Source organism: Hydrogenophaga intermedia, from assembly GCF_023715105.1.
In the GTDB taxonomy this organism is placed as follows: Bacteria; Pseudomonadota; Gammaproteobacteria; order Burkholderiales; family Burkholderiaceae_C; genus Hydrogenophaga; species Hydrogenophaga intermedia_A.
Genome location: NZ_JAMBNO010000002.1, coordinates 1 through 222,332, shown reverse-complemented (window position 1 = coordinate 222,332; position 222,332 = coordinate 1). Strand labels below are relative to the sequence as shown.

211 protein-coding genes, 3 tRNA genes and 6 pseudogenes (1 of these 220 running past the window's edge) are annotated in these 222,332 nt (G+C 68.1%); 118 read left to right on the top strand and 102 right to left on the bottom strand.

The genetic code is table 11. From position 1 onward, the window contains the following. From mtgA to M3149_RS02760, 4 genes are all read right to left on the bottom strand, one after another. Positions 1-681, bottom strand: the 5' portion of a protein-coding gene (gene mtgA, locus M3149_RS02775) for a monofunctional biosynthetic peptidoglycan transglycosylase (RefSeq protein ID WP_251707805.1). 66 nt of this gene lie to the left of the window's left edge; only the first 681 of its 747 coding nucleotides appear in the window; the start codon lies at positions 679-681; the stop codon falls past the left edge of the window. Positions 682-683: 2 nt separating this feature from the next. Beyond that, positions 684-1,529: an energy transducer TonB gene (locus tag M3149_RS02770; RefSeq protein ID WP_251707919.1), complete on the bottom strand. Its 846-nt coding sequence runs from the start codon at positions 1,527-1,529 to the stop codon at positions 684-686. A 73-nt stretch (positions 1,530-1,602) separates the two neighbouring features. After that, the gene (locus tag M3149_RS02765; RefSeq protein ID WP_251707804.1) at positions 1,603-3,657 is read right to left on the bottom strand and encodes a ribonuclease catalytic domain-containing protein; all 2,055 of its coding nucleotides are present in this window, start codon (positions 3,655-3,657) and stop codon (positions 1,603-1,605) included. A gap of 33 nt (positions 3,658-3,690) precedes the next feature. Continuing rightward, on the bottom strand, positions 3,691-4,299 hold the full coding sequence (locus tag M3149_RS02760) for a YqiA/YcfP family alpha/beta fold hydrolase (protein WP_251707803.1): 609 nt from the start codon (positions 4,297-4,299) through the stop codon (positions 3,691-3,693). Between the two features lie 22 nt (positions 4,300-4,321). On the opposite strand from M3149_RS02760, the gene rodA reads away from it, so the two are divergent. The 7 genes from rodA (at position 4,322) to M3149_RS02725 (ending at position 11,926) form a co-directional block, all read left to right on the top strand. Continuing rightward, a complete protein-coding gene (gene rodA, locus M3149_RS02755; protein ID WP_251707802.1) occupies positions 4,322-5,479 on the top strand; it encodes a rod shape-determining protein RodA in 1,158 nt (385 codons plus the stop codon). Beyond that, positions 5,476-6,387, top strand: a complete 912-nt coding sequence (locus tag M3149_RS02750; protein ID WP_251707801.1) for an NAD(P)-dependent oxidoreductase — start codon at positions 5,476-5,478, stop codon at positions 6,385-6,387. The genes rodA and M3149_RS02750 overlap by 4 nt, the downstream gene beginning before the upstream one ends. 38 nt (positions 6,388-6,425) lie before the next feature. Continuing rightward, positions 6,426-7,886, top strand: coding sequence for a metalloprotease TldD (tldD, locus tag M3149_RS02745; protein WP_251707800.1), 1,461 nt, complete (start codon positions 6,426-6,428; stop codon positions 7,884-7,886). Between the two features lie 119 nt (positions 7,887-8,005). Beyond that, positions 8,006-8,842, top strand: a complete 837-nt coding sequence (locus tag M3149_RS02740; RefSeq protein ID WP_251707799.1) for a chromate resistance protein ChrB domain-containing protein — start codon at positions 8,006-8,008, stop codon at positions 8,840-8,842. Next, the gene (gene chrA / locus M3149_RS02735; RefSeq protein WP_251707798.1) at positions 8,839-10,191 is read left to right on the top strand and encodes a chromate efflux transporter; all 1,353 of its coding nucleotides are present in this window, start codon (positions 8,839-8,841) and stop codon (positions 10,189-10,191) included. Before M3149_RS02740 ends, chrA begins: the two co-directional genes overlap by 4 nt. Positions 10,192-10,397: 206 nt before the next feature. Further along, a complete protein-coding gene (locus tag M3149_RS02730; protein WP_251707797.1) occupies positions 10,398-11,522 on the top strand; it encodes a 3-deoxy-7-phosphoheptulonate synthase in 1,125 nt (374 codons plus the stop codon). An 83-nt stretch (positions 11,523-11,605) separates the two neighbouring features. Further along, positions 11,606-11,926, top strand: coding sequence for a hypothetical protein (locus tag M3149_RS02725; protein ID WP_251707796.1), 321 nt, complete (start codon positions 11,606-11,608; stop codon positions 11,924-11,926). Position 11,927: 1 nt separating this feature from the next. Here the strand turns inward: M3149_RS02725 and mpl are convergent, their stop codons facing one another. Beyond that, positions 11,928-13,313 (bottom strand): UDP-N-acetylmuramate:L-alanyl-gamma-D-glutamyl-meso-diaminopimelate ligase, encoded by a 1,386-nt coding sequence (gene mpl / locus M3149_RS02720; protein ID WP_251707795.1) that lies wholly within the window; start codon positions 13,311-13,313, stop codon positions 11,928-11,930. Between the two features lie 39 nt (positions 13,314-13,352). Between mpl and M3149_RS02715 the strand changes: the two genes are divergently transcribed. From M3149_RS02715 to M3149_RS02685, 7 genes and pseudogenes are all read left to right on the top strand, one after another. Continuing rightward, positions 13,353-13,958, top strand: coding sequence for a hypothetical protein (locus M3149_RS02715; RefSeq protein ID WP_251707794.1), 606 nt, complete (start codon positions 13,353-13,355; stop codon positions 13,956-13,958). Beyond that, positions 13,955-14,482: a TlpA family protein disulfide reductase gene (locus tag M3149_RS02710; protein WP_251707793.1), complete on the top strand. Its 528-nt coding sequence runs from the start codon at positions 13,955-13,957 to the stop codon at positions 14,480-14,482. Before M3149_RS02715 ends, M3149_RS02710 begins: the two co-directional genes overlap by 4 nt. A gap of 176 nt (positions 14,483-14,658) precedes the next feature. Further along, positions 14,659-15,126, top strand: a complete 468-nt coding sequence (gene accB / locus M3149_RS02705) for an acetyl-CoA carboxylase biotin carboxyl carrier protein (protein ID WP_251707792.1) — start codon at positions 14,659-14,661, stop codon at positions 15,124-15,126. Between the two features lie 13 nt (positions 15,127-15,139). Beyond that, the gene (accC, locus tag M3149_RS02700; RefSeq protein ID WP_251707791.1) at positions 15,140-16,489 is read left to right on the top strand and encodes an acetyl-CoA carboxylase biotin carboxylase subunit; all 1,350 of its coding nucleotides are present in this window, start codon (positions 15,140-15,142) and stop codon (positions 16,487-16,489) included. 37 nt (positions 16,490-16,526) lie between these two features. Further along, positions 16,527-17,411 carry a 50S ribosomal protein L11 methyltransferase gene (prmA, locus tag M3149_RS02695; protein WP_251707918.1) on the top strand — a complete coding sequence of 295 codons (885 nt, stop codon included), beginning with the start codon at positions 16,527-16,529 and terminating at the stop codon, positions 17,409-17,411. 45 nt (positions 17,412-17,456) lie between these two features. Continuing rightward, entirely contained in the window at positions 17,457-18,674 is a 1,218-nt protein-coding gene (locus M3149_RS02690) for a DUF3426 domain-containing protein (protein ID WP_251707790.1), read from the top strand. 23 nt (positions 18,675-18,697) lie between these two features. Further along, positions 18,698-19,593, top strand: a pseudogene (locus M3149_RS02685) (carbohydrate kinase family protein). 101 nt (positions 19,594-19,694) lie between these two features. On the opposite strand, the gene M3149_RS02680 reads toward M3149_RS02685, so the two are convergent. The 8 genes from M3149_RS02680 to M3149_RS02645 all read right to left on the bottom strand — a co-directional run bounded on the left by M3149_RS02680 (position 19,695) and on the right by M3149_RS02645 (position 29,969). Next, positions 19,695-20,234: a histone H1-like DNA-binding protein gene (locus M3149_RS02680; RefSeq protein WP_251707789.1), complete on the bottom strand. Its 540-nt coding sequence runs from the start codon at positions 20,232-20,234 to the stop codon at positions 19,695-19,697. Positions 20,235-20,467: 233 nt separating this feature from the next. After that, positions 20,468-21,655, bottom strand: coding sequence for a ribonucleotide-diphosphate reductase subunit beta (locus M3149_RS02675; RefSeq protein ID WP_251707788.1), 1,188 nt, complete (start codon positions 21,653-21,655; stop codon positions 20,468-20,470). A gap of 146 nt (positions 21,656-21,801) precedes the next feature. After that, positions 21,802-24,702, bottom strand: coding sequence for a ribonucleoside-diphosphate reductase subunit alpha (locus tag M3149_RS02670; protein WP_251707787.1), 2,901 nt, complete (start codon positions 24,700-24,702; stop codon positions 21,802-21,804). Positions 24,703-24,979: 277 nt separating this feature from the next. Continuing rightward, on the bottom strand, positions 24,980-25,567 hold the full coding sequence (ampD, locus tag M3149_RS02665; protein ID WP_251707786.1) for a 1,6-anhydro-N-acetylmuramyl-L-alanine amidase AmpD: 588 nt from the start codon (positions 25,565-25,567) through the stop codon (positions 24,980-24,982). Continuing rightward, positions 25,557-27,059, bottom strand: a complete 1,503-nt coding sequence (locus M3149_RS02660; RefSeq protein WP_251707785.1) for a sigma-54-dependent transcriptional regulator — start codon at positions 27,057-27,059, stop codon at positions 25,557-25,559. The genes ampD and M3149_RS02660 overlap by 11 nt, the downstream gene beginning before the upstream one ends. Before the next feature lie 19 nt (positions 27,060-27,078). Next, the gene (locus tag M3149_RS02655; RefSeq protein WP_251707784.1) at positions 27,079-28,893 is read right to left on the bottom strand and encodes a sensor histidine kinase; all 1,815 of its coding nucleotides are present in this window, start codon (positions 28,891-28,893) and stop codon (positions 27,079-27,081) included. A gap of 7 nt (positions 28,894-28,900) precedes the next feature. Continuing rightward, positions 28,901-29,146 carry a PP0621 family protein gene (locus M3149_RS02650; RefSeq protein ID WP_251707783.1) on the bottom strand — a complete coding sequence of 82 codons (246 nt, stop codon included), beginning with the start codon at positions 29,144-29,146 and terminating at the stop codon, positions 28,901-28,903. A 22-nt stretch (positions 29,147-29,168) separates the two neighbouring features. Continuing rightward, on the bottom strand, positions 29,169-29,969 hold the full coding sequence (locus M3149_RS02645; RefSeq protein ID WP_251707782.1) for a cytochrome C assembly family protein: 801 nt from the start codon (positions 29,967-29,969) through the stop codon (positions 29,169-29,171). A gap of 146 nt (positions 29,970-30,115) precedes the next feature. On the opposite strand from M3149_RS02645, the gene ffh reads away from it, so the two are divergent. Next, complete coding sequence (gene ffh, locus M3149_RS02640) at positions 30,116-31,477, top strand: signal recognition particle protein (protein ID WP_251707781.1); 1,362 nt, start codon at positions 30,116-30,118, stop codon at positions 31,475-31,477. Between the two features lie 146 nt (positions 31,478-31,623). On the opposite strand, the gene mdoH is transcribed toward ffh, so the two are convergent. The 10 genes from mdoH to M3149_RS02590 all read right to left on the bottom strand — a co-directional run bounded on the left by mdoH (position 31,624) and on the right by M3149_RS02590 (position 42,298). Continuing rightward, positions 31,624-33,579 carry a glucans biosynthesis glucosyltransferase MdoH gene (mdoH, locus tag M3149_RS02635; protein WP_251707780.1) on the bottom strand — a complete coding sequence of 652 codons (1,956 nt, stop codon included), beginning with the start codon at positions 33,577-33,579 and terminating at the stop codon, positions 31,624-31,626. Continuing rightward, entirely contained in the window at positions 33,576-35,135 is a 1,560-nt protein-coding gene (locus M3149_RS02630; RefSeq protein ID WP_251707779.1) for a glucan biosynthesis protein, read from the bottom strand. Before M3149_RS02630 ends, mdoH begins: the two co-directional genes overlap by 4 nt. A gap of 190 nt (positions 35,136-35,325) precedes the next feature. After that, complete coding sequence (locus tag M3149_RS02625) at positions 35,326-36,732, bottom strand: sigma 54-interacting transcriptional regulator (protein WP_251707778.1); 1,407 nt, start codon at positions 36,730-36,732, stop codon at positions 35,326-35,328. Then, positions 36,729-37,427, bottom strand: a complete 699-nt coding sequence (locus M3149_RS02620) for a hypothetical protein (protein WP_251707777.1) — start codon at positions 37,425-37,427, stop codon at positions 36,729-36,731. Before M3149_RS02620 ends, M3149_RS02625 begins: the two co-directional genes overlap by 4 nt. Then, positions 37,417-38,835: a sensor histidine kinase gene (locus M3149_RS02615; protein WP_251707776.1), complete on the bottom strand. Its 1,419-nt coding sequence runs from the start codon at positions 38,833-38,835 to the stop codon at positions 37,417-37,419. The genes M3149_RS02620 and M3149_RS02615 overlap by 11 nt, the downstream gene beginning before the upstream one ends. Before the next feature lie 10 nt (positions 38,836-38,845). Beyond that, the gene (gene miaB / locus M3149_RS02610) at positions 38,846-40,204 is read right to left on the bottom strand and encodes a tRNA (N6-isopentenyl adenosine(37)-C2)-methylthiotransferase MiaB (RefSeq protein ID WP_251707775.1); all 1,359 of its coding nucleotides are present in this window, start codon (positions 40,202-40,204) and stop codon (positions 38,846-38,848) included. Positions 40,205-40,272: 68 nt separating this feature from the next. Continuing rightward, positions 40,273-40,683: a hypothetical protein gene (locus tag M3149_RS02605; protein ID WP_251707774.1), complete on the bottom strand. Its 411-nt coding sequence runs from the start codon at positions 40,681-40,683 to the stop codon at positions 40,273-40,275. 91 nt (positions 40,684-40,774) lie between these two features. Then, a complete protein-coding gene (locus M3149_RS02600) occupies positions 40,775-41,335 on the bottom strand; it encodes a YaeQ family protein (protein WP_251707773.1) in 561 nt (186 codons plus the stop codon). 70 nt (positions 41,336-41,405) lie between these two features. Continuing rightward, positions 41,406-41,482: transfer RNA gene (locus tag M3149_RS02595), tRNA-Met, on the bottom strand. A gap of 33 nt (positions 41,483-41,515) precedes the next feature. Next, the gene (locus tag M3149_RS02590) at positions 41,516-42,298 is read right to left on the bottom strand and encodes an enoyl-CoA hydratase (RefSeq protein ID WP_251707772.1); all 783 of its coding nucleotides are present in this window, start codon (positions 42,296-42,298) and stop codon (positions 41,516-41,518) included. Positions 42,299-42,430: 132 nt separating this feature from the next. Between M3149_RS02590 and M3149_RS02585 the strand changes: the two genes are divergently transcribed. From M3149_RS02585 to M3149_RS02570, 4 genes are all read left to right on the top strand, one after another. Then, complete coding sequence (locus M3149_RS02585; RefSeq protein WP_251707771.1) at positions 42,431-43,237, top strand: enoyl-CoA hydratase-related protein; 807 nt, start codon at positions 42,431-42,433, stop codon at positions 43,235-43,237. After that, the gene (gene paaI, locus M3149_RS02580; protein WP_251707770.1) at positions 43,237-43,677 is read left to right on the top strand and encodes a hydroxyphenylacetyl-CoA thioesterase PaaI; all 441 of its coding nucleotides are present in this window, start codon (positions 43,237-43,239) and stop codon (positions 43,675-43,677) included. The genes M3149_RS02585 and paaI overlap by 1 nt, the downstream gene beginning before the upstream one ends. Then, the gene (paaK, locus tag M3149_RS02575; protein WP_251707769.1) at positions 43,674-44,969 is read left to right on the top strand and encodes a phenylacetate--CoA ligase PaaK; all 1,296 of its coding nucleotides are present in this window, start codon (positions 43,674-43,676) and stop codon (positions 44,967-44,969) included. Before paaI ends, paaK begins: the two co-directional genes overlap by 4 nt. A gap of 118 nt (positions 44,970-45,087) precedes the next feature. After that, complete coding sequence (locus M3149_RS02570) at positions 45,088-45,612, top strand: hypothetical protein (RefSeq protein ID WP_251707768.1); 525 nt, start codon at positions 45,088-45,090, stop codon at positions 45,610-45,612. On the opposite strand, the gene M3149_RS02565 is transcribed toward M3149_RS02570, so the two are convergent. From M3149_RS02565 to M3149_RS02550, 4 genes are read right to left on the bottom strand one after another with little or no spacing between them, the layout of a single operon-like run. Then, a complete protein-coding gene (locus M3149_RS02565) occupies positions 45,579-47,429 on the bottom strand; it encodes a M61 family metallopeptidase (RefSeq protein ID WP_251707767.1) in 1,851 nt (616 codons plus the stop codon). The two genes, M3149_RS02570 and M3149_RS02565, sit on opposite strands and share 34 nt — an antisense overlap. Next, on the bottom strand, positions 47,429-47,902 hold the full coding sequence (locus M3149_RS02560) for a DUF3429 domain-containing protein (RefSeq protein WP_251707766.1): 474 nt from the start codon (positions 47,900-47,902) through the stop codon (positions 47,429-47,431). The genes M3149_RS02565 and M3149_RS02560 overlap by 1 nt, the downstream gene beginning before the upstream one ends. After that, entirely contained in the window at positions 47,899-48,615 is a 717-nt protein-coding gene (locus M3149_RS02555; protein WP_251707765.1) for a DsbC family protein, read from the bottom strand. The genes M3149_RS02560 and M3149_RS02555 overlap by 4 nt, the downstream gene beginning before the upstream one ends. A 37-nt stretch (positions 48,616-48,652) precedes the next feature. Next, on the bottom strand, positions 48,653-49,789 hold the full coding sequence (locus M3149_RS02550) for an FAD-dependent monooxygenase (protein WP_251707764.1): 1,137 nt from the start codon (positions 49,787-49,789) through the stop codon (positions 48,653-48,655). Positions 49,790-49,874: 85 nt separating this feature from the next. Here M3149_RS02550 and M3149_RS02545 point away from each other — a divergent pair, with 85 nt between their 5' ends. Further along, complete coding sequence (locus M3149_RS02545) at positions 49,875-50,759, top strand: MOSC domain-containing protein (RefSeq protein WP_251707763.1); 885 nt, start codon at positions 49,875-49,877, stop codon at positions 50,757-50,759. Here M3149_RS02545 and M3149_RS23130 read toward each other — a convergent pair. The 5 genes and pseudogenes from M3149_RS23130 to M3149_RS02525 all read right to left on the bottom strand — a co-directional run bounded on the left by M3149_RS23130 (position 50,734) and on the right by M3149_RS02525 (position 56,157). Beyond that, positions 50,734-51,282 (bottom strand): AraC family transcriptional regulator, encoded by a 549-nt coding sequence (locus M3149_RS23130; RefSeq protein ID WP_353056792.1) that lies wholly within the window; start codon positions 51,280-51,282, stop codon positions 50,734-50,736. The two genes, M3149_RS02545 and M3149_RS23130, sit on opposite strands and share 26 nt — an antisense overlap. A 553-nt stretch (positions 51,283-51,835) precedes the next feature. After that, positions 51,836-53,740: pseudogene (locus tag M3149_RS02540) on the bottom strand (molybdopterin cofactor-binding domain-containing protein); the annotation flags it as partial. Further along, complete coding sequence (locus M3149_RS02535; protein WP_251707762.1) at positions 53,737-54,204, bottom strand: (2Fe-2S)-binding protein; 468 nt, start codon at positions 54,202-54,204, stop codon at positions 53,737-53,739. The pseudogene M3149_RS02540 and the gene M3149_RS02535, both read right to left, overlap by 4 nt. 82 nt (positions 54,205-54,286) lie before the next feature. Beyond that, positions 54,287-55,171 (bottom strand): N-formylglutamate amidohydrolase, encoded by an 885-nt coding sequence (locus tag M3149_RS02530; protein WP_251707761.1) that lies wholly within the window; start codon positions 55,169-55,171, stop codon positions 54,287-54,289. A gap of 5 nt (positions 55,172-55,176) precedes the next feature. Further along, positions 55,177-56,157 carry a Bug family tripartite tricarboxylate transporter substrate binding protein gene (locus tag M3149_RS02525; RefSeq protein WP_251707760.1) on the bottom strand — a complete coding sequence of 327 codons (981 nt, stop codon included), beginning with the start codon at positions 56,155-56,157 and terminating at the stop codon, positions 55,177-55,179. Between the two features lie 109 nt (positions 56,158-56,266). On the opposite strand from M3149_RS02525, the gene M3149_RS02520 reads away from it, so the two are divergent. Beyond that, positions 56,267-57,166: a LysR substrate-binding domain-containing protein gene (locus M3149_RS02520; RefSeq protein WP_251707759.1), complete on the top strand. Its 900-nt coding sequence runs from the start codon at positions 56,267-56,269 to the stop codon at positions 57,164-57,166. Positions 57,167-57,252: 86 nt separating this feature from the next. Beyond that, positions 57,253-57,350: pseudogene (locus M3149_RS02515) on the top strand (GTPase); the annotation flags it as partial. A gap of 203 nt (positions 57,351-57,553) precedes the next feature. On the opposite strand, the gene M3149_RS02510 reads toward M3149_RS02515, so the two are convergent. The 4 genes from M3149_RS02510 to M3149_RS02495 form a co-directional block, all read right to left on the bottom strand. Continuing rightward, entirely contained in the window at positions 57,554-58,264 is a 711-nt protein-coding gene (locus tag M3149_RS02510) for a dienelactone hydrolase family protein (protein ID WP_251707758.1), read from the bottom strand. 95 nt (positions 58,265-58,359) lie between these two features. Further along, on the bottom strand, positions 58,360-58,698 hold the full coding sequence (locus M3149_RS02505; RefSeq protein WP_251707757.1) for a hypothetical protein: 339 nt from the start codon (positions 58,696-58,698) through the stop codon (positions 58,360-58,362). Positions 58,699-59,188: 490 nt separating this feature from the next. After that, positions 59,189-59,752: a hypothetical protein gene (locus M3149_RS02500; RefSeq protein WP_251707756.1), complete on the bottom strand. Its 564-nt coding sequence runs from the start codon at positions 59,750-59,752 to the stop codon at positions 59,189-59,191. Positions 59,753-59,786: 34 nt separating this feature from the next. After that, positions 59,787-60,329 carry a demethoxyubiquinone hydroxylase family protein gene (locus M3149_RS02495; RefSeq protein ID WP_251707755.1) on the bottom strand — a complete coding sequence of 181 codons (543 nt, stop codon included), beginning with the start codon at positions 60,327-60,329 and terminating at the stop codon, positions 59,787-59,789. Positions 60,330-60,588: 259 nt separating this feature from the next. On the opposite strand from M3149_RS02495, the gene M3149_RS02490 reads away from it, so the two are divergent. Beyond that, positions 60,589-61,314: a hypothetical protein gene (locus tag M3149_RS02490; protein ID WP_251707754.1), complete on the top strand. Its 726-nt coding sequence runs from the start codon at positions 60,589-60,591 to the stop codon at positions 61,312-61,314. A 32-nt stretch (positions 61,315-61,346) separates the two neighbouring features. On the opposite strand, the gene M3149_RS02485 is transcribed toward M3149_RS02490, so the two are convergent. Then, on the bottom strand, positions 61,347-62,492 hold the full coding sequence (locus tag M3149_RS02485) for a tyrosine-type recombinase/integrase (protein WP_251707753.1): 1,146 nt from the start codon (positions 62,490-62,492) through the stop codon (positions 61,347-61,349). 165 nt (positions 62,493-62,657) lie between these two features. On the opposite strand from M3149_RS02485, the gene ychF reads away from it, so the two are divergent. Continuing rightward, the gene (gene ychF / locus M3149_RS02480) at positions 62,658-63,749 is read left to right on the top strand and encodes a redox-regulated ATPase YchF (protein WP_251707752.1); all 1,092 of its coding nucleotides are present in this window, start codon (positions 62,658-62,660) and stop codon (positions 63,747-63,749) included. A 306-nt stretch (positions 63,750-64,055) separates the two neighbouring features. On the opposite strand, the gene M3149_RS02475 is transcribed toward ychF, so the two are convergent. The 4 genes from M3149_RS02475 to M3149_RS02460 form a co-directional block, all read right to left on the bottom strand. Further along, positions 64,056-64,379, bottom strand: coding sequence for a hypothetical protein (locus M3149_RS02475; RefSeq protein ID WP_251707751.1), 324 nt, complete (start codon positions 64,377-64,379; stop codon positions 64,056-64,058). Between the two features lie 52 nt (positions 64,380-64,431). Beyond that, positions 64,432-64,905: a type III secretion system chaperone gene (locus M3149_RS02470; RefSeq protein ID WP_251707750.1), complete on the bottom strand. Its 474-nt coding sequence runs from the start codon at positions 64,903-64,905 to the stop codon at positions 64,432-64,434. Between the two features lie 61 nt (positions 64,906-64,966). After that, complete coding sequence (locus tag M3149_RS02465; protein ID WP_251707749.1) at positions 64,967-66,127, bottom strand: MFS transporter; 1,161 nt, start codon at positions 66,125-66,127, stop codon at positions 64,967-64,969. A 31-nt stretch (positions 66,128-66,158) separates the two neighbouring features. Then, a complete protein-coding gene (locus M3149_RS02460) occupies positions 66,159-66,641 on the bottom strand; it encodes a YqaA family protein (protein ID WP_251707748.1) in 483 nt (160 codons plus the stop codon). Positions 66,642-66,811: 170 nt separating this feature from the next. On the opposite strand from M3149_RS02460, the gene dusB reads away from it, so the two are divergent. Genes dusB through purH form a run of 3 tightly spaced genes read left to right on the top strand, consistent with a single transcriptional unit; the run spans position 66,812 to position 69,738 of the window. Beyond that, positions 66,812-67,834, top strand: a complete 1,023-nt coding sequence (dusB, locus tag M3149_RS02455; protein ID WP_251707747.1) for a tRNA dihydrouridine synthase DusB — start codon at positions 66,812-66,814, stop codon at positions 67,832-67,834. 35 nt (positions 67,835-67,869) lie between these two features. Next, positions 67,870-68,127, top strand: a complete 258-nt coding sequence (locus M3149_RS02450; protein ID WP_251707746.1) for a Fis family transcriptional regulator — start codon at positions 67,870-67,872, stop codon at positions 68,125-68,127. Between the two features lie 27 nt (positions 68,128-68,154). Beyond that, positions 68,155-69,738 carry a bifunctional phosphoribosylaminoimidazolecarboxamide formyltransferase/IMP cyclohydrolase gene (gene purH / locus M3149_RS02445; RefSeq protein WP_251707745.1) on the top strand — a complete coding sequence of 528 codons (1,584 nt, stop codon included), beginning with the start codon at positions 68,155-68,157 and terminating at the stop codon, positions 69,736-69,738. Between the two features lie 69 nt (positions 69,739-69,807). Here the strand turns inward: purH and hemL are convergent, their stop codons facing one another. Beyond that, positions 69,808-71,121: a glutamate-1-semialdehyde 2,1-aminomutase gene (gene hemL, locus M3149_RS02440; RefSeq protein WP_251707917.1), complete on the bottom strand. Its 1,314-nt coding sequence runs from the start codon at positions 71,119-71,121 to the stop codon at positions 69,808-69,810. Next, positions 71,118-72,059, bottom strand: a complete 942-nt coding sequence (thiD, locus tag M3149_RS02435; protein WP_251707744.1) for a bifunctional hydroxymethylpyrimidine kinase/phosphomethylpyrimidine kinase — start codon at positions 72,057-72,059, stop codon at positions 71,118-71,120. The genes hemL and thiD overlap by 4 nt, the downstream gene beginning before the upstream one ends. A 154-nt stretch (positions 72,060-72,213) precedes the next feature. Between thiD and M3149_RS02430 the strand changes: the two genes are divergently transcribed. From M3149_RS02430 to M3149_RS02405, 6 genes are all read left to right on the top strand, one after another. Continuing rightward, complete coding sequence (locus M3149_RS02430; RefSeq protein ID WP_251707743.1) at positions 72,214-72,387, top strand: rubredoxin; 174 nt, start codon at positions 72,214-72,216, stop codon at positions 72,385-72,387. 94 nt (positions 72,388-72,481) lie between these two features. Beyond that, entirely contained in the window at positions 72,482-72,877 is a 396-nt protein-coding gene (locus tag M3149_RS02425; RefSeq protein ID WP_435370721.1) for a response regulator, read from the top strand. Further along, on the top strand, positions 72,877-73,242 hold the full coding sequence (locus M3149_RS02420; RefSeq protein WP_251707741.1) for a response regulator: 366 nt from the start codon (positions 72,877-72,879) through the stop codon (positions 73,240-73,242). The genes M3149_RS02425 and M3149_RS02420 overlap by 1 nt, the downstream gene beginning before the upstream one ends. A gap of 19 nt (positions 73,243-73,261) precedes the next feature. Continuing rightward, on the top strand, positions 73,262-73,801 hold the full coding sequence (locus M3149_RS02415) for a chemotaxis protein CheW (RefSeq protein WP_251707740.1): 540 nt from the start codon (positions 73,262-73,264) through the stop codon (positions 73,799-73,801). Positions 73,802-73,861: 60 nt separating this feature from the next. Continuing rightward, positions 73,862-76,120 (top strand): methyl-accepting chemotaxis protein, encoded by a 2,259-nt coding sequence (locus tag M3149_RS02410; RefSeq protein WP_251707739.1) that lies wholly within the window; start codon positions 73,862-73,864, stop codon positions 76,118-76,120. Positions 76,121-76,156: 36 nt separating this feature from the next. Further along, complete coding sequence (locus M3149_RS02405) at positions 76,157-82,183, top strand: Hpt domain-containing protein (RefSeq protein ID WP_251707738.1); 6,027 nt, start codon at positions 76,157-76,159, stop codon at positions 82,181-82,183. Positions 82,184-82,226: 43 nt separating this feature from the next. On the opposite strand, the gene M3149_RS02400 is transcribed toward M3149_RS02405, so the two are convergent. Continuing rightward, positions 82,227-83,708 (bottom strand): cryptochrome/photolyase family protein, encoded by a 1,482-nt coding sequence (locus M3149_RS02400; RefSeq protein WP_251707737.1) that lies wholly within the window; start codon positions 83,706-83,708, stop codon positions 82,227-82,229. A 67-nt stretch (positions 83,709-83,775) separates the two neighbouring features. On the opposite strand from M3149_RS02400, the gene M3149_RS02395 reads away from it, so the two are divergent. The 6 genes from M3149_RS02395 to M3149_RS02370 are packed head-to-tail and all read left to right on the top strand — an operon-like array spanning position 83,776 to position 88,301. Continuing rightward, entirely contained in the window at positions 83,776-84,369 is a 594-nt protein-coding gene (locus M3149_RS02395) for a YqgE/AlgH family protein (protein WP_251707736.1), read from the top strand. Further along, on the top strand, positions 84,353-84,766 hold the full coding sequence (gene ruvX, locus M3149_RS02390; protein WP_251707735.1) for a Holliday junction resolvase RuvX: 414 nt from the start codon (positions 84,353-84,355) through the stop codon (positions 84,764-84,766). The genes M3149_RS02395 and ruvX overlap by 17 nt, the downstream gene beginning before the upstream one ends. Beyond that, the gene (pyrR, locus tag M3149_RS02385) at positions 84,763-85,278 is read left to right on the top strand and encodes a bifunctional pyr operon transcriptional regulator/uracil phosphoribosyltransferase PyrR (RefSeq protein ID WP_251707734.1); all 516 of its coding nucleotides are present in this window, start codon (positions 84,763-84,765) and stop codon (positions 85,276-85,278) included. The genes ruvX and pyrR overlap by 4 nt, the downstream gene beginning before the upstream one ends. Then, the gene (locus M3149_RS02380) at positions 85,275-86,237 is read left to right on the top strand and encodes an aspartate carbamoyltransferase catalytic subunit (protein ID WP_251707733.1); all 963 of its coding nucleotides are present in this window, start codon (positions 85,275-85,277) and stop codon (positions 86,235-86,237) included. Before pyrR ends, M3149_RS02380 begins: the two co-directional genes overlap by 4 nt. Before the next feature lie 4 nt (positions 86,238-86,241). Next, positions 86,242-87,543, top strand: a complete 1,302-nt coding sequence (locus M3149_RS02375) for a dihydroorotase (protein ID WP_251707732.1) — start codon at positions 86,242-86,244, stop codon at positions 87,541-87,543. Further along, positions 87,540-88,301 (top strand): lysophospholipid acyltransferase family protein, encoded by a 762-nt coding sequence (locus M3149_RS02370; protein ID WP_251707731.1) that lies wholly within the window; start codon positions 87,540-87,542, stop codon positions 88,299-88,301. The genes M3149_RS02375 and M3149_RS02370 overlap by 4 nt, the downstream gene beginning before the upstream one ends. Here M3149_RS02370 and M3149_RS02365 read toward each other — a convergent pair. Next, on the bottom strand, positions 88,256-89,491 hold the full coding sequence (locus M3149_RS02365) for a helix-turn-helix domain-containing protein (RefSeq protein ID WP_251707730.1): 1,236 nt from the start codon (positions 89,489-89,491) through the stop codon (positions 88,256-88,258). The two genes, M3149_RS02370 and M3149_RS02365, sit on opposite strands and share 46 nt — an antisense overlap. 227 nt (positions 89,492-89,718) lie before the next feature. On the opposite strand from M3149_RS02365, the gene M3149_RS02360 reads away from it, so the two are divergent. Then, positions 89,719-91,872 carry a PQQ-dependent dehydrogenase, methanol/ethanol family gene (locus M3149_RS02360; RefSeq protein WP_251707729.1) on the top strand — a complete coding sequence of 718 codons (2,154 nt, stop codon included), beginning with the start codon at positions 89,719-89,721 and terminating at the stop codon, positions 91,870-91,872. A 69-nt stretch (positions 91,873-91,941) separates the two neighbouring features. On the opposite strand, the gene M3149_RS02355 is transcribed toward M3149_RS02360, so the two are convergent. Next, complete coding sequence (locus tag M3149_RS02355) at positions 91,942-92,592, bottom strand: glutathione S-transferase (protein ID WP_251707728.1); 651 nt, start codon at positions 92,590-92,592, stop codon at positions 91,942-91,944. 101 nt (positions 92,593-92,693) lie between these two features. On the opposite strand from M3149_RS02355, the gene M3149_RS02350 reads away from it, so the two are divergent. The 3 genes from M3149_RS02350 to M3149_RS02340 all read left to right on the top strand — a co-directional run bounded on the left by M3149_RS02350 (position 92,694) and on the right by M3149_RS02340 (position 94,876). Then, a complete protein-coding gene (locus M3149_RS02350) occupies positions 92,694-93,086 on the top strand; it encodes a DUF2946 domain-containing protein (RefSeq protein ID WP_251707727.1) in 393 nt (130 codons plus the stop codon). A 64-nt stretch (positions 93,087-93,150) separates the two neighbouring features. Beyond that, positions 93,151-93,639: a copper chaperone PCu(A)C gene (locus M3149_RS02345; protein ID WP_251707726.1), complete on the top strand. Its 489-nt coding sequence runs from the start codon at positions 93,151-93,153 to the stop codon at positions 93,637-93,639. Positions 93,640-93,661: 22 nt separating this feature from the next. Further along, positions 93,662-94,876 (top strand): PepSY-associated TM helix domain-containing protein, encoded by a 1,215-nt coding sequence (locus M3149_RS02340; RefSeq protein WP_251707725.1) that lies wholly within the window; start codon positions 93,662-93,664, stop codon positions 94,874-94,876. A 6-nt stretch (positions 94,877-94,882) separates the two neighbouring features. Here the strand turns inward: M3149_RS02340 and M3149_RS02335 are convergent, their stop codons facing one another. After that, complete coding sequence (locus M3149_RS02335; RefSeq protein WP_251707724.1) at positions 94,883-95,995, bottom strand: ABC transporter ATP-binding protein; 1,113 nt, start codon at positions 95,993-95,995, stop codon at positions 94,883-94,885. Positions 95,996-96,068: 73 nt separating this feature from the next. Between M3149_RS02335 and M3149_RS02330 the strand changes: the two genes are divergently transcribed. The 3 genes from M3149_RS02330 to M3149_RS02320 are packed head-to-tail and all read left to right on the top strand — an operon-like array spanning position 96,069 to position 99,467. Further along, a complete protein-coding gene (locus M3149_RS02330) occupies positions 96,069-97,676 on the top strand; it encodes an ABC transporter permease (protein WP_251707723.1) in 1,608 nt (535 codons plus the stop codon). Between the two features lie 57 nt (positions 97,677-97,733). Further along, positions 97,734-98,192, top strand: a complete 459-nt coding sequence (locus M3149_RS02325) for a hypothetical protein (protein ID WP_435370720.1) — start codon at positions 97,734-97,736, stop codon at positions 98,190-98,192. Between the two features lie 21 nt (positions 98,193-98,213). Further along, positions 98,214-99,467 carry a nucleoside recognition domain-containing protein gene (locus M3149_RS02320; RefSeq protein WP_251707722.1) on the top strand — a complete coding sequence of 418 codons (1,254 nt, stop codon included), beginning with the start codon at positions 98,214-98,216 and terminating at the stop codon, positions 99,465-99,467. 16 nt (positions 99,468-99,483) lie between these two features. Here the strand turns inward: M3149_RS02320 and M3149_RS02315 are convergent, their stop codons facing one another. Next, on the bottom strand, positions 99,484-99,909 hold the full coding sequence (locus M3149_RS02315) for a VOC family protein (protein ID WP_251707721.1): 426 nt from the start codon (positions 99,907-99,909) through the stop codon (positions 99,484-99,486). 197 nt (positions 99,910-100,106) lie between these two features. Between M3149_RS02315 and M3149_RS02310 the strand changes: the two genes are divergently transcribed. Further along, the gene (locus M3149_RS02310; protein WP_251707720.1) at positions 100,107-101,297 is read left to right on the top strand and encodes an ATP-binding protein; all 1,191 of its coding nucleotides are present in this window, start codon (positions 100,107-100,109) and stop codon (positions 101,295-101,297) included. Between the two features lie 34 nt (positions 101,298-101,331). Here M3149_RS02310 and M3149_RS02305 read toward each other — a convergent pair. From M3149_RS02305 to M3149_RS02270, 8 genes are all read right to left on the bottom strand, one after another. Beyond that, positions 101,332-101,406, bottom strand: a tRNA-Arg gene (locus M3149_RS02305). Positions 101,407-101,449: 43 nt separating this feature from the next. Further along, positions 101,450-105,577 carry a translocation/assembly module TamB domain-containing protein gene (locus tag M3149_RS02300; RefSeq protein ID WP_251707719.1) on the bottom strand — a complete coding sequence of 1,376 codons (4,128 nt, stop codon included), beginning with the start codon at positions 105,575-105,577 and terminating at the stop codon, positions 101,450-101,452. Between the two features lie 16 nt (positions 105,578-105,593). Then, positions 105,594-107,675 (bottom strand): autotransporter assembly complex protein TamA, encoded by a 2,082-nt coding sequence (locus M3149_RS02295; RefSeq protein WP_251707718.1) that lies wholly within the window; start codon positions 107,673-107,675, stop codon positions 105,594-105,596. Between the two features lie 7 nt (positions 107,676-107,682). After that, on the bottom strand, positions 107,683-108,870 hold the full coding sequence (locus M3149_RS02290) for a vWA domain-containing protein (RefSeq protein WP_251707717.1): 1,188 nt from the start codon (positions 108,868-108,870) through the stop codon (positions 107,683-107,685). 21 nt (positions 108,871-108,891) lie between these two features. After that, positions 108,892-109,290, bottom strand: coding sequence for a type II toxin-antitoxin system VapC family toxin (locus tag M3149_RS02285; protein ID WP_251707716.1), 399 nt, complete (start codon positions 109,288-109,290; stop codon positions 108,892-108,894). Next, a complete protein-coding gene (locus tag M3149_RS02280; protein WP_251707715.1) occupies positions 109,287-109,679 on the bottom strand; it encodes an antitoxin in 393 nt (130 codons plus the stop codon). The genes M3149_RS02285 and M3149_RS02280 overlap by 4 nt, the downstream gene beginning before the upstream one ends. A gap of 52 nt (positions 109,680-109,731) precedes the next feature. After that, positions 109,732-110,325 carry a GNAT family N-acetyltransferase gene (locus M3149_RS02275; protein ID WP_251707714.1) on the bottom strand — a complete coding sequence of 198 codons (594 nt, stop codon included), beginning with the start codon at positions 110,323-110,325 and terminating at the stop codon, positions 109,732-109,734. Further along, complete coding sequence (locus M3149_RS02270) at positions 110,322-111,164, bottom strand: AAA family ATPase (RefSeq protein WP_251707713.1); 843 nt, start codon at positions 111,162-111,164, stop codon at positions 110,322-110,324. Before M3149_RS02270 ends, M3149_RS02275 begins: the two co-directional genes overlap by 4 nt. Before the next feature lie 128 nt (positions 111,165-111,292). On the opposite strand from M3149_RS02270, the gene M3149_RS02265 reads away from it, so the two are divergent. Further along, the gene (locus tag M3149_RS02265; RefSeq protein WP_251707712.1) at positions 111,293-111,961 is read left to right on the top strand and encodes a c-type cytochrome; all 669 of its coding nucleotides are present in this window, start codon (positions 111,293-111,295) and stop codon (positions 111,959-111,961) included. A 52-nt stretch (positions 111,962-112,013) separates the two neighbouring features. Here M3149_RS02265 and M3149_RS02260 read toward each other — a convergent pair whose 3' ends face one another. Together M3149_RS02260 and M3149_RS02255 are read right to left on the bottom strand one after the other, a co-directional pair. Beyond that, positions 112,014-112,448 carry a DUF1841 family protein gene (locus M3149_RS02260; protein ID WP_251707711.1) on the bottom strand — a complete coding sequence of 145 codons (435 nt, stop codon included), beginning with the start codon at positions 112,446-112,448 and terminating at the stop codon, positions 112,014-112,016. 20 nt (positions 112,449-112,468) lie between these two features. After that, complete coding sequence (locus M3149_RS02255) at positions 112,469-113,107, bottom strand: trimeric intracellular cation channel family protein (protein WP_251707710.1); 639 nt, start codon at positions 113,105-113,107, stop codon at positions 112,469-112,471. A 16-nt stretch (positions 113,108-113,123) separates the two neighbouring features. Here M3149_RS02255 and M3149_RS02250 point away from each other — a divergent pair, with 16 nt between their 5' ends. From M3149_RS02250 to M3149_RS02240, 3 genes are all read left to right on the top strand, one after another. Continuing rightward, complete coding sequence (locus M3149_RS02250) at positions 113,124-113,882, top strand: sulfite exporter TauE/SafE family protein (RefSeq protein ID WP_251707709.1); 759 nt, start codon at positions 113,124-113,126, stop codon at positions 113,880-113,882. 64 nt (positions 113,883-113,946) lie between these two features. Beyond that, the gene (locus tag M3149_RS02245; RefSeq protein ID WP_251707708.1) at positions 113,947-114,564 is read left to right on the top strand and encodes a ParA family protein; all 618 of its coding nucleotides are present in this window, start codon (positions 113,947-113,949) and stop codon (positions 114,562-114,564) included. 63 nt (positions 114,565-114,627) lie between these two features. Then, positions 114,628-115,083 (top strand): MaoC family dehydratase, encoded by a 456-nt coding sequence (locus M3149_RS02240; RefSeq protein WP_251707707.1) that lies wholly within the window; start codon positions 114,628-114,630, stop codon positions 115,081-115,083. 15 nt (positions 115,084-115,098) lie between these two features. On the opposite strand, the gene M3149_RS02235 is transcribed toward M3149_RS02240, so the two are convergent. From M3149_RS02235 to M3149_RS02225, 3 genes are all read right to left on the bottom strand, one after another. Continuing rightward, a complete protein-coding gene (locus M3149_RS02235) occupies positions 115,099-115,473 on the bottom strand; it encodes a hypothetical protein (protein WP_251707706.1) in 375 nt (124 codons plus the stop codon). A 64-nt stretch (positions 115,474-115,537) separates the two neighbouring features. Next, the gene (gene trmL / locus M3149_RS02230; protein WP_251707705.1) at positions 115,538-116,014 is read right to left on the bottom strand and encodes a tRNA (uridine(34)/cytosine(34)/5-carboxymethylaminomethyluridine(34)-2'-O)-methyltransferase TrmL; all 477 of its coding nucleotides are present in this window, start codon (positions 116,012-116,014) and stop codon (positions 115,538-115,540) included. A 34-nt stretch (positions 116,015-116,048) separates the two neighbouring features. Then, on the bottom strand, positions 116,049-116,828 hold the full coding sequence (locus tag M3149_RS02225) for a ComF family protein (protein WP_251707704.1): 780 nt from the start codon (positions 116,826-116,828) through the stop codon (positions 116,049-116,051). Between the two features lie 63 nt (positions 116,829-116,891). On the opposite strand from M3149_RS02225, the gene M3149_RS02220 reads away from it, so the two are divergent. The 8 genes from M3149_RS02220 (at position 116,892) to M3149_RS02185 (ending at position 123,307) form a co-directional block, all read left to right on the top strand. After that, complete coding sequence (locus tag M3149_RS02220; protein ID WP_251707703.1) at positions 116,892-117,800, top strand: biotin synthase; 909 nt, start codon at positions 116,892-116,894, stop codon at positions 117,798-117,800. Positions 117,801-118,023: 223 nt separating this feature from the next. After that, positions 118,024-118,455 carry a DUF2244 domain-containing protein gene (locus M3149_RS02215; RefSeq protein WP_251707915.1) on the top strand — a complete coding sequence of 144 codons (432 nt, stop codon included), beginning with the start codon at positions 118,024-118,026 and terminating at the stop codon, positions 118,453-118,455. Between the two features lie 127 nt (positions 118,456-118,582). Continuing rightward, on the top strand, positions 118,583-119,737 hold the full coding sequence (gene coxB / locus M3149_RS02210) for a cytochrome c oxidase subunit II (RefSeq protein WP_435370725.1): 1,155 nt from the start codon (positions 118,583-118,585) through the stop codon (positions 119,735-119,737). A gap of 38 nt (positions 119,738-119,775) precedes the next feature. Beyond that, entirely contained in the window at positions 119,776-121,395 is a 1,620-nt protein-coding gene (ctaD, locus tag M3149_RS02205; RefSeq protein ID WP_251707701.1) for a cytochrome c oxidase subunit I, read from the top strand. Between the two features lie 16 nt (positions 121,396-121,411). Beyond that, the gene (locus tag M3149_RS02200) at positions 121,412-121,522 is read left to right on the top strand and encodes a cytochrome oxidase small assembly protein (protein WP_251707700.1); all 111 of its coding nucleotides are present in this window, start codon (positions 121,412-121,414) and stop codon (positions 121,520-121,522) included. 19 nt (positions 121,523-121,541) lie between these two features. Continuing rightward, positions 121,542-122,150 carry a cytochrome c oxidase assembly protein gene (locus M3149_RS02195; RefSeq protein WP_251707699.1) on the top strand — a complete coding sequence of 203 codons (609 nt, stop codon included), beginning with the start codon at positions 121,542-121,544 and terminating at the stop codon, positions 122,148-122,150. Positions 122,151-122,155: 5 nt separating this feature from the next. Continuing rightward, positions 122,156-122,356 (top strand): DUF2970 domain-containing protein, encoded by a 201-nt coding sequence (locus M3149_RS02190; protein WP_251707698.1) that lies wholly within the window; start codon positions 122,156-122,158, stop codon positions 122,354-122,356. A gap of 69 nt (positions 122,357-122,425) precedes the next feature. Beyond that, on the top strand, positions 122,426-123,307 hold the full coding sequence (locus M3149_RS02185; RefSeq protein ID WP_251707697.1) for a cytochrome c oxidase subunit 3: 882 nt from the start codon (positions 122,426-122,428) through the stop codon (positions 123,305-123,307). Positions 123,308-123,382: 75 nt separating this feature from the next. Here the strand turns inward: M3149_RS02185 and M3149_RS02180 are convergent, their stop codons facing one another. Further along, positions 123,383-123,613 (bottom strand): twin transmembrane helix small protein, encoded by a 231-nt coding sequence (locus tag M3149_RS02180; RefSeq protein ID WP_251707696.1) that lies wholly within the window; start codon positions 123,611-123,613, stop codon positions 123,383-123,385. A gap of 63 nt (positions 123,614-123,676) precedes the next feature. On the opposite strand from M3149_RS02180, the gene M3149_RS02175 reads away from it, so the two are divergent. Genes M3149_RS02175 through M3149_RS02155 form a run of 5 tightly spaced genes read left to right on the top strand, consistent with a single transcriptional unit; the run spans position 123,677 to position 127,741 of the window. Beyond that, a complete protein-coding gene (locus M3149_RS02175) occupies positions 123,677-124,426 on the top strand; it encodes an SURF1 family protein (protein WP_251707695.1) in 750 nt (249 codons plus the stop codon). Then, the gene (locus M3149_RS02170; protein ID WP_251707694.1) at positions 124,407-125,084 is read left to right on the top strand and encodes a hypothetical protein; all 678 of its coding nucleotides are present in this window, start codon (positions 124,407-124,409) and stop codon (positions 125,082-125,084) included. The genes M3149_RS02175 and M3149_RS02170 overlap by 20 nt, the downstream gene beginning before the upstream one ends. 7 nt (positions 125,085-125,091) lie before the next feature. Continuing rightward, on the top strand, positions 125,092-126,243 hold the full coding sequence (locus M3149_RS02165; RefSeq protein ID WP_251707693.1) for a COX15/CtaA family protein: 1,152 nt from the start codon (positions 125,092-125,094) through the stop codon (positions 126,241-126,243). Further along, complete coding sequence (gene cyoE / locus M3149_RS02160) at positions 126,240-127,154, top strand: heme o synthase (RefSeq protein ID WP_251707692.1); 915 nt, start codon at positions 126,240-126,242, stop codon at positions 127,152-127,154. Before M3149_RS02165 ends, cyoE begins: the two co-directional genes overlap by 4 nt. Beyond that, positions 127,148-127,741 (top strand): SCO family protein, encoded by a 594-nt coding sequence (locus tag M3149_RS02155; protein WP_251707691.1) that lies wholly within the window; start codon positions 127,148-127,150, stop codon positions 127,739-127,741. Before cyoE ends, M3149_RS02155 begins: the two co-directional genes overlap by 7 nt. Before the next feature lie 78 nt (positions 127,742-127,819). On the opposite strand, the gene M3149_RS02150 is transcribed toward M3149_RS02155, so the two are convergent. Continuing rightward, positions 127,820-128,782, bottom strand: a complete 963-nt coding sequence (locus M3149_RS02150; protein WP_251707690.1) for a Bug family tripartite tricarboxylate transporter substrate binding protein — start codon at positions 128,780-128,782, stop codon at positions 127,820-127,822. 26 nt (positions 128,783-128,808) lie between these two features. Next, on the bottom strand, positions 128,809-129,840 hold the full coding sequence (locus M3149_RS02145; RefSeq protein WP_251707689.1) for a CDP-6-deoxy-delta-3,4-glucoseen reductase: 1,032 nt from the start codon (positions 129,838-129,840) through the stop codon (positions 128,809-128,811). Between the two features lie 81 nt (positions 129,841-129,921). Between M3149_RS02145 and M3149_RS02140 the strand changes: the two genes are divergently transcribed. Next, a complete protein-coding gene (locus M3149_RS02140) occupies positions 129,922-130,842 on the top strand; it encodes an SDR family oxidoreductase (protein WP_251707688.1) in 921 nt (306 codons plus the stop codon). 73 nt (positions 130,843-130,915) lie between these two features. Here the strand turns inward: M3149_RS02140 and M3149_RS02135 are convergent. Next, positions 130,916-131,000, bottom strand: a tRNA-Leu gene (locus tag M3149_RS02135). 35 nt (positions 131,001-131,035) lie between these two features. Here M3149_RS02135 and cysM point away from each other — a divergent pair. Genes cysM through M3149_RS02115 form a run of 4 tightly spaced genes read left to right on the top strand, consistent with a single transcriptional unit; the run spans position 131,036 to position 133,805 of the window. Continuing rightward, positions 131,036-131,938 (top strand): cysteine synthase CysM, encoded by a 903-nt coding sequence (gene cysM / locus M3149_RS02130; protein ID WP_251707687.1) that lies wholly within the window; start codon positions 131,036-131,038, stop codon positions 131,936-131,938. An 8-nt stretch (positions 131,939-131,946) separates the two neighbouring features. Further along, positions 131,947-132,486: an NUDIX hydrolase gene (locus tag M3149_RS02125; RefSeq protein ID WP_251707686.1), complete on the top strand. Its 540-nt coding sequence runs from the start codon at positions 131,947-131,949 to the stop codon at positions 132,484-132,486. A gap of 33 nt (positions 132,487-132,519) precedes the next feature. Beyond that, positions 132,520-132,750, top strand: a complete 231-nt coding sequence (locus M3149_RS02120) for a sulfurtransferase TusA family protein (protein ID WP_285886329.1) — start codon at positions 132,520-132,522, stop codon at positions 132,748-132,750. An 8-nt stretch (positions 132,751-132,758) separates the two neighbouring features. Next, entirely contained in the window at positions 132,759-133,805 is a 1,047-nt protein-coding gene (locus tag M3149_RS02115) for an NAD(P)-dependent oxidoreductase (protein WP_251707685.1), read from the top strand. A 6-nt stretch (positions 133,806-133,811) separates the two neighbouring features. On the opposite strand, the gene M3149_RS02110 is transcribed toward M3149_RS02115, so the two are convergent. The 4 genes from M3149_RS02110 to M3149_RS02095 all read right to left on the bottom strand — a co-directional run bounded on the left by M3149_RS02110 (position 133,812) and on the right by M3149_RS02095 (position 139,727). Further along, on the bottom strand, positions 133,812-136,769 hold the full coding sequence (locus tag M3149_RS02110; RefSeq protein WP_251707684.1) for a valine--tRNA ligase: 2,958 nt from the start codon (positions 136,767-136,769) through the stop codon (positions 133,812-133,814). A 96-nt stretch (positions 136,770-136,865) separates the two neighbouring features. Next, positions 136,866-137,051, bottom strand: coding sequence for a DUF2783 domain-containing protein (locus M3149_RS02105; protein ID WP_251707683.1), 186 nt, complete (start codon positions 137,049-137,051; stop codon positions 136,866-136,868). Further along, complete coding sequence (locus tag M3149_RS02100) at positions 137,048-138,769, bottom strand: FAD-dependent oxidoreductase (RefSeq protein WP_251707682.1); 1,722 nt, start codon at positions 138,767-138,769, stop codon at positions 137,048-137,050. The genes M3149_RS02105 and M3149_RS02100 overlap by 4 nt, the downstream gene beginning before the upstream one ends. A gap of 331 nt (positions 138,770-139,100) precedes the next feature. After that, the gene (locus M3149_RS02095; RefSeq protein WP_251707681.1) at positions 139,101-139,727 is read right to left on the bottom strand and encodes a VOC family protein; all 627 of its coding nucleotides are present in this window, start codon (positions 139,725-139,727) and stop codon (positions 139,101-139,103) included. Between the two features lie 155 nt (positions 139,728-139,882). On the opposite strand from M3149_RS02095, the gene yaaA reads away from it, so the two are divergent. From yaaA to M3149_RS02075, 4 genes are read left to right on the top strand one after another with little or no spacing between them, the layout of a single operon-like run. Continuing rightward, a complete protein-coding gene (gene yaaA, locus M3149_RS02090; RefSeq protein WP_251707680.1) occupies positions 139,883-140,659 on the top strand; it encodes a peroxide stress protein YaaA in 777 nt (258 codons plus the stop codon). A gap of 22 nt (positions 140,660-140,681) precedes the next feature. Continuing rightward, entirely contained in the window at positions 140,682-141,572 is an 891-nt protein-coding gene (locus M3149_RS02085; RefSeq protein WP_251707679.1) for a 2OG-Fe(II) oxygenase, read from the top strand. A 27-nt stretch (positions 141,573-141,599) separates the two neighbouring features. Beyond that, complete coding sequence (gene queF, locus M3149_RS02080) at positions 141,600-142,448, top strand: NADPH-dependent 7-cyano-7-deazaguanine reductase QueF (RefSeq protein WP_251707678.1); 849 nt, start codon at positions 141,600-141,602, stop codon at positions 142,446-142,448. Positions 142,449-142,499: 51 nt separating this feature from the next. Further along, positions 142,500-142,979, top strand: coding sequence for an RNA recognition motif domain-containing protein (locus M3149_RS02075; protein WP_353056789.1), 480 nt, complete (start codon positions 142,500-142,502; stop codon positions 142,977-142,979). A 73-nt stretch (positions 142,980-143,052) separates the two neighbouring features. Here M3149_RS02075 and M3149_RS02070 read toward each other — a convergent pair whose 3' ends face one another. From M3149_RS02070 to M3149_RS02050, 5 genes are read right to left on the bottom strand one after another with little or no spacing between them, the layout of a single operon-like run. After that, positions 143,053-143,874 (bottom strand): anti-sigma factor, encoded by an 822-nt coding sequence (locus M3149_RS02070; RefSeq protein ID WP_251707677.1) that lies wholly within the window; start codon positions 143,872-143,874, stop codon positions 143,053-143,055. A 1-nt stretch (position 143,875) separates the two neighbouring features. Next, positions 143,876-144,451: a sigma-70 family RNA polymerase sigma factor gene (locus tag M3149_RS02065; RefSeq protein ID WP_251707676.1), complete on the bottom strand. Its 576-nt coding sequence runs from the start codon at positions 144,449-144,451 to the stop codon at positions 143,876-143,878. A gap of 53 nt (positions 144,452-144,504) precedes the next feature. Next, positions 144,505-145,164 (bottom strand): cupredoxin domain-containing protein, encoded by a 660-nt coding sequence (locus tag M3149_RS02060; RefSeq protein WP_251707675.1) that lies wholly within the window; start codon positions 145,162-145,164, stop codon positions 144,505-144,507. Between the two features lie 5 nt (positions 145,165-145,169). Next, on the bottom strand, positions 145,170-145,649 hold the full coding sequence (locus M3149_RS02055; RefSeq protein WP_435370719.1) for a group I truncated hemoglobin: 480 nt from the start codon (positions 145,647-145,649) through the stop codon (positions 145,170-145,172). Positions 145,650-145,667: 18 nt separating this feature from the next. Next, a complete protein-coding gene (locus M3149_RS02050) occupies positions 145,668-146,606 on the bottom strand; it encodes a DUF3034 family protein (protein ID WP_435370718.1) in 939 nt (312 codons plus the stop codon). Between the two features lie 210 nt (positions 146,607-146,816). On the opposite strand from M3149_RS02050, the gene M3149_RS02045 reads away from it, so the two are divergent. Both M3149_RS02045 and M3149_RS02040 read left to right on the top strand, forming a co-directional pair. Next, positions 146,817-147,386: a ferritin-like domain-containing protein gene (locus M3149_RS02045; RefSeq protein WP_251707674.1), complete on the top strand. Its 570-nt coding sequence runs from the start codon at positions 146,817-146,819 to the stop codon at positions 147,384-147,386. Between the two features lie 84 nt (positions 147,387-147,470). After that, a complete protein-coding gene (locus M3149_RS02040; RefSeq protein ID WP_251707673.1) occupies positions 147,471-148,016 on the top strand; it encodes a DUF3455 domain-containing protein in 546 nt (181 codons plus the stop codon). Positions 148,017-148,153: 137 nt separating this feature from the next. Here the strand turns inward: M3149_RS02040 and M3149_RS02035 are convergent, their stop codons facing one another. Next, positions 148,154-148,996, bottom strand: a complete 843-nt coding sequence (locus tag M3149_RS02035; protein ID WP_251707672.1) for an enoyl-CoA hydratase-related protein — start codon at positions 148,994-148,996, stop codon at positions 148,154-148,156. After that, positions 148,959-150,197 carry a Y-family DNA polymerase gene (locus tag M3149_RS02030; protein ID WP_251707910.1) on the bottom strand — a complete coding sequence of 413 codons (1,239 nt, stop codon included), beginning with the start codon at positions 150,195-150,197 and terminating at the stop codon, positions 148,959-148,961. Before M3149_RS02030 ends, M3149_RS02035 begins: the two co-directional genes overlap by 38 nt. Before the next feature lie 104 nt (positions 150,198-150,301). Between M3149_RS02030 and M3149_RS02025 the strand changes: the two genes are divergently transcribed. Beyond that, positions 150,302-151,021 carry an SIMPL domain-containing protein gene (locus M3149_RS02025; RefSeq protein ID WP_251707671.1) on the top strand — a complete coding sequence of 240 codons (720 nt, stop codon included), beginning with the start codon at positions 150,302-150,304 and terminating at the stop codon, positions 151,019-151,021. A gap of 11 nt (positions 151,022-151,032) precedes the next feature. Here M3149_RS02025 and M3149_RS02020 read toward each other — a convergent pair whose 3' ends face one another. Then, positions 151,033-152,187, bottom strand: coding sequence for an alpha-hydroxy acid oxidase (locus M3149_RS02020; RefSeq protein WP_251707670.1), 1,155 nt, complete (start codon positions 152,185-152,187; stop codon positions 151,033-151,035). A gap of 168 nt (positions 152,188-152,355) precedes the next feature. Between M3149_RS02020 and M3149_RS02015 the strand changes: the two genes are divergently transcribed. Beyond that, positions 152,356-152,676 carry a DUF4124 domain-containing protein gene (locus tag M3149_RS02015; RefSeq protein ID WP_251707669.1) on the top strand — a complete coding sequence of 107 codons (321 nt, stop codon included), beginning with the start codon at positions 152,356-152,358 and terminating at the stop codon, positions 152,674-152,676. 9 nt (positions 152,677-152,685) lie between these two features. Here M3149_RS02015 and argH read toward each other — a convergent pair whose 3' ends face one another. Beyond that, positions 152,686-154,119 (bottom strand): argininosuccinate lyase, encoded by a 1,434-nt coding sequence (gene argH / locus M3149_RS02010; protein ID WP_251707668.1) that lies wholly within the window; start codon positions 154,117-154,119, stop codon positions 152,686-152,688. A 96-nt stretch (positions 154,120-154,215) separates the two neighbouring features. Between argH and M3149_RS02005 the strand changes: the two genes are divergently transcribed. Together M3149_RS02005 and M3149_RS02000 are read left to right on the top strand one after the other, a co-directional pair. After that, entirely contained in the window at positions 154,216-155,277 is a 1,062-nt protein-coding gene (locus M3149_RS02005; RefSeq protein WP_251707667.1) for a sensor histidine kinase, read from the top strand. Positions 155,278-155,312: 35 nt separating this feature from the next. After that, positions 155,313-156,053 (top strand): LytR/AlgR family response regulator transcription factor, encoded by a 741-nt coding sequence (locus M3149_RS02000; protein ID WP_251707666.1) that lies wholly within the window; start codon positions 155,313-155,315, stop codon positions 156,051-156,053. A 25-nt stretch (positions 156,054-156,078) separates the two neighbouring features. Here M3149_RS02000 and M3149_RS01995 read toward each other — a convergent pair whose 3' ends face one another. Further along, positions 156,079-156,948 (bottom strand): EamA family transporter, encoded by an 870-nt coding sequence (locus tag M3149_RS01995; RefSeq protein ID WP_251707665.1) that lies wholly within the window; start codon positions 156,946-156,948, stop codon positions 156,079-156,081. A gap of 113 nt (positions 156,949-157,061) precedes the next feature. On the opposite strand from M3149_RS01995, the gene M3149_RS01990 reads away from it, so the two are divergent. The 6 genes from M3149_RS01990 to M3149_RS01965 are packed head-to-tail and all read left to right on the top strand — an operon-like array spanning position 157,062 to position 161,296. Further along, positions 157,062-157,562, top strand: a complete 501-nt coding sequence (locus M3149_RS01990; RefSeq protein WP_251707664.1) for a Fur family transcriptional regulator — start codon at positions 157,062-157,064, stop codon at positions 157,560-157,562. Then, positions 157,559-158,221, top strand: a complete 663-nt coding sequence (locus M3149_RS01985) for an ABC transporter ATP-binding protein (protein ID WP_251707663.1) — start codon at positions 157,559-157,561, stop codon at positions 158,219-158,221. Before M3149_RS01990 ends, M3149_RS01985 begins: the two co-directional genes overlap by 4 nt. Next, positions 158,218-159,441: an ABC transporter permease gene (locus tag M3149_RS01980; protein WP_251707662.1), complete on the top strand. Its 1,224-nt coding sequence runs from the start codon at positions 158,218-158,220 to the stop codon at positions 159,439-159,441. The genes M3149_RS01985 and M3149_RS01980 overlap by 4 nt, the downstream gene beginning before the upstream one ends. A 4-nt stretch (positions 159,442-159,445) precedes the next feature. Further along, positions 159,446-159,688 carry a hypothetical protein gene (locus tag M3149_RS01975; protein WP_251707661.1) on the top strand — a complete coding sequence of 81 codons (243 nt, stop codon included), beginning with the start codon at positions 159,446-159,448 and terminating at the stop codon, positions 159,686-159,688. A gap of 20 nt (positions 159,689-159,708) precedes the next feature. After that, a complete protein-coding gene (locus M3149_RS01970; RefSeq protein ID WP_251707660.1) occupies positions 159,709-160,287 on the top strand; it encodes a DUF3299 domain-containing protein in 579 nt (192 codons plus the stop codon). A 40-nt stretch (positions 160,288-160,327) separates the two neighbouring features. Then, on the top strand, positions 160,328-161,296 hold the full coding sequence (locus M3149_RS01965) for an AEC family transporter (RefSeq protein ID WP_251707659.1): 969 nt from the start codon (positions 160,328-160,330) through the stop codon (positions 161,294-161,296). Here the strand turns inward: M3149_RS01965 and M3149_RS01960 are convergent. Then, positions 161,286-161,738 carry an NINE protein gene (locus M3149_RS01960; RefSeq protein WP_251707658.1) on the bottom strand — a complete coding sequence of 151 codons (453 nt, stop codon included), beginning with the start codon at positions 161,736-161,738 and terminating at the stop codon, positions 161,286-161,288. The two genes, M3149_RS01965 and M3149_RS01960, sit on opposite strands and share 11 nt — an antisense overlap. Next, entirely contained in the window at positions 161,738-162,268 is a 531-nt protein-coding gene (locus M3149_RS01955; protein ID WP_251707657.1) for a GNAT family N-acetyltransferase, read from the bottom strand. Before M3149_RS01955 ends, M3149_RS01960 begins: the two co-directional genes overlap by 1 nt. 178 nt (positions 162,269-162,446) lie before the next feature. Here M3149_RS01955 and rpsP point away from each other — a divergent pair, with 178 nt between their 5' ends. From rpsP to M3149_RS01925, 6 genes are all read left to right on the top strand, one after another. After that, positions 162,447-162,698, top strand: a complete 252-nt coding sequence (gene rpsP / locus M3149_RS01950) for a 30S ribosomal protein S16 (protein ID WP_251707656.1) — start codon at positions 162,447-162,449, stop codon at positions 162,696-162,698. Between the two features lie 8 nt (positions 162,699-162,706). Beyond that, positions 162,707-163,294, top strand: a complete 588-nt coding sequence (gene rimM, locus M3149_RS01945; protein WP_251707655.1) for a ribosome maturation factor RimM — start codon at positions 162,707-162,709, stop codon at positions 163,292-163,294. Positions 163,295-163,315: 21 nt separating this feature from the next. Beyond that, on the top strand, positions 163,316-164,086 hold the full coding sequence (gene trmD / locus M3149_RS01940; RefSeq protein WP_251707654.1) for a tRNA (guanosine(37)-N1)-methyltransferase TrmD: 771 nt from the start codon (positions 163,316-163,318) through the stop codon (positions 164,084-164,086). 167 nt (positions 164,087-164,253) lie between these two features. After that, a complete protein-coding gene (rplS, locus tag M3149_RS01935) occupies positions 164,254-164,610 on the top strand; it encodes a 50S ribosomal protein L19 (RefSeq protein WP_251707653.1) in 357 nt (118 codons plus the stop codon). 75 nt (positions 164,611-164,685) lie between these two features. Further along, the gene (locus M3149_RS01930; RefSeq protein ID WP_251707652.1) at positions 164,686-165,369 is read left to right on the top strand and encodes a CoA pyrophosphatase; all 684 of its coding nucleotides are present in this window, start codon (positions 164,686-164,688) and stop codon (positions 165,367-165,369) included. A gap of 49 nt (positions 165,370-165,418) precedes the next feature. After that, complete coding sequence (locus M3149_RS01925) at positions 165,419-166,348, top strand: CobD/CbiB family protein (RefSeq protein WP_251707651.1); 930 nt, start codon at positions 165,419-165,421, stop codon at positions 166,346-166,348. A gap of 30 nt (positions 166,349-166,378) precedes the next feature. On the opposite strand, the gene rsgA is transcribed toward M3149_RS01925, so the two are convergent. From rsgA to M3149_RS01910, 3 genes are all read right to left on the bottom strand, one after another. Then, positions 166,379-167,293 (bottom strand): ribosome small subunit-dependent GTPase A, encoded by a 915-nt coding sequence (rsgA, locus tag M3149_RS01920; protein ID WP_251707650.1) that lies wholly within the window; start codon positions 167,291-167,293, stop codon positions 166,379-166,381. A 61-nt stretch (positions 167,294-167,354) separates the two neighbouring features. Further along, the gene (locus M3149_RS01915) at positions 167,355-167,675 is read right to left on the bottom strand and encodes a 4a-hydroxytetrahydrobiopterin dehydratase (RefSeq protein ID WP_251707649.1); all 321 of its coding nucleotides are present in this window, start codon (positions 167,673-167,675) and stop codon (positions 167,355-167,357) included. A gap of 2 nt (positions 167,676-167,677) precedes the next feature. Continuing rightward, positions 167,678-168,940, bottom strand: a complete 1,263-nt coding sequence (locus M3149_RS01910; protein ID WP_251707648.1) for a M48 family metallopeptidase — start codon at positions 168,938-168,940, stop codon at positions 167,678-167,680. A gap of 85 nt (positions 168,941-169,025) precedes the next feature. Here M3149_RS01910 and orn point away from each other — a divergent pair, with 85 nt between their 5' ends. From orn to M3149_RS01895, 3 genes are all read left to right on the top strand, one after another. After that, a complete protein-coding gene (orn, locus tag M3149_RS01905; RefSeq protein WP_251707647.1) occupies positions 169,026-169,607 on the top strand; it encodes an oligoribonuclease in 582 nt (193 codons plus the stop codon). A 76-nt stretch (positions 169,608-169,683) separates the two neighbouring features. Then, positions 169,684-171,264 carry an inorganic phosphate transporter gene (locus M3149_RS01900; RefSeq protein ID WP_251707646.1) on the top strand — a complete coding sequence of 527 codons (1,581 nt, stop codon included), beginning with the start codon at positions 169,684-169,686 and terminating at the stop codon, positions 171,262-171,264. Between the two features lie 278 nt (positions 171,265-171,542). Next, on the top strand, positions 171,543-173,294 hold the full coding sequence (locus M3149_RS01895) for a DEAD/DEAH box helicase (protein ID WP_251707645.1): 1,752 nt from the start codon (positions 171,543-171,545) through the stop codon (positions 173,292-173,294). A 59-nt stretch (positions 173,295-173,353) separates the two neighbouring features. On the opposite strand, the gene M3149_RS01890 is transcribed toward M3149_RS01895, so the two are convergent. Both M3149_RS01890 and M3149_RS01885 read right to left on the bottom strand, forming a co-directional pair. Next, positions 173,354-173,995, bottom strand: a complete 642-nt coding sequence (locus M3149_RS01890) for a hypothetical protein (RefSeq protein WP_251707644.1) — start codon at positions 173,993-173,995, stop codon at positions 173,354-173,356. A 96-nt stretch (positions 173,996-174,091) separates the two neighbouring features. Beyond that, positions 174,092-174,598: a MarR family winged helix-turn-helix transcriptional regulator gene (locus M3149_RS01885; RefSeq protein ID WP_251707643.1), complete on the bottom strand. Its 507-nt coding sequence runs from the start codon at positions 174,596-174,598 to the stop codon at positions 174,092-174,094. Between the two features lie 93 nt (positions 174,599-174,691). Here M3149_RS01885 and M3149_RS01880 point away from each other — a divergent pair, with 93 nt between their 5' ends. The 3 genes from M3149_RS01880 to M3149_RS01870 all read left to right on the top strand — a co-directional run bounded on the left by M3149_RS01880 (position 174,692) and on the right by M3149_RS01870 (position 179,043). Further along, positions 174,692-175,666 carry a tripartite tricarboxylate transporter substrate binding protein gene (locus M3149_RS01880; protein WP_435370717.1) on the top strand — a complete coding sequence of 325 codons (975 nt, stop codon included), beginning with the start codon at positions 174,692-174,694 and terminating at the stop codon, positions 175,664-175,666. Positions 175,667-175,687: 21 nt separating this feature from the next. Further along, positions 175,688-176,896 carry a flavin-dependent oxidoreductase gene (locus M3149_RS01875; protein ID WP_251707642.1) on the top strand — a complete coding sequence of 403 codons (1,209 nt, stop codon included), beginning with the start codon at positions 175,688-175,690 and terminating at the stop codon, positions 176,894-176,896. Between the two features lie 122 nt (positions 176,897-177,018). Continuing rightward, the gene (locus M3149_RS01870; protein ID WP_251707641.1) at positions 177,019-179,043 is read left to right on the top strand and encodes an ATP-binding protein; all 2,025 of its coding nucleotides are present in this window, start codon (positions 177,019-177,021) and stop codon (positions 179,041-179,043) included. A 12-nt stretch (positions 179,044-179,055) separates the two neighbouring features. On the opposite strand, the gene M3149_RS01865 is transcribed toward M3149_RS01870, so the two are convergent. Beyond that, positions 179,056-180,054 (bottom strand): AraC family transcriptional regulator, encoded by a 999-nt coding sequence (locus M3149_RS01865; protein WP_251707640.1) that lies wholly within the window; start codon positions 180,052-180,054, stop codon positions 179,056-179,058. 138 nt (positions 180,055-180,192) lie between these two features. On the opposite strand from M3149_RS01865, the gene M3149_RS01860 reads away from it, so the two are divergent. Then, entirely contained in the window at positions 180,193-181,542 is a 1,350-nt protein-coding gene (locus tag M3149_RS01860) for a tetratricopeptide repeat protein (protein ID WP_251707639.1), read from the top strand. 129 nt (positions 181,543-181,671) lie between these two features. Here M3149_RS01860 and M3149_RS01855 read toward each other — a convergent pair whose 3' ends face one another. Continuing rightward, positions 181,672-182,382: a response regulator gene (locus M3149_RS01855; RefSeq protein ID WP_251707638.1), complete on the bottom strand. Its 711-nt coding sequence runs from the start codon at positions 182,380-182,382 to the stop codon at positions 181,672-181,674. Positions 182,383-182,634: 252 nt separating this feature from the next. Here M3149_RS01855 and M3149_RS22980 point away from each other — a divergent pair. Together M3149_RS22980 and M3149_RS01840 are read left to right on the top strand one after the other, a co-directional pair. Then, positions 182,635-184,163, top strand: a pseudogene (locus tag M3149_RS22980) (methyl-accepting chemotaxis protein). 37 nt (positions 184,164-184,200) lie between these two features. Beyond that, positions 184,201-184,611: a SirB2 family protein gene (locus M3149_RS01840; protein ID WP_251707636.1), complete on the top strand. Its 411-nt coding sequence runs from the start codon at positions 184,201-184,203 to the stop codon at positions 184,609-184,611. Here M3149_RS01840 and M3149_RS01835 read toward each other — a convergent pair. Next, a complete protein-coding gene (locus M3149_RS01835) occupies positions 184,603-185,220 on the bottom strand; it encodes a nitroreductase family protein (protein ID WP_251707635.1) in 618 nt (205 codons plus the stop codon). The two genes, M3149_RS01840 and M3149_RS01835, sit on opposite strands and share 9 nt — an antisense overlap. Positions 185,221-185,241: 21 nt before the next feature. Beyond that, complete coding sequence (locus M3149_RS01830; protein ID WP_251707634.1) at positions 185,242-186,546, bottom strand: NnrS family protein; 1,305 nt, start codon at positions 186,544-186,546, stop codon at positions 185,242-185,244. Between the two features lie 205 nt (positions 186,547-186,751). Here M3149_RS01830 and M3149_RS01825 point away from each other — a divergent pair, with 205 nt between their 5' ends. Both M3149_RS01825 and M3149_RS01820 read left to right on the top strand, forming a co-directional pair. Continuing rightward, positions 186,752-188,659 (top strand): type IV pili methyl-accepting chemotaxis transducer N-terminal domain-containing protein, encoded by a 1,908-nt coding sequence (locus M3149_RS01825; RefSeq protein WP_251707633.1) that lies wholly within the window; start codon positions 186,752-186,754, stop codon positions 188,657-188,659. After that, complete coding sequence (locus M3149_RS01820; RefSeq protein ID WP_251707632.1) at positions 188,656-189,384, top strand: response regulator; 729 nt, start codon at positions 188,656-188,658, stop codon at positions 189,382-189,384. The genes M3149_RS01825 and M3149_RS01820 overlap by 4 nt, the downstream gene beginning before the upstream one ends. Positions 189,385-189,391: 7 nt before the next feature. Here M3149_RS01820 and M3149_RS01815 read toward each other — a convergent pair whose 3' ends face one another. After that, positions 189,392-189,946: a hemerythrin domain-containing protein gene (locus M3149_RS01815; protein ID WP_251707631.1), complete on the bottom strand. Its 555-nt coding sequence runs from the start codon at positions 189,944-189,946 to the stop codon at positions 189,392-189,394. Positions 189,947-190,107: 161 nt separating this feature from the next. On the opposite strand from M3149_RS01815, the gene M3149_RS01810 reads away from it, so the two are divergent. The 12 genes from M3149_RS01810 to M3149_RS01755 are packed head-to-tail and all read left to right on the top strand — an operon-like array spanning position 190,108 to position 207,259. Continuing rightward, positions 190,108-191,376: an MFS transporter gene (locus M3149_RS01810; RefSeq protein WP_435370716.1), complete on the top strand. Its 1,269-nt coding sequence runs from the start codon at positions 190,108-190,110 to the stop codon at positions 191,374-191,376. 6 nt (positions 191,377-191,382) lie between these two features. Next, on the top strand, positions 191,383-193,050 hold the full coding sequence (locus tag M3149_RS01805; RefSeq protein ID WP_251707629.1) for an MFS transporter: 1,668 nt from the start codon (positions 191,383-191,385) through the stop codon (positions 193,048-193,050). 36 nt (positions 193,051-193,086) lie between these two features. After that, the gene (locus M3149_RS01800) at positions 193,087-196,902 is read left to right on the top strand and encodes a nitrate reductase subunit alpha (RefSeq protein WP_251707628.1); all 3,816 of its coding nucleotides are present in this window, start codon (positions 193,087-193,089) and stop codon (positions 196,900-196,902) included. Positions 196,903-196,920: 18 nt separating this feature from the next. Beyond that, complete coding sequence (locus M3149_RS01795) at positions 196,921-197,283, top strand: cupin domain-containing protein (RefSeq protein ID WP_251707627.1); 363 nt, start codon at positions 196,921-196,923, stop codon at positions 197,281-197,283. Further along, entirely contained in the window at positions 197,280-198,812 is a 1,533-nt protein-coding gene (narH, locus tag M3149_RS01790) for a nitrate reductase subunit beta (RefSeq protein WP_251707626.1), read from the top strand. Before M3149_RS01795 ends, narH begins: the two co-directional genes overlap by 4 nt. Before the next feature lies 1 nt (position 198,813). Next, positions 198,814-199,506 carry a nitrate reductase molybdenum cofactor assembly chaperone gene (gene narJ, locus M3149_RS01785; RefSeq protein ID WP_251707625.1) on the top strand — a complete coding sequence of 231 codons (693 nt, stop codon included), beginning with the start codon at positions 198,814-198,816 and terminating at the stop codon, positions 199,504-199,506. Beyond that, a complete protein-coding gene (narI, locus tag M3149_RS01780) occupies positions 199,503-200,210 on the top strand; it encodes a respiratory nitrate reductase subunit gamma (RefSeq protein WP_251707624.1) in 708 nt (235 codons plus the stop codon). The genes narJ and narI overlap by 4 nt, the downstream gene beginning before the upstream one ends. 3 nt (positions 200,211-200,213) lie before the next feature. Continuing rightward, positions 200,214-201,077, top strand: coding sequence for a peptidylprolyl isomerase (locus M3149_RS01775; RefSeq protein WP_251707623.1), 864 nt, complete (start codon positions 200,214-200,216; stop codon positions 201,075-201,077). After that, a complete protein-coding gene (locus tag M3149_RS01770; RefSeq protein WP_251707622.1) occupies positions 201,074-201,787 on the top strand; it encodes a carbonic anhydrase in 714 nt (237 codons plus the stop codon). The genes M3149_RS01775 and M3149_RS01770 overlap by 4 nt, the downstream gene beginning before the upstream one ends. A gap of 15 nt (positions 201,788-201,802) precedes the next feature. Beyond that, positions 201,803-205,375, top strand: a complete 3,573-nt coding sequence (locus tag M3149_RS01765) for an LAGLIDADG family homing endonuclease (RefSeq protein ID WP_251707621.1) — start codon at positions 201,803-201,805, stop codon at positions 205,373-205,375. A 28-nt stretch (positions 205,376-205,403) separates the two neighbouring features. Further along, the gene (locus tag M3149_RS01760) at positions 205,404-206,696 is read left to right on the top strand and encodes an NAD(P)/FAD-dependent oxidoreductase (RefSeq protein ID WP_251707620.1); all 1,293 of its coding nucleotides are present in this window, start codon (positions 205,404-205,406) and stop codon (positions 206,694-206,696) included. 59 nt (positions 206,697-206,755) lie between these two features. Continuing rightward, the gene (locus tag M3149_RS01755; protein WP_251707619.1) at positions 206,756-207,259 is read left to right on the top strand and encodes a TlpA family protein disulfide reductase; all 504 of its coding nucleotides are present in this window, start codon (positions 206,756-206,758) and stop codon (positions 207,257-207,259) included. 15 nt (positions 207,260-207,274) lie between these two features. Here M3149_RS01755 and M3149_RS01750 read toward each other — a convergent pair whose 3' ends face one another. Together M3149_RS01750 and M3149_RS01745 are read right to left on the bottom strand one after the other, a co-directional pair. Next, a complete protein-coding gene (locus M3149_RS01750) occupies positions 207,275-207,559 on the bottom strand; it encodes a hypothetical protein (RefSeq protein ID WP_251707618.1) in 285 nt (94 codons plus the stop codon). Further along, on the bottom strand, positions 207,556-207,909 hold the full coding sequence (locus M3149_RS01745; protein WP_251707617.1) for a hypothetical protein: 354 nt from the start codon (positions 207,907-207,909) through the stop codon (positions 207,556-207,558). The genes M3149_RS01750 and M3149_RS01745 overlap by 4 nt, the downstream gene beginning before the upstream one ends. Positions 207,910-208,444: 535 nt before the next feature. Here M3149_RS01745 and M3149_RS01740 point away from each other — a divergent pair. Both M3149_RS01740 and M3149_RS01735 read left to right on the top strand, forming a co-directional pair. After that, a complete protein-coding gene (locus M3149_RS01740; RefSeq protein WP_251707616.1) occupies positions 208,445-209,320 on the top strand; it encodes a branched-chain amino acid ABC transporter permease in 876 nt (291 codons plus the stop codon). A gap of 8 nt (positions 209,321-209,328) precedes the next feature. Continuing rightward, positions 209,329-209,934: pseudogene (locus M3149_RS01735) on the top strand (branched-chain amino acid ABC transporter permease); the annotation flags it as partial. Between the two features lie 158 nt (positions 209,935-210,092). On the opposite strand, the gene M3149_RS01730 reads toward M3149_RS01735, so the two are convergent. The 9 genes and pseudogenes from M3149_RS01730 to M3149_RS01690 all read right to left on the bottom strand — a co-directional run. Continuing rightward, entirely contained in the window at positions 210,093-213,212 is a 3,120-nt protein-coding gene (locus M3149_RS01730; protein WP_251707615.1) for an efflux RND transporter permease subunit, read from the bottom strand. Next, positions 213,209-214,726, bottom strand: coding sequence for an efflux RND transporter periplasmic adaptor subunit (locus M3149_RS01725; RefSeq protein WP_043387428.1), 1,518 nt, complete (start codon positions 214,724-214,726; stop codon positions 213,209-213,211). The genes M3149_RS01730 and M3149_RS01725 overlap by 4 nt, the downstream gene beginning before the upstream one ends. 15 nt (positions 214,727-214,741) lie before the next feature. Continuing rightward, a complete protein-coding gene (locus M3149_RS01720; RefSeq protein WP_285886369.1) occupies positions 214,742-215,977 on the bottom strand; it encodes a TolC family protein in 1,236 nt (411 codons plus the stop codon). Between the two features lie 147 nt (positions 215,978-216,124). Beyond that, the gene (locus M3149_RS01715) at positions 216,125-216,520 is read right to left on the bottom strand and encodes a hypothetical protein (protein ID WP_251707613.1); all 396 of its coding nucleotides are present in this window, start codon (positions 216,518-216,520) and stop codon (positions 216,125-216,127) included. A 165-nt stretch (positions 216,521-216,685) separates the two neighbouring features. Next, positions 216,686-219,094 carry a copper-transporting P-type ATPase gene (locus M3149_RS01710; protein WP_251707612.1) on the bottom strand — a complete coding sequence of 803 codons (2,409 nt, stop codon included), beginning with the start codon at positions 219,092-219,094 and terminating at the stop codon, positions 216,686-216,688. A gap of 121 nt (positions 219,095-219,215) precedes the next feature. Further along, complete coding sequence (locus M3149_RS01705) at positions 219,216-219,719, bottom strand: c-type cytochrome (protein WP_251707611.1); 504 nt, start codon at positions 219,717-219,719, stop codon at positions 219,216-219,218. Positions 219,720-219,988: 269 nt separating this feature from the next. Further along, complete coding sequence (locus tag M3149_RS01700) at positions 219,989-220,258, bottom strand: DUF2933 domain-containing protein (RefSeq protein WP_251707610.1); 270 nt, start codon at positions 220,256-220,258, stop codon at positions 219,989-219,991. 91 nt (positions 220,259-220,349) lie between these two features. Further along, positions 220,350-220,691 carry a copper-binding protein gene (locus M3149_RS01695; RefSeq protein ID WP_251707609.1) on the bottom strand — a complete coding sequence of 114 codons (342 nt, stop codon included), beginning with the start codon at positions 220,689-220,691 and terminating at the stop codon, positions 220,350-220,352. A gap of 111 nt (positions 220,692-220,802) precedes the next feature. Continuing rightward, positions 220,803-221,012: pseudogene (locus M3149_RS01690) on the bottom strand (plastocyanin/azurin family copper-binding protein); the annotation flags it as partial. 125 nt (positions 221,013-221,137) lie between these two features. Between M3149_RS01690 and M3149_RS01685 the strand changes: the two are divergent. Beyond that, a complete protein-coding gene (locus M3149_RS01685; protein ID WP_038215041.1) occupies positions 221,138-221,485 on the top strand; it encodes a DUF4148 domain-containing protein in 348 nt (115 codons plus the stop codon). 228 nt (positions 221,486-221,713) lie between these two features. After that, positions 221,714-221,974, top strand: coding sequence for a heavy-metal-associated domain-containing protein (locus M3149_RS01680; protein ID WP_043387409.1), 261 nt, complete (start codon positions 221,714-221,716; stop codon positions 221,972-221,974). Positions 221,975-222,332: the final 358 nt, after the last annotated feature.

Here is a 222,332-nt window from a genome sequence, read left to right as displayed (position 1 = left end):
GCCGGGGCGCGTCTCGAAGAACTTGGGCGAGGGCAGCATCACCGCCAGCCGCGCCGCCTCGTAGGCCGTGAGGCGGCTCGCGGGCTTGTTGAAGTAGCGCTGCGCCGCGGCCTCGGCGCCGAACACGCCCTGGCCCCACTCGACACTGTTGAGGTAGATCTCCAGGAGGCGACGCTTGTCCAGCAGCAGCTCGAGCATGAGCGAAAGCACCAGCTCCTGGCCCTTGCGCAGCAGCGTGCGCTCGCCCGAGAGCAGCAGGTTCTTGGCCAGTTGCTGCGTGATGGTGGAGCCGCCCACCACCTTGGGTTCGCGTGTGGCGCGGTTGGGGTTCTGCGCGGCGCGGCGCTCCGCCTGTTCCTGGCGCCGCTCGTTCTTCTGCCACGCCTTCTGGATGGCCTCCCACTCCACGCCTCGGTGCTCGAAGAAGCCCGCGTCCTCCGAGGCCACCACCGCACGCCACAGGTGCGGGCTGATCTGCTCGCCGTCCACCCACTGCTGGCGCCAGCGCCATTCGCCTTCGCCGCGTGCGTGGCCGACCGCAACGCGCCAGGCCTCGGAGCGCTGGAACGCGGTGCTGTGTGGATCGAGGGCCGCCATCAGCGCGATGCGGCCAAGAAAGAAGAGCTGCAGGGCCACGCCCGCGAACATCAGCCAGAGCAGCCAGCGACCGAATGCGCGCACCGCTACTGGCCCGAGAGCTGGGTTTGCAGACCGTCGTCGCGCGTGAAGCGAAAGCGCGAGACGACCACGATCTGATCGGCCTGGCGGCGCATGGCGTCGCTGAAGCGGCCAAAGGAAAGGCCCCGCACGATGGCCTGCGCGCGCCGGTCGAGCAGGGCCGTGCCGGAGCCTTGCACCACCTCGGTGTCCAGCACCTGCCCGGTGTGATTGACGGTGATCACCATGGTGAGTTCGCCGTACAGCTTGCGCCCGCCCGCCTCGGGGAAATTGGCCGTGCCGTGCTGCTCGATGCGCCGGCGCAGGCCGTCGTAATAGACGGCGTAGACCGCCTCGCGCGTGGCCGGGCTGATGTAGCGCTTCTTCGGGCGCGCGTTCTCTTCGTTGATGCGCTTCTCGATCTCGGCCAGGATCTTCACCAGCGCCTGGCGGCGTTGCTCACGCTCGATCGATTCCTGGGTGGGCTGTGCGCTGGCCTTTTCCGGCGGGGGCATGGCGGCCAGGGAGCGGCGCACCTGGGCCAGCAACCGTTCCTGCTGCTCGCGCAGCGCTTCCACACGGCGGGCGGCTTCGTCGGGCGCGTCACCCAGGCGGGCCACGGCGGCCGGTGGCAGCGGCGAGGTGGCGCGCCCGCGTTCGGCGTCGCCACCGCCGGCCAGGGAGGCCTGGGCGATGGCCTGGGCCTTTTCGGGCCGCTGGTCGCTGCGGGCGTTGACGAGGATGACCTCGAGCGGGGTGTCCTTGAAGACGCGGTTGAATTGCTCGGGCGCGGCAAAGCGCACGGTGAGCAGGGCCGCGTGCACCCCGAGCGAAACCAGCAGCGCCAGCTGCAGGGTGCTGAGGTTGCGCAGGGTTCGTGCGGCCGCCGAGGCGGAACGCGATGGCGCGCGGGCGGTCTTCACGCGATCGGACTTCACCCGTGGATTATCCGTTGTCCCCCGTTGTCTGAGCGCTGTTGTCGGCCTGGGCGTCGTTCACGTCGATGGCCAGTGCCAATGGAGCGCCAAGCGGTTCGTCCTCGTCCTCCCCGGCGATGGCGTCAAGGTCCTCCACCGGCTGGTCCAGACGTTCGACGACGGTGCCGGCGATCTCCAGGGTGATGTCGTCGATGTCGCCCAGGCGCACCCGCAGGTGCGCGCCGCGCGGCAGGCCATCGGCGCCCATCACCGGGAACACCAGTGGCAGCGTGTCGGCCCGCACCAGCCGCTCCTTGATCAGCGTGGCCGTGAGCTCGGTGATGCCGTTCTGGCGCAGATGCTGCAAGGTCCAGTAGCGCTCCATGCCGCCCTGAAAGCCGTTGTAGGCGGTGTAAGCGGCGTCGAAGGCGCTGATGACGGCCAGCAGCGCGGCGTCCTTGGGCTTGAAGGGCGCGGCCAGCGCGGCCGTCTTGCCGTGGCGCGCGCAGGCAATGATCTGCCACTGGTTCACCAGGTCCACATAGCGGCGCAGCGGCGAGGTGCTCCAGGCATAGCACTTCACCCCCAGGCCCGCGTGTGGTTGCGCGCGTGTGCCCATGCGTACCTTGATACCCGGGAGCAGGCTGGCCTGGCTGCGGTAGATGCCGGGCACGCCGCTGTCGGCCAGCCACTGCCCCCAGGTCTTGTTGGCCAGGATCATGGCCTCGGCCACCATCAGGTCCAGCGGCGCGCCGCGTGAGCGCGTACCGATGATCACCGTCTCGCTGCCTTCGGGTTCGTCGCCCTGGACCCCTTCGAGCTTGAAGGTGTAGTCGGGCCGAGTGAAGGTCTCCGGCTTGCCGCGCGCGATCTCGCGCTGCGCCTTGTGGTGCACGGCAAAGCGGTGCAGGAAGGCGAGCATCGGCTGCAGCGCCGTGATCTCGGGCGGTGCGTCCGTGCCGGGGGCGCCGCCCAGCCAGGCCTCGGTGATCACCGCGTCGAGCTTGTCATGACGCAGGTTGAGCGTGATCGGCACGCGCTCCAGCGCGGTGCGGCTGCCGCGCGGCTCCAGCGTTGCCTCGTCGAATTCCACGTAGAGCGAAACCGCCGGGCAGTCCCGCCCGGCCTGCAGCGTGCAGGCCTGCACCACGTCGTCGGGCAGCATGGTGATCTTGTGGCCCGGCATGTACACCGTGGACATCCGCTGCCGCGCGACCTGGTCGAGCGCGCTGTCGGGCGTGATGGCCAGACCCGGTGCCGCGATGTGGATGCCCAGTGTGACCGTGCCGGTGCCCAGGCCCTGCAGCGAGAGCGCGTCGTCGATCTCGGTGGTGGCCGAATCGTCGATCGAGACGGCATGCACCGCGGCCAGTGGCAGCTCCTCGGCGATGGTGGGGGCCGCCAGCGCGGCAAAGCCGGTGCCCCTGGGGAAGTGCTCGAACAGGAATCGCTGCCAGTGGAACTGGTAGGCGTTGCGGATGGCGCCAGCCCTTTGCAGCAGCGCCAGCGGGGCGGTCTGACTGCGCCGCGCGGCCTCCACCACGGCCTTGTATTCCGGCCCGTTCTTGTCGGGCTTGAACAGAATGCGGTAGAGCTGCTCCTGCACCGCGGGCGGGCAGCGGCCTTCGATCAGTTCGCCCGCCCAGGCCTCGATCTGCGCCTGCAGCTGCTGCTTCTTCTCGATGGCGGCGAGCGCCTGCGCCACGATCTCGGGGGGCGCCTTCTTGTAGCGCCCTTTGCCGGCACGGCGGAAGTAGTGCGGCGCGCCTTGCAGCGTGAGCAGCGCGGCGGCTTGCTGGATGGGCCCGGCCTGCGCGCTGAAGTACTCGCGCGCCAGGTCGGCGAAGCCGAATTCCTCGTCGGGCGCAAACTCGTAGGCGAGCTCCACCTCCATGCCCTCGGCCAGCTTCGTGGCCTCGGTCATGAGCTCCGCAGGCGCGGGTTTGTCGAAACGCAGCAGCGCATTGGCCGCCTTCACTTTCACGCGCTTGCCCGAGTCGAGTTCGACCTGCATCGAACTCTCCGCCTCGGACAACACGCGGCCGGTCAGAAACTTGCCGGCCTCGTCGAACAGGATGTGCATGCAGCGGATTGTCCCATTGCGCCCATCCCGGGGTCAGGCCAGCCTCAGGAACGACAGCAGCGCGTCGATGTGATGGTCGAAATCGCTGATGGCGTGATCGCTCCCGTCGAGCAGGCGGATGGTGCCGCCGTGCGCAAAGGCCTGCATCTCGCGCCAGTCGAGCAGCTCGTCACCCTTGGCCAGCAGGGCGAAGAGCCCGTCGGGCGTGGCGGGGCGCTCTGGCGCCAGTCGCTCGATATCGGCCTGCAGCGCGAGCAACTCGTCCACGAACCGCGGTTCGAAGAAGAAGCGTTCCGAGGGGTTCTGCCACGTGGTCTGCTCGCCGATGTGGGCCGCGAGGTCGCGCGCGGGAAACGGCGCCGGGTTGAGCAGGGCCGCGCGGCAGCCCGTCTGCAGGGACAGCCAGCGTGCATAGAAGCCCCCGAGCGAGGAACCGACCACCGCCATGCGCTCGCCAGGCCAGCCGGCCACGCCGTGCCGGACCAGCGCCATGGCCTCGCGCGGCGAGGGCGGCAGCTGCGGACACCACCAGTGCACGGCCGGGTGATCGCGCGCCACGCGTTCGGCCACGGCCCGCGCCTTGGTGGACAGCGGCGAGGAACGGAAGCCATGCAGGTACAGCAGGTGCGTGGTGTCATTCATGGTGGCAGGATAATCGCGGGTCATGGCCGTCGTGATCGAAAAACCTTCCCTGCTGCAGCGGGTCATTCCCTTCCTGCGTGGCTTCGACTGGCCGCTCATCACCATCATCCTGTTCATGGCGGCCATCGGGTTGTTCGCCATGTATTCGCTGGGCTTCGACCACGGCGCGCGCTTTGCCCAGCACAGCCGCAACATGCTGATCGGCGCCGGCGTGATGTTGCTGTTTTCGCAGATCCCGCCGCAACGGCTGATGAGTCTGGCCTTGCCGCTGTACCTGGCGGGCGTGGTGCTGCTGCTGGGCGTGGAGTTCGCGGGAATCATGCGCAAGGGCGCCCAGCGCTGGCTCGACATCGGCGTGATCGTCATCCAGCCCAGCGAGATCATGAAGATCGCGATGCCGATGATGCTGGCCTGGTGGTTCCACCGCCGTGAGGGGCAGCTCAAGGCCACCGATTTCGCGGTGGCCGGCGTGCTGCTGGCGGTGCCAGCGATGCTCATCCTGCTGCAGCCCGACCTGGGCACCACGCTGCTGGTGGTCGCCTCCGGGCTGGCGGTGATCTTCTTCGCCGGGCTGAGCTGGAAGTTGATCGTCCCGCCGGTGCTGCTGGCCGTCATCGGCATCGGCTTGCTGATTGCCAACGAATCGAGCTGGTGCGCGCCGGGCGTGGACTGGCAGGTGCTGCACGAGTACCAGCGCCAGCGCGTGTGCACCCTGCTCGACCCCACCAAGGACCCGCTGGGCAAGGGTTTTCACATCATCCAGGGCGTGATCGCCATCGGTTCGGGAGGCGTCTGGGGCAAGGGCTTCATGCAGGGCACGCAGACGCACCTCGAATTCATCCCCGAGCGCACCACCGACTTCGCCTTCGCGGGCTTTTCCGAGGAATTCGGGCTGATGGGTGTCTTGCTGCTGCTGGCGGGCTTCATCGCGCTCATCGTGCGCGGGCTGATCATCGCCGCCGAAGCGCCCACGCTGTTTTCGCGCCTGCTGGCCGGCGCGCTCACGCTCAACATATTTGTCTATGCCTTCGTGAACATGGGCATGGTCAGCGGCATCCTGCCCGTGGTGGGCGTGCCGCTGCCGTTCGTGAGCTACGGCGGCACCGCCATGGTCACGCTGGGCGTGGGCCTGGGCATGTTGCTGGCCATCTCGCGCGCCAAGCGGCTCATTCCCACATGACGACCTACCTGCCTGGCGTGGCCTTCGTGGGGGCCGGCAACATGGGCGGCGCCATGGTGCAACGCCTGCGCGAGCGCGGCTGGCCGGTGGCGGTGTGCGACATCGACCCACTGCGCCAGACCGAGGCCCGCGCGGCCGGCGCCCGGCTGTGCGACACACCCGCAGCGGCCGCAGCCACGCTGGGCGAGGGCGCCGTGCTGGCCATCGTGGTGGTGGACGCCGCGCAGTGCCGCGAGGTGCTGTGGGGCGAGCAGGGCGCGGCCGCCGGCTTGCGCGCCGGCCAGACGGTGCTGTTGTGTCCCACGATCGCGCCGGAGGACGTCGAGTCGATTGCGCTGCGCCTGGCCGGCCAGGGCGTGCACACGCTGGACGCGCCGCCCTCGGGCGGTCCGGCCCGTGCGCGTGCGGGCACCATGAGCCTCATGCTCGCCGGGCCCGCGCCGGTGGTGGAACGCCATGCGCGGCTGCTGGCCGACCTGTCCGATGCGGTGTTTCGCGTGAGCGAGCGCGTGGGTGACGGCGCGCGCACCAAGCTCGTCAACAACCTGCTCGCGGCGGTGAACCTCGCCGGCGCGGCCGAGGTCCTGGCGCTCGCCGAACGCCTGGGTCTGGATGCGGGCACCACGCTGGGCGTGATCGAGCGCTCCAGCGGGCAGAGCTGGATCGGCAGCGACCGCATGCACCGCGCGCTGGCCGGCGACGACGCGCCGCGCGCCCACATGACGCTGCTGGCCAAGGACAGCGGGCTGGCGGTGGCGGCGGCGCAGCGCGCGGGCCACGCGGGCGTGCTCGGCCCGCTGGCCGCTGCGGTGTTCGCCGCCGCGCTGCGTGACGGCCTGGCCGGGCACGACGATGCCGCGCTGCTCGACTGGATGCGCAACCACCCCGACGGACTGCCAAGACCCTGATCGCCCCGCGGCGGGCGGCGCCTTCCTACAATGCCCTCATGATCGCGCGCGAACCCACCCTGGCCCGTCTGGCCACCGCCGAGCAGCAACTGCTCGAACCCTTCGGCCTCACCACCGCCCACCTGCACAAGGCGCTGGCGGAGATCGCCTCGCACGGCGTGGACGACGCCGACCTGTACTTCCAGGCCACCCGCAACGAGGGCTGGAGCCTGGAGGAGGGCATCGTCAAGACCGGCAGTTTCAGCATCGAGCAGGGCGTGGGCGTGCGCGCCGTCAGTGGCGAGAAAACCGCCTTCGCCTACTCGGACGACCTGTCCTGGGATTCGCTGCTCGACGCCGCACATGCCGTGCGCAGCATCTCGGGCCAGGGCCAGGCGAAGAAGGTCAAAGTCGCCGCGGGCAAGGTGGCCGGTTCACGCTCGCTCTACGTCGGCGTCGACCCGATTGCCACGCTGGACAGCACCGCCAAGGTGGCGTTGCTGGAGAAGGTGGAGCGAATGGCCAAGGCCAAGGACCCGCGCGTGGTGCAGGTGATGGCCGGGCTGGCCGCCGAACACGACGTGGTGCTCGTGGCGCGCATGGACGGCACGCTGGCGGCCGACGTGCGCCCGCTGATCCGCCTGTCCGTCACCGTGATCGCGGAACATAATGGCCGCCGCGAAATGGGCAGCTCGGGCGGCGGTGGCCGTTTCGGCCTGGCGTACTTCGACGACGCCATGGCGCAAAGCTATGTGGACGAAGCCGTGCAGCAGGCGCTCACCAACCTCGAGTCGCGTCCCGCGCCCGCGGGCGAGATGGTGGTGGTGCTGGGCAGCGGCTGGCCCGGCATCCTGCTGCACGAGGCGGTGGGCCACGGGCTTGAAGGCGATTTCAACCGCAAGGGCTCGAGCGCCTTCGCCGGGCGCATCGGCCAGCGCGTGGCGGCCAAGGGTGTCACCGTGCTCGACGACGGCACCATCGCCGACCGCCGCGGCTCGCTCAACGTGGACGACGAGGGCAACGCCTCGCAGCGCAACGTGCTGATCGAAGACGGCATCCTGCGCGGCTACATCCAGGACGCGATGAACGCGCGCCTGATGGGCGTCAAGCCCACCGGGAACGGCCGCCGCGAGAGCTACGCCCACACGCCCATGCCGCGCATGACCAACACCTACATGCTCGGCGGCGACACCCCGCCCGAAGAAATCATCGCCAGCATCAAGAAGGGCCTGTATGCCACCAACTTCGGTGGCGGCCAGGTCGACATCACCAGCGGCAAGTTCGTGTTTTCGGCCAGCCAGGCGTTCTGGGTCGAGAACGGCAGAATCCAGTACCCGGTGAAAGGCGCCACCATCGTGGGCAACGGCCCCGACGCCCTCACCCGCGTGAGCATGATCGGCAACGACATGCGACTCGACACCGGCGTCGGCACCTGTGGCAAGGAAGGCCAGAGCGTGCCGGTGGGCGTGGGGCAGCCCACGCTGCGCATCGAGGCGCTCACCGTCGGCGGGACCGCCTGAAGCCTGGCAGGGCCGCGGCAACCGCCGTACACTGCAGCCGTCGGGATGTTCAGCCTCCCGCGGCCTTCGGGCCGAGACACGTCGTCCAAGCGCTGAAGCAGCCCCTCACGGAGCCTGACATGGACGACGACCTCTTCATCTCGCGTCACGCCCTGGCCGATCGCCTCGGCCGTCCCGACGCCCCCTTCATTCTCGACGCGCGCCGTGAAGCGCGCTTTTCGCCCAGCGAACACCGCGTGGCGGCGGCCGTGCGCGTGCTGCCCTCGGGCGACACCGCGCGCGACGTGATGGTGTACTGCGTGTACGGGCACGAGGTCAGCCAGCAGGCGGTGCGCGATCTGCGCGCGGCCGGCCGGCGGGCCTGGGTGCTCGAAGGCGGCATCGAAGGCGGCGAGCCCGGCGTCGATGCGGCGGATTTCGTGGCGCGCGTGCGTGCCGAGCCGCTGCCCCTGGTGCGCCAGCGCCGCGACCTCGGCGTGAGCGGCGAAGCGCCGAGCCAGTGGATCACGCGCGAACGCCCGCGCATCGACCGCATCGCCTGCCCCTGGCTGGTGCGCCGCTTCATCGACCCGCGCGCGGTGTTCCATTTCGCGCCCACGGCCGAGGTGCTGGCGCGCGCCCGTGCAATTGGTGCGGTGGCTTTCGACATCCCCGGTGCGCCGATCACGCATGTGGGTGAGCGCTGCAGCTTCGACGCGCTGATCGACGCGTTCGCGCTGCGCCTGCCCGCGCTCGATCGCCTGGCCACCATCGTGCGCGGTGCCGACACAGACCGGCTCGATCTCGATCCGGCGTGCGCCGGCCTGCTGGCCACCTCGCTCGGGCTGGCGCGCCTGCACGACGGCGACGACCATGCGCTGCTGGCCGCCGGCCTCGTGGTCTACGACGCCTTGTACGCATGGTGCGTCGCCGAGGAACACCACGGCAACGAAGCCCACCACTGGAGGCCGGTGTGAGCGAGGTGCGTACCGTCTCCTTTGGCGAAGCGTTTCGCTTCTGGCTCAAGCTCGGCTTCATCAGCTTCGGCGGACCCGCGGGGCAGATTGCGGTGATGCACCGCGAACTCGTGGAGCAGCGCCGCTGGATCAGCGAGCGGCGCTTCCTGCACGCGCTCAACTACTGCATGCTGCTGCCCGGCCCCGAGGCGCAGCAGCTCGCCACCTACATCGGCTGGCTGCTGCACCGCAGCTGGGGCGGCATCGTGGCCGGTGCGCTGTTCGTGCTGCCCTCGCTGCTGCTGCTGATCGCGCTGAGCTGGGTTTACCTCGTGTTCGGGCAGGTCGGCTGGGTGGCCGGTGTGCTCTATGGCATCAAGCCCGCGGTGGCGGCCATCGTGGTGCAGGCCGTCTGGCGCATCGGCGGCAAGGTGCTGCGCACACCGCGCGAGGCGCCCTGGCTCTGGGCCATGGCAATCGGCAGTTTCGTGGCCATCGCGCTGCTCAAGCTGTCGTTCCCGCTGGTCGTTTTGTCGGCGCTGGCGCTGGGTTGGCTGGGTGGCCGCCTTGCGCCCGCGCAGTTCGTGCCGCCCAACGCCCACGCGCGCACGGTCGCCGCGGGCGCGGAACACGCGCCTGCGCTGATCGACGACGACACACCCACGCCGGCGCACGCCCGTTTCTCGCGCGCGGGGCTGCTGCGCGTGCTGGTGGTGGGCGCACTGCTCTGGCTGCTGCCGATGGCCGCGCTGCTGGCGTGGCAGGGCCTGCACGGCGTGCTGCCCACCATGGGCCTGTTCTTCACCCAGGCGGCGCTGCTCACCTTCGGTGGCGCCTATGCGGTGCTGCCGTTCGTGTACCAGGGGGCGGTGGTGCAGCACGGCTGGCTCAGCGGGCCGCAAATGATCGACGGCCTGGCCCTGGGCGAGACCACGCCGGGGCCGCTGATCATGGTGGTGGCCTTCGTGGGCTTCCTGGGTGGCTGGCACACCGAGGTGCTGGGGCCCGAGGCGCGCTTCTGGGGCGCGGCGCTGGCGGCCACGGTGGTCACCTGGTTCACCTTCCTGCCCTCGTTCATCTTCATCCTCGCGGGCGGGCCGCTGGTGGAGCGCACCCACGGGCACCTGGGCTTCACCGCGCCGCTCACCGGCATCACCGCCGCGGTGGTGGGCGTGATCGCCAGCCTGGGTGTGTTTTTCCTGCACCACATCGCCTGGCCGGTGCCGGGTGGTCCGCTGGACGTGGCCGCGCTCGTGATCGCCGCCGCGGCCGCCATCGCCCTGGTGCGTTTCAAGGCCGGCGTGATCCCCGTGATCGCGGCGTGCGCGGCGCTTGGCGTGTTGCTCAAAACCACCGGTCTGGCGGCCTGACATCCGGCCGTTCCGGGCCCTGTGCTACATTGCTTGCCATGTTCTCGCGCCAGTACTTCGCTTTTTACTTTTGGTTCTCTGTCCCCGGCGGACGAGAGGCGAAGACGTAAGCGCGCCACGAATCTCGAATCAAACCGCCGGAGCTGACAGCCCGGCGGTTTTTTTTCGCCCCTTGCCTTTTTTCAGACCCCACCCAGGAGCCCGTGATGAACGCCAAAGCCACCTCTGCCGCCAGCGACACCTGGTATGCGCGACCCGTCGACAAGACCAGCGAGACCGACGACGAACGCATCCAGGACATCACCGTGCTGCCCCCGCCCGAACACCTCATTCGCTTCTTCCCGATTGCCGGTACGCCCACCGAGGCGCTGATCAGCCAGACGCGGCATCGCATCCACCGCATCCTGCATGGCAAGGACGACCGGCTGCTCGTGATCATCGGGCCTTGCTCGATTCACGACCCCGCCGCTGCGCTGGACTACGCGCGCCGCCTCAAGCCACTGCGCGACCAGTACGCCGACACGCTGGAAATCGTGATGCGGGTGTACTTCGAGAAGCCGCGCACCACCGTGGGCTGGAAGGGCCTCATCAACGATCCGTACCTCGACGAGAGCTTCCGCATCGACGAAGGCCTGCGCATTGCGCGCCAGTTGCTCATCGAGATCAATCGCCTGGGCCTGCCCGCGGGCAGCGAATTCCTCGACGTGATCTCGCCGCAGTACATCGGCGACCTCATCAGCTGGGGCGCCATCGGTGCACGCACCACCGAGAGCCAGGTGCACCGCGAGCTGGCCTCGGGTCTGTCGGCTCCGATCGGCTTCAAGAACGGCACCGACGGCAACATCAAGATCGCGACCGACGCCATCCAGGCCGCGGCCCGCGGCCACCACTTCCTGTCGGTGCACAAGAACGGCCAGGTCGCCATCGTGCAGACCAAGGGAAACAAGGATTGCCACGTGATCCTGCGTGGCGGCAAGGCGCCCAACTACGACGCCGCCAGCGTCGCCAGTGCGGTGAAGGAACTGGAGGCCGCGAAGCAGGTGCCGCGCCTGATGATCGACTGCAGCCACGCCAACAGCAGCAAGCAGCACGAGAAGCAGCTCGACGTGGCACGTGACATCGCGGCCCAGATCACCGCGGGCAGCAAGTCCGTCTTCGGGGTGATGATCGAAAGTCACATCGAGGCCGGCGCCCAGAAGTTTACCCCGGGCAAGGACGATGCGTCCGCGCTGCGCTATGGCCAGAGCATCACCGACGCCTGCCTGGGCTGGGGCGATTCGCTGCAGGCGCTGGAGGTGCTGTCGCAAGCGGTGAAGTCCGCACGCCGCTGAACGCGGTGGGGGTTTTCCGGTGTGAAGCACGCCGGGTGCGGGGCACAATGCCCGCACCGCCGAAGCCGAGCCGAGGAGACACCATGCGCAGCCAAGTCACCGTCACCTGGGGCGAGCCCGCCGCCTACCGCATCGACCTCGAAGAGGTGCAGCCCATGCCGCACGACCAGGCGCGGCACTGGCTGGACGAGCAGTTCGTGCAGATGGGTTGCGAGCCCCTGCGGGCCACAGGCAAGGTGCTCACGGTGGACAAGATCCTGTGCATTGCCCAGGCCGCGGGCCAGGGGCACTTCAGCGACCCGGGCCACCGCGAATGGGCGCTGGCGTTTGCCCGCGCCACCAGCGCCGCGCTGGCCAAACCGGTGGTGACGGTCGACGTGCCGGCGCAGGCCCTCGCTTATTGAGTCAGGCCGCGAGCGCCTTCAGCAGGCGCTCGTGGATGCCGCCGAAGCCGCCGTTGCTCATGCAGACGATGTGATCGCCAGGGCGGGCGGCCTGCACCACCTGCTGTACCAGCGTGTCGACGTTGCCGGCCACGCTGGCGCGTGCGCCCATGGGGGCCAGCGCCTCGGTCGCGTCCCAGTCGAGCCCACCCGAATGGCAGAAGGCCAGGTCGGCGTTCTCCAGGCTCCAGGGCAGCTGGGACTTCATGGTGCCCAGCTTCATGGTGTTGCTGCGCGGCTCGAACACCGCGAGGATGCGTCCGCGCGGGGCGCCAAGCCGGCGCGCCAGCCCGTCCAGCGTCGTGCGGATGGCGGTGGGGTGGTGTGCGAAGTCGTCGTAGACCGTGATGTCGCCACCGGCGCGCGCCACGCTGCCACGGATTTCCATGCGGCGACGCACGTTCTCGAAGCGCGCCAGGGCCGCCGCCGCGTCGGCCGTCGCCACGCCGAGGTGCTGCGCCGCGGCGATGGCAGCGAGCGCGTTGAGCTGGTTGTGCACGCCCGAGAGCGACCAGCGCACCTGGCCCACGCGACGGTTGCCCTGCAGCACCGCGAAGTCGTGCGGCTCGCCGTCGGCCACGAAATCGCTCACCGCAGCGCCGAAGCTGCAGACTTCGCTCCAGCAGCCCTGGTGCAGCACGCGTGCCAGGCTTTCCTCCAGACCATTGACCACCACGCGGCCGCTGGCGGGCACGGTGCGCACCAGGTGGTGGAACTGGCGCTCGATGGCCTTGAGGTCATCGAAGATGTCGGCGTGGTCGAACTCAAGGTTGTTGAGCACCGCCGTGCGCGGGCGGTAATGCACGAACTTGCTGCGTTTGTCGAAGAAGGCGGTGTCGTATTCGTCGGCTTCGATCACGAAGCCCGGCCCTTGCCCCAGCCGCGCCGACACCCCGAAGTTCATGGGCACGCCACCCACCAGGAAGCCCGGTCGATGGCCGCAGGCCTCCAGGATCCAGGCCAGCATGGAGGTGGTGGTGGTCTTGCCGTGTGTGCCAGCCACCGCGAGCACGTGTCGACCCTGCAGCACGTGCTCGGCCAGCCATTGCGGCCCGCTGGTGTAGGGCGCGCCGGCGTCGAGGATGCCTTCCATCAACGGGAACTTCGGACTCCCGTCGGGCAGGCGCGCGCGGCTCACCACGTTGCCGATCACCCAGACATCGGGCTTGAAGGCCATCTGGTCGGCACCGAAACCCTCGATGAGGTCGATGCCCAGCGCGCGCAACTGGTCGCTCATGGGTGGGTAGACGCCGGCGTCGCAGCCGGTGACGCGGTGGCCCGCTTCGCGAGCCAGGGCCGCGACACCGCCCATGAAGGTGCCGCAGATGCCCAGGATATGAATGTGCATGCGGGGATTCTAGGGACTGGCCCGGGGCACAATCGCGCAATGCTTTCCCGAGACGACACCGCTGCCGAAATCGCCGCCGTGGCTGCGCGACTGGTGGTCGACGAAGGCCAGGATTACGGCGCGGCCAAGCGCGGTGCCCTGCGCCAGCTCGGCCTGCCGCCGCGCACGCCCCTGCCCGACAACGACACCCTGGAGGCTGCGGTGCGCGAACACATCGCCGTTTTTTGTGCCGACACCCAGCCCGCCGAACTGCGCGCGCTGCGGGAACTGGCCCTGCTGTGGATGGATCGACTCCAGGCTTTCCGCCCGCACCTGGGCGGCGCCGTCTGGCACGGCACGGCCACCCGCCACAGCGACATCCACATGCACCTCTTTTGCGACGACCCCAAGCAGGCCGAATGGGCCTTGATCGACCACCGCGTGGACTATCACCCCGGCAGCGCGCAAGGCTGGCGGGGCGAGGCGGTGGAGGCACTGACGGTACGCACCCGCAGCGAGGCACTGGGCCAGTGGGTGCTGCTGCACCTGCTGGTGCATGACCACGACGCGCTGCGTGGCGCACTCAAGCCCGACGCCCAGGGCCGCAGGCCGCGTGGCGATGCGCAGGCACTGCGTGACCTGATGGCGCAGGAGGCCGGCGCATGAAGCTGCAGCGACGCCACATGCTGGGAGCCGGCGTGGCCGTGGCAGCCGCGGGCGCCGGGGTCTGGTGGGCCGAGCGCCGGTTGCGGCCGCAACCCGTTCTGGACGGTGCCGAGGCCACGTTCTGGCAAAGCAGTTTCGACTCGCCCGAAGGCAAACCGCTGGCCATGGCGCCTTGGCGCGGGCGCCCGCTGCTGGTGAATTTCTGGGCCACCTGGTGCCCGCCCTGTATTGAAGAACTGCCCCTGCTCAACGCCTTTCACCGCGAGCAGTCGCCCCGAGGCTGGCAATTGCTCGGCCTGGCGGTCGATCGGGTGGACGCGGTGCAGACCTTCCTGAAGAAGCTGCCCATCGACTTTCCGGTCGCCATGACCGGTTTCGCCGGTGCCGACCTCAGCCGCAGCCTGGGCAACCCGTCGGGCGGCTTGCCGTTCACCGTGGTGTTCGGGCCCGAGGGAGCGGTGATCCATCGAAAGATCGGCCAGGTCAAGCCCGATGACCTTGCCCAGTGGGCGCAACTGGCCTGACGCAACAACAGCTTCCAACGTCGTCGAATACCCCCACAAGTCTCCCCCGGACCGACGGGCTGGCGTGGCCCACCCCTTCGTGTACACTGCGGCACCCTCGCGCCGGCGGGTGCATCGCGGCTCCATGAAGTTGCGAGCAAAAGACCTCGTTTGGTGCGTAAATCGTTGGAGATAACATGGATTTGCGCAAACTCAAGACTCTGATTGACCTTGTCTCGGAGTCCAATGTCTCGGAGCTCGAAATCACCGAGGCCGAGGGCAAGGTCCGCATCGTCAAGGCCAGCCCGGCGGTGATGCCGGCGCCGGTGACCTACAGCATGGCTCCCGCTCCTGCGGCGGTGGTGGTCACCCCGGCCGTCGAGGTGGCACCGGCGCCTGCGGCATCGCCCGCCGCGCCGGCCGCGCCCGCCGGGCACACGGTCAAGTCGCCCATGGTGGGCACCTTCTACCGCTCCTCGGCGCCTGGTGCAAAGCCGTTTGTCGAGGTGGGCGACAGCATCAAGGAAGGCGACACGATCTGCATCGTCGAGGCCATGAAGATCCTCAACGAGATCGAGGCCGACAAGAGCGGCACCGTGACCCAGATCCTGGTCCAGAACGGGCAGGCGGTCGAGTACGGCCAGCCGCTGTTCGTGATCGAGTAAGGGCGCTCCACCCATGTTCAAGAAGATCCTGATCGCCAACCGGGGCGAGATCGCGTTGCGCATCCAGCGGGCCTGCCGCGAGATGGGCATCAAGGCCGTGGTGGTCTATTCCGAGGCCGACCGCGACGCCAAGTACGTGAAGCTGGCCGAAGAGGCGGTGTGCATCGGGCCGGCGCCTTCGGGTCAGAGCTACCTGAACATGCCGGCCATCATCTCGGCTGCCGAGGTGACCGATGCCGAGGCCATCCACCCGGGCTACGGCTTCCTGTCCGAGAACGCCGACTTCGCCGAACGCGTCGAGAAAAGCGGCTTCACTTTCATCGGCCCCACGCCCGAGTCGATCCGCCTGATGGGCGACAAGGTGTCGGCCAAGCAGGCCATGATTCGCGCCGGGGTGCCCTGCGTGCCCGGCTCCGATGGCGCGCTGCCCGATGATCCGGTGGTGATCAAGCGCACCGCCAAGGCGGTCGGCTATCCGGTGATCATCAAGGCCGCGGGCGGCGGTGGCGGGCGCGGCATGCGCGTGGTGCACACAGAGGCCGCGCTGCTGCACGCGGTGCAGACCACCAAGGCCGAGGCCGGTGCGGCCTTCGGCAATGCGGAGGTCTACATGGAGAAGTTTCTCCAGAACCCGCGCCACATCGAGATCCAGGTGCTGGCCGACCAGCACCGCAATGCCGTCTACCTCGGCGAGCGCGACTGCTCCATGCAGCGTCGCCACCAGAAGGTGATCGAGGAGGCGCCGGCGCCGGGCATCCCGCGCCGCCTGATCGAGAAGATTGGCGAGCGCTGCGCGGCGGCCTGCAAGAAGATCGGCTACCGCGGCGCCGGCACGTTCGAGTTCCTGTTCGAGAACGGCGAGTTCTATTTCATCGAAATGAACACGCGCGTGCAGGTGGAGCACCCGGTCACCGAGTGGATCACCGGCATCGACATCGTGAAAACCCAGATCGCGGTGGCGGCGGGCGAGAAGCTGCCTTTCACGCAGCGCCAGGTGCAGCTCAAGGGCCACGCGATCGAGTGCCGCGTGAACGCCGAGGACGCCTACAAGTTCACGCCGTCGCCCGGCCGCATCACCATGTGGCACCCGCCCGGCGGGCCCGGCGTTCGCGTGGATTCACACGCCTACACCAACTATTTCGTCCCCTCCAACTACGACTCCATGATCGGCAAGATCATCGTGCACGGCGATACGCGCGAACAGGCACTGGCCCGCATGCGCACCGCGTTGGCCGAGACGGTGGTCGAAGGCATCAAGACCAACATCCCGCTGCACCGCGAGATCATGGTGGACGCCAGCTTCGTGGCCGGTGGCACCAACATCCACTACCTCGAAGAGTGGCTCTCGCAACGTGAGCGCTGATCACGCCGCCGACGAGACCGGGCCGCAGGCCGGGTCTCTGTTCGAACTGGTGCTGTTGGTGCCCGAAGCGGCCGTGGAGCCGGTGGGCGAGGCGCTGGACGCCCTTGATGCGCTGAGCACCTCGGTGGAAGACGCCGATGCCATGACCGAGGCCGAGCAGGCCTTGTTCGGCGAGCCGGGTATGCCACCCCCCAAGGAGGGCTGGCAGCGCTCTCGCGTGGTGGCGCTGTTCGGTACCGAGGCGGCGGCCCACGAGGCGGCGGTGCTGCTGCAGGCGCAGGACTTCTTCGAAGGCTGCGTGGTGCACGGCGTGCGCGCCGTGGCCGAGCAGGACTGGGTGCGCCTGACGCAGTCGCAGTTCGATCCGGTGGAGATCACGCCGAGCTTCTGGATCGTGCCGTCGTGGCACGAACCGCCGGCGCAGGCGGTGCAGGTGATCCGCCTCGACCCCGGCCTGGCGTTCGGCACCGGCACGCACCCCACCACGCGCATGTGTCTGCGCTGGACCGCGCGCCATGCGCCCGTGGGCCCGCGCGTGCTTGACTACGGCTGCGGCTCGGGGATCCTGGCGATCGGTGCCGCCAAACACGGCGCCACGACGGTGCTGGCGGTCGATATCGATCCAGCAGCGGTCGAGGCCACGCGGCTCAACGCCGAGGCCAACCATGTGCAGCTTGTGGCGGGCTTGCCCGACGCCGCGGTGGGCGAGCACGATCTCGTGCTGGCCAACATCCTGGCCACGCCGCTCAAGGTGCTGGCGCCGCTGCTGTGTGCCCATGTGCGTTCCGGAGGGCATCTCGTGCTCGCGGGCATCCTGGCACGCCAGGCCGACGAACTCAAGGCCGCCTACGCGCCATGGCTTGCACTCGAGGTCAGCGACGAAGAGGATGGCTGGATCCTCATGACCGCGCGCAAATCCTGAGGCGGCACGGCCCTTTGCGCGCGTGTGCCCCGCCATAATCCGCGCATGAGTTTCACCACCCGCTGTCCGGCCTGCGGCACCGTGTTCCGCGTGGTGGCCGATCAGCTCAAGATCTCTGACGGTTGGGTGCGCTGCGGGCACTGCTCCGACGTCTTCGACGCCACCATTCACCTGCAGGCCTGGGTGCCCGCGGCCAAATCACCGGGGCCGGATCGCGAACCTGCCGCGCCAACGACGCCGGCAGGCGCTGTGCCCGCGCCCGCGCCCGAGGCCACGCCTGGCCCCTCGCCGGTGTCAACGCCCCTGCCCACTGACTCGCCACCGCAGGACGTACCGGACGACGACGACTTGCGCGCCTGGTTTGGCGACGGCCCGCTGGATCCCCCATCGGCTGGCCAGTCACCCGCGCAGCTTGTGCCCGACGAGACGCCTTCCGCGCTGCCCCGGTCATCCGCGGCGCAGACCTTGCAAGAGGCCGCGGGCGCGTCCGAACCTGAAACCCTGCACGAAGCCGACCCCGCGCAGGCATCGTCTGCGCAGGAGGCTGCGGCGTCCGCAGAACCGGTACCGGCGCCCGATTTCCAGGCCGAACTCGAACGTTTCGCGCAGACGGTCCGCGCGAGCACGCCGGTGGCGGCACTGCCAGCCACGGCGCGCGAAGATCGCGCAAGCGAAACACAACCGACACCCGTGGCGCAGCCGCCGGCAGAGGATGTCGCGCAGGACGCGTCGGCAGACGCAGCGATGCCCGGCTTCATTCGGCAAGCCAGGCGGCGGGCGTTCTGGTCATCGGCGGGCGTTCGGGCCGCGCTGGGCGTCGTTGCGTTGTTGCTAGGGGCCTTGCTCGCAGCGCAATGGGCCGTCCAGCAGCGGCATCAACTCGTGGCGACCTACCCGCAGGCGCGTCCCTGGATGGCGCAGGTCTGTGGCTGGCTTGGTTGCGACCTGGCACCCCTGCGCCGCATCGAAGCGGTGGAGATTGAAAGTGCGGAGCTCGTGCGGCGGCTCGGGAACTTCTATTCGTTCGATTTCGTTTTGCGCAACCGGTCCTCGCTCGAGGTGGCCACGCCCGCGCTGGAGCTCACGCTCACCGGTCTGGGCACCCAGCCGATCGCACGGCGTGTGTTCCTGCCGCAGGACTGGCCCGATGCGCCCGCCGCCCTGCCGCCCGGTGGCACGGTGTCCGTCAGCCTTCGACTGGCGCTCATGCTGGGTGACGATGCGCCCACGGCGGGTTACCGCGCTCTCGCCTTCTATCCCTGAACCTTCTTCAATCAATCACTGCCATGCCCATTCTTGTCTGCGGATCGCTTGCCTTCGACACCATCATGACCTTCGAGGGCCGGTTTGCCGACCAGATCCTGCCCGATCAGTTGCACATCCTGAACGTGTCCTTCCTGGTGCCGGGTTTGCGGCGCGACTACGGCGGTTGCGCCGGCAACATTGCTTACGGCCTGCGCCTGCTCGGCAGTGACGTGGTTCCGCTGGCGGCCATTGGCAGCGATGGCGCCGACTATCTGGAGCGCATGCGCGGCCTGGGCGTGGACACCCGGCACATCGTGACCGTGCCCGATGCCTACACGGCCCAGGCGATGATCATGACCGACCGCGACAACAACCAGATCACCGCTTTCCACCCCGGTGCGATGTCGTTTGCGCACCAGAACCCGGTGCCCGCCCGTGCGGACCTGAGCCTGGGCATCGTCGCGCCCGACGGCCGTGAGGCCATGATTTGCACGCTGCGCAGTTGCATGCGGCGGGCATACCCTTCGTGTTCGACCCAGGGCAGGGTCTGCCCATGTTCAATGGCGACGAGTTGCGCCGTTTCATCGCGCAGGCCAGTTGGGTGGCCGTCAACGACTACGAGGGACGCATGCTGTGCGACCGCACCGGCCTGTCGCTGGCGGACATCTCGGCGCAGGTGCGCGGCCTCATCGTCACGCTCGGCGAACATGGCTGCGATGTGTGGGAAGGCGGTGCCGCGGCACGTGTTGCCGGCACCGCGGCGACCGCCGTGGTCGACCCCACCGGCTGCGGCGATGCGTTCCGCGCGGCCTTGCTGCACGGTCTGTCCCAGGGTTGGCCGCTTCAGCGGTGTGCGCAACTGGGCAACCGCATGGGCGCGCTCAAGATCGCGGTGCGTGGGCCGCAGAACTACCAACTCGGTGACCTGCTGTCCTGACGACTGCCGCGGGGGATCGGGGCGGCGCGCCCCGATCACGCAGGCACCATGAAAAAAGCCCGGTGCTTTCACACCGGGCTTTCAGATCCACCCAATGGACCTCAGGGTTTGCTGGACGTGGGGAACGGCCAGGCAGCCTGGGGGTTGAGCTTGGTCTGAGCGGCGGGAGCGGCCGCGGGCGCAGGGGCAGCCGGCTTCTTGGCCGGCTCAGCTTTTTTTGCGGGGGCTGCCTTCTTCGCGGCGGCCTTCTTCGCAGGGGCCTTTTTCGCAGGAGCCTTCTTCGCAGCGGCTTTCTTCGCCGGCGCTTTCTTGGCGGCAGCCTTCTTCGCAGGCGCCTTCTTGGCAGCGGCTTTCTTGGCAGCGGCTTTCTTGGCCGGCGCCTTCTTCGCCGCGGCCTTCTTGGCCGGGGCTTTCTTGGCGGCGACTTTCTTCGCCGGTGCCTTCTTGGCCGCGACCTTCTTCTTGGCCGGGGCCTTCTTGGCGGCGACTTTCTTCGCCGGTGCCTTCTTCACCGCGACCTTTTTGGCCGGGGCTTTCTTGGCGGCGACTTTCTTCGCCGGTGCCTTCTTCGCCGCGGCTTTCTTGGCCGGGGCTTTCTTCGCCGCAGCCTTCTTGGCCGGGGCTTTTTTCGCAGTTGCCATTGCTTTCTCCTTGATCAAGTTGCAAAGAGCACTTCAGCCGGTCAGATGGCCGGTGAAGTGATTCAGCGCCTTGCGGTTTCGCGGCGTTGCCGCGGTGAACCCCAGGGTGCTGAACCCGGGTTTCAGGTCAGCGAGGGCGTCTGCGCGCCTTGTGGGCTGTCCTGAAGAAACGATGCCGAATACCTTCAGATCTTTCGTGTGCTGGCAATGCGGTCGAGGCCTCGGCCGGGACATCAGTCCCAGGACAGCGCTCCGCCGGATTGGTACTCGATCACCCGTGTTTCGAAGAAATTGCGTTCCTTCTTGAGATCGATCATCTCGCTCATCCAGGGGAACGGGTTTTCTTCGTTCGGGAACAGGGGCTCGAGGCCGATCTGCGTGGCGCGCCGGTTGGCGATGTAGCGCAGGTAGCCCTTGAACATGGAGGCGTTGAGGCCGAGCACGCCGCGAGGCATCGTGTCCTCGGCGTAGCGGTACTCGAGTTCGACGGCCTTGAGGAACAGCTCTTTGATCTCGGCCTTGAACTCCGCCGTCCACAGCAGCGGGTTCTCCATCTTGATGGCGTTGATCAGGTCGATGCCGAAGTTGCAGTGCATCGACTCGTCGCGCAGGATGTACTGGTACTGCTCGGCGGCGCCGGTCATCTTGTTCTGCCGGCCCAGCGCCAGGATCTGGGTGAAGCCGACGTAGAAGAACAGGCCTTCCATCAGGCAGGCGAAGACGATCAGGCTCTTGAGCAGCGTCTGGTCGTTCTCGGGGGTGCCGGTCTTGAAGTTCGGATCCATGATCGCGTCGATGAACGGGATCAGGAACTCGTCCTTGTCGCGGATGGAGGTGACTTCGTTGTAGGCGTTGAAGATCTCACCCTCGTCCAGACCCAGGGACTCGACGATGTACTGATAGGCGTGCGTGTGGATCGCTTCTTCGAAGGCCTGGCGCAGCAGGAACTGGCGGCACTCGGGCGCGGTGATGTGGCGGTAGGTGCCCAGCGTGATGTTGTTCGCCGCCAGCGAGTCGGCGGTGACGAAGAAGCCGAGGTTGCGCTTGACGATGCGGCGCTCGTCTTCCGTCAGGCCGTTCGGGTCTTTCCAGAGCGCGATGTCGCGGCTCATGTTCACTTCCTGCGGCATCCAGTGGTTGGCGCAGGTGGCCAGGTACTTCTCCCAGGCCCACTTGTACTTGAAGGGAACGAGCTGGTTGACGTCGGTCTGGCCGTTGATGATGCGCTTGTCGGCCACGTTGATGCGGCGCTGCTGCGCGGCAGCAACCTGGCCTGCGTGCGCAGCGGCGGTGGCAACGTGAGGGGTGACAGCGGCGGTGGTCTCACCGAAGGATGAGACTTGCAAGCCCGGCTGGCCGGTGAGGCGGGGGCTGTGCGTCGACGTCGAAGATGGTGTTGCGGGTTCTTCCCAGTTCAACATAGGGGTCTGTCCGATTCAGCGAATTATCAAAGTGTCTGTGCGAATTGCAAAGCAATCAGAGCGCGCGTTGGCGAAATTTGTTGCAGTGGTGCATCGAATGATTCAACGCAATGCACCTTCAACACATCGCTGACGCGCGTTCGAACTCACTGGCAAGCCTCACAGCCGGGATCGTCGATGGCGCAGAACTTGATGTCGGTGGCGGGCTCGGCTGCCACGGCAGCGTTGCTGATCGCCGCCGCCACCGGCGCACTCGCGGTGGCCGACACCGCGTTGAGCTGGCCCGTACGGCCAGTGGATTTCTCGACCTGTGTGGCCGAGGTGGTGCGCAGGTAATAGGTGGTCTTGAGGCCACGCAACCAGGCGAGCTTGTAGGTCTCGTCGAGCTTCTTGCCCGATGCGCCAGCCATGTAGATGTTCAGGCTCTGCGCCTGGTCGATCCACTTCTGGCGGCGGGCGGCGGCTTCGACGAGCCACACCGGCTCGACTTCGAACGCGGTGGCATACAGCGCCTTGACGTCCTGCGGCACCCGGTCGATCGGGCGCAGCGAGCCATCGAAGTGCTTGAGGTCCATCACCATCACGTCGTCCCACAGGCCCAGGCGCTTCAAGTCCTTCACCAGGTAGCTGTTGATGACGGTGAACTCGCCCGACAGGTTGGACTTGACCGAGAGGTTGCCGAAGCACGGCTCGATGGAGGCGTCCACGCCGATGATGTTGGAGATGGTGGCGGTCGGCGCGATGGCGACGCAGTTGGAGTTGCGCATGCCGTCTTGCGCGATCTTGGCGCGCAGCGCGTCCCAGTCCAGCGAGCTGGAGCGGTCCACGTCGACGTAGCCGCCGCGCTCGCGGGCCAGCAGGTCCAGCGTGTCGGGCGGCAGGATGCCCTTGTCCCACAGCGACCCCTTGAAGCTGCTGTAGCGGCCACGCTCCTTGGCGAGCTCGGTCGAGGCCCAGTAGGCGTGGTAGCAGACGGCTTCCATCGAGCGGTCGGCGAATTCGACCGCCTCGTTGGAGGCGTAGGGGATGCGCAGTTCGTAGAGCGCGTCCTGGAAGCCCATGACACCCAGACCCACCGGGCGGTGGCGCAGGTTGGAGTCGCGCGCCTTCTTGACGGCGTAGTAGTTGATGTCGATCACGTTGTCGAGCATGCGCATCGCGGTGGCGATGGTGCGCTTGAGCTTGTCGTGGTCGAGCACCTTGCCGTTTTCGCCGTCCTTGAGGTGGCGCAGCAGGTTGACCGAGCCGAGGTTGCAGACCGCGGTTTCGGTGTCGCTGGTGTTGAGCGTGATCTCCGTGCACAGGTTGGAGCTGTGCACCACGCCGGCGTGCTGCTGGGGCGAGCGCACGTTGCAGGCGTCCTTGAAGGTGATCCAGGGGTGACCGGTCTCGAACAGCATCGAGAGCATCTTGCGCCACAGGTCGGCGGCCGGCACCTTCTTGTACGGCTTGATCTCGCCGCGTGCGGCCTTTTCTTCGTAAGCGAGGTAAGCGCGCTCGAAGTCGGCACCGAACCTGTCGTGCAAGTCGGGCACGTTGGACGGCGAGAACAGGCTCCATTCGCCTTTTTCCAGCACGCGCTTCATGAACAGGTCGGGAATCCAGTTCGCCGTGTTCATGTCGTGGGTGCGGCGGCGGTCGTCGCCGGTGTTCTTGCGCAGCTCCAGGAACTCCTCGATGTCGAGGTGCCAGGTTTCGAGATAGGTGCAGACCGCGCCTTTGCGCTTGCCGCCCTGGTTCACGGCCACCGCGGTGTCGTTGACAACCTTCAGGAACGGCACCACCCCTTGAGATTCGCCGTTGGTTCCCTTGATGTGGCTGCCCAGGGCACGCACGCGGGTCCAGTCGTTGCCCAGGCCGCCGGCGAACTTGGACAGCAGTGCGTTTTCCTTGATCGACTCGTAGATGCCGTCGAGGTCGTCGGGCACCGTGGTGAGGTAGCAGCTGGAGAGCTGCGAGCGCAGGGTGCCGCTGTTGAACAGCGTGGGCGTGCTGCTCATGAAATCGAAGGTGGAGAGGATCTCGTAGAACTCGATCGCACGGGCCTCGCGGTCGATCTCGTTCAATGACAGACCCATGGCCACACGCATGAAGAAGGCCTGGGGCAGCTCGATACGCGACTTGCGCACGTGCAGGAAGTAACGGTCGTACAGGGTCTGCAGGCCGAGGTAGTCGAACTGCAGGTCGCGCTCGGGCTTGAGCGCAGCGCCCAGACGGGCCAGATCGAACTGCAGCAGGTCGGGGTTGAGCAGTTCGGCGTCCACCCCCTTCTTGATGAAGCCGGGGAAGTAATCGGCGTAGCGCTGGCCCATCTGCGCCTGCGGCACTTCCTCGCCCAGGATTTCCTTCACGATGGTGTGCAGCAGCAGGCGCGCCGTGGCGTAGGTGTAGTCGGGGTCTTTCTCGATCAGGGTGCGCGCGGCCAGGATGGCGGCCTTGTAGACCTCTTCCATCGGCACGCCGTCGTACAGGTTTCGCTTGGTCTCGGCCACGATCGGATCGGCCTTCACGTCAGCGCCCAGGCCGGCGCAGGCGTCGGTGATCAGCCGCGTCAGGTGCTCGATGTCGAGCGGCACGCGCTGGCCGTTGTCAAGCACGTGCAGCGTGGGCTCGGCCGAGCGCGCGGCGGCGGCCTGGCTGGCGCGCTCGGCGGCGCGGCGCTCGCGGTAGAGCACGTAGGCACGGGCCACTTCGTGGTGACCGCTGCGCATCAGGCCGAGTTCGGCCTGGTCCTGCACGTCCTCGATGTGGAAGGTGCCGCCGCCCGGGCGCGAGCGCATCAGCGCGCGCACCACGTTCTGCGTCAGTTCGTCCACCGTCTCGCGAACGCTGGCCGAGGCCGCGCCCTGGGTGCCGTGCACCGCCAGGAAGGCCTTCATCATGGCCACGGCGATCTTGCTGGGCTCGAACGGCACCACCGCACCGTTGCGGCGGATGATCTGGTACTGCGCGTAGATCGAGGCGCTGCTGCTGCCACCGCTGGCGGAAGGGGTGGCCTGCCAGGCGGGCGATTGTGGGGAGGTTTGGGGGGTGGTGGCGGTCAGCATGGTTCCTCTTGCGGTCCGGTCGGTTTCTTTATGGGGGCAGTTTCCGATGTCCGAGGCCAGCAGGTGCTGGGCTGGCATCGATGAGGGCACACTATATCTGGTGTGTGGAGGGGGTTCAAGGCACTAGGGGTAGTGTTTTTCATAGGGCGCGATTCGACGGGCGGTGCCACGCGCCAGAGGCGCCCAAGGGGCTTGAAATTCGCGGGTGAGATGCAGTGATCTGGCGCTTTGCAGCGCGATTTCGCTCGCCAGACCGCATGGCAGCAGTGTTCGCTGCCTAGACTGGTTGCGCGGGTGTGGCGTGCGCAAAACACGCACGCGACCAACCGAGAGCGTTGCGCAGGCGCTCCCAGTCGAACCCCGGGCCGGGGTCGATCTTGCGACCGGGCGCGATGTGCTCGTGCCCGGCCACGTGCACCAGCGGATGCTCGGTGGCGAGGGCGGTGCACAGCGCCGCCAGGGCTTCGTACTGTGCGTCCTCGAAGCGCTCGCCCTCCAGGCCTTCGAGTTCGATGCCGATCGAGAAATCGTTGCAGTTATCGCGGCCGCGCCAGCACGATCGGCCGGCGTGCCACGCGCGATCACGTGTCGAGACGAATTGCTGCACGCGCCCGTCGCGCCGCACCACGAAGTGCGACGAGACCTCCAGGCCTCGGATCGACTGGAAATAGGGGTGCGCGTCCCAGTCGAGGCGGTTGGTGAACAGCCGCTCGATCGCATCGCTGCCGTACTCGCCTGGGGGCAGGCTGATCGAGTGGATCACCACGAGGTCGATGGCCGTGTGCGGCGGCCGCGGCCCGTGGTTGGGTGAGGCGATGGCGCTGGCGCCGGTCCACCAGCCCTCACGCCACGCTTCAGCCGGCATCGTTGCTGTCGCCTTCGGCTGCACCCGATGCACCGGGCATCACGATGCCCAGGCGCTGGATGCGGTAGCGGATCTGGCGCAGGTTCAAACCCAGGCGCGCGGCCGCAGCGGTGCGGTTGTAGCCGCATTCCTGCAGTGCCTGCAGCAGCACGCGGCGCTCCTGCTCGTCCAGGTAGCTTTGCAGGTCGGCAGGCAACGCGGCCTCGGCATCGATGGGTTCGCCAGACATCGTGTCCGGTGGCGACAGCGTGTCGCGCAAGGTGTCGGGTAGCGTGTCCCCGCTCTCGCCGAAGTCGGCCGGGTACAGCACCGGCCCGTTGGACAGCGCGAGCGCGCGCTGCAGGAGGTTCTCGAGCTCGCGCACGTTGCCGGGCAGCTCGCGTGACTGCAGCCACGCCAGTGCCTCGACCGAGAGTTCGGGCACCGCCTGGCCGGCTTCTTCGCACAGCCGCGCCAGCAATGCCTGCGCGAGCTCGGGCAGGTCTTCGCTGCGATCGCGCAGGGCCGGCGTTCGCAGGCCGATGACGTTGAGGCGGTAGAACAGGTCCTGGCGGAAATGGCCGGACTGCACCAGCGCGGGCAGGTCGCGGTGGGTGGCGCTCACCAGCCGCACATCGACGGCTTCTTCCTGCACCGCGCCCAGCGCGCGCACGCGCCGCTCCTGGATGACGCGCAGCAGCTTGGCCTGCATGGCCAGCGGCAGATCACCGATCTCGTCGAGGAACAGGGTGCCGCCATGCGCAGCCTGGAAGTAGCCCTCGCGATCGGCACTCGCACCGGTGTAAGCACCCTTGCGCGCGCCGAAGAACTCGGCCTCGATGAGGTTTTCCGGGATGGCGCCGCAGTTGACCGCCACGAACGGGCCGCTGGCGCGGTGGCTGCACTCGTGCACGGCACGCGCCACCAGCTCCTTGCCGGTGCCCGACTCGCCGAGGATGAGCACCGGCGCCATGCTGGTGGACACTTTCTCGATGCGGGACTTGATCTGCACGATGCTGGGCGCACGCCCGACGATGCGTTCCAGCGCCCGCACACCGGACGGTGGCGGCGGCGCGCTGCGCACCGGCTCCGCGGGACCCGGGCGTTCGCCCAGCGTGGCGGCCAGGGGCGCTCGCTGGCTGCGCAAGGCGGCACTGACGGCGCCGCGCAACTGGCGCAGGTCCACCGGTTTGGTGAGGTAGTCGAAGGCACCAGCCTTGAGCGACTCGACCGCGTTCTCCGCGGAGCCGTGGGCGGTGATCACGATGCACTTCTCACTGCGCTGGCTCTCGGCGATCTCGCGCAGCAGCGCTAGCCCCAGGCCGTCGGGCAACTGCATGTCGGAGATCAGCACATCGAAGCGGTGGTGCGCCAGATGCTCGCGCGCCTGCTGCAGATCGGCCGCCGTGGTGACGGCGTGGCCCTCGCGCAGCAGCGTCAGTTCGTAGAGCGTGCGCAGATCGGGTTCGTCGTCGACGACCAGCACGGAGGCGCTCGGTGTGGGGTGTGTCATGCGGCTGCGTGCGGTGGCCTCAGCTGGGCGCCAGCGGGGGCCGCCCCGAGCGCAACGGGTCGACGATGGTGCGCTCCTCGCCGGGCTGCGACGGGTAGGACAGGCTGCTGCGATGGCCGCCCTCGCGGGCCGCGGGTGCCGGCGTTGCGCCTTGCACCGCCGGGATCAACACGTAGAACTCGTTGCCTTCGCGTTGGTCCAGGCGCGAGCGCTGGTAGGCGATCTGGGCGCCGTAGCGCTCGCAGAGCTCGCGGCAGATGTACAGGCCCAGCCCGGTGGAGCGGCTCTCGGAGGAGAAGAATGGCTCGAACAGGTGCTTGTGCACCGAGGCCTCCAGCGGCCCGCCGTCACTCCAGACGGAGATGCGCAGGTGGCCGCCGCTGCCACTGGGTTGGGTGATCACGCGGATCGATGCGGGTTTGCCGCTGGCATGGCGCAGCGCGTTGTCGAGCAGGTTCACCAGCAGGCGGCGCAGGTGTTCGGGATCGAACCCCACCTGCCCCTGGCCGGCATGCAGGTGCACGCCGAGTGCCTGCGTCACCTGGTTTTGCCGCATCCATTCGGCGGTGATGCGGCGCAGCGCGGTGTCCAGCGCCAGCGGCGGCAACTGCTCGTCGCTGCGGTTGGGCTGCGGTCGAGCGACGTTGAGGATGTCGTCGACGATGCGTGAGAGGCGCTGTGCGTTCTGCTCGATCATGTGCGTCAAGCGCTTCTGCGACGGCTCCTTCACTTCCTCGTCGAGCAGCGCATTGGCCTGTGTGATGGCAGACAGGGGGTTGCGGATCTCGTGGGCCACCGCGGCCGACATGCGGCCCATCGAAGCCAGCTTCTCGGTGCGCACACGCGCCTCGACCTCGCGCAGGTCTTCGAGGAACAGCACGCACAGCGAGCCGCGCTCGCCCACCACGGGCGTGAGCTGGGTGCGCGCATGCAGTCGCTGGCTCGGCCGGTCAGGATGGTTGATGGTGGTCTCGGTCTCGAGCGCGGCATCGACCGCAAAACTTTCCTGCACCAGCGCAGCCAGGTGCGACCAGCTCGGCCGCGCCGACAGCAGCAGCTTGGCCCCGGCCGGAAAGCCCTCGCCCATGAGCATGGCGCGCGCAGCGGGGTTGGCGTTGCGCACCACGCCGTGCGGATCGATCACCAGCACGCCCACACCCAGGGTGTCGATGATGACCTCGTTGACCGCAGCCTGCGCGCGCGCGGCAGCCTGGTTGCTGGCCGAGACCGCCTCTTCGCGCGCCAAGCGGATCGCAAGCTGGTTCGCCAGGACCGCGATGACGAAGAAGCCCGTGCCCGCCAGCCCGGCCTGCAGGAAGCGCGCGGCATCGATCTGGCCTGCCAGCGGTGTGGCCAGCCAGGCCTCGGCAAGCATCAGCAGGGTGACGGCCGCGGCTGTGCCCAGCCCGAGGGTCAGTGGTCCGAGGATGGCGCCCAGCAACACCGGCAGGGCAAACAGCGGCGTGAGGTTGATGCTGCTGCGGTCGAAGTACTGCATCAGCGCAAACACCGCAATGTCCACGCCCAGGGTGATCAGCCATTGCAGCGCGGGCGCCTGCCGGTGTTCGGCCGGTGGCCAGTACAGCATGACCAGCGCGCAGGCCAGCAGGTACAAGGACGCGAGTCCGGTGAGCCAGATCGATCCGTTGCCGCCGGTGGTCAGCAGGAACACCTGCAGGCCGAGCAGGACCAGGGCCACGACCAGACGCGCGTGCATGAACGCACGCCACAGGCGAACGAAGGCTCGCTGGCGCTGCGCGAGGGTGTGGTCGATCGGGCTCTCGAAGGCCGAGTACCACGAGGTGGCAAAGCTGGAGCTGTCGGCTTTGGGCATGTCGGGCTCAGGCGGACGGGCCTTCCAGGCGCTGTCGGTGCTCGGCGCTGCAATAGACGCCCTGGTTGCCTGGCACGGCTTCGTTCTGCGGCAGGTGGGTGCCGCACACACGGCAAGCCACCATCGTCACCGGTTTGGCCGGCGGCGGCGACGGGGGGCGCTGCACGGCGCGATCGGCCGCCTCGGCGCGCCGGTTGTTGCGCCAGATCCAGAACGCGACCCCCACCACGGCGAGCACGAGCAGGTATTTCATGGATTCAGGGGATTGAGAGGCGCTACGTGCGTTGCAGCAGCACTTCGAGCACGAAGCGCGAGCCCACGTAGCCGAGCAGCAGGAAGCCGGCGCCGAGGTAGAGGGTGCGCACGGCCGTACGGCCTCGCCAGCCCAGGCGCCAGCGGCCCCAGAGCAGCACGCCCATGGTGAGCCAGGCCAGCACCGAGAACACGGTCTTGTGGTTCCACACCATGCGCTGGTTCAGCAGTTCGGAGAAATACCAGCCGGCCATCAGCGTGAGACTGAGCAGCACGAAGCCGGCGGCCACGAAGCGAAACGTGAGGCGCTCCAGCGTGAGCACCGGCATGGCCGCTTCGGGCGTGAGGCCGCTGCGCATGGCGCGCTCGGCGCGTTGCAGCAAGAAGGCGTGCAGCACCGCGGCGGCAATCAGGCCATAAGAGGCGATGCCCAGTGCCCAGTGCAGCGGCATCCATGCCGAGGGCAGCGTCGGGTGGTGAGCCCCCGGGAAGAGCAAGGCGAGCGACATCACCGCGGTGCCGATGATGGCCAGCGTCCAGCGTGCCTGCAGCTGGGGGTAGAGACGGCTTTCCAGCAGGTACACCGTGAGCACCAGCCAGGCCGTCACCGACAGCGCCGGGGCGAAGCCGAAGCGCACCGGATCGCCGACCAGGCCGGCGAGCAGGGCGAGCAGGTGCAAGCCCCAAGTGAACGCCAGCAGCGCACGGGCCTGCATCGGGCTCAACCGGGGGCAAGCCCAGGGCACGAGTGCGTAGGCCAGGGCGGTGAGCGCCGACAGCGTCGCCGCCGGCACGTTCAAGGCCAGTTGGGGCAGCAGGTTCATGGCCGCAGTGTGGGGCGGGGCACTAAAATCACCTGCACATCTTAACGGTGCCCCCGGCCGCGAAGCCCCGGCCCTGCCGGCGCCCTGCGCTCGGCGCGCCCCGTGCGCCGCCGCCAGACCACCCCACACCGCAGAGCAACATCCCCATGGCTTCCGCCCTGTCCGAACGACTGTCTCGCATCGTCAAGGAGATGCGCGGCCAGGCACGCATCACCGAAAGCAACGTCAGCGACATGCTGCGCGAGGTGCGCATGGCGTTGCTGGAGGCCGACGTCGCCCTGCCCGTGGTGCGCGATTTCATCGCGCGTGTGAAGGACAAGGCGCTTGGCGCCGACGTGGTGGGTTCGCTCACGCCCGGGCAGGCGCTGGTGGGCATCGTCAACCGCGAGCTCGCGGCAACGATGGGCGAGGGTGTGTCGGACATCAACCTCGCTGCTCAGCCACCGGCAGTGATCCTCATGGCTGGCCTGCAGGGCGCCGGCAAGACGACCACCACCGCCAAGCTGGCGCGCCACCTGATCGAGAAGCGCAAGAAGAAGGTGCTCACCGTCTCGGGCGACGTGTACCGCCCCGCGGCCATCGAGCAGCTCAAGACGGTGACGGCCCAGGCCGGTGCCGAGTGGTTCCCGAGCACGCCCGAGCAAAAGCCGGCCGACATCGCGCGTGCCGCGCTCGATCACGCGCGGCGCCACCATTTCGACGTGCTGCTGGTCGACACCGCGGGCCGCCTGGCGATCGACGAAGCGCTGATGCGCGAGATCCAGGAACTGCACGGCGTGCTCAAGCCGGTGGAGACGCTGTTCGTGGTCGATGCCATGCAGGGCCAGGACGCGGTCAACACCGCCAAGGCCTTCAAGGAAGCATTGCCGCTCACCGGCATCGTGCTCACCAAGCTCGACGGCGATGCGCGCGGCGGTGCGGCGCTGTCGGTGCGTGCGGTCACGGGCGTGCCGATCAAGTTCGCCGGTGTGTCCGAGAAGCTCGACGGCCTGGAGGTGTTCGATGCCGATCGCCACGCGCAGCGGGTGCTGGGTATGGGCGACATCGTGGCCCTGGTCGAGCAGGTCACGGCCGGCGTGGACATGGCCGCGGCGCAGAAGCTGGCGGCCAAGGTCAAGAGCGGCGAGGGCTTCGATCTCGAGGATTTCCTGGATCAGCTGCGCCAGATGAAGCAGATGGGCGGTCTCTCCAGCTTCATCGACAAGCTGCCCGCCCAACTCGCCGCCAAGGCCGGCGCCACCGATCTGTCGCGTGCCGAGAAGGACATCAAGCGCAAAGAGGGAATCATCTGCAGCATGACGCCTGCCGAGCGCCGCAAGCCCGAGCTCATCAAGGCCACGCGCAAGCGCCGCATCGCCGCCGGCGCCGGCGTGCACGTTCAGGAAGTGAACCGCCTGCTCAAGGAGTTCGAGCAGATGCGCGACATGATGAAGAAGATGAAGGGCGGTGGCCTCATGAAGATGATGAAGCGCATGGGCGGCATGAAAGGCATGCCGAGGCTGGGGTAGCACCCCTGCCGCGCTGCGCGCGACCCCCTCAAGGGGGCGGCATCAGCGGCCCGGCAAAGCCGGTTCCGCGATGCCTCTGGATGGCGTCCCCACAATGCAAAAGGCCCGGCGGTTTTCCGTCGGGCCTTTGTTTTTTCGTGTCCGATTCAGGCCGCTTTCAGCGCCAGCCGGCTCGCGTGGCGCCAGGCGCTGCGCAGCACGGCCGGCGACCACGACTCTTCGGGAATCAGCAGCACGCCGCGCGCGCGCATCCAGCCCCCCAGGTCGACGCGGCTGGTGGCCACGGTGAGCGGGATGGCCAGCAGCAGCGGGAGCGCGACGGGTGCCAGCCACAGCAAGGCGTCGGCGTTGATCAGGGCCACACCCCCGCCCAGCAGCACGATCACCGCGCTCATGGGCGCCAGGCGTTGTGCCGCATCGGCCCAGGCGATGCCGGCGGCTTCGCGCGGGGGCGACTTCCATTCGAGCTTGAGACCGGTCAGCGCCACGCCCACGAACAACGAGTGCGCGAGCATGCGGATCGGCGCCTGCAGCACGGCCAGCACGGTCTCCACGACCGCGCTCATCAGCAACGCGGGCGCACCGCCGAACTGGCGTTGCTCGCGCTTGAGGAACACGGCCACCAGGCCCAGCACGCGCGGCATGAACAGCAGGCACAGCGTCCACAGCCACAGGCCGCGCAGCTCTGCGGGCACGGCGTCCCAGCTCGGCACGGCGGTCTGGTCGGTCACCCACAACGCGGTGCCGAAGGCCAGGAAGGCCAGCCACAGCGGCGCCGACAGGTAGGACATGGCGCCGATGGCGAACATGCTGCGGTGCACGCGGTGGATGCCGGGTTCGGCCATCAGGCGCGCGTTCTGCAGGTTGCCCTGGCACCAACGGCGGTCGCGCTGCAATTCGCTCAGCAAGTCGGGCGGTTGTTGCTCGTAGCTGCCCTGCAAGTCTGACACCAGCCACACGTGGTAGCCGGCGCGGCGCATGAGCGCGGCCTCGACGAAGTCGTGCGACATGATGCCGCCGGCCATGCCGCCCTTGCCCGGGATCGGCGCCAGCGCGCAGTGCTGCATGAAGGGCTCGACGCGGATGATGGCGTTGTGGCCCCAGTAGTGCGACTCGCCAAGCTGCCAGAACTGCATGCCCAGCGTGAACAGGCGGCCCGTCACGCGCGAGGCGAACTGCTGGGCACGCGCGTGCAGCGTGGCGTGGCCCACGGCCTGGGTGGCGGTCTGGATGATGCCGGCGCGCGGGTGGGCTTCCATCAGCCGCACCATGTCGGTCAGGCAACGCCCGCTCATCACGCTGTCGGCATCGAGCACCACCATGTAGCGGTAGTCCTTGCCCCAGCGGCGGCAGAAGTCGGCCACGTTGCCGGCCTTGCGGTGCGTGCGGCGCGTGCGCAGGCGGTAGTACACCTCGACCGCAGCACGGCCGCCCTGCGCGGCGAGTTCGGTGCGCAGGTTCTCCCAGGCGGCGCGCTCGGCGCGCTGGATCGCGGGGTCGTAGGAGTCGGAGAGCACGAAGACGTCGAACACGCCGGCCTCGCCGGTGGCGGCCAGCGAATCGCAGGTGGCGCGCAGGCCGGCGAACACGGTGGCCACGTCCTCGTTGCAGATCGGCATGATGATCGCGGTGCGCGCGTCGGGGCTGATCGCATGGTCGCGCACGTCGGCCGCGCGCAGGGTGTGCCGGTCACCGAAGAGCGAGACCCAGAAGCCCATGAGCGCTGTGACGAAGCCGGTGAGCACCCAGGCCGAGAGCACGACGAACAGCACCAGCTGGCTGGCCTGCAGCCAGGGATTGCCGTCCTCGGGCTGCAGGTGCGCGAACAGGGCGCCGGCCATCAACGTCCACAACACCGTGAGCACCACGAACACGGCGCGGCGACGATTGCCCGCAGCCTGCCAGGGCTCCTGCGGCTCGGCCGCGCGAGCCACCCGCTGGCCATAGGGCGGCAGCAGGTCGCTCGCGGTGCTCAGCAGGGCGGTGCCCACGCTGTTCCAGAAGCCGCGCCAGGGGCGCGGCACCATCGATCCGCGGTTGAGTGGGGGCGCCGTCACCGCGTTGGGGTGGCGCTCCTCGCGCAGCCGGCTGCGGGCAGTCATTCGGGCAGTAGCAGGTGCGTCCATGTTTCGCTCACGGTGTGTTGTTGGTGTTGCAGGAAGGCGCGCAGTTCGACCGGCTGTGTCGGGTCGTTGCGCGCGACGCGCAGGCTCACGCGCCAGCTGCGCGTCGCCGGGTTGGGGTAGGCGATGGCCTCGAGCACGCGGCCGTTGGCGTTGGTGCTGACAACGGCACGCAGGTCGGCGCCGGGCGGCAGGGCGTCGAGGGCGGGGCCGGCGAAATCGAGCACGAACTTGGGTTGCTTGGCCTGCTCGGCAGCGCTGAGGCGGCTGTAGCCATAGCCGCGGCGGCTCTGCGTGACCCAGCTGGCGGGCGGGCGCTGCTGCTCATCGCCTTGCCAGGCGATGTCGTAGGCCAGCTCCAGCGGTTGCCCCGGCTGCAGCGCTTGCGCCGGCACCCAGTAGGCCACGATGTTGTCGTGCGTCTCGTCCGGCGTGGGCAGTTGCACCAGCTCCACGCGGCCCGCGCCCCAGGCGCCGCGCGGCGTGACCCAGGCGCTGGGCCGGCGTTCGTAGCGCGCTTCCACGTCTTCGTAGCTGGCGAAGCGGCGGTCGCGCTGCATCAGCCCGAAGCCACGCGGATCGGTGGTGCCGAACGAGCTCACCGTGATGGCCTTCGGCCGCTGCAGCGGACGCCACAGCCACTCGCCTTCGCCGCTGGCCAGCATCAGGCCGTCGGAGTCGTGCACCTCGGGGCGGAAGTCGCCGGGCAGGGGCTGGTTCTCGCCCGACAGGAACATGCTGGTGAGTGGCGCGATACCCAGCGTGTTGATCGGTGCCGCGCCCTCGCGCGCGAACAACCGCAGGCGCACGCCCATCGTGGTGTTGAAGCCGGGGCTGATGTCGAAGCGGTAGGCACCGGTGACGCGGGGCGATTCGAGCAGCGCGTAGATGGTGACTTCCTTGGCGTCGGGCGCCGGGCGCTGGATCCAGAAGCCGGTGAAGCGCGGAAACTCCTCGCCGCCGCCCCCCACCGTATCGATGGCCAGGCCGCGCGCCGACAGGCCGTACTGCTGTTGGGCGCCGAGTGCGCGAAAGTAGCTCGCGCCCAGGAAGACCACCAGCTCGTCCTTGTAGGCGACGTTGTTGAGGGGGTAGTGCAGGCGAAACCCGGCGTGGCCGAGGTCGCCCCAGGCGCTGGTGTCGAAGCGGTTGGCGCCGAAGTGGAAGTCCTCGCTGCGGTAGGGAATGTCGCGCACCTCACCCTGGGGCGTGATCTCGTGGATGCGCACCGGCTGCGTCTGGTACAGCCCGAGGTGGAAATACTGCGCCTCGAAGGGCAGGCCGGCGTTGCGCCAGGTGGCGCGCTCGGGGCGGAAACGGATGTCGCGCAGCTGGTCGTAAGTGATGCTGGCGAGCGGTTCGGGCAGCTTGTCGCTGCTTTCGCGCCAGGGCTCGGCCGAACGCACCTGCGCGAGGTGCACGAGCTGGTCCCAGCCGAAGGCGTGCGCGGGGCCCCAGGCCAGCAACGGCGCGGCCGTCAGGGCGATGGACAGGTGGCGAAGGCGTCGGGCGATTCGGGTCGGGCTCCAAGGCATGCGCTCTATAGCGCAAGCGCTGTGCCAGTCCTGAAAAACGCTTTCGAATCAAAGGCTTGCGTATGCCGGGCTGGGGCAGTCCGGTTCGCAGCGCCTTCACCCCCGGGAAAACCCTTGATTTTGTCGCCATCTGGCGACCGCCAGGGGTCGGGAGCGCCGCAAAGCCTTGCGCGTCAGGGGCTCGAGGCTGTCACGAATCGGCGACAGCGGGGTCGTCGGGCAGATCGCCGCCCGTGCTGTCGCTCTTGAACAGGCCGGGGGTGAGGGCGTGCTTCTGCAGCAGGCGGTAGAACTCGGTGCGGTTGCGCTGCGCCAGGCGCGCCGCGTCGGCCACGTGGCCATCGGTCATCTTGAGCAGGTCTACGAGGTAGGCGCGCTCGAAACGCTGGCGGGCCTCGGCGAAGCTCAGCACTTCCACCGACGGCGTGCGCAGCGCGCGCTGCACCAGCGCCAGCGGCACCAGCGGCGTGGTGTTGAGCGCGCACACCTGCTCGACCACGTTGTAGAGCTGGCGCACGTTGCCCGGCCAGGTCGCCATGGTGAGCGCCTTGAGTGCCTCGGGCGCGAAGCCCGAACTGCGCTTGCCGTACTTGGCCGAGAGCTTGGCGAGAAAGTGGTTGGCCAGCAGCGGGATGTCTTCGCGCCGCTCGGCCAGGGTGGGCAGCGTCAGCGTGACCACGTTGAGCCGGTAGTACAGGTCCTCGCGAAACTGGCCTTCGGCCATGGCGGCTTCGAGGTCGCGGTGGGTGGCCGAGACGATGCGCACATCCACCGGCACCGACTGGCTCGAGCCCAGCGGGCGCACCGCGCGCTCCTGCAGCACGCGCAGCAGCTTCACCTGCAACGCCGGCGGCATGTCGCCGATCTCGTCGAGCAGCAGCGTGCCGCAGTCGGCGGCCTGGAACAGACCCTTGTGATTGGTCACCGCGTCGGTGAAGGCGCCCTTGACGTGACCGAACAACTCGGATTCGAGCAGTGCCTCGGGGATGGCGCCGCAGTTCACCGCCACGAAGGGCTTGCCTGCGCGTGCGCTGGCCTTGTGGATGGCGCGTGCCAGCAATTCCTTGCCGGTGCCGGAATCGCCGCGCAGCAGCACGCTCGCGTCGCTTTGCGCCACCATGCGCGTCTCGGCCAACAGGTCGGCCATGCGGTTGGAGCGGCTCACGATCTCGTTGCGCCAGGTCTCGTCGGCGTGCTTCGTGGGCAGGCTGGGCGCGGCCAGTGCCAGGGCCTGCGCGATCTTCTCGAGCAGTTGCTTGGCGTCGTAGGGCTTGGTGAGGTAGGTGAAGACGCCGCGCGCCGTGGCCTCCACCGCGTCGGGGATGGTGCCGTGCGCGGTCAGCAGGATCACCGGCAGCGAGGGGTGGCGCGCGCGCACCTCGTCGAACAGGGCCAAGCCGTCGCGCCCGGGCAGGCGCACGTCGGAGATCACCAGTTGCGGGCGTTCGATCTCGAGCTGCGCGAGCGCCGCCTCGGCCGAGCCTACCGCCGTGACGTGGTAGCCCGCAGCGCCCAGGCGCATGGAGAGCAGGCGCAGCATGTCGGCGTCGTCGTCAACCACGAGCAGGCGCGCGCGGGGGGTGGTCGGCTCGTTCATGGTGCTGCCGGCCGCGCCGGTGCGCGGTTGTTCAGGCTGCGCTCGATGGCACGCATCGCCTCCAGCCGTTCGTTGAGCTGTTCGATGCGGCGCTGCTGCTCGCGCAGTTGTTGCGCCTGGCGATCCAAGGCTTCCTCCAGCTTGCGCTGCTCCATGAGCCGCTGCGCGATCAACCGGGCCAGCGGGCGGTAGGGTGTGGCGTCGGTGGACGTGTTCGCCGCCACCCGCTGCAGCAGACCCAGCGCGCGCGCGGTCTCCACCGGCTGGTTGCTGTGCATGAGCGCCACGGCCAGTTGCATCTGGCGCAGCGGCTGGCTACCGGGTTCGCCCAGCGCGGCGATTTCCAGCCCGAGCTCGGCAGGGGTGAGGGTACGCACGCGATCGGCATAGCGCAGCACGGTCGCCGTGGCCTCTTGTGTACCCACGCTGTCGATGTTGGTCACCACCAGCGAGGGCGTCGCCGCCTTGGGGGCGGGCGTCGCCGCATCCGGCGTGCTGGCTGCCGGTGCGGGCGTGGATGCCTCGGCTGGCGCCGCGGGGGTGCTGGCCACGGCCGGTGCGGGCGCGGGTGGTGCTGTCAGCGGCGTGACGGCGCAGGCACTGGTGAGCGTGCAAAGCGCCAGCGCGCCCCGCAACCGCCATGCGGCGCCGGGCAGCAGATGGCGCGCCGCAGCGCGCAGAGGTTCATACGACATGAGGCAACTCGATGCGGAAATGTGCGCCCCTGGGTCCCTCGAGCAACTCGATGCGGCCGCCGTGGGCGACGATGTATTCATGGACGATGGACAGACCGATGCCGGTGCCGCGCACCGCGCCCTCGGGCTGACGCTCGCCCCGGTAGAAAGGTTCGAAAACCCGGTCGCGATCGGCCGGCGCCACGCCCGGGCCCTGATCGATGATGTCGATGCTCACACGCGCGGGCAGGCTCGACAACACCAGGCGGATGGTGCCACCGTGCGGCGAGAAGCGAATGGCGTTGAGCAGCAGGTTTCCCACGGCCGAGGCCATCTTCTCGCGATCCACCGGCACGTGCACCGCATCGCCTTCGACGCGCACCGCGAGTGCGTGCGACTGCCAGTGCAGGCGTTGCGCCTCGACCTGCTCCTCCAGCAGCGCGCGCAGGTCGGTCCGCTCGCGCTTGAGCTGGCGCGCCTCGAACGCTGCCGCGTTGAAGCGCAGCAGCGCCTCGATCTGGGATTGCAGCACCTGCGTGTTGTGCTGCAGGATGTTCACCACCTCGGCCTGGCTCGGGTTCAGCGGTCCGGCCACGCCGTCGCCCAGCACCGCCACGCCCTCGCTCAGCGACGCCAGCGGCGTCTTGAGCTCGTGCGAGATGTGGCGAAGAAAGCGCGCCTTGTCGGCGTCGAGTTCTGTCAGGCGCAGTCGCAGCCAGTCGAGCTGCTGGCTCACGCGGCGCACGTCCTTGGGGCCGCGGATGTCGATGGGCTGGTCAAGCCGGTTCTCGCCCAGCGCCACGATGGCGCGCTCCAGGCGCTGGAACGGCTTGGCCAGCCAGATGCCGAAACCCAGCGCCATCAGGGCCGCGAGCAAGATCGAGCCGGTCACGATCTGCGTGAGCTGCTGGCGGCTGCGCTCGAAGCCGGCCTGCAGCGCCTCGTTGCGGCCCGCGATGATGGACTGCACCTTCTGCGCGATCGCCGCACTGTGGCCATCGAGTTCGCGAAAGGCGCGCGCCACCTCGCGCTCGCGGTCCAGTGCCGTCTCGGTGGGGCCCTCGAGCAGGTCACTCACCACATCGATCTGGCGCCGCCAGGGTTGAGCGAATTCTGCCGGCAGTTCGTTGTCCTGCAAGCGCCCGAGGATGTCGCGCGCGTGGCCGGCGGCCTCGGTGAAGCGTTGGCGCAACTGGCGATCGCCCAGCACCAGCGACTGGCGCGCCGCGCGCTCCATGGTCAGGCTGCGCTCGGAGAGCGATTGCGCCGCGGTGGACAGCGCGATGGCCTGGGCTGTGCCCTCGCGGCTTTGCGCCAGCAGCGTCTCGAGCGAGAACAGCGCGCGCACCGCCGCGGCGCCGAGCAAGGCGCCGATCAGCACGAAGGCGACCAGCAGCAGCTGCTGGAACGACAGCGAGGACGGTCTCACGCGCGCGGGTTCAGGCGGTTTCGCGCACCAGCACCTCGCCGCGCAGCGAGTGCGGCAGCGCCTGGGTGATGCGCACGTCGATCATCTGACCCACCAGCCGGACGCCGTTCGGGCCACCGTCGAAGTTGACGATGCGGTTGCACTCGGTGCGGCCCATGAGTTCCGCGGCGCCATCTTTGCCGGGTCGGCGCGACGGCCCTTCCACCAGGATGCGCTGCACCGTGCCTTCGCGGCTGGCGCTGATGCGCCGCACGTTGGCCTCGATGGTGGCCTGCAGGTGCTGCAGGCGCTTGAGCTTCACCTCGTGCGGCGTGTCGTCGGCCAGGTTGGCGGCCGGCGTGCCCGGGCGCGGGCTGAAGATGAAGGAGAAGCTGCTGTCGAAGCCGATGTCCTCGATCAGCTTCATCATCTTGTTGAAGTCGTCCTCGGTCTCGCCGGGGAAGCCTACGATGAAGTCGCTGCTCATCGAGATGTCGGGGCGGATCGCGCGCAGCTTGCGGATCGTGCTCTTGTATTCCATGGCGGTGTAGCCGCGCTTCATGGCCATGAGGATGCGATCCGAGCCGTGCTGAACCGGCAGGTGCAGGTGGTTCACGAGTTTCGGGATCTTCGCGTAGGCCTCGATCAGGCGTGGCGTGAACTCGTTGGGGTGGCTGGTGGTGTAGCGGATGCGCTCGATGCCCGGCACTTCGGCCACGTACTCCAGCAGCAGCGCGAAGTCGGCGATCTCGGTCGTGTCGCCCATGGCGCCGCGGTAGGCGTTCACGTTCTGGCCCAGCAGCGTCACTTCTTTCACGCCCTGGTCGGCCAGGCCGGCGATTTCCACCAGCACGTCGTCGAAGGGGCGGCTCACCTCCTCGCCGCGGGTGTAGGGCACCACGCAGTAGCTGCAGTACTTGGAGCAGCCTTCCATGATGGAGACGAAGGCCGAGGCGCCTTCCACCTTGGCCGGCGGCAGGTGGTCGAACTTCTCGATCTCGGGGAAGCTGATGTCCACCTGCGGCTTCGCCTGTTGCGCGCGCTTGGCCAGCAGCTCGGGCAGGCGGTGCAGGGTCTGCGGGCCGAACACGACGTCAACGAACGGGGCACGCTGGATGATGGCGTCACCCTCCTGGCTCGCCACGCAGCCGCCGACGCCGATCAGCACCCCCTTTTGCTTGAGGTGCTTCACGCGGCCGAGGTCGGAGAACACCTTTTCCTGCGCCTTCTCGCGCACCGAGCAGGTGTTGAACAGGATGAGATCGGCCTGCTCCGGGTCGTCGGTGGGTTCGTAGCCTTCGGCGGCGTTGAGCACGTCAGCCATCTTGTCCGAGTCGTACTCGTTCATCTGGCAGCCGAAGGTCTTGATGAAGACTTTCTTGTGGGTCATGGCAATGGCTCCTGCGGGCGCGCGCGCCCGGATCGCACCCGGCATGGCGGGCACAGGTGAATCGGCGGTCAGTTGGGGGTGGCCGGGGCCGGCAGCGTGCGCGCCGTGGCGGCGCCTTGCTGCGATTCGAAGGTGAAGTTGCGCTCGACACCGTAGCCGGGGCGCTTTTCCTTCTTTTCCTCGGCGGTGAGGATCCAGGCCTGCGTCACCTGCCCGCGGCGGTCGAGCAGGTAGTTGACCGTGATCTCGCGGTTGAGCAGCGAGGCTGGCCGCACCAGGCGGTTGCCTTCGTCGAGCACGCGCGCGCCAGGCGACAGACGCGTGACGCGATCGTCCATCTCGAGGTAGGGCGGCTGCTTGACGGTCATCTCGCCGCGCAGGGCTTCGCGGGGAAAGTTGCGCGTCGATCCCTGGGCCTGGGCGTGCGTGGCGCCGGCCAGGGCCAGGGTGAGCAGCAGGGGGGTGAGGCAGCGGTTCATGGTGTAGATCCAGAGGCTGGTCGGGGTCGCGATTGTCTCATGGGGGTGGGCGCTCGCTGCGCGCCGCGCGGAGTGCGTGAGCCCCCGCCGGTCAGCGCCAGCGCTGCGGCTCCAGGCTCACGCTGCCGCGCTCGCCGCTGAGCGTGAGCACGCCTTCGAGCACGGTGGCCTGCAGTTGCATGCTGCGCTCGGCCAGGGCCGCCAGCGCCGGGGCGGCATCGGCAGGTATGCGCCACACCTGCAGCTTGTCCAGGCGGGTGAGCTTGTTCTCGATGCCGCGCCACCAGACCTCGGCCGCGCTGCCGAAGGGATAGACGCGCACCGCGTCGGCCTGGCCGCAGGCCTTGGCCAGGGGTTTGTCCTCAGGCTGGCCGACCTCCACCCACAGGCGCTTGCGGCCGGTGAAGTCGGTGAGGTGCAGGTCGGGGTCGTCCGGGTCGGAGAGCCCCGCGCCGAACACCAGAATGCCGTCTCCGCCGCAGGTGTCGACCAGCTCGTGCGCGTTGAGCGCGAGCGCGGCCAGGCGCACCATCATGCGTTCGTCGGTCTCGCTCGGGTGGCGTGCCAGGGTGAGGGCGTGGTCGGCGTAGTACCCGTGGTCGATGTCGGCGATCTGCAGATTCGCCTTGAAGACGGTGGACTTGAGGGCCATGGCGCGTGGGGTCTGCTGCGGGCGGGGCAATGAAAAAGGCGGGCTCCGTTGCCGGAGCCCGCCTCGAATCTGGTGGCGATAGGTGGACTTGAACCACCGACATCAGCATTATGAATGCTGCGCTCTAACCAACTGAGCTATATCGCCGAAGCCGCGCATTATAGCCCAAGCCGGAAACCCTCAAGTGTTCTTGAACACCGCCTTGCGCTTGTTCACGAAGGCGTCCATGCCTTCCTTCTGGTCGTCGGTGGCGAACAGGGCATGGAACATGCGGCGCTCGAACATCACGCCGTCGGACAGACTGCCCTCGAACGAACGGTTCACCGATTCCTTGGCCGCCATCACCGCGATCTGCGAGAAATCGCAGATCGTGAGGGCGGCGCCCAGGGCTTCGTCCATCAGCTTGTCCAGCGGCACCACGCGGCTCACCAGGCCGGCGCGCTCGGCCTCGGTGGCGTCCATCATGCGGCCGGTGAGCGCCATGTCCATGGCCTTGGATTTGCCCACGGCACGCGGCAGCCGCTGCGTGCCGCCGGCCCCCGGGATGATGCCCAGCTTGATCTCGGGCTGGCCGAACTTGGCGTTGTCGGCCGCGATGATGAAGTCGCACATCATGGCCAGCTCGCAGCCACCGCCCAGGGCGAAGCCGCTCACCGCTGCGATCACCGGCTTGCGCACGCTGCGGATGGTTTCCCAGTTGCGGGTGATGTAGTCGCCCTTGTAGACGTCGGCGAAGGTGTACGTGGCCATGGCGCCGATGTCGGCGCCCGCCGCGAAGGCTTTTTCGCTGCCGGTGACGATCATGCAGCCGATGTTCTCGTCGGCGTCGAAGGCCTTGAGTGCGGCGCCCAGCTCGTCCATGAGCTGGTTGTTCAACGCGTTGAGCTGTTTGGGGCGGTTCAGCGTGACGATGCCGACGCGGCCTTCGGTGCGCACGGTGATGCATTCGGGGGCGGTGCTCATGGAATCTCCTCGGGGGTTTTCGGGTGCCAGCCGGGCACTATAGCGGGCCAAGCCCTACGGGTATTCATTAGCCGACCGATCGGTTGGCTAATGGTAAATTGCCGATCGAGAACCACCCACCGAGGAGACACGATGAGCCCTGCCCACGAGGCCAGCACCGTGGTGTACGAAGAGCGCGGGGCCGTCGCCCTGCTCACGCTCAACCGACCCGACGCCCTCAACAGCTTCACGCGGGCCATGCACCGCGACCTGTGGGCGGCGCTCGACCGCGCCGAGGCCAACGCCGCGATCCGCGCCCTGGTGATCACCGGCGCCGGGCGCGGCTTCTGCGCCGGCGCTGATCTGGCCGAGTTCGATTTCGAGCCCGGGCCCGACCTGATGCAGCGTGCCGACCCCGGCCCGGTGATCGAGCAGGCCTTCAACCCCACGGCGCGGCGCCTGATGGGCCTGCGCATGCCCACCATCGCCGCCGTCAACGGCGTGGCCGCGGGCGCGGGCGCCTCGCTGGTGATGTGCTGCGACATCGCGATCGCGGCGCCGAACGCGAGCTTCATCCAGGCGTTCAGCAAGATCGGCCTGATCCCCGATGCCGGTGGCAGCTGGCTGCTGGTGGAGCGCCTGGGCCTGGCGCGTGCCATGGCGCTGGCCATGACGGGCGACAAGCTGCCTGCCGCGCAGGCGAAAGAGTGGGGAATGATCTGGGACGTGGCCGAGGACAGCGTGGCCGCGGCGCTGGCCATGGCCGACAAGCTGGCCGCCATGCCCACGCAGGCGCTGGTGGCTACGCGCCACCTGCTGCGCGACGCTGCCACGCGCAGCTTCAGCGCGCAGCTCGACGTCGAGCGCGACACGCAGTCGGCGCTGGGCCGCACGCACGACTACATCGAGGGCGTGATGGCGTTTCGCGAAAAGCGCCCGGCGCGCTTCAAGGGCGCGTGATGACACCCCAGGAACGCGCCCGCAGGGTGGGCGAGGCCATGTTCGCCAACGACGTGGCCAGCAAGGACACCATGGGTATGGAACTGCTGGCCTGCGAGCCCGGCCGCGCCGTGATGCGCATGGTGGTCAAGCCGCTGCACTTGAACGGCCACCAGATCTGCCACGGCGGCTTCATTTTCACGCTGGCCGACTCCACCTTTGCCTTCGCCTGCAACAGCCACAACCGCAATGCCGTGGCCGCGGGCTGCAGCATCGAGTTCCTGCGCCCCACGCACGCGGGCGACGTGCTCACCTGTGAAGGCCTTGAGCAGACGCTCTCGGGCCGCCACGGCATCTACGACATGAAGGTCACCAACCAGCGCGGCGAGGTGGTGGCGCTGTTTCGCGGCAAGAGCGCGCAGATCGCCGGCACCGTGTTTCCCGAAGAGGACCCGTCATGACCAACCTGCCCCTGGAGCCGATCGAAAAGGCCGGCATCGACGAATTGCGCGCGCTGCAGCTCAAGCGCCTGCGCGCGACGTTGCAGCACGCGTATGCCAACTCGCCGGTCTACCGCGCCAAGTTCGACGCCGCGGGCGTGCACCCCGACGACTGCCGCAGCCTGGACGATCTGGCGAGGTTTCCCTTCACCACCAAGGCCGACCTGCGCGACAACTACCCCTTCGGCATGTTCGCGGTGCCGCGCGAGCGTTGCGCGCGCATCCACGCCAGCAGCGGCACCACCGGCAAGCCCACGGTGGTGGGCTACACGTTGAAGGACATCGACACCTGGGCCACGGTGGTGGCGCGCAGCATCCGCGCCAGCGGCGCGCGCCGGGGTGATCTGGTGCACGTGAGCTACGGCTACGGCCTGTTCACCGGTGGCCTGGGTGCGCACTACGGCGCCGAAAAACTCGGCCTCACGGTGGTGCCTTTCGGCGGGGGGCAGACCGAGCGCCAGGTGCAGCTGATCCAGGACTTCCGGCCCGACATCATCATGGTCACGCCGAGCTACATGCTCGCCATCGCCGACGAGTTCGAGCGCCAGGGACTGGATCCGCGCGAGAGCAGCCTGCGCATCGGCATCTTCGGCGCCGAGCCCTGGACCAACGACATGCGGCTGGCGATCGAGCAGCGCGTGGGCATCGACGCGGTCGATATCTACGGCTTGAGCGAGGTGATGGGCCCGGGCGTGGCCAACGAATGCGTGGAGACCAAGGACGGCCCGACGATCTGGGAAGATCATTTCTATCCCGAGATCATCGACCCCGAGACCGGGCACGTGCTGCCCGATGGCGAGTTGGGCGAACTGGTGTTCACCAGCCTCACCAAGGAAGCGCTGCCCATCATCCGCTACCGCACGCGCGACCTCACGCGGCTGCTGCCGGGAACCGCACGCACCATGCGCCGCATGGAGAAGATCACCGGCCGCAGCGACGACATGATGATCGTGCGCGGCGTGAACGTCTTCCCGACCCAGATCGAGGAACTCATCCTTCGCCACACCGCGCTGACCGCTCACTACCAGTGCGTGCTCACGCGCCAGGGGCCGATGGATTGCCTGGCCGTGCGCGTGGAGACCCGTCCCGGCCTGGACCCGCAATCTGCCGAGGCGCAGGCCGCCGCCCGGGCCCTGCAGCACGACGTGAAGACCTTCGTGGGCACCAGCATCGAAGTCGAGCTCAAAGCCGAAGGGGGCGTGGAGCGCAGCCAGGGCAAGGCCAAGCGCGTCGTGGACCTGCGGCCACGCTGAGCCGGCGGCGGTCGCCCGGGGCGTGACGCCTGTCACCCCGGCAGCTGTCACTGGGGCCAAACCCGCTGTTCATTTCCCACCTGCTGTGGATACAGTCGCGCGCAAAGGTTGGGAAGCCATGGACAAGCAAACCGTCTTTGTCAAAACGGAACAGGGCCGCGACGCCCTCACGAGCCGCCCCGCCGGTCTGGGGCCGCGGCTGCGCTCGCTGTTGATCATGGTCGACGGCAAACGCAGCGTGGGCGAGCTCGACAAGATGCTGGGCAGCGATGGCGCGGCCGCGCCGCTGCTGGAGCAGCTGGCGGCCGAGGGCTGGATCGAAGGCGGTGCTCCGGCAGCGCCCCCACCGGCGGCGGCGCCTGCCGCGACCGCCGTCGCCGTGGCCGAGGGACCGGCCACCCTGCCACCGCCCACGGCCGATGCCTTGCCGTTTCCCGAGGCGCGTCGCCTCGTGGTGCGCTTCATCAACGATCAGCTCGGCCCCATGGGCGAGCCGCTGGCCATCAAGGTGGAAGGCTGCAAGAGCGCCACGGAACTGCTGGCCATGCTGCCGCGCATCCGCGACGGCCTGCGCAACTTCAAGAACGCGGCCACCGTGGCCCAGTTCGATCAGGACGTCGCGCCGCGCCTGCCCGCGCTCTGAGCCGGCGCGTTGTCGCCCAGCCACGCGCTCAGGCGGGTGGCATCGCCCACGGACAGGCGCAGGGTGTGCTGCTCGGCGGGCCACTGCAGCGGCAGGCGAAGCAACTGGCGGTCTCGCGAGACCAGGGCCGTGAGGCGCGTGCGGGTGCCGCGCAGCGCCTGCACCTCGTCGAGCCGCTGGACCCGCCAGGCCTCTGGCGTGCCGCCCCGGCGCGCCGGGGCAAACTCCACGCCCAGCCATTCGTCACCGGCGGCCAGGCCGGCTGCCTCGCCAGCGCCGCCGCGCAGCACGTTCTTCACCACCAGCGCGCCGCCGGCCTCGCTCACGCGCAGGCCGAGCTGCTGCGCCAGCGGTGCGGGCTCGTGCTGTACCTTGACGCCGTGCGCCAGCAGCAGTGGCTCTAGCGGCAACTCGTCGGTGCCGTGCACCCAGGCGTCGAGCTCGGCGTCGAAGGCGCGCCCGCCGAGCTGGCGCAACACGCTGCGGACATCGCGTTCGCGCATGGGGCCGGCCTCGCAGCGCCGCCAAAGCGCGCGCATCGCGGTGTCGAGCGAGGCGGCGCCCTCGCGGCGCAGCGTGAGGTCCAGCGCCAGTGCGACCAGCGAGCCCTTGGTGTAGTAACTCACCGTCGCATTCGGCGTGTTCTCGCCCACGCGGTAGTACTTGGTCCAGGCATCAAAGCTGGCCTGTGCCACGCTTTGCACGAGGCGTCCGGGCGTCTGGCGCACCTGGTTGATGTTCTTGGCGGCCAGTTGCAGGTACACGGCATCGTCGATCAATCCGGCGCGGCGCAGGATCAGGTCGTCGTAGTAGCTCGTGAAGCCTTCGAAGAACCACAGCAGCTCCGTGTGGTTCTCGCGGTCGTAGTCGTAGCGCGCGAACTCGGCGGGGCGCAGGCGCTTGACGTTCCAGGTATGAAAGTACTCGTGGCTGATGAGCCCGAGCAGCGTGGTGTAGCCGTCCGTGGCCTTGAGCGCCACCGGCCTGGCCGTACCGTCGCGTCGTGCTGGCAATTCGCTGCGCTGGCAGATCAGCGCGGTGCTGTTGCGGTGCTCCAGACCGCCATAGCCGTCGCCGCTGGCGTGCAGCATGAAGACGTAGCGCTCGAAGGGCGGTGCGCCATCACCGTGCCAGAAGGCAATGTGGGCTTCGCAGATGCGTCGCGTGTCCTCGATCAGCCGTTCTGTATCGACCCAGTCGCCCGCGCCCGTCATCACGAATCGGTGCGGCACGCCCCCGGCGATGAAGTCGGCGCTGAAGAAGCGGCCGAGCGTGACCGGGCAATCGGCCAGCTCGTCGTAGTCGGCCGCCCGGTAGAGGCCCCAACCCTGCTCGTCCACGCGTTGCGGCACCAGGCCGGTGGCCACGCACCAGCCGTCGGGTGAGCCGCCTCGCGTGACCTCCAGCGCATGCGGCAGTTCCTCCTGGCCGAGCACGCGCAGGCACAGGCTGGTGGCGTTGAAGAAGCCGCGGGTGGCGTCGAGCCAAGCGGTGCGCACCGAGGCATCCAGCGCGTAGACCCGGTAGCGCAGTTCCAGCGGGTCGCCCGCTTGTGTGTCGACCTGCCAGCGGTGTTTGTCGAGCTGGCGCACGGCCACTTCGCGGCCACCTTGCCAGGCGCGCAGGTCCTGCAGGTGCTGCGAGAACTCGCGCACGAGGTAGCTGCCGGGAATCCACACCGGCAGCGCCACGCGCAGGGCCCGCGCCGGTTCGGCCACGCTCAGCGTGACGTCGAACAGGTGGGTGTGGGGATCGGCGGCGGCCACGCGGTACTGAACCGGGGCCTGGCTGGCGTGGCGCCGTTGGCGGGTGGGCATCAGGTCGCTCCCGCGGCGATGAAGCAGGACAGCGCGGCCACCATCGACAAGCGCCAGCGCAGGGTGAGCCAGGCGCGCAGGCCAGCGGCAACGTACAAGCGCCGGTCAACGCCGTAGCAGACGATCAGCAGCAGGCCCAGCCACGGCAGCGCTGCGTGCGCCGGCATCAACAGCGCGGGCCAGGCGAGCAGGCTGGGCGCAACGCCCCAGGCGAGGTGCCCGGTGGTGGCCAGCCCTTGTGCCATGGCCACGCCCCAATGAATGCCGCCCAGGAACGACACGATCAAGGCGCCGTATCCCACCAGGGCCAGCGCCACCCAGGCGCCGGGGTCGGGGGGCACCAGCCACAGCACGAGGGCCAGACCCACGAAGGGCACAAGACCGCCGGCACCCAGGGCCTGGGCCAGGGCTGGCGGTTTCGCGCCGTCGTCGCGCAGGGGGGATTGCCCGGGGCGGGTAGCGGCAGCGGTCATCGCGCCCGGGCTTCCTTCAGCATGGCTTCGAAGCGCTCGGCCGGGATGTAGCCGGGCACGCGCGTGTCGTTGGCGAAGATCAGCGTGGGCGTGCCGTTGATGCCATGGCGCGCGGCCAGGCGACCATTGCGCTCGATCGCTGTCGTGTCGCACTGGGCGGGCTCGGGCGGCTGCTGGTTCAGCATCCAGTTGCTGTAGGTCCTGGCGCGGTCCTTCGCGCACCAGATGCGGCGCGATTTTTCCAGCGAATCGGGGCCGAGCACGGGGATCAGGAAGATGTGCACGGTCACGTCATCGAGCTTGGCCATTTCCTGGTGCAGCTTCTTGCAGTAGCCACAGTTCGGGTCTTCGAATGCCGCCACCTGGCGCGTGCCCTTGCCCTTGACGATCTTGAACGCGTCCTTGAAAGGCAGGTCCTTGAAGGCCACGGCATTGAGCTTTTCCAGCCGTTCTTCGGTGATGTTGGTGCGCGTCTTGGTGTCGATGATCGGACCCAGCATGACGTAGCTGCCGCTGTCATCGGTGTAGAAAAGCCGGTTGCCGCTCACGCGCACTTCCCACAGGCCGGGGAAGGGCGTCTTGCTGATCTCCTCGATGGCCGGCATGTCGGGCAGGCGCTCCGCCAGGTTCTTGCGGATGCTGGCTTCCTGGGCGCTGGCGGCCAGTGACAAGCCGGCCATCAGGCCGAGCAACAGGGTCTTGAGGGTCTTCATCGGGCGTGGACCGGGTTCGTGGGCATCGAAAAGGGGTTCAGAGCGACAGGCCCATGGCCTGGCGGGCAAACCAGCGTTTGAGGGGGCCGCTGCGGTCGAAGCCGGACAGGCCCCGGTTGCGCAGCAACTGCACGCGGCTGTCGGCCAGACCGAACAGCGAGAACAGCCCGTCCGTCACCCAGGCCATGGCCTGCACGTCGGCGGCACGGGCCCGCTCGTAGCGTCTGAGCAGTTTCGGGTCGTCGAGTTCGCGCCAGTATTCGCGCGCGTGCAGCACACGGGCCAGTTCGGCCGCATCGGCCAGGCCAAGGTTGAGGCCCTGGCCGGCCAGCGGGTGCACGGCGTGGGCGGCGTCGCCGGCCAGCACCACAGTGCCCGCTGCCGTGCGCGATATCCAGCGTCGCGCGCGCGACAACTGCAGCGGCCAGGCCTGCGGTGCGCCCAGCAGCGTGAGTTCGCCCAGCGCCTGCATGCTGCGCGCCTGCACCGCCGCCGCCAACGCCGCCGGCTCGGCCTGCAACCATTGGGCGGCCTGGTCGGTCGGCAGCGACCACACCAGCGCGAGTTCGTGCGCGTTTGCGCCGCCCAGGGGCAGCAGCGCCAGCACCTCGCCGTCGGCAAACCACTGTCGCGCAATGCCACCGTGCGGCTGCGCCGCGCGCAGGCGTGCCGCCACCGCCTTGTGCGGATAGGGAAACACGGTGTGTTCGATGCCCAGGGCCTCGCGCGTGGCGCTGTGGCGGCCCTCGCAGACCACCGTGAGGCGTGCGGCCGGGGCCTCCTCGACGCGCTGCACGCCCGCCGCAAAACCGATGGCGTCGCCCAGGCGGCGCTCCAGCGTGGGCACGTCCACGATCCAGGTGAGTGCCTCCGCGCCGAGCTCGGCAGCGTCGAAGCGCAGCGTGCCATCTGCGTCGCCATGCACCTGCATGCCGGTCACCGGCGTCACGGCGCCGGGCACGTCGTCGGGCCACGCGCGCAAGGCACGCAGCAATTCGCGCGATGTGTTGTTGAGGGCGTAAGCGCGCACGTCGTCGGCCCGCGGCGCCGCCGGGGGCGCCACCAGGGCCACGCGCAGGCGGTCCTGGGCGAGCAGCAGGGCCAGGGCCTGGCCCACCACGCCCGCGCCGCGAATGACCACGTCGGCGCGCTGTGCAGTGGCTGGGGAAGACATGGCGGGATTCTAGGCTTGCGGGTCGGTGCCGCTGGCGCGGCAGGGCAAAATCCGACGCCTTGCCATTCTGACCCGACCGACAGCCATGACCGACACCGCCGACGTGCAAGCCACCATCGAAGAACTCTGGATCCACCCCGTCAAGTCGTGCGCGGGCGTTCGGGTCGCCGAAGCGGAGCTCACCGACACCGGCCTGCTCTACGACCGCGCCTGGATGGTGGTGGACGCGCAGGGTGAATTCGTGAGCCAGCGCGAGCTGCCGCGCATGGCGCTGATCCAGCCCGCGTTCAAGATGGGGCAGCTCGTGCTGCGGGCACCGGGCATGCTGGCCCTGCACCTGCGGCTTGACGCGGTGGAAGGCCCGCTCAAGGTGCGGGTGTGGGACGACGAGGTCGAAGCCTTCGACATGGGCGACCTCGCCGCACAGTGGTTCAGCGACTTCCTAGGTCCGGAGGCACCTGCCTCGCTGAAGCAGCTTCGCCTGGCCCGCTTCGACCCCGAGGTAAAGCGCCCGAGCGACCCGGCGTGGACCGGCGGGCGCGAGGCCGGCACGCAGTTTGCCGATGGTTTTGCGCTGCTGGTCACCAGCACGGCGTCGCTCGATGAACTCAACCAGCGCCTGGCCGCGGCCGGCCACGCTGCCGTCGACCAGCGCCGCGTGCGCCCGAACATCGTGCTCGGCGGGCTGCAGGCGCACGACGAGGACCGCCTGGGGGCGCTGCGCATCGACACCGATGCAGGAGCGGCCCTGATCGAACCCGTGAAGCCCTGCGCACGCTGTTCGATCCCCGACGTCAACCCGGACACCGCGCAGACCGGCACTGCGGTGAACGATGCGCTGCGCGCCTACCGGGCCGACGCGCGCGTCAACGGTGGCCTCACCTTCGGCATGAATGCCATCGTGCTGGAAGGCGACGGGCAGATGCTGCGCGTGGGGCAGCGCGTCAGCGGGAACTGGCGCTTCGACTGATCGCCGGCGCGCGTACCTGCGTGCGGAACTGCGCTCGGTATTGCGCCGGCGTGAGCCCGGTGTGGGCGTGGAACTGGCGCGTGAAGTGCGGCTGGTCGGCATAACCGCTGAGGTAGCCCACCTCCGCCAGCGGTGCGTCGCTGTCGGTCAGGCGGTGCGCCGCGTGGTTGAGCCGGGCCTGCGCGAGCAGGCCGCTGAAACGCTGGCCCTCGCGCGCCAGCTGGCGCTGCAGGGTGCGCGGCGCGGTGTGCAGCACGTGCGCGAGTCGCGGCAGTGTCCAGCCGCGTGCCGGGTCGGCCTGCAGCCAGGCCAGCGGCGGGGCAGCGGGTGTCGCGCGCGGCGCGACATGGCCGGCCTCCCATTGCCATTCCCAGGTGTGCAGCGCTGCAGGCCAGCGCGTTGCGCACCAGCCACCACGGAAGAGCCAGTCGCGTGTGCCCACCGGCCGCGCGCGCAGGCCTTGCACACCGACGCGTTGCGCCAGCGCGAGCAGCAGGCCCGCCACGAGCAGGTCTTCGGCCATGTCGGGCGGCGCCGCCTGATGCAGCGACACGTGTTGCCAGCACAGGCGGTTCGGCCCGGTGGCCTGCACCTGCACGCGATGGCGTGAGTGCACGAAACGCTCCAGCCGTTGCCATCGCTGCAGCAGATCGAACGGGTCGTCGGCGGGCGCGAAGGCGGTGAGCATCGGGTCGTCGTGCAGGTCGTGCACGGCCTCGCCCAGGCGTGCGATCACGCCTGGCCCATGGGCCTGCCACAGCACCCGCAGCTGGGTGCGCTTGTCGGGCAGGGGCACCCGGCCATGCTGCGCGGGTGGCAGGGGCGGCGCGGCCAGGCCCTGGCGTTGCAGGCCGGCACGCACGATGCGCATCATCGCGGCCGAGGCGAAATCGTCCATGGCCTGAAGTCTGCGCGAAGTCGGGTGCGGCGAGGGGAAAGCGCGTCGGGCGTCGCCCGGTGGCCGCACGCACCGCGTTGGCGATGGCCGCGGCCGCCGCGACGATGACGGTCTCCCCGGCACCGCCAGGCGCCTCGCCCTCGTCGACCAGCACCACACGCATCGGCGGCACCGCGTCCAGCCGCGGGATCGGCGCGGCCGCGAAGCTGTCGCTCACCACAGCGCCGTCGCGCAGCGAGAGCGCATCGCCCAGCGCCATGCCCACGCCCCACACCAGGTTGCCTTCGCATTGGGCGCGCACCGTGTCGGCGTCGATCACGTGGCCGCAGTCGTGTGCGCACGTGAGTTGCGTCACCCGCACCTGGCCGTCGGCGGCCACGGTCACGTCGGCCACCACGGCGGCATGGCTGTGTTGTTTGTAGGTGCCGCAGGCCACGCCGCGGCCTTCGCGTGAATTTGCGGCCGATGCGGGCGATGCCGGTGCCAACGGCCGCGTGGGCGCGGCTTGCACGGCGGTGCGCAGCACGCGCGCCAGTCGCGCGTCTTCCAGGTGCGCCAGGCGAAACGCCACCGGATCGGCGCCTGCGGCACGTGCGCATTCGTCGATTGCCGACTCGATGGCCAGGCCGTTGGGCCCGGCGCCCAGGCCGCGCCAGGGTCCGGTGAAGACCGGCAGGCGCGCGAGTGCGAAACGCACGTCGGCGTTGGGCAGGCGGTAGGGCGGCACGGCACCGCGCGCCACACCCGGATCGCCGGCCACCACGTCGGTGATGCGCTGCAGCCAGGCCGGCACCCCGGCCGCGGTGAACAGGATGTGGCTGCTGGCGAACTGGTGCTGCCAGTCGTGCAATTGCCCGTTGCGCAGCCGCGCGCGGATGCGGTGGCTCGAAGGCGGGCGGTGAAAGCCCTGTCGGTATTCCTGCGCGCGCGTCCACTGCACTTTCACGGGCGCGCCCACCGCCTCGCACAGCAGCGCGGCCTCCAGCTCCACGGTACAGATCGTCTTGCCCCCGAAGGCGCCGCCCACGCGGCAAGGGTGCACGCGCACGCGGTCCTCGCGGCGCCCCAATGTCTTGCAGACCACGTCGCGCTGGTAGTACGCGTCCTGCGAGCCGACCCACAGGTCCAGCACGCCCGCGGCATCCAGCGCGGCCACCGCGGCGCGCGGCTCGATGGCGGCGTGTGCGGCGAGCGGGATGTCGATGCGCAGGTCCACGTCCCACGCGGCGCCATGCTCGATGCGGCCGCGCTGCATCACCTCGTGCGGCAAGCCGCCGCGTTCGCGGTGGGTGTCGACGTCGATCTGGCGTGCGATGTCGGCGTCACCGCCACCGCCCTCGGTGTGCCATTGCACGGCCAGCGCGGCCGCGATGCGCTCGAGCGCGCCCGGCGTGCGCGCGACGATGCCCAGGCCGTCGGCGCTGGCCTGCCGAAGCCGTGCATCGCGAACCAGCGCGACGAAGCCCGGCACGGCGCGCGCGGCGGCCTCGTTCCACGCCGCGGCACGCGAGGGCAACTCGGGCGATGTGGGCGCGCGCAGCACGCGGCCGTACAGCACACCCGGTGGCCGCACATCGGCGGCATAGAGCGGTGCGCCGGTGACGATCGCGTGGCCGTGCACCAGCGGCGGGACGGCGCACGCGGTGTCGCGACGAAAGGCGCGCAGCGCGTTCGCGGGCAAGGGATCGGCGTTTCGCCAGCCCTCGGTGTCGCCTCTCGCCAGGGCTTCGCGCAAGGTGGCGCAGGCCTGGGCCAGCGGCAGCGCGAAGTCGCGCACCGACTCGCTGCCGACGGTGGCGCGCACGCGCGCGATGGCGCTGGTGTCGGGCAGCACAAGATCCACCACCTTCCATGACACGCCGAGTTCGGCGCAGGCCACCTGCTTGAGCGCGGTGGCGATCTGCTGGCCCATCTCGATGCGGGGCAGCGCGAGCGTGTAGCGGCCGTCGTGGTGGCGGATCCAGCCCAGCGCGTCGGCGTAGCCGCTGGCAGGGCGCTTGGGGAACACAGGCAATGCACAGCCACCCAGCCCGAAGGCGACAGCCAGGCCCGCGCCGCCTTGCAGCAAGGTGCGCCGCTTCATCGCGCAGTCCCTTCAGCGGCCAGGGCGTGCACCGCCGCGCGCACGCGTTGCTGGGTGCCGCAGCGGCACAGGTGGCCCGCCAGTGCGGCATCGATCTGCGCGTCGCTGGGCCGCGGGTGTTCGCGCAACAGGGCCACCGTGGCCACGATCTGCCCGGCCTGGCAGTAGCCGCATTGCGGCACCCGCTGGTCAAGCCAGGCCTGCCGCACCGGGTGCAGATGGTCGTTGGCGCCGGCCAGCCCTTCCACCGTGGTGATGCGTCGCCCCGCCGCCTCGCGCACGGGCAGCAGGCAGCTGCGCTGCGGCACGCCGTCGACCAGCACGGTGCAGGCGGCGCATTGGCCGACCCCGCAGCCGTGCTTGGTGCCGACAAGGCCGAGGTGCTCGCGCAGCACCCACAGCAGGCGTTCGTCCTGCCAGGCGGGCGCGATGGGATGGCGCCGCTCGTTCACGCTGAGTTCCATGGAATGCTCCGGGTTGGGAGCTCCCATGTTGCGCGGCGCGCACCGCAAAGTCTTGAACCAACGCGCCAGCGTGGCGCGTGCCTCAGGCCGGGGCGCGCACCTGCTCGCGGGCGTGGTTCGCCAGGGTGGCCGCCAGCGCGGCGAGGTCGCGCTGCACGGTGGTGAAGTCGGCGTTGCGCTCGCGCGTGGCCTCGTGCATGTAGATCGGCCGGCGGATCTCGATCTGCAGGCTGTGGCGCCGTTGCGCGGGCTGACCGATGCGCGCGATCAGTTGCACGCCCTTGTACGGGTCGTTGCGCGCCACCGTGTAGCCGCGTGCGCGCAATTCCCGCTCGACCAGATCGACAAACGCGGGTTCGCAGGTGGTGCCGTCGCGGTCGCCGAGCACGAAGTCGGCCAGCGGGTGCGGGCTGCGAATCTGCAGCCGCTGGTAGGCGTCGTTGGGCATGGAATGCAGGTTGAGGTGCCAGACCGCGCCAAAGCGCGCCACCGTGTCTTCGATGCAGCGCGACAGCGTGGCGTGGTAGGGGCGGTAGCAGCGCGCGATGCGCGACTGCACCTCGGCCACCGTGAGCCGCCGCGCATAGATCGGGGTGGCTGCGTCGATGTTGCGCCAGATGAGCCCGAATCCCAGGCGCGTCTTCTCACCCGGGTTCAGCGGCGTGGGCCAGGGGCCATCGAGCAATTGCGGATCGAGGTCGTCCTCGGTGCGGTTGCAGTCCACGTAGGTGCGCGGGAAGTGCGCCGCCAGCAGGGTGCCGCCCACCGCGGGCACGGCTTCCCACAGCGCCTCCACGTGCGTGTCCTCGCCGCGGCGCAACAGCGCGCGCGGCACCGCGTGATCGAAGTCGGCCGGGTAGTCGGTGCCGCTGTGGGGAGAGTCGCAGACCAAGGGCGCCGCCGGCCCCGTGGGCGGGCGCAGCGAGAACGCTGGCGCAGGCGGCGGCGTGGCGGGCAGTCCGGTCATGCCGCTCATTCGAGGGAGATCCGCGCCATCTTTGCCACGCGCTCGTAGCGCTCCATGGCCTGCTGGATCTGCTGTGCGAAGGACTCCGGCGTGCCGGGAATCAGCGTCGCGCCCGACTCCTCCATCTTCTTGATGAACTCGGGGTGCTTCATGGCCTTGTGAAAGGCGGTGTTGAGGCGCGCGATCACCTCGGGCGGCGTGCCGGCGGGCGCCACCACGCCGAACCAGCCACCGCTGCCCATCTGGGGAAAGCCCAGTTCGCCGTAGGTGGGCACGTCCGGCAGGGACGGCGAGCGCTGTTCACTCAGCACCGCCAGCGCACGCAGCTTGCCGGAGGCGATGTTGGGCAGCGCCGAAGGCAGGTTGTCGGTGATGGCCGTCACCTGGCCCGACATCGCATCGGTCATCGCCTGGCCCGCGCCCTTGTACGGCACGTGCAGCATCTCCATTTTCGCCAGCGCCATGAAGTGCTCGATGTTGGCGTGACCAAGCGAGCCGATGCCTGGCGAGGCGAAGCTGTGCTTGCCGGGGTTGGCTTGCACCAGCGAGATGAACTCCTTCATCGTGCGGGCGGGCGTGCCGGGATGAACGGCGAACACGCTCGGTGTGGTGGCCACGTTGGTGACGGGCGCGAAATCCTTGAGCGGGTGGTAGCGCAGCTTGCGGCCGTAGACGGCCGGATTGCTGCCGTGCGTGCTGACCGTGGCCATGCCCAGGGTGTAGCCGTCGGCCGGCGAGCGGGCCACGAATTCCATGCCGGTCGAACCGCCGGCACCGGCCTTGTTCTCCACCACGATGGACTGGCCGAGCTCGCGGCTGCCGTACTCGGCCACCAGGCGCGCGGCCAGGTCGGTCGAGCCGCCGGGCGCGAACGGCACGATGAGTTTCACGGGGCGGGCGGGATAGGCACCTTGTGCATGGGCACCGCCCAGGGTGAGGGCAGCGGTGACGGCCAGGGCGGCGCGCAGCAGATGGGCGATGGGCATGGGATCGGGTCTCCGTCGATGGAATGCGGGAGCCCGCAGCGTAGGGAGGCGGGCGGTGACCCGCAAACGACATTTTCGTCGTCAGTGATGACATGATGTAATCGCAACGATGCGCATACGAAGCCCCTCGCTGGTGGAACTGCACGCGTTCCTCGGGGTGGCGCGGCACGGCAGTTTTCGCCGCGCGGCCGACGAGTTGTGCGTCACGCAGGCGGCTGTGAGCCGCGCCGTGGCCCGCCTGGAAGCCCACCTGGGCGAACCATTGCTGGACCGCGCGCCCAGTGGCGTGCGCCTGACCGCCGCGGGGGCAGACCTGCAGCGACAGGTGGCCGAACCGGTGGCGGCGCTGGAGGCGGTCGCGGGGCGTGCGCAGGCGCGGCGCGAGAGTGCGCGGCTGCGCCTGTCGGTGGTGCCCAGCCTGGGCAACCTGTGGCTGCTGCCTCGGCTGGAGGATTTCCGTCAGCGGTACCCGGCGATCGACATCGAATGGCGCCAGTACCACCACGACGAGAACTTCAGCCGCACCGACGTGGATCTCTGGCTGGCGCTCAAGACCGGACCGCGGCAGCGCTGGCCCAGGCAGGTGGCCGCGCAGTACCTGGTCGGCCGCGAGATCGTGGCCGTGTGCGCACCGGCCCTGGCGCGCGGTGTGCGCGGTGCCGACGCCCTGCTGGCCCGGCCGTTGCTCTACCACAGCAACTACCGCGACAACTGGGCACTCTGGGCTGAGGCGGTGGGTGGTCGATTGCCTGAAGGTTGGCGCGGCACCGGTTTCGATCTCGTGATGAACCTGATCGAGGCCGCCCGCGCGGGCATGGGCGTGGCCGTGGTGCAGCGTTGCATGGTGCAGGCCGATCTGGCGGCCGGGCGCCTGGTGGTGCCCGTGGCGGGCAGTGCAACCACGGGTCGCGGCTATTACCTGTGCCGTCTGCGCTCGGTGCCGGGCTCTCCCGCGGTGGATGCGTTCGCCCACTGGGTGCGCGAACAGGCCGCGCAGGCAGCGGCCTGAACGGGTCGGTCGGTACAATTGAGGCCCTTCTCCCTTGGCAGAACGAGGACGGTTTCCTCGGCAGGCCACAACCTCCCCACCCCGTCATGAGCTTGAAATGCGGCATCGTGGGCTGCCCAACGTGGGCAAGTCCACGCTCTTCAACGCCCTCACCAAGGCCGGCATCGCGGCCGAGAACTACCCCGTAGGCTGGACCGACTGAGATCCGCAGCTGGATCAACTACCTCCGGGTGTGGCGCGGCAGTCCCCGGCAAAGCCAGGACCAAAACGCGCCGAGCAAAAAAGGCCATCCTAGGATGGCCTTCGTCGTTTGTGGCGTTGACGACAAGTTGCGCTGTGCGTGCCCCAGGTCGCTGGAACGACACCTATGCAACCTTCGAGCGCGGTTCAGCGGGCAGCAGCGGTCGCCGGCATGGTCCGCGCCAGAAATGCTTCCACATCGATCTTCGCCTGCGTGAGCGCCCGAGGGCTGCCCTCCACGGTGGCACCATAGCCGCTGCTGCTGTGCAGGTTCCGCGCTGAGCCCATGAAGTGGCGTGGCAAATCGGGCATGTCGAAACTGTGGTGAGCGCCTGGGTACACGATGGTCTGGAAGTTGGCCCCCCATTTCTGCGAGAGGCCTTCGCAATACTTGGCCGGCGTCCAGTCGTCGGCTTGACCAATGAGGGTCAGGATCGGGGCGGTCATGGGCACCGCTCCAAAGGCAGAACAGTCGGGGTAGAGGGCGATGCCCGCGCTGAAGCGCGCGTGGCCGGGCGGCAGTTGGGATTCGATCAGGCGATTCAGGGCGCCCAACACAGTCCCGCCCCCATTGGAGAAGCCCATGATGGCAACGCGCTTGGGATCGATATCGGTTCGTGCGGCCAGTGCGGTCAAAGCGGTGTAGGCGTCGTTGAGGCGCTCGCGCTGAGGCACTCGGTTGAAGTTCGTGCAGATCTCCCGCACGCCACGGCGCTGAAAACTTTCGACGACAGCACTGGCATAGCCCTTGCTGCTCAGGAAAGCCTGCCACATTGGAATGTTGCGCTCTATACCGCTGCAGCCGTGCAGCAGCAGGACCGCTGGGTAGGGTGCCTGAAAGTTCTGTGGTGGCAGCATCAGTGCGTGCAACGGGCTACCGCCAGTGCTCCAGGCGGGCAAGGCAGTCCCCGCCAATGCCAGCAAGGCCAGCCAGTGGCGCCAGCACCGCGCCTTCATTTGCCGATACCCTCAACGTCACCCTTCTCTGCGGTGAAGATCCATTCGCAAGACTTCGCACCGACCGCGCACGCACGCATTGCGCCCCCGTCGTCGAAGATCTTGAAACAGATCGTGCTACCCCCTGCCGCGCTCTCATCGCAGCGCAAGCCGTCCTTGAACCACCAGCGCGAGGGTCGAACATTGGTGCCCACCTTGAGGAAGCGGCGGCCATCCTCGCGGTAATAGATCGGGTAGGTCTGCCCGGTGGATGTGTTGGTGTGGTACAGGGTTTTTTCCGGGACCAGGGCTCGCAACGCTGCATCGTCGAGTGGCTTGAGGCCGCGCGCGATCAAGTCGGCCTCCCCGGGTGGAGGTGCGAGTTGCGCGGATGCTGTGAACGATGCCAGCAGAAGACATAGGCCGAGTGAGGAACGGATTCTTCGAGGCACGATGAGCTCCTGTTCGATGAACCGCGGAACTGCGGCTGGGGGACAACACAACGTAAGAGAAGGCGAGAAGAGTGTCTCCGCTGTTTGCACCGTTGGCAATGCAATCCATGCTGCCGACCGCGACGGGACAACTCAAAGCGAGGACCAAAGCCTGCACACTGCGAAGCCCATCCAAGGGCGGCCATCACTGTTTCTGGCGTTGACGCTGGAGAGAAAGGTGGCATCGCCCTCAACGATCAGTCCGGCCCGGCACGCTCCAGATCGTCATGCCCGTTGCAGATCGCACCTCAGAACAACTATTCCATTCGCCCCGAGGACCAAAAGCAAAAGCCCCATCGAGTGGGGCATTTGGTTATCGGTGGTGCGCTGCCCCCAGATTTCGTAGCGCTGTGTTTTAGAGCCCGGGGGATTGCATCGTAGTGGATGCGGTGGTTTGCGATGTGCCGCCAGCGCGCTGGCGGGATTCGTCGGAGGCCCGGACTCGCCGCAGATGGTCCGACAGTGGGCGTAGCGGTGGAAGCCAGAACAATGCCGCCCCGCTGACAAAACCGAGCAGGGAACCGAGCAACCCTCCCTTCCAGGTGAACGCCGCGCCACCGAAGGACAGATTGGCCAGATTGGCTCCCAGGTGCCCGAAGCCGGCGCACAGAAGGGGCACTAAGTACACAGGAACCCGGTTCAGTAGTGAGCTCGCTGCGGCCAGGAAGAACAGCGCTCCTGCAATGGCGGCCGGCCAGAGGGCGATTACTACCGCGACGAGGTAGAAGGCTGGCATCAGAGCCAGCCCGACCAGTGGACCAAGCGATGCAAGCACTGGAGCACTCTTCAATGCAGACAACGCGCTTACTGTACCGACCAACAGCGACAACCCAGCCCCTATCGAGCCGGCGAGCACTACCAGCAGGCCACAAAAGGCCAAGGCCGCTTCAGCGTGGCGGCGGAGCTTCGATCTGTCCATGGCACTGTCGTGCATTCAAACAGGTAAAGCAGCCTCAGAGCCGCTCAGCGAATGTCTTGGAGGCCTGCGCACCCGCTTTTGCCAGGGGCGTGACGAACTTGTCCACCGCTTGCTCTCCCGGGCTGTTTGCCTCACCTTGAGTTTTGTGGGCGAGCTCGTCCTGCAGGATGACCTCGATCGCCCGGTGGACTTCGCGGTCTCTCCCCTTGAAGAAGCGGGCCGCCTCGGTTAGCTCGCGCTCCACAATGCCCTCGATCACGGCCGTGCTCCGCCACACGGCTCGGCGCCCACCGAGCGCAGTCAGCACTCCATAGGCAATCCCGCCCGCGCACCACAGAGTCGGCACCACAACTGGCCGTACACCACGTGCCCGCATGAGGCCTCCAAACACGGCGAAATGTTCCACCTCATGCCCGTGCATCTCGGTTAGCTGGGGGATGAGGTCGCGAAATAGAAGCGAGGCGACCAAGCGATGCCCCCAGTACACCCCGGTAGCGCCCTTCTCGCAAGCGTGCATGATTCGAAGGTGTCGCCGCGCGAGTTTCTGCGCTGACTTCTCGTCGTTGCCCTCTGTCATTGCGTCGCCTCCCTGAACTTGGTGTGTGGCTGACTTCGTTGGCCCGCCTGGGGCTGCGATGGGGCTCATGCTAACCGCGGATCCAAACTAGGGGGGTAGCCGTGCTGCCGCACCGCGCGCTTATGCGGCCTATGGGTTCGCCCTATAAGAAGATATGGCTTGGAGTTGGGGATGCTGCGAGAAAAAGCTCCGTTGCTCTGCAATTGTGCATACGGTTATGTGGGTACTGGATACTCACTGCGTACAAGCGAGGAAAGCCATGCCAGGCATCTTCATCACACGTGGAATGCAGGTCGCCATCCCCAGCTTTTCGATCCGGATCAGGGACGACGGTGAGGTTGAGGGCGACCCCATCACACTTCACGTTCGATTCGACGTCTGCCCAACTTGGATAAAGATGGCCAAGAGGCACTTGGACGACGCCCAGCAGGCAAGGGATCGGAGGAACGAGGTGTGGGCTGGATCTGATGGTGAGGCGAAGGCAGAGGCGCTGGAGACTGAATTTGAGGCATCGATGCTCGCCATCATGTCGGCAGCGATCGCCTGGGACGCCCTGTACTCCATTCTTCGCGAGCACGTCACCATTCCTGCGTCCATGGCAGAGGCTTGGCGACGTGGGCGTACTGCTCGCTATACGCAAGTCGCTGAGACCGTGAGGCGCGCCTTCGTGCTCAAGCCGAAGGGGGCGGCAGTCCTTCGCTCGAACCTCCGGGCGATGTACGCGGCCCGCGACATGGCAGTTCATCCATCGGGAAAGATCGCCGCGCCCTTACTTCATCCCGAGCTTGACGTTGGCTTGGAGTGGCGGTTTGTGTACTTTCGAGCCCAGAACGCAGCTACCGTGATCCTGGGCGCGGCGGGGATGCTTTTCGACCTCGCTAAGAACGGACGTACTAAGGACCCCAAGGTGGCCGAGTATCAGAAAACCCTTCTTGTGCGCCTGCAGGAGATTTTTCCCGATGGCGTTCCACAGATTGCTCCCTGAGCGGCGGTCGGCTGTGATGCCAGCATGGCTCGTCAGCCAGGACATTGCGCTGTGATTGCGGCGTCGAGACTGGCCTGAATGCGCTCCATTGGTGCCTTGACGTCCTCCACGCCGAGCTGCACGTAGTGCCGGTGCAGCACGTCGCCCTTTTGGGGCGTGTGGTTCAAGATGCGGCGCAGCACCGCGTCACCCACACCCAGCCGTTCGCCGACGGTCGCCAGCAGCTTGCGCAGGTCGTGCAACATGAACGCGGGTGCGCCCACCCGGACGGCCATCTTCGAGAGGTGCCCGGCCGCCACGCCCTTAAACAACGCGCCCTCCGCCTCCAGACCCGCGCAGCGCCGTTCCAGGATCTCGCGCATGGCCGGCGTGATGGGCAGGCTGTGTGGCTTGCCGTTTTTGGTCTCAGGAACGCTCAGGACGCCCGCCACGAGGTCGATCTGATCCCGGCGCAGGTCTGCGCACTCGTTGCGACGCAGGCCGGTGTAGAGCGTCAGGAGCAGGAAGTCGCGCTGGCGCTCGCCCAGCTTGTCCAACGCCGCGCGCCAGGCGGGGAGGTCGGCCTCCTGCAGCACCCGGGCGCGGGGCTGGGCGCGCTCCGGCAGCAGGCCCACCGCAGCCAGCTTGGCGAAAGGCGAAGCCAGTTCCAGGCCGTGCAGCGCGTTCGCGTACTTGATGACTGCGCCCACCACGCCACGGGCCAACTCGACCAAGGCCGCGCCGCTGCGCTGCGCGAACGCCCGGCAGTGCTCGGTGAACTCGAGCTGTCCCAGCTCCGACACGGGCCGATCGAGCCAGGCACCGAAGTGCGTGCGCAGCAGCGATTCATAGCGCGACTGGCTCGACGGCTTGATGCGCTTGTCGCGGCAGTAGTCGGCATAGACCTCCCGCAGGGTGGGCGACGGGGCAGGGGCTGCGGGCCTGTGCGGGCGTTCGCCCCGGCGGCACTTGGCGAGAACCTCCATGGCCTGTGCTCGGGCCTCCTCGACGCTCATGAGCGGCCAGTGGCCCAGGTTCATGCGGAACTGCTTGCCTGCCACGCTCGTGGCGACCCGAAACGTCACCTTGCGTGGGTTCATGCGCACGCAAAAGCCGCTGAGCATGCGGTCGCGCAGGATGCGCCCGTCGCGCACCGTGGCACGAAGGAGCAAGGACTCGCTGATTAGTACAATCGGCACCAGTTTCTCCCAGGCAAAACGAGGACAAACGCCTCGGCAAGCCGCTGCTCCCCCACCCACTTCCAGACCAGCGCCCGGCTCGGGCGCACCGCGCGAATCGGGCACCTCGACCACGCCGGTGTTGGGCTCGATGGTGCAGATGGGGTTGATTTACAAGGACTTTTCATGAGCTTGAAATGCGGCATCGTGGGCCTGCCCAACGTGGGCAAGTCCACGCTCTTCAACGCCCTCACCAAGGCCGGCATCGCGGCCGAGAACTACCCCTTCTGCACCATCGAGCCCAACACCGGCGTGGTGGAGGTGCCCGATCCGCGGCTGGCGCAACTGGCCGAGATCGTCAAGCCGCAGCGTGTGGTGCCGGCGATCGTGGAGTTCGTGGACATCGCGGGCCTGGTGGCCGGTGCCAGCAAGGGTGAAGGCCTGGGCAACCAATTCCTCGCGCACATCCGCGAAACCGATGCCACCGTGAACGTGGTGCGCTGCTTCGAGGACCCGAACGTCATCCACGTGGCGGGTCGTGTGGACCCGATCGCCGACATCGAGGTGATCCAGACCGAGCTGTGTCTGGCCGACATGTCCACGGTGGAAAAGACCATCCAGCGCGCGCAGAAAACGGCGCGCGCGGGCGACAAGGAAGCGCAGAAGCTGCTCGTGCTGCTTGAGAAATGCCTGGCTGCGCTCAACGAGGGCAAGCCGGTGCGCACGCTCGATCTGTCGAAGGAAGAGCGCGCGCTGCTCAAGCCGCTGTTCCTCATCACCGCCAAGCCCGCGATGTTCGTGGCCAACGTGGCCGAGGACGGTTTCGAGAACAACCCCTTGCTCGATCGACTCAAGGCCTATGCCGACGCGCAGCACGCGCCGGTGGTGGCCATTTGCGCCAAGATCGAAGCCGAGTTGTCCGAGATGGACGACGCCGACCGGCTCGAATTCCTGAAGGAGCTGGGCCAGGAAGAGCCCGGCCTGAACCGCCTGATCCGCGCTGCCTACAGCCTGCTGGGGCTGCAGACCTACTTCACCGCCGGCGAGAAGGAAGTGCGCGCCTGGACCATCCACAAGGGCGACACCGGCCCGCAGGCCGCGGGCGTGATTCACACCGATTTCGAGAAGGGCTACATCCGCGCCCAGACCATCGCGTTTGCCGATTACATCGCCCACCAGGGTGAGCAGGGCGCGAAGGAGGCTGGCAAGATGCGCGCCGAGGGCAAGGACTACGTCGTGCAGGACGGCGACGTGATGAACTTCCTGTTCAGCGGCTGAGCGCACGCAAGTGCTGCTCAGCCGCTCTGGGCTGGGTCAGGCCTGGCGTTTGCTGGCGGCGCCAGCAGTCTATTGATCCACGCCGGCGTTGCCTCGCCCCAGCATGTGGGCGTTGAGGGCAATCACCGCCTGGCGCAACGTGGAAGTGGATGCCTCGCCGTTGGCGGGAACCAGGGTGAGCACGTGGTTCGTCAGGTCGGCATGTGCCGCATGGTCGCCGAGCGGAGCCCTTGCGAGGTGCTGCTGTGAAATCCCTTCAACGGTCCGGCGCGCTTAAGGTTCGCGCCAGGCACAAGGCCGGGCCTTTCACAGCGGGGGCGCCAGGTCGTCCAGCACGAAGGCCATCAGCTTGGAGACATCGCGCTGGAGTTGGGGATCGACACGCACCAACTCACCCAGCGCGCTGCTGCGCAGCAGGGCCAGCAGGGCCTCGCGCCGTGCCTGTGCGCGCTCCGCGTGGGCCTGCAGGTGATGGCGGCGCGCCTGTGCCCGGGCGTCGGGTGCAGCGGGCTTGTCTGCGCCAGGGCGGGCGAACAGCGTGCGCCCGCCGGGCAACGCTGTCGGCGCACCAGGGGCGGCAGGGTCGCTGGCGTCAGTGGCGGTGGCAGTGGGCTCGGAGGTGGAACTCATGGGCAGATGTCGGCGTGGACTTGCAGAGGGCGCAGCCAGGGCATACGCCGATTCAGGCGCGTTGCGCCGAAAGGAGATCCATGGATTGCGAAACGCTTTGACCATCGGTGGCGCTGTCGATCACCATGCTCCAGAACAGGCGCAGACCCTCGTGACGCAACAGGTTGTTGGCCAGTTGCACAGGCAGGTTCTCGCCCTCGCAGACCAGGTCGTTGACCAGCAGCAGTTGATCCCCGTCGTCGTCCTTGGCGAGCCGCATGGCCCCCAGCGAGCTCCAAAGAGCGTTGAACGTCAGGCAACTGGCGTGGATGCTTGCCCTGGCCTGGGCGGTCGGCTCACCGACACCGGCCGTCACGACCAGCCGCCTGGGCTCGTCCGCCCATTCGACCAGGCATTCCCCGCCGGTTTCGAAGTGCACGAACCACACCCCGGGCGCCATTTCGACGACGGCTTCCAGGGCTTCGCAGTACTCGGCAGCGGCCACCAGGCACTGGGCGGCGGTGTCGGGGGAGGTGAGGGCGTTCATGGGACCTGTGGGAAGTTGGCCCATGGTGGGTAACCGCCGTCAGTTGGCGGTTCCATCGCCGTCAATGCAACCGGTTGGCTCGCCCCACGATGGCGCTCAAGGCCATGGCCATGGCCATCACCGCCAGGCCCACCCAGTGCAGGTTCAGCATCTGCCCCTGCGCGATCAGCAGCCCGCCCAGCGCGGCACCCAGGGCCTGGCCGCCATACATGGCTGAGGTATTGAGCGCCACCGTGGCCGGCGCGAGCACGGGTGACTGGTGCACCAGCCGCGCCTGCTGGGCCGAGTTGGCCGAGAAGCAGCCCAGCGCCCAGGGCACCACCACCAGTGCCTGCAGCCACCAACTGCCGCGACCCAGCGGCCACAGCAGCAAGCTCAGCGAGATCAGGCCCAGCGTGAGCAGCACGGCGCGCGCGGCGCCCGTGCGGTCGATCCAGCGCGTGACCAGCACGTTGCCCAGCAGCCCGAAGGCGCCGAACCACAGGAACAGCAGTGAGAGTCCGGCGCCGCCCAGGCCGAGCGTCTGAGCAAAGTAGGGCGCAAAGTACGAGAACAGCGTGAACTGGCCGAACGCGAAGAGCAGCGTCACCCCCACGGTCAGCATGAGGGGCGCAGAGCCGAGGGTGATGCCCCACGATTGGCGCGACAGCGCCGCCGGGCGGATGCCGTCGGGCATCGCGCGCCAGACCCACAGGCCGCTGGCCATCGAGAGCAGTGCCACCAGTCCGAACGCCCAGCGCCAGCCGAGTTCGCCGCCGATCCAGGCCGACAGCGGCATGCCCATCACGGACGCCACGGACCAACCCAGGAACACGAAGGTGATGGCACGTCCGCGTTGGTGGTCGGGCACCAGCAGGCCCACGCTGGCCGCGGCCTGGGGCGTGAACACGGCGGGCGCGATGACCGCCAGCACGCGCAAGGGCATGAGTGCAGCGTAGTTGGGCGCGAGAGCACAGGCCACGTGCAGCAGGCCATACCACACCAGAGACCAGGCGAGCAGGCGGCGGCGATCCCAGCCAGCCACCAGCGTGGCGAACAGCGGCGCGCCCACGCCCATCAGGATGGCAGCCGCGGTGATCAACTGACCCGCCTGCGGAATCGACACGCCCAGCGATGTCGAGATGTCGTTGAGTGTGCCGGGCACCACCATCACACCCGTGCCGATGACGAAGTTGCCGACCATGAGCGCCCACAAGGCGCGCGGCAGGGCAGGTGAGGTCAAGGTAGAGCCTTCGTGATGTGCGCGGCTGCGCTCATGGGGTGAACATGCCCGGGAAGACCCACAGCAGTGCGGCCGTCATGGTGAGGTAGCGCACGAACTTGCCGATGGCCATGTAGATCATGCAGGGCCAGAAGGGAAAACGAAGCCAGCCCGCCACCGCACACAGCGGGTCGCCCACTACGGGCAGCCAGCTCAGCAGACAGGCCTTGGGGCCGAAGCGCTCGAGCCACTGCAGGGCGCGCAGCTCGGTGCTGCTGCCGCGTGCGCGGTCCACCAGCCGGTGCGTGCCCAGGCCCATGAGCCAGCTCACCCCGCCCCCCAGCGTGTTGCCGGCGGTGGCCACCAGGATGGCCGGCCAGAACAGCTCGGGATTGAGCTTCACGAGACCGAACACCGCCGGCTCCGAGCCCATGGGCAGCAAGGTGGCCGAGACGAAGGCCACCACGAAGACGGTGGTCAGGCCGACCTCGGGCAGGGCGAGCCATTGGGCAAGGGTGGAAAACCAGGCGGGCATGGGGCGACAGGCAGGGCGCTGATTGTGGCCGAGCCCTGTACAGCGCCTGTCGCCAGGGTTTATGGCCACACTTTGCACCCGCGTTGCAGCCGCGTCGTGCCCAGGTTGCTGAAAAAGCAGGCAGCTACAATCCGCCGCTCCCCCCTCGCGCCTACCCACCCCCCCCTACCATGCAGATCGGGCCCCACCGCCTGCCCAATGCCCTGTTCGTCGCGCCGATGGCGGGTGTGACGGATCGGCCGTTCCGCAAACTGTGCAAGCGCCTCGGTGCCGGCTACGCGGTGAGCGAGATGGTGACCAGCCGGCGTGACCTCTGGGACAGCCTGAAGACCTCGCGCCGGGCCAACCACGAGGGCGAAGCGGCGCCGATCGCGGTGCAGATTGCCGGCACCGACGCGGCCATGATGGCCGACGCTGCGCGCTACAACATCGATCGTGGCGCGCAGATCATCGACATCAACATGGGCTGCCCGGCCAAGAAGGTCTGCAACAATTGGGCCGGCAGCGCACTCATGCAGGATGAGACCCTGGCGATTGCCATCGTCGAGGCCGTGGTGCAGGCTTGTGCCCCGCACGGCGTGCCGGTGACCTTGAAGATGCGCACCGGCTGGTGCGATTCGGCCCGCAATGCGCCGGTGCTCGCACTGGCCGCCGAGGCCGCGGGTGTGCAGATGCTCACCGTGCACGGCCGCACACGCGAGCAGGGCTACAAAGGGCAGGCGGAGCACGACACCGTTGCGCACATCAAGCGCCTGGTAAAGATTCCCGTGGTCGCCAACGGTGATATCAATTCACCCGAGCGGGCGCGCGAGGTGCTGCAGCGCACCGGGGCCGACGCCATCATGATCGGCCGCGCAGCGCAGGGCCGGCCCTGGATCTTTCGCGAGATCGCCCACTACCTGGCCACCGGTGAGCATCTCGCTGCCCCCGACCTTGCCGAGGTGCGCGGCTGGCTCCTCGAACACCTGGACGATCACTACAGCCTGTATGGCGAAGACACCGGCGTGCGCAGCGCACGCAAGCACCTGGGCTGGTACGCGCAATCGCTGCCGCTGTCGCGCGAGGAGGTCGCGCACTTTCGCGCGCGCGTCAACGCCAGTGCCACCATCGATGCGCAACGCCGTGTGGTGGCCGATGCCTTCGACGCCTGGATCGACACCCGCGAGTCCCCCGCCTGGAAACTCGCTGCCTGACTTCGTTGCCCGAACTCCGCCGACAGAGCCGCCGTATGAGCACCAAGAAGAACAACCCGCCCGGCAACCCGCTGGACGAATGCGTCCGCAACAGCCTGCAAGCCTATTTCCGTGACCTTGATGGCACCGAGCCGGCCAACCTGCACGACATGCTCGTGCGTGCCGTGGAGCGCCCGCTGCTCGAGGTGGTGATGGAGCAGGCCCAGCACAACCAGTCGCGTGCCGCCCAATGGCTCGGCCTGAACCGCAACACGCTGCGCAAGAAGCTGCTCGAGCACGGCTTGATCGACTGATCCCTTCCTCCTTTTTCCTCCCCATCCATGCGCGCCCTCATCTCCGTTTCCGACAAGACCGGTATCGTCGACCTCGCCCGCTCGCTGCACGCGCTCGGTGTGCAACTGCTCTCCACCGGCGGCACCGCAAAGCTGCTCGCCGAAGAAGGCCTGCCCGTGACCGAGGTGGCCGAGGTCACCGGCTTTCCGGAAATGCTCGACGGTCGCGTGAAGACGCTGCACCCCAAAGTGCACGGTGGCCTGCTGGCGCGCCGTGATCTGCCCGCGCACATGGCTGCGTTGAAGGAACATGGCATTGCCACCATCGACATCCTGGTGGTCAACCTCTACCCGTTCGAGGCGACGGTGGCCAAGCCGGGTTGCACGCTGGCCGACGCGATCGAGAACATCGACATCGGGGGCCCGGCCATGGTGCGCAGCGCCGCCAAGAACTGGCGCGACGTGGCGGTGCTGACCGATGCCTCGCAATACGCGGGCGTGGTGGAGGAGCTCAAGGCTGGTGGCCTGACGCTCAAGACGCGGTTTGCCTTGTCGGTGGCCGCCTTCAACCGCATCAGCAACTACGATGCGGCCATCAGCGACTACCTCTCCGCAATCGAGTTCGACGAAACCGCCGAGGTGCCGCGCCGCAGTGCCTACCCGGCGCAGGCCAACGGCCGCTTCGTCAAGCTGCAGGACCTGCGCTACGGCGAGAACCCCCACCAGACCGCGGCGTTCTACCGCGACCTGTACCCCGCGCCGGGCTCGCTGGTCACGGCGAAGCAACTGCAGGGCAAGGAGCTCTCCTACAACAACATCGCCGACGCCGATGCCGCCTGGGAATGCGTCAAGAGTTTCGAGCAGCCGGCCTGCGTGATCGTCAAGCACGCCAACCCCTGTGGTGTGGCCGTGGGTAGCGGCCCGCTGCAGGCCTACCAGAAGGCCTTTCAGACCGATCCCACCAGCGCCTTCGGCGGCATCATCGCGCTCAACCGTCCGCTCGACGGCGCGGCGGCCGAGGCGATCAGCAAGCAGTTCGTCGAGGTGCTGATGGCGCCGGGCTACTCGCCCGAGGCGCTGGCCGTGTTCAAGGCCAAGGCCAATGTGCGCGTGCTGCAGATCGAGCTGCCGCCCGGTGGACCCACGGCGTGGGACCAGGGCTTGAACCTGTCGGATGTGAAGCGCGTGGGCTCGGGCCTGCTGATCCAGAGCGCCGACAACCACGTGTTGCAGCGCGAAGATCTCAAGGTCGTCACCACGCTGCAGCCCACGCCGCAGCAGATCGACGATCTGATGTTCGCGTGGAAGGTGGCCAAGTTCGTCAAGTCCAACGCCATCGTCTTCTGCAAGGACGGCATGACCATGGGCGTGGGCGCGGGCCAGATGAGCCGGCTCGACTCGGCGCGCATCGCCAGCATCAAGGCTGGCCACGCGAAGCTCTCGCTGCAAGGCACGGCGGTGGCCAGCGACGCCTTCTTTCCGTTCCGCGACGGTCTCGACGTGGTGGTGGACGCTGGAGCAAGCTGTGTCATCCAGCCAGGCGGCTCAATGCGCGATCAGGAAGTCATCGACGCTGCCAACGAGCGCGGGGTGGTGATGGTGTTCTCCGGCGTACGGCACTTCAGACACTGACGCGGTCCTGGCACCCATGCAAAAGGCCGCCCGTGGGCGGCCTTTTGCGTTGCTGAGGGCCGTGCGTCGTCACCGGACCAGCTGTCGGAACACCTCGCGAGCGGCTGCAACGGTCTCGGCAATGTCCTGCTCGCTGTGGGCGGCGCTCACGAAGCCGGCCTCGTACAACGCAGGCGCGATGTAGACACCGCGATCGAGCAGGCCGTGGAACAGGTTGTTGAACTTTGCGCCCTCGGTCTTCATGACCGCCTGGTAGTGCTGCGGCAGCTCGGGCAGCAGGAAGAAGCCGAACATGCCGCCTTCGCTGTCGCCGCAGAAGGGCAAGCCCTCGGCGTCAGCCGCGGCCTTCAGCCCGCTCACGAGCGAGCGCGTGCGCGCTGCCAGCGCGTCGAAGAAGCCGGGCTGGCGGATCTGTGCCAGCGTGGCCAGCCCGCAGGCCGTGGCCACCGGGTTGCCAGAGAGCGTGCCCGCCTGGTAGACCGGACCGAGCGGCGCGAGCTGCTCCATCACCGCGCGTTTGCCGCCGAAGGCCGCCAGCGGCATGCCGCCGCCGATGACCTTGCCCATCACCGTCATGTCGGGCTCGAAGCCGGGGATGAGCTTTGCGTACACGCTCTGCGCGCCGCCAAGCGCAACGCGAAAGCCGGTCATGACCTCATCGAAGGCCAGCAGCGCGCCGTGCTGTGTGCACAGCTCGCGACAGCGCTTCATGAAGGGCACGCTGGCGCGCACGAAGTTCATGTTGCCCGCGATCGGCTCGATCATCAGGCACGCGATGTCGCTGCCATGTTCGGCAAACGCGGCCTCCAGCTGCGCCACGTTGTTGTATGCGAGGACCAGCGTGTGCTGCACCACCTCGGGCGGCACGCCCGCGCTGGTGGGGTTGCCGAAGGTGGCCAGGCCCGAGCCGGCCTTGACCAGCAGCGCGTCGGCGTGGCCGTGATAGCAGCCCTCGAACTTGATGATCTTCTTGCGGCCGGTGGCGCCACGCGCCAGGCGGATCGCGCTCATACCGGCTTCGGTGCCCGAGCTCACGAGGCGCACCATCTCCAGGCTGGGCACGAGTTCGACGATGGCCTCGGCGAGCTCCACCTCGCGCTCGGTCGGCGCCCCGAACGAGAAGCCGTCCACCGCGGCCTTCTGCACGGCTTCGAGCACCGCAGGGTGGCCATGGCCCAGGATCATCGGACCCCAGGAGCCGATGTAGTCGATGTAGCGCTGGCCGTTGGCGTCCCAGAAGTGCGCGCCTTGTGCGCTTTGCACGAAGCGCGGCGTGCCACCCACGGCGCGGAAGGCACGCACGGGCGAGTTGACGCCTCCGGGGATCAATGTCTTGGCGCGTTCGAACAGATCGGCGTTGCGGTCGGTCATGGTCGGTGTCAGTGGCGGGTGGTGTCGAGTGGGAAGTCGTCGGCGTCGAGCGTGCTGTCCGAGGCGGGTTCGGCGCCGGGTTCGGCCTCGGCCTCGTCGTCATCGTGGGCCCAGAACAGGCGGTCGGGCACGGCATTGCCCATGCCGGGCTGGAAGCCCGCGTCCAGGCATTGGTCCAGGTAGGTGAGGGCCTCGGCGCAGGCAGTCTGCAGGTCGGCGCCGCCAGCGATCAGGGCGCACAGCGCGGCCGACAGCGTGTCGCCCGCACCGCTGAAGGTGGCCTCGAAGCGCTCGTAGCGCGCGGTGGCCAGCACGGTTTCGGGTGAGGCGAGGTGGCTTTCAAGGAACTGGTCGGCCGCGTTGATGCCCGTGACCAGCGTGTACGAAACGCCATGCACCGCCGCGGCGCGGGCCACCTCGCGCGGGCCCGGCGGGCGGTCGCCCTCCCACTCGGGCAACAGCCAGCGCGACAAGGTGCTGTGGTTGCCCACCAGCACCGTGGTCTGCGGCAGCAAGAGCTCGGTGCACGCGTCAAGGTAGTTCTCGATGGCGAGTTCGTCCCACCATGAGAGGTCGGGCATGTAGGTGACGACGGGCACCTCGGCGTAGTCGCTGGTGATCTGGGCGACCGCGCTCAGGTTCTCGGGCGTGCCGACGAAGCCGACCTTGAACGCCTGCACCGGCATGTCCTCCAGCGCGCAGCGCGCCTGGTCGGTCACCGCCTCTTCATCGAAGGCGATGTGATCCTGCACCGCCGAGGTGTCGCGCACGTAGGTGCCCGTGACCACCGGCAGCACGTGCGCCGACGCGCTGCTCATTGCGGTGAGGTCGGCACTCAGGCCGCCGGCGCCGCTCGGATCGTTGGCGTTGAACGCCATGACGCAGGGCAGGCTGGCTTCGCCGGGGCGGTCAGCGGCGGTGGAAGGGTCTTGGTCTGAAGGGGATGGCATGGAGGCAGGCCCGCAGGGCACAAGGCGGTGGGCTCACCCGGGGCGTGCCCTGCACGCATCAGTATCGTGGCCATTCGCCTGTGAAATCACGCCGCAGAGCGCTTGAACAGGCTAGATACAATTCTTGCATTCTACGATACCGACCCTGAAAACCATGACCGATAGCAAGACTTGGATGTGCCTGATCTGTGGCTGGATCTATGACGAGGCCACTGGCGCGCCCGAGCATGGCGTACCGCCGGGAACACCCTGGGCCGAGGTTCCGATGAACTGGACCTGCCCCGAGTGCGGCGCTCGCAAAGAAGATTTCGAAATGGTGCAAATCTGACCGGTTGACGGGCGCTCGCTCGGCAGCCGGTTGTTCCATGTGACGGGGTGGGCTGGCCGCGTCGTCACAGATGGTGTTGAGGAGTCCGTCCATCGTGAGCGCAACGTCCGCCCTGAAGGTTCTTGTCGTCGACGACAGCAACACCATCCGGCGCAGTGCCGAGATATTCCTGAAGCAAGGCGGGCATGAGGTCCTGCTGGCCGATGACGGCTTTGACGCCCTGGCCAAGATCAACGACTACCAGCCCGATCTGATCTTCTGCGACATCCTGATGCCGCGCCTGGACGGCTATCAGACATGCGCCATCATCAAGCGCAACGCCAGGTTCGCGGGTATTCCCGTTGTCATGCTCTCGTCCAAGGACGGCGTGTTCGACAAGGCCCGTGGCCGCATGGTCGGCTCGCAGGACTACCTCACCAAACCTTTCACCAAAGACCAGCTGCTGCATGCGGTGCAGCAGTTCGGCACCAACCTCAACGGAGTGTCCTGATGCCCATCCAGAAGATCCTCGTCGTCGACGATTCCAAGACCGAGCTCATGGTCCTGTCGGATCTGTTGACCAAAAATGGCTACACGGTTCGCACCCCCGAGAATGCCGACGAGGCCTTTCGTCGTCTCGGCGAGGAAAAGCCTGACCTCATCCTGATGGACGTGGTGATGCCCGGACAGAATGGTTTTCAGCTCACGCGTGCCATCACGCGTGACCCACAGTATTCGAGCATTCCCATCGTCATGTGCACGAGCAAGAACCTGGAGACCGACCGCGTCTGGGGCATGCGCCAGGGCGCGCGCGACTACGTGACCAAGCCGGTCAACGGCGACGAGTTGCTGTCCAAGATCCGCGCGCTGGCCTGACCTGGCTACCGACCACAGCATGGCCAAACGACAGTCGCTCAAGGAACTGCAGGAACGCCTGGCCCAGCGCCTCACGGCGGCCAAGACCGAAGCCTTGACGGCGACCTGGCTGGCCATCGAGGCTGGCGGGCACAAGCTCCTGCTGCCATTGGTGCAGTCGGGCGAGATTTTTCCCTGGTCCGCGGTACAGCCCGTGCCGTACACCAAACCCTGGTACGTGGGCGTGGCCAACCTGCGCGGTGGCCTCAATGGCGTCGTGGACCTGGCCGGCTTGCTGCAGGGCAATGCCGCGCGCCCGGTGCAACGCACGGCCGACCGCGTCACCTCCGATGCCCGGCTGGTGAGTCTGCACGGCGCGCTGGGCCTCAACGCGGTCCTCTGGATCGATCGCCTGCTGGGTTTGCGCAACCCGGGGGCCTTCAAGTCCGTGGCGCAGCGCCCTGCCGACGCGCCGACGTTCATCACCCGCCTCCTGATCGACGACAGCGGGCAGGCCTGGCAGGAGCTGGACCTGCAACTGCTCGTCAACGAGCCCGAGTTCCTGGCCATTGCGGCCTGAAGATGCCGACACACGGCACCCGACGTTTCCGTCACCTGTTCTGAGTTGGAAGGTAAAAACATGGCCACGCTGGATCGCTTTCAGGGTCTTTTCTCCAAGAAGGGCAAGGACGCCGATGAGCCTGACCTCTCCAAGGCGACCGATCAGGAGATCGCCGAGCTGGCAGCGGCGCGGCTCGCACCCGACGACAGCGCCGGTGATCTGGGCGACAACCTGCTGATCACGGACGACGAGTCCGATTCCGGTCGCGACGCGCTGGTCTCCCTGCCGGTGCTCGGTCGCCGGCCAGCGGAACAGCACCAGCGTTCGCTGGCCGTGCTGCTGGCGTTTGCGCTGCTGGTGCTCGGTGCGGTCACCTTCTTCACCCTGAGCCAGACCGAGAAGATCAGTCGTCAGGTGGCGGCCAGCGGTCAGGCGCTCATGCAGTCGCAGCGTCTGGCCAAGAGCGTGTCGCAGGCCATGGTGGGCGCCCCTTCCGCGTTCCCGGAAGTGCGCGACAGCGCCACCGTGCTGGCCACCAGCCTGCGTGGCTTGAAGCAGGGTGACAACAACCTCGGTATCGAACCCGTGGGTGGTGACTTCAGCGGCGCTCTGGACGAACTGCTGCCCCGTGTGGATACCGCAGAGCGCAACGCCGGCACCGTGCTGAACCAGCAGGCCACGCTGACGCAGGTGGGCACCGCGCTGCGCACCATCAACCGCCAGTCTTCCGACCTGCTGGAAATTGCCGAGACGATCGCATCGCTCAAGCTGCAGCAGAACGCGCCCGCCGCCGAGATCTCCGCTGCCGGCCAGCTCGTGATGCTCACGCAGCGCATCGGCAAATCGGCCAACGAATTCCTCACGCTCGAAGGCGTGAGTCCGGAGGCCGTGTTCCTGCTCGGCAAGGACCTGATCACGTTCAAGGAATTGACCGAAGGCCTGCTCAAGGGCAGCGAAGAGCTGCGCCTGGCACCGGCGCGCGACGAGCAGGTGCGTGAGCGCCTGACGGCGCTGCTGCAGAGCTACGAAGCCACCCGCACCGAGGCCGGCGCCATCCTGGGCAATCTGCAAGGCCTGGTGTCTGCCCGTGAGGCACAGGCGGGCATCGTGGCGGACAGCGAACCGCTGCGTATCGGTCTCGAAAAACTGCAGCAGGACTTGTCCGGCCGCTCGGGCATCGGCGGTGGTGAGCTGCTGGCCCTGGCCTTCTCCGCCGGCTTCGCCTTGCTGTGTGCTGTCGGCCTGGCCTACGTGCAACTGCAGGACAGCCGTGCGCGCCAGATGGTGGCCGAATCCCAGCGACTCGCCGCCGAGGCGCAAGAGCAGGAAGCCAAGCGCGTGAACGACGCCAACCAGGCGGCCATTCTGCGATTGATGAACGAACTGCAGACAGTGGCCGAAGGTGACCTGACGCAGGAAGCCACCGTGACCGAGGACATCACCGGCGCCATCGCCGACTCGGTGAACTACACGGTGGAAGAACTTCGTTCGCTGGTGGGCAACGTGCAGGCCACGGCCACCCGCGTGGCGCAGACGACGTCGGCGGTGGAGAACACCTCGACCGAACTGCTGGCGGCCTCCACCGAGCAGCTGCGCGAGATCCGCGAAACCGGCCAGTCTGTGCTCGACATGGCGCAGCGCATCAACCAGGTGTCCAACCAGGCGCAGGAATCGGCCGACGTGGCGCGCGCTTCGCTGACTGCCGCCGAGTCCGGCCTGAAGGCCGTGCAGGACGCCATCGGCGGCATGAACGCCATCCGCGACCAGATCCAGGAAACCTCCAAGCGGATCAAGCGCCTGGGCGAATCCTCGCAGGAGATTGGTGAAATCACCGAACTGATCTCGGACATTACCGAACAGACCAACGTGCTGGCCTTGAACGCCGCCATCCAGGCCGCGTCGGCCGGTGAAGCCGGCCGCGGCTTCTCGGTGGTTGCTGAAGAAGTGCAGCGACTGGCCGAACGCTCCGCCGACGCCACGCGCCAGATTGCCGCGCTGGTGAAGACCATTCAGACCGACACGCAGGACGCGGTGGCCGCCATGGAGCGCTCCACGCAGGGTGTGGTCGAAGGGGCCAAGCTGTCCGACAACGCGGGTACCGCGCTGTCTGAAATCGATCGCGTGTCGCGCCGACTGGCCGACCTGATTGAACAGATCTCGAACGCCGCTTCCCGCGAGGCCGAGTCGGCCAACGAGGTGGCCGGCAACATCCAGCACATCTTCGCGGTGACCGAGCAGACCGGTGAGGGCACGCGCTCCACGGCACAGCAGGTGCGCGAGCTCTCGGCCATGGCCGAAGAACTGCGTCAGTCGGTGGCGCGATTCAAGATCGCCTGATCCCACAACCCGTTCCGCTGACCCACTGCGATCACCATGGCCGAAGCGACCGAATCCGCCCTTCAAGACCTTCCCGTTGCCGATCTCGGTCCCCTGGCCTGGGTCTTCGAAGAGTTGCGCAAGTCGCTGGACGGCGCGAACAAGGCGATCCGGCGCTTTGTGCGCGAGAACGAGGCGGCCCGCCACAGCGATCTGGAGGCTGTCGACCCGGCCGCGTTGCGCATCGCGCGCCAGCAACTGCACCAGGCCGTTGGTGCGCTCGAGGTGGTGGGCCTTGGTGCGCCCGCGCAGGTGCTGCGCGGCATGGAATCGGCGGTGCAGCGCTTCGTGCAAAAGCCCGAGACCTGCACCGAGGACGCTGCCGGTCGTGTCGAGCGTGCCAGCTTTGCCCTGATCGAATACCTCGAGGCGGTGCTCAACCACAAGCCGGTGCAACCGGTGGCCCTGTTCCATCAGTATCGCGAGGTGCTTGAACTCGCCAACGCCGAGCGCATCCACCCGGCCGACCTGTGGGAAACCGATCACCGGGCTGTCGACCTCGCCGCGCCCGATGGCGTCAAGGCGCTGGAGGCAGCGCCCGCGGTGCGTTCCCTCTTCGATCGCCTGATCCTGCTGGTCGTCAAGACCCAGAGCACCGCAGCCAGCCAGCAACTGGGCAAGCTGTGCGCCGGCCTGTCTGCCGGTGCAACGCAGCCGCGTCAGCGCACCTTCTGGCGTGTGGCGGCGGCCTTCTTCGAAGGCGTGGCCACGCATGGCCTGGCTTTCGACGTCTATGCCAAACGCGCCACGTCGCGTTTGCTCATGCAGTTTGGTCAGCTGGCATCGGGCAGCGCCCAGGTGTCCGAGACGCTGCTGAATGACTTGTTGTTCTTCTGCGCCCAGACCCGGCCGAAAGCCGGCCAGCCCGCTGGGCACCTGGGCGTCGTGCGCGAGGCCTATGGCTTCGATCGCTACCAGCCGGTCGACTACCACCAGGCCACGCTCGGCCGCTACGACCCCGCCTTGCTCGCCACCGCGCGCAAGCGCATGAACGCGGCCAAGGAGGCGTGGTCGCTGTTCTCGGGCGGCGATTCGTCGCGCGCGCGCCAGGTCACCGACCAGTTCGGTCTCATCGGCGAGTCGCTGCTGCGCCTGCACCCCGCCAGTGCACCGCTCGCTGCGGCCCTGGTCAAGGCCACCGACCGTGCCGTCAACGAGGCCGGTGGCGTGCGCCCCGAGCTGGCGATGGAAGTCGCCACCACCACCCTCTACCTTGAAGCGGCCTTCGACGATTTCGATCCCGCCGACCCGCAGCTGGCGGTGCGAACGCAGGATCTGGCCACGCGCCTCAATGGCGTCATCGATGGCCAGCCGCCGCGCCCGCTGGACGACTGGATGGAGCAGCTCTACCGCCGGGTGAGCGATCGCCAGACCATGGGCAGCGTGGTTGGCGAGTTGAAGGTCTCGCTCGGCGAGGTTGAGAAGTCGCTCGACCAATTCTTCCGCAGCCCGCAGGAAAAAGCGGGTCTGCACGTGGCCGCGTCGCAGTTGGCGCAGATGCGCGGTGTGTTCTCGGTGCTCGGCCTGGACCATGCGGTGCAGGCGGTCTCGCGCATGCGCACGAGCGTCGAGCAGATTCTCGACACCGAGATCGATGAGGCGCGTGCCCGCGAGGCGGGTACCTTCCAGCAGCTGGGGGATAACCTCAGTGCCCTGAGCTTTCTGGTGGACATGCTCAGCTACCAGCCTGGGCTGGCCAAGAAGCTGTTCGTGTACGACGACGTCAAGGGCGGCCTGGTGCCGCTCATGGGCCGCTCCAGCGTCGGCAAGGACCGTTCCCTGCCAGCCAAGACAGATGCCGAGGCGCTCCAGGAGGGCGTGCGGGGGGTGGTGGACAGCGTCTTCGGCGGTATCGATGACCTCAGCGGCCTGAGCCAGCAACTCGACTCGCTGGCCGACCGCGCGGCCCTGGCCGAGCAGCCGGCCATGGCCAAGGCTGCGCGCGAGGCCGCCGAGGCCGTGGTGCGCGACGACGCCCAGGTGGCCGCCCAGGCTCTGGTGGGCCTCACCGAAGCCGCGACCGCGTCGCAAGCCGAAGCGGTTGCCGAGCCCGCGCCCGCCGCGCCCGCTGACGACGGTGGTGGCGAGGACGAACTGCTCGACATCTTTCTCGAAGAGGCCCGCGAGGTGGTGGGCAATGGCCGCGAGGCCATCGCGCGCCTGCGCAGCGAACCGGCCGACCTCGAACAACTCACCACCCTGCGCCGCGCCTTTCACACGCTCAAGGGCAGCTCCCGCATGGTTGGCCTCAACGAGTTCGGCGAAGCCGGCTGGGCCATGGAGCAAGTGCTCAACGCGGTGCTGGCCGAGCAGCGGCCCGCCAACGACGCCCTGCTGTCGCTCTCGGGCGATGCGCTCGATCATTTCGAACAGTGGGTGCAGGCGATCGAGTCGCAACAGGCCGATGCCTGGCGCTCGCAGCCGTTTCGCGCCAGCGCGGAAGCCTTGCGAGAGCAAGGCACCTGGCTGCCGATCCGCACCACGCCGAGCGCCTTCGCCCCCTTGGTGGCCGATGCGCCCGAGGCCGTGCCCGTTGCGCCGGCGAGCGTGCCGGCGGCCGAGGACGCACCCGAGCCGCCGCCCGCTGCCGAGCACGCCCCCTTGCTGGCCGACATCGACCTCGACCTGCTGGCCGCGGTGGCCGCGCCGGCCGAACCCGTCGACTCGAGTGGCCCGACCGCTGCGGGTGCTCCGACCGACGACGCGCCTGCAACCGCCACCGATGAGCGCGAGGGCCCGCCTTCGCGCGTGATGCCTGAATTCGACGCCATCGAGGATTTCCCGCGCGAGGCCGTCGAGTCCGGTTTTGCCGATGTCGAAGAGATCGAGTTGTCGACCGCGGCGCCGGTCGAAGCACCGATGGCAGAGGCGCCCGTGGATGCCCTGCCCGAAGCGCCGGCACCAGACGATCAGGTTCGTGAGATCGGCCCGCTGCGGATCGGCCACAAGCTCTACAACGTCTTCCTCAACGAAGCCGACGAGTGGTCCCGTCGCCTGAGCACGGCACTGTCCGAATGGGCGCTCGAAACGCACGCGCCGGTGCCCGAACAAGCCGAGGGCCTGGCCCATTCGCTGGCGGGCGCGTCGGGCACCGTGGGTTTCGAATCGCTGTCCGACATCGCACGCGCGCTGGAGCACGCGCTGGAAGCGGTGGCGGCGCGTCAGGCAGAAGGCCAATCGGCCGCGCCCGCGCTGGGCCCGCTGTTCGTGGCGGCGGCCGAGGACATCCGCCGCCTGCTGCACCAGTTTGCGGCGGGCTTCCTGAAGGAGGCCAACCCCACCGTGCTGGCCGATCTCGTGCGTGCGCTGCACGATCCGGACTCCTTTGTCGAGCCGGCGGTCCCCGCTGCCATTGACGCACCTGCGGCCAACAGCGCCGACGGCGTGTTCCTGCAGTTGACCGATGAGGTCGAGTTGCTGCCCGGTGACGATGAACCGGAGGTGCTGCCGCAGGCCGATGCCATCGAGGTGATCGAGACGGCGGCCCCGCTTGAAGAGCCGGTCGAAGCACCGATCGAAGCACCGATCGAAGCGTCGATCGAGGTACCGATGGAGCTGCCAGACGAGGCACCGACGGCCGCGCAGACGGGCTGGGGGGTTCTGCCACCGGAGCCCGTGGCGCCCTTGCCGGTCCAGCCGCAGTTGCATCAGGACATCGACGACGACATCGACGCGGTCGACACCATCGATGTCGATCTGTTCCCGATCTTTGCGGAAGAGGCGCAGGAACTGCTGCCGCAACTTGGCGCTGCGTTGCGCCAGTGGGTGCAGCGCCCCGACAACACCAGTGCGCGTGCCGAGGTGCTGCGAAACCTGCACACCCTCAAGGGCAGCGCCCGCCTTGCTGGCGCCTTGCGGTTGGGCGAAATGGCGCACCGCATGGAGACGGCGGCCGAGCGCCTGGGTTCCGATGTGCAGCGCAGCAGCGATGTGCAGGTGCTTCAGGAGGACTTCGACGCGATCGCTGCGCGCTTCGAGCAGCTGCGCCACCCGGACGCCGATACCGGCAGCGTGGTGCAGTCACTGCCCGAGTCTGTGGCCGCCGACGCGGCACCGGCCACTGCCCCGGTCGAGGCTGCGGAGACCCCGTCGGCAGTGCCCTCGGCATTGCCCCTGGGCGCCCAGTTCACCGCGCCGGTCGCGCCCGCCCAGCTGGGTGCGCGCGCCGCTGCCGCCGTTCGCGTGCGTCCCGAGCTGCTGGATCGTCTCGTCAACCAGACGGGTGAGGTCATCATTTCTCGCGCGCGGATGGAAGCCGAGATCGTCACCCTGCGCACCTCGCTCAAGGAACTCACCGGCAACCTGGATCGCTTGCGCCATCAGCTGCGCGACATCGAACTGCAGGCCGAGAGCCAGATGCAGTCCCGCCTGGCCCAGGCCCGGGATCACGAACAGTCTTTTGACCCGCTGGAGTTCGACCGCTTCACACGCGTGCAGGAACTCACCCGCATGATGGCCGAGTCGGTCAACGACGTGGCCACCGTGCAGCGCAACCTGCAGCGCGCGGTGGAAGCCACCGAAGACAACCTGGTGGCCCAGGGCCGCCAGACCCGTGAGCTGCAACGCGACCTGCTGCGCACGCGCATGGTGGAGTTCGAGGGCATCTCCGAGCGCCTGTACCGCGTGGTGCGCCAGGCGTCCAAGGAATCGGGCAAACAGGTTCGCCTGGACATCACGGGCGGCAACATCGAGATGGACCGGGGCGTGCTCGACCGCATGACCGGTGCCTTCGAGCACCTGCTGCGCAACCACGTGGCCCACGGTATCGAAGCCCCCGAGCAACGCGAGCAGCACGGCAAGCCGGCCGAGGGCCGCATCGACATCACGCTGCACCAGGAACTCAACGACGTGTCGTTGGTGTTTGCCGACGACGGCGCCGGCATCGACCTTGACCGCTTGCGCGAGAAGGCGCGTGAGGCGGGCCTGGTGGCGCCTGACGCTCCGATCGACGATGCGCAAGCTGCCCAGCTCATCTTCGAGGCCGGGATCTCCACCGCCAAGGAAGTCTCCGAACTGGCGGGTCGCGGCATCGGCATGGACGTGGTGCGCAATGACGTGCTGGCGCTGGGCGGCCGCATCGAAACGTCCACACAGCGCGGCCAGGGCACGCAATTCAAGCTTGTGCTGCCGCTGACGACGGCGGTGACCCAGGTGGTGATGCTGCGCGTGGGCGAACTGGCCTTTGGTGTCCCCTCCAACGTGGTGGAGATCGTTCGCCGCCTCTCGTCGGCTGAACTGCAGGCTGCTTACGCGACGGGCCACCTGCGCCACGGCGACGAGGGCGTGCCGTTCTACTGGGGCGGGGCGCTGTTGCAGTCGTCGGCCCAGTCGCAGGAAACGCACCGCACGCTGCCGGTGGTGATCTTCCGAAGCGCGGCTCGCCGTGTGGCCATGCACGTCGATGAGGTGCTGGGCAACCAGGAAGTCGTGGTCAAGAACCTGGGTTCGCAGCTGTCGCGCCTGCCCGGTCTGGCGGGCATGTCGGTGCTGGCGTCCGGCGCTGTGGCCCTGATTTACAACCCCGTGGCCTTGTCCACGGTGTACGGCGCGCAGGTGGCCGACTGGGTGCGCCAACAGCAGGAGCAGCCGCAGCCGTCGTCAACGCCGGCGGGCGGCGATGCGGTGCCCGAGGTGCCCATGGCCCACGTGCCGCTGGTGCTGGTGGTGGACGATTCCATCACGGTGCGCCGTGTGACGCAGCGCCTGCTGCAGCGCGAGGGCTACCGTGTCTCGCTGGCGGCCGACGGTCTGCAGGCGCTGGAGAGGCTGCAAGCGGAGCGCCCTGCCGTGGTGCTGTCCGACATCGAGATGCCGCGCATGGACGGTTTCGACCTCGTGCGCAACATCCGCGGCGACGCGCGCATGTCCGACCTGCCGGTGATCATGATCACCTCGCGCATCGCCGAGAAGCACCGGGAGCACGCGCGCGAACTCGGGGTCGATCATTACCTGGGCAAGCCTTACTCGGAAGACGAGTTGCTGGCGCTGGTGGCGCGCTACGCCCGCACGACCGCCGACGCCTGATCGGGCAGCCGCCAACGCGGCGCCCACACCGCACAAGCCCGGCTCAGGCCGGGCTTTGCTTTTTGACGACGGCGTAGCGCTGCAGGGTCTTCTCGCGCGCCACCGCGTGGTCGACGATCGGGCGCGCGTAGTCCCGATCCAGTTCGACGCCCGCGGCGGCAAGCTCCACGGCCGGGGCCAGCCAGGGTGCGTGCAGGGCCGCATCGGGCAGGCCCGCCAGTTGCGGCAGGTAGCGGCGGATGAAGCGGCCCTGGGGGTCGAACTTCTGGCTCTGGCTCACCGGGTTGAAGATGCGGAAGTAGGGCTGCGCGTCGCAGCCGCTCGAACTCGCCCACTGCCAGCCGCCGTTGTTGGCCGCGAGATCGAAGTCGATCAGGTGCTCGGCGAAATAGCGCTCGCCCCACTGCCAGTGGATGCCGAGGTCCTTCACGAGGAAGCTCGCCACCACCATGCGCAGGCGGTTGTGCATGTAGCCGCTCTGGTTGATCTGTGCCATCGCGGCATCCACCAGCGGGTAGCCGGTGCGGCCCTCGCACCACGCCTGGAACTGGGTTTGCGCGTGCTTGCCGTGTTCAAAGCGGATGGCGTCGTACTCGGGCTTGAAGCTGCGCTGCGCCACGTGCGGAAAGTTCGCCAGGATCTGGTGGTAGAAGTCGCGCCAGATCAGCTCCGACAGCCAGGTCGAAGCGCCCGCGTTGCCCTGCAGGTGCAGTGAATGCGCCGCGCTGGCCAGCGCACGGATCGACACCGTGCCGAAGCGCAGGTGCACACTCAGGTAGCTCGGCCCCTTCACCGCGGGGAAGTCCCGGGCCTCCTGGTAGCGGTCGATGCGCTGCAGGAAATCGTCGAACAGGCGGTGCGCGCCGCTGGCACCGGTGGGCACGGGCAGGCTGGCCAGGTTGGTGGGCACGAAGCCGATGTCGGCCAGCGTCAACACGGGCCGGTCGAGTTCGGCCGGCACAGGCGCCAGCGCACCGGCGTGGTGTTCGATCGGGTAGGCCTTGAGGTGGTAAGGCGTGAGTGCCTTGAGCCACGCGTTCTTGTACGGCGTGAACACACCGAAGGCGTGGCCCGCCTGGGTGAGCACCTCGCGCCGCTCGAACACCACGTGGTCCTTGAAGCTGCGCATCAGCACGCCCTGGTGCGCCAGGTCGCCGAACACGCGGGCGTCGCGCGCCAGCGCATCGGGCTCGTCGTCGTGGTTGGTGAACACGGCCTGTACGCCCAGGCGTGCGGCCAGCGCGGGGATGGCGTGGCGCGCGTGGTCGTGCAGCACGATCAGCCCGGTGCCGACTTGCCCGTGGCGGGCGCCGAGTTCGCGCAGCGCGCTGTCCAGCTCCACCAGCGATTCGCGGATGAACTCCACCCGCCGGTCGGCACGCGGCAGCGCATCGAGGATGTCGCGGTCGAACACGAACACGCACCAGACCTTGCGGCAGCTGCGCAGCGCGTGGTGAAGGGCCGCGTTGTCGCTGGCGCGCAGGTCGCGGCGGAACCACATCAGCCCGTTGTCGAAATGGCTCATGGTGAGGTCAGGGGGAATGCGCGGCCGGGGCCGGCCGCGGGTGCATGGGCGCGCCTAAAATCCGCCCATGGCCGCCGATTCTGCTCCGATCAACCTGACCCATCATTTCCTGATCGCGATGCCGGGGCTCAGCGACGAGCTATTCGGCCGCAGCGTGGTCTTCATGTGCGAGCACAGCGAGCGTGGCGCGCTCGGCCTGGTGATCAACAAGCCCAGCGACATCCTGCTGCCGCGCCTGTTCGAGAAGGTCGACCTGCAACTGCACCGCGAGGACCTGATGGAGCAGCCGGTGTTCCAGGGCGGCCCGGTGCAGACCGAGCGCGGTTTCGTGCTGCACGAGGCGGTGGGCGGCGGTGCTGATGAATCGGTGTACGCCTCCACGCTGTCCATCCCCGGCGGGCTGGAGATGACCACCTCCAAGGACGTGCTGGAGGCGCTCGCCTCGGGCGCCGGCCCGCGCCGCGTGTTCGTCTCGCTGGGCTATTCGTCCTGGGGCCAGGGGCAGCTCGAGTCGGAGATCGCCGAGAACAGCTGGCTCACGGTGCCGGCCGACGTCGACCTCATCTTCGATGTGCCGGTGGCCGATCGCTACACGCGCGCGCTGGCACTGCTCGGCCTGCAACAACCGTGGATGCTCTCGCCCGATGCCGGCCACGCCTGACATTGCGACCACCCTGGCGCAGACCTTCCTCGCCTTCGACGTCGGGCTCAAGCGCACCGGTGTGGCCAGTGGAAACCGGCTCACGCGCAGCGCCACGCCGCAGGCCACCATCGTGGCCGAAGGCGATGCGCGGCTGGAGCACGCGGCCGCGCGCATCCGCGAGTGGCAGCCCGACGCGCTGGTGGTGGGCGTGCCCTTCCACCCCGACGGCGCAGCACACGCCAACACCGCCATGGCGCGCAAGTTCGCGCGCCGCCTGCGCGGGCGCCACCCCCTGCCGGTGTTCGAGGTGGACGAGCGCTACAGCACCACCGAAGCGCTCTCGCGCGGCGCGAAAGACGCCGACGCCGAGGCCGCCTGCATCATCCTGGAACAGTTCCTGAGGAGCCTGCCTTGACCCACCCGCCTGCCGCGCCCGACGCCGAGGCCCTTTACGCCGAGCTGCTGCGCCTGGTGCGCGCGCGCGTGAGCGCCGAGCCCGACTTGCAGCTCGTGGGCATCGCCAGTGGCGGCGCCTGGATTGCCGAGCGCCTGCACGCCGACCTGGGCCGTGCGGGCACGGTGGCTGTGGTGTCCTCGTCCATGCACCGCGACGATTTCGCCCAGCGTGGCCTGGCCAGCAGCGTGCAGACCCACATTCCCTTCGACGTCAACGGCGCCAGCGTGCTGCTGGTGGATGACGTGCTCTACACCGGGCGCACCGTGCGCGCGGTGATCAACGAGCTGTTTGACCACGGCCGCCCGGCGCGCGTGGGCCTGGCCGTGCTGGCCGACCGCGGCGGACGCGAGCTGCCGGTGAGCGCCGACCTGTGCGCCGCGCGGGTGGACGTGCCCGCGGGCCAATCGCTCGAACTCGCGCGCGACGACGCGGGCCGACTGCGCTTTGTGCTGGAGGCCATCCAACCATGACCCCTTCCCGCAACCCCCAGCTCAACCGCAACGGCGAGCTCATCCACCTGCTCTCCACCGAGGGCCTGTCGCGCGACATCCTCACGCACATCCTCGACACCGCGGCCGGCTTCACCAGCGTGAGCAACCGTGAGGTGAAGAAGGTGCCGCTGCTGCGGGGCAAGAGTGTGTTCAACCTGTTCTTCGAGAACAGCACCCGCACGCGCACCACCTTCGAGATCGCGGCCACGCGACTGAGCGCCGACGTCATCAACCTCGACATCGCGCGCAGTTCCACCGCCAAGGGCGAATCGCTGCTGGACACGATTGCCAACCTCAGCGCCATGGCGGCCGACATCTTCGTCGTGCGCCACAGCGAGTCGGGCGCGCCCTACCTGATCGCGCAGCACGTGGCACCGCACGTGCACGTGATCAACGCCGGCGACGGGCGCCACGCGCACCCCACGCAGGGCCTGCTCGACATGTACACCATCCGCCACTACAAGAAGGACTTCACCCAGCTGTCCGTGGCCATCGTGGGCGACGTGCTGCACTCGCGCGTGGCGCGCTCCGATATTCACGCCCTCACCACGCTGGGTTGCCCAGACGTGCGCGTGGTCGGCCCGCGCACGCTGGTGCCGGGCGATCTTTCCCAGATGGGTGTGCGCGTGTGCCACACGCTCGAAGAAGGCATCAAGGGCTGCGACGTGGTGATCACGCTGCGGCTGCAGAACGAACGCATGAGCGGCGCGCTGCTGCCGTCGAGCCAGGAATACTTCAAGAGCTTCGGCCTCACGACCGAGCGGCTGAAGTGGGCCAAACCCGACGCCATCGTGATGCACCCGGGCCCGATCAATCGCGGCGTGGAGATCGACTCCGCCGTGGTCGACGGCCCGCAGAGCGTGATCCTGCCGCAGGTCACCTTCGGCATCGCGGTGCGCATGGCCGTGATGAGCATCGTCGCTGGCAACGAGGCCTGAACCCATGAAGATCCTGATCAAGAACGGCCGCGTCATCGACCCCGCCAGCGGCCGTGACGAGATGGCCGACGTGGCCATCGCCGCCGGCCGCATCATCGCCATCGGCAAGGTGGCGGCCGACTTCCACCCCGCGCGCACCATCGACGCCACCGGCTGCATCGTCGCGCCCGGTCTGGTGGACCTGGGCGTGCGCCTGAAGGAGCCCGGCCAGGAGCACGCCGGCACGCTCGAGAGCGAGACCGCGGCCGCGGTGGCCGGCGGCGTCACCGCGCTGGTGTGCCCACCCGACACCGAACCCGTGCTCGACGAACCGGGCCTGGTGGACATGCTCAAGTTTCGCGCCGAGAAGCTGCACCGCTCGCGCGTGTTTCCGCTGGGCGCGCTCACGCGCGGCCTGCAGGGCGAGGTGCTCACCGAAATGGCCGAGCTCACCGAGGCCGGTTGCGTGGGCTTCGGCCAGGCCGAGGTGCCGATCCAGAACACCCAGGTGCTGCTGCGCGCGCTGCAGTACGCGGCCACCTTCGGCTACACCGTGTGGCTGCGCCCGCAGGATCTGTGGCTCGGCAAGGGTGTGGCCGCCAGCGGTCCGCTCGCCACTCGCCTGGGCCTCTCGGGCGTGCCCACCGCGGCCGAGACGATTGCGCTGCACACGCTGTTTGAACTCATGCGCGGCATCAAGGGCGGCGTGCGTGTGCACCTGTGCCGGCTCAGCAGCGCGGCAGGCGTGGCGCTGGTGCGCGAGGCCAAGGCCGAGGGCCTGCCTGTGAGCTGCGACGTGAGCGTGCACAACCTGCACCTCACCGACGTCGACATCGGTTTCTACGACAGCCGTTTCCGCCTGCAACCACCGCTGCGCCAGCAGCGCGACCGCGATGCGCTGCGCGCCGCGCTGGCCGACGGCACCATCGACGCGCTGGTGTCCGACCACAACCCGGTCGACAGCGACGCCAAGACGCTGCCTTTTGCCGAGGCCGAACCCGGCGCCACCGCGGTCGAGCTGTTGCTGGGCCTGGCTTGCAGCTGGGCGCAGCAGGAAGGCCTGGGCCTGGTGCAGGCGCTGGCGCCGCTCACGCAGGGGCCGCAACGTGTGCTGGGCGCCAGCCTGGGCACCTTGCAGGCCAGCGTGGGCCAGTTGGCCGTGGGCGGTGCGGCCGACGTGCTCGTGTTCCACCCCGATGCGCCGTGGGTGGTGAAGCCCGCCGCACTGCGCAGCCAGGGCAAGCACACGCCTTTCGAGGGCCACGAGATGCCCGTGTCTGTGCGCGCCACGCTGGTGGCGGGGCAGATCGCGCACCTGGTCGAATGAAGCGCTGGCGGGCGATCGGGCGCCTCCTGCGCGCGGTGGCGCACGTGGTGCACGGGCTGTGGACGATCCGCACACAGTTCGGCCGCCTCACGCACGCGCAGAGCCAGTTGCTGGTGCGCGAGTGGTCGCGGCACATGCTGGCCATCATGGGCATCGAACTCGTGGTGCATGGCGAGGTGCCATCACACGGCCCGCTGCTGCAGGTGGCCAACCACCTTTCCTGGCTCGACATCCTGGTGATGAACGCGGTGCACCCGAGCCGCTTCGTCTCCAAGGCCGACGCGCAGCATTGGCCGCTGCTGGGCTCGCTCATCACCGGTGCGGGCACCCTCTACATCGAACGCGAGAGCCGGCGCGACGCCATGCGCGTGGTGCATCGCGTGGCCGAGCGGCTGCGCGAGGGCGATGTGGTCAGCGTCTTCCCCGAGGGCACCACCACCGACGGCCGCGCGCTGCTGCCCTTCCACGCCAACCTGCTGCAGTCGGCCATTGCCGCCAGCGCACCCGCGCTGCCAATGGCGCTGCGCTACCTCGACCGCGAGAGCGGCCAGCCGCATCCAGGCCCGGTCTACATCGGTGACGACACGCTGGTGGCGTCCGTCTGGCGCACGCTGTGCTCGGACACGGTGCAGGCGGTGGTGCGCTTCGGCGCCCCGCAGCGGGCCGGTGCGCGCGACCGCCGCGCCTGGGCCAACGATCTGCGCACCGAGGTTCAGGCCTTGCTGGACGCCCCGTTCGACAACCCGTCGCCGCGCTGAGCGCGCAGCCGGCGGTACAGCAGCCCGCGCGAGACGCCGAGTTGGCGCGCGGCGCGCGCGATGTTGCCGCCGCAAGCGGCCAGGGTGTCGCTGATCACGCGGTCGCGGTGGTGGTCCAGCGTGGCGGCATCGCCATCGGCGGCACTGTCACGTTGAGCGGCATTCCCGGTGTGCGCGGCGGGTGCGACCGTCACCGCTGGCGCCGGATCGCTGGCGGGCCGGCCCGCCGTCACCGCACGGTTGAAGTCCACACCATCGGCCCTTCCCACGTGGGCGCGCATCCACACCGTCAGGCCGTTGGGCAGGCGCAGCGCGCGCGGCGTTTGTTCGCGGTGCAGCGACAGCAGGGCGTCCAGCGGCAGGCCGAACACATCGATCGCGGGTGGCTGCAGCGCGGCGTCGGCGCCGGTGAGGCGTTGTGCGACGGGGTTGAGCCACGCCAGGCGCCCGGCCGTGTCCACGCCGGCCAGGGCCTCCAGCGGGGTGTCCAGCACCTTGGGCGTGGCCTGGAACTGCAGCACCAGGTGCGCGGGCGACTGCAGGCGCAGCAGCCGGTTCTCGATCGTGCTGGCGTACAGGCCCACGAGCGCCGCGGCATCGAAGCCGAAGGGCGAGCCCTCGATCGACAGATCGAGCACGCCGGCCAGGCGCCCGTGTACATCGCGAATCGGTGCCGCCGCGCAGTGAAGGCGCTGCAGCATGGCGTGGAAGTGCTCACCGCCGTGCACGGTGCAGGCCTGCGCCACCCGCGCCACCACGCCCGGCGCGGTGGTGCCGATTTCGCTCTCGGCCAGGTTCACGCCCACGCGGCTGGCGACCTGCAACAGGGGTTGGGCCGCCGAACCAAGTGGCGCGCTGGCGTGGATCACCACCCCCTGGGCGTCGGTGAGCAGCACGCGGCAGTTCGTGCCGCTGAGGGCGGTGGCAAGCTGTTCGAGTTCTTCGTTGCCGGCCTGCAGCAGCTGGCGGTTGCGCGTGAGGCAGGCGTGCATGCGGCTGCGCGTCACCGGGTCGAAGCTCACGGGCCGCTGCGCATCGCGCCTTGCTGCGGTGCAGCGCATCCACGACTGGATCACGGCCTCGTTCACGAGGCCGCTGGGGCGCTCGCCTTCCTCGAAGAACCGCTGTCGTGCGAGCGCCGTGCGCTGCTCGGTGGTCTGGAAGAACAGGGGTTGCGTGGAGAGCGCCATCGTGCTGTCCAGTATGGGGGCGGCACGTCGCTGCGGGTTTCGGGAAATCCCTGCGGGGCGCGACGGTCGTGTTCCACCGTGGAACAAAAGCACTGCGGGAAACCCCGGGGGTGCCGGCGGCGCGCCGGCTGCCGAACATGCCAGGCACGGCATCCGGGCCCGGGCGGGTGCGCGCGCTCAAGAACCGACCCACAACGCCGCCCCCGGGCCGGCCCACAGGAGACACCATGACCGCACCATCGCGCCCGCCGGGCGCCCGCACCGGCGCCGACCCCCGCATCGGCTTCGGCCTCGCCCTGCTGCTGGCTGCTGCCGTGGCGCTGCCCGTGCCCGCGCAAGCCCAGGCCAAGGGTTCGGCCGCGCACATCGCCGCCACCACCCAAAAGGTCAACGAGGCCTTCATCCGCAGCAACGCGCGCGCCACGCCGGACTGGCCCACCCACGGACTGGACTACGCCGAGACGCGCCACTCGAAGCTCGAGCAGATCAACGCGTCCAACGTGAAGGACCTGGGCCTGGTGTGGTCCTACAACCTGGAGTCCACGCGCGGCGTGGAGGCCACGCCGCTGGTGGTCGACGGGATCATGTACGTCACCGCCTCGTGGAGCGTGGTGCATGCGGTCGATGTGCGCACCGGCAAGCGCATCTGGTCGTATGACCCGCAGGTGCCGCGCGAAGCCGGCTACAAGGGCTGCTGCGACGTGGTCAACCGTGGCGTGGCGCTGCACGAGGGCCGGGTGTACGTGGCCTCGTATGACGGGCGTTTGATCGCACTTGACGCCGCCACCGGCGCCAAGGTGTGGGAGAAGGACACCATCATCGACCGCAAGTTCAGCTACACCATCACCGGCGCGCCGCGTGTGGTGAAGGGCAAGGTCATCATCGGCAACGGCGGTGCCGAGTACGGCGTGCGCGGCTACGTGACGGCCTACGACGCGAAAACCGGCGATCAGAAGTGGCGCTGGTTCACCGTGCCGGGCGATCCGTCCAAGCCGTTCGAGGACGCGTCGATGGAGCGCGCGGCCAAGACCTGGGACCCGGCCGGCAAGTGGTGGGAGGCCGGTGGCGGCGGCACCGCGTGGGACGCGATGGCCTTCGACCCCGAGCTCAACCTGCTCTACATCGGCACCGGCAACGGTTCGCCCTGGGCGCACAAGAAGCGCAGCCCCGCCGGCGGCGACAACCTCTACCTCGCGTCCATCGTCGCGCTCAACCCGGACACCGGTCAGTACGTGTGGCACTACCAGGAAACGCCCGGCGACAACTGGGACTTCACCTCCTCGCAGCCGATGATCCTGGCCGACCTCACGCTGGAGGGCAAGAAGCGCAAGGTGGTGATGCACGCGCCCAAGAACGGCTTCTTCTTCATCATCGACCGCACCAACGGCCAGTTCATCTCGGCCAAGAACTTCGTCGATGTGAACTGGGCCACCGGCTACGACAAGAACGGCCGCCCGATCGAGACCGACATCGCGCGGGTGGCCGACCGGCCACGCGAGATCATCCCCAGCGCCTACGGCGCGCGCAACTGGCACTCCATGTCTTACAACCCGAAGACGGGCCTGGTCTACATGCCGGTGCAGGGTGTGCCGATCTCGCTGGTGGACAACAAGGACTGGAAGTTCAACGCCGTGCGTCCGGGTGAACCGCACAGCGGCATGGGCTGGAATCTGGCCATGTTCGCCAACGTGGAGCCACCCACCAGCAAGCCCTTCGGCCGCCTGCTGGCCTGGGACCCGATCAAGCAGCAGGCCGCGTGGGCGGTGGAACATGTTTCGCCCTGGAACGGCGGCACGCTGACCACCGCTGGCAACCTGGTGTTCCAGGGCACGGCAGACGGTCGCTTCGTGGCCTACAACGCCGCCAACGGCCAGAAGCTGTGGGAGACACCCACCGGCACCGGCGTGGTGGCCGCGCCCACCACCTACATGGTCGACGGCAAGCAGTACGTGTCCATCGCGGTGGGCTGGGGCGGCGTCTACGGCCTGGCGCAGCGCGCCACCGATCGCCAGGGCCCCGGCACGGTGTACACCTTTGCCATCGGGGGCAAGGCACCCGCACCGGCCTTCGTGGCCTACAACATGAGCAAGCTCGTGGAGGGCGTGAAGTACGACCCGCAGCACGTGCCTGAAGGCACCGCGCTGTACGTGAGCAACTGCGTGTTCTGCCACGGCGTGCCCGGCGTGGACCGCGGCGGCAACATCCCCAACCTCGGCTACATGGACGCGAGCTACATCGAGAACCTCGACAAGTTTGTCTTCAAGGGCCCGGCCACGGCGCGCGGCATGCCCGATTTCTCCGGCAAGCTGAGCCAGGACGACGTGCAGAAAATCAAGGCGTTCATCCAGGGAACGGCCGATGCGATCAGACCGAAGAAGTGAGCGGCGCGCTCGCTGACAACCAAAAAGGCCCGCGTCGCGGGCCTTTTTGCTGTCGTCGCCGATCGGGCTTCAGGCCTTCGCCTTCGCGCGGCTGAGCATCAGCTCGGTATTGGCCTTGCGGTCGGCGTTGAGCTTTTGCACCGTCGGGCGCTCGCCCATGCGCTTGAGGTAGTCGCGCACCGGCAGGTCGGCCATGAAGTCGCGGCCGTAGATGATCTTCGTGGCACTGCTCACCAGCGGCAGGTGCACGATAGCCGCGCAGTCGGCGATCGTGAACGCGTCGCCCGCGATGAAGGGCGAGAACGAGGCGAGCTTTGCAAACGCGGCAATGTTCTTCTCGAGTTGCGGGGCGATCTTTTCCTTGGCGCTGTCGCTCACCTTGCCGCCGAAGAAGGCCTCGGGGTAGAGGTTGCGCGCCACCAGTTCGAGGTGCAGCTCCAGGTAGCGCACGAGCTCGCGCACATTGGCGGCGGCAAACGGGTCGGCGGGCAGCAGCGCCGGGTGCGGAAAGGCGTCCTCCAGGTATTCGAGGATCACGGTGGATTCGGACAAGCCGCCCTGATCGGTTTTGAGGTAGGGCACCTTGCCCAGCGGGCTGCAGGTCGGATCGGTCTGGCCGAGCCAGGCCAGTTCCTCTTCGAACGTCACGCCTTTTTCGAGCAGGGCGAGCTTGACCTTGTTGTAGTAGTTGCTGGCGGCAAAACCGCAAAGCTTGAGCATGGGGTGTCTCCAGGGAGGTTGTTCGGGGATGCGCCGGCGCATGCTAGCCAAGACCGGGCCGTGGCGGCGTCGCGCAGTGGACCCCCGGTAAAATTGGCCTCATGCCCACCCAGCGCTGGCTCAGGAGATGCACCGCGTGGATCGCCCTGCTGGCGGTCTGCTTCGGTGCGCTGGCGCCCACACTGTCGCAGGCAGCGCTCAAGGCCAACGGCGATGGCGGGCACTGGGTGCAGGTCTGCAGCGCGAGCGGCGTCACCTGGGTGCGCGTCGACGCGGGCAATGCCGGTGACACCGCGGGCGAGCACCCGGCCGACGCCGCGCTCACCTGCCCGTGGGGCGTGATCAACGGTGGCGCCGCCGGCCTGCCGCCGGTGCATGCACTGCACCTGCCCGTGGCGTCGCCGCAGCCCTTGCCGCTGGGGCAGGCGCAGCGGGATGCCCAGGCGCCCGTCAGTGCCCACGCACCCGCGCGTGCGCCGCCCATCCGCGTCTGAACCGTTTGCGTCCGGCGCCGCCCCGTGGGCCCGCGCCGCGTTTTCCCTTCAGATCCGGATTCCCATGAACAAAGTCTTCATCGCCTGTTCGTTCGCGCTTGCCGCCAACGCCTGGGCCCAATCCCCCGTCCTGGTGCAAGACGCGTGGGCGCGCGCCACCGTCCCCAGCCAGTCCGCCACCGGTGCCTTCATGAAACTCACCGCGCCCGCGGCGACGCGCCTGGTCGAGGTGCGCTCGCCGGTCGCCGGCATCGTGGAAGTGCACGAGATGAGGCTCGAGGGCGACGTGATGCGCATGCGCGCCGCGCCCGTGCTGCCGTTGCCCGCGGGCCAGACCGTGGAACTCAAGCCCGGCGGCTACCACGTGATGCTGATGGACCTGAACGGCCCCGTGAAAGCCGGCGATGCCGTGCCGCTCACGCTGGTGTTCGAAGGTGCCGACGGCAAGCGCTTCACGCAGGACGTGAAGGCCACGGCGCGTGCGCTGGCCGCGCCGGCGCCCGCCGCGGCGGGTGGCCATGGCAGCGGCCACGGCAGCGGCCACAAGCACTGAGCGGCAGCGCCGAGGTACCGCCATGTCCTACTCACCCGACGCGTCGGGTGTGGGTGCGCCCGCGCGCGCCCGCTCCGGCCTGTACGCCATCGCCTGGCGCTGGCACGCCTGCGCGGGGCTGTTCGTCCTGCCGTTTCTGCTGACCCTGGCGCTCTCCGGCGCCGTGATGGTCTTCTTCACCGGCTTCCAGACCCGCCTGGGGCCCAACCCCGTGGTGGAGCCGCTGCCGGCCACGCACCGCGTGAGCGAGCAGGCGCTGGCCGCGCTGGCCCACGTGCCCGATGGCCGCCTGCGCACCTACATCGCACCGCGCGCGAGTGACCGCGCCGCCTGGTTCGAGGTGCAGCAGGGCGAGACCACCTACGCGCTGGCCATCGACCCCTACCGCGGCGAGGTGCTGCGCCTGGTGGACAAGGGCAACACGCCTTTCGCCTGGGCCGAGCGCATTCACAGCACGCTGCTGATCGGCGACCTGGGCGACCGCCTGATGGAGATCGCGGCCTGGGCCACGCTGCTGATGCTGGTCACCGGTGCGCTGCTGTGGTGGCCGCGCGGCGCGCTCGGCTGGGCCTCGCGCTTTCGCACGCAGCCGCACGCCAAAGGGCGCCTGTGGTGGCGCTCGCTGCACGCCAGCCTGGGCGTGTGGACGGGGCTGCTGCTGATGGCCTTTCTGGCCACCGGCCTTGCCTGGACCGGCCTCACCGGGGCGAAGTGGCTGCAGCTGTGGAACAGCTTTCCGGCCGGGAAGTGGTACGAGGTGCCCGCCTCGGCGCAGCCGCACAGCGCCCTCAACACCGCGGGTCTGCAGGAGGTGCCGTGGGGCCTGGCGCAGGTGCCGATGCCGTCGTCCACACCGGCCACCCATGGCATGCCGATGGACCTGGACCGCGCTGCCGAGATGGCGCGCGCCATGGGATTCACGGACCAACACCAGATCGCGCTGCCGCAGGGTGTGACCGGCGTGTTCACGATCTCCCGCGACAGCATGAGCGGAGACAGCCAGCGGGCCACGGGGGATCGCACGGTGCACGTGGACCGCTACAGCGGCGCGGTGCTCGCCGACATTCGCTACGCACATTACAACGGGCTGGCAAAAACCATGGCCGTGGCCACCGCGTTGCACCAGGGTGACCTGGGCTGGTGGAACGCGCTCATCAACCTGCTGGTGTGCGCGGCCGTGGTGCTGCTGTGCGTGGCGGGTATGGCGATGTGGTGGCTGCGCCGTCCCCGGCGCTGACGAGGCTCAGGCCTCGCGCCGCAGCGCGGCGGGCGCGGGCGGCGACGAGGCCGCACCGCCGCGCTCGAAGGTGACGACGTGATCCACCTCGGCCCGGATGCCGATCCACTCGCCCACCGCGTGGTTGTGGTGCGAGGGCACGTGCGTCATCAGCGTCTCGCCGCTGGCCAGGCGCAGCGTGTAGAGGAACTCCGAGCCGCGGAAGGCCTTGCGCACGATCTGCGCTTTCACCGGTGCGTCGTCGTCGTGCACGATGTCGTCGGCGCGCAGCAGCACGTCGCACAGACCGGCCGCATAGGCGGTGGGCAGGGGGCATTCCTCCACGTCCTGCAGCGGGCCCAGCGGGGTCTGCACGGCCACTTCGCCCCCGTGCTGCAGGATCTGCGCCGGCGCGAACACGCCGTGGCCGATGAACTCGGCCACGAAGCGCGTGGCCGGGCGGTGATACAGGGCGTAGGCCTCGTCCCACTGGTGCAGGTGGCCGTTGTGCATCACGCCAATGCGGTCGCCGATGGCGAAGGCTTCCAGCTGGTCGTGCGTGACGAACAGCGCCGTGGCGTTGGCGGCCTTGAGGATGGCGCGCACCTCGTGCGCGAGGCGCTCGCGCAGGTCGACATCGAGGTTGGAGAAGGGTTCGTCCAGCAGCAGCAACCGCGGGTTGGGCGCCAGCGCTCGCGCCAGCGCCACGCGTTGCTGCTGGCCGCCCGAGAGCTCGTGCGGGTGGCGCTGCTGCATGCCGTCCAGACCCACCAGGCGCAACACCTCGGTGACGCGCGCGGCGCGTTCGGCGCGCGGCAGGCGGTGGATGCCGAAGGCCACGTTGGCCGCGACGTCCAGGTGGGGGAAGAGGGCGTAGTCCTGGAACACCATGCCGATCCGGCGCTGCTCCGGTGGCAGGTGGTGGTCGGGCCCGCTCACCGTCTCGCCGCCCAGCACGATCTGCCCGCCCTGCGCGCGCTCCAACCCGGCCACCGCCCTCAGCAGCGTGGTCTTGCCGCAGCCCGAGGGGCCGATCAGCACGCCGATCTCGCCCGCTGCCAGGCCGAAGCTCACGCCATCGACGGCAGTGCTTTGTGCGCCGGCATAGCGCACCTGGAGTTGCGAGACCTGCAAGAACATGCGGCCATTGTAGATAACTACAATTCTCATTTGTGTTGATGCGGGTCAAGGCCCCGCGCCCAGAACAAAACCCATGCCGCGCTGGCCCGCCCAGGTCCTGTTGTTGTTGCTGGCCGCCGTGCTCGTGCTGCCGGTGTTCGCGCTCGCCGGTGCCTGGTTCGGGTTCGACGCGGCCGCGCGCGACGTGCTCGTGCAGATGGCGCAAACGGTGCTGCCCGAGTACACGCTCACCTCGTTGGCGCTGTGCGTGAGCGTGGCGATCGGCGTGGCCCTGGTGGGCGTGCTGGGCGCCAGCGCCGTCACCTTGTTCGACTTTCCCGGCCGGCGCCACTTTGAATGGGCGCTTCTGCTGCCGCTGGCCATGCCGGCCTACGTGGTGGCCTACGCCTACACCGACTTCCTGCAGTTCAGCGGCCCGTTGCAGGTGTGGTTGCGCGAGACCTTTGGCCTGCGAGGCCGCCTCCTGCCCGAGGTACGCAGCACGCCGGGGGCGGTCTGGGTGTTCACGTTCACGCTCTATCCCTACGTCTACCTGCTGGCCCGCACCGCGCTCACCGAACGCGCGGCGCAATTGATGGAGGCCGCGCGCCTGCTCGGGGCGCCGCTGTCGCGACGCATCCGTGAGGTCGCCTTGCCGCTGGCGCGCCCGGCGGTGGCCGCGGGCGTGGCCCTCGCACTCATGGAAACGCTGGCCGACTTCGGCGTGGCCAGCTACTTCGGCATCCAGACCTTCACCGCCGGCATCTACAAGGCCTGGCTCGCGATGGACAACCGCATCGCGGCCGCGCAGCTGGCTACCTTGCTGCTGCTGACCGTGGGGGCCCTGTTGTGGGTGGAGCACCGGGCGCAACGGCGCATGCGCTTTGTGTCGCCGCGGGGCCAGCGTGCCGGCAGCGCCGAAGCCCAGCCGGCGCGCCTGCGCGGCGCACGCGCGGCGCTTGCGGTGGCGGTGTGCGCGCTGCCCATCCTGTTTGGCTTCGTCTTGCCGCTGCTGTTCATGCTGCGCCCGCTGATCGGTGGCTGGGATGTGCTGCCCTGGGACATGTTCGTGCAATGGTCGGTCAACAGCGTCTGGCTGGCTGGCCTGTCGGCCGTGCTGGCCACGCTGATCGCGCTGGCCTTGGGATTTGCGGTGCGCGCGCGGCCCACACCGCTCACCCGTGGTGTGTCGCAACTCGCGAGCCTGGGTTACGCGATACCGGGCGCGGTGATCGTGGTCGGCCTGCTGCTCCCGGTGGGGTGGGTGCAAGCGGGCTGGCCCGCGTCGGGCGTGGGCTATTGGGTCACGGCCACGGCACTGGGCATCGTGTGGGCTTACCTGGTGCGCTTCACCGCGGTGGCGCTGCAGTCGGTGCAGGCGGGCTATGCGCGGCTGCCCGCGAGCCTGGACGATTCGGCCCGCATGCTGGGCACCACGGGCATGGCACTGGCCATGCGGGTGCATTGGCCGCTGTTGCGCCGCGCCACGCTGGCCGCAGCACTGCTGGTGTTCGTGGACGTGATGAAGGAGCTGCCCGCCACGCTGGTACTGCGTCCCTTCAACAGCGACACGCTGGCCGTGGTGACCTACAACCTGGCGCGCGACGAGCGACTGGGCGAGGCCGCGTTGCCCGCGTTGGCACTGGTGCTGGTGGGCCTGGTGCCGGTGATCCTGCTCAGCCGCGCGCTGCGGCAGCGATGAGACAGCCCGTGTAAGGGCTTGTTGCCGCCCTTGTGCGGCCGTGCCGGCGCTGCTTCAATGCCTTGCATGAACCCCACCACACCCTTGCCTTCCCTGGCGGGCCGGCGCCAGCTGCTCACCCTGGCCACCACGGGCGCGGCCATGCTGGTTGCGGGCTGCCAGCTGCTGCCCGCGCGCCACGGCGCTGCCGGCGATCCGGTCTACCGGCGCACGGCGGCCAACCACCTGTACCGCAAGTACCCCGAGCGCATCCACAAGGGAATGCTGCCGCCCATGCTGTACGCCATCGGCGTGCTGGAGGTGATGGTCGACACCAGCGGCCGTGTGGCATCGCTGCGCTGGCTGCGCGCGCCCAGCCACGCGCCCGAAGTGGTGTCGCAGATCGAGCGCCTGGTGCGCCAGGCCGCGCCGTTCCCTGCACCGGCCACCCGCACCGGCTACATCGACACCTGGCTGTGGGACCGCAGCGGGCGCTTCCAGCTCGACACGCTCACCGAGGGGCAGTTGTCCGGCTGAGCGCGCTTACCATCGCCGACCATGGCATTGAACTGGGCCTGGGTCGGTCTCTTCACCGTGGCGTTCGCCACGGCCTTCGTGCGATGGCTGCTGGGCGAGCACACCATCCTGCAGGCTTTGCTCACCGCGTTGTTCGACGGTGCGCGCAGCGGCTTTGAAATCTCGCTCGGTCTGGCCGGCGTGATGGCGCTGTGGCTGGGCCTCATGCGCGTGGGCGAGCGCGCCGGCATGATCGAGTTGCTGGCGCGCGCCGCCGGGCCACTGCTGCGCCGCCTGTTCCCCGAGGTGCCGCAGGGCCACCCCGCGCAGGGCGCGATGACCATGAACATCTCGGCCAACCTGCTGGGGCTGGACAACGCCGCGACCCCGCTGGGCCTGAAGGCCATGCGCGAATTGCAGACGCTGAACAAGGAACCCGAGGGCACCGCGAGCCACGCGCAAATCATGTTCGTGGTGATGAACACCGCGGGCCTCACGTTGATCCCCACCTCGGTGATCGCGATCCGCCAGAGCATCGCGCTCAAGCAGGGCCTGGGCGCGGAGTTCAACGCGGCCGACATCTTCCTGCCCACCCTCCTGGTCACGTTCACCGCGTTGCTGGCCGGTGTGCTGGCGGTGGCCGTGTGCCAGCGCCTGCCGCTGTGGCGTGCACGGTTCCTGCTGCCGTTGCTGGCCGTGGGGGGATTGCTGGCGGCCGCCGTGACGGCATTGGCGCGCCTGCCCGCCGACGAGGCCGCGCGCATCGCGGGTGCCACCGGCGCGGGCGTGATCCTGGGGGTGGTGGCGCTGTTCCTGCTCGCGGGGGCGTGGCGCCGCGTGAACGTTTTCGACGCCTTCATCGACGGCGCCAAGGAAGGCTTCGGTGTCGCGATCCAGATCGTGCCCTACCTGATCGCCATCCTCATCGCCATCGGCGTGTTCCGCGCCGCCGGCTGCATGGATTTCCTGATGTCGGGCATCGGCGCCGGCGTGGCCGCGCTGGGTTTCGACACCGACTTCCTGCCCGCGCTGCCGGTGGGCCTGATGAAGATCCTCTCGGGCTCGGGCGCGCGCGGGTTGATGATCGACGTGATGCAGACGCACGGCGTTGATTCGTTCGCGGGGCGTCTGGCGGCCATCGTGCAGGGCTCGACCGAAACCACCTTTTACGTGCTTGCGGTGTATTTCGGCAGCGTGGGCGTGAAGCACGCGCGCTACGCGCTGGGCTGTGCGCTGCTTGCCGACGCCGTGGGACTCATCGCCGCCATCGGCATCGGCTACGCCATGCTGCGCTGAGCTAGCGTCGCGCCACTCAGGCGGGCATGTCCTTCGGCCCACCATTGACACCCCACGGCGTGCCGAAGCGGTCGGTCACCATGCCGAAGGTCTTCGCCCAGAAAGTCTCTTCCAGTGGCATCGTCACCGTACCGCCGTCGCTCAAGGCGGCGAACACGCGCCTGGCCTCGGCCGGCTCGTCGAAGGTGATGGCCATCATGGCACCCTTGATGCCTTCGTAGGCCATGCCGGGCGGCGTGTCGCCGGCCATGATCGTGAAGCCCGGGTGCACCAGGTAGGCGTGCATCACCAGCTTCTCGCCACCGGGCGGGCAGGGCATCTGGTCCTTCAGATCGCCGTAGGTCAGCAGCGCCTCGAGCTTCGCGCCGAACAACTCGGCGTAGAAGGCCATGGCTTCGGCGCAGTTGCCGTTGTAGGAAAGGTAGGGACTGAGCTGGGTCATGCGGATCTCCATTGAGGTGGGGTGAAGGCCTGCACCGTTTGTTCGGCCGTGCTTCAGTTGGTTGACGAATGACTGTCCCGGGGATCGACGCCGGCGCGGTGCGCCGCGATGGACGGCATGGCGTCGATTGCGAATCAAGTGATATTCGGAAAGTTATCGATTTCAGATAACTTTGCAAATTTCTCTATAATCGTGGCATGGACCCGATCCGTAACCCATTTGCTCCCGGCGCGGGCACGCCACCCCCCGAACTGGCCGGCCGCGACGAACTCCGCGAGTCGCTGCGCATCAGCCTGGAACGAACCCGGCTGGGTCGGCCCGCCAAGAGCGCCATGTTGGTCGGCTTGCGCGGAGTCGGCAAGACCGTGCTTCTCGACCGGATCCGCATGGACGCTGAGGCGTCCGGCATTCACACGGTCCGCATCGAGGCGCCAGAGGGCCGGTCGCTGCCGGCGCTTCTGGCGCCACAGTTGCGACAGGCCTTGCTGCGCCTGAGCGGGCTGGAGGTGGCCAAGGACCTTGCCATCCGGGGCCTGCGCGCACTGACCGGTTTCGCGAAGAAGCTCAAGCTCACATACCAGGACATCGAGGTCGGCTACGACTATGAAGCCGAGCCCGGGCTGGCGGACAACGGTGACCTCGAACACGACCTGCAGGCCTTGTTCGAGCAGGTGGGACTGGCCGCCAAGGCGGCCGGTACCGCGCTGGCCCTGTTCATCGACGAATTGCAGTATGTCGAGGAAGACCAACTGGCCGCCTTGATCACGGCCATGCACCGGACCGAGCAGCGCCAGCTCCCGGTCATTCTAGTGGGGGCGGGCTTGCCCCAGCTCCGCGGCCAGATGGGCAATGCCAAGTCCTATGCCGAGCGCTTGTTCGATTTCCCGGAAATCGGACCCTTGCCGGAAGCTGCCGCCCGACAGGCCATTTGTCGGCCAATCGAGGGCGAGGGCGCGGTCATCGAGCGTGATGCCGTGGACCGCATACTGGAGTTGACCCAGGGCTACGCTTACTTTCTCCAGGAGTGGGGCAGCCACACCTGGCTCGCTGCCAAAGGGTCCCCGATCGGGGTGCAGGACGTGGCGCAAGCCTCGGTTCAGGCCGTCGTGGCGCTGGACGAAAGCTTCTTCCGCGTGCGATTCGATCGCTGCACACCCAAGGAAAAGCGCTACCTGCGCGCCATGGCCGAACTGGGGGCCGGCCCCCACCGTTCAGGTGACATTGCCGCTTGCTACGGGGCCAAGGTGACGTCGCTGGCGCCTACACGCAGTTCACTGGTCACCAAGGGCATGGTGTGGAGCCCCAACCACGGTGACACGGCCTTCACCGTCCCGATGTTCGACGCGTTCATGAAGCGCATCATGCCGGGCGACGATTGGCGCGAGTGAGGCCGTGAAACCGGCAGGCGGCAGGCGGCGGACCTGGCGCCCCCGGCAGGAATCGAACCTGCATCTAGCGCTTAGGAGGCGCTCGTTCTATCCATTGAACTACGGCGGCGAGGGGAGCGGCGATTGTATCGACGCGCCCTGGCGGGCCTGGCTCAGTCGTAGCTCAGCGTGAAGATGAGATCGACCGCGTTTTCGCTGCCCGCGCGTGCGCGGATGGTGACGCGGCGCGTGACGTCGTAGAAGACCGAGACGGTATTGAGCGTGCCTGCCAGGCTGCGCTCGTAGCTCAGGTACAGGTTGTCGGCGATCCGCTTGCCCAGCGTCAGCGCACCAGCGGCGGTGCTGCCGTCGGCGTTGGTGGACTCGCCGGTGAAGCTCAAGGTGTCGAGGCCGAGCGCGCTGGCCAGGCCGCCGTCGAGCGCGCCGCCGTCGCGGCCCGCGAGCAGGGCGATGGCGGCCTGCTGCAGCACCGCGGCCTCCGCGCCAGCGCCGCTGGCGGGGCGTCCGAGCACCAGCCACGCGAGCTTTTCGCTGTCGGGCAGATCGGGGTCGGAGAACAGGCGCACGCGCGGGGCTTGTGCGGTGCCGGTGATCTGCACGCCCACGCGTTGCGTGGTGGCGTTGGGGCGAACGGCCACGATCTCCAGCGCAGGGTTGTCGTAGGCACCGCTGAATCGCAACACGCCGGTCTCGATGGCGAGTTGCTGGCCATAGGCGCGGTAGGTGCCGCTGGCGGTGCGCACCTCGCCCACCACGCGCGGCGCGGGGTCGGCGGGCGCGCTGCGCACCTCGAGCCGGCCCGCCAGGCGGGTCTGCAGACCCTGGCCTCGCAGTTCGAAGGCGTCGCCGAGGTCGAGCGTCACGCGCACGTCGGGCACCACGCGCACGCCGCTGCCGCGCTGGATCGGGTACTCGGTGCCGCGCACCACCACGTCGTCGCCCAGCGAGGGCGCGGTTTCGTCGGGCAGCACGATGAGGGCTTCGTCGGCGCGCAGGTTGCCGCGCAACTGCAGGGCTGCGCCCTCCAGCCGCATCTGCAGGGCGCCGGTGACGGTGACGCGCCGGTCGGGTCGCGAAGAGGCGCGCAACTTTGTTGCCGTGGCCTGCAGCTCGATCAGCGGTTCGCGGCGCGCAACCCCGTCGCGCTGTACGCGGCGCCACTCGGCGCTGCCGCTGGCCTGCAGCACGCCGCCGCGCTCGGAGCCGCCGCGTCCTTCGAGGCGGAAGCGCTCGATGACGATGCGCTCGCCCGCGAGCGTCGCGCGCAGCTCGCCGCCGCGGAACGACACACCCTCGACGATGGAGCGCAGCACGAGGTCGTCGGCCTGCAGGCTGCCGGTGAACTGCGGGTCGGCGCGTGTGCCGCTCACCGCGGCTTCGGCGCGCAGCGAGCCGCGCACGCGCCAGCCCGGTGGCGCCAGCACGCTCCACACGCCCACCTGGGGCAGGCTCGCGCGCAGGCGGCCCGACAGTGGCGCGTTGGCCGGCCAGTGCCAGGCGAGGTGTTGTGCGTCGGGCGGCGAAAGCGTGGTGCTTGCCTCGGCGCTCGCCTCGCCGAAGCGCTCGCTGTCCCAGCGCAGTTGGGTGTTCACGCGCGCGCCGTCGGTGCTCATGCGCAACTGCGCGGTTTTCACGCCCGCAGCCACGCGGTTGGTGCGGCTGGCGGTTTCTTCAAACGCGGCGCCGTCGGTCTGCACCGCGAGATCGCCCGAGCGACGCTCCAGTGTCAGGTCCAGGCGCGGTGGCTCGCTGGCTTGTGCGGGAAGCGACAGGTCCCAACGGCCGTCGAAGGTCAGGTCGCCGCCGAGGCCGGCGTTGGCCAGCGGGCCCAGGCGCTCGGCGGCATTGCCCGCGCCGTTGCCAGTGCCAGCGGTGTCTGTGGCGGCGAGCGCGTCCACCCAGGCCAGGGGCAGGCCGTCGAGCCGGCCGCGGGTGAGCAATTCGCCCGCGCGCCAGCGCAGTGTCTCCCAGGCGAGCGTGACGGGCGCCGCATCACGGCCGCTGCGTTGCGGTTGCACGCGCAGGGTGGCGGCTTCCAGTTCGGCGTCGAAGCCCCCGCCGCTGTGTGGCTGCCAGCGCGCGCGCAGGGGGGTGGCGTTGTCCAGTGTCCAGCGCAGTGCCTCGTCGCCGGGCGCGGCCGACAGGCGCAAACGATCCAACCGCAGGCTGCCGCGCTGCCCGTTGAGCGGTGCGGTGGTGGTGGGCAGCGCGAGCTCGCCCGTGGCGTCGAGCGTGGCGCGCCAGGGCATGCGCTCGCCGCGTGCACGCAGCGCCAGCGCGAGCGCGTCGGGCTTTCCCCGCAGCGTGAAGCGGCTGTCATCCAGCGCGATGGCCAGTGGCGTTTCCCCGCCGCGCTGCGCACGCAGCTGATCGATCTGCAGCTCAAGGTCGATGCCTGGAGCGCTGACGCGCCCGGTGCCTGGCCAGCCGAGGGCGGGGAGGGCACCAAGCCCGCCCTGCCAGCGCAGTCGGCCGTCGGCGCGTGCGTCCACGGTGGCATCGGCCCAGGGTGTCAGCGCCTCGCGCAACGGCGGGCCGATCACGGGCGCGTTCTGCAGCGTGCGCAGCCAGGTGAGCAGTCGTGCACCGTCGGCGAGTTGGAGGTCGAGATCGCCTTCGCCATCGGCATGGGCCAGGGTGCCGTCGAAGCGCGCCTGCAACCCGGGCAGTTGCAAGGCCAGTTGGCCGCTGACGCGGGCGCCCGCTGTGTCGAAGCGACCTTGCGCGTCGAGTCGGCCGTCGAGTGCGTCAAGCCGTGCGGTCTGCAGCGTGAGCCTGCCGCGTGCGGGCGAGGCAGCGTCGGGCTGCCAGCGGCCGCGCAGTGCCAGCTCGCGCAGGCGCAAGGCGTCGGCCGCGCTGCGTGGCGGCTGGCGGCCCGCCGGCGCGATGCGCGCGTCGATGTCGATCGCCGGCACCGCGGCCTGCGGGTTCACGGTGCTCGCGCGCAGTTCGCCATCGAGCGAGGCCGGGGCCAGCGTGCTCCACAGCCGCGCCGGGTCGATGCCGCTGGCCGTGAGCCGGCCCTGCCAGTCGCCCAGCGCCGCGAGCGGTGACGCCGTCGCCGCGCTCGCCGCTGCGCGGCGCTGACCCTCGCCTTGCACGCGGCCACCGGCCAGGCGCGCGTCCAGCCGTTGCAGCGTCCATTGCGTGCCTGCTTGTTGCAGCGCGAGTTCGATCGTCTCCAGTGGCACGCGGCGTTGGTCTGCGGGTCCGGGGCGTTCGTTCTGCAGCCGGGCCTGGGCACGCCAGGCGGCACCCTCGGGCTGGGCATTGACGGTGCCGGTGAGGGCAGTGCGGGGTGCCTGCGGCCACAGTGCAGCGATGTCGAGCCGGTGCAGGCGCAGATCGGCCTCGACCAGCGGCTGCGCGGCCCAGGGCCGCAGGCGCGCGCTGCCGGCCAGCGTGGGCGTGGCCTCTGTGCTGCCCGCGGGCTCGATCTGGGCAGTGAGGTCGAGCGCGGCATCAGCGCCAGCAAGCGTGCCCTGTGCGGTGGCTCGCGCGCGCAGCGTGAGGTTGTCGCCCTCGGGAACCTGGGCGCTCAGTTCGCCACGCGCCTGCAATTGCAGCGGCATCGGCGCCTGCGCGCCGAGCGTGGCCTGGGCCTGGTAGCGGCCCTCGGCCCAGCGCAGCGAGCGCAGCGTAAGCGTATGCGCGTCCTGTGTGCCCAGGCCAGGATCGGCGCTGCCGTAGCGGTAGTGCAGCACGATGGCTTGCAGCGTGTGTCCCTGGATGTTCAGGGAATCCAGCGCGAGCTCCACGTCAACCGGCAGTGGCAGCTCGACGGACGCCAGCGGTGTTGCTGCGGCGGTCGGCTCGGGCGACGGCGCGAGGGTCACCTGCACGCGCGTGGCCTGCAGCTGCGCGATTCGTGCCTGCCCGCGCAGCAGGCCGAGCCAGAAGCGCCCGCCGAGTTGCAGGCGTACGTCCTCGGCCCGCACGTCAACGCCGTCGCGCGACCACTGCACCGACGCCAGTGCGCCACCCGCGAAGACGCTGCCGCTCACCTTGGTGCCTTCGCCGTCACTCGTGCCCTGAGCCGCATCGCCGACGGTGATGCGGCCCGCCGCGGGTGCGTGCTCGGCCTGCCAGGCCAGACCCCAGCGCAGGGCCTGCGCAAGCGAGCCCTCGCTGGCAGCCCAGATCCCCAGCGCCAGCGCGCCCGCGAGCACCGCACCGAGCACGGTGGCAGGCAGCCACAGCAGCGCGCGTGCACCCCAGGCCAGCGCGTGGTGCCAGGCGCTGCGCGGCGTCGGGGAAGGGGCCGGAGGGACGTCGCTCATGCGCTCGATCGGGGCTTCAGAAGACGAAGCCCACACTCAGGTGCAGGCGCCACTGGCGCGGCTCGACGCCGTAGGCCAGGTCGACCTGCAGCGGGCCGACCGGGCTGTTGTAGCGCAAGCCGGTGCCCACGCCCCATTGCATCTCGAGGTCGCGCACGCGGTTGGCGACAGCACCGCCGTCGATGAACAGCACGTGTTCCAGCGGCGAGCGCGTGATGCCGTCGCCGCGGATCGGGCGCTGCCATTCGAGGCTCACCACCGTCTTGAAGCGGCCCGCGAGCACGCTGCCATCGGCCTGGCGCACGCCGATGTCGCGCAAGCCGTAGCCGCGCACGGTGTTGTCACCGCCGGTGAGGAAGAGCTGCGTGTCGGGCACGGGCGTGTCATCGCGCGCGATCACGGCGCCGCCTTCCAGGCGCAGCGCGAGGCGACCGAGTGCCGGACCGGGGCCGGGCGCGCCCGGCGTGCTGATGGCGGGCGCGTCACCCAGCGGCAGCACGCCCAGCCAGCGCGCCTGGGTGCGGCCGAACGGCTTGCGGTCGATGCCCAGGGTGCTGCCCGCGCCCAGTTCCACCGCCAGGCCCTGGCCACGCGTGGGGTTGATCGGGTCATCGAAGCGCTCGCGCGACCACGCGTAGTTGGCGGTGATCGATGATTCGATGCGACCCTGCGTACCGGCCGCGCGCTGGCTGGGGGTGATGGTGCGTGCGCGGTCGTATTGCAGGTAGACGCTGCGGTCGTACTCGACGCCATCCTGCGATTGGCCGAAGCGCGCGCGCTGGCTGGTGGTGCTCACGAGCTCGTCCTCCTGGCGCGCGAGCTGCAGCAGCGAGATCCAGCTCCAGCCGTCGCGGTTGGCGGGCGAGCGCCAGTCGGTCTTTGCCAGGCTGTCCTGGCGTTCAAACCGCAGGGTGGTGAGCGCGCGCCAGCCCAGCACCGGCATCTGGTTGTGCGTGTGCTCGATGGAGATGCGCGCGCCGTTGTCGGTGCTGCCGCCCACGCCGAGCACGAGCTTTTGGCGCTGGGCTTCGCGCAACTGCACGCGCACCGGCAGTTCCACGGTGCCATCGCCTGGCTCCACATAGACGAAGGCGCTCTGAAAGTAGCCGCTGTCGATGAGTCGCTGCTGCGCCTGCTGCAGTTTGGCGAGGTCGTAGTCGCTGCCGGGTGTGAGGCCGGTGAGTTCGACGATGCGTTCGCTGATGCTCGCGTCGTAGCGTTGTGCACCCTCGACCTCGATGGCGCCCAGGCGCCGGCGCGGGCCGGAGTCGAGCTCGATGTAGAGGCGGGCCTGCGCAGCGGCGCCGTCGACGTCGGCCAGGCTGGTGGTGATGCGCGCCCCCGGGTAGCGCAGCGCGCTCAGGCGGCGCAGCGCGGTGCTCTTGGTGCGATCCCAGCCGTCCTGCGAGAACGCCTGCCCCACCAATGCCTGCGCCTCGGCCACGATGTCCTCGCGTTGCCCGATGGCGTCGGCGTCCTGCGCCACCGCGCCCTGAAACGTCACTTGTACCGAAGCGACTTGCGTCTGATCGCCCGGTTGCACCGTCAGGGCAATGCGCCCCAGCGGCGCCGGGCCTGAGCCGGCAGCGGCCAATGCTTCGGCATCGGGTGGTTGCAGTGTGCCCAGCGCGAGGCGCGGCGAGAAATATCCGCGCGTGGCCAGCAGGCGGCGCGCGTTGTCGGGCAGTTCGATCAGCAGCCGCTCGAGTTCGGCGGCATCGAGGCTGCGTTGCAGCCGGAATCGCTGGATGTCCAGGTGGCGCTCGAGCAGTTCGCGCAGTGCCTCGGGCGCTTCGATCGTGAGTTCGAAGCGCGGTGCGACGGGCGGGCGCACGGCCCGGGCCGCGCGTGGCGCGGGAGCGGGCTCGGGTGTGTCGGTTTCGTCGGAACTGTCGCTGGCCGGCACGCTGGATGTGGGTGCAGACGCGGGCGCAGACGCGGGCGCGGGCGCGGGGGAAGGGGACGCGGCGTCGGCCTGGGCGTGCGCAGGCGCAACGCCCCAGGCACCCACGGCGAACAGACCGATCAGCAGGAAAAGCGCCGGTGTGCACCGGCGCCCGGCGGCCCGGCGGTGGCGGGCCGAAGACGATCCAGGCATGCCGTGATTATTTCGACAGCATGCGCATGGCGTCTTCCAGGCCCTTGAGCGTGAGCGGGAACATGCGTTGGCCCATGAGTTGCTGGATGATGCTGATGCTCTGTCGATACTGCCAGACGCCTTGGGGTTCCGGGTTGATCCACGCGAATTTGGGGAAGGCGTGCGTGAGGCGCTGCAACCACTCGGCGCCAGCTTCCTCGTTGTTGTATTCGACACTGCCGCCGGGCTGCAGGATCTCGTAGGGGCTCATGGTCGCGTCGCCGACGAAGATCAGCTTGTAGTCCTTGTTGTACTTGCGGATGATGTCCCAGGTCGGGAACTTCTCGGCATAGCGGCGGCGGTTGTTCTTCCACATGAAGTCGTAGACGCAGTTGTGGAAGTAGTAGAACTCCAGGTGCTTGAACTCGCCCTTGACGGCCGAGAACAGCTCTTCGACACGCTGGATGTGCTCGTCCATCGTGCCGCCCACGTCCATCAGCAGCAGCACCTTCACGTGGTTGTGCCGCTCGGGAATCATCTTGATGTCGAGCCAGCCGGCGTTGGCCGCGGTGCTGCGGATGGTGTCGGGCAGGTCGAGTTCGAGGTCGTTGCCCTCGCGTGCGAATTTTCGCAACCGGCGCAGGGCCACCTTGATGTTGCGCGTGCCGAGTTCCTGCGTGTCGTCGTAGTCGCGGTAGGCGCGCTGCTCCCACACCTTCACGGCCGTCTTGCCGCCGCCCTTGCCACCGATGCGAACGCCCTGCGGGTTCTGCCCGCCATTGCCAAACGGCGAGGTGCCGCCGGTGCCGATCCACTTGCTGCCGCCTTCGTGGCGTTCCTTCTGCTCTTCCAGGCGCTTCTTCAGCGTCTCCATCAGTTCGTCCCAGTCCATCCTCGGCGCGTTGGCCTTCTGCTCCTCGGACAGGATGCGCTCCATCTCCTGGCGCAGCCAGTCGGCCGGGATGGGCTTGGTGAAGTCCGCGATCATCTCCACGCCCTTGAAGTAGGCGGCGAAGGCGCGATCGAACTTGTCGAAGTGCTTCTCGTCCTTCACCAGCGCAGTGCGCGAGAGAAAGTAGAAGTCGTCCATGCTGCAGGCGTCGGGGTTGGTCGGCCCCACCACGTCGGCCTTGAGCGCCTCCAGCAGCGTGAGGTACTCCTTCACCGACACCGGCAGCTTGGCCGCGCGCAGGGTGTAGAAGAAGTCGATCAGCATGGTGGTCTCCTGTCGTCCTGTTCAGAGCCAGTCTTCGACCTTGAGCCCGGGCACCCGCCTGAACTCGCGGGTGTTGTGAGAAACGAGCGTGCGACCAAGGGCGCGCGCGTGGGCGGCAATCCAGAGGTCGTTCGGTCCGATGGGCGTTCCCGTCGTGCGTAGCGCTGCCTTGATCTCACCGTAGTGACCAGCAACATCTGCCCCGAGCGGCAGCACATCAAGCGCATCGAGTATGCGTTCGAAGGTCTCCCGCAATTGCGCCTTCAGCGGCTTGAGCGCTGCACCGTAGGCCAACTCACCGCGCGTGATCACGGAAATGCCTGCTTCGGTAGGGCCCAGCTTCATCGCGCGCTTGATCAAGGCCTGGCTGGAGCCGCGAATCAGGTGGCTCACGGTGTCGGTGTCGAGCAGGTAGCTCATGAGCGGCGTTTCGCGGTTTGTCGCGCAGAGGTCAGCTTTTTCAAGGCCTTGTCGCCGCGCCGAGTGGGTTTGCGCGCGGTTGTTTCGTCATCGGCCATCCACGACCAGTCGCGCTCACGAGGTTCGTCCTGATCGGCGCGGACGTTTGCCATCACATCGTCCCACTCGGCGGCCTCTGTGGCACTCAGTGGCGGCAGAGCGGCCAGCACCTCCGCCAGCGTCGGGCGGTGGGCGCGCAGGATCACTTCGTCACCACGCCGCAGGATCTCGATCGTCTTGTCGCTGAAACGAAAAGCCTTTGGCAAGCGAACGGCCTGACTGTTGCCAGAAGTAAAGACGGTGGTGAAGTGCCGAGCGCTCAACTGCTCAGCCTTCAAGGGCTTGTTCATGCTGGCCCCCTTGGTGTGGTATGTATATACGAAAAGTATATATCCAGCACGCTTAGTCGTGCCGGCCGCGCAGGTAAATCAACTGTGCCCGCGCTTCCGGCCACTCGCCGGCGCGCATGCTGTACATCACCGTGTCGCGTATGGTGCCGTCGCGGCGCAGCGCGTGGCCGCGGATCACGCCATCCTTGCGAGCGCCCAGGCGCTCGATGGCCTGCTGCGAGGCGAAGTTGTAGTTGTCGGTGCGCCAGCCCACCACGTGGCAGCCCAGGGTGTCGAAGGCGTGACCCATCATGAGCAGCTTGCAGGTCGTGTTCACGTGCGTGCGCTGCACACGTTTGGCGTACCACGTGTAGCCGATCTCCAGCCGTTTCACCGCGGGCAGGATGTCGTGGTAGCTCGTGCTGCCGAGCACCGTCTCGCTGGCTTCGTCGATCACGGCGAAGGCGAAACGCTGGCCTTGTTCGCGCATGCGCAGCGCGTCCTCGATGTACTGGCGTGTCTGGTCGGGCTCGGGCACCGAGGTCACACGCAGCTTCCAGAGTTCGCCGTCGGCCGCGGCCGCGCGCAGCCCATCCTCGTGGCGCAGCGCCAGCGGCTCCAGCCGCACGCCGCGCTCACTCAGGACGACGGGACTCACGAAGGTCATCGATTCCTCTGGTTCATGAACACCAGCTTCTCGAACAGCGTGGTGTCCTGCTCGTTCTTGAGCAGCGCGCCAACCAGCGGCGGAATCGACACCTTGTCGTCGGCGCTTTGCAGCGCCTCGAGCGGGATGTCCTCGGCCATCAGCAGCTTGAGCCAGTCGAGCAGTTCGCTGGTGCTGGGCTTCTTCTTCAGGCCGGGCAGGTTGCGCACGTCGTAGAAGGTCTTCATCGCGACCTTGAGCAGGTCCTGCTTGAGCGTCGGGAAATGCACGTCGACGATCTTGTGCATCGTCTCGGCGTCGGGAAATTTGATGTAGTGGAAGAAGCAGCGGCGCAGGAAGGCGTCGGGCAGTTCCTTCTCGTTGTTCGACGTGATGAACACCAGCGGTCGGTGCTTCGCCCGGATGAGTTCGTGCGTCTCGTAGCAGTAGAACTCCATGCGGTCGAGTTCGCGCAGCAGGTCGTTCGGGAATTCGATGTCGGCCTTGTCGATCTCGTCGATCAGCAGCGCCACCGGCTGTTCGGCCGTGAAGGCCTGCCACAGCACGCCCTTGACGATGTAGTTGTGGATGTCCTTGACCCGTTCGTCGCCCAGTTGCGAGTCGCGCAGGCGGCTCACGGCGTCATATTCGTACAGGCCTTGCTGGGCCTTGGTGGTGCTCTTGATGTGCCACTGCAGGAGCGGCATGTTCAGCGCCTGGGCGACTTCCTCGGCCAGCATGGTCTTGCCGGTGCCGGGTTCACCCTTGACGAGCAGCGGGCGCTTGAGCGTGATGGCGGCATTGACCGCCAGCATGAGGTCCTGCGTGGCGACGTAGTTCTGGGAACCCTGGAATTTCATGGATGGCGACCTTGGCATGGCAGCGCGGGTGTCCGCGCGCGGGATTCGGGGATGTGCCGGGGGGCGTGGCGACCGCTCCTATAATCCGCGGTTGATCTTTCCCGGCCGTTCTTCATTGTGCTAGCAAAATGACCCCACTGCTGAACCAGACCGCCCGCACTCTTGTCGCCGCTGCGACGTTGTTTGTCGCTGCTGCGTCGGCCCAGGCGCAAGGCGTCACCGGCGACGTGCAGGCCGGGCAGAAAAAGGCCGAAATGTGCATCGGCTGCCATGGCATCAAGGGCTACCAGAACAGCTTTCCCGAGATCCACAAGGTGCCCATGATCTCGGGGCAGTCGGGTCCCTACATCGTGTCGGCGCTCAAGGCCTACCAGAAGGGCGACCGCAAGCACCCCACGATGCGCGGCATCGCGGCATCGCTGAGCGAGCAGGACATGGCCGACCTCGCGGCGTTCTACGCCGGGCAGGCAGGCCCCGCCGCACCGCAAACCATCCCTGCCGCGAACGCCGATGTGGCTGCCCTGCTCACCAAAGGCGCCTGCATCTCCTGCCACGGCGCCAACTTCAGCAGTCCGATCGACCCGAGCTACCCCAAGATCGGTGGCCAGCACGCCGACTACCTGTTCGTGGCGCTCAAGTCGTACACCGTCGAGGGCAACAACCTCATCGGTCGCAACAACGGCATCATGGCCGGCATCGCCAAGCAGTACAGCCCGGCTGAAATGCGTGCCATGGCGAAGTACCTGAGCACCGTCAAGGGCGAGTTGCAGACCGTGCCCCAGCCGCGCTTTCGCTGAACCGGCGCATTGATGCACCAGAAGGCCGCTCGATGAGCGGCCTTTTTTGTGCTCAATCGCGTGTCGCGCGCCGTCGAACGGCGTCGATGTAAGCCTGTCCGTCGGGCGGCCGCCCGGCACGCTGGCTCTCCCACAGCATGCTGCCCAGGCATTCCATGGTCTCGTGGTGGGCCGTGTGCAGGTCGCCACGGCGCGCCGTCAGCAGCTCCACCGCCTGACGGATGCCCGGCGGCTGGTCGATGCTGCACTGCTCGCTGATCGACAGGTGCATCGACAGATGCAGGAACGGGTTCTCCCGCGCGGCGTCGGGCTGGCTCAGGCGTGCGACGGCGGCTTCTGCGTCGCCCAGTTCGTCGTGGTACTCGGGGTGCTCGGCGATCCATTGCGCCGCGAGCTGCTCGAGCGCATCCATCGGCAAACCGTCGCGCTGTTTGGCAAAGGCGCTGCAGAAGAAGCGGCGCACGTCGGCTTGGGAAGGGTTGAACATGACGGGATTGTCGACGGCCTTCAAAGACGCCACGGAGGCAGTTGCCAATCGCGCCACAGCGCCAGCCCACGCAGGCCGGCCGTGACGCCCACGCAAGCCACCAGCGACACCCACCCGGGCGCCTGCATGGACCACAAGCCCACGTAGACCCAGCCGCCCACGAAAGCGCACACGGCATAGGGCCGGTGGTCGTGAAAAGCACTCGGAATCTGGTTGCAGACCACGTCGCGCAGCACGCCACCGGCCACGCCCGTGACGATGCCCATGAGCACGGCCACCAGGCCCGGCATGCCCAGCAGCAGCGCGTGGTGCACGCCAGTGGCTGCAAACAGGCCCAGGCCGAGCGCGTCGGGCCACTGCATGGCGCGCTCGGTCACCCTGAAATGCCGGTTGCGCAGGAACAGCATGGCCAGCACACCGAGCGCCAGCACACCCCACAGAACCTCCACGTGGCGCACCCAGAAAAAAGGACGCTGGTCGAGCAGCAGATCGCGCAGGGTTCCGCCGCCGAAGGCCGCCAGGAAGCCCACCACGACGACGCCCACGGCGTCGAGGCGCTTTCGGGCGCCTTCGAGGATGCCCGAGAGGGCAAAGGCGGCGGTGGCCAGCAACTCCACCAGCAGCCTGAGGGTTTCCCCCCACAATGGCACGTTTTGCATCGACGAATTCTCGCCTGTGTCCTCACTGCCGCTGATCACCGATCCGTACTTCTACCTCGTGGCCGTGCCGGCGGTGATCCTGCTGGGCATCAGCAAGAGCGGCTTCGGCGCCGGCTTCGGGTCGCTGGCCGTGCCCATGATGGCGCTGGCTGTCACCGTGCCACAGGCCGCGGCCATCCTCATGCCGGTGCTGCTGGTGATGGACCTGCTGGGCATGGCGGCCTTCCGCAAGAACGTGGACAGGCAGTTGCTGATGTTCCTGCTGCCGTTCGGGCTGCTCGGGGTGGTCATCGGTACGCTGCTGTTCAAGTGGCTCGATGCACATCTGGTGGCCGGCATCGTGGGTGTGTTCACGCTGCTGTTTCTGGCCCAGCGGCTCGTGTTTCCACCGCGGCCCGACAGTGCGCCGCCGCCGCGCTGGGCGGGTGCCATCCTCACCGCGGCGTCGGGTTTCACGAGCTTCGTGGCGCACGCGGGCGGCCCGCCCATCAACGCCTACGTGATCCCGATGCGGCTGTCGCCGGTGCTGTTCACCGGCACCATGGCGTTCTTCTTTTTCTTCGTGAATCTGGCCAAGTGGGCGCCCTACGCGTGGCTGGGGCTGATCGACCTGCGCAACATGAGCACCTCGCTGGTGCTGCTGCCGCTGGCCCCCATCGGCGTGTGGATCGGCGTGCGCATCGCGCACCGCATCCGCCCCGAGCTGTTCTACCGCCTGATCCACATCGGCATGTTCCTCACGGGCTGCAAGCTGGTGTGGGACGCGCTGGCCTGAGTAACATACCCTTCAACCGTTGTGCCAGTCGCCGCCCTGCAGGGTGGCAAGCCAAGGAGACGACATGCCGATCGTGGTGGTTGCGAATCCGAAGGGGGGTGTGGGCAAGTCCACGCTGTCGACCAACGTGGCCGGGTACTTTGCCCGCCAGGGGCACCACGTGATGCTCGGTGACATTGATCGCCAGCAGTCCTCGGCGCTGTGGCTCAAGCTGCGGCCAACGCAGGCGCGGCCGATTCATACCTGGGACATCTCGCACGACCTCATTGCACGCCCGCCCAAAGAGGCCACGCACGTGGTGCTCGACACGCCGGCCGGCCTGCACGGCTGGCGCTTCAAGGACGTGCTCAAGCTGGCCAACAAGGTCATCGTGCCCTTGCAGCCGAGCATCTTCGACATCTACGCCACGCGCGCCTTCCTGGACGAGCTGGCCGAAACGCGCCGCGCCGACAAGCTAGATGTCGGCATCGTGGGCATGCGGGTGGACCCACGCACCATCGCGGCCGACAAGCTGGCCGAGTTCGTGGGCGGCCTGGGCCTGCCCGTGCTGGGCTACCTGCGGGATACGCAGAACTACATCCACCTCGCCGCGCGAGGGCTCACGCTGTTCGACGTGGCGCCGGGCCGGGTCGAGAAGGACCTGCAGCAGTGGGAAGGCATCTGCCGCTGGCTGGACCATTGACAAGGCCTACCCGCTGTCGCCGCGCCGACAGCTCGCGCGGCAGTGCGCCACTAGAGTGAGCGCATGCGTACCTTCGACACCCTGGAAGAACTCGATGCCTGCGTTGGCCAGCCCCTGGCCAGCAGCGACTGGATCACCATCACGCAAGAGCAGGTCAACCACTTTGCCGAGGCGACGGGTGATCACCAGTGGATCCACGTGGACGTGGAGCGGGCCCGTGGTGGGCCGTTCGGCGCGCCGATCGCGCACGGATTTCTCACGCTTTCGTTGCTGCCCGTGTTCTTTGAGTCGGCCATGGCGATCCGCCAGTCCTCGATGGGCGTGAACTACGGGCTCAACCGCGTGCGCTTCACGGCACCGGTGCCGGTGGGCAGCCGCCTGCGCGCGCACCTGACCTTGCAGGCCATCGAACCGATCGAGCACGGCGGGCGCCAGATGACCTGGTTGGTGAGTGTGGAGCGCGAAGGGGTGGCCAAGCCGGTCTGCGTGGCCGAATCGCTGGTGCGGCGCTACCCCTGAAGCGGGGTGAGCCGCTCAGCGCACGCGCGCGAGCTGCTTCGGGTCGAGCCAGCCCTCGAAGACCTGGATCAGGGCGTCGATACGCTCGGCTGCCGTGCGCTGGTCGTGCCGCTGGGCGATCAGCTGGAAGGCGTCGTTGCGCAGCAACCAGAGCTCCTGCGGCGTGCGGGCTCGCTCGATCTGGCGGCGCAGGCGGTGCGCCGGCACGCTCAGGCAGTCTTCGATGGTGAACAACAGGTGCTGACGGATCGCCATGAGGTCGCGCAGGCGCGGCGTGCGTGGCTTGTGCCGCGCCTGCGGTGCCATGCCGAGCAGCCGCGCGAACAACGCCACCACCGAGGCGGCGGTAACGGGGCGGTGGGCGCGTGGGCCGGAGACCGGACGTTCCATGGGAGGATGGTGGCCCATATCCAACAGTTGGGGGATGACGCGGATGCCGATCCCGTGATGTGCATCACGGCAAGGGCGGATCGGCGAACCCGTGTTGCCGCCACGCTTCGTACACCACCACCGCCACCGCGTTCGACAGGTTGAGGCTGCGCTGGCCGGTGCGCATGGGCAGCCGCAGCCGGCGCTCGGGCACGACACTGTCGCGCAGCGCAGCCGGCAGGCCGCTCGATTCGGCGCCGAACACCAGCCAGTCGCCCGGCGCGAATGCGGTGCCGTGCACCGTGCCGCTGCCACGCGTGGTCAGGGCGAACAGGCGTTCGGGTGCCGGACGCATGTTGTCGAGGAAGCGCTCCCAGCTCGCATGCCGCTGGACGTCCGCGTACTCGTGGTAGTCGAGCCCGGCGCGGCGCATGAGCTTGTCCTCCATGGAAAAGCCCAGCGGCTCGATCAGGTGCAGCGCGCACCCCGTGTTGGCGCACAGCCGGATCACGTTGCCGGTGTTCGGCGGAATTTCAGGGTGTACCAGCACGACATTGAACATGGGGCGGCGATCTTAGCCATGCGCCCGCCTTGTATCACCGGGCCGCGGCTTCGTCGGGCGCGGGCGTGCGGGCAAACACCAGCGCATCCACCCCGGCCACCCCGACCGCATGCAGGGCACGGGCGGCTGCCAGCAGGGTGGCGCCGGTGGTGGTGACGTCACCGACGAGCAGCACCCTGCGACCCGCCAGCCCGCCCGCATGCCGGGGTGACACCGCGAACGCGCCGGCCAGGTTGCGCAGGCGTTCAGCGCGCCCCAGCCGGTGCTGGGGCGCGCCGTCGCTCAGCCGCACCAGCGCATCCGCGCAGAGCCGCACCGGCGCGCTGTGTGCGCTGTGTGCGCTGTGTGCGCTGTGTGCGCCGGCATGTTGCCGCGCCACCGCCTTGGCGAGTTCCCAGGGCGCGTGGTGGCCACGCTCGGCCAGCCGGGTGGGGGTGAGTGGCACCGGTGCAATCACATCGCAGGCCTGGACGAGCGCGCATGCGCCCTCGGCGCGCCACATCAGCGCCGCGAACGGTGCGGCCCAACCCGCCTGGCCGCGGAACTTGAAGGCGCTGATCAAGGCCTCCCAGGGGTACCCGTAATCCACTGCCGCAACACAGCGTCCGAGTCCGTCATCCGGTGGCGGGCTGGCCAGGCAGCCAGTGCATAAGCCCTGCGACAGCGGGGCGGCACAGCGCGGGCAGGCAGCGGCGGTGCGGCCGAAACGCGCCATGCAGGCGCCACAGATCGGCTGGGTGGGCCAGCGCCCGCAGACGTGACAGATGCCGGGGCAGTGGCCCAGGCTGGCGCGGCGGAATAGGGCGGTGAACATGCCGGCTCAATATACTGAGCGCCCTTTGCCGATACCCGCGCCGGTGCCCGCCGTCGTCACGCCTTGCAAGCCTCCCCCGTTCCTTCCGACGACGCCGTGCCCGGCCTCGACCCGGCCGCCGCCAGGCGCTGGTTGCGCCTGCCTCGCACCGAAAGCCCCTGGCTGCACGAAGAAGTGGCCACCCGGATGGTCGAGCGGCTGCAGTGGTTTCGCGAAGCGCCCGGCAGCTGGCTGCATTGGGAGCCCGTGCTCGGTGGCCTGCAGGGCCATGCGCGTGTGCGGGCGGCCCTGCCCGATGCCGCCTGCCAGGTGTGGTCGCACGACCTCGTGCGCTCGCGCGAGCTCACCCGCGAAGGCGCGGCGCGCAGCTGGAACCCGCTGCGTCGCGCGCGCGACTTCGTGCCCGAGGCCGCCGACGTGGCGCGGCCCGTGCAACTGCTGTGGGCCAACATGGGCCTGCACACCGTGGCAGCCCCGCAGACGCTGCTCGCCCGCTGGCGCGACCACCTTGCGCCCGGTGGCTTCCTGCTGATGTCATGTCTGGGGCCCGATTCGCTGGCCGAGCTGCGCGCGGTCTACGCCGCCGAAGGCTGGCCCACGCCCACCCACGCCTTCACCGACATGCACGACTGGGGCGACATGCTGGTACACGCCGGCTTTGCCGAGCCCGTGATGGACATGGAGCGCATCACGCTGACGTTCGGCAGCGCCACCGCCATGCTCGACGAGCTGCGCGCCTCGGGTCGCAACCTGTCCAGTGGGCGTCACCCCGGTCTGCGCGGGCGCGGCTGGCGCCAGGCGCTGATCGAAGCGATCGAGCGCCGCGGCGCGCGCGATGCCGATGGGCGCCTGCGGCTGGGCTTCGAGATCATCTACGGCCATGCGGTGCGGGCGGAGCCACACCTTCGAAGCGGCCAGACGGCACTGCCGCTGGACGAGGTGCGCGAGCAGTTGCGCCGCCGCCGCGGGTGAGCCGGGCCTGGCCTGGCGCACCGGGCGGGCGATAACCCGAGCGATGCGTCCGGCCTGTGGGTCGCCGCCCTCTGGCGGCGGGCTACAATCCCGCGGTTTTGAGTTGAAGGGCATTTTCCCTGCGCTGGTGCACGGTCCTCGGGCTGCGCACCGACCGACCAGTGGTGTGGGTGTGAGTCCGTCCAGCTACGCGTACCGCTTTGCAACCCAGTCCGACGAGGGCATGGAGTGGCGGTTGCGCCGCAACTGCTCGGTGACCCCGGCCCAGCTCGGCCTGCTATACGCCTCCCTCTGTGTGGTTTCACTGGGTGTGGCCGGGTTCTTCTGGACCCAGGGCGCGACGCTGGTGCTGCCGTTTGCGGCGCTGGAACTGCTGGCCGTGGGGGCCGCGTTTCTGGTGTACGCGCGCCATGCGGCCGATGGCGAGCGCATCCGACTGCTGGCGCATGCGCTGGTGGTCGAGCAGGAAACGGCCGGTCGGCTCCAGCGCCGCGAGTTCGCGCGCGAGTGGGTTCGGGTCGAGCCGGCGGCGGTGGCCCCGAACCTCATCGAGGTCCGGGCGGGTGGGGAGTCGGTGCAGGTGGGGCGCTTTCTGCGCGCCGAGCTGCGGCCGGCGCTGGCCCGGGAGATTCGACAGGCGCTGCACAGTGGTTGAGTCCACCGCGCAGCGCGGGCAAGTTTGGTGTAATCGAGGTCGATATCAATCGACGCTTATATTTGAGGCGCAACAAGTGAGTAAGACGACGAAGACGCTCCACGACCTTCGCCACCGTGTCCGGGCGGTGCGCAACGCGGTTGGCCTGACGCTCCTGAGCGCCGGGGTCTGGACCTCGGTGGCTGCCCAGAAGGTCAATGACCTGCCTGGCGGTCCGGCGGTCAACCAGCTCAACTTTGCGCCGCCCGTCACGAAGATCGCCGAGGAGCAGCACTGGCTGCACTGGTTCATGATGGCCCTCTGCGCCGTGATCTTCGTGATCGTCTTCGGCGTCATGTTCTATTCCATCCTCAAGCACCGCAAGTCCGTGGGCCACAAGTCCCAGGAACTGGCCGAGCCGATCTGGGTGGAGCTGGGCTGGACCATCGTGCCCTTGCTCATCGTCATCGGCATGGCCCTGCCGGCCACCAAGGTGCTGGTCGCGCAGAAGGACACCACCAACGCCGACCTGACCATCAAGGCCACCGGCATGCAGTGGAAGTGGGGCTACGACTACATCAAGGGTGAAGGCGAGGGAATCGGCTTCCTCTCCACGCTGGACACGGCGCACCGCGTGATGTCGGCCAGCGGCAGCCCGCCGCCCACCGACGATTACCTGCTCAAGGTGGACAACCCCATGGTGGTGCCGGTCGGCAAGAAGATCCGCATCATCACCACCGCCAACGACGTCATCCACGCCTGGATGGTGCCGGCCTTTGGCGTCAAGCAGGATGCCATCCCCGGCTTCGTGCGCGACACCTGGTTCCGCGCGGAAAAGACCGGCGACTTCTACGGCCAGTGCGCCGAGCTGTGCGGCAAGGAACACGCCTACATGCCGATCCACGTGAAGGTGGTCACGGCCGAGGAATACACCGCCTGGGTCACCGAAAAGCAAAAGGCCATGGCCGCCGCTGCGGACGACCCGAGCAAGGTCTGGACGCTGGCCGACCTGGTCAAGCGTGGCGAGTCGGTGTACGCCGCCAACTGCGCCGCCTGCCACCAGGCCAACGGCAAGGGCGCCGGCCCGATCAAGGCCCTGGACGGCTCCGCCCTCGTGGTCGATGCCGACAAGTCCAAGATCATCAACGTGCTGCTCAACGGCCAGAACAATGGCGCCATGCCCGCGTGGAAGCAACTTTCCGACACCGAGCTGGCCGCCGTGATGACCTTCACCAAGAACAGCTGGAGCAACGCCACCCAGCAGATCGTGCAGCCGGCCGACGTGCAGGCTGCCCGCCAGTGACGCGTGTGCGTACCGTTTGAGAACCTGAGGAACAGACCATGAGTGCAGTGCTCGACCATCACGACGCCCACGGCCACGATCACGACCACCACGCGCCCACCGGCTGGCGGCGCTGGGTGTTTGCCACCAACCACAAGGACATCGGTACCCTGTACCTGCTGTTCTCGTTCGCCATGCTGATGGTCGGCGGCCTGCTGGCCCTGGGCATTCGCGCCGAGCTGTTCCAGCCCGGGCTGCAACTGGTGAACCCGGAGCTGTTCAACCAGCTCACCACCATGCACGGCCTGATCATGGTGTTCGGCGCCATCATGCCGGCCTTCGTGGGCTTTGCGAACTGGATGATTCCGCTGCAGATCGGCGCCTCCGACATGGCGTTCGCGCGGATGAACAACCTCAGCTTCTGGCTGATGATTCCTGCCGCCCTCATGCTCGTGGGTTCGTTCTTCATGCCCGGCGGCGCGCCCGCTGCCGGCTGGACGCTCTACGCGCCGCTGACCCTGCAGATGGGCCCCTCGATGGACGCCGGCATCTTCGCGATGCACATCCTTGGCGCCTCGTCGATCATGGGCTCGATCAACATCATCGTGACCATCCTGAACATGCGCGCGCCCGGCATGACGCTGATGAAGATGCCCATGTTCTGCTGGACCTGGCTCATCACCGCCTACCTGCTGATCGCCGTCATGCCCGTGCTGGCCGGCGCGATCACCATGACGCTGACGGACCGCCACTTCGGCACCGCCTTCTTCAACCCCGCCGGCGGCGGCGACCCGGTGATGTACCAGCACATCTTCTGGTTCTTCGGCCACCCCGAGGTCTACATCATGATCCTGCCGGCCTTCGGCATCGTGAGCCAGGTCGTGCCCGCCTTCGCACGCAAGAAGCTGTTCGGCTACGCCTCCATGGTTTACGCCACCGGCTCCATCGCCATCCTGTCCTTCGTCGTGTGGGCGCACCACATGTTCACCACCGGCATGCCGGTGACGGGCCAGCTGTTCTTCATGTATTCCACGATGCTGATCGCCGTGCCCACGGGCGTGAAGATCTTCAACTGGATCGCCACCATGTGGAAGGGCGAGATGACCTTCGAGACCCCGATGCTGTGGGCTGTGGGCTTCATCTTCGTGTTCACCATGGGTGGTTTCACCGGCCTGATCCTGTCGGTCGCGCCGATCGACATCCAGATGCAGGACACCTACTACGTGGTGGCGCACTTCCACTACGTGCTGGTGGCGGGTTCGCTGTTCGCCATGTTTGCCGGTATCTACTACTGGCTGCCCAAGTGGACGGGTGTGATGTACAGCGAGACCCGCGGCAAGATCCACTTCTGGTGGTCGATGATATCCTTCAACATCACTTTCTTCCCGATGCACTTCCTGGGTCTGGCCGGCATGCCGCGTCGCTATGCCGACTACCCGATGCAGTTCGCGGACTTCAACATGATCGCCTCGATCGGCGCCTTCGGCTTCGGCTTTGCGCAGGTCTACTTCTTCCTCGCCGTGGTGCTCCCTGCCATGCGTGGCAAGGGTGAAAAGGCGGTGCAGAAGCCCTGGGAAGGCGCCGAAGGCCTGGAGTGGGAAGTGCCGTCGCCGGCGCCCTTCCACACCTTCGAGAACCCGCCCAAGCTCGACGCCACCGCCACGCGGGTGGTGGGTTGATCGCACGGTGACGTTGATGACGCCTGAGCAGAAGAAGAGCAACCTGCGCCTGGGGCTGATCCTGGCGTCGGTGGCCATCGCCTTCTTCCTGGGCTTCGTGGCCAAGCTCGCGTTGTTCGGCGGCTGAGCATCAAACGGAGCACACGATGGGACTGCGGCAGGAAAATCTCAAGATCGTCGGCAAGCTGGCCGTGATCGCGCTGGGCATGTTCGCGTTCGGTTACGCGCTCGTGCCGATCTACCGCCACATCTGCGAGGCGCTGGGCATCAACGTGCTGGCCGTGGCCGAGACGCGTGTGCCCGGTGTCGGCGCCAGTCTGCCGGCGAACACGCAGGTCGACCGCAGCCGCACCATCACCGTGGAGTTCGACACCAACGTGCGTGGACCCTGGCATTTCAAGCCGGCGGTACGCTCGCTCGAAGTGCACCCGGGTGAACTGGCCACCGTGGTCTACGAGTTCCAGAACATCCAGAACCGCACCATGGCAGCGCAGGCCATCCCGAGTTACGCGCCCAAGCAGTCGGGCTCGCACTTCAACAAGCTCGAGTGCTTCTGCTTCTCGCAGTACACGCTGGCCCCGGGCGAGAAGAAGGAGTGGCCGGTGGCGTTCGTGATCGACCCGCGCCTGCCCAAGGATGTGACCACCATCACCCTCTCGTACACCTTCTTCGAGGTGGGTGGCGGGGTGCCGCCCGCACCGGCGTCCAGCGTGGTGCCGCAGGCCCGCGCGCCGCAGGCGCCAGGGGCGGTGTGAGTTTCATGGCCACGAAGCCGTCCTCCGGATCCTTCCTCGACACGCTCAAGGCCGTGTCGTGGGGCTTCCTCGGCGTTCGGCAGCGGGGCGAGTACGAGAAAGACATCAAACGCCTGCATCCATTGCACTTGATGGCGATGGGCATCGTGATGGCTTTCGTGTTCGTCGGCGTGCTCATTGCGCTGGTGAACTGGGTGGCCGGTTGAGGGCGGCCGCCCGCATGACGTTTCTTTTGACATTGACACAGCGATAGCAGCACAACAGGAGAGAGCAGCATGTCCGCAGCATCCCATGGCTCGACGCCGTACTACTTCGTCCCCGGACCATCGCGGCACCCGGTCATGGCCGCGTTCGGCCTTTTCTTCGTGATCCTGGGCGCCGGCCAGTGGATCAACGGAGCACAGTGGGGCGCGTATTCGCTGGCCTTCGGCCTGGCGTTCTGGCTCTTCGTGCTGTACCAGTGGTTCAGCGACGCCATCCACGAAAGCGAATCCGGCATGTACGGCCGCAAGATCGACCTCTCGTTCCGCTGGAGCATGAGCTGGTTCATCTTCTCGGAGGTGATGTTCTTCGGTGCCTTCTTCACTGCGCTGTGGTGGGCCCGCTCGCACTCGGTGCCCAACCTCGGCAGCATCGAGAACGCGCTGATCTGGCCCGACTTTTCCGCTGTGTGGCCGAGCATTCAGGCCGGTGCCACCGCGTCGCCTGCCGGCATCGTCGAGCCGTTCCAGACCATGGGCCCGTTCTGGCTGCCCACCATCAACACCGCGCTGCTGCTCACCTCGGGCGTCACGCTCACCATCGCACACCACGCGCTGCAGGCCGGCCAACGTGCCAAGACCATCGGCTTCATGTGGATCACGGTGCTGCTGGGCCTGGTGTTCCTGTTCGTGCAGGGTTACGAGTACTTCCACGCCTACACCGACTTGAACCTCAAGCTCAACTCGGGCATCTTCGGCTCCACGTTCTTCATGCTCACCGGTTTCCACGGCTTTCACGTGTTCGTGGGCATGCTGATGCTGCTGTTCATCACCCTGCGTCTGCACAAGGGCCATTTCACGGCCGAGCGTCACTTCGGCTTCGAGGGCGCAGCCTGGTACTGGCACTTCGTGGACGTGGTCTGGCTCGGCCTGTACATCCTCGTTTACTGGATGTGATGTCCTGCCAGGGACGTCTGCCCCATGGAAAAAGCGCCGCGAGGCGCTTTTTTCTTTCGGTGACCGTTGCGCCGATCAGCGCTGCAGCGGCAAGCCGGTCGGTTGGATCCAGCCCATGAAGTACGCCACCAGCACCAGCACGAAGAGCAGGACGGAAAAGCCGACGCGAAACGCGAGGGCGCGCGCCATCTGCCGTTTGCGTGGCGCTTCGCCCTCTTCCTGCACGCCGCCGCGCATCATGAACACCAGCGCCGCGGCCAGGCTGCCGATGATGGCCACGAAAGCCACGATGACCAGGTACTTCATGCCCCGCATTATCCGGGGCCCGTTCGCGCCCATGACCACGCACGGTCAATGCGGGGTGGCTGGATGAGCCGCGCGCGCTTTCTGGTCGTCACCGTGGCCACGGTCATCACGATGGCCGCGACCGCCTCGCTGGGTCTGTGGCAACTGGATCGGGCGCGCCAGAAGACTTCGCTGGAGGCCGCCATCCTCGCGCGCGCCGAGCAGGCCCCGGTGGGCAATGCCGGATTGCTGGCGCAGACGGATACCGCATCGCTGCTGCACCGCGCCGTGCAGTTGCGCGGCCAATGGGTGCCGCAGCACAGCGTCTTCCTGGAGAACCGGCAAATGAACGGCCGAACCGGCTTCTTTCTGGTGACGCCATTGCAATTGACGGGCAGCGACCGTGTGGTGCTGGTGCAGCGCGGCTGGCTGCCGCGCGATTTCAACGACCGCACGCGCGTGCCCGATGTCGCCACGCCGCCGGGCGAGGTGCTGGTGTCCGGGCGGCTGGCCCCGCCGCCCGGGCGGCTATACCAGTTCGGCGACGCCGGCAGCGGGCCCATCCGGCAAAATATCGACCTTGCCGCCCTCCGACAGGAAACCGGTCTCGCGCTGCTGGATCTTTCGGTGCAGCAGACCGGCGACGATGAGGGCGAAGGCCAGGGGCGTCTGCAACGCCAATGGCCACTGCCTGCCACCGACGTGCACAAGCACCATGGCTACGCCTTCCAGTGGTTCGCGCTGTGCGCCCTGGTGGCTGGCCTCTATCTCTGGTTCCAGATCATTCAACCCCGGCGCCGACGCGCCCGTCTCCATGGCCAAGACGCCCGATGAACCCCTGACGCTGACGGTGCACAGCCTGCCCACGCCCGACCGCGGCGATGCCGAGCGCGCCGCGGCGACGCGCGCCGGCCGCTGGAAGATGCTGGCCATCCTGCTGGTGTGCGCAGCGCCGGTGATCGCGTCCTACCTCACCTACTACGTGATTCGCCCCGAAGGCCGCCGCAACTACGGCGAGCTCATCGCCGCACAGCCCCTGCTGCCTGCGATCGACGGTCGCGACGTGCAGGGCAGGGTGGTGCCGCTCACGGTGCTCAAGGACCAATGGCTGCTGATCAGCGTGGCCGACAGCGCCTGCGATGCCGACTGCGAGAAGCACCTGTACCTGCAGCGCCAGTTGCGCGAAACGCTCGGTCGCGAAAAGGACCGCCTTGATTGGGTCTGGCTGCGCACCGGCGCTGCCGACCTGAGCGAACCGCTGCGACAAGCCACCGCGGCCGCCACCGTGCTGCACGTGGACGCCGCCGCGCTCGGGCAATGGCTGCAGCCCGCGCCGGGCCAGCGGCTCGAGGACCACTTGTACGTGGTCGATCCGCTGGGCCGCTGGATGATGCGCTTTCCTGCCAACATCGATCCGGCGCGCGCCAAGCGCGACCTCGATCGCCTGCTGCGCGCCTCGTCGTCGTGGGACAAGGCCGGCCGACCCGACTGACACCGCGATGGACACCGCACAACCCCTCGTCGACCTGGCGCCCATCGCGCGCCTGATGCTGCTGGGCATCGCGATCGCGCTCGGCCCCTTGCTGTGGATCGGCCTCAAGCACCGCAGTGCCAGCCCGGCGCAGCGCCTGCGCGTGCTCACACTGGTCACGCTCTTCCTCACCTTCGACCTGGTGCTTTTCGGGGCCTTCACCCGCCTCACCGACTCCGGCCTCGGGTGCCCCGACTGGCCCGGCTGCTACGGCGCCGCCAGCCCGATCGGCGCGCACGCCGATATCTCGGCCGCGCAATCGGCGATGCCCACCGGTCCAGTCACCTTCTCCAAGGCCTGGATCGAGATGATCCACCGCTACCTCGCCACCGGCGTGGGCGTGCTGATCATCGTGCTGGCGGTGGGGAGCTGGATCGAGCGGCGTCGCATCCACGTGCACTGGGTCTGGCCGGTGGTCACGCTGGTGTGGGTGTGCCTGCAGGGTGCCTTCGGCGCGCTCACCGTGACGATGAAGCTTTTTCCCGCCATCGTCACGCTGCACCTGCTGGGCGGCCTCATATTGCTGGCGCTGCTGCGCGCGCAATCGGTGGCCTACCGTCTGGGTGAGCCCGGCAGCCCTGGCCCCGCGCTCATCAGCCCGGCGCAGCGCCTGGGCCTGCTGCTCGCGTTTGCCCTGCTGTGGCTGCAGATCGCGCTCGGTGGCTGGGTCAGCACCAACTACGCAGTGCTCGCCTGCAGCGAGTTCCCCACCTGCCAGGGCAGCTGGTGGCCCCCCATGAATCTGCGCGAAGGCTTCACGCTCTGGCGTGAGCTCGGCACCAACCGCGCGGGCGATGCAATCACCTTCCCCGCGCTCACGGCCATCCATTACGTGCACCGCATCGCAGCCTACGCGGTGTTTGCCGCCTTGCTGGCGCTGGCCTGGGCCCTGTGGCGTGTGCCCGGCCTGCAACGCTTTGCACGGCTGCTGGTGGCGCTGTGCGCCTGGCAGTTCCTCACCGGGCTCACGAACGTGGTGCTCGACTGGCCGCTGCTCGCGGCCGTGAGCCACACCGGTGGTGCGGCGGCGCTGGTGATCGTCTTCACGGGCGCCGTGGCCAGCACGCGCGCGCAGCGCCCTGCCGCCGCGTCGCTGCACCTGAGCGAGGCCATGCGATGAGCGCTGCTCCTGCCCCCGAGGCGCGCGCACTGTCGCTGCCGTCCACCTGGCGCCAGTTCAACGCGCTCACGAAACCGCGCGTGATCCAGCTCATCGTCTTCTGTGCCCTCATCGGTATGGTGCTGGCCGTGCCCGGTGCACCCAGCTGGGCGCAGGTGCAGCTCGCGGCCGTGGCCTGCTTCGGCATCTGGCTGGTGGCGGGCGCGGCGGCGGCCTTCAACTGCGTGGTCGAGCAGCACATCGACGCGAAGATGAAGCGCACCGCCTGGCGCCCCACCGCCAAAGGCGAGCTCACCAACCTTCAGACGCTCAGTTTCTCGGCCGTGCTGTGCGGCATTGGTTCGGCCATCCTGTGGTTCTGGGTCAATCCGCTGACGATGTGGCTCACCTTCGCCACCTTCGTGGGCTACGCGGTGATCTACACCGTGATCCTCAAGCCGCTCACGCCGCAGAACATCGTCATTGGCGGTGCGTCCGGGGCCATGCCGCCGGTGCTGGGCTGGGCGGCCATGACCAACACCGTGGCGCCCGAGGCACTGATCCTCTTCCTCATCATCTTCCTCTGGACGCCGCCGCACTTCTGGGCGCTGGCGCTCTACCGCGTGGAGGACTACCGCAAGTCCGGTCTGCCCATGCTGCCGGTCACGCATGGCTCGGAGTTCACACGCCTGCAGATCCTGCTCTACACGCTGGTGCTGCTGGCCGCCACGCTCATGCCCTTCATGATGCGCATGAGCGGCTGGTTCTACCTGGTCTCGGCACTCGCACTCGGGCTGGGCTTCTGCGGCTATGCGTTCGCGCTGTGGCGCAACTACTCCGATGCGCTGGCCCGCAAGACCTTCCGCTTCTCGCTCATTCACCTGTCGCTGCTGTTTGCGGCGCTGCTGATCGACCACTACCTGCCATGGTGAACACCTTATCGCGCCGCCGCCTGCTGTTTGCCGCCACCGGTGCGCTGGCCCTCGCTGCCTGTTCCGAATCGCCGCAGAGCTTCAAGGGCATCGACATCACCGGTGCCGACTACGCCACCGGCTTCTCGCTCACTGACCACAACGGTCAGAAGCGCACGCTCGACGATTTCAAGGGCAAGGTGGTGGTGGTGTTCTTCGGCTTCACGCAGTGCCCCGACGTGTGTCCCACGTCGATGACCGAACTGGCGCAGGCCAAGCAGTTGCTTGGACCCGATGGCGAGCGACTGCAGGGGCTCTTCATCAGCGTGGATCCGGAACGCGACACGCCCGAGGTGATGAAGCAGTACGTGGCCAACTTCGACCCGAGTTTTCTTGCGCTGTATGCCGCGCCGGGCGAGCTGGAGGCGCTGGCCAAGAGCTACAAGGTCTACTACAAGAAAGTGGAAGGCAAGACGCCCACCAGCTACACCATGGACCACTCTGCGGGCAGCTACGTGTACGACCCGCAGGGCCGCATTCGCCTCTACCACCGTTACGGCACCGGTGCGCAGGCGCTGGCCGACGATCTGAAGATTCTGTTGAAGTAACCCACGCCTGCCGCGCCCCCCCTCCCGCCGCAGGCGAGAGAGGGGGACGCCGCGCAGCGGCGCAGGGGGTGTTTCGTTTCAATCCACCTTCGCGCCGCTGAGTTTCACCACCCGCTCGTACTTGGCGCGCTCGCGGGTCATGAACTCACCGAAGGCCTGGGGGGAGCTCGGCGCGGGCTCGGCCATCAGGCCGGCGAACTTCGATTTCACCTCGGGCGACTGCAACGCCTTGCCGAAGGCCGCGTTGAGCTGCGCCACCACGTCGGCCGGTGTGCCCGCGGGTGCGATCAGGCCCCACCAGGTGTCGATCTCGAAGCCGGGCAGGGTCTCTGCCACCGTGGGCACGTCGGGCATCACGCTGCTGCGTTGCATGGTGGTGACGGCAAGCGCCTTGAGCTTGCCCGAGCGGATATTGGCCGCCGCGGTGGCGAGGTTGTCGAAGTTGAAGTCGACCTGACCGGACAGCAGGCCGAGCTGCGCCGGGTTCCCGCCGTTGTAGGGAATGTGTACCGCGAAGATGCCGGCCTGGTTCTTGAACAGCTCGCCCGCGAGGTGGCCGGCACTGCCGTTGCCGCCCGAGCCGTAGTTCAGGCGGCCCGGGTTGGCCTTGCCGTAGCGGATCAGGTCGGGCACGCTGTTGATCGCCAGGCGCTGCGCGGTCTCGGCGTTCATCACCAGCACGTTGGGCACACGCAGCATCTGCGTCACGGGCGCGAAATCCTTCGCCGGGTCGTAAGGCAGTTGCTTGAAGAGCCAGGGATTGATGCCGTGCGAGGCCGTGGTGGCGATACCCAGCGTGAGGCCGTCGGGCGCCGCCTTGGCGACCTGGCTCACGCCGATGTTGCCGCCCGCACCGGGGCGGTTTTCGATGATCACGGTTCCCAGCGAGTCCTTCACCGCCTCGGCCAGGATGCGCGCCGTCACATCGATCGGACCGCCGGCTGCAAAGGGCACGACGATGCGCGTGGTACGCGCCTGCGCCCAGGCGGGCAGGGCCAGCGTGGCAGCGGTGAGGGCGATGGCGTGGCGGCGTGAAATCATGTCGTGGTCTCCGGTGGTGGTGGTGATCAAGCCTTGTCGGCGGCGCTGGTGAACGAGTCGGCGAAGTAGCACTCTTCGGGCAACTTGCCCTCGGCCACGTAGTCCTTGCGGGCCGATTCGACCACGATCGGCGCGCCGCAGGCATAGACCTCGAAGCCGCTGAGGTCGGGGTGGTCCTGCAGCACGGCGCGGTGCACGAAGCCGGTGCGTCCGCTCCAGCCGTCCTCGGGCAAGGCGTCGGAGATCACTGGCACGTAGCGCAGGTTGGGCATGGCAGCGAGCTGCTCCTCGATCCACGCGCTCTGGTACAGGTCGCCCGGGCGGCGGCCGCCCCAGTACAGGGTGGCCGGGCGCTGGATGCCCTTGAAGCGCATGTGCTCGATGATGGCCTTGATGGGCGCGAAGCCCGTGCCCGAGGCGAGCAGGATCATGGGCTTGTCGCTGTCCTCGCGCAGGAAGAAGCTGCCGAACGGGCCTTCGATGCGAAGGATGTCCTTCTCCTTCATGGTGCTGAACACCTGGTCGGTGAACTTGCCGCCGGGCATGTGGCGCAGGTGCAGCTCAAGGCCGGGCGCCTCGGCCTGCGTGTGCGGCGCATTGGCCATCGAGTAGCTGCGGCGGTCGCCATCGCGCAGGATGAACTCGACGTACTGGCCGGCGCGGTACTGGAAGGTGTCGCTCGCCGGCAATTGCAGGCGCAGCACCATCACGTCGTGCGAGGCACGGCTCAAGCTGCTCACGCGCGCAGGCATCTTCTTGATCGGAAAGGCGCCAACCTCGGTGACCTGGCGCGACTCCAGGACCACGTCGCTCTGGGCCACGCCGCAGCAGGTGAGCACATAGCCGGCCGCCGCTTCCTCGGCGCTCAGGGCCTTGGATTGGTGCGGACCGTGCACCACGTTGCCCGCCAGCAGCTTGCACTTGCAGGAGCCGCAGGCGCCGTCCTTGCAGCCATAGGGCAGGCCGATGCCCTGGCGGATGCCCGCGGCCAGCATGGCTTCGTCGGGGTTGGCGGAGAAGGTGCGCCCGCTGGGCTGCACGGTGATGGTGAATGTCATACTCGCAAACTTTCAGAGTGGGGCGCACGCGCAGCAAGCCCCGCAACAGCAACCGCGCATTGTCGCAAAAACCCTCTTCCGATGAGTTTTCTGGGCGCCTTGCCCGCACGCTTCCGGCGTGAACGGGTGTTGATCGTGGGCTGCGGCGACGTGGGCCTTCGCGCCGCGCGCGAACTCGGCGCCGGTCGACGCGTGCGCCTGATGGCGCTCACCTCCACCCCCGCGCGAGCCGATGCCTTGCGCGCAGCGGGCATCACCCCGCTTGCCGGCAACCTCGACGACCCGCGCAGCCTGCGCCGCCTGGCGGGGCTGGCCTCGCGCGTGCTGCACCTGGCCCCGCCCCCCGGCGAAGGCAACCCTGACTGGCGCACGGACCCGCGTACACGTGCCCTGGTGCGGGCGTTGGCCCAGCGTTCGCCACCGTTGTCGCTGGTCTACGGCTCCACCAGCGGCGTCTACGGCGACCGGCAGGGCGCGTGGACCAGCGAAGCCGTGCCGGTGCGCCCGCACACCCCGCGGGCATTGCGCCGCGTCGACGCCGAAGACCGCGTGCGCTGGCTCGGCCGCGCCGTGGGCGTGCGCGCCAGCATTCTCAGAATTCCGGGCATCTATGCCAACGATCGCGAAGGCGGCACGCCACGCGATCGCCTGCTGCGCGGCACACCGGTGCTGCGCGCCGAAGACGATGTGTTCACCAACCACGTGCACGCCGACGATCTGGCGCGCGCCTGCGCGCTGGCGCTGTGGCGCGGGCGTGCGCAGCGCGTGTTCCACGTCGTGGACGACACGGTGCTCAAGATGGGTGACTATTGCGACCTTGCGGCCGACTTGTACGGCCTGCCACGCCCACCGCGCGTGGCGCGCGACGCTGCCAAGGACCAACTGCCGCTGATGCTGTTGAGTTTCATGGGCGAATCGCGCCGGCTCACCAACCAGCGGCTCAAGCAGGAGTTGCGCCTGCGCCTGCACCATCCCACGGTGGCCGAGGGCTTGCGGGCCTGACGTGCAGGATGCGCCGCTGGCGCCATGAAGCGCGAAAGCCCGGCATGACCGGGCTTCGTGCAGGGGTGTTGCGTGGTGCCGAAGGCCGGACTCGAACCGGCACACCTTGCGGCGGCGGATTTTGAATCCGCTGCGTCTACCGATTCCGCCACTTCGGCCCAGGCAAGGGCGCGGATTATGGCACAGTGATGGCATGCAATACCCCACCATTGAAGATGCGATCGGCCGCACACCGCTGGTCGCGCTGCAGCGCATCGGCGCGGCCGAGAACGCCGCCCGCGGCAACGTGATCCTTGGCAAGCTCGAAGGCAACAACCCCGCCGGCTCGGTGAAAGACCGGCCCGCGCTGTCCATGATCCGCCGCGCCGAGGAGCGCGGCGACATCAAACCCGGCGACACGCTGATCGAGGCCACGTCGGGCAACACCGGCATTGCACTCGCCATGGCGGCGGCCATCAAGGGCTACCGCATGGTGCTCATCATGCCGGAGGACCTGTCCATCGAACGCGCGCAGACCATGAAGGCCTTCGGTGCCGAGCTGATCCTCACGCCCAAGAGCGGCGGCATGGAGTCGGCGCGCGACCTGGCCGAGAAGATGCAGGCCGAGGGCAAGGGCCGCGTGCTCGACCAGTTCGCCAACCCCGACAACCCGCGCGTGCATTACGAGACCACCGGCCCCGAGCTGTGGGAGCAAACCGGCGGGCGCATCACCCACTTCGTGAGCGCCATGGGCACCACCGGCACCATCACCGGCGTCTCGCGTTTCCTGAAGGAAAAGAACCCCACGATCCGCATCGTCGGTGCGCAGCCCAGTGAGGGTTCGCGCATCCCGGGCATCCGCAAGTGGCCACAGGAGTACCTGCCCAAGATCTACGACCCCAAGGCGGTGGACGAACTCGTGTACGTGTCGCAGGGCGACGCCGAGGACATGGCGCGCCGGATGGCCCGCGAGGAGGGCATCTTTGGCGGCATTTCGGCCGCCGGTGCGCTGTGGGCCGCGCTGCAGGTGGCTCGTCAGGTGGAGAACGCCACTATCGCCTTCGTCGTGTGCGATCGCGGCGACCGCTACCTCTCCACCGGCGTGTTCCCCGCCTGACGGCCACCATGGCGGGCGAATTCCGCTATTGCCCGCAGTGCGCCGCGCCGCTGCAGCTCATCGCCGCGGCGGAAGACGGTGGCGAGAAGCAGCGCCTGCGTTGCCCGGCCTGCGGCTTCACGCACTGGAACAACCCCACGCCGGTGCTGGCAGCCATCGTCGAACTTGACGGCAAGGTGCTGCTGGCGCGCAACGCCGCCTGGAGCGGCAAGTTCTTCGGCCTCATTACCGGCTTCATGGAGGCCGGCGAGACGCCGGAGGAGGGTATCCGGCGCGAGATCGCCGAGGAGACGTCGCTGCAGACCGAGGCGCTCTCGCTGGTGGCGGTGCACGACTTCCAGCGCATGAACCAGGTCATCGTGACCTACCACGCGCGCTGCAAGGGCGCGGTGCGGCTCTCGCCCGAGCTGTCGGAGTACCGGCTGCTGGAGCCGGCGGCCGTGCGCTGTTGGCGCGCCGGCACCGGCCTGGCCCTGGCGCAGTGGCTTTTGTCACGCGGGCACACGCCGGCATTCCTGGACGACCCACCAAATCCCCGCCCGGCCTAGAATGCAGCGTTTTCCCGCCCGGAGCCTTCTTTCATGATCGCCGCTGACCGCGAACTCGACGCGCGGGGCCTGAACTGCCCCCTGCCCATTCTCAAGGCCAAGAAGGCCCTGGCCGACATGCACAGCGGCCAGACACTCAAGGTGGTGGCCACCGACGCCGGCTCGGTGCGCGATTTCCAGGCCTTCGCCAAACAGACCGGCAACCTGCTCGTGCACCAGGAATCGGTGGGCGGCGAACACATCTCGGTGCTCAAGCGCCGTTGAAACGCGCCATGGACGTCCTGCTTGTCGATCCGCTGGTGCCCGAGGCACTGGCGTGGTTGCAGGAGCGTTACCAGGTCGCCTACCAACCCGAACTGGCCGATGACCCTGCCGGGTTGCGGCAGGCCGTGGCTGACACGCGCGCCATCGTGGTGCCGCCCCACGTCATCATCTCGGCCGAATTCCTCGAGCATGCGCCGCTGCTGCAGATGGTCGCGCGCATGCAGATCTCCAGCGACAACACCGACCTTGAGGCCTGCTCGCGCCGCGGCGTGCGCGTGCTGCAGGCGCGCAGTGCCACGGTGCGCTCCAATGCCGAGTACTTGCTGTACGGCCTGTTGATGCTCTACCGCCGCGGCATGGTGAGTGCCCTGCTGGGCCGCAAGCTGGGCCAGGTGCGCATGGGCCGCGAGCTCGCGGGCAGTACCGTGGGCCTGCTGGGCATGGCGCCGGTGGCGCACACGCTGGCGCCGATGCTGCGCTGCCTGGGCGTGCGCGTGCTCGGCTACGACCCGGCCGTGCACCACGCTGCCGAGCTCTGGGGCAAGCTGGGCGTGGAGCCCGTGCCCTACGACGAACTGCTGTCGCGCTCGGACGCGATTTCGCTGCAGATGGTCTACGCCTCGCGCTTCAAGGGCTGGATCAATGAGCGCCTGCTCAACCACTGCAAGCCCGGCCAACTGTGGGTCGGCGTGAGCCGCAGCGCCCTGTTCGACCCGGAGGCGCTGGCCTTGGCCTTGTGCGACGGCCGCATCGACGCCTGCCTGCTCGACGGCGCCAACCCGGCGTTCGCCGCCGCGGGCTCACCGCTGCACGGCGTGCCCAACCTGCACCTCACGCCGCGTCTGGGCTCGCACACGCGCGAGGCCAAGCTGCGCGCGAGCTGGTACCTGGCGCGCCGCATCCACGAAACGCTCTCCCCCGAGGAGGCCCGCCGCGAGCCCGGCGGCAGCGATTTCGCCGCCCTCGACAGCACCGGCTTCCCGGAGTCGGGCGACCCACCGCAGGCGGCCACGCCCTCGCAGTGGGCGTCGCTCGCCATGCACGACAGGGACTGACGAGGCTCAGCCCAGGCGGGCCAGCTGGTCTTGCACCTTTTGCAGCGTGGCGCCGAACTCGGCCACGCGCTGCTTTTCCTGCTCGATCACCGCCGCTGGCGCGCGTGCCACAAAGCCCTCGTTGGCCAGCTTGCCCTGCGCCTTGGCGATCTCGCCCTGCAGGCGCGCGGCCTCCTTGGCGAGACGGGCTTTCTCGGCCGCCACGTCGATTTCCATGAACAGGCACAGCCGGGCATCGCCCACCACGGCCACGGGTGCGGCACCGGCGGCCTGCGCCCAGGTGGCCTCGTCGTCGAACACGCGAACCTCGGCCAGCTTGGCCAGGGCCTGCAGCACTGGCGCGGCATCGCGCAGGAAGGCGGCGTCGCCCACCGCGTAGAGCGGCAGGCGCTGCGCGGGCGACACGCCCATTTCGCCGCGCAAGGTGCGGCAGGCGTCCACCAGCTTCTTCAGGCGCGCCACCTGCGCCTCGGCGGCTTCGTCGATGCGTTCCGGCTGGCACACCGGGTAGGCGGCCAGCGCCACCGACTCGCCGCCACGGCCGGCCACCGGCGCGACCTTCTGCCACAGCTCCTCGGTAATGAAAGGGATCACCGGGTGCGCCAGCCGCAGGATGGCCTCGAGCGTGCGGATCAACGTGCGGCGCGTGGCGCGCTGCTGCGCGGCGTCGCCGGTCTGGATCTGCACCTTGGCGATCTCGAGGTACCAGTCGCAGAACTGGTTCCACACGAAGTCGTAGATGGCGTTGGCCACGTTGTCGAGCCGGTACTCGGCAAAGCCCTTGGCGACGTCGGCTTCGACGCGTTGCAGGGTTGAGCTGATCCAGCGGTCCGCCTGGCTGAAGCTCAGGTAGCTGTGGAAAGGCTGACCGACGGCGCATTCGTCCTTGGTGTGTTCCCTCAGGCCGCAGTCGTGGCCCTCGCAGTTCATGAGCACGAAGCGCGAGGCGTTCCAGAGCTTGTTGCAGAAGTTGCGGTAGCCCTCGCAGCGCTTGCTGTCGAAGTTGATGCTGCGGCCCAGCGACGCCAGTGCCGCGAAGGTGAAGCGCAGCGCGTCCGCGCCGTAGGCCGGAATGCCTTCGGGGAATTCCTTCTCGGTGTCCTTGCGCACGCGCGGCGCGGTCTCGGGCTTGCGCAGGCCGGTGGTGCGCTTGTCCAGCAACTGCGGCAGCGCGATGCCGTCGATCAGGTCCACCGGGTCGAGCACGTTGCCTTCGCTCTTGCTCATCTTGCGGCCCTGCGCGTCGCGCACCAGGCCGTGGATGTAGACGTGGCGGAACGGCACACGCCCGGTGAAGTGGGTCGTCATCATGATCATGCGCGCGACCCAGAAGAAGATGATGTCGTAGCCCGTGACGAGCACGCTGCTGGGCAGGTAGAGATCAAAGTCGCGCAGGCCTGACCGCTGCGCCGCCGGGCCGCCCCAAGGCGCAGCAGCCCCCTCGGGGGGCAGCGAGGACACGTCAGTGCCGAGCGTGGGGGCTCCATGTTCTGGCCAGCCCATGGTGCTGAAGGGCACGAGGGCGGAGGAGTACCAGGTGTCGAGCACGTCGGGGTCACGCGTGAGCTTTTTGCCCGGGGCCTTGGCCTGCGCTTCTTCGGCGTTGCGCGCCACGACGATGTTGCCGTCCTCGTCGTACCAGGCGGGGATCTGGTGACCCCACCAGAGCTGGCGGCTGATGCACCAGTCCTGGATGTTCTTCATCCACTGGTCGTAGGTGTTGACCCAGTTCTCGGGCACGAACTTCACCTCGCCGGAGGCGACCGCGTCGATGGCCTTCTGCGCGATGCTCTTGCCGCTCGGGTCCTGGGCGCTGACCTTGCTCATGGCGATGAACCACTGGTCCGTGAGCATGGGCTCGACCACCGCGCCGGTGCGCGCGCAGCGCGGCACCATGAGCTTGTGCTTCTTCGTCTCGACCAGCAGGCCCTGCGCCTCCAGGTCGGCCACCACCGCCTTGCGTGCGGCGAAGCGGTCCATGCCACGGTACTTGTCGGGCGCGTTGTCGTTGATGGCGGCGTCCAGCGTGAGCACACCGATGGTGGGCAGCTTGTGGCGCTGGCCCACAGCGTGGTCGTTGTGGTCGTGCGCGGGCGTGACCTTGACCACACCGGTGCCGAACGCGCGGTCCACGTATTCGTCGGCTATGACGGGAATCTCGCGCTCGCACAGCGGCAGCTTCACCGCCTTGCCGACGATGGCGCTGTAGCGCTCGTCCTCGGGATGCACCATCACCGCGGTGTCGCCCAACATGGTCTCCGGGCGCGTGGTGGCCACCACCACCGAGCCCGAGCCATCGGCCAGCGGGTAGCGGATGTGCCAGAGGAAGCCGTCTTCCTCCTCGCTCTCGACCTCCAGGTCGCTCACCGCGGTCTTGAGCACCGGGTCCCAGTTGACCAGGCGCTTGCCGCGGTAGATGAGGCCTTGTTCGTACAGTCGCACGAAGGTCTCGGTGACCACGGACGAGAGCTTGTCGTCCATGGTGAAGTACTCGCGCGACCAGTCCACCGTATCGCCCATGCGGCGCATCTGGCCGGTGATGGTGTTGCCGCTTTTCTCTTTCCATTCCCAGACCTTCTTCGTGAAGGCGTCGCGGCCGAGGTCGTGGCGGCTGATCTTCTGTTCCTGCAACTGGCGTTCCACCACAATCTGCGTGGCGATGCCTGCGTGGTCGGTGCCGGGCACCCACAGCGTGTTCGCGCCCATCATGCGGTGGTAGCGCGTGAGGCTGTCCATGATGGTCTGGTTGAACGCGTGGCCCATGTGCAGCGTGCCGGTCACGTTCGGCGGCGGTAGCTGGATGCAGAACGACGGCGCGCCTGCGCGCGCTTCGCCCGTGCCACGGAATCCGGCTTTGCCCACACCGCGTTGCTCCCACCACGGGCCCCACCGGGCTTCCAGGGGGGCGGGTTCGAAGGATTTGGCCAGCGAAGCGAGGCCGGGTTGCTGCACGGTGTCGGTCATGGGGTGCGCCAGAAAGACAACGGCATCCCGCGGGATGCCGTTGGAATGTTCGGGAATGGCGCCGATTTTACCGGCCGCCCCGTGCCGGACCCGGTTTCAGAGGGCTTCGCGCGCCGCGGCGATGCACTCGCCGAGCACCCGGGCATCGCCCACCTGGTTGGCCAGCAGCAGGATGAGCCGCGCGCTGAAGGCCTGGATCTGCTCGGGCGTGAGCCCGACCTGGGCGTCCAGCAGCTGTTCGTAGAAGGTGTCGGCGTCCTGCCAGTTCGGGGTGGTGATCATGCGTGCACTCCGGTGAGACCGAGGGACAGGGCGATGGCTTGAACCAGTTCGCCGTCGATGGCGTGGCCGCTCGCGGCGAGGTAGCCGTCGGGGCGCACCAGCGCCCAGTCGCCGGCTTGCACCTGGCAGGCCCCGCGCAGGTGGCCCAGTGTGTCGCGCACATGTTCGACGACCTGCGCTGCGTCAGCGGTGCCGGCCACCTGCACCACGCGCAGCGGCGTCGTGCCCGCAAGGCCGGCCAGCCGTGCCAGGGCGGCTTTCGACAGCGGCCCGAAGCACAGCAGGAGCAAGTCGCTGCCGGCCCAGTCGAGCAGCTGGTTGACGCGTCCCTCGCGCCCGTTGGCCCAGCGGAACGCCACGTTCTGCACCGATTGCCCGGCCGCGCTGCCGGTGCGGTAGAGGCAGGCGCGCGAGCGGGTGTACGGGTTGGCCACCGCCATGCGACCGGTGTTGATGAGGGGACGCGCGAACGCGTGGCGCTTGGCCAGCGCGATGGCCGCGCTGCGGTAGACGCGCTCGATGCCATCGGCCGGGCGCAGGAAGCGCGCGGTGCGGTTGGTCACGCGCACGTTCTCCTGCGCGGCCTCCAGGCGTTCGTCGTGGTAACTCTCCAGCAGCGCGGGCGCGGCGCGGCCGGCCCTCACCGCGGCCAGTTTCCAGGCCAGGTTGTCGGCATCGGCCACGCCGGTGTTGCCGCCGCGCGCACCGAAGGGGCTCACCACCTTGGCCGAGTCGCCCATGAAGAACACGCGCCCGGCGCGCATGGCGTGCACGCACTCGCTGCGGTAGGCATAGGGGCCGACCCACACGATCTCGACCTGCACGTCCTTGCCGAACTGGCGCGCCAGGCGCTCGCGCACCACGTCCTCGCGGCTCACCTGGGCCGGGTCGGCGTTCGGGGCCATCTGGTAGTCGATACGCCAGACCTCATCGCCCATGAGGTGCTGCCACACGGCGCGGTTCTCGTTGAAGGGCGCCTCGATCCAGGTGTGGCGCTCCTGCGGCGGGCGGGTGGTGAAGCGCACGTCGGCGATGCACCAGCGGTCGTCGCCACGCTTGCTGTCGAACGGCACGTTGAGCCACTTGCGCAGCGGGCTGGCGGAGCCGGTGGCGTCGATCACGTGTTCGGCGCGCAGCTGGTAGCTGCCTGCGGGCGTCTCGATGGTGAGCAGCGCGCTCTGTTCGTCCTGCTCGAAGGCGGTGAGGCGGTTGCGCCAGCGCAGTTCCACATGGCCGAGCGCGTTGATGCGGTCGACCAGGAAGGCTTCGATGTAGAACTGCTGGATGTTGATGAAGGGCGGCTGTTCGCTCAGGTGGAAGCTGCCCTGCTGGCGCAGGTCGAAGTTGTAGACCTCGTCGTGCCCGGCGTAGGTGCGGCCCACGCTCCATTGCACGCCCTTGGCGGCGATGGGCTCGTACACGCCCAGTCGCTCGAAGATCTCGAGCGACTTCTGCGTGTAGCAGATGCCGCGCGACGATGCGCCCTTGACACCCACGGTGTCGTCCTCGTCGATGAGGATGGCCTTGACCCCCAGGCGTGCAAGCGAGCAGGCCATGGTGAGGCCGGTGATGCCGCCGCCGACGATGACGATGGGGTGGTGTGCCGGTGTTGCGCTGCCGATTTCCGGTGGCGGCACGAAGGGGTAGGTGGGCAGCTCGTAGCCACCGCCCTGGGTGAACTCGTAGCTGTTGGTGTGGGCGACTTCTTTGTAGGTCATCTGCAGTTTCCTCGTATCGGTCGGGCTTGCTGGCGCTTCACTCGACCACCTCGCGTTGCTCGCGATCGCGGGGTACTCCACTCCGCGACTGTCCCCCGGCCCTGCTGCGCAGGGCCTCCTCCTTTATGTCGCTGCGTGGAGCACCCCGCACTCGCGAGCTGTAGCAGCGCTGTGGCAGGCGACCTGACGCTTGCCCCGGGGGCGGTGGTGATCGGTGTCCGGCGCAGCGACATAAAGGAGGAGCCAAGGGCGCAGCCCTTGGCGGGGGACAGTCGCGGAGCCGGATACCGGTCGCCGCCGACCGGCGCCAGTACAACGCCATGGCAGCAAATCAGACCTTCGCAGCCTTTGCCGCCACCTCCGGCCGATCGTTTTGCTGCGGCTTCAGCGGTGCTGCGGTCTTGCCCGCAGCGCGCTCCTGACGCCACTGCTCCTTGCGCGCATTCCACTCACCCAGCCGCGCGTGCGCCGTCTTGCTCTCCTGCAGCATCTGGAATTCGTCGGCCAGTTGCGCCGTCAGCTCCAGGCGGATGCCGTTCGGGTCGAAGAAATAAATGCTCTTGAAGATGTGGTGGTCGGTCACGCCCAGCACCTCGATGCCGTGCGCCTCCAGGCGCGCCTTGGTGTTCTGCAGCTCTTCCACCGAGTTCACGCGGAAGCTGATGTGGTTCACCCACTTCGGCGTGTTCGGGCTCGGCAGCGCGGCTTCGTCGTCGCCGAGGTCGAAGAAGGCGATGAACGAGCCGTCCTGCAGGCGGAAGAAGAAGTGCGTGTACGGGCAGTACTCGCCGGTGCTGGGCACGTAGTCGCTCTGGATGATGTGGTAGAGCGGCAGGCCCAGGATGTCCTCGTAGAAGTGGCGCGTCTCCTCCGCGTCGCGGGCGCGGTAGGCGTAGTGGTGCAACTGCTGGATCGGGGCCGGTGCGGGCAGGTCGGCAAGGGGCTGGGCAGGTGTCATGGCGGTCTCCTTCGACAGGGCTTCAAATTTACCATAGCGAAATGCGTTTCTCCAAACGTAATTCTCCAGCCGGCGCACCCAACCCCACCGGCCGCCTTCCGTCGGACGCCCCCCGATAATCCCGGTTCCCTGGAAAGTCCAGTTTCCCGTTGTCCATGCTCTTCCTCATCTCGCCCGCCAAGGCGCTCGATTACAAGACGCCGCCCCACGTCAAGACCCACACACAGCCGCTGTTCGTCGAGCAGGCGAGCGAGCTGGTGGGCGTGCTGCGCCAGAAGTCACCGCAGCAGGTGGCGGCGCTGATGGACCTGTCGGACCAGCTCGCGGCGCTCAACGTGGCGCGCTATGAAGCCTGGCGCCCCACCTTCACGGCGAAGAACTCGAAGCAGGCCGTGCTGGCCTTCGACGGCGACGTCTATGGCGGCCTGGACGCCAGAAGCCTGACGGCTCACGATCTGGACTGGTTGCAGGAACACCTGTGCATCCTGAGCGGGTTGTACGGCGTATTGCGCCCGCTGGACTGGATGCAGCCCTACCGCCTCGAGATGGGCACGCGGCTGAAGACGGTGCGCGGCAACTCCCTCTACGCCTGGTGGGGCAGCCGCATCGCCGAGTACCTGAACCAGCGCGCGCAGGCCGACAAGAGCCCGGTGGTGATCAACCTCGCCAGCGAGGAGTACTTCAAGGCGGTCGACCGCAAGGTCCTGCGTCCGCGCGTCGTCAGTTGCGTGTTTGAAGAACGCAAGGGGGCGGGGTACAAGGTGATCAGCTTTCACGCCAAGCGCGCGCGCGGGTTGATGGTGCGCTGGGCGGTGCAGCACCGCGCCAGCACGCCCGAGCAGCTCAAGGGCTTCGATCTGGAGGGCTACCGTTTCGAGCCCGCGCTGTCCGACCCCGAGCGCCTGGTGTTTCGCCGCGACGGCGCGGCCTGACGCCGTCAACCGAGGAGGGCCCATGAGCCAGACCGTCACCCCCGAACTGCGCCGCTGGATCATCGAGCAGGCGAGCGCCGGCTTTTCGCCCGAGTCGGTCCTCAAGGCGATGCTGGATGCCGGCTGGGAGGAGAGCGTGGCCGAGAAGGCGCTGGAGCGCACGCTGCTCGACCACCTGAGCACGGTGTCGCCTCAGCAGCTGAGCGCGGTCGCCCCCGAGGTGCGCGAGGCCGTCCAGGCCGCGCTGGGCACCGGCGTGCGTGTGCCCACCATCGACCTTGCGGGCTCGCCGCGGCGCATCGACGCCGGTGACCGTTGGGTCGATGTCATCACGCACCTGAACCACCCGCGTGTGGTGGTGCTGGGCAATCTGCTCAGCGCCGAGGAGTGCGACGCCATCATCGAATCGGCCAAGCCGCGCCTGGCGCGCTCGCTCACGGTGCAGACCAGCACCGGCGGCGAAGAGCTCAACCCCGACCGCACCAGCAACGGGATGTTCTTCAACCGCGGGCAGACGCCCGAGGTCACGGCGGTCGAGGAGCGCATCGCGCGCCTGGTGGGCTGGCCGGTGGAGAACGGCGAGGGCCTGCAGGTGCTGCACTACCGCCCGGGCGCCGAGTACAAGCCGCATTACGACTACTTCGACCCCGACGAGCCGGGCACGCCCACCATCCTCAAGCGCGGAGGCCAGCGTGTGGCCACGCTGGTGATGTACCTCAATGAACCCACACGCGGTGGTGGCACCACCTTCCCCGACGTCGGGCTGGAGGTGGCCCCGGTGCGCGGCCATGCGGTCTTCTTCAGCTACGACCGCCCGCATCCATCAACGCGCACCCTGCACGGTGGTGCGCCGGTGCTCGAAGGCGAGAAGTGGGTGGCCACCAAGTGGCTGCGCGAAGGCGAATTCAAATGATCGAATGCATGTGAGCGGATGCCCCTGATGGCCAACACCCCCGAACAATCGCAACTCGGCAAGGCCTCGGCCTACGTCGACCGCTACGACCCGAGCCTGATCTTTCCGCTGCCGCGCGAGGCCAAGCGGCGAGAGATCGGCATCGCGGGCAGCGTGCCCTTCCTGGGTTGCGACCTCTGGACCGCCTACGAGCTCTCCTGGCTCAACCCGCGCGGCAAACCGCAGGTGGCCATTGCCCACATCACCGTGCCCTGCGAGAGCACGCACATCGTGGAGAGCAAGTCGTTCAAGCTCTACCTCAACAGCTTCAACAACACACCGTTCGACAGCGCCGACGCGGTGCGCGAGCGCCTGCGCGCCGACCTGAGCGCGGCCGTGTGGCACGGCGGGCCGGTGCAGGCCGGTGTCGGCGTGAAGCTCATTGCGCCCGATCGCTTCGACGCCGAGCCGATCCACGAACTCGATGGCCTGAGCCTGGACCGGCTCGACGTGGAATGCACGCGCTACGAGCCCGCGCCCGATCTGCTGAAAGCCGCCACCGACGAGCAGCCCGTGAACGAGACGCTGGTGAGCCAACTGCTCAAGAGCAACTGCCTCGTCACCGGCCAGCCCGACTGGGGGAGCGTGCAGATCGCCTACAGCGGCCCGCAGATCGACCAGGCGGGCCTGCTGCAGTACCTGGTGAGTTTTCGCAACCACAACGAATTCCACGAGCAGTGCGTAGAGCGCATCTACATGGACGTGTGGACGCGCTGCAAGCCGAGCAAGCTCACGGTATACGCGCGCTACACGCGCCGCGGCGGGCTCGACATCAACCCCTGGCGCAGCAGCCACCCGCAACAGCCGCCGGCCAATGTGCGCACCGCGCGTCAGTGAGTCGCTTCCTACCGTTGGTCAGTCCGATCCGCGAATCACCGAAACCCTTAGGTGATCCGCGACTTCCCGCGTAGCATCCGCGACTTCGCCGTGATCGAACGGCTGATCACTGGCCGTTTGGTCCCTTGCGGGTCCGGCGGCTTTCTCTGGCGGCCCGCTTCCACGCGGCAACCGCCCTCTCTCGCGGCGCCCATGCCCTTTGCAGGCCGGCCCGCTTCTTCGAAAGGCTCAGTCATGAGCAGCAAACTGTACGTGGGCAACCTGCCCTACTCCGTCAACGACGACTCGCTTCGTCACAACTTCTCCGAATTCGGCGCCGTGGCATCTGCCAAGGTGATGACCGACCGCGACAGCGGCCGTTCCAAGGGTTTCGGCTTTGTCGAGATGGGCTCCGCTGACGAAGCGCAAGCCGCCATCGACGGCCTCAACGGCCAATCGGTCGACGGTCGCAAGATCGTGGTGAACATTTCCCGCCCCAAAGAGGCGGGCACGGGCGGCGGCGGTTACCGCAGCAACGGTCCGCGCTACTGAGCACGGCCTGAGCCCCAAGAAAAACCGGCGCATCGCGCCGGTTTTTTTTCGTCCCCGTTCGGCGCGGCGAGCGTCAGATCTGTTTCTGGATCAGCGCGCCCTGGAACAGCACCGGCCCGGTGGGCCCGCGCTCGCTGGGCACGCCGCCCAGCGGCTCCAGGCTGATCGCCAGCGCCGGCACCTCGCGCACCGCGCTCTCTTGCGCCGCCAGTTGTAGCAAGCGCTCGGGCGTGAGCACGCCCAGCGAGCGCGGTGCCGCACCCGGGGGCAGGGCCCACAACTGCAGCGAGCGGTCGGCCGCTTCCTGGTAAGAACCCACGCGTTGCAGGCTCAGGCGGTTGTTCTTCGGATCGAAGGTGATCAGCATGGCGGGGCGGGCCGCCTCATCGTTGAGCACCGACACGTAGCGCACGTCCGGCGTGGCGAGCAAGCGGCGTTCAAGCTCGGCCACCTGGGCGCCGCGCTGGTCCAACTGCTGTTGCAGCGCAGCCAGTTGAGTGTCGCGTTGCTGCAGGTCGCGCAGCAGACCCGGCACGAACACGGCCGCCAGCAGCAGGGTGAACACGCCCGCCACGCCGGCGCCACGCCACAGCGCAAGGTTGTGCCACACGCCGCGTTTCGCGGCAGGTGTGCGCGCCTGGGTCATGGCCGTGCGCGCCACGTCGGCCTGCACGAGGTTGTGGATGCGCGTCCACACCTGCGGCGCCGGCTCGGCCGGGCGCTGCAGTTCGTTCAGGCTGGCCACGCGCGACTGCCATTCCAGGGCCGCCGCGCGCACCACGGGTTGCTCGCGCGCGATGGCCTCGAAGCGACGCCGCGCGCCGCCGCGCAAGGTGCCCAGCGCATGGGCCGCGGCCAGGCGTTGCATGAGGTCGGGGTGGCGATGGATCTGCATGTCAGGCAAACCTCGCCATGCAGTCGCGCAGTTTGTCGAGCCCGCGGCGGATCCAGGTCTTCACCGTGCCCAGGGGCAGCGCGAGCCGCTCGGACAGCTCGCCATGGCTCAGGTCGCGCAGGTAGGCCAGGCTGATCACCTCGCGCTGCTTGTGCTCCAGCTGCCCCAGGCACTGGTGCAAAGCCCAGGCCTGCTGGCTGGCCAGGCTGGTGTCCAGGGGGTCGGGCGCGTCGCCTTCGAGTGTGTCTGCCAGTGTCTCGTCGAGTTCCTGGGTGAGGTGGCTTCGTTCGGCGGCGCGGCGACGCAAGCTGTCCAGCGAACGACTGCGCACGATGAGGCCCAGCCAGGCCATTGGTGGACTGAGGCTGGCGCGGTAGTCGCCTGCCGTGCGCCACACCTGCACAAAGGTTTCCTGCAGCGCGTCCTCGGCCGCCTCGGCGCTGCCGACCACGCGCAGCGACAGGCCGTAGAGCTTGCGCGCGGTGAGGTCGTAGAGCGCCTTGAGCGCGACTTCGTCGCGCTGCGCGATGCGTTCGATCAAGGTCATGAGGTGATCGTCGTCGGTGGGGGCGCTCATGCACACATTGTGCGATGGGTGCGCCGGGCTTTGGCCGGTGTCGGGGAATTGCCTCACCGCCGACGCCGGGGCTGGATGCCGGTGCCCACCTCGAAGGCGCTCACGGGGCCCAGGGTGACCGACCGTGCCGCTTCATCGACCAGTTGCTCGCCATGCCAGATGCGCAGGCGCGCTGCGCCTTCGGGCACGCCTTGCAACGTGATGCGCCCATCGGCATCGGTGCGGGCAGCCCAGGGGGAGTCGGTGACGTAGACAAAGCCGCGCATGGAGCCGTGCAGGTGGCAGCCGAGGCGGTAGGCGCCGGGCTCGCGCACGGTGATCTCCGCGCTCGGCGCGGCCTGACCGGGTGCAAGACCGGCGAGGCGCAGCTCATGGCCAGTCGGTGTCGCGCCCGGGCCCGAGAACGTGATCGCGGCGGGCAGCATGCGCACGTGGTGTTCCCAGCGGTCCAGGTTGGTGAAGCGCAGGGTGGAGCCCGTGGGCACCAGGGTGAGCATCGGCGCGAACTGCATGCGCTCCTGGTCGATGCGCGCCTGCACCGGCGCCGGGGTGGGCGCGCTGGTGGCATTCGCCGGTTCGATCAGCACCACCGCATCGGCCAGCGGCTGGCCATCGCGCGCAAGCACGGTGACCTGCACCGTGGCGGCTTGCGCGGTGGCGCATGCGGCAAATGCAAGCAAGGCGACGAAGCGGCGCGATCGGCTGGGTCTCATGGCACTCACCGCACGGTGATGGTGTCGCGATGCATGGGTGCGAGCAGCGCCAGCATCTGGTTCTGGCGCGTGAAGGGAATGCCCTTGGCGTCCATGCTTTGCTGCAGCACCTCGACAAGCGCATTGAAATGCGCCCGGGTGATGTCCAGGTGCGCGTGCGCCGTCTTCATGTCCGGCCCGTTGTAGGTGCAAGGCCCTCCCGACAATTGACACAGCTGCTCCGTCAACGACTTCGCCAGGTTGTCCAGGTTGGTCTCCCGGAATTGCTCCCCGATGCGGGCATCGGCCTTGAGGCGCACGACGAAATCGTCCATCAGCGCACGCAAGCCCTCGCGTTCGCCGAATGCCTGGTAGAGGCCGGGGGCCGGGGCCACCGGCCATGCGCTGGCGGCCGAGGGGGCGGGCACGGACTGGGCCTGCGCGTGCAGGCAGAAGGCAGCGGTCATCGCGACGGTCATCACAGCGGTCAGTTGGCGAAGCATCATGGTGATATCTCCTGAAGGTCAGAAAGCGATCTGGGCCGACACGTAAGCGCCGGACTGTTTGCGGTTGCCGGTGGTGGCAGGGACCACGCGCCCGAGGCTCACGTAGGCCGCGGTGATCGATACGTTGCGGCTGGGCGACCAGGCCACGAAGATGTCTTTCCAGTCGTCGGCGCGCAGACCGTCGCCGAGCCCGGCCGCAGCGCCGGCGCGCTGCAGCTTGTTGGGCATGCCGCGGTATTCGAAGCCGATGGCGAGGTTGCGGCGCAGCAGCCAGGCCACCGACAGCTCAGGCTGCAGCTCATAGCCGTTGTCGGCGCCGCCGAGCCGAGCGCCGTGCCCGAGCAGGCCGTTCTGGTTGGCGCGTGTGGCACGCAGGGTGCCGTTGACCAGGATGCCCTGAGCAAGGAACAGCTTGGTGGCGCTCACGTAGGCGTCGAGCCCGTCGCGCCGGGCACCCAGGTCATTGAGCGTGCCGTCCAGGCCGCTGCGGTGCAGTCGCTTGTATTGCAGGCCCACCGCGATCTGCGGCATCAACGTGTCGCTGTCCAGGATGGCGTCGCCCGCCACGCGCAGCTTGGCGCCCACGATGTCCTGGCGAAGGTGCAGGCCGGGCAGGCCGAGCAGGATGCCGGTGACACCGGTGTCGAAATCCTGATGACCGAGCGAGAGCTCCAGACGGTCGCGGAAGCCCACCGCCACGCCGGCTGCATTGAGGCGGTAGTCGTCGGTGGTGGCCCGGCTGACGTAGGCGGCCACGCCCGTTTCACCTTCCGTGGCCTGGGTGCCGATCACGGCCCAGGGGCTGATGCCGCCGCCGGACGCGCCTTCGACGCTGCTCACCCCGCCGGTGAGCACGAGCTTGCCGGTGTCGGCGCGGGCACTGCCCAAGCCGAACACGGCGGCGGCCATGCACAAGCACAAGGTGGTGTGGAGGGGGCGCCGGGTGGGCATTCGCATCGCAGGTCTCCTGAGGGTCGGGCAACGGCCACATCGCCGTCCCTGGAAGTACGCCCTGCACGCGCCATCGGATTCGCGCCGGCCGTGCGTCTTTGCACGACCAAGCAAATCACTCGGGATTGCCGAATCCGCCGCCGGGGTGAGCCGCGTATCCGTCGTGACAGCTGTCACATCCCACCCCGTTTCAACACACCGCGAGAGACAAGCCCCATGAACCCATCCCACGACAACCGCCGTGCCTTCCTGCGCACCGGCACCACCCTGTCCGCCGTCGGCCTCGCGCTGCTGGCCGGCAAGCCCGCCCTGGCGCAGGGCATGAAGGCCGATGTCGCGAAGGACGTCGACATCCTCAACATCGCGCTCGGTCTGGAGCACGAGGCCATCAACGCCTACCAGCTTGGTGCCGGCAGCGGGTTGCTGCAAAAGCCGGTGCTCGATGTGGCGGTGCAGTTCCAGGGCCACCACAAGGCGCACCGCGACGCGCTCGCGGCCACGATCCGCAAGCTCGGCGGCCAGCCGGTGGCCGAGAAAAGGCTCGACGACTACGCAAAAGACCTCAACGCCGCGTCGCTGAAGAACCAGGCCGATGTGCTCTCGCTCGCGGCGCGCCTCGAACTCGGTGCGACCAATGCCTACATCAGCGTGATCCCCGCCATGGCCGACCGCGAGCTGGCCAAGGTGGCCGCGCGCCTGGCGGCCGACGAGACCCTGCACTTCACCGTGCTCACCAACGCGCTGGGCCGGCCGCTGCCTGCCGGCGCCCTGTCCTTCGGCGCCTGATCTCCCGGTTCACACAACAGGCGCCGGCCAAGCACCGGCGCCACGCCTTCCCTCCTTTCCCTTCACATTCAACGGAGTTTTTCCATGATCCTCAAGACCAGCCTCATCGCCGCGGCCGCCCTGGCCCTCACCGCTTGCGCCTCGCAGATGGGCGCGAAACCCATGTTCTCGCAGGACGGGCTGCCCGACGCCGTGAAGGTGCCCGCCGGCCACAAGGTGGCCATGGAAACCGTGGGCGTGGGCGAGATCACCTACGAATGCCGCGCCAAGGCTGGCATGGCCGGGCAGTTCGAGTGGGTCTTCGTGGGCCCCGATGCGAAGCTGATGGATCGCGCGGGCAAGCAGGTCGGCCGGTACTACGGCCCGCCCGCCACCTGGGAAGCCATGGACGGCTCGAAATTCACCGGCGCGCAGGTGGCGGTGGCACCCGCACCGGCCGGCAACATCCCGCTGCAACTGGTGAAAGCCAATCCCGCCATGGGCATGGGTGCGCTGCAGGGCGTGACCTACGTCCAGCGCGTGGCCACCGTGGGCGGTGTGGCACCGGCCATGGCCTGCGGCGCCAGCAACACGGGCAGCAAGCAGATCGTGCAGTACCGCGCGGACTACATCCTCTACAAGGCCGGCTGAACAGCCACCACGCTTCGCTCCAAGGTCCCGGTATCGGCCTTCGGGCCGTTCGGCCCTGCGAACGATGGATCGTCGCAGGGCACTTTTTCGTGCCGCGTGCGCAGCGGGTCGATGAACCTCAGCTCGGGGGCGCGCGCTCAAGCGCCGTCGCGAAAGGAGCTCAGCGGTGCCAGCGGTGCGAAGTCCGCCGCGCGCCGCTCCTTCGTGGCCGTGATGGCTTCGCGCACGTGGGCGTTGCTCCAGATTGCGCCTTGCAGCCAGCCCATCTGGCGCAGGCTGTCTTCCACCGAATGGTCGCGCGCGTAGTCGATGGCCTGCTTGCTGCCCCAGATCGCCACCGGCGGCTTGCTGGCGATTTCGCGCGCGCACTGCAGGGCGGCGTCCACCGTGGCGGCGTGCGTGTCGAACACCTCGTTGACCAGACCCACGGCCAGCGCGCGCTGCGCACCCAGGCGCCGCCCGGTGTAGGCCAGTTCCTTCACCACACCCATCGGGATCAGCTTGGGAAGGCGCTGCAGCGTGCCCACGTCGGCCACCATGCCGATGTTGATCTCCTGGATGCAGAAGAAGGCGTCGGCGCTGGCGTAGCGGATGCAGCCGGCGCAGATCATGTCGACCCCGGCGCCGACGCAGCCGCCTTGGATCGCGAAGATCACCGGCACGCGCAGCGCCTCCAGCCGCGTGAAGGTGGTCTGCATGTCGGTGAGCAGGTCGAAGATCGCGGCGCGGCCTTCGGGACTCTGGTCGTCCATGGTGATGGCGCCACCGAAGGTCTCGAGCGCCATACCGGCGCTGAAGTGCTTGCCGGTGCTGCTGATCACCAGCGCGCGGGCGCGGCCTTCGTCGTGGATCTGGCGCAGCAGGGTGTCGAGCTCGCGCCAGAAGGTCGGGCTCATGGTGTTGAGCGCCTCGGGCCGGTTCAGCGAGAGGTGTGCGACGTGGTCAATCCAGCTCAGGGAAAAGCAGGTCGGTGTGTTCATCGCGGTGTGCCTTGTCTCGGGGCTTGGTGTGCGGGGCATTCTGGGCCGCGGCGGCGTGCTCGGCTGTCCCGGGTTTGACGAGTTTGCTCGCGCGCACGCCGAGCAGACGAAAGCGGCGCGTGAGGTCCACGCGCTTCAAGCACTGGCCGGCGGCGCGGCGAATCGCCCGCGCCTCGTTCGTCGGGCTGTCCAGCGTGAGGTCGCGCGTGACCTTGCTGAAGCCCACGTAGGTGAGTTTGACGCCGATGGTGCGCGCGAGGTAACCCTTGCGCTGCAGGTCGGCCGACACCTGTTCGCACAGCCGCGTGAGCAGCTCGCCGAGTTCGGCGCGGTCGTGCACCGCGTGCAGGTCACGCTCGAAGGTGGTCTCACGGCTCATGCTCACGGGTTCGCTCTCGGTCACCACCGGTCGCGCGTCGCGGCCCCAGGCGGCGTCGTGCAACCAGGCGCCGTAGCTGCGCCCGAAGTGGTTTGTCAGCCAGTCCGGCTCGCGCGCGGCCAGCTCGCCGATGGTGTTGATGCCGTGCGACTTGAGCTTTTCGTCGGCCTTGGGACCGATGCCGTTGAGCTTGCGGCAGGCCAGCGGCCAGATCAGGCGCTGCAAGTCTTCGGGCATCACGATGCTGATGCCGTTGGGCTTGTTGAACTCGCTCGCGAGCTTGGCCAGCAGCTTGTTGGGCGCCACGCCGATGGAGCAGGTGAGGCCGGTGGCCTGGTGGATGCTCTTCTGGATCAGCCGCGCGAGCACGCGCCCGCCCTCGCGCTGGCCGCCGGGCACGTCGGTGAAGTCGATGTAGACCTCGTCGACGCCGCGGTCCTCCATCACCGGCGCGATCTCGGTGATCACGCGCTTGAACTCGCGCGACAGGCGTTTGACCTCATCGAAATCCACCGGCAGCAGGATCGCCTGCGGGCACAGCTTGGCGGCTTTCATCAGCCCCATGGCCGAGCCGACGCCGAACTGCCGCGCGGCGTAGGTGGCGGTGGTGGCCACGCCGCGGCCCACGTAGTCGGCCAGCCGCGGGAAGAACTCGGGCGGGATGCGGTCCAGCGTGTCGGGACCCCAGTCGGTGTCCGGGTAAGCGTTGCGCAAACGCTCGAACATCTCGGCCTCGCGGCGGCGCCCCCCGCCGATGACCATCGGCAGCCCCTTGAGTTGCGGATAACGCAGCAGCTCGACCGACGCGAAGAAGGCGTCCATGTCGAGGTGGGCGATGCGGCGCTTCGGGTTCACGCGGCGATCGTAGCCCGCTTACCATGCCCGGTATCCCGCCGGCCAAGCCCCGGCGTCCCAGGAGGACCCCCATGACCCACCCGCTGACCCGTTTGCTGGCCGCCGCACTCGTGGGCGCTGGCGTCGCTGTGGCCGGCCTGGCCGTGAGCAATGGCCTGGAACGCTTTCGCCTCGCCGACCGCACCGTGACCGTCAAGGGCCTGGCCGAAAAGGATGTGGAGAGCGACTTTGCCACCTGGACGCTGGTGTTTCGCCGCGGCGGCAACACCTTCGGCGAGGTGCAGAAGGCGCTGGCCAGCGATCGCGACGCGGTGCTGGCCTTCCTGAAGGCGCGAGGCTTTCAGGACGCCGAGATCGAGGTGCGCCCGCTGGCCGTGCAGGATCTGTTCGCGCGCGAATACGGCGGCGGCCAGCAGGCGCTGCGCTACCAGGGAACCGGGCAGGTGATGGTGAAATCGGCCCGCGTGGCCGAGGTGCAGGGCGCCGCGCTCGCGGTGGACCCACTGATCCAGGCCGGCGTGCAGCTCAGCGCCGAGGGCAACGGGGGCCCGCAATTCCAGCTGCGCGGCTTCAACGACGTGAAGGCACCGCTGCTGAGCGAAGCCACGCGCAACGCGCGCGAGCAGGCGCAGAAGTTCGCCGCCGAGGCTGGCGCCACGCTGGGCCCGCTCAAGGTCGCGAACCAGGGGGTCATCAGCATCAGCGGCGCGGACGGCAGCGAGCACGACAGCGCCGGCTCGCGCGTCAAACGCCTGCGCGTGGTCAGCACCTTCGTGTATGAGCTGCGCTGACGCGCTCGGACTCAGGCGGTCGGGAACGTACCCGGCAACAGGATCGAGCGGTCCACCGTCTCCACGTCGGTGCGTCCGCAAAAAGCCATGGTGAGATCGAGTTCCTTGTGGATGATCTCCAGCGCCTTGGTGACGCCTTCTTCGCCCATGGCGCCCAGGCCGTAGAGCATGGCGCGGCCGATGTAGGTGCCGCGCGCGCCCAGGGCGCGGGCCTTGAGCACGTCCTGCCCGCTGCGGATGCCGCTGTCCATGTGCACCTCGATCTTCGAGCCCACCGCGTCCACGATCGCCGGCAGTGCCTCGATGCTGCTTTGTGCGCCGTCGAGCTGGCGCCCGCCGTGGTTGCTCACGATCAGCGCGTCGGCACCCGACTGCACCGCCTTGTGCGCGTCTTCAACGTCCTGGATGCCCTTGAGGATGAGTTTGCCGCCCCAGCGGTTCTTGATCCACTCCACGTCGCCCCAGTTGAGCGCAGGATCGAACTGTTGCGCTGTCCACGCGCCGAGGTTGGCCATGTCGGTGACGCCCTGCACGTGGCCCACGATGTTGCCGAACTGGCGCCGTTTCGTGCCCAGCATGCCCAGCGCCCAGCGCGGCTTGCTGGCAATGTTGATCATGTTGGCGATGGTGAGCTTGGGCGGCGCCGACAGGCCGTTCTTCAGGTCCTTGTGGCGTTGGCCGAGGATCTGCAGGTCCAGCGTGAGCACCAGCGCGCCGCAGTTCGCGGCCTTGGCGCGGTCGATCAGGCGTTCGATGAAGGCGCGGTCCTTCATCACGTAGAGCTGGAACCAGAAACCCTCGCCCGCGTGCTGTGCCACGTCCTCGATCGAGCAGATGCTCATGGTCGAGAGCGTGAACGGGATGCCGAACTTCCTGGCCGCGCGCGCGGCGAGGATCTCGCCGTCGGCGTGCTGCATGCCGGTCAGCCCGGTGGGCGCGATCGCCACCGGCATGGCCACCGGCACGCCCACCATGCTGGTGCGCGTGCTGCGGTTCTCCATGTTCACCGCCACGCGCTGGCGCAGCTTGATCTTCTGGAAATCCGATTCGTTGGCGCGGTAGGTACCCTCCGTCCACGAGCCCGAGTCGGCGTAGTCGTAGAACATGCGCGGCACGCGTTTTTGCGCCAGCACGCGCAGGTCTTCGATGTTCGTGATCACGGTCATGGCGGTGTCTCCTCGAGGTCGGTGTGGGCGCGATGGTAGCGAGCAGGGTGCGAGCCGGCACGTGAAAGCGCGACAGCACGTCTTGAAACTTTTTCAGAAGGGGCGCGTGGCCCGTCCGCCGGTCGGCGGGTGAGGGAACCGGGCGCCAGCGGCCAGAATCGCAGCACCATGACACGCAAGATCCTGCCCCTGGCGCTGCTTGCGCTCGCCGCGTCGACGCTGGTCCACGCTGCCGACATCTGGCGCTGGACGGACCGCTTCGGCTACACGCATTGCACCCAGGCGGTGGACATTCCCGAGCGCTATCGCGCCAGCGCAGTGCCGGCCGACGCCCCGCTGCCGCCCGGCACCCCGGCCTGCGAAGTCGCGTGGCACCGCTACGCTGCCAGCCAGGCCTGTTTTGACGCTTACCGCGTGGTGGGCGGTGGCCTCAAGCCCGAGGCATTCCAGCGCTGCAAGGAACTGCCCGAGCCCGAGCCTTGCCGCTGAGCGTCGCGCTCAGCCCAGGCGATTGCGGTGGCGCGCGATCTGCGCGCGCACCTGCGCCGGTGCCGTGCCGCCCAGCGTGTTGCGCGCCGACAGCGAGCCGCGCAGGCTCAGCACGTCATAAACGTCTTTGTCGATGCTCGGGTGGAAGCCCTGCAACACGGCAAGTGGCAGCTCGGACAGGTCGCAGTTGTGCGAGGTGGCGGCCTTGACCGCATGCGCCACAGTCTCGTGCGCGTCGCGAAACGGCAGGCCCTTCTTCACCAGGTAGTCGGCGAGATCGGTGGCGGTGGCATAGCCCTTGTTGGCAGCCGCTTCCATGGCGGCAGCGTTCACCGCGATGCCGCCTTCCTTCTGCCCGGTCGCGGGGTTCAACTGGCCGCCCACCATCTCGGCAAAGATGCGAAGGGTGTCCTTGAGCGTGTCGACCGTGTCGAACAGCGGCTCCTTGTCTTCCTGGTTGTCCTTGTTGTAGGCCAGGGGTTGCCCTTTCATGAGCGTGATCAGCGCCATGAGGTGGCCCACCACGCGGCCTGTCTTGCCGCGCGCGAGCTCGGGCACGTCCGGGTTCTTCTTCTGCGGCATGATCGATGAGCCGGTGGTGAAGCGGTCGGCGATCTTCACGAAGCCGAAGTTCTGGCTCATCCAAAGGATCAGCTCTTCGCTCAATCGGCTGATGTGCACCATGCACAGCGAAGCGGCGGCGGTGAACTCGATCGCGAAGTCGCGGTCGCTCACACCGTCCAGGCTGTTCTGGCAGACGCCCTCCATGCCCAGCGTCTTCGCAACCCGCTCACGGTCCAGCGGGTAGGTGGTGCCGGCCAGTGCGGCACTGCCCAGCGGCAGGCGGTTGGTGCGCCGGCGCACGTCGGCCAGGCGCTCGGCGTCGCGCGCGAACATCTCCACATAAGCCAGCAGGTGGTGCGCAAAACTCACGGGTTGCGCCACTTGCAGGTGCGTGAAGCCGGGCAGGATCACGTCGACGTTTTTCTCTGCCACGTCGACCAGCGCGCGCTGCAGGTCGGTGAGCAGGCCGTCGATGAGGTCGATCTCGCCGCGCAGCCACAGGCGAACGTCGGTGGCCACCTGGTCGTTTCGGCTGCGCCCGGTGTGCAGTCGCTTGCCCGCATCACCCACCAGTTGCGTCAGGCGTGCCTCGATGTTGAGGTGCACGTCCTCGAGGTCGAGTTTCCATTCGAACGCGCCGGACTCGATCTCGCGCGCGATCTGTGCCATGCCCCGCTGGATGTCGGCGTGATCCGACTGACCGATGATGCCTTGCGCGGCGAGCATTTCGGCGTGGGCCAGGCTGCCCTGGATGTCGGCCTGCCACAAGCGTTTGTCAAAGAAAACACTCGCGGTGTATCGCTTGACCAACTCGCTCATGGGCTCCGAGAATAGGGCGGACCAGGCTTCTGTTTTCTTGTCGAGTTGGTTGGATGACATGGTGTTGTCAGCGGCTGGACGGGGAATGTTTCGAGCGCCTGGGCAACCATGCGCGGGCCTGGGTGGCCGACCGAATGGAAAACGGCATCGCTTCCCATGAAAGATTCGCGGATTTTATCGACCTTCCAGGAGTTGCCCCACGCGGCGGGCGCGCGCCCGTTGACGGAGATGCCGGAGCATGTGCGCGCACGCGTGCAGGTGTTCGACACCTGTCAGGTCGGTGTGGTGCTGCGCGCGGTGCTGTTCGTGCAGGCGGTGGTGGCGGTGGCCGCGCTGTTCCATGCAGAGAGCTTCGTCGCCTGGGGCACGCGCATGGCCGTGATCACCGGCGCTGCCTTGCCGGCCGTGCTGGCGTGGCTGCTGGTGGTGTGTGCCGTCAAGCGGCAGTTGGGGCGTCTTGAGCCGCCTTGGCAATGGACCGTGGGCGTGTCCCTGGGCGCCCTGGCCGGCTTGTACGGTTGCGGGCTGGTGGCGTGGCTGGGCATCCTCGATCACGACGTGTGGCTGGCCAGTGCCGCGGCGGGCGCTCTGGTTGCGGCCGTGCTGGTGGCCGGCCTGGTGTGGCGTGCCAAGGCGCGCATGCCCGCGGGCACAACGGCGCGGCTGGCGGAGTTGCAGGCGCGCATCCGGCCGCATTTTCTGTTCAACACGCTCAACAGCGCCATTGCCCTGGTGCGGGAAGAGCCCGCCAAGGCCGAGGCCCTGCTGGAAGACTTGAGTGAGCTCTTTCGCCACGCGCTGGCCGACCCCAAGGAGGCGGTACCGCTGTGGCAGGAGCTGGAACTGGCCGAGCACTACCTGGCCATCGAACAGGTGCGGTTCGGCGAGCGACTGCAGATCGAATGGGCAATCGACGAGGCCGCGTCCAAGGCCCGCCTGCCGCCCCTGATCCTGCAACCCCTGGTGGAAAATGCCATCAAGCACGGCGTGGAGCCCAGCCCCACCGGCGCCACAGTGCGCATCAGCACGCAGCGCCGCGGCGGGGTGGTGGTGATCAAGGTGACCAATACCGTTCCTGCCGGCACCGGCAAGCGCGGCAACGGCCTGGCACTCGACAACGTGCGGCAGCGGTTGTCTTTGCTGCATGATGTGCAGGGCCGCTTCCAGAGCGCGCTGGTCAATGGCGTGTTTCAGGTGCGGCTGGAAATCCCGGTATAAGCACACAAGGCGCACAGCCAAGCACGGAGCGAGACATGGCACTGAAGGTTCTGATCGTCGACGATGAAGCCCTGGCGCGGTCGCGCATGCGCACGCTGCTGGCCGAGTGCACGGAGCCGCGCACCGACGTGGTGGGCGAAGCGGGCAACGCGGTGCAGGCCATGGACATGATTCAGCGCACCCACTGCGAACTGGTGCTGCTGGATGTGCACATGCCCGGGGTGGATGGCATCACGCTGGCCAACACGCTGCGCCAGATGGCCGCGCCGCCCTCCATCGTCTTCGTGACGGCCTACCCCGAGCATGCGGTGAGCGCCTTCGAGGTGGAAGCAGTGGACTACCTCACCAAGCCGGTGCGCCGCGAGCGGCTGCAGCAGGCGCTGCAGAAGGTGGTGAAGGCGCGCGCCGGCAAGGAGGGTGCACCCGATGCCGGCCCGCCCGAGGCGCTGATCATCCAGGAGCGCGGCCGCAGCGAGCGCGTGGCGCTGTCAGACATCATCTACCTCAAGGCCGAACTCAAGTACATCACCGTGCGCACGGCAGAGAAGGAGCACATTTACGACGGTGCACTCAGCGACCTCGAGGCTCGTTACTCCCACCTGTTCGTGCGCGTGCACCGCAACGCGCTCGTGTCGCGCCGCGCGGTGCGCGCGGTCGAGAAGCACAGCGACCCGGTGGAGGGCGAGGGCTGGACGGTGCGGCTCGACGGCGTCGAGGAGCGCCTGGCGGTGTCGCGCCGCCAGCTCGCCGCGGTGCGTGAAGCCCTGATGGGTTGAATGCTGCGCGGGCACGGACCCGCGCTCAGCGCCCTGGCCGCCAGCGGGGCCAGAACACGATCACCGCGAGCCCCCCGAGCACGAGGGCGCACGCCCCGAGCTTCCAGCCCGGCATGGCTTCACCCAGGCTCAGGGCCGAGGCGCTCAAGCCGAATACCGGCACCAGCAAGGCCATGGGCGTGACGGTGGCCGCGGGGTGGCGCGCGAGCAGCCAGTTCCAGGCGCCGTAACCGAACAGGGTGTTGCCCACCGCCTGCCACAACACGCTGGCCCAGACGCCGGTGCCCGCAGCGCGCAGCGATTGCGCGATCTGCGCCGGGCCTTCCACCAGCAGCGAGATGGCCAGCAAGGGCGGCACCGCGAACACGCTGCTCCAGACCATGAAGTGCAACATGTTCACCGGCCCGAGCGTCTTGATCACCAGGTTCGCGCAGGCCCAGAAAAAAGCCGCGCCCAGGATCAGCGCGAGACCGGTGAGCGTCACGGTCGCGTCCAGGTTGGCCGCGATCAGCGCCAGGCCGGCGATGGCCAGCAGCAGGCCCGTGACCTGGAAGCCACGAACGCGCTCGCGCATCAGCCACAGCGACAGGCCGATGGTGAAGAACACCTGCAACTGAACCACCAGCGAGGCAAGCCCGGGTGAGATGTGGCCGTCGATGGCGAAGAACAGCAGCCCGAACTGACCCGCACCCAGCAGCACGCCGAAGGCGGCCATGGAGCGCCAGGGTGCGGTCGGTCGTGGCACGAACAGCAGCCACGGCAGGGCCGACAGCGCGAAGCGCAGCGTGGCGAACAGGAATGGCGGCAGGCCGTCCAGGCCCCAGCGGATGACGACGAAGTTGGTGCCCCACACCGCGACGACGGCCAGGGCAAGCAGCAGGTGGGAGGTGGGCACGGGGTGGGGCAAGGCGGCGGAGCGGGCAGTGTAGCCACCGCGTTCGGCGTGGATCGCACGGCAGGGTGGTTGTGGTTAATATTCGCAACTCGATTGCGTTAACGACGCTCCTCATGAAGCCCCTCGCCACCCCCACCGACGCGGTACCCGACCACCTTCAGGCGCGGCTGCAAGCCGCCGGCCTGCGCCGAACGCTGGCCACGCGCGCGGTGCTGGGTGTGTTTCTCGCGCGTGTCGGGCAAGGCCTCACGCATGCCCAGGTGCTGCAGGCCCTGCGTCAGCGTGGCCACGCACCGAACCGGGTCACGCTCTACCGCCTGCTTGAGCGCCTGGCCGCGTGTGAAGTGCTCGCGCGCCACAGCGACGAACGCCGCACGTGGCGTTTCACCCTGGTGGCGCCAGAAGCGCAGTCGCGCGTACCGGGCCCTTTGCCGCGCTTCGAATGCCGTCGGTGCGGACAGGAGCGCGTGCTCTGCGACGCATCGGGACCTGGTCAACGCGGCTGGCGCATGCTGCTGCGCGCGCTGGCGGCTCAGGGAGAGCAGGTCGAGCGCATCGATATCGCGGTGCATGGTGTGTGCGCGCGTTGTGCTGCAACCCCGGGGCCCGCATGATCCGCACGCGCGGGCTGGCCTACACGCACCCTGGCGGGCCGAGGCTGCGCTTTGCCGACGTTGACGTTCCCACGGGTGGCACGCTGTTGCTGCGCGGACCATCGGGCAGCGGCAAATCCACCTGGCTGGCGCTGGCCAGCGGCCTGCTCACACCTCATGAGGGCGGCATCGAGGTGAACGGCCAGTCGCCCGGTGCCTTGCGGGGCGGCGCACGCGACGCGTGGCGAGGAGCCACCGTGGGCCTGTTGCCACAACGTCTGCACCTCAGCGCCGACCTGAGCGTGGGCCAGAACCTCGCACTGGCCTACCTCGCGGCGGGGCAGCCGGTGGACCGGCGCGCGATCGACGATGTCCTGCGCGCGCTCGGGCTGGACGGCTTGCGTGATCGTCGCCCGCACACGCTCTCGGGCGGTCAGGCGCAGCGCGTGGCGCTGGCGCGTGCCCTGCTGCGCCGCCCCGCCGTGTTGCTGGCCGACGAGCCCACCGCCAGCCTGGACGACGCCGCCAGCGAGCGTGTGCTCGCCCTGCTGCACCACGCGGTGCGACAGGCGGGCGCCACGCTGGTGCTGGCTTCGCACGACGCGCGTGCCGTGGCGGCCATTGCCCGCCTGGGCGCGCCGGCCATGCTGGACCTTGCCGCACCGGAGGCTGCTGCGTGAGCGTCTTGCGACTGGCCTGGCAATACCTGTGGGCGCGCCCCCTCACGGCCGCGCTCAACCTGCTGTTGCTCACACTGGGCCTCGCGTCGATCGCCTTCCTGTTGCTGGCGCAGGCGCGGGTGGAGCGCGCGTTCGAGCGCGACCTGGCGGGCATCGATGCCGTGGTCGGCGCCAAGGGCAGCCCCATGCAGTTGATCCTGGCCGGCGTGTTCCACCTCGACGTGCCGCCCGGCAACGTGGCACTGGCCGACGCGCAGCGACTCGCGCAGCACCCGCAGGTGGCGCAGTTCATCCCGCTGAGCCTGGGCGACAACCTGCAGGGCTTTCGCATCGTGGGCACCACGCCCGACTATCCGGCGCTCTACGGCGCCACGCTGGCGCGCGGCGTGCTCTGGCAAGCGCCGCTGCAGGCCGTTCTGGGGGCCGAGGTGGCGCGCCGAACCTCGCTTGACGTGGGCGCGCGCTTTGCCGGTGCACACGGGTTGGGCACGGGCGGCGCGGTGCACGACACCACCCCCTACACCGTGAGCGGCGTGTTGCGGCCCTGTGCCTGCGTGCTCGATCGGCTCGTGCTGACCGCCACCGAGTCCGTCTGGGCGGTGCACGACGAACTGCACGCCGACAAAGACATGAGCGCCGCCGAACGCGCCGAACTCGAGGCTGCGCTGGCGGCCGAGCGCGAGATCACGCTCGGGCTGGTGCGTTACCGCAGCCCGCTGGCGGCGGCCAGCTTTCCGCGCTTCGTCAACAGCAACACACCGATGCAGGCCGCAGCGCCCGCGATGGAGGTCACACGCCTCATGACCCTCATCGGCCATGGGACGCAGCTGTTGCATGCGCTGGCCGGGGTGCTGCTGGTCGTGGCCACGCTATCGGTGTTCATTGCGCTGTGGAGCGCGGTGCGCGAGCGCCGCGCCGATCTGGCCATGCTGCGCATGCTCGGTGCCCCGCCGCGGCGTGTGGCCGCGCTGTGGCTCGCTGAGGCGGGCTGGCTGGCGCTGCTTGCCACGGTGGCGGGCCTGTTGCTGGCGCTGGCGCTGGCCAGCGCGGCGGGCCTGTGGTGGGCAGATGCTCCCGCGCTGCTGCCGAACGGCGTGTGGCCGATCACCCTGGCCTGGGTGCCCGCCCTGGCCGCTGCCACCGCGCTGCTGGCGGCGGGGGTGCCCGCCGTCGCCGCCTACCGTACCGACGTTCACACCCTTCTCAACCCCCGGAGCTGATTCCATGAAAGCACGCATCGCCGCCATCCTGTTCTCGTTGCTGTCCGCCGGTACCGCCCTGGCACAACACTCCGCTGAGGAAACCCGACAGGACATCCAGCGCCACCGCGCCATGGCCGCTGCCCACGAGGCCGCCGCCAAATGCCTGGAGGCCGGCAAGGGCGAAAAGGTCTGCTACGCGGAACTCGCCGTGGCTTGCAAGGGTCTTGCCATCGGCAAATACTGCGGCATGCGCCACGCCCACTGAGCCCGCTCAACGAACCCGTCATGAACCATCACGCTGTGCAACGACGCCTTGCCCTGCTCGGCCTGGTCACGCTGGCCTCGGGCCCCGCGCTGGCGCAGGTGCTGAGCTCGCCGCTGGGCGCGCCTTCGGCTGCGCCGCCAGGTGCTCCCCCGGCTGCCGGTGCCGCCCCGCACGGCGTGCCACAGGGGCAGGGCGCGGGCGTGCACAGCCCGCAAAGCCCGATTCCCCCCTTGCCGGTGCGCGACGACGTGGTGGCGTGGTCGCTGCTCACCGACGTGAGGACCGAGGTCCGTGGCAAGCGCATCGCGCCGGTGTATCCGGCCGATGTGCGCGCCCTGCACCAACGCCAGCTCAAGCTGCACGGGTTCATGCTGCCGCTCGACCCGGGCGAGAACCAGCGCCACTTCCTGCTCACTTCAGTGCCGCTCAGCTGTGCCTTCTGTACCCCCGGCGGGCCCGAGAGCATGGTCGAGGTGCGTGCGAAGTCGCCGGTGAAGTATCGCGATGGCGCGGTGGTCGTGGAAGGCCGCTTTCATGTTCTCGACAACGATCCTTACGGCCTGTACTACCGGCTGAGCGAGGCTGTGGCAAGCCGCTGATGGCGCGGCCGGCACACACGCGCGGCGATACCATCGTGCGGTGAACCTCGCCGCGCATCCCGTCTTCGTCTCCCTCACCCCCGTCTTCCTGCTCATCGGACTCGGCTATCTGGCCGGGCGGCTGCAGTGGATCCGCGACGCGGCGGTCAAGGACCTCTCCAACCTCGTCTTCATGGTGCTGATCCCGGCACTGCTGTTTCGCACCATGAGCGCGGTGCGCATCGAGGCGCTGGACCTTCGGCCCCTGCTGGCCTATTTTCCGGCGGCACTGCTGCTGCTGGCGGTCTGCATCGCCTGGCGTGGGGTCCATCGACGCAGTGTGGTGATCGGGCTGGCCAGCATCTTCTCCAACATGGTGATGATCGGCATCACGCTGGTCGAGCTGGCCTATGGCAAGGCCGGTCTGGTGACGCTGCTCACGCTGGTGTCGGTGCATGCGCTCATCTTGTTGAGCGTGGGCTCGGTGGTGCTCGAACTGGTGGTGGCGCGTGAGGCGCGAGAGCAGGGCGGCAGCGCACCGCACTTGTGGGCCACCATGGCTTCGGTGGCCAGGGGCACCCTGATCCACCCGATCCCGCTGCCCATCATTTGCGGTTTGCTGTTTGCGCAAACCGGTTGGGCCCTGCCAGTGGTCATCGACAAGCCACTGCAACTGCTGGGCAGCGCTTTCGGCCCGATCTCACTGGTGCTGGTGGGGGTCAGCCTCGCGGCCACGCCGATGTCTGGCCACTGGCGTGCCGCCCTGCAGGTGGTGCTGACCAAGAACCTCGTGCTGCCCGTGCTGGTGGGTGCCGGTGCCTGGGCCGTGGGCATCACCGGCCTGCCGCTCACCGTGGTGGTGGTGGCCGCAGCGCTGCCGGTGGGTGCCAACGTGTTTCTGTTTGCGCAGCGCTACGACACCGCGAAGGAGCTCACCACCGCCAGCATGGGCCTGACGACGGTCGCCGCTCTGTTCACGCTCAGTCTGGTGATGGCGATCATGTCGTGGCTGAACCCGCTCACTGGCTGATCTTGCGAGCCTCTTCGATCTGGTACTCGAAATAGCGCTGGATACCGAAGGCCAGGCTGCCCATGAAGGCGATCGTGCCGGTGAGCAGCGCCATCACCAGCGCGATGATCGTCAGCCAGTTCGTACGGCCGCTGCCGCTGCCGGGCTTCGAAGGGTTGAACCATCCATCCCACTTCTCGGCGTCGCTCAGGGCATAGACGATGCCGGTGAGGCAGGCGGCCGCAATGCTCATGCCCAGCAAGGGAATGAGCACCCACGAGAGTTTGTCGTCCTGCCCGTAGGCGAGCACACGCTCCACGCCATACCAGCCCAGCGCCGTGGGCACCGGGTGCAGCCAGCCCACCCAGTCACCCAGGCCGCGCAGGTAGAAGCGGTGCAGCCCGAGCGAGCCGCCCACGAGCGCCAGCCAGACCGCCACGGTCTTGTTCTTCGCGTGCGCCATCACGCCTCCTGCGGCGGTGTGCGGTCGGCCTCGCCGATGGCGCGCTCCATCAGCACGATGTCCAGCCAGCGGCCGAACTTCCAGCCGCAGGCCTTGACCGTGCCCACGTGCTCGAAACCCAGCGCGCGGTGCACGCCGACGGATCCCGCGTTGTCCGAGTCGCCGATCACCGCCATCACCTTGCGGATGCCCGAGCGCTCCAGCACCGCCACCAGTTCGGCCAGCAGCAGCCGGCCCAGGCCCCGGCCGGCCGCCTCGGGCGCGAGGTAGATCGAGTCCTCCACGGAGAAGCGGTAGGCCGGGCGCGGCTTGAACCAGTTGCCATAGGCGTAGCCGATCACCTGGCCATCGTCGTCCTCCAGCACCAGCCAGGGCAGGTTCTTGCCCAGCACGTCGGCCCGTCGCTGCGCCATCTCGGCCTCGGTGGGGGGGGTGGTTTCGAACGTCCCTGTGCCGTGCAGCACGTGGTGGGCGTAAATGCGGGTGATGGCGGCGACATCGTCGTCGCGGCTGGGGCGGATCAGTGGCATGGGGGCGGGAATGCGTTGATGGGGAAAGCGGCCGGGCTATAATCGCCGGCTTTGCAGCGTTTCGCTGGCCGGGTGGTCAGTCGTGTGTCTCAGGCGCTGCAGGAAGTCCGGTTCCGAACCCGTCGGTTCCGGCGGTCCCGGGAAGTACCCCGGGGAGCAACCACCCGAAGGATAAATCATGGTCGTCATTCGACTCTCCCGTGGCGGCGCCAAGGCCCGTCCGTTCTACAACATCGTCGTGGCCGACAAGCGCGCCCGTCGCGATGGCAATTTCATCGAGCGCATCGGCTTCTACAACCCGCTGGCCAAGGGCGGCGAGGAAACCCTGCGCATTGCCCAGGACCGCCTGACCTACTGGACCGGCGTGGGCGCCACCCCGTCGGACACCGTGGCACGCCTGATCAAGCAAGCGGCCACCAAAGCCGCCTGAACGCGGCCATGAGCGCGGCCCTGGTCGCGTCGGCACTGCCGGCCGACGCCGTCGAAATGGGGCGCGTTCTTGATGCCTGGGGCATCAAGGGCTGGGTCCGCATCCAGCCCCACAGCGCCGACACCGAGGCGCTGTTTGCCAGCCAGAACTGGTTCCTGCAGCCGCCCGAAGCTCGCTTCGCGCGCGGCTTTTCTGCTTTTGCGGGCACGGTGGTGGTGCGCGTGGCCGAACTCAAGGCACACGCCGACGGCCTGGTGGCACGCATCGAAGGGATCGACGACCGCAATGCCGCCGAAGCCCTCAAGGGCTGTCGCATCAGCCTGCCACGCAGCGCCTTCCCCGAGCCCGCCGAGGGCGAGTACTACTGGGTCGATCTGATCGGCCTGGACGTGGTCAATCGCGAGGGCGAACACCTGGGCGTGGTGCGCGATCTCCTGAGCACCGGCCCGAGCGACGTGCTGGTGCTCGAATACATCGAGACCGTGGACGGTGAAGAGCGAGCGGCCGAGCGCCTGATCCCGTTCGTGGACGCCTACATCGACGAGGTCGACCGGGCGAAGCGCCGCATCACGGCGGACTGGCAGAAAGACTACTGAGCAGGTCTGAGCGAACCCGCCATGCGCTTCGACGTCATCACGCTGTTTCCCGAGCTGTTCGAACCCTTCTTCGCACAAGGCATCAACCGGCGCGCGTTCGAAACGAAGCAGGTGGACGTGCGGCTGTGGAACCCGCGCGACTTTGCCGACGGCAACTACCGCCGCGTGGATGACCGGCCCTTCGGCGGCGGCCCGGGCATGGTGATGATGGCCGAGCCCCTGTGGCGCTGCCTGCAGGCCATTCGAGGCGATCGTGCCGAACCCGAGGGCTCCCAGGCGCCCGTGGTTCTGTTCTCGCCCGTGGGCGAGCGCCTGGACCACGCCGGCGTGGCGCAATGGTCCGCCAGTGCGGGCGCGGTGCTGCTGTGCGGGCGCTACGAGGGCGTCGACCAGCGCTTCATCGACGCCTGCGTTGACCGCCAGATCAGCCTGGGCGACTTCGTGCTCTCGGGGGGTGAGCTTGCCGCCATGGCATTGCTCGATGCTGTCGCGCGCCTGCAGCCAGGCGTGCTGGGCGATGCCGGCAGCCACCAGCAGGACAGCTTCAACCCGGCGCTGGACGGGTTGCTTGACAGCCCGCACTACACGCGCCCCGAGGTCTGGGGCGGGCCGACGGGCCAGGTTCCGGTGCCGGAGGTGTTGCTGGGCGGGCATCATGAGCGCATCGCCCGCTACCGGCGCGAGCAAAGCCTTCGACTGACGGCCGAGCGCCGCCCGGACCTGATCGAACGGGCGCGCGCTGAGGGGCGTCTGGACGGCGCCGACGAAGCCTTCCTGGCCAGACTTCGGTAACGTCGGGCCGAGTCTGGCTATAATGGTGGGCTTTTCGATCCTCTGGCCGGCCGCCGCGACCGGGATCGCGACCCACCACCACAGCCCGTTTCGCGGGCGCGTGCGGTGACGACGCACCGGATTCGCGGCCTTTAGTGCAGCGCGGCCATGATCGTGGAACAGGAACCATGAACCTCATCCAGACCCTTGAGCAGGAAGAAATCGCCCGTCTGGGCAAAGAGATCCCGGCTTTCGCCCCTGGCGACACCGTGATCGTCAGCGTCAACGTGATCGAAGGCACCCGCAAGCGCGTGCAGGCCTACGAAGGCGTGGTCGTTGCCCGTCGCAACCGTGGCCTGAACTCGAGCTTCATCGTGCGCAAGATCTCCAGCGGCGAAGGCGTGGAGCGTACCTTCCCGCTGTACAGCCCGCTGATCGCGAAGATCGAGGTCAAGCGCCGTGGTGACGTGCGTCGCGCCAAGCTGTACTACCTGCGCGAGCGCAGCGGCAAGTCGGCCCGCATCAAGGAAAAGCTGGGCGCCTGAAGCCAGCCCTGCGAAAAGCCGCTCCCCGGAGCGGCTTTTTTGTGCGCGTCACACTCTGCTGGCCCCCGCTTACCGATGACTGTTCGCCTGCCACCCTTTGACCCTCGCACCGTGCCCGTCGTGGCCACCGGTGCGACCGAGGGCCTGTTGCCCGCGCCGGCCCACCGTCTCACGCCCGACGGCCTGCGCACGCAGTTCCTCACGCCGCCAGTGTGGACGCCCGAACTGGTGCGCGAGCGCCGCTTCGCCGAGCGCGAGCCGGCGGATGCCGCCGTGCTCTTGCCGCTGGTCGTGCGCGACCAACTCAGCTTGCTGCTCACCCAGCGCACAGCGCACCTGTCCACCCACTCGGGGCAGATTGCGTTTCCGGGCGGCAAGGTCGACGCCACGGACCGCGATGCCACTGCCGCTGCCTTGCGCGAAGCCGAAGAAGAGATCGGGCTGGCGGCGCACCACGTCGAGGTGCTGGGTACCTTGCCCGAATACATCACCGGCACGGCATTCCACATCACGCCGGTGGTGGCGCTGGTCAGCCCGGATTTCGACTTGCAGCCCAATCCGCACGAGGTGGACGACGTGTTCGAAGTGCCGCTGTCGTTCCTGATGGACCCGCGTCACCATCGCCGTCATGCACTGAGCTTCGAAGGCGCCGTGCGTGAGTGGTACTCCATGCCTTGGCATGACGGGCAGCACGAGCGCTTCATCTGGGGCGCCACCGCGGGCATGTTGCGCAACCTGTATCGTTTCCTGTCGGCTTGAAACGCGGGCCGCCGCCGGGGCACGCTGTGCCGCCCACTATCATGCGCGCATGGGTTTCCTGGCCATTTTGCTGGCGCTGCTGATCGAGCAGGCTCGCCCCCTTTCCTTCGACAACCCCGTTCACGCCGGGCTGCGCGCCTGGGGCCGCACCGTGCGCCGCAACCTCGACGCGGGCGAGCGCTCGCACGGCTGGATCGCGTGGTTGCTGGCGGTCGCCTTTCCTGGCGCCGTGGCGGCGCTGGTGCACCACGGGCTGTGGCAGATCAGCAGCTTCCTCGCGTTCGCGTGGACGGTGGCCGTGCTGTACGTGACCCTGGGCTTTCGCCAGTTCAGCCACCACTTCAGCCAGATCCGCCGCAGCCTGGAGGAGGGCGACGAACGTTCTGCACGCGAGCAACTCGCGGCCTGGCTGCGGGTGGACGCGAGCAGCCTGCCGCGGGCCGAACTCTTGCGCCAGGTCATCGAGCACTCGGTGCTGGCGGCGCACCGCCATGTGTTCGGCGTCCTCGTGTGCTTCATTGTCTTCTGGGTGATCGGCCTGGGGCCGGCCGGCGCGGTGGTCTACCGGCTGGCCGAGTACCTCTCGCGCAACTGGCGTACCCGTCCCGACGGCACGCCCAGTCCGCCGCTGTGCGACGCGGCGGTCACCGCCTGGCGCTGGATCGATCACGTGCCGGCGCGCGCCACGGCGCTGGGCTTTGCGGTGGTCGGCAACTTCGAGGAGGCGGTCGGGAGCTGGCGCGCCGATGCCGAGCGTTTTGCACCGGGCAGCGACGGCGTGGTGCTGGCGGCCACCTCGGGCGCGATGAACGTGCGCCTCACGCCGCAAGACCCGACGGTCGAACCGCCCGACGAGATGGATCCGGGCGCCCGCCCCGAGCCGCAATTGGCGCACCTGGGCAGCGCGGTCGGGTTGGTGTGGCGTGCGGTGGTGCTGTGGATGCTGCTGCTGGCGCTGCTCACGCTCGCGCGGATTTGAGGGCATCGCCCGCGCCGTTTGTGTGCGGGTTCAGTACGCGGGCTTGGCGGCCAGTTCGTCGAACAGCGCCTGGTAGAGGGTGTAGCGGGTGGCGTCGATGGCGAGCGGGTCGCTCGCCGGATCACTGCCCACGTGCGGGCGCACGCCGCAGCCGGGCTCGTGACGGTGCGTGCAGTTGTAGAACCGGCAGTTGCCCAGCGTCGCGCGCACATCCGGCATGAGCATGGCCAGCTCGGTGGGCTCGACGTGGTGCAGGCCGAAGGCCTGAAAGCCTGGCGAGTCGATCAAGGCGCTGCGGTGCGAAGCGTCGATCCAGTACCAGGTTGTGGTTGTGGTGGTGTGGCGGCCCGAGTTGAGCGCGGTGGAGATCTCACCGGTCTGCGCGCCGGCCTCGGGCACGAGGCGGTTCACCAGCGTGCTCTTGCCGGCGCCCGAAGGGCCGAGCACCAGCGTGGCCTTGCCTTCGAGCCGCTGGCGCAGATCGTCCAGGCCGTGGTCGGTTTTCAGGCCGAGCGGCAGCACGGCGAGGCCCATGTGCCGGTGTGGGGCCAGCCGCGCCCAGGCAGCCTCGAACGGCGCGCCCAGATCGTGCTTGTTGAGCACAATCAGCGCTGCGATGCCCGCGGCTTCGGCTGCGATCAGGGCGCGCGCGAGCTGCATGTCGGAGAACACCGGCTCGGCCGCCAGCAGCACCAACACCTGGTCCAGGTTGGCTGCGAAGGATTTGGTGCGGAGTTCGTCCTGGCGGTAGAGCAGATTGCGGCGTTCTTCCACACGTTCGATCACGCCCTCGTCGCCACTGAGCGACCAGCGCACGCGATCGCCCACCACCACCGCATTCTTCTTGCCCCGCGGGTGGCAGAGGGTGCGTTGGCCGTCGTCGCCTTCGACGAGACAGTGTCGGCCATGCGCGGCCACCACCCGCCCGGCAAGCTCAGCGCTCAATGGACGACCTCCGCCGTGCGGAATGCGGGGCGATGAGCCTCGGAGGCGGCCCGGCGACCCATCAAGTGCCCTGCAGCGCGTTGACGGCGGCGGCGCAGAAGAAGTCGCTGACCGAGATGCCGTTCACATCGTGCGTGTTGAAGCGCAGCGTGCAGCGGTTGTAGCCGAAGGCCACATCGGGGTGGTGATCCTCGCGGTGTGCAACCCAGGCCACCGCGTTGACGAAGGCCATGGTCTCGTGGAAGTTGGCGAAGCGGAAGGTCCGCTCGATCGAGCCGTCGATGAGTTTCCACCCATCGGGATGGGTGCCGTTGAGCTGGCTCAGTTGCGTGACGATTTCGGTGGCGTTGAGCGCGCGGCGGTTCTGGTGGATGGGGTTCATGTTCAGGTGGCCTGCAGGCGCGACAGGCGCTCGCTGGCGGGCGGGTGGGAGTAGTAAAAGCGCGCGTACAGCGGATCGGGCGTGAGCGTGCTGGCGTTGTCCTGGTAGAGCTTGAGCAGCGCGCTGGCGAGATCGGCGCCGCGCGTTTTCTCCATCGCGAAGGCGTCGGCCTCGAACTCGTGCTTGCGCGAGACCTGCGCCATCAATGGCGACAGGAAGAAGGTGAACAGTGGTGCCACCAGCAGGAACAGGATGAGCGCGAGCGCATCGTTGGGCGCGTCCATCGCTGGCGTGACGCCCAGGCCGCTGTAGAACCAGGCCTGCGACGCGGCCCAGCCCAGCGCCGCAAAGCCCAGCAGGCTGAGCGCGAACAGCAGTGCGATGCGCTTGAGGATGTGACGGCGCCGGTAGTGGCCCAGCTCGTGCGCCAGCACCGCATCGATCTCGTCGGCATTGAGCTGCTGCAGCAAGGTATCGAAGAAGACCACGCGCTTGGCCGCGCCGAAGCCCGTGAAGTAGGCGTTGGCATGCGCGCTGCGCTTGCTGCCGTCCATCACGAACAGACCCTGCGCCGAAAAGCCGCAGCGCGCCATGAGCGCGTTCACGCGCGCCTTGAGCTGCTCGTCGGCCAGGGGTTCGAACTTGTTGAAAAGCGGCGCGATGAGCGTTGGGTAGAGCACCAGCGCGAGCAGGTTGAAGCCCATCCACACGCCCCAGGCCCACAGCCACCAGGTCGACCCGGCGCTGCCCATGAGCCACAGCACCAGCGCCACCACCGGCGTGCCGATCAGCAGGCCCACCAGCGTGCCCTTGAGCCCGTCCGCGACCCCCAGGCCGGGCGTCATCTTGTTGAAGCCGAAGCGCTCCTCGAGCCGGAACGTCGCGTACCAGGAGAACGGCAACCCGATCAACCCGCCGATGAGGGCAAAGGCACCGATCAACGCAAGCTGCTGCCACAGGCCGGGGCCGAGGAGCCCGAACAGAGCCTGGTTCAAGGCATCGAGCCCGCCGAGCAGCGTCCAGCCCACCAGCACCGCGGCCTCGAACGCTGTGGTCAGCAGGCCGAAACGCGCCTTGGCGATGGTGTAGTCGGCCGCCTTGCGGTGCGCTTCGAGGGGGATGGTGGCATCAAAGGGCGCCGGCACCTGGTCGCGGTGTCGCGCCACGTGGCGGATCTGACGGCTCGCCAGCCAGGTGCGGGCGAGCAGGCCCAGCACCAGCAGGGCGCAGAAGACGGCGGTGAAGGTGAGGGCGGCAGCGTCCATGAGGGCACCGAGTCTAGCCAACCGGGCTGGCCACCGGCGCGGGGCAGGGCCATGGCCCCGATGGCGGATCGGGGACAATCGCGCGATGACCGTGAACCCCTCTCCCATCGCCACCCCCGGCACCCTGAGCAAGAGCGACCTGAACCTGGTCTGGATCGATTGCGAGATGAGCGGCCTCGACCCCGAGAAAGAGCGCCTGCTCGAGATCGCGGTGGTGATCACCGGCCCGCAGCTCACCCCGCGCGTCGAAGGCCCGGTGATCGTGATCCATCAGAGCGACGCGGTGCTCGATGCCATGGACGCGTGGAACAAGGGCACGCACGGCCGCAGCGGCCTGATCGACAAGGTGCGCGCCAGCACCGTGGATGAGGCCGAGGCCGAGCATCAGCTGATCGACTTCATCGCGCGCTATGTGCCCAAGCAGGCGTCGCCCCTGTGTGGCAACACCATCGGGCAGGACCGCCGCTTCCTGGTGAAGTACATGCCGAAGCTGGAGGGCTACCTGCACTACCGCAACGTGGACGTGAGCACGCTCAAGGAACTGGCCAAGCGCTGGAAGCCCGAGGTGGTGGACGCGTTCAAGAAGCGCCAGTTGCACACCGCGCTGGCCGACGTGCACGAGTCAATCGACGAGCTCGAGCACTACCGCACGCACTTCCTGCGCTGACGCGGCGAAATCGCCGGGCCGATGCGGCTTGGCGCGCACATCCATGACAATACGGTGACATTCACGCCGAATTCACATGAAGAAGAAGTCCCGTCCCTTTGCCGAGCGTCACCTGGAGTCGCTGCAACTGGCCACCGCGGTGGCCTTTCTTCTGCTCGTGGGCCTGTACGCCTCACTGACCGGCGCGGCCGATGCCGGGCTGAGCCGCACGGCCGTCTGGCTGCTCATCGTCGCCGCGGCGGTGGGCGCCTACATGGCCATGAACATCGGCGCTAACGACGTCGCCAACAACATGGGCCCGGCGGTCGGATCGGGCGCCATGACCATGGGCTGGGCCATCCTCGTGGCCGCGGTGTTCGAGGCACTGGGAGCCATCGTGGCCGGCGGCGATGTCGTCGGCACCATCAAGGGCGGCATCATCGATCCGGCCGACATCAGCGACCCGACGGTGTTCGCCTGGGTGATGTTCGCGGCACTGCTGGCCGGTGCGCTCTGGCTCAACCTGGCCACCGCGCTGGGCGCGCCCGTGTCCACCACGCACTCCATCATCGGCGCTGTCATGGGGGCGGGCATCGCAGCCGGCGGCTGGGGGCTGGTGAACTGGTCGACCATCGGCGCCATCGTGGCGAGCTGGGTCATCTCGCCTCTGGCCGGGGCCCTGATCGCGGCGGCGTTCCTCTACGTCATCAAGCGCAGCGTGACCTACCGCACCGAGAAGACCGAGGCCGCAGCGCGCGTGGTTCCGGTGCTGATCGCCGTCATGGTGTGGGCCTACACCACGTACATGCTGCTCAAAGGGGTGAGCCAGCTCGTCAAGATCGGCATCTTCCCGGCGCTGGCCATGGGTGCCGTGGTTGCGATCGTGGTCTGGGCGTTCATCCGCCAGCCGATCGCGCGTGCCGCGCTGCGCCAGGAAAACTCCAAGGACGGCGTGAATCACCTGTTCACCTGGCCGCTGGTGTGCTCTGCCGCACTGCTGAGCTTCGCGCACGGCGCCAACGACGTCGCCAACGCGGTCGGCCCGCTCGCCGCCATCTACGAAGCCGTCAAGACCGGGGTCATTGCCACCAAGGCCGGCACACCGCTGTGGATCATGGTGCTGGGGGCGCTCGGTCTGGCCGTCGGGTTGGCGCTCTACGGGGCGCGTCTCATTCGCACCGTGGGCAAGGAGATCACCGAACTCGACCAGATGCGCGCTTACTCCATTGCCATGGCCGCCACGGTCACGGTGATCGTGGCGTCGCAGCTGGGCATGCCGGTGTCCACCACGCACATCTCGATCGGCGCGGTGTTCGGCGTCGGCTTCCTGCGCGAATTGCTGAAGGTGAACTACGCCAAGATGGAAGCCACGGTGCGTGCCGGCCACCAGGGTGTGGATCGCGAGGAAGTCGAGGCCTACATGCAGCGCTTCGAGGCCGCCGAAGTGCAGGAGAAGAAGCAGATGCTGGCCGAGATGAAGCAGCGCGCCAAGGTGCGCGGCCTCGACGGCGCGGTGTTCGCCAAGGGTGAGCGCAAGGCCTTCAAGAAGGCCTACAAGAAGGAAATCGTCAAGCGCTCGGTGGTGATGCGCATCATCGCGGCCTGGATCATCACGGTGCCCGCCACGGCGGTGATTGCCGCGCTGCTGTTTCACATGGTCGCCGCGGTGCTCGGCTGACCAAAAGGTGAAGCGGACCTGGGGTTTTCCCTGAATCTGTGCGACAATCACAGGCTTCGCCGGCAACGGTGAAGTCTTTGTGCATTGGCCTCACACACCCGGCCCCCCGACACCGCCTGCTTTTGAGCATTGGCGAGCAGGGGCCACCGCTTCCGGGCGGACCGTTTGTGGTTGATGTTGTGTAACCACGAACGGATCCGACGCCCCGGGGCTCAACTTCCCCTTCGCGCGGCATTCGGTCATTGGCGCCCATTTCTTTTTCGGGCGCAGGAACGAACATGAGCGACGCTTTTGAAGCGCGCGGCGAAACCTCGCCCGCAATGAACCCCGAACAACAACAAGCCCCGGTCGACGCCAGCGCGTTTGCCGAACTTGGCCTGGCGCCGGAACTGGTGGCCGCGGTGGCCGACCTCGGCTTCACCCAGCCCACGGCGGTGCAGGCGCACGTGATGCCGCTGGCCCTCAAGGCCGAAGGCGCCGAGCGCTTTGCCGACCTGATGGTCTCCAGCCAGACCGGCAGCGGCAAGACGGCGGCCTTCCTGCTGCCCGTGCTGCACACCCTCATCCAGCAACAGGCTGCCCGTGCCGAAGCCGAACGCGTCGAGCGTGAACGCCTGGTGGCCGAAGCCATGGCCCGCGGCGAAGCCCCGCCCAAGGCGCCCAAGCGCCAGAACCCGCTGCTGCCGCGCAACTTCAAGGCCGCCACGCCCGGCGCCCTCATTCTGTGCCCGACGCGCGAACTCGCACAGCAGGTGGCCCACGACGCCATCGACCTCGTGCGCCACTGCCGTGGCTTGCGCATTGCCAACGTGGTGGGTGGCATGCCCTACCAGTTGCAGATCGCCAAGCTGCAGAACGCCGACCTCGTGGTGGCCACGCCGGGCCGGTTGCTCGACCTGCAGCGCTCGATGCAGCTCAAGCTCGATCAGGTGCAGTTCCTCGTGGTCGATGAGGCCGACCGCATGCTCGACCTCGGTTTCTCGGACGATCTCGCCGAAATCAACGCACTCACCGCACAGCGCCGCCAGACCATGATGTTCAGCGCCACCTTCGCGCCGCGCATCCAGCAACTCGCCATGCGCGTGATGCACGACAACGGCAAGCACGTGCAGAAGGTGCAGATCGACAGCCCGCAAGAGCAGCACGCCAACATCAAGCAGGTGCTGTTCTGGGCCGACAACGCGGATCACAAGCGCAAGCTGCTCGACCACTGGCTGCGCGACGCGTCGATCAACCAGGCCATCGTGTTCGCCAGCACCCAGATCGAATGCGACGGACTGGCCACCGAGCTGCAGCAGGCCGGCTTTGCCGCCGTGGCGCTGCACGGCGCGCTCAGCCAGGGCCTGCGCAACCGCCGCCTGATGGCGCTGCGCAACGGCCAGGTGCAGATTCTGGTGGCCACCGACGTCGCCGCGCGCGGCATCGACGTGCCCACCATCACGCACGTCTTCAACTTCGGTCTGCCGATGAAGGCGGAGGACTACACGCACCGCATCGGCCGCACCGGCCGCGCCGGTCGCGACGGCCTGGCTGTGACGTTTGCCGAATTCCGCGATCGCCGCCGCATCGGCGACATCGAGGCCTACACGCAGCAACGCTTCAAACCCGAAGTGGTGCCCGGCCTGGAGCCGCGTGAACGCGCTCCCCAGCCCGAGCGCTTTGGCGGCCGCGGCCGTGGTGGCGATCGTTTCGCCGGCCGTTCCAACGACCGTTTCGGCGGTGATCGCCGCGGCGCGCCGCCCCGTGGCCCGCGCTTTGAAAACCGCGACAGCGTACCGCGCTTCGATCCGCGCGGCGGCGACCGATTCGACGCAGCGCGTGGCGACCGGGCTGCGCGCCAGGACACGCGCTTCGACCCGCGTTTCGAGCAACGCACCGATCAGCGCGCTGCACCATCGCGTGGCTTCAACGACCGCGGCCCTGCTGCCCCGCGCGGCGGTTTTGCTGACCGTCCGGTGCGCTCGGGTCCGAGGCCCAACGGCTTTGGCGATCGCCCGGCCTTTGGTGACCGGGCCCGCCGCGGCCGCTGACGCGCACGTCGCTTCACACCAACGGGCCTGCGGGCCCGTTGTTCATGGGCGATGGTCGCTCAGGTTTCGTTCCACTCCAGCACCTCCCACGCGCCGTCGAGCCCGGGGCCGCCACGGATGCGAGCGAGGTCCATGCCCAGTCGCTGCAGGTGCCACGGGTGCTCCTGACCATCGAGACGGTCATCGCTCGCGCGTTCGATCGTGCACACACCGCGCGCCATGTCGATGCGTGCAAAGCGCAGCGCAGGCGTGGCGACTGACCCATCCGGCCCGGGCGCGCGGTGCAGCAGGTAGTCGCCGCACACCAGCAGCAGTTCGTGCGTCGGTTGACCCTGTCCGTCTCGTCGCGACAGCACGATGCGCCGCCCCTGTGAACCCGGCAGCCTCTCCCACACCGCGAGGTGCCGCTCGTTCATGCCGAACTGCACCACGCGATCGGGCGTCTGGAACACACTGCGCTCCGCTCCCGGGCCTATGGCGCATTCCACGGCCCGCTCACCGTCGTGCGCCAGACTGCCCTGCCAGCGTGCTGTCTGTATCCAGCGTGCCCAGGTATCGGTGTCGCGCCCGCGGGCCGTTTCAAGCAGCGTGCGTGCCCAGACACCCTGGTGTGCGGCGGGCATCGCTGCACTGGCGGGCGATGGCGCTTGCGCTGCCTCGCGCGTGATGGTCGCCCCGCTTTGCACGTTGCTTGCCTCCATGTCTGGCCGCTCGGCCGGTGGTCCGATTCGGTGCGGGCCGCACCGAGCCGGTCCGGCCTCAAGGCAGATGTAGCAAGCAGCGGGCCAGCAGCGGCGTCAGGTGCCGCGTCGTGTGCGCGGCGAGCGCGCCGATGCGCTGGTGCTGGGCTGCAGCGGAATGAATGGCGCCCGGGCTTCGTCGGCCAGGCCATCGGTGAGCGTCTGCAGCAATTCGATGAGCTGGGAACGCTGCGACTGGCTCAGGGGCGAGAGCAGGCGCTGGTAGGCACGCTCGGCGGGTTCGCGCGCGGCCTGGAGCACTTCCTGGCCTTGCGGGGTCAGGCTGACCGTCATCTGGCGCCGGCTCACGCTGGATCGCTCGCGCAGCACCAGGCGGCGTTCTTCCAGCCCCTTGAGCACGCGCATCACCGTCACTTTGTCGAACGCCAATGCGCGCGCCAGGCGGGTCTGGTCGAGCCCGGGCTCGGCGGCCAGCACGGTGAGCACACCATATTGCGCTGGCGTGAGGCCGACCTCGGCACAGGCGCTCTCGAACACGGCCGCCGAGATCTGGTGGGTGCGGCGCAGCAGGAAGCCGGGGCGTTGGTAAAGATCGGACAACATGGCGGTGTGGGTCGGGCGACCCGGGATTCTACGGACGCGGTGCGAGGTCATTGCCGCGATAATAGGAAGCATGCTTACGCTTGGAGACGGTGCATGAGCTTTGCCCTTTCCCGCGCACGCCGCGCATTGATCGGTACTGCGTTGCTGGCCTGTGCCGGTATGGTCGCCGCGCAAACGGCCGAAGGCCCGCTGCGTCTGATCGTGCCGTTCACGCCAGGCACCGGCATCGACCTGATTGCGCGCACGGTGGGCCCGAAGCTGTCCGAGCGCCTCAAGCGCCCTGTGGTGGTGGAAAACCGCGCCGGCGCCTCGGGCAACATCGGCACCGAGGCGGTGGTGCGCGCTGCGCCCGACGGCAACACCCTGTTGGTGAGCGTGAACACGCTGGTGATGAACCGCAGCCTCTACCCGCAGCTGCCGTTCGACCCGGTGCGCGACCTGCAGCCGGTGAGTCTCACGAGCTGGGGGCAGTTGGTGCTGGTGACGCATCCGCGCACCGGCTTCAAGACCGCGGCCGATCTGGTCGATGCGGCAAGGAAGGCGCCGGGCAAACTCAACTACGCTTCGCCGGGTGTGGGAACGCCGCACCACCTGTCGATGGAGCTGTTCAAGACCACGGCCAAGGTGTTCCTCACGCACATTCCCTACCGCGGTACCGGTCCGGCGGTCACCGATCTCATCGGCAGCCAGATCGAGGCCATGTTCCTGCCGATCCACGTGGCGCTGTCGCAGGTACGCAGTGGGCGCCTGGTGGCGCTGGGCATCGGCAGCGACAAGCGTCACCCGCTGCTGCCCGATGTGCCCACCCTCACGGAGGCACGCGCGGGCGAGGTCAACGTCGACATGTGGTACGGCATCTTCGCGCCCAAGGGCATGCCGGCGGCGCAGGTGGCCGCGCTCAATCGCGAGATCAACGACATCTTGCGCAGCGAAGATGTCAAGAAGGCCTTCGAAGGTCAGGGCATGGACCCGGCGAGCGACACGCCCGAGGGTTTTGCACGGCTCGTGGCCCGCGACGCGGACCGCTGGGCCGCGCTCATCAAGACGCAGGGCATCAAGGCGGAATAAGGCATGGGCAAGGGAGCTGACATGAAGATCGCCGTGGTGGGCGGCGGCATCGCTGGCCTGGCGTTCGCGCTCGGCCTGCAGCGGCACGGTTTGTCGTGCGAGGTGTACGAAGGCGCGCCCGAGGTGAAGGAACTGGGCGTGGGCATCACGCTGCTGCCGCACGCCATTCGCGAACTCGACGCGCTGGGACTTCTCGCCGAGCTCGAGGCCATCGGCATCGAGAACCGCGAAAGCGTTTTCTTCAACCGGTGGGGCCAGTATGTCTACAGCGAGCCGCGTGGCCGCCACGCCGGCTATGGCCTGCCCGAGCTCGGCATCCACCGCGGCAAACTGCATGGCGTGCTCTGGCGCGCAGCCCAACAACGCCTAGGCAGCGCGCACCTGAACGCCGGGCATCGCTGCATCGGCATCGAGCCGGCCGAACATGGCGCCACACTGCGCTTTGACAACGGCACCGAGGTGCAGGCCGACGTGGTGGTGGCGTGCGACGGCGTGAACTCGGTGGTGCGTCGCCATTTCTTCCCGGATGACCGCGTCTGCTATGCCGGCATCAACACCTGGCGCGGTGTCACGGTGCACAAGCCCATCCTCACCGGCAAGAGTTACCTGCGCGTCGGCAGCATCGACACCGGCAAGATGGTGATCTACCCGATCGTCGACAACGTCGATGGCCAGGGCAACCAGCTCATCAACTGGGTGGCCGAGATCCGCGACCCGGCGGCGCGCATGAACGACTGGAACAAGCCCGGACGCGTCGAGGATTTCCTGCCGATCTTTGACGGCTGGCGCTACGACTGGCTGGATGTGCCCGCGCTCATCACCGGTGCACAGCAGATTTTCGAGTACCCCATGGTCGACAAGGACCCGTTGCCGCGCTGGAGTTTCGGGCGCGTCACCCTCATGGGGGATGCTGCACATCCCATGTACCCGCGCGGCTCGAACGGCTCGGCGCAGGCACTGATCGATGCCCGCACCCTGGCGGACGAACTGGCCGACACCCCGGGCGACCCCGAGGGCGCGCTGCAGCGGTACCAGGCGGCACGCCTGCCGGCCACGGCGCGCGTGGTCGAGACCAACCGCACGCTGCCGCCGGACTTCATCATCATGAAAGCCGACGAGCTCAGCGGCGGGCAGCCGTTCCAGCGCATCGACGATCTGATCAGCCAGGACGAGCTGCGCGCGATCTCCGACAACTACAAGCAGATCGCCGGCTTCGCCCTGAAAAGCTGAGCGGGTATTGTTCACACATTTCCGACGGACGTCGGGGTGCATGGCGCCAAAGGCGGCAAACACCCCGGGGAGTGTGGCAACGTAAGCAGTTGTGACGCCCAAGCGGGGTGTTGCAACACGCTGTGTCCCCAAACCCCACGACCACCTCTGCGACTTCGAGGCCCGCCGCGCGCACCCTGCGCTATGGCGGTGACGAGGCCTTTGCCCCGTTCGAGTCGCTCGACGCGCAAGGTCGACCCGTGGGCTTCCATGTGGAGCTGCTGCGAGCCGTCGGGCACGAGCTCGGCGCCGAGATCGAGATCGCCTTGCAGCCCTGGGCCGCCACCGTCGAGGCGTTCCGCGCCGGACGCGTTGACCTCATCGCGATGGTCGACACCACGAACCGACGCGCGTTCGCGAGTTTTCTCAAGGGCCATGCGTCACCCCTGCACGCGGTGTACCTGCGCGCCGATGCCGTGGCCCCGCACGCGCTGCAGGACCTGCAGCGCGTGCGTCTGGCCGTGCTCGACACCGAACCCATGCGCGAGAGCATGGCGCGCTGGCTGTCCGGCATCAGCGAGTCCGCGCTGCGCGTGCCCGACGCACGTTCGGCCTTGCTGGCCGTGCAGCGCGGCGAGGCCGACATGGCACTGCTGCCCAGCGCCTATGGCGATCCGTTGCTGCCGCAGATGACCGGCCTTGTGGTCGGACCGACCCGATTCGGACTGCAGACCTACGCCTTTGCCGTGCAGCCAGGCAACGAAGCCTTGCGCGCCGAGTTGCAGGAAACGCTCGACCGTCTTGAGGCCAACGGCACCCTGCCGGCATTGCGGGCGCGCTGGCTCGATACCGATCCGCACGCCGCCGAGCGCCAGGCGATCGCGCGTGATCTGGACGATCAACGCCGCTGGACCTGGGTCCTGGGCGCCGGCGGCACCGTGCTGCTGGCTGGCGCCGCTTTCGTGCTGCACCGTCGCGGACTGGCGGTGGCGCGCGAACGCCAGCGCCGACGCGAGGCCGAAGACGCCCTGCAACGGGTGCAGGAGCTGCTGGACCACACCTTTCATCGCAATCCCGACCCGATGCTGGTGGTCGATCACGCCAGCGGTCTCGTGCGCGATGCCAACGAGGCCGTTTCCGATCTGCTGGGTGTATCGCTCGACACCATCACCGGTCATCCCCTGCGCGCGCTCGGCCACCACCTGGGTATCGAGGCGCTCAAACGCATGGCGCGCGCCATCGACATCCAGGGCCACATCGATGGCCTGCCCGTCACACTCACGCGCGCCGACGGCGCACAGCGGGCCTGCCTGGTGAGCGCCCAGCGCCTGCAGCTGGCGGGCGAGACGGTGGTGCTGTGCATGGTGCGCGACGTGAGTGAGCGACTGGCGCAGGACGCGGTGTTCCGCCTCGGCTATGAACAGCTGCAGGCCGACGCTCAGCAGGCCGAACCGGTGACGGTGCCGCCGGTGGATGGGGGTTCGCCAGCGGACGACCGATTGCGCGAGTTCACGCGCGCGGTGGCGCACGATCTGCGCGCGCCGTTGCTCGCGATCCAGGGATTCGTGGGCCTGCTGCGTGAGCGACTGCATCTGGGGCACACCCAGGAAGCGCTTGAATACAGCGAGCAGGTCGAGAAGGCCACGCGCCGCATGAACGCCATGATCGAGGCGCTGTGCAGCCTGGCGCAGATCGACCAGCGCGCGCCGGTGCGTGAGCCGATCGACATGCACGCGCTGGCGCAGGACACCTGGCGCATCGTGCGTGCGGCCGATCCGAAGCGCACCGTCGACATGCGCATCGACCCTTTGCCTGCGGCCCGGGGCGACCCCGATCTGGCAGCCCAGGTGTGGCAGAACCTGCTGCACAACGCCTGGAAGTACAGCGCCTACAACGAAGCAGCGCGTGTGCGCGTGGACAGCTTCGCCGAGGACGGCTGCACCTGGTACCGCATCACCGACAACGGCGCCGGCTTCGACATGGCCCAGGCGCGCGGCCTGTTCCAGCCATTCCGGCGCATGCACCCCAAATCGCAGTTCGAAGGCAGCGGCATCGGCCTGAGCATGGTGCAGCGCATCGTGCGCCACCACGGCGGCGACGTGCGCCTGCGCAGCCAGCCGGGCGTGGGCACGGTGGCCGAGTTCACCCTGGGGCCGCAGGCGCGCTGACCGCGCCGTGCATCAGGCGGCCGGTGCGAAACCGGCGCCCGTCTGCTCGCGCCGCCAGGCCGCGGGCGAGGCGTTGAAGCTGCGCTTGAACGCGCGGTGGAAGGCGGGCTCGCTTTCATAGCCGGCGGCCTCGGCGATGCGCGCGATCGGCGCATCGGACTCGCGCAACTGCTGCGCTGCAAAGCGCATGCGCTGCTGTGCCAGGTAGCGCATCGGCGGCTCGCCCACCAGCGCGGTGAACCGTTCTGCAAAGGCGGAGCGCGACGCACCCACGGCCTGCGCCAGTTCCTCGGTGGTCCAGGCGCGCTGGCGCTCGGCGTGCATCATCGCGAGCGCGCGCCCCACCTTGGCATCGCGCAAGCCGGCCAGCCATCCGGTGCTGCCTTCGGGTTGCTGCGCCAGGTACTGTTGCACCGCCTGCGCGAACAGCAACTCGGCCAGCCGGCTGAGCACGCTGGGCGACAGGCCGTGCGGCGCAGCGAGTGGCTGCGCGGCAAAGCGCATGGAACTCTCCAGCCATTGGGCCGACGCCCCGCTGCCCAGGGGCAGGTGCAGCAGGCGTGGCAGTGCGTGGATCAGCGGATCGTTGACGTTGTCGTGGCCCAGGTAGCCGCAGAAAAAGCGTGCACCGCGCGCTTGCCCGGGGTGCACCAGCCGCATCACGCCCTGGCCGCCTGCATGGTGCTCCAGCATTTCCACCGGCATCGGCGGCACGGAGAGGTCGCTGCCCAGGCGGTGGCGGTGGTTGCGCGGCAGGATGGCGAGATCGCCCGCGCGCAGCGTCAGCGGTTCGGCATCGCCGTCGAGCTGCAGCGACATCGTCCCCTCACACACGTAGTGGTACGCGATCACCTCGCGTGGCAACGGGCTGAACTCGGCACAGTCCTCCGGGCCCACCTGGGACAGCACGCACCAGGGTTCGCCGAACTCGGCCTCCACGAACACACCCCCGCGCAAGCGCAGTGCACGCAGCACGTCGCTCAGGGCGTCGGCGGTGTCGTTCGGCGTCATGTCCGGCGGCTCGGCAAGAAATGGCGGCGGCGCGGGCATGGCCGTCGCGAGTGGGGCTGTCTAGATTAACGGCACCGGCCCGGCGGATGCAAACGCCCTCTGCATGGGGCGGCAACGACGAACCACGGAGCTTTGAACATGATCACCGACGCACAGGGACACGCCCTCAGTGGCGCCAGCCGCGAGGCCGCCGCCTTCTACGACCAGGCGGCCACCGCCTTCCACCTCTACCGCGGCGACCCGATGGCCGCACTGGACGCGGCGCTCGCAGCCGCGCCCCGCTTCGCCATGGCCGCGCTGCTCAAGGCGCACCTGCTGGCCGTGGCCACCGAACCCGCGGCCTCGCAGATGGCGCGCGAGTTGCTGGCCGAGGTGGCCGACTGGCCGCTCAACGAGCGCGAACGCTCGCACTTGATGGCGGTGCGCCAGGTGCTGGCCGGCGAATGGTCGGCCGCCGCGCAGACGCTGGACATGCACCACAGCGAGAGGCCGTACGACATCGTGGCGCTGCAGGTGGGCCACCTGATCGACTTCTTCCGTGCCAATGCACGCAGTCTGCGGGATCGCATCGCGCGCACGCTGCCGCAGTGGTCAGCTTCGATGCCCGGGCACGGCTTTCTCCTCGGCATGCTGGCCTTTGGCCTGGAAGAAGCGGGCCAGTACGCGCAGGCCGAAGACGCGGGCCGCGCTGCCCTGGCGGCCGAACCCCGCGACTGCTGGGCCCACCACGCCGTGGCGCACGTGATGGAGATGCAGGCCCGCCACGAGGATGGCATCGGCTGGGCCCTGATGCGCGAGCCGCACTGGAGCGGGGCGGACAACTTCTTCCAGGTGCACAACTGGTGGCACCGTGCGCTGTGCCACCTCGAGATCGGCCAGATCGAGCCGGTGTTCAACCTCTACGACGGCCCGATCCGCGCCGCGCGCAGCGCGGTGGCGGTGGACATGGTCGATGCCTCGGCGCTGCTGTGGCGCCTGCATCTGGGCGGACACGACGTGGGCGCGCGCTGGGACGAGCTGGCCGGTGCCTGGGACGCGCACGCCGACGGCCACAGCTACGCCTTCAACGACTGGCATGCCGCCATGGCCTGGCTGGGCGCCGGGCGCCTGGCCGATGTGCAGCGCCTGCAGGCTCGACTGCGCAGTGCCGAGCAGGGCAGCGAAGCCGCCCGCTGGGCCGCCGACACCGGGGCCGATCTGGTGGCCGGATTCGCCGCGTTCTGGCAGGGACGCTACGACGAAGCGATCGAGACGTTGTGGCGCGCCCGCGCCATCGCCAACCGTTTCGGTGGCAGCCACGCGCAGCGCGACCTGATCGACTGGACACTGACCGAAGCCGCCCTGCGCGGCAAACGCCAGACCGTGGCCGAGGCGCTGGCGCGCGAACGCCTGGCACAGCGCCCGCACAGCGGCATGAACCGCCAGTTCCTGCGCCGCGCGCTGGCGCCGGCCGTGCGTTGCACGCCAACGGTAGCTGCCGAGGCATAAGCCGGCCAGCCGGCGAGCGCAGCCCCCAGTGCACCCGAGGAACGGGCTTTGCCCGGCCTCAGGGTGCGCCCCCCTCCCGCCGCAGGCGAGAGAGGGGGGAGCCGCGCAGCGGCGCGGGGGGTGTCTTTTCTAGTCCTCGCCGCTGATGGTGACCAGCAACTGGATCACCTCGGCGCACTCTTCCTGAATGCGCTGGATCGGGTAGATCTCGCTGGCGTTGGCACCGGGGCGCACGTGTTCACGCAGCGTCTCGGCCTGCGAGAGGATGGCCGACATGCGTTCGAACAGCTCCGAGGTGACCGCGTGCACGTCGATCGGCGCGGCGGGTGCTGCCAGGGGCGCCGGTGCGGACACCGGGGTCGTGGGCCTGTTGACGGCCGGCGCGGGCGCCGCAGCGGCCGCGGCGCGTTGCACCGGCAGCGGGCGTTCGTCGAGTTCGATCAGCTCCATCGACTCGCCGTTGAGGATCTGCTGCACGCGCAAGCGGATGAGTTCGCGATCGATCGGCTTGGTGAAGAAATCGAGCACGCCCGCGGCAAAGGCGCGCTGGCGGTGGCTGGCGTCGTCGTGCGAAGTGACCATCACCACCGCGGTGTGCGCCAGTTGCGGGTTCTCGCGCAGCCGTGCGATCACGCTGTAGCCATCGAGGTCGGGCAACTCCGCGTCGATCACCAGCAGATCGGGCTTGTGTTGCGCCAGCTTGGCCAGCGCGTCGTCGCCCCGCACCGCGAAATGCAGTTGCGCCATGTCGAGCAGGGTACGCGCGAGCAGGTGCACCATGCCCGGATCGTCATCGACGATTAGCACCTTGTGGCGTTGGGGCGCCGGGTTCGTGGTCATGTTGGGCTCCTGTGGCGATCGGTCCGGCGCCATTGCGTGCGGTCCTTGCCGGCTAGATCGGCGGTGGCTGCGAAATCTTTAGTACCAGTGGCGGGCCGTTGCCGGCGTGGCTGCGCGCCGCCGGTCAGGGTGCCTCCGGGATGGTAGGGGAACTGGGGGTGTGCGGTGCCGCGTTTCATATTTGAAACGCGATTCCCGGCCCCGATGATCCAGCGATCCCTCCGGGGCCGATCCAGCTTTCCCCGCATCCACATGAAGCTCACCCTCAAACTCCCGTTCGCTTTCGTCGCCAGCGTGCTGCTCGTCACCGCAGCCGCGCTGTTCGGCATCCAGCAGCTCAACCGATCCGTGCACACCTTCGAGACCGAGGTGCACGCCAGCCACGAACGTGCGGCCCGGGTGTCCAGCCTGCTGAGCCAGTTCAAGACCCAGGTGCAGGAGTGGAAGAACACGCTTCTGCGCGGCAGGGACCCGGCGCAGCTGGACAGGTACTGGAAGGCATTCGGCCGCATCGAGCAGGAAATGGCGGCCGCCGCCGCCGGCCTGATCAGCGCGCTGCCCGCTGGGCCTGCGCAGGACCTGGTGCGCCAGTTCGCCGATGCGCACGCCACCATGGGCCGCAATTACCGTGCGGCCTTCGAGCAGTTCACCGCCTCGGGCATGGACCCGACGGTGGGCGACAAGGCCGTCAGCGGGATGGACCGCGAGCCGGCGCGTCTGCGGGATGCGGCCGTCAAGCAGATCGCCGAGGACAGCGTGGCGATCGCCGAACGCGCGAACGCGCAGGCTGCCCGTGCACCACGCTGAGTTTGGCGCTCATGGCCGTGGTCTGTGTCGCCGGGGTCATCGGTGGTGTGCTGTTCAGCTGCGGCATCACGCGCCGCCTGGACGAGGCGGTGCAGGTGACGTCGAAGGTGGCCGCGGGTGACCTCACGGCGCGCGTGAGCGTCGACGGCCGCGACGAGATCGCGCAGCTGCTCGCCGCGCTGCGGGCCATGCAGGGCCAGCTCTCGCAGGTGGTGACCGAGGTGCGCCACAACGCCGAGAACGTGGCCACCGCCAGTGCCCAGATCGCGCAGGGCAACCAGGACCTGAGTCAGCGCACCGAACAGCAGGCCAGCGCGCTGCAGGAAACCGCGGCCTCGATGGAGCAGCTCGGCTCCACCGTGCGCCTGAACGCGGACAACGCGCGCCAGGCCAACCAGCTCGCCGCCAGCGCGCGCGACCTCGCGGTCAGCGGCGGTGAGGTGGTGGGTCAGGTGGTGTCGACCATGCAGGGCATCCAGGCCAGCAGCCAGAAGATCGCCGACATCATCGGCGTGATCGACGGCATCGCCTTCCAGACCAACATCCTGGCCCTCAACGCCGCGGTGGAAGCGGCGCGCGCCGGTGAACAAGGCCGAGGTTTTGCCGTGGTCGCCGGCGAGGTGCGCAGCCTGGCGCAGCGCAGCGCCGAGGCCGCAAAGCAGATCAAGACCCTGATCGACAACAGCGTGGATCAGGTCGGGCAGGGCGCCACGCTTGTGAACCAGGCCGGTGGCTGCATGGGCGAGATCGTCGGCTCGATCCGCCGCGTCTCGGACCTGGTGGGTGAGATCACCGCCGCGACCACCGAGCAAAGCGACGGCGTCAATCAAGTGGGCAACGCCGTCACGCAAATGGACCAGGCCACGCAGCAGAACGCCGCGCTGGTGGAAGAAAGCGCGGCCGCGGCCGCCAACCTCAAGGGCCAGGCGCAGCGGCTGGTGGATGCCGTCGCCGTGTTCCGCACCACCGCCTGAGGCCGACCGTCGGGCCCGGCGCGGCCACAATGGCGCCATGTCATGGGATATCGCCACCACCTACGCTGCCTTGCGCGGCCTTCACATGACGCTGGCTGCGGCCAGCGTCGGGCTGTTTGCTGCGCGATGGCTCGCGGTGCTGTTCAGCCAGGGCTGGCCCATGCAGAGTGGCACGCGCCGCACCAGCATGGTCATCGACACCGGGCTGCTGCTCGCGGGCGTCGGCCTGTGGGTGCTGATGCAGCACAACCCACTGCGTGAGCCATGGCTGCTGATCAAGCTCCTGTTGTTGCCGCTCTATGTGGTTCTGGGCGCGCTGGCGCTGCGGCGCGCGCGCACCCGCGCGGCCAGGGTGTGGTTCGGGCTGGCCGCGCTCTCGGTGGTGGGCTTGATGGCGTTGAGCGCCATCAGCCGACTGCCGCTCGGGCTGGCCTTGCTGTCAGTCTGATCCGAGCACGCTGAACACGTCATCCGGCTGCGGCCGCGCGTGCGCGGCGCGCCATGCCTTCACGTGGCCCACATTGACGAAGCACAGCGCGTCCTCGTCGGCATGCAGCCCGACGCCTTCGCGCAACGCGCGCGATGCCATGGCCTTGCCGCTGGTGAGTGCGCTGCCCAGGCCCATGGCGGTGGCCATGAGCAGCAGGTTCTGCACCGCGCAGCCAGCCGACAACAACCGTTCTGCGGGCGGCACCTCGGGGTCGTCGCCACGCACGCGGCACACCAGCAACAACAGCCAGGGTGCGCGGTGTGCCTTCTCGCGCGCCTGCGCCTGCTCGGCGGCATTGGCGTGCGGATCGCGCTCCAGCAACGCCTGCGCAAACCACTCGCCCAGCAGCGCACGTTGATCGGCCCCGATCTCGATGCAGCGCCAGGGCCGGCGCTGCCCGTGATCGGGCGCGGCGCAGGCGGCGCGCCGCAGCGCGACCTTCTGATCTTCGGTCGGCCCGGGGCCGCACAGGCGCTTGGGCAACGTGGTCCGGCGCGCGTCGATCCAGTGCGCGGCCCAGGCGGTGGCATCGTCGTCGAGATGGGGCTGAACGGTGTCGTTGTTCATGGCGTTGGTGAGGAGCGGGCATCAGCCCGGGCGGCCATCGGGCCGGGGTTGGCCGTACCAGCGAAGCAAGCGCAATGCCCAGGGTGCGACCACCGCGAGCCACAACGCGGCCACCGCCAGCGTGAGCGGGCCCATCCACGCCGGCGGCGCCAGCGCCGCTGCGATGCGCAGCACCGTGGCCGCCTGCAACAGCAGGAAGGCCGACCACGCGAGCCGGTCGGCCACCAGGCTGCGTCCCCCGTGGCCGCAGGACACGCGCGTCACCATGGCCACCATCAGCGAACCCAGGAACCCCATGGTGGTGGCGTGCAGCGCGGCCAGCGGGTTCAGGGGCGCGCCGCTGATCCAGCCCCACACCAGGCCAGTGCCGTCGATCACCAGTCCCAGACCGAGCCAGACGAAGCCCAGGTGCAGCATGGCCAACAAGCGGATCTTCAGGCTCTGCGCCAGGCCCCACATGAAGGCCAGCCACAGCACCACGAAGCCCGCCACCAGCAACGCAAAGCCTTCGAACGCGCTCCAGGCGCTGGCGCTCAGGCCGGCGAGCGTGAGCCACGGGCCCAGCACCTTGAGCGCCACCGTGGCCACCAGCGCATGCAGCACCCACATCGGACGCCACAGTTGCACCAGCGGCAGCGTGCTGGAGGTGAAGAAAGGAATCATGCGGTGCACGACCGTCACATAGACCAGGGCCACGAAGCCCCACAAGGCGGTGTGCAGCCAGCGCCGCGCGCCGTCCAGGTCGTCTTGCCAGAGCGCCAGCGCGAGGCCTGCCAACGTGAGCGTGCCGACGGCCCAGCCGATGGCGATGACGCGCGCGTGTGCGGTATCCCCGGCGGCGCTGGCGCGCAGCAGGCGTGCAAAGCGCAGCGTGGCCAGCGCCTGGCCGGTGGCCGCCAGCAGCAGCGCGGCGATGGCAAGCCCCGGTGCGAGGTGAACGCCGGCCAGCCACAGCGGCCAGGCCAGCACCTGCAGTACCACCGGGGGCAGCACGTCGCGCGCGTCGGGACCGGGCACACCCAGCCACTTGGGCCCGGCGGTGAACAGGAAGCCGGTGAAGAACAAGGGCATGAAGCCGTGCACCATCACCACACCGTGGCCCAGACTGGGCGACACCGCCAGTGGCCCCGGTGGCAACCAGCCCAACCGCGACGCCTGCACCCACACCCACCACAGCGCGCTGAGCAGAAGCACCGCGCAGGCGCCCGCAAAGGCCAGCCGGTGGGGTGCCAGCAGCAGGGTGGCCCAGCGCCAGCGCATCACGGGGGCGGTGGGGGGGCGGCCATCCCCGGCGCGGGTGGCCTGGATCGGAATGCTGCGGTTCACGGGCGCTCGGTGGGCTGTCGCATGGCGGAGGACAAGGCGTTTCGCCGACTGTGCCGCGTGCGACGCACAGGCGCCATCCTTCCGTGGCAGGTGTGGCCGGCTCCTCGTGTGGCAGCGCCATCGTTCGAAAGAACGATGCGGGTCGTCGCATGGACAGTGCGCACGAGGCTCGCCGACAATGCCCACGCCGCCGTCCCCGCCACCCATGCCCATCTCCGCCCGCGCCTGGCCCCGCCAGCTGTCCACCAAGTTCGTGCTCATCGGCCTGTCGATGCTGCTGCTGGCGCTGCTGTCGATCGGCTTGACGATGTGGGTGACGCGCCAGCTCGACGGCGGCGCCGCGGCGGTGAACGAGGCCGGGCGCCTGCGCATGCAGACCTGGCGCCTGGTGAGTGCCTGGCAGGGCGGTCGCGAGCCGGCACAGGTGCAGCAACTGGTGAACGAGGTCGATCGCACGCTGCGACTGATCGAGCGCGGCGACCCACAGCGGCCGCTGTCCGTGCCCTGGAGCCAGCCCAGCCGCGAGCGCTTCGGGGCCATCGAAGCCGCCTGGCAGCGCTTGCGGCCCACCTGGTCGGTCCCGGCCGCGTCAGCGCAGGATTTGAGCAGTGTGACCGCCGAGGTCGATGCGCTGGTGGGTCAGATCGATGCGCTCGTGCGCGCCATCGAGTCCACCATGGCGCGCCTGACGGCGCTGCTCAACCTGTTCCAGTTCCTCATGATGGCGATGGCGGTGGCCGCGGCCATCATCTCGCTCTACGTGGGTCAGCTGTTCGTGATCCATCCGCTCAAGCGCCTGCGCAGTGCACTGCGCCAGGTCGAGGCGGGTGATTTTTCGGCGCGCGTGGAGGTCGATTCGCACCAGGAGTTCGCCGAACTCGCCGCCGGCTTCAACCACATGGCGCAGACGCTGCAGGGCCTGTACCACGGGCTGGAGCTGCAGGTGCAGGCCAAGACCCGCGACCTGGAGGCCAAGCGCGCGCGGCTGGCGGCGCTCTATGCGGTGAGTTCACTGATCGTGGAGGCGCGCACGCTGGATGAGCTGGCGCGCGGGTTCGCCCGCAAGCTGCGCGAGGTGAGTGGCGCCGACGCGGTGGCGATCCGTTGGTCCGACACCGGCACGCGGCGCTACCTCATGCTGGCCAGCGATTGCCTGCCCGAGCAACTGATCGAAGACGAACAGTGCCTTGAGGCCGGTGTGTGCGCCTGCGGCCAGCCACCGGCCACCGCGCGCACACGCGTCATCCCGATCGCAGCCGCCGAGGAACGCAGCCTGGGTGGCTGCGCGCAGGCCGGCTATGTCACGCTCGTTGGCGTGCCGATCCGCCAGCAGCAGCAACTGCTGGGCGAGATCAACCTCTTCTATCGCCACGAGGTGTTGCTGGGTGAGGACGACCGCGGCCTGTACGACGCGCTGGCCGGCCATCTGGCCAACGCGGCGGAGAACCTGCGCGCGCAGGCGCTGCTGCGCGAGGCCGCGGTGAGCGAGGAGCGCAGCCTGCTGGCGCGCGAGTTGCACGATTCGATCGCGCAGGCCCTGTCGTTCCTCAAGATCCAGGTCGGCCTGCTGCGCGCCGCGGTGCAGCGCAACGACAGCGCCGCGGTGCCGGCCATCATCGACGAAATCGAGACCGGCGTGCGCGAGAGCACGAACGACGTGCGCGAGCTGCTGGTGCATTTCCGCACCCGCACCGACGGCGACGACATCGAGGACGCGCTGCGCACCACGCTGCGCAAATTCGAGCTGCAAAGTGGCTTGAGTGCCCACCTGGACGTGCAGGGGCATGGCGTGCCGCTGCCTTCCGACACGCAATTGCAGGTGTTGCACGTGGTGCAGGAGGCCCTGTCCAACGTGCGCAAGCACGCCCAGGCCAGCGAGGTGTTCGTGGACGTGCAGCGCGGGCCGCACTGGCGCTTTCGCGTGCGCGACAACGGCCGCGGCTTTGCCACCGACGCAGACCGCGACCAGGACACCCACGTCGGCCTGCACATCATGCGCGAGCGCGCCGAGCGCATCGGCGCCCTGGTGGCCGTGCATTCGCACCCCGGCGGCGGCACCGAGGTCTCGATCGACGTGCCGGTGCAGACCGAGGCCTCCACACCCAACCCATGACCGACACCCCGATCCGCCTGCTCGTCGTTGACGACCACAACCTGTTCCGCCGGGGTCTCATCGCGCTGCTGACCCAGGACACCCGCTTCCAGGTGGCAGGCGAGGCCGCCGACGCGAATGCCGCCATCGGTCTGGCGCAGCGCCTGCAACCCGATCTGGTGCTGCTCGACAACCACCTGCCGGGCGTTTCGGGCATCGATGCGATCGGCGCGCTCAAGGCCGCAGCGCCGAAGGCGCGCGTGCTCATGCTCACGGTGAGCGAGCACGAGGCCGACCTCGCCCGCGGCCTGCGCGCCGGTGCCGATGGCTACCTGCTCAAGACCATCGACACCACCGATCTGGCCGATTCGATCCAGCGCGTGTGCGAGGGCGACTCCGTGATCAGCCCCGAGATGATGGGCAAGCTGGTGGCGTTGCTGCGCCAGTCGCCTGCCGCGGACCCAGCGACAGCCGCCCCACCGATGCCGGACAGCGCACCGGTACCGCTGGCGCCCGCCGCCAGCCCCGAGCCGCCGCCGTCCGACCCCATTCACTCCCTGTCGCCCCGCGAGCGCGAGATCCTCTGCCTGATCGCGCGCGGCGACAGCAACAAGCACATCGCGCGCGCTCTCGACATCGCAGAGACCACGGTGAAGATCCACGTGCAGCACATCCTGCGCAAGCTCGCCCTGAGCACGCGTGTACATGCGGCGGTGTACGCCGCCGAACGCGGCCTGCTGGCTTAGCGCGCGCTCAAGGTGCGGCGATGCCTCGGCGCTCGCGCATGGCGCTGCCCACGCGGGTCAACGCGGCCGCATCGAGCAGCCGGGCGGCCAGCGGCAGCAGCTCGTTTTCCTCGCGCTCGATGTGCTGCGTGTAGGCGGCCACGAATGCGTCCACCGTGCCGCGTGCGAGAGCGCCTGCATGGCCACTGCGCACCTGCTCCAGTTCGCTTTCCAGGCGCTGCCACAGCCCCTCCAGCGAGCGGTGCTCCTCGATCAGCGCGCGCGTGAGCTGGCGCACGCGGGTGTGATCGGGCCCGCGGGCCGCGTCGAGCAGGGCAGGAAAGAGGTCGGCCTCTTCGTCGGCGTGGTGGTGTGGTGCGGCCAGGCGGAAATAGCGCAACACCGCTTCAACGGCCTGCACCGCAGCGCTGTCGGCGCCGTGGCGCGGCAGGTGCTCGCACAGGCGCTGCAGTGTCTCGCACTGCGTCTGCACGCGGCCGTGGCAGGCCGAGAGCATCTCCAGCGGGACTTCGGTGGTGGCCGCGGCCGAAGCCTGGCCGGGCAGGGCGATTCGCATGACCATGGCCCACATGGTAGGCCCGTGACGCGGGTGTGACCCGGGCATACGCCTTTCGGAGGATGCCCGGGGTCGTTCCTTCGCGTCGTGCCGATCGCCCGTGTGAAGGATGGTCGCCGCCCGGGCGAAAAAGCACAGTCGCCGTCATGGTCAATGGAGCGCATCCCATGAGCGACGACACCACAAGAACCCGCAAGGCCTGGTCCGTGCTGATCGTGAGCACCTGGTCTTTCACCGTGTGCTTCATGGTCTGGATGATGTTCAGCGTGATCGGCATTCCGATCCGCCAGATGCTGGACCTCAACGCCACGCAGTTCGGCCTGCTGATGGCCACGCCCGTGCTCACCGGCTCGCTGGTGCGCGTGCCGCTGGGCATCTGGACCGACCGCTACGGTGGCCGCATCGTGATGGCGGTGCTGATGGCCGCCACCGTGCCGGCAATCTGGCTCATGGCCTACGCCACGCAGTTCTGGCACTTCCTGACGATCGGCCTGTTCGTGGGCCTGGCGGGTGGCTCGTTCTCGGTCGGCACGCCTTACGTGGCGCGCTGGTTCCCCAAGCGCCAGCAGGGCATGGCCATGGGCGTGTACGGCGCCGGCAACAGCGGCTCGGCGGTCAACAAGTTCGTGGCGCCGGTGATCCTGGTGGCCTTCGGTTGGGCCATGGTGCCGCAGGTGTACGCGGTGATCATGGCCGCCACCGTGGTGCTGTTCTGGCTGTTCAGCCACAGCGACCCGGCGCACCTCGTGCCCAGCCAGGTCAGCTTCGCGCAGCAGCTCAAGGCGCTCAAGGACCCGAAGGTGCTCAAGTACTGCCAGTACTACAGCATCGTCTTCGGCGGCTACGTGGCGCTGGCGCTGTGGATGGTGCAGTACTACATCGGTGAGTACGGCCTGGACATCCGCGTGGCCGCGTTGCTGGCGGCCTGCTTCTCGCTGCCCGGTGGTGTGTTGCGCGCGGTCGGCGGCGTGCTCAGCGACAAGTACGGCGCGCACAAGGTCACCTGGTGGGTCATGTGGGTGAGCTGGATCTGCCTCTTCCTGCTCAGCTACCCGCAGACGCAGTTCACCATCACCACCGTCAACGGCCCACAGACCTTCCATATCGGCCTGAACGTCTACATGTTCACCGCGTTGATGTTCGTGCTCGGCATCGCCTGGGCCTTCGGCAAGGCCAGCGTCTTCAAGTACATCGCCGACGACTACCCCGGCAACATCGGTGCCATCAGCGGCATCGTTGGCCTGGCTGGTGGCCTGGGTGGCTTCGTGCTGCCCATCCTGTTCGGCGCGCTGCTCGACATCACCGGCATCCGCTCCAGCGCCTTCATGCTGCTCTACGGCGTGGTCTGGGTCTCCCTGATCTGGATGTACTGGACCGAGGTGCGCCAGACCGAGGTGCTGGGCAGCCACGCCAAGCCCTTCTCACTTCAAGGCTGACCCTCCATGAACACCCCGAATCAACCGGGTACACCGGACGCGTCGTTCGAGCAACGGCTCGCCTCGCGCACCGACATCCACGACTGGCGCCCCGAGGACGAGCAGTTCTGGGAGAGCACCGGCAAGCGCATCGCCTACCGCAACCTCTGGATCTCGATTCCCGCGCTGTTGTGCGGCTTCGCGGTCTGGGGCATGTGGGGAATCATCACGGTGCAGATGCTCAACCTGGGCTTCCCGTTCACGCAGGCCGAGCTGTTCACGCTCACCGCGATCGCGGGCATCTCGGGCGCCACCATGCGCATCCCGGCCTCGTTCTTCGTGCGCCTGGCCGGCGGGCGCAACACCATCTTCCTCACCACCTCGATGCTGCTGGCACCGGCCATCGGCACCGGCATCGCCCTGCAGCACCCCGAGTGGCCGCTGTGGGTGTTCCAGCTCATGGCGCTGTGGTCGGGCGTGGGCGGCGGCAACTTCGCCTCCAGCATGTCCAACATCAGCACCTTCTTCCCGAAGCGCTTGCAGGGCACGGCGCTGGGCCTCAACGCAGGCCTGGGCAACTTCGGCGTCACCACCATGCAGATCGTCATTCCGCTGGTGATGACGGTGGGCATCTTCGGCAGCTTCGGTGGCGAACCCATGCTGCTGCAAAAGGACAGCGGCTGGATCTTCGGCAAGATCGCCGCCGGCACGCCGACCTGGATCCAGAACGCCGGCTTCGCCTGGCTGCTGTCGTTGGTGCCGCTGAGCGCGGTCTGCTGGTTCGGCATGAACAACCTGCGCACGGTGTCGCCCGATGCCGGCCATCCCTTGATGGCCTACGCCAGGATCACCTACCTCTACACGCTGGCCTTCGTTCCGGCGATCACCATCCTCTACCTCTACCTGCCGGCACCCACCGGGCTGGGCCTGCTCAACATCTGGGTGGCGGTCCTGCTGGACATCGTGGCGGCCCTGCTGGTGGTGCGTCTGGCCGCCTTCGGCCCGATGAAGGAGGGCGTGGCCAAGCAGTTCGCGATTTTCCGCAACAAGCACACCTGGTCGCTCACCGCGCTCTACATCGTCACCTTCGGCTCCTTCATCGGTTTCTCGATGGTGCTGCCGCTGGCCATCACGGTGATCTTCGGCTTCCAGCACATCCCAGATGCGCAGGGCGTGATGCAGCACACCTTGAAGAATCCGAACGCGCCCTCGGCGCTCACCTACGCCTGGATCGGCCCTTTTGTGGGTGCGGCGGTGCGGCCGGTGGGGGGCTGGATCTCGGACAAGGTGGGTGGCTCCATCGTCACGCAGGTCATCTCGGCGGTGATGGTGGTGGCCTCGGTGGCGGTGGGCTACGTGATGATGCAGGCCTACGCTTCGCCCACGCCCGAGCAGCACTTCGTGGCCTTCCTTGGCCTGTTCGTGGTGATCTTCATCGCCAGCGGCATCGGCAACGGCTCCACCTTCCGCACCATCGGCGTCATCTTCGACCGCCAGCAGGCCGGTCCGGTGCTGGGCTGGACTTCGGCCGTGGCGGCCTACGGTGCCTTCGTCGCGCCGGTGGTCATCGGCGCGCAGATCAAGGCCGGCACGCCGCAACTCGCCATGTACGGCTTCGCGGCTTTCTACGCTGCCTGCCTCGTCCTCAACTGGTGGTTCTACCTGCGCCGCGGCGCAGAGATCCGCAACCCCTGATCAAGTCCCACGCATTTCCCCTCACGGAGACACCCCATGAGCCATTTCCTTGACCGCCTGATGCACTTCAAGTTGCCGAGCGAGTCCTTCGCCGGCGGGCACGGCCAGGTCACCAACGAAGACCGCACCTGGGAGGACGCCTACCGCAATCGCTGGGCGCACGACAAGATCGTTCGCAGCACGCACGGCGTGAACTGCACGGGCAGCTGCTCGTGGAAGATCTATGTCAAGGGCGGCATCGTCACCTGGGAAACCCAGCAAACCGACTACCCGCGCACGCGCTGGGACATGCCCAACCACGAGCCGCGCGGCTGCGCGCGCGGCGCTTCGTATTCCTGGTACCTGTACAGCGCCAACCGCGTGAAGTACCCGATGGTGCGCGGGCGGTTGCTGCAACGCTGGCGCGCGGCGCTGGCGGTGGCCAAGGACCCGGTGGCCGCCTGGGCCAGCATCGTCGAGAACCCCGACGCGCGGCGCGACTACCAACAGGTGCGCGGCATGGGCGGCTTCGTGCGCAGCAGCTGGGACGAGGTGAACCGGCTCATCGCCGCGGCCAACGTCTACACCATCAAGCAGCACGGGCCCGACCGCATCATCGGCTTCTCGCCCATCCCGGCCATGAGCATGGTGAGCTACGCCGCGGGCTCGCGCTACCTCTCACTCATCGGCGGCGTGTGCATGAGCTTCTACGACTGGTACTGCGACCTGCCGCCGGCCAGCCCGCAGATCTGGGGCGAGCAGACCGACGTGCCCGAATCGGCCGACTGGTACAACAGCTCGTACATCATTGCCTGGGGATCGAACATCCCGCAGACGCGCACGCCCGACGCGCACTTCTTCACCGAGGTCCGCTACAAGGGCACCAAGACGGTGGCGGTCACGCCCGACTATTCCGAGGTCGCCAAGCTGGCCGACCTGTGGCTGCACCCCAAGCAGGGCACCGACGCCGCACTCGCCATGGCCATGGGCCATGTGGTGCTCAAGCGCTTCTACTTCCCTGAGAACGGCCAGCGTTCCCGCTACTTCGACGACTACGCGCGCCGCTACACCGACCTGCCCCTGCTGGTGGTGCTCAAGGACAAGACCCTGCCCGACGGCCGCGTGGTGCAGGTGCCCGAGCGCTACCTGCGTGCGAGCGATTTCAACGGCAAGCTTGGCCAGAAGAACAACCCCGAATGGAAGACCGTGGCCTTCGACACCGCCGGCAAGGCGGTGCTGCCCAACGGCAGCATCGGTTTCCGCTGGGGTCCCGAGGGCCGCGAAGACGCGGGCAAATGGAACCTGGAGAACAAGGAGGCACGCAGCGGCGACGAGGTCACGCTCAAGCTCTCGGTGCTGGAAGACGGTGAACAGGCCCACGAGGTGGTGGACGTGGGCTTTCCCTACTTCGGAGGCCAGACCACGCCGCATTTCCCCAACAACGACGGCACCGGCGAAGTGAATTGCGCGCGTGTGCCCGCGGTGCGCCTGCGCCTGGGCAAGGCCGGTGAGGAGCGTTACGCGCTGGTGGCCACCGTGTTCGACCTGCAGGCCGCGCAGTACGGCATCGACCGCGGCCTGGGCAGCGGCGCGGCGAGCTTCGATGACGACGCGCCCTATACACCCGCCTGGCAGGAGCGCATCACCGGCGTGCCGCGCGACCAGGTGGTCACCGTGGCCACGCAGTTCGCCGACAACGCCGACAAGACGCGCGGCAAGTCGATGGTGATCATCGGTGCGGCCATGAACCACTGGTACCACGCCGACATGAACTACCGCGGCGTGATCAACCTGCTGATGATGTGCGGCTGCATCGGCCAGAGCGGGGGCGGCTGGGCGCACTACGTGGGCCAGGAGAAGCTGCGCCCGCAGACCGGCTGGACGGCGCTCGCCTTCGCGCTCGACTGGATCCGCCCGCCGCGCCAGCAGAACAGCACCAGCTTCTTCTACGCCCACACCGACCAGTGGCGCTACGAGAAGCTCGGACTCGAAGAGATCGTGAGCCCACTGGCCGACAAGTCGGTCTGGGGCGGCAGCATGATCGACTACAACGTGCGCGCCGAGCGCATGGGCTGGCTGCCCAGCGCGCCGCAGCTGCGCACCAACCCGCTGCAGGTGGTGAAGGACGCCACCGCCGCCGGCATGGACCCAAAGGACTACGTGGTCAAGGCGCTTAAGGACGGCACGCTCGAGATGAGCTGCGAAGACCCGGATGCGCCGCAGAACTGGCCGCGCAACCTGTTCGTGTGGCGATCCAACCTGCTGGGCTCCAGCGGCAAGGGACACGAGTACTTCTGCAAGCACCTGCTCGGCACCGAAAGCGGTGTGCAAGGCACCGACCTCGGCCCCGACGACGCGCGACCCACCGAGGTGCGTTGGCACGACAAGGCACCCGAAGGCAAGCTCGACCTGCTGGTCACGCTCGACTTCCGCATGAGCACCACCTGCCTGTACAGCGACGTGGTGCTGCCCACCGCCAGCTGGTACGAGAAGAACGACCTCAACACCAGCGACATGCACCCCTTCATCCACCCGCTCTCCGCCGCGGTGGACCCGGTGTGGCAAAGCCGCAGCGACTGGGAGATCTACAAGGGTTTCGCCAAGGCCTTCAGCGAGGTCTGCGTGGGCCACCTGGGCGTGGAGAAGGAGGTGGTGCTCACGCCGCTGATGCACGACAGCCCGGCCGAACTGGCCCAGCCCTTCGACGTGAAGGAATGGAAGAAGGGCCAGTGCGATCTGGTGCCGGGCAAGACCGCGCCGCAGATCGCGGTGGTCGAGCGCGACTACCCCAACGTCTACAAGCGCTTCACTGCGCTTGGGCCCCTCATGAACAAGGTGGGCAACGGCGGCAAGGGTATCGCGTGGAAGACCGACGTCGAGGTCACGCAGCTCGGCCAGCTCAATGGCACCACCGAGGAGGCCGGTGTCACCCAGGGCATGCCGCGCATCGTGAGCGACATCGATGCCTGCGAGGTGATCCTGCAGCTCGCGCCCGAGACCAACGGCCACGTGGCGGTGAAGGCCTGGGATGCACTGGGCAAGGCCACCGGTCGCGACCACAAGCACCTGGCGCTGTACCGCGAGGACGAGAAGATCCGCTTCCGCGACATCCAGGCGCAGCCGCGCAAGATCATCAGCTCGCCCACCTGGAGCGGCATCGAGAGCGAGACCGTGTCCTACAACGCGGGCTACACCAACGTGCACGAGCTGATCCCGTGGCGCACGCTCACAGGGCGCCAGCAGTTCTACCAGGACCACCCCTGGATGATCGCCTTCGGCGAAGGCTTCAGCAGCTACCGACCGCCAGTGGACCTGAAGACCACCGACGAGGTGCAGGGCCGCAAGCCCAACGGGCACACCGAGATCGTGCTGAACTTCATCACGCCGCACCAGAAGTGGGGCATCCACAGCACCTACAGCGACAACCTGCTGATGCTCACGCTCAACCGCGGCGGCACGGTGATCTGGCTCAGCGAGACCGACGCGAAACGCGCCGGCATCGAGGACAACGACTGGGTGGAACTGTTCAACGTGAACGGCGCGGTGGCCGCGCGCGCGGTGGTGAGCCAGCGCGTGAACCCCGGCATGGTGATGATGTATCACTCGCAGGAGAAGATCATCAACACGCCGGGCTCCGAAATCACCGGCGTGCGCGGTGGCATCCACAACTCGGTCACGCGCATCGTGCTCAAGCCCACCCACATGATCGGGGGCTACGCGCAGCTGAGCTACGGCTTCAACTACTACGGCACCATCGGCACCAACCGCGACGAGTTCGTGGTGGTGCGCAAGATGCGCAAGGTGGACTGGCTCGACACGCCACGCGATGACCACCTGGCGCCGGTGTACCAGGCCCAGGGCGAGAACCCTTGAGGCGCGCGGAGCACCACCATGGCATTGCCCCACGCCGCCGCTGCCGAGGTGATTGCCGCCGGCCCGCTGGGCGCGGCGCTCACCGGCGCGCGCTCGCAGACGCTGGTTCGAGATCACGGCCTGCAGATCTTTCGCCTCGTGCTCACGCCCGGCCAGGTGCTCGCGCCCCACAAGGTGCGCGACCGCATGGTCATCCAGTGCCTGGACGGCAGCTTCGAGTTCGAGGCCATGGGCCGGCGGCTCACGCTGCGCGCCGGCGACCTGTGCCACATACCACCCGAGGAAAGCCACGCCGTGTACGCCCTTGAGGCCTGCTCGGCCCTGGTGACGCTGTTCGGCGTCGACACCCACGAAACCCCCGCCCCCGGAGAACAACCATGAAAGTGCGCGCACAGATCGGCATGGTGCTGAACCTGGACAAATGCATCGGCTGCCACACCTGTTCCGTCACCTGCAAGAACGTCTGGACCAGCCGGCCCGGTGTCGAATACGCCTGGTTCAACAACGTCGAGACCAAACCCGGCATCGGCTACCCCAAGGAATGGGAGAACCAGAACCGCTGGAAGGGTGGCTGGGTGCGCAAGGCCGACGGTTCCATCGAGCCGCGTCAGGGCGGCAGGTGGTCGCTGCTGATGAAGATCTTCGCCAACCCCGCGCTGCCGCAGATCGACGACTACTACGAGCCCTTCACCTTCGACTACGACCACCTGCAGTCGGCGCCCGAGATGCAGCACGCGCCCACCGCGCGGCCGCGCTCGCTCATCACCGGCCAGCGCATGGAGAAGATCGAGTGGGGACCGAACTGGGAGGAGATCCTGGGCGGCGAATTCGCCAAGCGCAGCAAGGACGCCAACTTCGACGGCTTCCTGGAAGCGCAGAAGGCCATGGTGGGTGAGTTCGAGAACACCTTCATGATGTACCTGCCGCGCCTGTGCGAGCACTGCCTCAACCCGGCATGCGTGGCTTCTTGTCCCTCGGGCTCGATCTACAAGCGCGAGGAAGACGGCATCGTCCTGATCGACCAGGACAAGTGCCGCGGTTGGCGCATGTGCGTGAGCGGCTGCCCGTACAAGAAGATCTACTACAACTGGAAAAGCGGAAAGGCCGAGAAATGCACCTTCTGCTACCCGCGCATCGAGGCCGGCCAGCCCACCGTGTGCAGCGAGACCTGCGTCGGCCGCATCCGCTACCTGGGCGTGTTGCTGTATGACGCCGACCGCATCGCCGAAGCGGCCAGCACCGAGCAGGAGACCGATCTCTACCGCTCGCAGCTCGACATCTTCCTCGATCCGAACGACCCGGCCGTGATCGCACAGGCGCGTGCCGACGGTATCCCCGACGCCTGGATGGAGGCCGCGCGCAACAGTCCGGTCTACAAGATGGCGGTCGAGTGGCAGGTGGCGCTGCCGTTGCACCCCGAGTACCGCACGCTCCCCATGGTCTGGTACGTGCCGCCGCTCTCACCCATCACCGCCGCCGCCAACGCCGGGCATGTGGGCGCCAACGGCGAGATTCCCGACGTGTCGCAACTGCGCATCCCGGTCAAGTACCTGGCCAACCTCCTCACCGCCGGTGACACGCAACCCGTTGTGCGGGCACTCGAACGCATGCTGGCCATGCGCGCCTACCAGCGCAGCAAGCACGTGGACGGTGTGCTCAACCAGGCCGTGCTCGACCAGGTGCAGCTCAGCGCCAGCGAGGTCGAGGCCATGTACCGGGTGATGGCGATCGCCAACTACGAGGACCGCTTCGTCATTCCGACCTCGCACCGCGAGTACGCGGAGAACGCCTTCAACGTCAAGGGCGGTTGCGGCTTCAGCTTCGGCAACGGCTGCAGCGAAGGCGTGACCGACACCAGCCTGTTCGGCAGCGAGAAGCGCCGCACCATTCCGATCAAAGCAGAGCTCTGACATGAAGAACCCGTTTTCCCTGACCCGACCCGCGCCCCACACCCTGCGCGTGCTGGCGCGGCTGCTGAGCTACCCGGATGCCGAGCTGCGCGAACACGCGGGCGAGCTGGTGCAGGCGCTGGCGCGCGAGGCTGCGCTGTCCGGTGAACGCATCGGCGAGATCGGGCAACTGCTGCACCGGCTGTCGCGCCGCCCCGCGCTGGCGGTGGAGGCCGAGTTCGTCGAGCTGTTCGACCGCGGGCGCAGCACCTCGCTGCACCTGTTCGAGCACGTGCACGGCGACTCGCGCGACCGCGGTCCGGCCATGATCGACCTCATCAAGACCTACGAGCAGGCCGGCCTGATGCTGCGCGAGGACGAACTGCCCGACCACCTGAGCGTGCTGCTCGAATACGCCTCCACCCAACCGCCGCGGGAAGCGCGTGAGCTGCTGGGCGAGACCGCGCACATCCTGCGCGCCATCTTCAGCGCGCTGCACAAGAAGGGCAGCCCCTACGCCAGCGTGCTGGCCGCCGTGCTGGAACTGGCGGGCGAGCGCGCCGAGCCCGTGGCGGTGACCGAGGACGAGCCGCTGGACGAGAGCTGGGCCGAACCGCCCGTATTCGGCGGCTGCTCCACCGCGGGCCAGGCGCGGCCCGGCCAACCGCAACCCGTTCGAATCGTCCGGTCCGCCGGTCAAGGAGCCCAGCTGTGAACACGCTGCACAACTTCCTTTTCAATGTCTATCCCTATGTTTGCCTCTCGGTGTTCCTGATGGGCAGTCTGGCGCGCTTCGACCGCGATCAGTACACGTGGAAGAGCGATTCGTCGCAGCTGCTGCGCGCGCGCCAGTTGCGCTGGGGCAGCAACCTGTTCCACATCGGCATCCTGTTCCTGTTCTTCGGCCACAGCGTGGGCTTGCTCACGCCACACTGGGTGTACGAGCCCTTCATCACGCCGGGCCAGAAGCAGCTGCTCGCCGTGGTGGCCGGCGGTGTGGCGGGTGCGGTGTGCTTCGTCGGCCTCACGCTGCTGCTGCACCGGCGCATCTTCGATCCGCGCATCCGCCTCACCAGCCACCGCACCGATCTGTTCATCCTCATCATCCTGTGGGTGCAACTGGTGCTGGGCCTCATCACGCTGCCGTATTCCATCGGCCACAGCGATGGCAGCGTCATGCTCGCGCTGTCCGACTGGGCGCAACGCATCGTCACCTTTCGCCCCGACGCCAGCGGGCTGGTGAATCTGGACTGGCCCTTCAAGGTGCACCTGGTGCTGGGCATGACGATCTTCCTGCTGTTCCCGTTCTCCCGACTGGTCCATGTGTGGAGCGGATTTGCCACCGTGGCCTACCTGTTCCGCCCGTATCAGGTGGTGCGCAGCCGCCGCCTGGGCCTGCCCAACCGAGGGGAGCGCTGAGCCATGACCGGACACGAACCTGTGAAGGGCGGCTGCGGCAGCGGTCACTGCGGTTGCGCCTCGGGTGCCGAGCCCGAGGTGGCCGTCGAAGCCGCGACAGAAACCCCCAGCATCAACGGCGTGCGCCTGCACGGGCCGGGCGAACGCCTATCGGCCGACGAATTGCTGGAGCGCGCCCACACCGAACTGCTGCGCCAGGCCGCGGTGCAGCGTGGCCGCCTGCCCGCGCAGGACGTGAGCGTGGCTCCTCCGCTGAATGCCGAACAACGCGCCGCCGTGGAAGCCATGCTCGACGACGAGGTGCAACTGCCCGTGCCCGACCTGGAGGCCTGCCGGCGCCACTACGAGGCCAACCGCAACCGCTATCTGGTGGGGCAGGCGCGCCATGTGCGGCACATCCTGTTCGCGGTGACGCCGGGGGTGGACGTGCACAAACTCGCGCAGCACGCCGAGACAGCGTTGCTGGAGCTCACGCGCAAGGACGCCGCACCCGGGCGCTTCGAGGAACTGGCACGCACGCTGTCCAACTGCCCGAGCGGCGCGCAGGGGGGTGACCTGGGCTGGCTCACGCCCGAGGACTGCGCCCCCGAACTCGCCAACGAGCTTTTTCACCAGCGCGACAGCGGCTGGGGCATGGGCGTGCATCCGCGCCTGGTGCATTCGCGCCACGGCCTGCACATCGTCGAGGTGCTGGGCCGGCGCAACGGCACGCTGCCCCCGTTCGAGGCGCTGGCCCCGCGCATCGCCGACGAACTCGGGCTGCAGGCGCGGGCCACCGCCTGGCGTCAGTTCATGCAACTGCTGGTGGGCGATGCCGAGGTGCGCGGCATGTCACTCGATGGCGCGAGCTCGCCCCTGGTGCAATGAACCCCGGCGCGCCCGGTGGCCCGGGGGAGGGCGAGGGCGCCGGCGATGAACTGCTGGCGCGATTGCGTGATTTCCACGCGGACTATTTCCCGCGCCACCAGCAACGCTTCCAGGACCTGGTGGCGCAGGGTCAGCACCCCAAGACGCTGTTCATCGGCTGCTCCGATTCGCGCCTCGTGCCCTACCTCCTCACCGGCGCCGGCCCGGGCGAGTTGTTCATCGTGCGCAATGTCGGCGCGCTGATCCCGCCCTACGACGGATCGCGCGGCTGGCACGGCACCATGGCCGCGGTCGAGTTCGCGGTGCTGAGCCTCAAGGTCGAGCACATCGTGGTTTGCGGCCACAGCCATTGCGGCGCGGTGCGCGCCGCCTACGAAGGCGTGCCCGAGGAAGCGCGTGCCCTGCGTTTCTGGCTCGAGCTCGCGCAAGAAGCCCTGTTGCCGGTGCGGCCGTCGCCCGAGGCCCTGTGGCGCACCGAGCAGCGCAGCGTGGTGTTGCAGCTCGAACGCCTGATGGACTACCCGATGGTGCGCCGCGCCGTGGAAGCGGGTACCCTGTCGCTGCACGGCTGGCACTACGTCATCGAGGACGGCGAGGTGCACGTCTTCGACGCCGCCGCCGGCGGCTTCGTGCCGGCCTCGCGCGCCAACAGCAGCGGCACCGGCCCCTATCTGCAGTACGTCGAACACGACGGCCAGCCGGCCGTCTGACCAGGAACCCGAACCATGAACCGAGAACCCGCCGCGCGCGAACTGCTGCCCGAGCTGGAGCCCCAGCCCATCAGCGAAGAGGTGCTGCGCGAGAAATACCTCAAGGGCGACGAGACCACGCGCGAGCAGTTGTTTGCGCGCGTGGCGCGTGCGCTGGCCAGCGTGGAAGCACCCGAGCGCCGGACCGATTTCGAGCCGCGCTTCCTGGCGCACCTGCGCGAAGGCGGCATCGGTGCCGGGCGCATCATGAGCGCGGCTGGCACCGACATCCAGGCCACGCTCATCAACTGCTTCGTGCAGCCCGTGGGCGACTGCATCCAGGGCCGCGACGAGAGCGGCTACCCCGGCATCTACGAGGCTCTGCGCGAGGCTGCCGAAACCATGCGCCGCGGGGGCGGCGTGGGCTACGACTTCTCGCGCATCCGCCCGCGCGGCGCGCGCGTCAAGGGCACGGCGTCCATCGCCTCGGGGCCTTGCAGCTACATCAACGTGTTCGACCAATCGTGCGCCACGGTGGAGAGCGCGGGCGCGCGCCGCGGTGCGCAGATGGGCGTGCTGCGCATCGACCACCCGGACGTGCGCGAGTTCATGACCGCCAAGCGCACGCCCGGGCGCTGGAACAACTTCAACGTCTCGGTCGCCGTGCCCGACGCCTTCATGGATGCGGTGCTGGCCGACGCCGACTGGGATCTGGTGCACAGCGCCCAGCCCGGTGCCGAGCAACTGGCCGCCGGCGCCCACCAGCGTGCCGACGGCCGCTGGGTCTACGAGACGGTTCGTGCGCGCGACTTGTGGGACACGATCATGCGTTCCACCTACGACTTCGCCGAACCCGGCATCCTGTTCATCGACGCCATCGGCCGCGACAACAACCTGCGCGCGATCGAAAGCATCGAGGCGACCAACCCGTGTGTGACGGCCGATACCTGGGTCATGACCGAGGAAGGGCCCCGCACCGTGCAAGAACTGGTTGGCAAGCGGTTTCATGCCGTGGTCGATGGACGCAGCCACGCGCTGCGCAGCGAAGGATTTTTTGCGACCGGGCGCAAGTCGGTGTTCAAACTGAGCACGCGCGAAGGCCATGCGCTGCGCCTCACGGCCGACCATCGCGTGCGCCGCGTGGCGCGCAAGACGCGCCACACCCTGGAGCTGGACTGGACCGAAGCAGCCAGTCTGCGGCCCGGCGATCAGATCGTGCTCAACAACCACCGCGCGCTGCAGGGCTGGGACGGTGAGGGCACGCGCGAGCAGGGCTACCTGCTGGGCCTGCTGATCGGCGACGGCACGCTCAAGGCCGACAAGGCCGTGCTGTCGGTCTGGGCGCCCGAGTTGCGCGTGGTGGGGCAGGACGCAGTCGTATTCGCCGCCACCGGCGCCGCTGGCATCGTGCAGGCGGCCGAGGCCGCGGCCGCCTGCCTCGACCACCGCGCCGATTTCCGCGGCTTCCAGCGCCCGATCGCGGGGCGCGGTGAGATGCGACTCGCCAGTGCGCCGCTGCGCGATCTGGCGTTATCGATGGGCATGGCACCGGGCTACAAGACGATCACGCCCGCGATGGAACGGTGTTCCTCCGGTTTCTGCGAAGGCCTGCTGAGCGGCCTGTTCGACGCCGATGGCAGCGTGCAGGGCGCGCAGGAGAAGGGCGTGAGCGTGCGCCTGTCGCAGAGCGACACCGCCTTGCTGCAAGCGGTTCAACGCATGCTGCTGCGCCTGGGCATCGCATCCACGATCTACCGCGAACGGCGACCTGCCGGATTGCGCCGCCTGCCCGATGGCCGGGGCGGCGCTGCCGACTACGCCACGCTGCCGCAGCACGAACTGGTGATCGCCAACGACAACCTGCACCTGTTCGCCGAACGCATCGGCTTCCACGACACCGACAAGGCGGCCCGCCTGGAGGAATCGCTGGATGTCTACCGCCGCACCCCCAACCGCGAGCGCTTTGTTGCCACGGTCGAGTCGCTCCAGCCCGATGGCGAAGAAGCGGTGTACGACGTGACCGTGGACGACGTGCACGCCTTCGACGCCAACGGTCTGGTGGTGCATAACTGCGGTGAGCAACCCCTGCCGCCCTACGGCTGCTGCGACTTGGGCCCCATCATCCTCACGCGCTTCGTGCGCCACCCGTTCGGCGTGGGCGGTGAGCCGGCGTTCGACTTCGAGGCCTTCGAGCGCAGCGTGGCGCTGCAGGTGCGCATGCTCGACAACGTGCTCGACCTCACCTTCTGGCCACTGCCCGAGCAGCGCGCCGAGGCGCAGGCCAAGCGGCGCATCGGCGTCGGCTTCACCGGCTTGGGCGACGCGCTGATCCTGCTGCAGCTGCGCTACGACGAAGCAGCCGGCGTGGCCATGGCCGCGCGCATCGCCGAGCGCATGCGCGATGCGGCCTACCGCGCCTCGGTGGAACTCGCGAAGGAAAAGGGCGCGTTCCCCAGACTCGACGTGGCGAGCTACCTCGCGCCCGGCACCTTCGCGAGCCGCCTGCCGGCCGACATCCAGCAGGCCATCCGCACGCACGGCATCCGAAACAGCCACCTGCTGTCGATCGCGCCCACCGGCACCGTGAGCCTGGCCTTCGCCGACAACGCGTCCAACGGCATCGAGCCCGCGTTCTCCTGGGTCTACACGCGCAAGAAGCGCGAGGCCGACGGCACCACGCGCGAGCACGAGGTGGCCGACCACGCGTGGCGCCTGTGGCGCGCGCTCGGGGGTGACGTGCAGCAACTGCCGCCGTACTTCGTCTCGGCGCTGGAGATGGGCGTGGACGGCCACCTGGGCATGATGGCCGCGGTGCAGCCCTTCATCGACACCTCGATCTCCAAGACGGTGAACGTGCCCGGCGACTATCCGTTCGAGGACTTCAAGGACCTCTACCTCAAGGCCTGGCGCGGTGGCCTCAAGGGCTTGGCCACCTACCGGCCGAACGACATCCTGGGGTCGGTGCTGTCGGTGTCGGGCACGGCCCCGGCCGATGAGCCTGCGGCGGTTCCGGGCGACCCGATGCGTGCCGTGATCGAAAGCCGCCCGCTGGGTGCGCTCGATGCGGTGGCCGAAAAGATCGAGTACTGGACGCAGGAAGGCCACCACACCACCTACATCGTGGTCTCGTTCCTGCCCGTGCCGGCGGCGGACGGGCAGGGCACGCAGTCGCGCGCCATCGAGTTCTTCATGCCGGTGGGCCAGCGCGCCGAATCGCAACAGTGGATCACCGCCAGCATGCGCCTGCTCTCGCTGGCGGCGCGCGGCGGCTTCCTGGAGCGCGCGCTGCGCGACATGCGCAAGGTCGCCTGGGACCGTGGCCCGGTGCGTCTGGGCACGCGCTCGCGCGAGGACGGCGCGGTGATCCCGATGTGGCACGACTCCGAGGTGGCGGCGCTGGCCTACGCGGTTCAGAACATCCTGCAGCGCCGCCGCGGCGGCACTGCACCCGATGCAGTCGACACCGCTTCCGCGGCATTGCCCGCAACACTGACCGTGCCCGGCCAGATGGCCGGCCGCAAATGCCCCGACTGCGGCGCGCACGCCATGATCCGCAAGGATGGGTGCGACCACTGCACGGCCTGTGGCTACGTGGGCTCCTGCGGTTGAGGGCCGCGCCGCGGGATAGCATCGCGGCATGAACCAGGACCCTCTGTCCCACGGCTTGTGGGAAGCCTCGGCCCCGCCCGCGCCCGAAGCGCCCGCCCTGCAAGGCCATGCCTCGGCCGACGTGGCCATCGTCGGGGCCGGCTACACCGGCCTGTCGGCTGCGTTGCATCTGGCCGAGGGAGGCGCCACGGTCCGCGTGCTCGAAGCGCGGGACATCGGCTTCGGCGGCTCGGGCCGCAACGTGGGACTGGTGAACGCGGGCATGTGGGTCATGCCTTCGGTGTTGCCCGCCGCGCTCGGGCCGGTGTACGGCGAACGTTTGCTCGAACGCCTGGGGCAGGGCCCGTCGGTGGTGTTCGACCTGATCGCGCGCCACGGCATCGCCTGCGAGGCCGAGCGCGCCGGCACGCTGCACTGCGCGGTGGGCGCGGGCGGGCTGCGCGAGATCACCGAGCGTGCCCGCCAGTGGCAGGCCCGCGGCGCGCCGGTGGAACTGCTCGATGCCGCCACCGCCGCCCAACTCACGGGTGCGCGCGGCTTCAGCGGTGCGCTGCTCGACCGGCGCGCCGGCACCATCCAGCCGCTGGCCTACGCGCGCGGCCTGGCGCGCGCCGCGCAGGCGGCCGGTGCGGTGCTGCATGCGCGCTCGCCGGTGGCCGCGCTGCACGACGAAGGCACCCACTGGCGCCTGAGCACCGCTCAAGGCGCCACACTGGATGCGCGCTGGGTGCTGGTCTGCACCAACGCCTACAGCGCGGCCGACGGCCTGTGGCCCGGCCTGGACAGCGAACTCGTGCACCTGCCGTATTTCAACCTGGCCACGCGAGCGCTCACCGACGCCGAGCGCGCCACGGTGCTGCCGCAGCGCCACGGCGCCTGGGACACGCGACAGGTGCTCACCTCGTTCCGCCTCGACGCCGCGAACCGCCTGGTGTTCGGCAGCGTGGGTGCGCTACACGGCGCGGGACTGACCATCCACCGGGACTGGGGCCGCAGAGCGCTTGCGCGCCTGTACCCACAACTCAAGGGGATCGATTTCGAGCACGCCTGGTACGGCCGCATCGGGATGACGCCCGATGCCTTGCCGCGCCTGCACCGGCTGGCGCGCAACACCTGGTCGTTCAGCGGCTACAACGGCCGCGGCATCTCGCCCGGCACGGTGTTCGGGCGTGAACTGGCGCGCCTGGTGTTCGGCCAGCAGGGCGAGGACGACATGGCCCTGCCGGTCTCGCCCTGGCGGCCAGTGCCGCTGCGCCGCGTGCGCGAGGCCGGCTACGAACTCGGCGCGCGCGCGGTGCACCTCACGCACGCGCGCTGGTGAGCCGGAACGTTCCCGCCGGCGCAGAATCCCAACCTCTCCCTTCCAGCACGACACCACGCATGGACCGCAGAACCCTCATCAAGGCCCTGGGCGCCGCCCCGCTCGCAGGCGCCCCGTTGTCGCACGCCCAGCGCGAGATCCCGGCGCCCGCCATCGGTGCGGCCGTGGCGCTGCCCGATGTGCCCCTGTTCGACGGCAGCACCTTTCGCGCGGCCGACGCCGAGGGGCAGGTGGTGGTGGTCTATTGGTGGGCCAGCTGGTGCCCGTTCTGCGCCGAGCAGTCGCCGTCGATGCAGAAGCTGTGGGACGCGCAGCGCGCCCGCGGCCTGAAGATGCTGGGCCTGTCGATCGACCGGCGCGAGGAAGACGCGCGCCGCTACCTGGCGCAACGCGGCTACACCTTCCCCAGCGGCATGGCCACGCCGGCCACCGAGCGTGTGCTGCCCAAGGCCAGCAAGGCGCTGCCGATGACGCTGGTGCGCGGGCGCGACGGACGCGTGCTGCTGGCCGAGAAGGGCCAACTCTTCCCCGAAGACGTGGAGCAGATCGCGCGCTTCCTGTGAGCGCTTGGCGCTGCTTCAGCGCCGACCCGGCTTGAGCAGCGTCAGCGCGTGCGCCACGCCGCCCAGCGCGAGCCACAGCAACAGGTGCGCCGTGCGCTGCGGGCCCAGGGCCTCGAGCAGCGCCAGCAGCAGCGCCAGCCCCGCGGCGCCGTGCCACAGGCCCGCCAGCCAGCCCGCACGCCTGGGCCCGCGCAGCGCCAGCAGCGCGCGCAGCACCAGCTCGATGCCGACGATGGCCAGTGCCAGCCACACGGCATGGACCGGACGCAGAGCCGACAGGATGTCCACGGCCGCGCTCACACGCGCGCGATGCCCAGCAGGTGCGCGGTGTCCTTGAGGAAGATGCGCAACTGCGCCAGCGGGCGGCGCCGGCTCAGCACCTTGTTCATGTAGGACTCGAAGGTCAGCTGCTGCACGTTCTTGTCCTCGCAGATTTTCACGAAGCGTTCGCGGCGTTTGTCGCTGCCGTACCAGAACCACTGCATCAGGCCCAGCACCTGGAACACGCGGCCGTGCTCGGCCATGAAGCGCCGGCGCGCCTGCTTGAGCGCGCGCGGGTCGTGCGTGGCCAGCAGCTCCAGCACCGCCTCGGCCGCAAGCTGGCCGCCCAGCATGGCGTAGTAGATGCCTTCGCCCGAGGCCGGCGCCACCACACTTTTGGCACGACCCAGCGGAAGTACCAGATGCCGTGGCGGCTCTTGAAGATGTGAAGGGCCTGAGGGCGCATGCAGATGCACGATTTGGATCACCTGGATGGGTCACTTCGCGCACAGCCGCCCCGGAAAAGAAAAAAGGCCTTGTGAAACAAGGCCTTGCGGAATTTTTGGTGGAGACGAGGAGGATCTCCACCAAACGTTTGCAAGTCCTTGTCCCCCAGGGAGTTTTCGGGGCGGATGCGCGGGAAAGTGCGCGTTTTGGACCACCTGATTGGACCACTTGTTAAGTCTATCTGGCACGTTGAGGGTCGGCCAGCGGCGGAGATGCAAGTGGTTGACGAAGCCCTCACGCAGGCCACGCGCATCGACAAAAGCGATAACGACCTTAGTCGTCCACGGGTAAGCCCTAACCCCTTGCGAGTCTGATCGTCGCATCCGACGATATTCCGTCCCGCGGGTCTGCTTATGGTTCGGACCGCGCCAGCCTTATGGCCAGGGTGCGCAGAACGAACTACGCGGAGACAAGCGCTTGTTGATATTTCAGATCATCGTCGCGGGCATCGCACAGGGCTGTGTGTACGGCCTCATTGCGCTGGGTTTCGTGCTCATCTACAAGGCGACCGAGACCGTCAACTTTGCTCAGGGCGACCTGATGATGCTGGGTGCGTTCGCGGGTCTGGCTGGCATGGGTCTCTTCGGCTGGCCGTTCTGGCTCGCGGCATTGGCCGCGATCGGCGCCATGGCGCTGCTGGGCTTCCTGCTGGAGCGCGCCATCATCCGCCCGGTGCTGGGCCAGCCACAGTTCTCCATCGTGATGCTGACCTTTGGCCTAGGCTACGTGATGCGCGGCCTGGTGACCATGGTGCCGGGCATCGGCACCGACACCCACGCCCTGGCCGTTCCCTACAAGGGCCAGACCGTGAACACGGGGGTGGTCACGCTCGGCATGGAGCAACTGGTGGTGATCGCGGCCACGGCGCTGCTGTGTGCGGCGCTGTGGCTGCTGTTTCGCTTCACGCGCGTAGGGATCGCCATGCAGGCTTCGTCGCAGAACCAGCTTGCGGCCTATTACATGGGCATTCCGGTGCAGCGCCTCAACGGCCTGGTGTGGGCGCTGGCGGCGGCGGTGGCGGCGGCGGCGGGTCTTCTGCTGGCACCCGTCACCTTCGTGCACGCCAACATGGGTTTCATCGGCCTCAAGGCGTTTCCTGCGGCCATCGTCGGCGGGTTCGGTAGCTTGCCGGGAGCCATCGTGGGGGGGCTGATCATCGGTGTCGTGGAGGCGCTGTCGGGCTTCTATCTGCCTGAAGGCTTCAAGGACGTGGTGCCCTATGTGGTCGTGTTGCTGATGTTGGCCGTCAAGCCGACGGGCCTGTTTGGCGACCGCGCGCGCAAGAAAGTCTGAGAGCCCCGATGCGATTCATTTTCAAGACCCACTACGACCAGGACATCGCGCTCGCCAAGCACGGGGGGCAACGTTTCTGGTATTCGATGCTGGCCGTCTTTCTGGTGCTGGCGCCCTGGCTGTTGCCCGAGTACTGGCTCGCGCAACTGAGCTTCGTGTTCATCTACGCCATCGTGGCGGTGGGCCTGATGCTGCTCGCCGGGTATACCGGTCAGTTCTCCATTGGGCATGCGGCCTTCATGGGGGTGGGCGCCTATTGCGAAACCTACCTCGCAGCGCGCGGCTGGCCCTTGCCACTCAGCCTCGCCTGCTCCACGGCCCTGTCTGCCGCGGTGGGCGTGGTGGTGGGTTTGCCGGCACTGCGCGTGAAAGGCATGTACCTGGCCATCGCCACGCTGTCCTTCGGCTTCATCGTCGAGGAGGTGCTGGCGCGATGGGAGAGCGTGACCGGCGGCAACGCCGGCCTGTCGGTGCCATCGGCGTCGCTGTTTGGCATGCCGCTGGACAGCACCGAGCGCTTCTATGTTCTGTGCCTGGTCTGCGTGGTCGGGAGCACGCTGGTGGCGCTCAATCTGTTGCGGTCACCGTCAGGACGCGCTTTTGTGGCCATCCGGTCACCCCTGACAGAGTGATGAGCAGATGATTATTTTTTTGTAAGGATCAATGCAATAGGAAGTCCTTGCCAGAGAGAAATGCTCCCAGCTTCTGCGCGGGCGGCTTGATCCCTCGCGTCCAGCAGGGCCTCGTCGTGAGGCCCTGCTGGACGGCCAAGTTAGCGCGGCTTACGCATCAGCAGATAGGCAGCCGGAATCACGAACAGCGACAGCAACGGTGCGGTCACCATCCCACCAAGCATCGGGGCTGCGATGCGGCTCATGACCTCCGAGCCCGTACCGCTGCCCCAGACAATGGGGACCAAGCCCGCCAGGATGACCGCGACGGTCATCGCTTTTGGCCGCACGCGCAGCACGGCGCCTTCCCGGATCGCATCGAGCAGTTCTTCTCGCGTTGGGTTGCGGCCATCCGGGCAACGTTCCGCCAAGGCCTGCTTCAGATAGATGAGCATCACTACGCCGAACTCCGCCGCCACACCTGCCAGCGCAATGAATCCCACGCCGGTGGCGATGGACAGGTTGTAATTCAGCAGGTACAGGAACCAGATGCCCCCCGTGAGCGCGAAGGGCAAGGTCGCCATGATCAAGCCCGCTTCGTCCACACGCGCGAAGGTCAGGTACAACAGAACGAAGATGATCAACAGGGTGGCAGGCACCACAACCTTCAGGCGTGCATTGGCCCGCTCCATGTATTCGAACTGCCCGGAGTAGGTGATGCTCACACCCGGCTCCAGCTTGACCTGCTGCCCGATGGCATCGCGCAGTTCGTTGGCCACCGAGGCTAGATCACGGCCGCGCACATCGACATAGACCCAACCGGAGGGCCGTGCGTTCTCGCTCTTGAGCATGGGCGGTCCATCGGTGATCGCGATGCGTGCCACGGTCCCCAACGTGATCTGCTGACCCATCGGCGTGAAGATGGGTAGTTCTGCCAGCCGTTGTGGTGAATCACGCCATTCTCGCGCGTAGCGCAGATTGATCGGAAAGCGGGCAAGCCCCTCGACCGTTTCCGAGACGTTTTCGCCACCAACCGCGCCGGCGATGACCGCCTGGACATCGGCGATGTTCAGGCCGTAGCGACCGGCGGCTACGCGGTCGATCTGAACATCCACGTAGCGCCCGCCCGTCAAGCGCTCCGCGAGGGATGACGTCACGCCGGGAATGCCCTTGGCGACCTGCTCGACCTCTGCAGCGATGCGATCGATGACGCCCAGGTCGTTGCCGGTCACCTTCACCCCGATCGGGCTCTTGATGCCAGTGGCCAGCATGTCGATGCGATTGCGGATGGGGGGAATCCAGATGTTGGACAGGCCCGGGATCTTCACGGCACGGTCCAGCTCTTCCACGAGCTTTTCGGGCGTCATGCCTGGACGCCATTGCTCCCTGGGCTTGAGCTTCACCGTGGTCTCGAACATCTCCAGTGGCGCCGGATCGGTTGCCGTTTCAGCCCGTCCTGCCTTGCCGAACACCTTGTCCACTTCAGGCACGGTCTTGATCATGCGGTTGCTCAGCTGCAGCAACTCCGTGGCGCGCTGCGCCGAGAGTCCCGGCAGGGCCGAGGGCATGTAGAGCAGGTCCCCTTCGTCCAACCTCGGCAGAAACTCACCGCCGAGCCGCGCCAAGGGCCAGGCGGTGGTCGCCAAGGCCAGCACGGCGATCAGCAGCGTCGCCTTGGGCCGGCGCAGTACCCACTCCAGTGCTGGCCGGTAGGCCGCGATCAGGATGCGGGTGATGGGGTTCTTCTGCTCATCCGGGATACGCCCGCGAATCCAGTAGCCCATGAGTACGGGAATCAGCGTCACTGACAGCCCTGCGGCCGCGGCCATCGCGTAGGTCTTGGTGAACGCCAGCGGGCCGAACAGCCGGCCTTCCTGCGCTTCTAGGGTGAAGACCGGGATGAACGAGAGCGTGATGATGAGCAGCGAGAAGAAGAGCGCAGGACCGACTTCCTCCGCGGCCTGTGTGATCACGTCCCACCGTTCCTTGCCCTGCAGCCGTTGATCTGGGTGCGCGTGCTGCCAAGCCTCCAGCTTCTTGTGGGCGTTCTCGATCATCACCACCGCTGCATCCACCATCGCCCCCACGGCGATGGCAATCCCCCCCAGCGACATGATGTTGGCGTTGATGCCCTGGTAGCGCATGACAAGGAATGCCGTCATCACGCCCAGCGGGAGGGAAATGATGGCCACCAACGCAGAGCGAAGATGCCAAAGGAACAATGCGCAGACCAGCGCCACCACCAGAAACTCTTCGCCCAGCTTGGTCGTGAGATTGCGAATGGCCCGCTCGATCAGCGCGCTGCGGTCGTAGGTGGTGACGATCTCGACGCCCGGCGGCAGGCTGCCCTGCAGCTCCGCGAGCTTGGCCTTGACGGCAGCGATCGTCTCCTGGGCATTCTTGCCGGAGCGCAGCACCACCACGCCGCCGGCGACCTCGCCTTCTCCGTCGAGTTCGGCAATGCCACGCCGCATCTCCGGGCCTATCTGGAGCGTCGCCACATCCCCCAGCCGCACCGGCACACCGCCGCGTGCCGTCAAGGGGATCTCCCGGAACTCGTCCAGGGTCTTGAGGTAGCCGCTCGCGCGGACCATGTACTCCGCGCCTGACAATTCCAGGACGGAGCCGCCGGTCTCCTGGTTGGCCCCCATCAGGGCATCGCGGACTTGAGCCTGACTGAGGCCATAGGACGCCAACTTGATCGGGTCGAGCACGACCTGGTACTGCTTGACCATGCCCCCCACCGATGCCACCTCGGCCACGTTGGGCAGGCTCTTGAGTTCGAACTTCAGGAACCAGTCCTGTAACGCACGCAGTTGCGCCAGATCGTTCTTGCCCGTGCGATCCACGAGCGCGTACTGGAAGATCCAGCCGACGCCTGTGGCGTCCGGACCCAGGGCCGGCTTCGCCGTGGCGGGCAATCGGCCCTGGACCTGGTTCAGGTATTCCAGTACCCGTGAGCGGGCCCAGTACAGGTCGGTTCCGTCCTCGAACAAGACATAGACGAACGAGTCGCCAAAGAACGAGAAGCCGCGCACGGTCTTGGCCCCTGGCACCGACAGCATGGTGGTGGCCAACGGGTAGGTGACCTGGTTCTCGACGATCTGCGGCGCCTGTCCTGGGTAGTTGGTGCGAATGATGACCTGCACGTCTGACAAGTCCGGCAGCGCATCCACGGGCGTGCTGCGAACGCCCCACACGCCCCATGCCGTGAGCATGGCGGTGGCCAGCAGCACCAGGAAGCGATTGGCCACCGACCATCGAATCAGCTTGGCGATCATGGCTGCACCTTTTCGATGGCGGTGATCACGTAGCCCTCACCTTGCTTGGAGAAGGTGAATCGCACCTGCTGCCGAACCGAAAGACCCTCGGCGAGCTGCGGGCTGCTCAGCTTGAAGCCCATGGTCATGGCCGGCCATTGGAGGGCTGGCACGGCCTCGTGCGCCAGCGTCAGCTCGGTGGGCGACATCTCCTCGATCACGCCGCGCACCACGAAAGCGTTGGTGGCCGCGGCCGGTGGCGACGATGTGCCGTGCCCGTTGTGCGGCGATGCAGGTGCGGACGCCGCGGCACCTGCAGGCAGCACGCCCCGCAGGCTGGCTTCCGAATCGATCAGGAACTGCGCCGAGGCCACCACCTGCTGTCCCGCCGCGAGCCCGCCGTTGACCACCAGTTGATCGCCTACCTCCGCGCCCACCTGGACCTCCACGGGATGGAACTTGCCGGGTCCATCGACCACATAGGCCAGTGCGCGCTTGCCGGTGCGGATGACCGCTTCGCTGGGAACAAGCAGCGCGGGCTGTTCGTTGCCTTTGAGCGCGATCTGGCCGGACATGCCGGCCTTCAGGCGCTGGCCGGGATTGGCCATTTCAAGCCGCACTCGCACCGTACGGGTGTCGCGGTTGGCTTCGGGCAGGATGCTCACGATGCGCGCCTGGAGCACTTCACCGGGAAACGCCGCCAGCCGGACCTGCGCCGTTTGGCCGACCTGCAATGGTCCGCTTTGTGCTTCGGGGACGGCCGCTTCGATCCACACCGTGGCCAAGCCATTCACCCTGGCCAGGCTTTCCCCGGCGGAAACCGTCATGCCCTGGCGCACCATCAGTTCGGCCACCAAGCCGCCTTGAGGTGTTGTGACCGTGTACAGCCCCTTGGGCTCGCCTGTGCGCTCCACCTGGGCGATCAGGGCTTGCGGCATGCCGAGCAGCAGCAGCCGTTGGCGGGCAGCTGCGGTCAACGGTGCGTCGCCCATCGCGCGAACCGAGAGAAACTCGCGCTGTGCGGCGATCCACTCCGGCAGCAATAGGTCAGCCAGCGGTGCCCCTGCTGCGATCACGTCGCCCGCAGCCCGTGCGTAGACACGCTCGACGAAGCCAGCGGTCCGCGCCTGCACGATGCTGACGTCGCGGTCGTTGAGCAGCACGGTGCCCACGACGTTCACATCTGCGCCGATCTTGCCTTGCAGGACTTCGGCTGTACGCAGCCCCAGGGCTTGCACCGCTTGCGCCGACACGCTGAGGCCCGTGCTGTCTTGCGTGTCTTCATCCGCGTACTTCGGCATCAACGGCATGTCCATGTAGGGCGACTTGCCGGGCTTGTCGAACTTCTGGGTCGGCACCATCGGGTCGTACCAATACAGCACCTTGCGCTCGGTCGGAGCGCTTGCAACGGTGATGTTGGCAGCGGGGGAGCCGCTGAGGTGGCCGGCGCGCCATTGGGGGACGCCCCATCCAACGGCAATACCGGCAGCAACCAGCGTCAAGCCGGCAAGAATGTTTCTCGAAGAGGTATTCATGGCGAGGGTCTCCACTCAGTCCGCGATCAGGCTGTTCAGTCGGGCGACGAGGCTGTCGCGCTGCGCTCCGAGGTCGATCAGACGCATGCGCGTCTCCAGCACCTGGGCGCGTGCACTGAGCACAGCGCTCAGGTCCCCCTTGGCGGATCGGTAGTTGCTCAACGCAAGCGCCGCTCGGTTCCGTACCAGCTGCAAGCCGGCGGTCTGCAGGCGGTCGATCTGGCTGTTCAACGCTTGGAGTTCGGCGGCGCTGTCGTCCAACTCCTGCAAATGCCGCCGCGCCACGTCTTCGCGTTCGGCGTCCAGACGCTCCAACTCGTGCCGTTTTGCCTCGATCATGGGCACTTGGCGTCGATCCTTCTGCCATGGCAGATCGAATGTCACCTGGAATGACACCATGTCGCCCCATCGGCGATCACGCCGGCTATAGGCAATCTCCCAGGCCCAATCGCCGCGGGTCTCTGATTGGGCTTCGCGGGACTCGGCCCGGGCCATGCTTTGCATCGCCGGATAGAGTTCAAGCTCCGCGTGATTCGCCAGTTCTGTGCGCAGTTGCGCGACGGGGCGAGTGAGCGGGCCTGGATCGCCTTGCAGTGCTTCGTCGGCCCTGGAGCCCACCCAGCGCCGCAATGCGGCCCTGGCCTTGGCCCGGTCCCGCTGTAGATCGTCACGGCGGTCCGTGAGTGTCAGCGCCTCCTGTTGCGCGACCAACAGGTCGCCAGCCTGGGCCGTGCCGCCGGCGACGCGAGCGGGGAGACTGTCTTGCAGGCGCTGGTTCTCCGCGAGCAGTTCCGTCAGCAGTATCTCCCGTTGCTCCACCGCCTGCGCGGCGATCCACGCCAGGCTGAGTTCCTGGCGGATCTGCAATCGCTGCAAAACCAGCGCCGCGCGCTCTCGATCCACACGCGCCTGCGCACTGGCGACCTGGGCGTCGCGCTTGGCCCTGTTGGGCACTTCCTGCATGAGCGCCAGGCGCTGCATCGTCATGGATTCGCGCGTCATGCTCCAGCGATCCATGCCGCTGATGGGGTAGTTTTCGATGCCGAGCGAGAGCTTGGGATCGGGCAGCGAGCCTGCCGCCTTCTGCACCGATTCGGCGACGTTGACCTGCAACTGCTGCGCGTTCATGCGCGGGCTCTGCTGCTCCGCGATAAGGCGTGCCTCAGCAAAATCGAGTGCGTAAGCTACAGGCGCAACAAGAGCGCTACCCGCCAACGCGATGCTGATAGCTTTCAGACGAGGCAATCGCATCGAGGCCGGTATAGAGCCTCGGCCGAACGCCGAAGGGCGTCCCTCGGGTGCGCCAAAAAAGGGAGTAAACATGTTTGTCCTCGGAATTGATGTTCACGAAATCACGTGGTCTGCCGCATCGGTGCGCGGCGAGCACGGACACGTGCATCAATTCCGCAGGACTTGAAACGTGAGGTAGATCGGTGGAAAGCCCGCTCGATGGTCGGGCGGGACATGGGCGACGCGCTGCCCGGCTGCCGCGTGGGCTTCGATCACGGCTGGAAGCATGTACGCGAACCAGACCACCTGGGCTGCGAGAGTCTGGACGTCCAAGCCTTGCAATGAAGGCGCTGGCCTGCCAGCGCCGCTGCAATGTGCGCGGCACAACTGCGGCGCCTCGCCGTCCATGGTCCCCGGCATGGCGTGGCAGTCCGGCATGCCGGGCATGCTGGCGGCATCCTCCATGGCCATGCCTGCTAGTTGCATTGAGACGATGTGGGTGTCCGAGTCCAGCTTGGGGCAGGCATACATCGCCAATGCGACCTGCGAAAAGAGCAAGGTCACGACGAAACCGCTTGCAATCCAGCGGCCCCATTGCGCGACGATGCGTCTAAAGCAGATCATGAGGATATGTTAGCCAGGTGATTGTGTTGGGGAATTGATGTCAATCAATCTGAAGACTTGATTTTCGACCTGTTCGACTTGATAGCGGCTCCAAATCATCCTGGGCTACTTCACGCCGCGCAACCGAAGCGCATTGAAAATCACAGAAGCAGAACTCAGGCTCATCGCCAGCGCCGCGATCAATGGGGAGAGCAGCCAGCCCGTGAACGGATAGAACACGCCAGCCGCGATGGGTACACCGATGCCGTTGTAGACAAAGGCGAACAGCAGGTTCTGCCGCATGTTGCGTACCGTGTCGATGGAAACTTCGCGGGACGAGGCGATGCCGCGCAGATCACCCTTCACGAGGGTGATCTGGCCACTGTTCATTGCGACGTCGGTGCCCGTGCCCATGGCGATGCCCACATCGGACTTGGCCAGGGCCGGAGCGTCGTTGATGCCGTCTCCCGCCATGGCGACCACATGGCCTTCCTTTTGCAGTTTGTCCACCAGCGCCAGCTTGTCAGCGGGCTTGACCTCGCCGTGCACTTCATCGATGCCGAGTTTGGCCCCCACGGCCTTGGCCGTGGTGAGCCCATCTCCGGTAGCCATCACGATGCGCAACCCGCTCGCGTGAAGGGTTCGAATGGCATCGGGCGTGCTGGCCTTGATGGGGTCGGTCACGGCCAGGATGCCCGCGAATACGCCGTCCACGGCCAAGTGCATGATGCTGGCGCCTTCACCGCGCAACCGTTCTCCGTCGGCCCGCAGTGCAGAAACTGCGACTCCTTCCTGCTCCATCAGTGCCGTGTTGCCCAATGCCAGGCGCCGTCCCTCCACCGTGCCGCGCACGCCGATTCCGCTGCCCGACTCGAAATCGGTGGGCTTGGCCAGTTGCAAGCCCTTGGTTCGTGCGGCGCTGACGATCGCGTCTGCCAGCGGGTGCTCGCTGCCCTGGTCCAGACTGGCCGCCAACCTCAGCACTTCATCGGGCGTGAAGCCTGGAGCCGCAATAGCCGTGTCGAACGCGGGTCTGCCTTCCGTGAGTGTGCCGGTCTTGTCCACGATCAGAGTGTCCACCTCGCGCATCTTCTCGATCGCGCCAGCGTCGCGAAACAGCACGCCCTGCGTCGCGGCGCGGCCGGTGGCGACCATCACCGACATGGGGGTGGCCAGACCCAACGCGCACGGGCATGCAATGATCAGCACAGCCACTGCGTTGATCAGCCCGAACACCCAGCTTGGCTCCGGCCCGAACAGACCCCAGACAAAAAAGGTGGCGATGGCGACCAGTACGACCACCATGACGAACTTGCCCGCCACCACGTCGGCCATGCGTTGCATGGGGGCCTTGGAGCGCTGGGCAGACGCGACCATCTGGACGATCTGCGACAGCATGGTAGCCGCCCCGACTTTCTCGGACTGCATGATCAGCGCACCGTTGGTGTTGAGGGTGGCGCCGATCAGCTTGTCGCCAACCCGCTTGGTCACAGGTACGGGTTCACCGGTCAGCATGGACTCATCGACCGCGCTGCTGCCTTCGGTGACGGTGCCGTCGACCGGAATTTTTTCCCCGGGACGCACGCGCAGCAGGTCGCCGACGTGTACGTGGTTGAGAGGTACATCTTCTTCACTGCCGTCCGCATTGATGCGCCGGGCGGTCTTCGGCGCCAGCCCCAGCAGGGACTTGATCGCGGCCGATGTCTGGGAGCGGGCTTTCAGCTCGATGATCTGACCCAGCATGGTCAGGGAAATAATGACTACCGCCGCCTCGAAGTACACGGCGACGCGACCCATCGCCACGAACGATTCGGGAAACACCCCCGGGGTCACCGTGGCAACAACGCTGTAGACGAAAGCCGCGGCCGTTCCCAGGCCGATCAAGGTCCACATGTTCGGGCTGCGGTGGATGATCGACTGCCAGCCCCGCACGAAGAATGGCCAGCCGGTCCAGAGCACGACGGGGAGCGACAGCACCAACTCAACCCAGGTTTGCGTTGCCATGCTGAACCAGCCAAGGCGATGGCCCCACATCGCAAGAACCGTCACGATCACAGTAAGCGGCAGCGTCCACCAGAAGCGCCGCTGAAAATCCTTCAACTCACTGTTGTCCTCTTCATCCAGGGGGATGATCGGCTCCAGTGTCATGCCGCACTTGGGGCAATTGCCCGGATGGTCCTGCCGCACTTCCGGGTGCATCGGGCAGGTATAGGTGGTGCCGGCAGGCGCTTCCTGCGGTGCGGCGGCCGTCGCCCCAGGAGCCGACTCACGAACAGCGTGAGCGTGGGGGGCGTGGTGGCGGTGGTCGCTATGCGCAACTTGTCCTTCGGGCACCAGGTTCATCTTGCACTTAGGACAGCGCCCCGGATGATCCTGCCGCACTTCCGGGTGCATCGGGCAGGTGTAGGTAACCGCGGAACCAGCCAATCCCGGTGTGCCATCGATGGCGGGGGCCACATTGGTCGCTACTGGATGATCGACCGAAGAAGCTGCGTCCCTTTTGCCGTGCGTATGTTTATGCGTGTGGTCGTTCATACCCGTCCGTGCTTTCGTGAATTTTGCCTTGATTATTAGCCTTGCCATTGTGTGAAGGTCAAGCCAATATTCTGTCGAGCAATTCCGTTTTGCTTATTCCGGTGTCTGGCTGCCTCGTTGGTTATCGATTCAGCGACTTGCGGTACTGGGCATTGATCTCGTCGTGACGGCGCCGGATTTCAAGAGGCCATTGGGACTTGATCCATGACAACGCGGCCACGATCTCGTCATCGCTCAGTAGCTTGTCGTAGACCGGCATGGCCGTCCGGTAGTCGGGCTGCTCAATCAACTTGGCCAAGCCGTATTTGGTGATGGCGAACAGTTGTTCATCGGGGTGGTGCCATGTGTGGCCGCTGGGGTTGTGGGGCGGCGCTGGCAAGAGACCATCAGGTCCGCGGTCGCGCCAGTCGGGCTGGCCTTCGCCCTTGACCCCATGGCAGGCCGCGCATTGCTGTGCATAGATCGCGGCGCCGAGTCGCAGCACCTGCGGATCTTCTGGCCGGAGGCTTAGCGTGGGCGGAACCACTGGCGCAGCACTCTTGAGAAGTTGGAAGTAGCCGCCTGCCGCCGTGGCGATCAAGGCAAGCAGTCCCGTCGTGATCCAGACCAGTTGCTTCAACTTCATGGTTCGCTCCCTCCAGGTGCCTGTGTTGCAGGATGCGACTTTGCGGTTCGCCGGCGGTTCCGAAGTGCAGCCAAGCGATCCCATGCGAACGGAGGTGCGGATCGCGGCACGCTCACTTGTGGCAGACCCGGAGAATGCAGTGGGCCTTCCTGCTGGCATCGCGTGTCAGTTGCGTGTGCAACCGCGTTCGGATTGGCTGAACGGCCGAAGAGAGGCGGAGCGGTCAAAGAGACGCAGCCATAAGGCCTACCCCGCGCGGCCCGTGGTGGTCAGTCCCTGTCGGAATTCGACCGCCTGCCCTCGTCGGACCCAGGGGATTGGTTGCCATGTCCGCCATGCCCCTTGTGCATGAATAGGTGCATCAACGGACAGGCCAACAACAGCGCATAGGGCCACCACTGCTGTAGATGGGCCCGGTGTTCGGTCCAGAGGAAGTACCCGGCAACGATACCGAGGACGAGCATTCCCAGGGCGTAGCGCGACCGCCAGAAGCCACTGCGTCGATCGCTGGTATGGGGGGAGGAGTGGTCGTGATGCATGATGAATTTTCAGTTGCCGGGAAACAATGAGCAAGCGGACACGGACTGCCGACCCATCCTCATCCGCATTGCAGCCTTCCGCATATTCGCCTCAGTTCGCTGGACGTATATCCGTGACGACCATTTTTCCGCCTTCGTTGACAACCATGAATTTCACCTTGTCCCCGGGCTTGAGGTTGGAAAGCAGTCCCTTGTCCTTGGCGGTGAAAACCATGGTCATTCCCGGCATGTCCAGGTGCTTGATATCGCCATGCTTGATGGTGACCTTGCCGTTGTCCAGGTCCACCTTCCTGATCTCACCGTCGGTCAGCGACGCTTGTTGAGAGGCCTGTGCCTTGTGCGATTCGGCTGTGGTCTGGGCCATCCCACTCATGGGCAGGAAAATGCCGAGCGCGACGGCGGAAACGGAGAGAAATTGCTTGAAGCTGTTCATGACTACCTCACGGGCGCGAGTTGAAAAATGTCTGCTGATCCGCCTTGCGGATCAGCAGGACGTGGGAGAGGTGACACAGTCACCGTGCATCCTTGATGAAGCGGCGTGGTTCTACTTCTTGCTGACCTGAACGAGGCCCTTCATGCCAGCTTCGTAGTGGCCTGGAATCAGGCAGGCGAAGTTCACACCGCCAGCTTTGGTGAACTGCCAGACGATCTCGCCTTGCTTGCCAGGCTGCAGCGTGACCTTGCCGGGCTCGTCGTGCTCCATGTCCGGGAATTTCCGCATCTGCTCCAGATGCTCAAGCAGTTCCTTCTCGGTGACAGAGATCTCACCGTGCTGTCCCGCTTCTGTTGGGTAGCGGTCTCTACGATGAACACATCTCCTCATCGCCTACCAAGCGGACGGGAGATGCAAGTTCATCGACTTTTACAAGGACTCCTATCATGACTCAACGTAGCCACTCCATCTCTTCCATGATTGCAGCCGTAGCCGCGGCTGCCGCCCTGGGGTTGCCGGGAATGGCCTCGGCTGAATACTTGCATCCGACTAGCGACGAAGTCGGCGTGGTCGTTCACGCGGATCACTTCAAGAGCGAGAAAACCCGTGCGCAGGTCCGAGCCGAGGCCGAGGCTGCGGTACAGCAGGGACTCCTCAATTTCGGCGAGGGCAGCTACCCGCCTCCGGTGCCCAGTGCCGGACCGGGCAAGACGCGCGAAGAAGTGGTTCGCGAGCTGCTGAGCGAGACGCCGGCGGAGCGGAACGCACGCATGCAGCTCTACAGTGGAGGCTGATTGTCGGTTAGGGCGAACGGCGGAGAGCCGAAGAGCATCCAACCTCGTACAAGATGAAGCCGCCGCGCAGCGCCGCGGCGGCTTCACTTTACGAGATGCTCGATGAGAAGCCCAGCGTCTGCTCCGCTTGGAGTGGGCCCTCGATGGGAGGCCAGAAACTGACACTTGACATTGCCACGATGGCAAGGTCTAGAGTCAGCAGCACCTAACCACTGACGGAGAGAACCAATGCTTGCATTCGAAGTGAACGATATGACCTGCGGCCATTGCGCCAGCACCATCACCAAGGCGGTCAAGACCATCGACCCAGGTGCAGATGTCCAGGTCGACCTGGGCCGCCATTTGGTGAGCGTGGCAACCGATGCGAACGCGGGCATCGTCCAGAAGGCGATTGCCGACGCTGGGTATTCGCCCGCTCAGGTGAACGCGCCGGCTGCTGCGCCGGCATCCGCTGTCAAGCGAGGGGGCTGCTGCGGCTCCTGCCACTGATTGCGGGGCAAGAGCCTGCACGCTCACGTGAGCCTGTCTGGGCGGACTACTATGGTCTGGCCGACCGTTCCTTCGGCGCAAGGCCCACCGTTGACCCGCGTGTCCCCGTTTGAAAGAGCGCGGGTGGAGCTTGAACTGATGGCCGTGGCATTTCAGTCGATGTCGTCGACCAAGGTGGTGCAGCCGCGTGGATGTCTCTGAGCGCTCGGGCACGGAACAGCTCGGGCTGTATGAGATAGCCCCCCAAATCCCCGGACCCGTCCTATCGCTTATCTTTAAAGATAGGAGTAGGACTGTGAGTACGACTAGGCATACGGACACTGTTGAAGTCATCTTGAAAGACCAGCGCCGCAGGCGC

What these genes read in the sequence shown, in the direction of transcription:
- M3149_RS02085 (WP_251707679.1), top strand. Translation starts at nt 140,682, where the DNA reads ATGAGCCAGACCGTCACCCCCGAACTGCGCCGCTGGATCATCGAGCAG.
- M3149_RS02030 (WP_251707910.1), bottom strand. Translation starts at nt 150,197, where the DNA reads ATGGACGCCTTCTTCGCGTCGGTCGAGCTGCTGCGTTATCCGCAACTC.
- M3149_RS01990 (WP_251707664.1), top strand. Translation starts at nt 157,062, where the DNA reads ATGAAGCCCCTCGCCACCCCCACCGACGCGGTACCCGACCACCTTCAG.
- M3149_RS02000 (WP_251707666.1), top strand. Translation starts at nt 155,313, where the DNA reads ATGGCACTGAAGGTTCTGATCGTCGACGATGAAGCCCTGGCGCGGTCG.
- narH (WP_251707626.1), top strand. Translation starts at nt 197,280, where the DNA reads ATGAAAGTGCGCGCACAGATCGGCATGGTGCTGAACCTGGACAAATGC.
- M3149_RS02185 (WP_251707697.1), top strand. Translation starts at nt 122,426, where the DNA reads ATGTCCGCAGCATCCCATGGCTCGACGCCGTACTACTTCGTCCCCGGA.
- M3149_RS01680 (WP_043387409.1), top strand. Translation starts at nt 221,714, where the DNA reads ATGCTTGCATTCGAAGTGAACGATATGACCTGCGGCCATTGCGCCAGC.
- M3149_RS23130 (WP_353056792.1), bottom strand. Translation starts at nt 51,282, where the DNA reads ATGGCCGAAGACCTGCTCGTGGCGGGCCTGCTGCTCGCGCTGGCGCAA.
- narJ (WP_251707625.1), top strand. Translation starts at nt 198,814, where the DNA reads ATGAAGAACCCGTTTTCCCTGACCCGACCCGCGCCCCACACCCTGCGC.
- M3149_RS02345 (WP_251707726.1), top strand. Translation starts at nt 93,151, where the DNA reads ATGAACAAAGTCTTCATCGCCTGTTCGTTCGCGCTTGCCGCCAACGCC.
- M3149_RS02190 (WP_251707698.1), top strand. Translation starts at nt 122,156, where the DNA reads ATGGCCACGAAGCCGTCCTCCGGATCCTTCCTCGACACGCTCAAGGCC.
- M3149_RS01885 (WP_251707643.1), bottom strand. Translation starts at nt 174,598, where the DNA reads ATGTTGTCCGATCTTTACCAACGCCCCGGCTTCCTGCTGCGCCGCACC.
- M3149_RS01865 (WP_251707640.1), bottom strand. Translation starts at nt 180,054, where the DNA reads ATGACGCCGAACGACACCGCCGACGCCCTGAGCGACGTGCTGCGTGCA.
- M3149_RS02320 (WP_251707722.1), top strand. Translation starts at nt 98,214, where the DNA reads ATGGCATTGAACTGGGCCTGGGTCGGTCTCTTCACCGTGGCGTTCGCC.
- M3149_RS01825 (WP_251707633.1), top strand. Translation starts at nt 186,752, where the DNA reads ATGCCCATCTCCGCCCGCGCCTGGCCCCGCCAGCTGTCCACCAAGTTC.
- M3149_RS02155 (WP_251707691.1), top strand. Translation starts at nt 127,148, where the DNA reads ATGGTGAACACCTTATCGCGCCGCCGCCTGCTGTTTGCCGCCACCGGT.
- M3149_RS01695 (WP_251707609.1), bottom strand. Translation starts at nt 220,691, where the DNA reads ATGAACAGCTTCAAGCAATTTCTCTCCGTTTCCGCCGTCGCGCTCGGC.
- ychF (WP_251707752.1), top strand. Translation starts at nt 62,658, where the DNA reads ATGAGCTTGAAATGCGGCATCGTGGGCCTGCCCAACGTGGGCAAGTCC.
- M3149_RS01835 (WP_251707635.1), bottom strand. Translation starts at nt 185,220, where the DNA reads ATGAACAACGACACCGTTCAGCCCCATCTCGACGACGATGCCACCGCC.
- trmD (WP_251707654.1), top strand. Translation starts at nt 163,316, where the DNA reads ATGCGCTTCGACGTCATCACGCTGTTTCCCGAGCTGTTCGAACCCTTC.
- M3149_RS02570 (WP_251707768.1), top strand. Translation starts at nt 45,088, where the DNA reads ATGGACAAGCAAACCGTCTTTGTCAAAACGGAACAGGGCCGCGACGCC.
- M3149_RS02675 (WP_251707788.1), bottom strand. Translation starts at nt 21,655, where the DNA reads ATGTTGAACTGGGAAGAACCCGCAACACCATCTTCGACGTCGACGCAC.
- M3149_RS02310 (WP_251707720.1), top strand. Translation starts at nt 100,107, where the DNA reads ATGGACCCGATCCGTAACCCATTTGCTCCCGGCGCGGGCACGCCACCC.
- M3149_RS02165 (WP_251707693.1), top strand. Translation starts at nt 125,092, where the DNA reads ATGGACACCGCACAACCCCTCGTCGACCTGGCGCCCATCGCGCGCCTG.
- M3149_RS02585 (WP_251707771.1), top strand. Translation starts at nt 42,431, where the DNA reads ATGAGCCCTGCCCACGAGGCCAGCACCGTGGTGTACGAAGAGCGCGGG.
- M3149_RS02285 (WP_251707716.1), bottom strand. Translation starts at nt 109,290, where the DNA reads ATGAGCTACCTGCTCGACACCGACACCGTGAGCCACCTGATTCGCGGC.
- M3149_RS02105 (WP_251707683.1), bottom strand. Translation starts at nt 137,051, where the DNA reads ATGATCACCACCCCGAACTGGCAGGACGCCGACACCTTCTACGAACAG.
- ruvX (WP_251707735.1), top strand. Translation starts at nt 84,353, where the DNA reads ATGCCGGCCACGCCTGACATTGCGACCACCCTGGCGCAGACCTTCCTC.
- M3149_RS02350 (WP_251707727.1), top strand. Translation starts at nt 92,694, where the DNA reads ATGCCCACCCAGCGCTGGCTCAGGAGATGCACCGCGTGGATCGCCCTG.
- M3149_RS01975 (WP_251707661.1), top strand. Translation starts at nt 159,446, where the DNA reads ATGAAAGCACGCATCGCCGCCATCCTGTTCTCGTTGCTGTCCGCCGGT.
- M3149_RS02005 (WP_251707667.1), top strand. Translation starts at nt 154,216, where the DNA reads ATGAAAGATTCGCGGATTTTATCGACCTTCCAGGAGTTGCCCCACGCG.
- M3149_RS02180 (WP_251707696.1), bottom strand. Translation starts at nt 123,613, where the DNA reads ATGAAGTACCTGGTCATCGTGGCTTTCGTGGCCATCATCGGCAGCCTG.
- M3149_RS02260 (WP_251707711.1), bottom strand. Translation starts at nt 112,448, where the DNA reads ATGTTCAACCCTTCCCAAGCCGACGTGCGCCGCTTCTTCTGCAGCGCC.
- cysM (WP_251707687.1), top strand. Translation starts at nt 131,036, where the DNA reads ATGCAATACCCCACCATTGAAGATGCGATCGGCCGCACACCGCTGGTC.
- thiD (WP_251707744.1), bottom strand. Translation starts at nt 72,059, where the DNA reads ATGCCATCCCCTTCAGACCAAGACCCTTCCACCGCCGCTGACCGCCCC.
- M3149_RS02355 (WP_251707728.1), bottom strand. Translation starts at nt 92,592, where the DNA reads ATGCTCAAGCTTTGCGGTTTTGCCGCCAGCAACTACTACAACAAGGTC.
- M3149_RS01910 (WP_251707648.1), bottom strand. Translation starts at nt 168,940, where the DNA reads ATGGACGCTGCCGCCCTCACCTTCACCGCCGTCTTCTGCGCCCTGCTG.
- M3149_RS01730 (WP_251707615.1), bottom strand. Translation starts at nt 213,212, where the DNA reads ATGATCGCCAAGCTGATTCGATGGTCGGTGGCCAATCGCTTCCTGGTG.
- M3149_RS02195 (WP_251707699.1), top strand. Translation starts at nt 121,542, where the DNA reads ATGGGACTGCGGCAGGAAAATCTCAAGATCGTCGGCAAGCTGGCCGTG.
- dusB (WP_251707747.1), top strand. Translation starts at nt 66,812, where the DNA reads ATGCAGATCGGGCCCCACCGCCTGCCCAATGCCCTGTTCGTCGCGCCG.
- M3149_RS01875 (WP_251707642.1), top strand. Translation starts at nt 175,688, where the DNA reads ATGAAGATCGCCGTGGTGGGCGGCGGCATCGCTGGCCTGGCGTTCGCG.
- M3149_RS01860 (WP_251707639.1), top strand. Translation starts at nt 180,193, where the DNA reads ATGATCACCGACGCACAGGGACACGCCCTCAGTGGCGCCAGCCGCGAG.
- M3149_RS02300 (WP_251707719.1), bottom strand. Translation starts at nt 105,577, where the DNA reads ATGAGCGACGTCCCTCCGGCCCCTTCCCCGACGCCGCGCAGCGCCTGG.
- M3149_RS02295 (WP_251707718.1), bottom strand. Translation starts at nt 107,675, where the DNA reads ATGCCTGGATCGTCTTCGGCCCGCCACCGCCGGGCCGCCGGGCGCCGG.
- M3149_RS01925 (WP_251707651.1), top strand. Translation starts at nt 165,419, where the DNA reads ATGGGTTTCCTGGCCATTTTGCTGGCGCTGCTGATCGAGCAGGCTCGC.
- M3149_RS01755 (WP_251707619.1), top strand. Translation starts at nt 206,756, where the DNA reads ATGGACCGCAGAACCCTCATCAAGGCCCTGGGCGCCGCCCCGCTCGCA.
- M3149_RS02490 (WP_251707754.1), top strand. Translation starts at nt 60,589, where the DNA reads ATGCCAGGCATCTTCATCACACGTGGAATGCAGGTCGCCATCCCCAGC.
- M3149_RS02120 (WP_285886329.1), top strand. Translation starts at nt 132,520, where the DNA reads ATGATCGCCGCTGACCGCGAACTCGACGCGCGGGGCCTGAACTGCCCC.
- M3149_RS02140 (WP_251707688.1), top strand. Translation starts at nt 129,922, where the DNA reads ATGAGTTTTCTGGGCGCCTTGCCCGCACGCTTCCGGCGTGAACGGGTG.
- M3149_RS02035 (WP_251707672.1), bottom strand. Translation starts at nt 148,996, where the DNA reads ATGAACACACCGACCTGCTTTTCCCTGAGCTGGATTGACCACGTCGCA.
- M3149_RS02725 (WP_251707796.1), top strand. Translation starts at nt 11,606, where the DNA reads ATGCGCAGCCAAGTCACCGTCACCTGGGGCGAGCCCGCCGCCTACCGC.
- paaI (WP_251707770.1), top strand. Translation starts at nt 43,237, where the DNA reads ATGACACCCCAGGAACGCGCCCGCAGGGTGGGCGAGGCCATGTTCGCC.
- M3149_RS02625 (WP_251707778.1), bottom strand. Translation starts at nt 36,732, where the DNA reads ATGAACGAGCCGACCACCCCCCGCGCGCGCCTGCTCGTGGTTGACGAC.
- M3149_RS02360 (WP_251707729.1), top strand. Translation starts at nt 89,719, where the DNA reads ATGACCGCACCATCGCGCCCGCCGGGCGCCCGCACCGGCGCCGACCCC.
- M3149_RS02275 (WP_251707714.1), bottom strand. Translation starts at nt 110,325, where the DNA reads ATGACCTTCGTGAGTCCCGTCGTCCTGAGTGAGCGCGGCGTGCGGCTG.
- M3149_RS02015 (WP_251707669.1), top strand. Translation starts at nt 152,356, where the DNA reads ATGACACGCAAGATCCTGCCCCTGGCGCTGCTTGCGCTCGCCGCGTCG.
- M3149_RS02400 (WP_251707737.1), bottom strand. Translation starts at nt 83,708, where the DNA reads ATGAGCCATTTCGACAACGGGCTGATGTGGTTCCGCCGCGACCTGCGC.
- M3149_RS02115 (WP_251707685.1), top strand. Translation starts at nt 132,759, where the DNA reads ATGGACGTCCTGCTTGTCGATCCGCTGGTGCCCGAGGCACTGGCGTGG.
- rplS (WP_251707653.1), top strand. Translation starts at nt 164,254, where the DNA reads ATGAACCTCATCCAGACCCTTGAGCAGGAAGAAATCGCCCGTCTGGGC.
- tldD (WP_251707800.1), top strand. Translation starts at nt 6,426, where the DNA reads ATGATCGCGCGCGAACCCACCCTGGCCCGTCTGGCCACCGCCGAGCAG.
- M3149_RS02150 (WP_251707690.1), bottom strand. Translation starts at nt 128,782, where the DNA reads ATGATTTCACGCCGCCACGCCATCGCCCTCACCGCTGCCACGCTGGCC.
- M3149_RS02620 (WP_251707777.1), bottom strand. Translation starts at nt 37,427, where the DNA reads ATGTCGTATGAACCTCTGCGCGCTGCGGCGCGCCATCTGCTGCCCGGC.
- M3149_RS02240 (WP_251707707.1), top strand. Translation starts at nt 114,628, where the DNA reads ATGCGTACCTTCGACACCCTGGAAGAACTCGATGCCTGCGTTGGCCAG.
- M3149_RS02710 (WP_251707793.1), top strand. Translation starts at nt 13,955, where the DNA reads ATGAAGCTGCAGCGACGCCACATGCTGGGAGCCGGCGTGGCCGTGGCA.
- M3149_RS02325 (WP_435370720.1), top strand. Translation starts at nt 97,734, where the DNA reads ATGCCTTGCATGAACCCCACCACACCCTTGCCTTCCCTGGCGGGCCGG.
- M3149_RS02315 (WP_251707721.1), bottom strand. Translation starts at nt 99,909, where the DNA reads ATGACCCAGCTCAGTCCCTACCTTTCCTACAACGGCAACTGCGCCGAA.
- M3149_RS02415 (WP_251707740.1), top strand. Translation starts at nt 73,262, where the DNA reads ATGGCCAAACGACAGTCGCTCAAGGAACTGCAGGAACGCCTGGCCCAG.
- M3149_RS01820 (WP_251707632.1), top strand. Translation starts at nt 188,656, where the DNA reads ATGACCGACACCCCGATCCGCCTGCTCGTCGTTGACGACCACAACCTG.
- M3149_RS01685 (WP_038215041.1), top strand. Translation starts at nt 221,138, where the DNA reads ATGACTCAACGTAGCCACTCCATCTCTTCCATGATTGCAGCCGTAGCC.
- M3149_RS02110 (WP_251707684.1), bottom strand. Translation starts at nt 136,769, where the DNA reads ATGACCGACACCGTGCAGCAACCCGGCCTCGCTTCGCTGGCCAAATCC.
- M3149_RS02410 (WP_251707739.1), top strand. Translation starts at nt 73,862, where the DNA reads ATGGCCACGCTGGATCGCTTTCAGGGTCTTTTCTCCAAGAAGGGCAAG.
- M3149_RS02270 (WP_251707713.1), bottom strand. Translation starts at nt 111,164, where the DNA reads ATGAAATTCCAGGGTTCCCAGAACTACGTCGCCACGCAGGACCTCATG.
- yaaA (WP_251707680.1), top strand. Translation starts at nt 139,883, where the DNA reads ATGCTCTTCCTCATCTCGCCCGCCAAGGCGCTCGATTACAAGACGCCG.
- M3149_RS02670 (WP_251707787.1), bottom strand. Translation starts at nt 24,702, where the DNA reads ATGCTGACCGCCACCACCCCCCAAACCTCCCCACAATCGCCCGCCTGG.
- M3149_RS02255 (WP_251707710.1), bottom strand. Translation starts at nt 113,107, where the DNA reads ATGCAAAACGTGCCATTGTGGGGGGAAACCCTCAGGCTGCTGGTGGAG.
- M3149_RS02590 (WP_251707772.1), bottom strand. Translation starts at nt 42,298, where the DNA reads ATGAGCACCGCCCCCGAATGCATCACCGTGCGCACCGAAGGCCGCGTC.
- M3149_RS01810 (WP_435370716.1), top strand. Translation starts at nt 190,108, where the DNA reads ATGAGCGACGACACCACAAGAACCCGCAAGGCCTGGTCCGTGCTGATC.
- M3149_RS02680 (WP_251707789.1), bottom strand. Translation starts at nt 20,234, where the DNA reads ATGGCAACTGCGAAAAAAGCCCCGGCCAAGAAGGCTGCGGCGAAGAAA.
- mpl (WP_251707795.1), bottom strand. Translation starts at nt 13,313, where the DNA reads ATGCACATTCATATCCTGGGCATCTGCGGCACCTTCATGGGCGGTGTC.
- M3149_RS02450 (WP_251707746.1), top strand. Translation starts at nt 67,870, where the DNA reads ATGAGCACCAAGAAGAACAACCCGCCCGGCAACCCGCTGGACGAATGC.
- M3149_RS01760 (WP_251707620.1), top strand. Translation starts at nt 205,404, where the DNA reads ATGAACCAGGACCCTCTGTCCCACGGCTTGTGGGAAGCCTCGGCCCCG.
- M3149_RS01890 (WP_251707644.1), bottom strand. Translation starts at nt 173,995, where the DNA reads ATGGAGGCAAGCAACGTGCAAAGCGGGGCGACCATCACGCGCGAGGCA.
- M3149_RS02730 (WP_251707797.1), top strand. Translation starts at nt 10,398, where the DNA reads ATGAACGCCAAAGCCACCTCTGCCGCCAGCGACACCTGGTATGCGCGA.
- M3149_RS02380 (WP_251707733.1), top strand. Translation starts at nt 85,275, where the DNA reads ATGACCCCTTCCCGCAACCCCCAGCTCAACCGCAACGGCGAGCTCATC.
- M3149_RS02040 (WP_251707673.1), top strand. Translation starts at nt 147,471, where the DNA reads ATGATCCTCAAGACCAGCCTCATCGCCGCGGCCGCCCTGGCCCTCACC.
- M3149_RS02565 (WP_251707767.1), bottom strand. Translation starts at nt 47,429, where the DNA reads ATGCCCACCCGCCAACGGCGCCACGCCAGCCAGGCCCCGGTTCAGTAC.
- M3149_RS01800 (WP_251707628.1), top strand. Translation starts at nt 193,087, where the DNA reads ATGAGCCATTTCCTTGACCGCCTGATGCACTTCAAGTTGCCGAGCGAG.
- M3149_RS01840 (WP_251707636.1), top strand. Translation starts at nt 184,201, where the DNA reads ATGTCATGGGATATCGCCACCACCTACGCTGCCTTGCGCGGCCTTCAC.
- M3149_RS01960 (WP_251707658.1), bottom strand. Translation starts at nt 161,738, where the DNA reads ATGGCGCACGCGAAGAACAAGACCGTGGCGGTCTGGCTGGCGCTCGTG.
- paaK (WP_251707769.1), top strand. Translation starts at nt 43,674, where the DNA reads ATGACCAACCTGCCCCTGGAGCCGATCGAAAAGGCCGGCATCGACGAA.
- M3149_RS01770 (WP_251707622.1), top strand. Translation starts at nt 201,074, where the DNA reads ATGAACCCCGGCGCGCCCGGTGGCCCGGGGGAGGGCGAGGGCGCCGGC.
- cyoE (WP_251707692.1), top strand. Translation starts at nt 126,240, where the DNA reads ATGAGCGCTGCTCCTGCCCCCGAGGCGCGCGCACTGTCGCTGCCGTCC.
- M3149_RS01970 (WP_251707660.1), top strand. Translation starts at nt 159,709, where the DNA reads ATGAACCATCACGCTGTGCAACGACGCCTTGCCCTGCTCGGCCTGGTC.
- M3149_RS01955 (WP_251707657.1), bottom strand. Translation starts at nt 162,268, where the DNA reads ATGCCACTGATCCGCCCCAGCCGCGACGACGATGTCGCCGCCATCACC.
- M3149_RS01930 (WP_251707652.1), top strand. Translation starts at nt 164,686, where the DNA reads ATGACTGTTCGCCTGCCACCCTTTGACCCTCGCACCGTGCCCGTCGTG.
- trmL (WP_251707705.1), bottom strand. Translation starts at nt 116,014, where the DNA reads ATGTTCAATGTCGTGCTGGTACACCCTGAAATTCCGCCGAACACCGGC.
- M3149_RS02025 (WP_251707671.1), top strand. Translation starts at nt 150,302, where the DNA reads ATGACCCACCCGCTGACCCGTTTGCTGGCCGCCGCACTCGTGGGCGCT.
- M3149_RS02100 (WP_251707682.1), bottom strand. Translation starts at nt 138,769, where the DNA reads ATGACCTACAAAGAAGTCGCCCACACCAACAGCTACGAGTTCACCCAG.
- M3149_RS01855 (WP_251707638.1), bottom strand. Translation starts at nt 182,382, where the DNA reads ATGACCACGAACCCGGCGCCCCAACGCCACAAGGTGCTAATCGTCGAT.
- M3149_RS02545 (WP_251707763.1), top strand. Translation starts at nt 49,875, where the DNA reads ATGACCGACACCGCCGACGTGCAAGCCACCATCGAAGAACTCTGGATC.
- M3149_RS01815 (WP_251707631.1), bottom strand. Translation starts at nt 189,946, where the DNA reads ATGGTCATGCGAATCGCCCTGCCCGGCCAGGCTTCGGCCGCGGCCACC.
- M3149_RS02365 (WP_251707730.1), bottom strand. Translation starts at nt 89,491, where the DNA reads ATGGCGCTCTCCACGCAACCCCTGTTCTTCCAGACCACCGAGCAGCGC.
- M3149_RS02280 (WP_251707715.1), bottom strand. Translation starts at nt 109,679, where the DNA reads ATGAACAAGCCCTTGAAGGCTGAGCAGTTGAGCGCTCGGCACTTCACC.
- M3149_RS02055 (WP_435370719.1), bottom strand. Translation starts at nt 145,649, where the DNA reads ATGATGCTTCGCCAACTGACCGCTGTGATGACCGTCGCGATGACCGCT.
- M3149_RS02630 (WP_251707779.1), bottom strand. Translation starts at nt 35,135, where the DNA reads ATGCCTTGGAGCCCGACCCGAATCGCCCGACGCCTTCGCCACCTGTCC.
- ctaD (WP_251707701.1), top strand. Translation starts at nt 119,776, where the DNA reads ATGAGTGCAGTGCTCGACCATCACGACGCCCACGGCCACGATCACGAC.
- M3149_RS01985 (WP_251707663.1), top strand. Translation starts at nt 157,559, where the DNA reads ATGATCCGCACGCGCGGGCTGGCCTACACGCACCCTGGCGGGCCGAGG.
- accB (WP_251707792.1), top strand. Translation starts at nt 14,659, where the DNA reads ATGGATTTGCGCAAACTCAAGACTCTGATTGACCTTGTCTCGGAGTCC.
- M3149_RS01765 (WP_251707621.1), top strand. Translation starts at nt 201,803, where the DNA reads ATGAACCGAGAACCCGCCGCGCGCGAACTGCTGCCCGAGCTGGAGCCC.
- M3149_RS02535 (WP_251707762.1), bottom strand. Translation starts at nt 54,204, where the DNA reads ATGGAACTCAGCGTGAACGAGCGGCGCCATCCCATCGCGCCCGCCTGG.
- M3149_RS01805 (WP_251707629.1), top strand. Translation starts at nt 191,383, where the DNA reads ATGAACACCCCGAATCAACCGGGTACACCGGACGCGTCGTTCGAGCAA.
- M3149_RS02095 (WP_251707681.1), bottom strand. Translation starts at nt 139,727, where the DNA reads ATGACACCTGCCCAGCCCCTTGCCGACCTGCCCGCACCGGCCCCGATC.
- M3149_RS02750 (WP_251707801.1), top strand. Translation starts at nt 5,476, where the DNA reads ATGACGACCTACCTGCCTGGCGTGGCCTTCGTGGGGGCCGGCAACATG.
- M3149_RS01705 (WP_251707611.1), bottom strand. Translation starts at nt 219,719, where the DNA reads ATGAAGTTGAAGCAACTGGTCTGGATCACGACGGGACTGCTTGCCTTG.
- purH (WP_251707745.1), top strand. Translation starts at nt 68,155, where the DNA reads ATGCGCGCCCTCATCTCCGTTTCCGACAAGACCGGTATCGTCGACCTC.
- M3149_RS02170 (WP_251707694.1), top strand. Translation starts at nt 124,407, where the DNA reads ATGGCCAAGACGCCCGATGAACCCCTGACGCTGACGGTGCACAGCCTG.
- M3149_RS02370 (WP_251707731.1), top strand. Translation starts at nt 87,540, where the DNA reads ATGAAGCGCTGGCGGGCGATCGGGCGCCTCCTGCGCGCGGTGGCGCAC.
- M3149_RS02520 (WP_251707759.1), top strand. Translation starts at nt 56,267, where the DNA reads ATGCGCATACGAAGCCCCTCGCTGGTGGAACTGCACGCGTTCCTCGGG.
- M3149_RS02560 (WP_251707766.1), bottom strand. Translation starts at nt 47,902, where the DNA reads ATGACCGCTGCCGCTACCCGCCCCGGGCAATCCCCCCTGCGCGACGAC.
- M3149_RS02460 (WP_251707748.1), bottom strand. Translation starts at nt 66,641, where the DNA reads ATGCCCGCCTGGTTTTCCACCCTTGCCCAATGGCTCGCCCTGCCCGAG.
- miaB (WP_251707775.1), bottom strand. Translation starts at nt 40,204, where the DNA reads ATGACCCACAAGAAAGTCTTCATCAAGACCTTCGGCTGCCAGATGAAC.
- M3149_RS02530 (WP_251707761.1), bottom strand. Translation starts at nt 55,171, where the DNA reads ATGACCGGACTGCCCGCCACGCCGCCGCCTGCGCCAGCGTTCTCGCTG.
- M3149_RS02065 (WP_251707676.1), bottom strand. Translation starts at nt 144,451, where the DNA reads ATGAGCGCCCCCACCGACGACGATCACCTCATGACCTTGATCGAACGC.
- M3149_RS02550 (WP_251707764.1), bottom strand. Translation starts at nt 49,789, where the DNA reads ATGTCTTCCCCAGCCACTGCACAGCGCGCCGACGTGGTCATTCGCGGC.
- M3149_RS01895 (WP_251707645.1), top strand. Translation starts at nt 171,543, where the DNA reads ATGAGCGACGCTTTTGAAGCGCGCGGCGAAACCTCGCCCGCAATGAAC.
- M3149_RS01720 (WP_285886369.1), bottom strand. Translation starts at nt 215,977, where the DNA reads ATGCGATTGCCTCGTCTGAAAGCTATCAGCATCGCGTTGGCGGGTAGC.
- M3149_RS02215 (WP_251707915.1), top strand. Translation starts at nt 118,024, where the DNA reads ATGGAGTGGCGGTTGCGCCGCAACTGCTCGGTGACCCCGGCCCAGCTC.
- M3149_RS01900 (WP_251707646.1), top strand. Translation starts at nt 169,684, where the DNA reads ATGAAGAAGAAGTCCCGTCCCTTTGCCGAGCGTCACCTGGAGTCGCTG.
- M3149_RS02060 (WP_251707675.1), bottom strand. Translation starts at nt 145,164, where the DNA reads ATGAGACCCAGCCGATCGCGCCGCTTCGTCGCCTTGCTTGCATTTGCC.
- M3149_RS02200 (WP_251707700.1), top strand. Translation starts at nt 121,412, where the DNA reads ATGACGCCTGAGCAGAAGAAGAGCAACCTGCGCCTGGGGCTGATCCTG.
- M3149_RS01700 (WP_251707610.1), bottom strand. Translation starts at nt 220,258, where the DNA reads ATGCATCACGACCACTCCTCCCCCCATACCAGCGATCGACGCAGTGGC.
- M3149_RS02760 (WP_251707803.1), bottom strand. Translation starts at nt 4,299, where the DNA reads ATGAATGACACCACGCACCTGCTGTACCTGCATGGCTTCCGTTCCTCG.
- M3149_RS02420 (WP_251707741.1), top strand. Translation starts at nt 72,877, where the DNA reads ATGCCCATCCAGAAGATCCTCGTCGTCGACGATTCCAAGACCGAGCTC.
- mdoH (WP_251707780.1), bottom strand. Translation starts at nt 33,579, where the DNA reads ATGACTGCCCGCAGCCGGCTGCGCGAGGAGCGCCACCCCAACGCGGTG.
- M3149_RS02340 (WP_251707725.1), top strand. Translation starts at nt 93,662, where the DNA reads ATGTCCTACTCACCCGACGCGTCGGGTGTGGGTGCGCCCGCGCGCGCC.
- M3149_RS02650 (WP_251707783.1), bottom strand. Translation starts at nt 29,146, where the DNA reads ATGAAATACCTGCTCGTGCTCGCCGTGGTGGGGGTCGCGTTCTGGATC.
- M3149_RS02045 (WP_251707674.1), top strand. Translation starts at nt 146,817, where the DNA reads ATGAACCCATCCCACGACAACCGCCGTGCCTTCCTGCGCACCGGCACC.
- M3149_RS02335 (WP_251707724.1), bottom strand. Translation starts at nt 95,995, where the DNA reads ATGTTCTTGCAGGTCTCGCAACTCCAGGTGCGCTATGCCGGCGCACAA.
- M3149_RS01915 (WP_251707649.1), bottom strand. Translation starts at nt 167,675, where the DNA reads ATGAACCCCATCCACCAGAACCGCCGCGCGCTCAACGCCACCGAAATC.
- ampD (WP_251707786.1), bottom strand. Translation starts at nt 25,567, where the DNA reads ATGCCGGCTGAAGCGTGGCGTGAGGGCTGGTGGACCGGCGCCAGCGCC.
- M3149_RS02290 (WP_251707717.1), bottom strand. Translation starts at nt 108,870, where the DNA reads ATGCTGATCGACTTCTTCTACACCCTGCGCGCGGCCAAGCTGCCGGTG.
- M3149_RS02495 (WP_251707755.1), bottom strand. Translation starts at nt 60,329, where the DNA reads ATGACAGAGGGCAACGACGAGAAGTCAGCGCAGAAACTCGCGCGGCGA.
- M3149_RS02715 (WP_251707794.1), top strand. Translation starts at nt 13,353, where the DNA reads ATGCTTTCCCGAGACGACACCGCTGCCGAAATCGCCGCCGTGGCTGCG.
- M3149_RS02265 (WP_251707712.1), top strand. Translation starts at nt 111,293, where the DNA reads ATGACCCCACTGCTGAACCAGACCGCCCGCACTCTTGTCGCCGCTGCG.
- M3149_RS02690 (WP_251707790.1), top strand. Translation starts at nt 17,457, where the DNA reads ATGAGTTTCACCACCCGCTGTCCGGCCTGCGGCACCGTGTTCCGCGTG.
- M3149_RS02145 (WP_251707689.1), bottom strand. Translation starts at nt 129,840, where the DNA reads ATGACATTCACCATCACCGTGCAGCCCAGCGGGCGCACCTTCTCCGCC.
- rimM (WP_251707655.1), top strand. Translation starts at nt 162,707, where the DNA reads ATGAGCGCGGCCCTGGTCGCGTCGGCACTGCCGGCCGACGCCGTCGAA.
- M3149_RS02395 (WP_251707736.1), top strand. Translation starts at nt 83,776, where the DNA reads ATGGCCGCCGATTCTGCTCCGATCAACCTGACCCATCATTTCCTGATC.
- M3149_RS02375 (WP_251707732.1), top strand. Translation starts at nt 86,242, where the DNA reads ATGAAGATCCTGATCAAGAACGGCCGCGTCATCGACCCCGCCAGCGGC.
- M3149_RS02765 (WP_251707804.1), bottom strand. Translation starts at nt 3,657, where the DNA reads ATGCACATCCTGTTCGACGAGGCCGGCAAGTTTCTGACCGGCCGCGTG.
- M3149_RS01775 (WP_251707623.1), top strand. Translation starts at nt 200,214, where the DNA reads ATGACCGGACACGAACCTGTGAAGGGCGGCTGCGGCAGCGGTCACTGC.
- M3149_RS02600 (WP_251707773.1), bottom strand. Translation starts at nt 41,335, where the DNA reads ATGGCCCTCAAGTCCACCGTCTTCAAGGCGAATCTGCAGATCGCCGAC.
- M3149_RS02125 (WP_251707686.1), top strand. Translation starts at nt 131,947, where the DNA reads ATGGCGGGCGAATTCCGCTATTGCCCGCAGTGCGCCGCGCCGCTGCAG.
- M3149_RS02525 (WP_251707760.1), bottom strand. Translation starts at nt 56,157, where the DNA reads ATGCCCATCGCCCATCTGCTGCGCGCCGCCCTGGCCGTCACCGCTGCC.
- M3149_RS02235 (WP_251707706.1), bottom strand. Translation starts at nt 115,473, where the DNA reads ATGGAACGTCCGGTCTCCGGCCCACGCGCCCACCGCCCCGTTACCGCC.
- M3149_RS02645 (WP_251707782.1), bottom strand. Translation starts at nt 29,969, where the DNA reads ATGAACCTGCTGCCCCAACTGGCCTTGAACGTGCCGGCGGCGACGCTG.
- M3149_RS02405 (WP_251707738.1), top strand. Translation starts at nt 76,157, where the DNA reads ATGGCCGAAGCGACCGAATCCGCCCTTCAAGACCTTCCCGTTGCCGAT.
- M3149_RS02605 (WP_251707774.1), bottom strand. Translation starts at nt 40,683, where the DNA reads ATGAACCGCTGCCTCACCCCCCTGCTGCTCACCCTGGCCCTGGCCGGC.
- M3149_RS02475 (WP_251707751.1), bottom strand. Translation starts at nt 64,379, where the DNA reads ATGAGTTCCACCTCCGAGCCCACTGCCACCGCCACTGACGCCAGCGAC.
- M3149_RS01795 (WP_251707627.1), top strand. Translation starts at nt 196,921, where the DNA reads ATGGCATTGCCCCACGCCGCCGCTGCCGAGGTGATTGCCGCCGGCCCG.
- M3149_RS02500 (WP_251707756.1), bottom strand. Translation starts at nt 59,752, where the DNA reads ATGGACAGATCGAAGCTCCGCCGCCACGCTGAAGCGGCCTTGGCCTTT.
- M3149_RS02430 (WP_251707743.1), top strand. Translation starts at nt 72,214, where the DNA reads ATGACCGATAGCAAGACTTGGATGTGCCTGATCTGTGGCTGGATCTAT.
- queF (WP_251707678.1), top strand. Translation starts at nt 141,600, where the DNA reads ATGGCCAACACCCCCGAACAATCGCAACTCGGCAAGGCCTCGGCCTAC.
- M3149_RS01880 (WP_435370717.1), top strand. Translation starts at nt 174,692, where the DNA reads ATGAGCTTTGCCCTTTCCCGCGCACGCCGCGCATTGATCGGTACTGCG.
- M3149_RS02740 (WP_251707799.1), top strand. Translation starts at nt 8,006, where the DNA reads ATGGACGACGACCTCTTCATCTCGCGTCACGCCCTGGCCGATCGCCTC.
- M3149_RS01725 (WP_043387428.1), bottom strand. Translation starts at nt 214,726, where the DNA reads ATGAATACCTCTTCGAGAAACATTCTTGCCGGCTTGACGCTGGTTGCT.
- M3149_RS02330 (WP_251707723.1), top strand. Translation starts at nt 96,069, where the DNA reads ATGCCGCGCTGGCCCGCCCAGGTCCTGTTGTTGTTGCTGGCCGCCGTG.
- M3149_RS02470 (WP_251707750.1), bottom strand. Translation starts at nt 64,905, where the DNA reads ATGAACGCCCTCACCTCCCCCGACACCGCCGCCCAGTGCCTGGTGGCC.
- rpsP (WP_251707656.1), top strand. Translation starts at nt 162,447, where the DNA reads ATGGTCGTCATTCGACTCTCCCGTGGCGGCGCCAAGGCCCGTCCGTTC.
- M3149_RS01710 (WP_251707612.1), bottom strand. Translation starts at nt 219,094, where the DNA reads ATGAACGACCACACGCATAAACATACGCACGGCAAAAGGGACGCAGCT.
- accC (WP_251707791.1), top strand. Translation starts at nt 15,140, where the DNA reads ATGTTCAAGAAGATCCTGATCGCCAACCGGGGCGAGATCGCGTTGCGC.
- M3149_RS02050 (WP_435370718.1), bottom strand. Translation starts at nt 146,606, where the DNA reads ATGCGAATGCCCACCCGGCGCCCCCTCCACACCACCTTGTGCTTGTGC.
- orn (WP_251707647.1), top strand. Translation starts at nt 169,026, where the DNA reads ATGACCGTGAACCCCTCTCCCATCGCCACCCCCGGCACCCTGAGCAAG.
- rodA (WP_251707802.1), top strand. Translation starts at nt 4,322, where the DNA reads ATGGCCGTCGTGATCGAAAAACCTTCCCTGCTGCAGCGGGTCATTCCC.
- argH (WP_251707668.1), bottom strand. Translation starts at nt 154,119, where the DNA reads ATGTCATCCAACCAACTCGACAAGAAAACAGAAGCCTGGTCCGCCCTA.
- M3149_RS02510 (WP_251707758.1), bottom strand. Translation starts at nt 58,264, where the DNA reads ATGCTGCCACCACAGAACTTTCAGGCACCCTACCCAGCGGTCCTGCTG.
- M3149_RS02225 (WP_251707704.1), bottom strand. Translation starts at nt 116,828, where the DNA reads ATGTTCACCGCCCTATTCCGCCGCGCCAGCCTGGGCCACTGCCCCGGC.
- ffh (WP_251707781.1), top strand. Translation starts at nt 30,116, where the DNA reads ATGGCTTCCGCCCTGTCCGAACGACTGTCTCGCATCGTCAAGGAGATG.
- M3149_RS02070 (WP_251707677.1), bottom strand. Translation starts at nt 143,874, where the DNA reads ATGCAGATCCATCGCCACCCCGACCTCATGCAACGCCTGGCCGCGGCC.
- M3149_RS02245 (WP_251707708.1), top strand. Translation starts at nt 113,947, where the DNA reads ATGCCGATCGTGGTGGTTGCGAATCCGAAGGGGGGTGTGGGCAAGTCC.
- M3149_RS02660 (WP_251707785.1), bottom strand. Translation starts at nt 27,059, where the DNA reads ATGACACACCCCACACCGAGCGCCTCCGTGCTGGTCGTCGACGACGAA.
- M3149_RS02175 (WP_251707695.1), top strand. Translation starts at nt 123,677, where the DNA reads ATGAGCCGCGCGCGCTTTCTGGTCGTCACCGTGGCCACGGTCATCACG.
- M3149_RS02655 (WP_251707784.1), bottom strand. Translation starts at nt 28,893, where the DNA reads ATGCCCAAAGCCGACAGCTCCAGCTTTGCCACCTCGTGGTACTCGGCC.
- M3149_RS02020 (WP_251707670.1), bottom strand. Translation starts at nt 152,187, where the DNA reads ATGACCGTGATCACGAACATCGAAGACCTGCGCGTGCTGGCGCAAAAA.
- M3149_RS02555 (WP_251707765.1), bottom strand. Translation starts at nt 48,615, where the DNA reads ATGAAGACCCTCAAGACCCTGTTGCTCGGCCTGATGGCCGGCTTGTCA.